The organism is Nocardia macrotermitis, assembly GCF_009604405.1.
Lineage (GTDB): Bacteria > Actinomycetota > Actinomycetes > Mycobacteriales > Mycobacteriaceae > Nocardia > Nocardia macrotermitis.
Genome location: NZ_WEGK01000007.1, coordinates 230,687 through 425,626 on the forward strand (window position 1 = coordinate 230,687; position 194,940 = coordinate 425,626).

The 194,940-nt window shown below is 67.4% G+C and carries 177 protein-coding genes, 1 tRNA gene and 1 pseudogene (1 of these 179 running past the window's edge); 71 read left to right on the forward strand and 108 right to left on the reverse strand.

Annotated features, from left to right (window positions below):
• Both NRB20_RS18350 and NRB20_RS18355 read left to right on the forward strand, forming a co-directional pair.
• Nucleotides 1-572: the 3' portion of an alpha-ketoacid dehydrogenase subunit beta gene (locus NRB20_RS18350; protein WP_319945114.1), read on the forward strand. 415 nt of this gene lie to the left of the window's left edge; the window shows 572 of its 987 coding nt (coding positions 416-987); its start codon lies off the left edge, out of view; the stop codon is at nt 570-572.
• A gap of 13 nt (nt 573-585) precedes the next feature.
• The gene (locus tag NRB20_RS18355) at nt 586-1,866 is read left to right on the forward strand and encodes a dihydrolipoamide acetyltransferase family protein (protein ID WP_194289914.1); all 1,281 of its coding nucleotides are present in this window, start codon (nt 586-588) and stop codon (nt 1,864-1,866) included.
• Nucleotides 1,867-2,132: 266 nt separating this feature from the next.
• Here NRB20_RS18355 and car read toward each other — a convergent pair whose 3' ends face one another.
• Nucleotides 2,133-5,633, reverse strand: coding sequence for a carboxylic acid reductase (gene car / locus NRB20_RS18360; protein WP_153411354.1), 3,501 nt, complete (start codon nt 5,631-5,633; stop codon nt 2,133-2,135).
• A 341-nt stretch (nt 5,634-5,974) separates the two neighbouring features.
• On the reverse strand, nt 5,975-6,901 hold the full coding sequence (locus NRB20_RS18365; RefSeq protein ID WP_153411355.1) for a TIGR03564 family F420-dependent LLM class oxidoreductase: 927 nt from the start codon (nt 6,899-6,901) through the stop codon (nt 5,975-5,977).
• Between the two features lie 172 nt (nt 6,902-7,073).
• Here NRB20_RS18365 and NRB20_RS18370 point away from each other — a divergent pair, with 172 nt between their 5' ends.
• Both NRB20_RS18370 and NRB20_RS18375 read left to right on the forward strand, forming a co-directional pair.
• Nucleotides 7,074-8,468, forward strand: a complete 1,395-nt coding sequence (locus tag NRB20_RS18370; protein WP_153411356.1) for a metallophosphoesterase — start codon at nt 7,074-7,076, stop codon at nt 8,466-8,468.
• Between the two features lie 221 nt (nt 8,469-8,689).
• On the forward strand, nt 8,690-9,574 hold the full coding sequence (locus tag NRB20_RS18375; RefSeq protein WP_319945075.1) for a class I SAM-dependent methyltransferase: 885 nt from the start codon (nt 8,690-8,692) through the stop codon (nt 9,572-9,574).
• Nucleotides 9,575-9,577: 3 nt separating this feature from the next.
• Here NRB20_RS18375 and NRB20_RS18380 read toward each other — a convergent pair whose 3' ends face one another.
• Nucleotides 9,578-10,522, reverse strand: coding sequence for a UTP--glucose-1-phosphate uridylyltransferase (locus tag NRB20_RS18380; protein WP_153411357.1), 945 nt, complete (start codon nt 10,520-10,522; stop codon nt 9,578-9,580).
• 116 nt (nt 10,523-10,638) lie between these two features.
• Between NRB20_RS18380 and NRB20_RS18385 the strand changes: the two genes are divergently transcribed.
• Nucleotides 10,639-10,881, forward strand: coding sequence for a hypothetical protein (locus NRB20_RS18385; RefSeq protein WP_153411358.1), 243 nt, complete (start codon nt 10,639-10,641; stop codon nt 10,879-10,881).
• A 9-nt stretch (nt 10,882-10,890) separates the two neighbouring features.
• Here the strand turns inward: NRB20_RS18385 and NRB20_RS18390 are convergent, their stop codons facing one another.
• From NRB20_RS18390 to NRB20_RS18420, 7 genes are all read right to left on the reverse strand, one after another.
• Nucleotides 10,891-12,222 (reverse strand): MFS transporter, encoded by a 1,332-nt coding sequence (locus NRB20_RS18390; protein ID WP_319945076.1) that lies wholly within the window; start codon nt 12,220-12,222, stop codon nt 10,891-10,893.
• A 186-nt stretch (nt 12,223-12,408) separates the two neighbouring features.
• Entirely contained in the window at nt 12,409-13,377 is a 969-nt protein-coding gene (locus NRB20_RS18395; RefSeq protein WP_153411359.1) for a VOC family protein, read from the reverse strand.
• Between the two features lie 32 nt (nt 13,378-13,409).
• A complete protein-coding gene (locus NRB20_RS18400; RefSeq protein ID WP_319945077.1) occupies nt 13,410-14,549 on the reverse strand; it encodes a 4-oxalomesaconate tautomerase in 1,140 nt (379 codons plus the stop codon).
• Nucleotides 14,546-15,256 (reverse strand): 4-carboxy-4-hydroxy-2-oxoadipate aldolase/oxaloacetate decarboxylase, encoded by a 711-nt coding sequence (locus NRB20_RS18405; protein WP_153411360.1) that lies wholly within the window; start codon nt 15,254-15,256, stop codon nt 14,546-14,548. The genes NRB20_RS18400 and NRB20_RS18405 overlap by 4 nt, the downstream gene beginning before the upstream one ends.
• The gene (locus NRB20_RS18410; protein ID WP_153411361.1) at nt 15,256-16,086 is read right to left on the reverse strand and encodes an NAD(P)-dependent oxidoreductase; all 831 of its coding nucleotides are present in this window, start codon (nt 16,084-16,086) and stop codon (nt 15,256-15,258) included. The genes NRB20_RS18405 and NRB20_RS18410 overlap by 1 nt, the downstream gene beginning before the upstream one ends.
• Before the next feature lie 157 nt (nt 16,087-16,243).
• Complete coding sequence (locus NRB20_RS18415; protein ID WP_319945078.1) at nt 16,244-16,900, reverse strand: GntR family transcriptional regulator; 657 nt, start codon at nt 16,898-16,900, stop codon at nt 16,244-16,246.
• Between the two features lie 137 nt (nt 16,901-17,037).
• Nucleotides 17,038-17,598 carry a helix-turn-helix domain-containing protein gene (locus NRB20_RS18420; protein ID WP_153411363.1) on the reverse strand — a complete coding sequence of 187 codons (561 nt, stop codon included), beginning with the start codon at nt 17,596-17,598 and terminating at the stop codon, nt 17,038-17,040.
• A 48-nt stretch (nt 17,599-17,646) separates the two neighbouring features.
• On the opposite strand from NRB20_RS18420, the gene NRB20_RS18425 reads away from it, so the two are divergent.
• The gene (locus tag NRB20_RS18425; protein ID WP_194289915.1) at nt 17,647-18,492 is read left to right on the forward strand and encodes a class I SAM-dependent methyltransferase; all 846 of its coding nucleotides are present in this window, start codon (nt 17,647-17,649) and stop codon (nt 18,490-18,492) included.
• Nucleotides 18,493-18,694: 202 nt separating this feature from the next.
• Here the strand turns inward: NRB20_RS18425 and NRB20_RS18430 are convergent, their stop codons facing one another.
• Both NRB20_RS18430 and NRB20_RS18435 read right to left on the reverse strand, forming a co-directional pair.
• A complete protein-coding gene (locus tag NRB20_RS18430; RefSeq protein ID WP_319945079.1) occupies nt 18,695-19,906 on the reverse strand; it encodes an MFS transporter in 1,212 nt (403 codons plus the stop codon).
• Nucleotides 19,899-20,660 (reverse strand): DeoR/GlpR family DNA-binding transcription regulator, encoded by a 762-nt coding sequence (locus NRB20_RS18435; protein ID WP_153411365.1) that lies wholly within the window; start codon nt 20,658-20,660, stop codon nt 19,899-19,901. Before NRB20_RS18435 ends, NRB20_RS18430 begins: the two co-directional genes overlap by 8 nt.
• 192 nt (nt 20,661-20,852) lie before the next feature.
• Between NRB20_RS18435 and NRB20_RS18440 the strand changes: the two genes are divergently transcribed.
• Both NRB20_RS18440 and NRB20_RS18445 read left to right on the forward strand, forming a co-directional pair.
• A complete protein-coding gene (locus NRB20_RS18440) occupies nt 20,853-21,389 on the forward strand; it encodes a cysteine dioxygenase (RefSeq protein ID WP_319945080.1) in 537 nt (178 codons plus the stop codon).
• A gap of 19 nt (nt 21,390-21,408) precedes the next feature.
• A complete protein-coding gene (locus NRB20_RS18445) occupies nt 21,409-21,801 on the forward strand; it encodes a rhodanese-like domain-containing protein (protein ID WP_153411366.1) in 393 nt (130 codons plus the stop codon).
• Between the two features lie 33 nt (nt 21,802-21,834).
• On the opposite strand, the gene NRB20_RS18450 is transcribed toward NRB20_RS18445, so the two are convergent.
• The gene (locus tag NRB20_RS18450) at nt 21,835-22,437 is read right to left on the reverse strand and encodes a phosphoribosylanthranilate isomerase (protein ID WP_153411367.1); all 603 of its coding nucleotides are present in this window, start codon (nt 22,435-22,437) and stop codon (nt 21,835-21,837) included.
• A gap of 416 nt (nt 22,438-22,853) precedes the next feature.
• Between NRB20_RS18450 and NRB20_RS18455 the strand changes: the two genes are divergently transcribed.
• Nucleotides 22,854-23,969 (forward strand): glycosyltransferase family 4 protein, encoded by a 1,116-nt coding sequence (locus NRB20_RS18455; RefSeq protein WP_153411523.1) that lies wholly within the window; start codon nt 22,854-22,856, stop codon nt 23,967-23,969.
• A gap of 34 nt (nt 23,970-24,003) precedes the next feature.
• Nucleotides 24,004-26,145 (forward strand): amylo-alpha-1,6-glucosidase, encoded by a 2,142-nt coding sequence (locus NRB20_RS18460; RefSeq protein ID WP_406603846.1) that lies wholly within the window; start codon nt 24,004-24,006, stop codon nt 26,143-26,145.
• 21 nt (nt 26,146-26,166) lie between these two features.
• On the opposite strand, the gene NRB20_RS18465 is transcribed toward NRB20_RS18460, so the two are convergent.
• The 3 genes from NRB20_RS18465 to NRB20_RS18475 all read right to left on the reverse strand — a co-directional run bounded on the left by NRB20_RS18465 (nt 26,167) and on the right by NRB20_RS18475 (nt 27,547).
• Entirely contained in the window at nt 26,167-26,625 is a 459-nt protein-coding gene (locus NRB20_RS18465) for an SRPBCC family protein (RefSeq protein WP_153411368.1), read from the reverse strand.
• A gap of 39 nt (nt 26,626-26,664) precedes the next feature.
• Complete coding sequence (locus NRB20_RS18470) at nt 26,665-26,859, reverse strand: hypothetical protein (protein WP_153411369.1); 195 nt, start codon at nt 26,857-26,859, stop codon at nt 26,665-26,667.
• Nucleotides 26,860-26,992: 133 nt separating this feature from the next.
• Nucleotides 26,993-27,547 (reverse strand): TetR family transcriptional regulator, encoded by a 555-nt coding sequence (locus NRB20_RS18475; RefSeq protein WP_153411370.1) that lies wholly within the window; start codon nt 27,545-27,547, stop codon nt 26,993-26,995.
• Nucleotides 27,548-27,627: 80 nt separating this feature from the next.
• Between NRB20_RS18475 and NRB20_RS18480 the strand changes: the two genes are divergently transcribed.
• The 4 genes from NRB20_RS18480 to NRB20_RS18495 all read left to right on the forward strand — a co-directional run bounded on the left by NRB20_RS18480 (nt 27,628) and on the right by NRB20_RS18495 (nt 34,001).
• On the forward strand, nt 27,628-28,098 hold the full coding sequence (locus NRB20_RS18480; protein WP_153411371.1) for a DUF4334 domain-containing protein: 471 nt from the start codon (nt 27,628-27,630) through the stop codon (nt 28,096-28,098).
• The gene (locus NRB20_RS18485) at nt 28,098-29,189 is read left to right on the forward strand and encodes an NAD(P)-dependent alcohol dehydrogenase (RefSeq protein ID WP_153411372.1); all 1,092 of its coding nucleotides are present in this window, start codon (nt 28,098-28,100) and stop codon (nt 29,187-29,189) included. Before NRB20_RS18480 ends, NRB20_RS18485 begins: the two co-directional genes overlap by 1 nt.
• 458 nt (nt 29,190-29,647) lie before the next feature.
• On the forward strand, nt 29,648-32,353 hold the full coding sequence (locus tag NRB20_RS18490) for an ATP-binding protein (RefSeq protein WP_153411373.1): 2,706 nt from the start codon (nt 29,648-29,650) through the stop codon (nt 32,351-32,353).
• 595 nt (nt 32,354-32,948) lie between these two features.
• Nucleotides 32,949-34,001 carry an alpha/beta fold hydrolase gene (locus NRB20_RS18495; RefSeq protein WP_153411374.1) on the forward strand — a complete coding sequence of 351 codons (1,053 nt, stop codon included), beginning with the start codon at nt 32,949-32,951 and terminating at the stop codon, nt 33,999-34,001.
• 231 nt (nt 34,002-34,232) lie between these two features.
• Here NRB20_RS18495 and NRB20_RS18500 read toward each other — a convergent pair whose 3' ends face one another.
• The gene (locus NRB20_RS18500) at nt 34,233-36,989 is read right to left on the reverse strand and encodes a helix-turn-helix transcriptional regulator (protein WP_153411375.1); all 2,757 of its coding nucleotides are present in this window, start codon (nt 36,987-36,989) and stop codon (nt 34,233-34,235) included.
• A gap of 226 nt (nt 36,990-37,215) precedes the next feature.
• Between NRB20_RS18500 and NRB20_RS18505 the strand changes: the two genes are divergently transcribed.
• Entirely contained in the window at nt 37,216-37,644 is a 429-nt protein-coding gene (locus tag NRB20_RS18505) for an SRPBCC family protein (RefSeq protein ID WP_153411376.1), read from the forward strand.
• Nucleotides 37,645-37,747: 103 nt separating this feature from the next.
• Here NRB20_RS18505 and NRB20_RS18510 read toward each other — a convergent pair whose 3' ends face one another.
• From NRB20_RS18510 to NRB20_RS18530, 4 genes are all read right to left on the reverse strand, one after another.
• The gene (locus NRB20_RS18510) at nt 37,748-39,217 is read right to left on the reverse strand and encodes a dihydrolipoyl dehydrogenase family protein (protein ID WP_153411377.1); all 1,470 of its coding nucleotides are present in this window, start codon (nt 39,215-39,217) and stop codon (nt 37,748-37,750) included.
• 193 nt (nt 39,218-39,410) lie between these two features.
• Complete coding sequence (locus NRB20_RS18520; RefSeq protein ID WP_153411378.1) at nt 39,411-40,265, reverse strand: alpha/beta fold hydrolase; 855 nt, start codon at nt 40,263-40,265, stop codon at nt 39,411-39,413.
• A gap of 109 nt (nt 40,266-40,374) precedes the next feature.
• Complete coding sequence (locus NRB20_RS18525; RefSeq protein WP_319945081.1) at nt 40,375-41,445, reverse strand: fused (3R)-hydroxyacyl-ACP dehydratase subunits HadA/HadB; 1,071 nt, start codon at nt 41,443-41,445, stop codon at nt 40,375-40,377.
• An 84-nt stretch (nt 41,446-41,529) separates the two neighbouring features.
• The gene (locus NRB20_RS18530) at nt 41,530-41,991 is read right to left on the reverse strand and encodes a hypothetical protein (protein ID WP_153411379.1); all 462 of its coding nucleotides are present in this window, start codon (nt 41,989-41,991) and stop codon (nt 41,530-41,532) included.
• Between the two features lie 240 nt (nt 41,992-42,231).
• Here NRB20_RS18530 and NRB20_RS18535 point away from each other — a divergent pair.
• Nucleotides 42,232-42,304: transfer RNA gene (locus NRB20_RS18535), tRNA-Asn, on the forward strand.
• A gap of 155 nt (nt 42,305-42,459) precedes the next feature.
• On the opposite strand, the gene NRB20_RS18540 is transcribed toward NRB20_RS18535, so the two are convergent.
• The 5 genes from NRB20_RS18540 to NRB20_RS18560 all read right to left on the reverse strand — a co-directional run bounded on the left by NRB20_RS18540 (nt 42,460) and on the right by NRB20_RS18560 (nt 47,477).
• Complete coding sequence (locus NRB20_RS18540) at nt 42,460-42,741, reverse strand: hypothetical protein (RefSeq protein WP_194289916.1); 282 nt, start codon at nt 42,739-42,741, stop codon at nt 42,460-42,462.
• Between the two features lie 185 nt (nt 42,742-42,926).
• Complete coding sequence (locus NRB20_RS18545; RefSeq protein ID WP_153411380.1) at nt 42,927-44,246, reverse strand: helix-turn-helix domain-containing protein; 1,320 nt, start codon at nt 44,244-44,246, stop codon at nt 42,927-42,929.
• Between the two features lie 44 nt (nt 44,247-44,290).
• A complete protein-coding gene (locus NRB20_RS18550; RefSeq protein ID WP_194289917.1) occupies nt 44,291-44,857 on the reverse strand; it encodes an RloB family protein in 567 nt (188 codons plus the stop codon).
• Nucleotides 44,858-44,903: 46 nt separating this feature from the next.
• Nucleotides 44,904-46,262, reverse strand: a complete 1,359-nt coding sequence (locus tag NRB20_RS18555; protein ID WP_153411382.1) for an AAA family ATPase — start codon at nt 46,260-46,262, stop codon at nt 44,904-44,906.
• Between the two features lie 348 nt (nt 46,263-46,610).
• Nucleotides 46,611-47,477, reverse strand: coding sequence for a LysR family transcriptional regulator (locus NRB20_RS18560; RefSeq protein ID WP_153411383.1), 867 nt, complete (start codon nt 47,475-47,477; stop codon nt 46,611-46,613).
• Nucleotides 47,478-47,583: 106 nt separating this feature from the next.
• On the opposite strand from NRB20_RS18560, the gene NRB20_RS18565 reads away from it, so the two are divergent.
• The 3 genes from NRB20_RS18565 to NRB20_RS18575 all read left to right on the forward strand — a co-directional run bounded on the left by NRB20_RS18565 (nt 47,584) and on the right by NRB20_RS18575 (nt 50,169).
• Complete coding sequence (locus tag NRB20_RS18565) at nt 47,584-48,303, forward strand: SDR family oxidoreductase (RefSeq protein WP_153411384.1); 720 nt, start codon at nt 47,584-47,586, stop codon at nt 48,301-48,303.
• Nucleotides 48,304-48,369: 66 nt separating this feature from the next.
• Nucleotides 48,370-49,632, forward strand: coding sequence for a PucR family transcriptional regulator (locus NRB20_RS39315; RefSeq protein ID WP_153411385.1), 1,263 nt, complete (start codon nt 48,370-48,372; stop codon nt 49,630-49,632).
• 75 nt (nt 49,633-49,707) lie between these two features.
• The gene (locus NRB20_RS18575; RefSeq protein ID WP_153411386.1) at nt 49,708-50,169 is read left to right on the forward strand and encodes a PPOX class F420-dependent oxidoreductase; all 462 of its coding nucleotides are present in this window, start codon (nt 49,708-49,710) and stop codon (nt 50,167-50,169) included.
• 27 nt (nt 50,170-50,196) lie between these two features.
• On the opposite strand, the gene NRB20_RS18580 is transcribed toward NRB20_RS18575, so the two are convergent.
• From NRB20_RS18580 to NRB20_RS18590, 3 genes are read right to left on the reverse strand one after another with little or no spacing between them, the layout of a single operon-like run.
• Nucleotides 50,197-50,517: a helix-turn-helix transcriptional regulator gene (locus NRB20_RS18580; RefSeq protein ID WP_153411387.1), complete on the reverse strand. Its 321-nt coding sequence runs from the start codon at nt 50,515-50,517 to the stop codon at nt 50,197-50,199.
• A complete protein-coding gene (locus NRB20_RS18585; RefSeq protein ID WP_406603847.1) occupies nt 50,514-50,882 on the reverse strand; it encodes a type II toxin-antitoxin system RelE/ParE family toxin in 369 nt (122 codons plus the stop codon). The genes NRB20_RS18580 and NRB20_RS18585 overlap by 4 nt, the downstream gene beginning before the upstream one ends.
• Nucleotides 50,883-50,920: 38 nt before the next feature.
• On the reverse strand, nt 50,921-52,645 hold the full coding sequence (locus NRB20_RS18590) for a cutinase family protein (RefSeq protein WP_153411388.1): 1,725 nt from the start codon (nt 52,643-52,645) through the stop codon (nt 50,921-50,923).
• 259 nt (nt 52,646-52,904) lie between these two features.
• On the opposite strand from NRB20_RS18590, the gene NRB20_RS18595 reads away from it, so the two are divergent.
• The gene (locus tag NRB20_RS18595; RefSeq protein WP_153411389.1) at nt 52,905-53,150 is read left to right on the forward strand and encodes a hypothetical protein; all 246 of its coding nucleotides are present in this window, start codon (nt 52,905-52,907) and stop codon (nt 53,148-53,150) included.
• 141 nt (nt 53,151-53,291) lie between these two features.
• On the opposite strand, the gene dnaG is transcribed toward NRB20_RS18595, so the two are convergent.
• Together dnaG and NRB20_RS18605 are read right to left on the reverse strand one after the other, a co-directional pair.
• Nucleotides 53,292-55,220: a DNA primase gene (gene dnaG / locus NRB20_RS18600; RefSeq protein WP_319945082.1), complete on the reverse strand. Its 1,929-nt coding sequence runs from the start codon at nt 55,218-55,220 to the stop codon at nt 53,292-53,294.
• Nucleotides 55,221-55,311: 91 nt separating this feature from the next.
• Complete coding sequence (locus NRB20_RS18605; RefSeq protein WP_153411390.1) at nt 55,312-56,112, reverse strand: DUF1707 SHOCT-like domain-containing protein; 801 nt, start codon at nt 56,110-56,112, stop codon at nt 55,312-55,314.
• A gap of 495 nt (nt 56,113-56,607) precedes the next feature.
• Between NRB20_RS18605 and NRB20_RS39610 the strand changes: the two genes are divergently transcribed.
• A complete protein-coding gene (locus NRB20_RS39610) occupies nt 56,608-57,036 on the forward strand; it encodes a hypothetical protein (RefSeq protein ID WP_194289918.1) in 429 nt (142 codons plus the stop codon).
• A gap of 116 nt (nt 57,037-57,152) precedes the next feature.
• Here the strand turns inward: NRB20_RS39610 and NRB20_RS18615 are convergent, their stop codons facing one another.
• The 9 genes from NRB20_RS18615 to NRB20_RS18655 all read right to left on the reverse strand — a co-directional run bounded on the left by NRB20_RS18615 (nt 57,153) and on the right by NRB20_RS18655 (nt 66,535).
• A complete protein-coding gene (locus NRB20_RS18615) occupies nt 57,153-58,442 on the reverse strand; it encodes a deoxyguanosinetriphosphate triphosphohydrolase (RefSeq protein ID WP_153411391.1) in 1,290 nt (429 codons plus the stop codon).
• Between the two features lie 16 nt (nt 58,443-58,458).
• Nucleotides 58,459-59,151, reverse strand: coding sequence for a YdcF family protein (locus NRB20_RS18620; RefSeq protein WP_153411392.1), 693 nt, complete (start codon nt 59,149-59,151; stop codon nt 58,459-58,461).
• A gap of 74 nt (nt 59,152-59,225) precedes the next feature.
• Nucleotides 59,226-59,900, reverse strand: a complete 675-nt coding sequence (locus NRB20_RS18625; protein ID WP_319945083.1) for an MBL fold metallo-hydrolase — start codon at nt 59,898-59,900, stop codon at nt 59,226-59,228.
• Between the two features lie 148 nt (nt 59,901-60,048).
• Nucleotides 60,049-60,654, reverse strand: coding sequence for a response regulator transcription factor (locus NRB20_RS18630; RefSeq protein ID WP_319945116.1), 606 nt, complete (start codon nt 60,652-60,654; stop codon nt 60,049-60,051).
• 73 nt (nt 60,655-60,727) lie between these two features.
• Complete coding sequence (locus NRB20_RS18635; protein WP_153411394.1) at nt 60,728-61,906, reverse strand: sensor histidine kinase; 1,179 nt, start codon at nt 61,904-61,906, stop codon at nt 60,728-60,730.
• A 408-nt stretch (nt 61,907-62,314) separates the two neighbouring features.
• The gene (locus tag NRB20_RS18640) at nt 62,315-63,103 is read right to left on the reverse strand and encodes an ABC transporter permease (RefSeq protein WP_153411395.1); all 789 of its coding nucleotides are present in this window, start codon (nt 63,101-63,103) and stop codon (nt 62,315-62,317) included.
• A gap of 1 nt (nt 63,104) precedes the next feature.
• Nucleotides 63,105-64,040, reverse strand: a complete 936-nt coding sequence (locus tag NRB20_RS18645) for an ABC transporter ATP-binding protein (protein ID WP_153411396.1) — start codon at nt 64,038-64,040, stop codon at nt 63,105-63,107.
• A 102-nt stretch (nt 64,041-64,142) separates the two neighbouring features.
• Complete coding sequence (locus NRB20_RS18650) at nt 64,143-65,063, reverse strand: NADP-dependent oxidoreductase (RefSeq protein WP_153411397.1); 921 nt, start codon at nt 65,061-65,063, stop codon at nt 64,143-64,145.
• An 80-nt stretch (nt 65,064-65,143) separates the two neighbouring features.
• Nucleotides 65,144-66,535, reverse strand: a complete 1,392-nt coding sequence (locus NRB20_RS18655) for a glycine--tRNA ligase (RefSeq protein ID WP_319945084.1) — start codon at nt 66,533-66,535, stop codon at nt 65,144-65,146.
• Nucleotides 66,536-66,792: 257 nt separating this feature from the next.
• On the opposite strand from NRB20_RS18655, the gene NRB20_RS18660 reads away from it, so the two are divergent.
• The gene (locus NRB20_RS18660; RefSeq protein WP_040820757.1) at nt 66,793-67,143 is read left to right on the forward strand and encodes an ArsR/SmtB family transcription factor; all 351 of its coding nucleotides are present in this window, start codon (nt 66,793-66,795) and stop codon (nt 67,141-67,143) included.
• A 3-nt stretch (nt 67,144-67,146) separates the two neighbouring features.
• A complete protein-coding gene (locus tag NRB20_RS18665; protein WP_319945085.1) occupies nt 67,147-67,572 on the forward strand; it encodes a Fur family transcriptional regulator in 426 nt (141 codons plus the stop codon).
• A 431-nt stretch (nt 67,573-68,003) separates the two neighbouring features.
• On the opposite strand, the gene NRB20_RS18670 is transcribed toward NRB20_RS18665, so the two are convergent.
• From NRB20_RS18670 to NRB20_RS18680, 3 genes are all read right to left on the reverse strand, one after another.
• Nucleotides 68,004-68,408, reverse strand: coding sequence for a hypothetical protein (locus NRB20_RS18670; RefSeq protein ID WP_153411398.1), 405 nt, complete (start codon nt 68,406-68,408; stop codon nt 68,004-68,006).
• Complete coding sequence (locus NRB20_RS18675) at nt 68,405-69,208, reverse strand: isoprenyl transferase (protein ID WP_319945086.1); 804 nt, start codon at nt 69,206-69,208, stop codon at nt 68,405-68,407. The genes NRB20_RS18670 and NRB20_RS18675 overlap by 4 nt, the downstream gene beginning before the upstream one ends.
• Nucleotides 69,209-69,274: 66 nt before the next feature.
• Nucleotides 69,275-71,419, reverse strand: coding sequence for a phosphocholine-specific phospholipase C (locus tag NRB20_RS18680; protein WP_153411399.1), 2,145 nt, complete (start codon nt 71,417-71,419; stop codon nt 69,275-69,277).
• Between the two features lie 369 nt (nt 71,420-71,788).
• On the opposite strand from NRB20_RS18680, the gene NRB20_RS18685 reads away from it, so the two are divergent.
• The 4 genes from NRB20_RS18685 (at nt 71,789) to NRB20_RS18700 (ending at nt 76,628) form a co-directional block, all read left to right on the forward strand.
• A complete protein-coding gene (locus tag NRB20_RS18685) occupies nt 71,789-73,021 on the forward strand; it encodes a cytochrome P450 (RefSeq protein ID WP_153411530.1) in 1,233 nt (410 codons plus the stop codon).
• Between the two features lie 516 nt (nt 73,022-73,537).
• The gene (locus NRB20_RS18690) at nt 73,538-74,851 is read left to right on the forward strand and encodes an ABC transporter substrate-binding protein (protein ID WP_153411400.1); all 1,314 of its coding nucleotides are present in this window, start codon (nt 73,538-73,540) and stop codon (nt 74,849-74,851) included.
• The gene (locus NRB20_RS18695) at nt 74,848-75,768 is read left to right on the forward strand and encodes a carbohydrate ABC transporter permease (RefSeq protein ID WP_153411401.1); all 921 of its coding nucleotides are present in this window, start codon (nt 74,848-74,850) and stop codon (nt 75,766-75,768) included. Before NRB20_RS18690 ends, NRB20_RS18695 begins: the two co-directional genes overlap by 4 nt.
• Entirely contained in the window at nt 75,765-76,628 is an 864-nt protein-coding gene (locus tag NRB20_RS18700; RefSeq protein ID WP_194289919.1) for a carbohydrate ABC transporter permease, read from the forward strand. The genes NRB20_RS18695 and NRB20_RS18700 overlap by 4 nt, the downstream gene beginning before the upstream one ends.
• A gap of 48 nt (nt 76,629-76,676) precedes the next feature.
• Here NRB20_RS18700 and recO read toward each other — a convergent pair whose 3' ends face one another.
• The 6 genes from recO to ybeY form a co-directional block, all read right to left on the reverse strand.
• Nucleotides 76,677-77,447, reverse strand: coding sequence for a DNA repair protein RecO (gene recO / locus NRB20_RS18705; RefSeq protein ID WP_319945087.1), 771 nt, complete (start codon nt 77,445-77,447; stop codon nt 76,677-76,679).
• A gap of 58 nt (nt 77,448-77,505) precedes the next feature.
• Nucleotides 77,506-77,919: a hypothetical protein gene (locus NRB20_RS18710; protein WP_153411402.1), complete on the reverse strand. Its 414-nt coding sequence runs from the start codon at nt 77,917-77,919 to the stop codon at nt 77,506-77,508.
• Nucleotides 77,920-78,038: 119 nt separating this feature from the next.
• Nucleotides 78,039-78,965, reverse strand: coding sequence for a GTPase Era (era, locus tag NRB20_RS18715; RefSeq protein WP_153411403.1), 927 nt, complete (start codon nt 78,963-78,965; stop codon nt 78,039-78,041).
• The gene (locus NRB20_RS18720) at nt 78,962-79,327 is read right to left on the reverse strand and encodes a cytidine deaminase (RefSeq protein WP_153411404.1); all 366 of its coding nucleotides are present in this window, start codon (nt 79,325-79,327) and stop codon (nt 78,962-78,964) included. The genes era and NRB20_RS18720 overlap by 4 nt, the downstream gene beginning before the upstream one ends.
• Nucleotides 79,320-80,618 (reverse strand): hemolysin family protein, encoded by a 1,299-nt coding sequence (locus NRB20_RS18725; protein WP_319945088.1) that lies wholly within the window; start codon nt 80,616-80,618, stop codon nt 79,320-79,322. Before NRB20_RS18725 ends, NRB20_RS18720 begins: the two co-directional genes overlap by 8 nt.
• Nucleotides 80,619-80,658: 40 nt before the next feature.
• Nucleotides 80,659-81,213, reverse strand: coding sequence for an rRNA maturation RNase YbeY (ybeY, locus tag NRB20_RS18730; protein ID WP_319945089.1), 555 nt, complete (start codon nt 81,211-81,213; stop codon nt 80,659-80,661).
• 142 nt (nt 81,214-81,355) lie between these two features.
• On the opposite strand from ybeY, the gene NRB20_RS18735 reads away from it, so the two are divergent.
• Nucleotides 81,356-82,549, forward strand: a complete 1,194-nt coding sequence (locus NRB20_RS18735) for a S1 family peptidase (RefSeq protein ID WP_153411405.1) — start codon at nt 81,356-81,358, stop codon at nt 82,547-82,549.
• A 66-nt stretch (nt 82,550-82,615) separates the two neighbouring features.
• A complete protein-coding gene (locus NRB20_RS18740; RefSeq protein ID WP_153411406.1) occupies nt 82,616-83,191 on the forward strand; it encodes a hypothetical protein in 576 nt (191 codons plus the stop codon).
• A gap of 114 nt (nt 83,192-83,305) precedes the next feature.
• Here NRB20_RS18740 and NRB20_RS18745 read toward each other — a convergent pair whose 3' ends face one another.
• Together NRB20_RS18745 and NRB20_RS18750 are read right to left on the reverse strand one after the other, a co-directional pair.
• A complete protein-coding gene (locus NRB20_RS18745; RefSeq protein WP_319945117.1) occupies nt 83,306-84,388 on the reverse strand; it encodes a PhoH family protein in 1,083 nt (360 codons plus the stop codon).
• Between the two features lie 163 nt (nt 84,389-84,551).
• On the reverse strand, nt 84,552-84,905 hold the full coding sequence (locus NRB20_RS18750; protein WP_153411408.1) for a hypothetical protein: 354 nt from the start codon (nt 84,903-84,905) through the stop codon (nt 84,552-84,554).
• A gap of 274 nt (nt 84,906-85,179) precedes the next feature.
• Here NRB20_RS18750 and NRB20_RS18755 point away from each other — a divergent pair, with 274 nt between their 5' ends.
• The 7 genes from NRB20_RS18755 to NRB20_RS18785 all read left to right on the forward strand — a co-directional run bounded on the left by NRB20_RS18755 (nt 85,180) and on the right by NRB20_RS18785 (nt 89,527).
• Nucleotides 85,180-85,638, forward strand: coding sequence for a YbaB/EbfC family nucleoid-associated protein (locus NRB20_RS18755; protein WP_153411409.1), 459 nt, complete (start codon nt 85,180-85,182; stop codon nt 85,636-85,638).
• 41 nt (nt 85,639-85,679) lie between these two features.
• Nucleotides 85,680-86,054, forward strand: a complete 375-nt coding sequence (locus tag NRB20_RS18760) for a type VII secretion target (RefSeq protein ID WP_153411410.1) — start codon at nt 85,680-85,682, stop codon at nt 86,052-86,054.
• Between the two features lie 5 nt (nt 86,055-86,059).
• A complete protein-coding gene (locus NRB20_RS18765) occupies nt 86,060-86,485 on the forward strand; it encodes a hypothetical protein (protein WP_153411411.1) in 426 nt (141 codons plus the stop codon).
• Nucleotides 86,486-86,545: 60 nt separating this feature from the next.
• Nucleotides 86,546-86,860, forward strand: a complete 315-nt coding sequence (locus NRB20_RS18770) for a colicin immunity domain-containing protein (RefSeq protein ID WP_194289920.1) — start codon at nt 86,546-86,548, stop codon at nt 86,858-86,860.
• Nucleotides 86,861-87,013: 153 nt separating this feature from the next.
• A complete protein-coding gene (locus NRB20_RS18775; RefSeq protein WP_319945090.1) occupies nt 87,014-87,970 on the forward strand; it encodes a DUF1152 domain-containing protein in 957 nt (318 codons plus the stop codon).
• Nucleotides 87,971-88,022: 52 nt separating this feature from the next.
• Nucleotides 88,023-88,523 carry a hypothetical protein gene (locus NRB20_RS18780; RefSeq protein ID WP_153411413.1) on the forward strand — a complete coding sequence of 167 codons (501 nt, stop codon included), beginning with the start codon at nt 88,023-88,025 and terminating at the stop codon, nt 88,521-88,523.
• Between the two features lie 422 nt (nt 88,524-88,945).
• Entirely contained in the window at nt 88,946-89,527 is a 582-nt protein-coding gene (locus tag NRB20_RS18785; RefSeq protein WP_227833633.1) for an NADAR family protein, read from the forward strand.
• A 161-nt stretch (nt 89,528-89,688) separates the two neighbouring features.
• Here NRB20_RS18785 and NRB20_RS18790 read toward each other — a convergent pair whose 3' ends face one another.
• Nucleotides 89,689-90,648, reverse strand: a complete 960-nt coding sequence (locus NRB20_RS18790; RefSeq protein ID WP_153411414.1) for an acyl-ACP desaturase — start codon at nt 90,646-90,648, stop codon at nt 89,689-89,691.
• A gap of 274 nt (nt 90,649-90,922) precedes the next feature.
• Complete coding sequence (locus NRB20_RS18795) at nt 90,923-92,122, reverse strand: MFS transporter (protein WP_153411415.1); 1,200 nt, start codon at nt 92,120-92,122, stop codon at nt 90,923-90,925.
• A gap of 25 nt (nt 92,123-92,147) precedes the next feature.
• On the opposite strand from NRB20_RS18795, the gene NRB20_RS18800 reads away from it, so the two are divergent.
• Nucleotides 92,148-92,534 carry a MerR family transcriptional regulator gene (locus NRB20_RS18800; RefSeq protein WP_319945091.1) on the forward strand — a complete coding sequence of 129 codons (387 nt, stop codon included), beginning with the start codon at nt 92,148-92,150 and terminating at the stop codon, nt 92,532-92,534.
• A 717-nt stretch (nt 92,535-93,251) separates the two neighbouring features.
• On the opposite strand, the gene NRB20_RS18805 is transcribed toward NRB20_RS18800, so the two are convergent.
• On the reverse strand, nt 93,252-93,677 hold the full coding sequence (locus NRB20_RS18805; RefSeq protein WP_153411416.1) for a DUF4254 domain-containing protein: 426 nt from the start codon (nt 93,675-93,677) through the stop codon (nt 93,252-93,254).
• A 193-nt stretch (nt 93,678-93,870) separates the two neighbouring features.
• On the opposite strand from NRB20_RS18805, the gene NRB20_RS18810 reads away from it, so the two are divergent.
• The 3 genes from NRB20_RS18810 (at nt 93,871) to NRB20_RS18820 (ending at nt 95,721) form a co-directional block, all read left to right on the forward strand.
• Nucleotides 93,871-94,740, forward strand: coding sequence for a DUF5753 domain-containing protein (locus NRB20_RS18810; protein ID WP_153411417.1), 870 nt, complete (start codon nt 93,871-93,873; stop codon nt 94,738-94,740).
• Complete coding sequence (locus NRB20_RS18815) at nt 94,737-95,105, forward strand: DUF397 domain-containing protein (RefSeq protein WP_153411418.1); 369 nt, start codon at nt 94,737-94,739, stop codon at nt 95,103-95,105. The genes NRB20_RS18810 and NRB20_RS18815 overlap by 4 nt, the downstream gene beginning before the upstream one ends.
• Nucleotides 95,106-95,310: 205 nt before the next feature.
• Nucleotides 95,311-95,721 (forward strand): hypothetical protein, encoded by a 411-nt coding sequence (locus tag NRB20_RS18820; RefSeq protein ID WP_153411419.1) that lies wholly within the window; start codon nt 95,311-95,313, stop codon nt 95,719-95,721.
• Nucleotides 95,722-95,760: 39 nt separating this feature from the next.
• Here NRB20_RS18820 and NRB20_RS18825 read toward each other — a convergent pair whose 3' ends face one another.
• A complete protein-coding gene (locus tag NRB20_RS18825) occupies nt 95,761-97,071 on the reverse strand; it encodes a hypothetical protein (protein ID WP_153411420.1) in 1,311 nt (436 codons plus the stop codon).
• 160 nt (nt 97,072-97,231) lie between these two features.
• Here NRB20_RS18825 and NRB20_RS18830 point away from each other — a divergent pair, with 160 nt between their 5' ends.
• The 3 genes from NRB20_RS18830 to NRB20_RS18840 are packed head-to-tail and all read left to right on the forward strand — an operon-like array spanning nt 97,232 to nt 100,602.
• Nucleotides 97,232-98,545, forward strand: a complete 1,314-nt coding sequence (locus NRB20_RS18830) for an MFS transporter (protein WP_153411421.1) — start codon at nt 97,232-97,234, stop codon at nt 98,543-98,545.
• A gap of 12 nt (nt 98,546-98,557) precedes the next feature.
• Nucleotides 98,558-99,241, forward strand: coding sequence for a response regulator transcription factor (locus NRB20_RS18835; RefSeq protein WP_153411422.1), 684 nt, complete (start codon nt 98,558-98,560; stop codon nt 99,239-99,241).
• 11 nt (nt 99,242-99,252) lie between these two features.
• Nucleotides 99,253-100,602: a sensor histidine kinase gene (locus tag NRB20_RS18840; RefSeq protein WP_227833634.1), complete on the forward strand. Its 1,350-nt coding sequence runs from the start codon at nt 99,253-99,255 to the stop codon at nt 100,600-100,602.
• A gap of 376 nt (nt 100,603-100,978) precedes the next feature.
• Here NRB20_RS18840 and NRB20_RS18845 read toward each other — a convergent pair whose 3' ends face one another.
• Complete coding sequence (locus NRB20_RS18845; RefSeq protein ID WP_227833635.1) at nt 100,979-101,920, reverse strand: TAXI family TRAP transporter solute-binding subunit; 942 nt, start codon at nt 101,918-101,920, stop codon at nt 100,979-100,981.
• Between the two features lie 600 nt (nt 101,921-102,520).
• Between NRB20_RS18845 and NRB20_RS18850 the strand changes: the two genes are divergently transcribed.
• Nucleotides 102,521-102,865, forward strand: coding sequence for a hypothetical protein (locus NRB20_RS18850; protein WP_153411424.1), 345 nt, complete (start codon nt 102,521-102,523; stop codon nt 102,863-102,865).
• Between the two features lie 86 nt (nt 102,866-102,951).
• Here NRB20_RS18850 and NRB20_RS18855 read toward each other — a convergent pair whose 3' ends face one another.
• From NRB20_RS18855 to hemW, 7 genes are all read right to left on the reverse strand, one after another.
• Entirely contained in the window at nt 102,952-104,787 is a 1,836-nt protein-coding gene (locus tag NRB20_RS18855) for an LCP family protein (protein ID WP_227833636.1), read from the reverse strand.
• Between the two features lie 129 nt (nt 104,788-104,916).
• Nucleotides 104,917-106,746: an LCP family protein gene (locus tag NRB20_RS18860; protein WP_153411425.1), complete on the reverse strand. Its 1,830-nt coding sequence runs from the start codon at nt 106,744-106,746 to the stop codon at nt 104,917-104,919.
• 135 nt (nt 106,747-106,881) lie between these two features.
• A complete protein-coding gene (locus NRB20_RS18865) occupies nt 106,882-107,622 on the reverse strand; it encodes a 16S rRNA (uracil(1498)-N(3))-methyltransferase (protein ID WP_319945092.1) in 741 nt (246 codons plus the stop codon).
• A 16-nt stretch (nt 107,623-107,638) separates the two neighbouring features.
• Nucleotides 107,639-108,790, reverse strand: a complete 1,152-nt coding sequence (gene dnaJ / locus NRB20_RS18870; protein WP_319945093.1) for a molecular chaperone DnaJ — start codon at nt 108,788-108,790, stop codon at nt 107,639-107,641.
• A 57-nt stretch (nt 108,791-108,847) separates the two neighbouring features.
• Entirely contained in the window at nt 108,848-109,879 is a 1,032-nt protein-coding gene (gene hrcA, locus NRB20_RS18875; RefSeq protein WP_153411426.1) for a heat-inducible transcriptional repressor HrcA, read from the reverse strand.
• A gap of 133 nt (nt 109,880-110,012) precedes the next feature.
• Nucleotides 110,013-110,822 (reverse strand): alpha/beta fold hydrolase, encoded by an 810-nt coding sequence (locus tag NRB20_RS18880; protein WP_153411427.1) that lies wholly within the window; start codon nt 110,820-110,822, stop codon nt 110,013-110,015.
• A gap of 279 nt (nt 110,823-111,101) precedes the next feature.
• A complete protein-coding gene (gene hemW, locus NRB20_RS18885) occupies nt 111,102-112,304 on the reverse strand; it encodes a radical SAM family heme chaperone HemW (protein WP_406603848.1) in 1,203 nt (400 codons plus the stop codon).
• Between the two features lie 283 nt (nt 112,305-112,587).
• Here hemW and NRB20_RS39615 point away from each other — a divergent pair, with 283 nt between their 5' ends.
• The 3 genes from NRB20_RS39615 (at nt 112,588) to NRB20_RS18895 (ending at nt 115,374) form a co-directional block, all read left to right on the forward strand.
• Entirely contained in the window at nt 112,588-112,680 is a 93-nt protein-coding gene (locus NRB20_RS39615; RefSeq protein ID WP_353526446.1) for an Ms4527A family Cys-rich leader peptide, read from the forward strand.
• Nucleotides 112,681-112,802: 122 nt separating this feature from the next.
• Complete coding sequence (locus NRB20_RS18890) at nt 112,803-114,641, forward strand: nitrite/sulfite reductase (RefSeq protein ID WP_153411429.1); 1,839 nt, start codon at nt 112,803-112,805, stop codon at nt 114,639-114,641.
• A gap of 16 nt (nt 114,642-114,657) precedes the next feature.
• Nucleotides 114,658-115,374 carry a phosphoadenylyl-sulfate reductase gene (locus NRB20_RS18895; protein WP_153411430.1) on the forward strand — a complete coding sequence of 239 codons (717 nt, stop codon included), beginning with the start codon at nt 114,658-114,660 and terminating at the stop codon, nt 115,372-115,374.
• 34 nt (nt 115,375-115,408) lie between these two features.
• Here the strand turns inward: NRB20_RS18895 and NRB20_RS18900 are convergent, their stop codons facing one another.
• A complete protein-coding gene (locus NRB20_RS18900) occupies nt 115,409-116,557 on the reverse strand; it encodes an RNA-guided endonuclease InsQ/TnpB family protein (RefSeq protein WP_319945094.1) in 1,149 nt (382 codons plus the stop codon).
• An 80-nt stretch (nt 116,558-116,637) separates the two neighbouring features.
• Here NRB20_RS18900 and cysD point away from each other — a divergent pair, with 80 nt between their 5' ends.
• The 3 genes from cysD to NRB20_RS18915 are packed head-to-tail and all read left to right on the forward strand — an operon-like array spanning nt 116,638 to nt 119,728.
• Entirely contained in the window at nt 116,638-117,561 is a 924-nt protein-coding gene (gene cysD / locus NRB20_RS18905; RefSeq protein WP_153411431.1) for a sulfate adenylyltransferase subunit CysD, read from the forward strand.
• A complete protein-coding gene (locus tag NRB20_RS18910) occupies nt 117,561-118,856 on the forward strand; it encodes a sulfate adenylyltransferase subunit 1 (RefSeq protein WP_153411432.1) in 1,296 nt (431 codons plus the stop codon). Before cysD ends, NRB20_RS18910 begins: the two co-directional genes overlap by 1 nt.
• Nucleotides 118,856-119,728, forward strand: a complete 873-nt coding sequence (locus NRB20_RS18915; protein WP_153411433.1) for a sirohydrochlorin chelatase — start codon at nt 118,856-118,858, stop codon at nt 119,726-119,728. The genes NRB20_RS18910 and NRB20_RS18915 overlap by 1 nt, the downstream gene beginning before the upstream one ends.
• 95 nt (nt 119,729-119,823) lie before the next feature.
• On the opposite strand, the gene NRB20_RS18920 is transcribed toward NRB20_RS18915, so the two are convergent.
• The 13 genes from NRB20_RS18920 to NRB20_RS39620 all read right to left on the reverse strand — a co-directional run bounded on the left by NRB20_RS18920 (nt 119,824) and on the right by NRB20_RS39620 (nt 135,399).
• A complete protein-coding gene (locus NRB20_RS18920; protein ID WP_319945095.1) occupies nt 119,824-120,621 on the reverse strand; it encodes an HAD family hydrolase in 798 nt (265 codons plus the stop codon).
• A gap of 57 nt (nt 120,622-120,678) precedes the next feature.
• Nucleotides 120,679-121,377 carry a TIGR00266 family protein gene (locus tag NRB20_RS18925; protein ID WP_153411434.1) on the reverse strand — a complete coding sequence of 233 codons (699 nt, stop codon included), beginning with the start codon at nt 121,375-121,377 and terminating at the stop codon, nt 120,679-120,681.
• Between the two features lie 87 nt (nt 121,378-121,464).
• Nucleotides 121,465-122,079: a nitroreductase/quinone reductase family protein gene (locus NRB20_RS18930; protein WP_406603849.1), complete on the reverse strand. Its 615-nt coding sequence runs from the start codon at nt 122,077-122,079 to the stop codon at nt 121,465-121,467.
• Nucleotides 122,009-122,407 (reverse strand): GFA family protein, encoded by a 399-nt coding sequence (locus tag NRB20_RS18935; protein ID WP_153411436.1) that lies wholly within the window; start codon nt 122,405-122,407, stop codon nt 122,009-122,011. The genes NRB20_RS18930 and NRB20_RS18935 overlap by 71 nt, the downstream gene beginning before the upstream one ends.
• Before the next feature lie 882 nt (nt 122,408-123,289).
• On the reverse strand, nt 123,290-125,506 hold the full coding sequence (locus NRB20_RS18940) for an Hsp70 family protein (RefSeq protein ID WP_194289921.1): 2,217 nt from the start codon (nt 125,504-125,506) through the stop codon (nt 123,290-123,292).
• 1,870 nt (nt 125,507-127,376) lie between these two features.
• Nucleotides 127,377-128,957 (reverse strand): FAD-dependent oxidoreductase, encoded by a 1,581-nt coding sequence (locus NRB20_RS18945; protein ID WP_319945096.1) that lies wholly within the window; start codon nt 128,955-128,957, stop codon nt 127,377-127,379.
• Between the two features lie 13 nt (nt 128,958-128,970).
• A complete protein-coding gene (locus tag NRB20_RS18950; protein WP_153411438.1) occupies nt 128,971-129,996 on the reverse strand; it encodes an AurF N-oxygenase family protein in 1,026 nt (341 codons plus the stop codon).
• 75 nt (nt 129,997-130,071) lie between these two features.
• Nucleotides 130,072-131,175, reverse strand: coding sequence for an Hsp70 family protein (locus NRB20_RS18955; protein WP_153411439.1), 1,104 nt, complete (start codon nt 131,173-131,175; stop codon nt 130,072-130,074).
• 226 nt (nt 131,176-131,401) lie between these two features.
• On the reverse strand, nt 131,402-132,400 hold the full coding sequence (locus NRB20_RS18960) for a sulfate/molybdate ABC transporter ATP-binding protein (protein WP_153411440.1): 999 nt from the start codon (nt 132,398-132,400) through the stop codon (nt 131,402-131,404).
• Between the two features lie 32 nt (nt 132,401-132,432).
• Entirely contained in the window at nt 132,433-133,242 is an 810-nt protein-coding gene (cysW, locus tag NRB20_RS18965) for a sulfate ABC transporter permease subunit CysW (protein WP_153411441.1), read from the reverse strand.
• Nucleotides 133,239-134,084 carry a sulfate ABC transporter permease subunit CysT gene (gene cysT, locus NRB20_RS18970; protein WP_406603853.1) on the reverse strand — a complete coding sequence of 282 codons (846 nt, stop codon included), beginning with the start codon at nt 134,082-134,084 and terminating at the stop codon, nt 133,239-133,241. Before cysT ends, cysW begins: the two co-directional genes overlap by 4 nt.
• Before the next feature lie 8 nt (nt 134,085-134,092).
• Entirely contained in the window at nt 134,093-135,139 is a 1,047-nt protein-coding gene (locus NRB20_RS18975; RefSeq protein ID WP_153411442.1) for a sulfate ABC transporter substrate-binding protein, read from the reverse strand.
• Nucleotides 135,140-135,324: 185 nt separating this feature from the next.
• Entirely contained in the window at nt 135,325-135,399 is a 75-nt protein-coding gene (locus NRB20_RS39620) for an Ms4533A family Cys-rich leader peptide (protein ID WP_406603854.1), read from the reverse strand.
• A 75-nt stretch (nt 135,400-135,474) separates the two neighbouring features.
• Here NRB20_RS39620 and NRB20_RS18980 point away from each other — a divergent pair, with 75 nt between their 5' ends.
• Nucleotides 135,475-136,560: a M48 family metallopeptidase gene (locus NRB20_RS18980; RefSeq protein ID WP_319945097.1), complete on the forward strand. Its 1,086-nt coding sequence runs from the start codon at nt 135,475-135,477 to the stop codon at nt 136,558-136,560.
• Between the two features lie 144 nt (nt 136,561-136,704).
• Here the strand turns inward: NRB20_RS18980 and NRB20_RS18985 are convergent, their stop codons facing one another.
• Nucleotides 136,705-136,968, reverse strand: coding sequence for a hypothetical protein (locus tag NRB20_RS18985; RefSeq protein ID WP_153411443.1), 264 nt, complete (start codon nt 136,966-136,968; stop codon nt 136,705-136,707).
• A 101-nt stretch (nt 136,969-137,069) separates the two neighbouring features.
• On the opposite strand from NRB20_RS18985, the gene NRB20_RS18990 reads away from it, so the two are divergent.
• On the forward strand, nt 137,070-137,414 hold the full coding sequence (locus NRB20_RS18990) for a hypothetical protein (RefSeq protein ID WP_153411444.1): 345 nt from the start codon (nt 137,070-137,072) through the stop codon (nt 137,412-137,414).
• 126 nt (nt 137,415-137,540) lie between these two features.
• Entirely contained in the window at nt 137,541-139,655 is a 2,115-nt protein-coding gene (locus NRB20_RS18995; protein ID WP_227833638.1) for a glycoside hydrolase family 15 protein, read from the forward strand.
• Between the two features lie 148 nt (nt 139,656-139,803).
• On the opposite strand, the gene NRB20_RS19000 is transcribed toward NRB20_RS18995, so the two are convergent.
• From NRB20_RS19000 to NRB20_RS39325, 4 genes are all read right to left on the reverse strand, one after another.
• Nucleotides 139,804-141,582 carry a P-loop NTPase family protein gene (locus tag NRB20_RS19000; RefSeq protein WP_319945098.1) on the reverse strand — a complete coding sequence of 593 codons (1,779 nt, stop codon included), beginning with the start codon at nt 141,580-141,582 and terminating at the stop codon, nt 139,804-139,806.
• Entirely contained in the window at nt 141,579-144,218 is a 2,640-nt protein-coding gene (locus tag NRB20_RS19005) for a hypothetical protein (protein WP_153411445.1), read from the reverse strand. Before NRB20_RS19005 ends, NRB20_RS19000 begins: the two co-directional genes overlap by 4 nt.
• 204 nt (nt 144,219-144,422) lie before the next feature.
• Nucleotides 144,423-146,282 carry a translation elongation factor 4 gene (lepA, locus tag NRB20_RS19010; RefSeq protein WP_406603850.1) on the reverse strand — a complete coding sequence of 620 codons (1,860 nt, stop codon included), beginning with the start codon at nt 146,280-146,282 and terminating at the stop codon, nt 144,423-144,425.
• Nucleotides 146,283-146,324: 42 nt separating this feature from the next.
• Entirely contained in the window at nt 146,325-148,811 is a 2,487-nt protein-coding gene (locus tag NRB20_RS39325) for an AAA family ATPase (protein WP_153411446.1), read from the reverse strand.
• A 1,793-nt stretch (nt 148,812-150,604) separates the two neighbouring features.
• Between NRB20_RS39325 and NRB20_RS19020 the strand changes: the two genes are divergently transcribed.
• The 5 genes from NRB20_RS19020 (at nt 150,605) to rpsT (ending at nt 154,732) form a co-directional block, all read left to right on the forward strand.
• Entirely contained in the window at nt 150,605-151,966 is a 1,362-nt protein-coding gene (locus tag NRB20_RS19020) for an MFS transporter (protein ID WP_153411447.1), read from the forward strand.
• A gap of 32 nt (nt 151,967-151,998) precedes the next feature.
• A complete protein-coding gene (gudD, locus tag NRB20_RS19025) occupies nt 151,999-153,378 on the forward strand; it encodes a glucarate dehydratase (RefSeq protein WP_153411448.1) in 1,380 nt (459 codons plus the stop codon).
• 60 nt (nt 153,379-153,438) lie between these two features.
• Nucleotides 153,439-153,636, forward strand: a complete 198-nt coding sequence (locus NRB20_RS19030) for a hypothetical protein (protein WP_153411449.1) — start codon at nt 153,439-153,441, stop codon at nt 153,634-153,636.
• Between the two features lie 65 nt (nt 153,637-153,701).
• On the forward strand, nt 153,702-154,271 hold the full coding sequence (locus NRB20_RS19035; RefSeq protein WP_153411450.1) for a type II toxin-antitoxin system PemK/MazF family toxin: 570 nt from the start codon (nt 153,702-153,704) through the stop codon (nt 154,269-154,271).
• A gap of 197 nt (nt 154,272-154,468) precedes the next feature.
• On the forward strand, nt 154,469-154,732 hold the full coding sequence (rpsT, locus tag NRB20_RS19040; protein ID WP_319945099.1) for a 30S ribosomal protein S20: 264 nt from the start codon (nt 154,469-154,471) through the stop codon (nt 154,730-154,732).
• A gap of 259 nt (nt 154,733-154,991) precedes the next feature.
• On the opposite strand, the gene holA is transcribed toward rpsT, so the two are convergent.
• The 14 genes from holA to NRB20_RS19110 form a co-directional block, all read right to left on the reverse strand.
• The gene (holA, locus tag NRB20_RS19045) at nt 154,992-155,963 is read right to left on the reverse strand and encodes a DNA polymerase III subunit delta (RefSeq protein WP_319945100.1); all 972 of its coding nucleotides are present in this window, start codon (nt 155,961-155,963) and stop codon (nt 154,992-154,994) included.
• A 109-nt stretch (nt 155,964-156,072) separates the two neighbouring features.
• The gene (locus tag NRB20_RS19050) at nt 156,073-157,521 is read right to left on the reverse strand and encodes a ComEC/Rec2 family competence protein (RefSeq protein WP_319945101.1); all 1,449 of its coding nucleotides are present in this window, start codon (nt 157,519-157,521) and stop codon (nt 156,073-156,075) included.
• A gap of 190 nt (nt 157,522-157,711) precedes the next feature.
• Complete coding sequence (locus tag NRB20_RS19055) at nt 157,712-158,656, reverse strand: ComEA family DNA-binding protein (protein ID WP_153411451.1); 945 nt, start codon at nt 158,654-158,656, stop codon at nt 157,712-157,714.
• 269 nt (nt 158,657-158,925) lie between these two features.
• Nucleotides 158,926-159,126: a hypothetical protein gene (locus NRB20_RS19060; protein ID WP_153411452.1), complete on the reverse strand. Its 201-nt coding sequence runs from the start codon at nt 159,124-159,126 to the stop codon at nt 158,926-158,928.
• A gap of 176 nt (nt 159,127-159,302) precedes the next feature.
• Entirely contained in the window at nt 159,303-160,145 is an 843-nt protein-coding gene (locus NRB20_RS19065; protein ID WP_153411453.1) for a DegV family protein, read from the reverse strand.
• A 27-nt stretch (nt 160,146-160,172) separates the two neighbouring features.
• Entirely contained in the window at nt 160,173-160,913 is a 741-nt protein-coding gene (gene octT / locus NRB20_RS39330) for a diglucosylglycerate octanoyltransferase (RefSeq protein ID WP_406603855.1), read from the reverse strand.
• A 448-nt stretch (nt 160,914-161,361) separates the two neighbouring features.
• Nucleotides 161,362-162,021, reverse strand: a complete 660-nt coding sequence (locus NRB20_RS19075; protein WP_153411454.1) for a histidine phosphatase family protein — start codon at nt 162,019-162,021, stop codon at nt 161,362-161,364.
• Nucleotides 162,022-162,097: 76 nt separating this feature from the next.
• Nucleotides 162,098-162,490 carry a ribosome silencing factor gene (rsfS, locus tag NRB20_RS19080; protein ID WP_153411455.1) on the reverse strand — a complete coding sequence of 131 codons (393 nt, stop codon included), beginning with the start codon at nt 162,488-162,490 and terminating at the stop codon, nt 162,098-162,100.
• On the reverse strand, nt 162,490-163,134 hold the full coding sequence (gene nadD, locus NRB20_RS19085) for a nicotinate-nucleotide adenylyltransferase (RefSeq protein ID WP_319945102.1): 645 nt from the start codon (nt 163,132-163,134) through the stop codon (nt 162,490-162,492). The genes rsfS and nadD overlap by 1 nt, the downstream gene beginning before the upstream one ends.
• A gap of 70 nt (nt 163,135-163,204) precedes the next feature.
• On the reverse strand, nt 163,205-163,390 hold the full coding sequence (locus NRB20_RS19090) for a hypothetical protein (protein WP_153411456.1): 186 nt from the start codon (nt 163,388-163,390) through the stop codon (nt 163,205-163,207).
• The gene (locus tag NRB20_RS19095) at nt 163,387-165,378 is read right to left on the reverse strand and encodes a hypothetical protein (RefSeq protein WP_153411457.1); all 1,992 of its coding nucleotides are present in this window, start codon (nt 165,376-165,378) and stop codon (nt 163,387-163,389) included. Before NRB20_RS19095 ends, NRB20_RS19090 begins: the two co-directional genes overlap by 4 nt.
• Nucleotides 165,379-165,440: 62 nt before the next feature.
• Nucleotides 165,441-166,892, reverse strand: coding sequence for a vWA domain-containing protein (locus tag NRB20_RS19100; protein WP_153411458.1), 1,452 nt, complete (start codon nt 166,890-166,892; stop codon nt 165,441-165,443).
• On the reverse strand, nt 166,892-167,800 hold the full coding sequence (locus tag NRB20_RS19105) for an AAA family ATPase (RefSeq protein WP_319945103.1): 909 nt from the start codon (nt 167,798-167,800) through the stop codon (nt 166,892-166,894). The genes NRB20_RS19100 and NRB20_RS19105 overlap by 1 nt, the downstream gene beginning before the upstream one ends.
• Nucleotides 167,801-167,936: 136 nt before the next feature.
• Nucleotides 167,937-169,202, reverse strand: coding sequence for a glutamate-5-semialdehyde dehydrogenase (locus NRB20_RS19110; protein ID WP_153411459.1), 1,266 nt, complete (start codon nt 169,200-169,202; stop codon nt 167,937-167,939).
• A gap of 114 nt (nt 169,203-169,316) precedes the next feature.
• Here NRB20_RS19110 and NRB20_RS19115 point away from each other — a divergent pair, with 114 nt between their 5' ends.
• On the forward strand, nt 169,317-170,006 hold the full coding sequence (locus NRB20_RS19115; protein WP_319945104.1) for a FadR/GntR family transcriptional regulator: 690 nt from the start codon (nt 169,317-169,319) through the stop codon (nt 170,004-170,006).
• Nucleotides 170,003-171,208 carry a CynX/NimT family MFS transporter gene (locus tag NRB20_RS19120; protein ID WP_153411460.1) on the forward strand — a complete coding sequence of 402 codons (1,206 nt, stop codon included), beginning with the start codon at nt 170,003-170,005 and terminating at the stop codon, nt 171,206-171,208. The genes NRB20_RS19115 and NRB20_RS19120 overlap by 4 nt, the downstream gene beginning before the upstream one ends.
• Before the next feature lie 7 nt (nt 171,209-171,215).
• Here the strand turns inward: NRB20_RS19120 and NRB20_RS19125 are convergent, their stop codons facing one another.
• Entirely contained in the window at nt 171,216-172,094 is an 879-nt protein-coding gene (locus NRB20_RS19125; protein WP_319945105.1) for a VOC family protein, read from the reverse strand.
• Between the two features lie 350 nt (nt 172,095-172,444).
• Here NRB20_RS19125 and NRB20_RS19130 point away from each other — a divergent pair, with 350 nt between their 5' ends.
• Nucleotides 172,445-173,284, forward strand: coding sequence for an IclR family transcriptional regulator (locus NRB20_RS19130; RefSeq protein WP_319945106.1), 840 nt, complete (start codon nt 172,445-172,447; stop codon nt 173,282-173,284).
• Between the two features lie 39 nt (nt 173,285-173,323).
• Here the strand turns inward: NRB20_RS19130 and NRB20_RS19135 are convergent, their stop codons facing one another.
• From NRB20_RS19135 to NRB20_RS19145, 3 genes are read right to left on the reverse strand one after another with little or no spacing between them, the layout of a single operon-like run.
• Complete coding sequence (locus NRB20_RS19135) at nt 173,324-173,989, reverse strand: class I SAM-dependent methyltransferase (protein WP_153411462.1); 666 nt, start codon at nt 173,987-173,989, stop codon at nt 173,324-173,326.
• Between the two features lie 48 nt (nt 173,990-174,037).
• The gene (locus tag NRB20_RS19140; protein ID WP_153411555.1) at nt 174,038-174,400 is read right to left on the reverse strand and encodes an MmcQ/YjbR family DNA-binding protein; all 363 of its coding nucleotides are present in this window, start codon (nt 174,398-174,400) and stop codon (nt 174,038-174,040) included.
• Nucleotides 174,401-174,457: 57 nt separating this feature from the next.
• Entirely contained in the window at nt 174,458-175,369 is a 912-nt protein-coding gene (locus tag NRB20_RS19145) for an LLM class F420-dependent oxidoreductase (RefSeq protein WP_319945107.1), read from the reverse strand.
• A gap of 154 nt (nt 175,370-175,523) precedes the next feature.
• Here NRB20_RS19145 and NRB20_RS19150 point away from each other — a divergent pair, with 154 nt between their 5' ends.
• Nucleotides 175,524-177,824: a LuxR C-terminal-related transcriptional regulator gene (locus tag NRB20_RS19150; protein ID WP_153411464.1), complete on the forward strand. Its 2,301-nt coding sequence runs from the start codon at nt 175,524-175,526 to the stop codon at nt 177,822-177,824.
• Between the two features lie 116 nt (nt 177,825-177,940).
• On the opposite strand, the gene NRB20_RS19155 is transcribed toward NRB20_RS19150, so the two are convergent.
• Nucleotides 177,941-178,462 carry a DinB family protein gene (locus NRB20_RS19155; RefSeq protein WP_153411465.1) on the reverse strand — a complete coding sequence of 174 codons (522 nt, stop codon included), beginning with the start codon at nt 178,460-178,462 and terminating at the stop codon, nt 177,941-177,943.
• 60 nt (nt 178,463-178,522) lie between these two features.
• Here NRB20_RS19155 and NRB20_RS19160 point away from each other — a divergent pair, with 60 nt between their 5' ends.
• A complete protein-coding gene (locus NRB20_RS19160) occupies nt 178,523-179,554 on the forward strand; it encodes a glycoside hydrolase family 172 protein (RefSeq protein ID WP_153411466.1) in 1,032 nt (343 codons plus the stop codon).
• A 42-nt stretch (nt 179,555-179,596) separates the two neighbouring features.
• Here the strand turns inward: NRB20_RS19160 and NRB20_RS19165 are convergent, their stop codons facing one another.
• The 3 genes from NRB20_RS19165 to NRB20_RS19175 all read right to left on the reverse strand — a co-directional run bounded on the left by NRB20_RS19165 (nt 179,597) and on the right by NRB20_RS19175 (nt 183,110).
• Complete coding sequence (locus NRB20_RS19165; RefSeq protein ID WP_153411467.1) at nt 179,597-180,076, reverse strand: thioredoxin family protein; 480 nt, start codon at nt 180,074-180,076, stop codon at nt 179,597-179,599.
• Nucleotides 180,077-180,311: 235 nt separating this feature from the next.
• Entirely contained in the window at nt 180,312-181,790 is a 1,479-nt protein-coding gene (locus tag NRB20_RS19170) for an FGGY-family carbohydrate kinase (protein ID WP_153411468.1), read from the reverse strand.
• A 474-nt stretch (nt 181,791-182,264) separates the two neighbouring features.
• Nucleotides 182,265-183,110 carry a glycoside hydrolase family protein gene (locus NRB20_RS19175; protein WP_153411469.1) on the reverse strand — a complete coding sequence of 282 codons (846 nt, stop codon included), beginning with the start codon at nt 183,108-183,110 and terminating at the stop codon, nt 182,265-182,267.
• Between the two features lie 96 nt (nt 183,111-183,206).
• Here NRB20_RS19175 and NRB20_RS19180 point away from each other — a divergent pair, with 96 nt between their 5' ends.
• Nucleotides 183,207-183,383, forward strand: a complete 177-nt coding sequence (locus tag NRB20_RS19180) for a hypothetical protein (RefSeq protein ID WP_153411470.1) — start codon at nt 183,207-183,209, stop codon at nt 183,381-183,383.
• 13 nt (nt 183,384-183,396) lie between these two features.
• Here NRB20_RS19180 and NRB20_RS19185 read toward each other — a convergent pair whose 3' ends face one another.
• Nucleotides 183,397-183,879, reverse strand: a complete 483-nt coding sequence (locus tag NRB20_RS19185; RefSeq protein ID WP_153411471.1) for a hypothetical protein — start codon at nt 183,877-183,879, stop codon at nt 183,397-183,399.
• A gap of 154 nt (nt 183,880-184,033) precedes the next feature.
• Here NRB20_RS19185 and NRB20_RS19190 point away from each other — a divergent pair, with 154 nt between their 5' ends.
• Nucleotides 184,034-184,906 carry an alpha/beta fold hydrolase gene (locus NRB20_RS19190; RefSeq protein WP_319945122.1) on the forward strand — a complete coding sequence of 291 codons (873 nt, stop codon included), beginning with the start codon at nt 184,034-184,036 and terminating at the stop codon, nt 184,904-184,906.
• Nucleotides 184,907-185,195: 289 nt separating this feature from the next.
• On the opposite strand, the gene NRB20_RS19195 is transcribed toward NRB20_RS19190, so the two are convergent.
• Nucleotides 185,196-186,365, reverse strand: a complete 1,170-nt coding sequence (locus NRB20_RS19195; RefSeq protein ID WP_227833642.1) for an endonuclease domain-containing protein — start codon at nt 186,363-186,365, stop codon at nt 185,196-185,198.
• A 509-nt stretch (nt 186,366-186,874) separates the two neighbouring features.
• Here NRB20_RS19195 and NRB20_RS19200 point away from each other — a divergent pair.
• From NRB20_RS19200 to NRB20_RS19210, 3 genes are all read left to right on the forward strand, one after another.
• On the forward strand, nt 186,875-188,974 hold the full coding sequence (locus NRB20_RS19200; RefSeq protein WP_153411557.1) for a RecQ family ATP-dependent DNA helicase: 2,100 nt from the start codon (nt 186,875-186,877) through the stop codon (nt 188,972-188,974).
• Between the two features lie 536 nt (nt 188,975-189,510).
• Nucleotides 189,511-190,497 (forward strand): non-homologous end-joining DNA ligase, encoded by a 987-nt coding sequence (gene ligD / locus NRB20_RS19205; protein WP_319945108.1) that lies wholly within the window; start codon nt 189,511-189,513, stop codon nt 190,495-190,497.
• A gap of 41 nt (nt 190,498-190,538) precedes the next feature.
• A complete protein-coding gene (locus NRB20_RS19210; protein ID WP_153411473.1) occupies nt 190,539-191,468 on the forward strand; it encodes a D-isomer specific 2-hydroxyacid dehydrogenase family protein in 930 nt (309 codons plus the stop codon).
• Between the two features lie 63 nt (nt 191,469-191,531).
• Here the strand turns inward: NRB20_RS19210 and NRB20_RS19215 are convergent, their stop codons facing one another.
• A complete protein-coding gene (locus NRB20_RS19215; protein ID WP_227833643.1) occupies nt 191,532-192,041 on the reverse strand; it encodes a pyridoxamine 5'-phosphate oxidase family protein in 510 nt (169 codons plus the stop codon).
• A gap of 194 nt (nt 192,042-192,235) precedes the next feature.
• Nucleotides 192,236-192,802 carry a DUF4254 domain-containing protein gene (locus NRB20_RS19220; RefSeq protein WP_194289922.1) on the reverse strand — a complete coding sequence of 189 codons (567 nt, stop codon included), beginning with the start codon at nt 192,800-192,802 and terminating at the stop codon, nt 192,236-192,238.
• A gap of 297 nt (nt 192,803-193,099) precedes the next feature.
• On the opposite strand from NRB20_RS19220, the gene NRB20_RS19225 reads away from it, so the two are divergent.
• The 3 genes and pseudogenes from NRB20_RS19225 to NRB20_RS19235 form a co-directional block, all read left to right on the forward strand.
• Complete coding sequence (locus tag NRB20_RS19225) at nt 193,100-193,804, forward strand: ESX secretion-associated protein EspG (protein ID WP_319945109.1); 705 nt, start codon at nt 193,100-193,102, stop codon at nt 193,802-193,804.
• 85 nt (nt 193,805-193,889) lie between these two features.
• Complete coding sequence (locus tag NRB20_RS19230; protein WP_153411474.1) at nt 193,890-194,264, forward strand: hypothetical protein; 375 nt, start codon at nt 193,890-193,892, stop codon at nt 194,262-194,264.
• Nucleotides 194,265-194,291: 27 nt separating this feature from the next.
• A pseudogene (locus tag NRB20_RS19235) lies at nt 194,292-194,940 on the forward strand (hypothetical protein); the annotation flags it as partial.

A 194,940-nucleotide genomic window follows, 5' to 3' on the forward strand; every position in this document is an offset into this window, starting at 1 on the left:
GTCTGAAGGTGGTCGCGCCCAGCACACCCGCCGACGCGGCCGCGCTGCTCAAGGCCGCGATCGAGGACGACGACCCGGTGCTGTTCCTGGAGAACCTCTCGCTCTACAACACCAAAGGTGAAGTGCCCGAGGATATTCCGCCCGCGCCGATCGGCAAGGCGGCGGTCACCCGGGAGGGCTCGGACATCACGTTGATCGGCTACTCCCGGATGGCCACGGTCTGCACCCAGGTCGCCGAACGCCTTGCCGCCGAGGGTATCTCGGCCGAGGTGATCGACCTGCGCAGCCTGCGTCCGCTGGACCGCGACACGCTGGTCGCGTCGGTCCGCAAGACCGGCTGCGCGGTGATCGGCGAGGACGACTGGCTCACCTACGGCATCGGCGCGGAGGTCGCGGCGTCGATCTCCGACGGGGCCTTCGACTATCTCGACGCGCCGGTACGCCGGGTGGCGATGGCCGAGGTGCCGCTGCCCTACGCCAAACCGCTCGAGCGGATCGCCCTGCCGTCCGCCGACTCGCTGTACACCGCCGCGGTGGAAACCCTTGCGGCCGTGGGCCGACGGCAGAGCTGAGAGGACCAGACATATGCCTGAGATCACCATGCCCCGGCTCTCGGACACCATGGAGGAGGGCGTCATCGCGTCCTGGCTCAAACAGGTGGGAGATCCGGTCGCGCGCGGCGAGGTCATCGCCGAGATCGAGACCGACAAGGCGCTGATGGAGCTGGAAGCCTACGACGACGGGGTGCTCGAACAGATCCTCGCCGACGCGGGAGCGCGGGTGCCGATCGGGGAACCGATCGCGCTCGTCGGAGACGGCAGCGGGGCCGCGCGCCTCACGAGCGCGGCGGCCGCGGAGGTTCCGGCCGGCGGTTCCGAGGTCGCTGCCGCTGCGTCCGGAACCGATACGCGCACGGCCGCAACGGAATCCGTGGCATCCGAGGTGGGTGCGACAGCTTCGAACACGTCCGACGGTCAGCGGCTCAAGTCCTCGCCGTTGGCGCGGAAGATCGCCCGCGAACGCGGCGTGGACCTCGCGACCGTCACCGGCACCGGACCGGGCGGACGCATCACCCGCCGTGATGTCGAATCTGCCTCGAGCACAACCGATTCGGGTACAACCGTCGCGCCGGAGGCCGAGGCGCCCACGACCGCACCGGTCGTGGCATCCGGCGACTACGACGAGATCCCGCTGACCCGCATCCAAGAGGTCTCGGCCGTCCGCCTCACCGAGAGCAAGCAGCAGGCCCCGCACATCTACCTGACCAGCGCGATCGACGTCACCGACCTGCTGGCCTTCCGGGTGCAGGTCAACGCGACGCTCGAATCCGCCGGTAAAGGGAAGGTAAGCGTCAACGATCTGCTGGTCAAGGCGGTCGCGGCCACCCTGCGCACGGATCCGTCGGTGAACGTCAGCTTCGCCGGTGACAAACTGTTGCGGCACAGGGGAATCCACCTCGGCATCGCGGTGGCGACCCCGGCCGGGCTGCTCGTGCCGGTGATCCGCGACGCGGACCGCAAGAGCGTTTCGGAGATCGCCGCCGAGAGCCGCGAGAAGGCCGAACGCGCCCGGGATCGCAAACTCCGCGCGGAGGAGATGTCCGGCGGCACGTTCACCATCTCGAACCTGGGCATGTTCGGCATCGAGCAGTTCACCGCGGTCATCAACCCGCCCGAATCGGCGATCCTGGCCGTGGGGGGTGCGAGTGATGAACTGCGACTGGATGATTCGGGTGCGGTGGTGTCCCGGAAGGTGCTGCGGGTCACCCTGTCCGCCGATCATCGGGCCATCGACGGGGCGGTCGCGGCGAAGTTCCTGCAGCAGTTCAAGGCGTTGCTGGAGAACCCGCTGCGGATCATCACCTAGCCCCGATCGACCGAGCGGTCCCGCGACCGTTCGGCCGTGCGGCGGCATCAGCGTGGCGGTCGCGGAGCCGGACTGTCCATCCAGGGCGGCAGGTCGGTTCGCGAATGATGCTGTGCCGGAGCCGGGTCCGACTTCACTGCGGCGACGATCTCGCCGCGGTGATTGTGGCGCGGGTGCCCCGTGACAAGCGGGGCACCCGCGCCGCTGTGTTCCGAAGCCACGGACACAGCAGCCCGCGCGTCGTTGAGCGGGTGGATCCTGTTGATCTACAGCAACTTCCGCAGTACCAGGTCGGTCGCGTACTTCTCGATCAACGCCCGGTCCAGGTGCGGGATGTCACGCTCGGGCCCCAACTCGGCGACCTGCACCGCGGCCTGGAACTTCTTGGCGGGCAAGGCCGCTCCGCGCATCGGCCGGCCGGGAGCCCGGTAGGCGTGCAGCAGCGGCAGCAGCGAATGCTGACGCTGGTCCTCGGGCAACGCGCGCACCGCGGTCTCGAACCGGCGGAACCATTCGCCGTAGTCCTCGATCCGCTCGATCGCGTGGCCCGCCTCGATCAGCCAGTCCACGAATTCGTCCAGCGAGATGCCGTCGTCGTGCGGATTGAGCACATCGAAGGTTTCGAAGCCCGCGCCGATCCGGGTGCCCAGTTCGGTGATCGCGAGCGCGGTGAAGTCGGCGGGGAGCCCGTCGTAGTGCGCACGCTGACGATTGCCCCGGGAGTCGGTGGCGTAGAAGGACTTCGGCGCGAGTCCGGTGGCCAGCAGGCTCAGCAGCAGCCGGGTGAACATGTCGGGGACGTTCAACTGCCCGGCGTAGTGCGTGTGCGCCAGGATCATGTCGGAGCGGAAGACCGCCACCGGCAGCCCGCACAACTCGTGTGCCTCGCGCAGCAGCACCTCCCCGGCCCATTTGCTGTTCCCGTAACCGTTGGCGTAGCCGTCGTCGATCGAACGCGTCGCGCTGACCTCGCGAATGTCACCGTCCTCGGTGAACACCTCCGGCGCGACCTGCCCGGCCACGGCCACCGTGGACAGGTAGGTCACCGGCTTGATCGTCGCGGTCAGCGCCAGGCGGATCACCTCGGCGGTGCCGACGACGTTAGGACCGAACAACTGTCCGTACGGCAGCACGTGGTTGACCAGGGCCGCGGGGTGCACGATCAGATCCACCGTCTCGGCGAGACGGTGCCAATCCTGTTCGCTCAGACCGAGATTCGGCTCACCGATATCGCCGGGCAGCACCTCGAGGGTGTGTTCGGCGAGCGTGTGGTAGCGGCCGACGAGTTCCGGATCGCCACTGTCGAAGACCTCGTCCAGCCGGGCACGCGCCGCGGCAGCATCGGTGCCGCGCACCACGCAGATCAACCGACCGCCCGAAAGGTGCAGCCGCTGTAGCCATTCCAGGCACAGGAACCGCCCGAGGTAGCCGTTCGCGCCGGTCAGCAACACCGTCGTGGGAGTCTGACCGGCACGCGGCAGGTTCGGGGCGGCATCGAGCGTCGCGGGATCGATGAACTTGTCCAGCGTGAGATCGGCTGCGCGGATGCGTGTTCCGGTGCCGTGCACCGTGGCGACGGTGGGCCGCTTGCCGCCGGAGGCACGTTCGGACTCGATGTAGCGGGCCAGCGCGGTCAGATCGGTGGCCGGGCCGACGATCACGCCGACCGGCACCTCGACGCCGAAGATCTCTTGCAGCAGTGTGGAATACGTCAGCGCCGAGAGCGAGTCACCGCCCAGATCGGTGAAGTGCACGTCCGGGCGGAGATCGGTGCTCGCACAGCCCAGCAACGCCCGCGCCGCCCGCCCGACCGTGTCGAGCACCGGCAGATCCGCGGCTTCGCGACGCAGCGCGGCCAACTCGTCGTCCTGTTCGCGCGCCAGATCGGTGTAGAGCTGTTCGAGCCGCTCGCCGTAACGCGCTTTGAGCTTGGGCCGCAACAGTTTTCCGACCCCCGACAGCAGCCCGTTGCCGACCGTGAACGGATCGGCCTCGAGCAGGACCGCACGCGGGATCTCGTAGGAGTTCAGCTGCTCCGCCCGGGCGACCCGCTGTAGCGATTCGGTGATCGACGCGGTCAAGGCAGCCGGATCAGTATGTGTGGCAAGGGATTCCGCTGTCGGCACGACCACCGCGAGCAGATACGCACGCTCACTGCTGCCGTAGATGTAGATCTGGTCGATCAGCGGAGCGGCCACGTAGACGGCCTCGAGCTTGGCTATGGTGACGAATTCACCCTGGGAGAGTTTGAGCACGTTGTTGCGCCGATCGACGTACACCAGATGATCGGGCCCGTGCTCGGCCATGATGTCGCCGGTGCGGTAGAAGCCGTCGGCGTCGAAGATCTCCGTGTTCAGATCCGGACGCTTGTAGTAGCCTGGAATGAGCGTCTCGGCCTTGACCAGCAATTCCCCACGCGGATAAGGCTTGTCGGTGCCGAAGTACCCCAGCTCCGGGACATCGATCAGCTTGTAGTCGGTGACCGGCGGCCGCAGCACCAGATTGTTCACCATGATGCCGCCCGCGGATTCGGTCGACCCGTAGCCGTCGATCAACTCGAATCCCAGCACCGAGGCCATGAATTCGTGCAACTGCGCCGACAGCGGCGCGCTGCCGGTGATCGCCATGATGAACCGCCCGCCCAGCACCCCGTCGCGCAGTTCGACTTTCACCTCCCGCTCCACGATCTCCGGCACTCCCCCGGCGGCCACCCGACGGTCGACCTCACCGCGAAAACGCTGGAACAGCATGTCGCACACCCGCGGAACGAAGAACACGAACGTCGGCCGCGCCAACGCCAGATCGTCGAACAACGTGGACATATCGCTGCGGGCCGCGAAATACACGGTGCCGCCGCGCCCCAGACAGGACAGCAGCGAGCCGCGTCCGGCGACGTGACTCATCGGCATGAAGCTGAACCCGATCGAGGGCAGCGGCCGTTCCACCCCGTTGCGCCACAGCCGCGCCACCATCCGCTCGGGATACATTGCGCCCTTGGGGGTTCCGGTGCTGCCCGAGGTGTAGACGAGCAGTGCCGGCGCGTCGTCGCCGGCACCGGTGTGCAGTGGCGCCGCGGGCAGCTCGCCGCCCCGCGCGATGACCTCCGCGAGCGTCCGCACCGCCACCGGACGTTCGGCCAGGCGCGCACGCGCGGAGTCGACCGCGGCGCGGTGGTCGTCGTCCTGCGGATGATGATCGAAGACGACCAGCGTGCTCACCGATCCGGTGGCCAACGCGAGATCCACTGCGGTATCGAGCTGTTCGACGCTCGCGGCCAGTACGCGCGGCTCGGTCTCGGCGACGATCGGAATCAGCTGCGCCGCGGACCCACCGGCCTGCAACGGCACCGCGACCGTGCCCAGTGCGGTACACGCCAGATCCAGCACCGCGTAGTCGGTACTGGTGAATCCGAGGGTGGCGACGAAATCACCTGCGCGAACCGGTGCTTCGGCATCGTGATACCACGATGCGGCAACGGCGGTGACGCGCCGCCACAGCTCACCGTAGGTGATCGTGTCGTAGCGCGGCAGCAACCGTCCCCGGGTACGACCGGTCTCGTCGGTGACGAACTCCCGCGCCCGCATACCCAGCGCCGGACGGTCGGCGTACCCCCGGGCAAGTTCCGAAATACCTTGTGCCAGAGGAATATCCACACGAGCCATCGCCGCGCCGACCGCGGCATCCGGGATCGCCGCACGAAGCTGCGGATCGCGGGCCACCAACTCCGTCATGCGCCGGACCAGTTCCTGACGCGCCACCTCGTCCATTTCCCGACCTCCTCGACTTCGTCCAGCAGCCCCGCAACCCTCAACCCCGGCAATACATGTATTCGACAATTAGTTTCCTATGACAAACATCCCAGACCCGCGGCCCGCCGATGTCAAGCCCGCGACCACCCCCGACGGCATCCGGCAAGCTCAGCGCCACTGTCCGATATCTCACTCACCCGCCGCCCGCACATGTGCTACGCCTCACATATCGGGACATAACGGGCACCACAAGGACCGCCGAAACCGACCGCGGACGGCAGAGAGCCCCGCACCGCGCAGCCACGCGATGCGGTCACCGCCGAACGATTCGAACGGCCCTACCGCCGCCCCGAAGCGCCTCAGCCCGCTATTCCGGCCAGAAACTCCCAGGTCCGAGCCTGATCATCGGCGCCCGCCAGATCGGTCTGGGTAACCAGCAGTTCGGTCGCCCCCGCCTCGACATACCGCCGCAAGCCGCGGCGAACATGCTCCTCATCCCCGATCAGAGCCAGCTCGACCGCGCGCTCCACCCCCTCGCGATCCAACGCCGCACGATAGGAGGGCACCCGCTCGTAGAACGCCATGGACTCGGCCGCCCGCGCGCGAACCTCCTCGACACGATCGGTCACCACCGCCGGCACCCCCGCGATCACCTGCAACGGCCGAGACGGCCGCGCCCGTTCGAGCGTCGGAACGATATGGGACTCGAGCGTCCGCGGTCCGGCCAGATTCGGGATGACGCCGTCCGCGAGCTCACCGGTCACCCGCAGCGCCTGCGGCCCCATCGCGGCCACCAGCAGCGGGATGTGCCCGCCCCCGTGCACCGTGGTCGGCATGTGCGGATTGACGCGAATACGTTCCCCGGCGAACTCGACTCCACCGTGCTCGATCAGCTCCCGCAAGACGGTCAGATATTCGCGCAACCGCAACACCGGCTTGTCCTCGGTGATGCCGAACGCCGCGGATTCCAGTGTGGCAGCGCCCAATCCGAGCCCCAGCCGGAACTTCCCGGCCGCGGCCGCCTGCACGGTCTGCGCCTGCGAGGCGACCACCACCGGATGCCGCGGATTGATCGGCACCACGGAAGTTCCGACCGCGATCTCGGGCACCGCCTGCGCTACCACCCCGGCCAGCACCAGCGAATCGAAATCGAATCGCTGCCCGAACCACACCTGCCGCAGTCCGGCGCGCCGGACGTTGCGCACCTGGTCGAGCACATCGCTCACGTCGTTGGCCGCACCGGGCCGCGGGGCCACCGACACCCCGATCGGAACACGAATCTCCATGGAACTCGCAACCCCGTGCCGGACCTGCCCATTCCGCTCACAACATCACGGTGTCATTCGGCGGCCCCGAAAAATTCAGCACAGGGCGGCGATTGGTCATGTGCGGGCTCCGGGGCGTTCAATCGGCGCGCCTATCGTCGGGGCATCGGGCCGTACCCGGGCGGAGGTTTTCATGCTGAACGCACGTCTGCGAGCGACCTGGGTCGCCAATGCCGCCTCGGGGGCGGCCGCCGTCACGGTCGGAACTCCGTTCCGCGCCAGGTCGGCCTATACCCTGCATCGAGCAGATCATGTTCGGGTGCAGCAGGATTCGATCATCGCCTCGGATCTCGAGCTGGTGACCGTCACCGACACCACCGCGATCCTGACCTGGACGACCCGGGCCCGCGATCACGCCGGACGGCTGCGTCCGGCCCCGGCCGACACCGAGATCCGGATCGCGCCCGCGGATGCCGCGCATCCGCCCCGGCGCTACAGCCTCGACTCCCGGCCCACCGCATACCATTACGCGCAGATCGAGGGGCTCGAGCCGGGCCGCGCGTATCGATTCGAGGCGTATTCCGGCGGCTACCGCGCCGCACCGGCCCGCACACTGGTGACGCGACGGGCCGGATCACCGGAAACCACAGGCGTTTTCACCACGCTCACCCCGCCGCCGGGCACGCTGCTGCGCACCATCGCGCTGGCCAACGACGTCCACTACGGCGAGAGCACCAGTGGCCTGATCGTGGCCGGATTCCCGAACGGGCTGCGACACGATACGCACAGCCATCCGGAGATCATGCTCGACGCGCTGCTGTCCGATGTGCGCGCCACCGATCGGGGCACGGACCACCTGATCGTGGCCGGTGACATGACCGATTCGGGCACGCTCGAGCAGTCCTCGGCGGTGCGGGCGCGCCTGGATTCCTGGGGCGCCGCAGGCCGGGACTACTTCGTCTGCCGCGGTAATCACGACGTCTCCCGCGAGGCCGATCCGTGGGGTTCGGTCTTCGATGCCCGAGGGCGAGTGGCGGTTTCGGATGTCGACGGGTTGCGCATCATCGCGCTGGACACCACCCGGCCACGCGGTTCGGGCGGCACGCTCACCGCGCCGCAGCTGAGTCAGCTGCGCGAGGCGCTGGCCACCGAGCCGGATCGACCCATCCTGATGTTCGGTCATCATCCGGTGACTTCCTCTGCGGCAGTGAGCAATCCGGCCGGGCCCGGCTTCGTCCTGGACCGCGCCTCGGCCGCCGCGCTGCACGCGCTGTACCGCCGCGCACCGGGCGTCTTCCTGCATCACACCGGCCACACCCACCGCAATCGAGTGGGCCGCCCCGACTCCCCGGTGAACGTCGAATTCCTCGAGGGCGCGGCGGTCAAGGAGTACCCCGGCGGCTACCTGCTGCTGCGGATCTACTCCGGCGGTTACATGGTCAACTTCTACAAGACCCGCGCCGAACAGGCGCTGCGCTGGAGCACCCGCACCCGCAAACAGTATTTCGGATTGCACCCCGACCACGCTCTCGGCAGCTTGGCCGATCGCAATCACGTTGTGCTGCGGGATTTTTCGGGGCTGCGGTAAAAGGTTCCGACGCGGGTCCCGGCCGCGGCCGGAGCTCGACCTGCCCGAGATTGTGAAACACCGGTGTCACCGGCGCGCCGCGAGGGCGTTTCGTCCGGATCGACCGTTCTCATCCCACACGATGATCATCTTTGCGCTTACGCTGGCTCGCGGAGCAAGTACCGACCCGTTGTCGCACGCCTGAGTTTTTCAGTGCGCCAAGATGATCGAGGAGAGTATCAGTGCGAACCGATGGAGACACCTGGGACATCGTGAGCAGTGTGGGAATCACCGCGCTGGGGGTCGCGACCTTCCGGGCGACCGAGACCGCCCTGCCCGATGCCCTGATCCGCGACGAGTACGCCCGGCTGTTCGTCGAGGCCGCGGCCGAACCGCGGTCCCTGCAAGCCCTCGCCGCCCCCGAGGATTCGGAGTTCCTGCCCGTGGCGCGCCTGATCGGGGTGCGCACGAAGTTCTTCGACGAATTCTTCCTCGCCGCCGCGGCCGCGGGCGTGCGGCAGGCGGTGATCCTGGCGGCCGGACTGGACGCACGCGCCTACCGGCTCGACTGGCCGATCGGCGCCAGCGTCTTCGAGATCGATCAGCCCAAGGTGCTGGACTTCAAGCATCAGGTGCTCGCGGACAACGAGGTGGCGCCGCGTGCGGTACTGCGCGCCGTCGGGGTCGATCTGCGCGACGACTGGCCCGGCGCGCTGTTCGACGCCGGATTCGACGCGGACCGCCCGACCGCCTGGTCCGCCGAGGGTCTGCTGCCGTATCTGCCCGGCGCGGCGCAGGATTCGCTGTTCGAGCGGATCGACACGCTCTCGGCCCCGGGCAGTCAGCTTGCCGTGGAAGGGTTTTCGGGCCGCCCCGACATCGCCCGCATCTCGCGCGCGGCCAATCAGGAGATGGCGACCAGCCCGTTCGGCGACGTCGACGTCGCCGAACTGTTCTACGCCGACGACCGCGCCGATCCGGTCCAGTGGCTGACCGACCGTGGCTGGCAGGTGAATTCGGCCGACGTCACCGAACTGGCCACCCGTTACGGCCGCCCGGTCCCCCGGCTACCGGAGGGCATGGGCGATATGCACGACGTGGCCGTGTACACGACCGCGACGAAGTAGCGATTACCCGTTGACCGCGAGCCGCTGCACGAGCCAATCCCGCAGCGGCGCCGCGTATTCCTCCCGCTGGAGCGCGAAATCCACTGCGGCGCGCAGGTATCCGCCCGGGTTGCCGATGTCGTGGCGGACGCCGCGGTGCACGACGACGTGGACGGGATGCCCCTCGGCGATCAGCAGGGCGATGGCGTCGGTGAGCTGATATTCCCCGCCCGCACCGGGTTCGATGCGGCGCAGGGCGTCGAACACGGCCCGGTCGAGCAGATAGCGACCGGCGGCGGCCAGCGTGGAGGGGGCTTCCTCGACGGCGGGCTTCTCGACCATCGCGTTGACCCGCAACACATCCGGGTCCTGCGGGTCGGGGGCCGCGGCCACATCGAAGACGCCGTACGCGCCCACCTCCGCGCGCGGAACCTCGAACGCGCACAACACACTTCCGCCCCAGCGACGCCGCACCGCGGCCATCGTCTCCAGCACGCCGTCCTGTTCGGATTCGGCGGCTCCGGCGGGCGGGCGCACCAGATCGTCGGGCAGCAATACCGCGACGGCGTTCTCATCGGGCGCCAGCACCGATTCCGCTTGCAGCACAGCATGTCCCAGCCCCAGCGGACGCTGTTGCCGGACGGTGTCCACCTCGAGCAGCTTGGGCGCGCGCCGCACCCGTTCGAGCAGCCCGAACTTCCCGCGCTGCGCGAGCGTACCCTCCAGCTCCGGATCCTCGGTGAAATGCGTTGCCAGCGAGGACTTTCCGGGCGAGGTGACGATCACCATCCGATCGGCACCGGCCCGCGCGGCTTCCTCGGCCACCAGCTCGATTCCGGACGTATCCACCACCGGAAGCAGTTCCTTGGCAACGGATTTGGTGGCAGGCAGGAATCGGGTCCCCAGTCCTGCCGCGGGCACCACCGCCGTACGGAACTGACGGGGTGTGGTCGGAGTGGCGTGGTCCATGTGGATCTCCTTCGAGTGCCGGATTTCCGTCGTGCGATCGGTACCGACGCTAAGGACCCAACCTGTACGGAACATGGGAGCAGCCTCTCCGTACCTGGAGAACATCCCCCATCCGCGTGACCTCGCTCACATCCGACGCCCGCAGCACGATCGGATCTCCGAACAACGCCGCCGAGTCGCGGCCGGTCGCGGCGATCAGTGCGCCGATCCTCGACGAGCACGGCCACGCGGCCTTGCTGCTGTCGGTGCATCCGCTCGTGGAGCTCTCCCCCGAGCGCATCGACACGATCGGCCGGCGACTGGTCGAGACGGCGACGGCGATCAGCGCCGGACCCCCGGCATCGCGGGTCCGGCGCTGATCGGCGGGGTTATCCGGTGGCAGGCACCGGTTCCGCGCTTCCGGTCGCCTCGCTCACCGGCCGCGCCCGCACCAGCGCCACCATCACCGCAGCGATCAACGCCGCTACCGCGAAGACCGTGAATCCCCAGTTCGAGAGCTCGTGTGCGACCAGCACGCCGCCCAGCCACGGGCCGAACACCGCGCCGAACCGGCCGATGCCCGACACCCAGCCCAGCGAGGTGGCGCGGATGCTCGGCAGATAGTAGGTGGCGACCGAGGCGTAGATCAGCGTCTGGGCGCTGAACAGGAATCCACCGGTCAGGAAGACGTCCACGTAGGTCAGCCAGAGCGGCATGTGCACCGCGAGCAGTCCGATCCCGAACATGGTGGCCACGAACCAGATGACGGTGACCCGGCGCGGGCCGAACCGGTCCGCGAGCCGCCCGGCGACCAGCATGCCGACGATGCCGCCGAGGTTGATCACCAGCAGGAAGCTGATCGCGGAACCCAGGTTGTAGCCGTGCGCGCGCATCATGGTGGGCAGCCAGGTGTTCACGCCGTAGACCAGCAGCAGCCCGCCGAAGGAGGCGATCCAGAACAGCACCGTCACCGAACGCAGTGCGGGAGTGAACAATTCGGAGACCTTGCCGCGCCGCTTCGCCGCGTCGGGCTCGGGTGCGTAGGCCGCGAGCGAGACGCCGAACCGGTCCGCGATCCGCTGCGCCCGCTCGGTGCGTCCCGAGGCCAGCAGGTAGGTCAGCGATTCGGGCAGCAGGAACAGGATGGCGGGCACCGCGATGACCACCGGCGCCGCGCCGAACCAGTACACCGACCGCCAGCCCAGCGATTCGACGATGTTCATCGCGACGGCCCCGGCGATCGCACCACCGGCCTGATGCGCGGTCATCAGGAAGGTGACCGCGATGTTCTTGCGCGCGGCCGGCGCGTACTCCATGACCATCGAGATCGCGGTCGGCAGCAGCACACCCAGTCCGATACCGGCGGTGAACCGCGCGACACCGAAGACCGGCACGTTGGGCGCCATACCGCAGACCGCCGCGGACAGGGTGAACACCACCACGCCGGTCAGGATGATCTTGCGCCGGCCGATCCGGTCGGTGATCACCCCGGCGGCCAGCGCGCCCAGCAGCATGCCGAAGGTGTTGAAGCTGCCGATGTCTCCGGCCACGGCGGGCGTCAGCCCGAATGCCTTGTCCTTGAACACACCTGGCAGCGTCGCGCCGTAGACGAACAGATCGAGTCCGTCGAGCAGCACGAGGAACCAGCAGACCGCGGTGACCTGAAGCCACAACCGCCGGGAGGGGGCGGCCGTGACGCCACCGGATTCGAGCGAGGACACCTGTGTCCCTTTCGTAGAGCTACATCCAGTGATGCAGGTTACATCTGTCGCAATATCATCAACACTATTTCGAGCAAAATTGTTAACATTCAAATCGGAGGGTCGACCTCGGCGACATCGAGGTTCCCCGGGCCGATCCGGGCAGGTTGTGCCGTCCTGCCGACTTGCTCAGTCCCGCAAGCTCGTTCAGTCCTGCGAACGCGCGAGATCCTCGGCGGTCGGCGTCCCGTGGGTGTGGAACGACTCGATCGTCTTCAGACCCCACGCCTGCCCCTTGGCGCGTTCGGCCTCGGACCAGTCGATCCGCTTCCAGTCCGGAGCCAGGATCAGCCGCGCACCGGCATTGCACAGTTCGATGCGGTTGCCGCCGGGCTCGTAGACGTACAGGAAGAACGTCTGCTGAATGGCGTGCTTGTGCGGACCGGTCTCGATGAAAACGCCCTGGTCCAGGGCGACATCGCAGGCGCGCAGGATATCCGCGCGACTGTCGGCGGCGAACGCGATGTGGTGCAGCCGCCCCGACAGGCCCAGATTGTCGCGGGTGTAGACCAGGTCGTAGCTCTTGTTGGTGAACGTCGTCCAGGTGCCCGCGACCGAACCGTCGTTCAGCACGATCTGCTCGGTCGTCATCGCGCCGAGGGTCTGCTCGAGGAAATCGCGGTTGTCGACCGGGGTGCGGCCGAGGAAGTTGACGTGATCGAGCCTGCGCGCGGGCACGCCGCCGCTGGGGTAGGCCCCGGCTTGATTCTTCAGCGACGGCCGATCGTCGTCATCGGCCTCGTACCACTGCGCCTCGTAGTAGAGACCGAATTCGTGGCCGTCCGGATCGGTGAAAAGATAGGTGGGCCCGAAGCCGGATTCGCCATCGGCCCAACCGATTCCGCGACCGGCCGCCTCCAGCGCGGCGACCCGCCGGGTCAACGCCTCGGGGCTCGTCGCGCGCAGATGGGTGCGGCCGATACCGCCGTGCCGGTGCGCGCGCAGGGTTACGGTGTGGTGCTGATAGTCGTCCCAGGCGTGCAGGTACACCTCCCCCGCACCCTCGCCGACGACGCGCAACCCGAGGAAATCGGTGAAGAATGCGACGCTCTCGTCCAGCGTCGGCGTCAACAGTTGCACGTGTCCGATATGCGCGATGTCGTGACCTGGGGCCATCGTCTTGTCCTCCTTGACCAGCGGATCGCGCCTCAGGCGCGCGGGAAAACCTTGCCTGCGAACAGCTTTCGGGCAGTGCGGACCACACCGGCACTGCGCACGAGCGGCGGCCGCACGGAATGATCCAGATCGATGTCGACCAGCAGATGCCCGGAGGGATGCTCCACATCCACGCGGCGCAGATCCGCGGGCCAGGCCGCGGCGATGTCGTGACCGACCGCGCCGGGCGTCGTCATCGCGGTCACCGCGCTGATCGCCGCGAACACACCGAGCGAGGTGTGTGGGCGCACCGGGATGAACGATCGGGTGCACACCCGGCCGCCGTCGCGCGCGGGCGCGAGCAGAATCGTCTTGGGCACAGAGGATTCCGCGACGTCGCCCATCCCCATCAGCTCCGCCGCCGCGCGCCGCAACCGATCCACCCGCTCGGCCAGCGCGGTATCGGCGGCCAGCTCGGCGGGCGACTCGTATCCGGTGAGCCCGAAGCTCGCGGCCTCTGTCACCACCACCGGCATACCGTTGTCGACGCACGTGATCTCGATGCCCTCGACGGTATCGCGCACCTTGCCGGTGGGGAACAGTCCGGAGGTCGCCGAGCCCGCGGTGTCCTCGAAGGCGAGGGTCACCGGTGCCGCGGTCCCGGGCACGCCGTCGATACTCGTATCCCCGTCGTACACCGGACGGCCGTCGCGCACCGGGAACGTCGCGGTGGCCGTACTGTCGGAATTGACCAGATGTATTCGCACCGAACAACTTTCACCCGATGCGGGGACGAGTCCGGACTCCACGGCGAACTGCCCGACCCCGGCCAGGATATTGCCGCAGTTCTGCCGGTCCGACACCGTGGGCTGATCGACGCCCAGTTGCAGGAACAGGTAGTCCACGTCGATACCGGGCCGTTCGGACGGCGACACCACCGCGACCTTGCTGGTCAGCGAGGTCGCGCCGCCGATGCCGTCGAGCTGGCGCGGATCGGGGCTGCCCATGACGCGCAGCAGCAGATCGTCGCGGGCGGCCGGGTCGGCGGGCAGGTCCGCGGCGAGGAAATACGCGCCCTTGGAGGTGCCGCCGCGCATCCACACGCACGCGATGCCGTCCCGGTCCGCGCTCGACGGGAGAGCCGTCCCCTCATCGGCGGCCCTCCCACCGAGCGGATCCGGATGGTTCGTCACGACGACTCCCGAGTACCGCGGTAGTCGTCATAGGAGATGTAGGTGAGGCCGAAATCGGGCAGCCGCTCGCGCAGACCGTAGCGGTCCAGCCCGAGTTCGCCGCCCGCGAACGCCTCGCGCGCCGCCTGCTCCTTGGCGATGCGGGCCTCCGAAAGTTTCAGTGTCTCGGGCACATTCGCGCGCGGAACGCAGGCCACACCGTCGTCGTCGGCGACGATCACATCGCCCGGACGGATCACCTGCCCCTCGATGACGACCGGCACGTTGACCGCGCCCGCGGTCGCCTTGACCGTGCCCTGCGCACTCACCGCGGTGGACCAGGCCGGGAAGCCCATCTCCCGCAGATCCGCGACATCGCGGACGCCGCAGGACAATACGACACCCCGCACACCACGCCGCTGCAACGCGGTGGCGAACAGTTCGCCGAAAAGCCCGTCGCTGCACGGGGAATTGGTCGCCACCACCAGGACGTCACCCTCGCGGCACTGCTCCACTGCGACATGGATCATCAGATTGTCACCGGGCCAGCACAATACGGTGACCGCGGTGCCGCCGATCCGCGCGCCGGGCCAGGCCGGACGCAGTCGCGGACCCAGGAAACCGGTGCGGCCCTGCGCCTCGTGGACGGTGGCCGTGCCGTACTCGCCGAGTGCTGCGGCATCCTCGATCGATGCCCGCGGGCATCCGGTCACCACGACGTTCTCCATCACTGCTCTCCCGAATCCCGGCTCGTGGCCTCTTGCTCGAATACGATGTCCCGCAGTGCGTCTCGCGCCGCCGCGGCGATATGCGGGGTGATGCCCAACTCGGTGAGCTGATCGGCGGCCGCTGCCATCTCGTCGGCGCGGCGAGCGGCGTGGGTGTGGGTGCCGGTGATCAGACGGTCCAGTGTGTTCTCGTCGAAGGAACGGAACTCGGCGGCGATGTGATCGCGGAACCAGTCCGCGCATCCGGCCGCCTCGGCTCCCGCCAGACCCTCGACCACCGCGCCGGCCAGTCCCTTGTACACGACGCTGCGCAGTAGTTTGCGGGAGCTGGCCACGCCGACCGGTCCGGGCACGAGTTCGACCGGGATGCCGAGACCGTCCATCATGATCACGAAATTTCTTGCGGCCGAACCGGATACGTTCATGGGTGTGCGAACGCCGCGTCCCGGTACCGGAGCCATGATCGCGACGTCGACCAGATCGACCCCGACCTCGGCCGCTATCTCGGAGAGCCGGACCTTCGCCGCCGGAGTGCCGGTATTGGCCTCGGCCCACACCGCACCGGGCGTGAGTCCCGAAAGTGACTGCCGCAGCACGGAATCCGCCTCGTGCGCGGTAGTCAGACCGAAAATGAGGTCGGCACCACGCACGGCATCCGCATCGCTCGCGCACTCCCGAACACCCTGTGGCGCGGACACTTTCGGATCGAAACCGCGAACGTCCGCACCCAGCGCGACCAGATCGCGGGCGAATTCCGTTCCGGCCTCACCGAATCCGAGTACCGCCACCCGCAGCGGTGCGGATGCGTGCGGCGACGGATCACCGGGCATCGACTCACCTCACTCGCTCCACGTCACCCGGCCACCGGACCGAGCGGGAATGTGCCACACGACACGTTCTGCCTCGACGGTAGATTATTGCCGACAGAAATGTCAACAATCTTGTCGACAAAGGGTTACCTCGCGGGTCGGCGCAGGTGGTGAGGGGTCAGCCGTTCTGGCTCAGCGCGGTGATCACGCTGTCCAGGTGATCGCGCATGGCCTGTTCGGCGGCGATCGGATCGCCCGCGACGACGGCGTTCACGATCGCCAGATGTTCGGGCAGCGAAACCTGCGGACGCCCCGGCCGCAGCGACAACTGGAACTGATGACGCACGATCTGCGCGTTGAGCCGCGAAATCAGATCCGTGGCGGTGTGCTGACCGGCGATTTCCCGCAGCACGGCATGCAATTCGTGATTCAGCGAGGAGTACTCCAGCAACTCACCGTCGCGCACCGCGGCCTCCAGCCGCGCGCCGTACTCCCGCAACCGATCGGCATCGGCCGGGGTGATGCGCGCGGCGGCCTTGGCGGCGATCAATCCCTCGAGCACCTTGCGACATTCGAGGATCTCCACCGCCTGCTCGTGCGAGACCGAACGCACCCGCGCACCGCGATTGTGGATCCGCTCGATCAGCCCCTCGGCCACCAGTTCGTCGATAGCGGCGCGCACACTGCCGCGGGTGACCTCGAACTGCTCGACCAGTTCGGACTCGACCAGCCGCTGTCCGGGCGCGACCCGTCCCTGGGCGATGGCATGCCGAAGTCGTTCCACCGCAATGGCCTTGCCCTGCGTTCCACGTTCGAGTCCGTTGCTCTCGGACACTGGCACCGTCCTGGCGATAGGGTGAATGTCGATTGTCAATGATTATGCCAACAATTCGCCGGACGAGAGATTCCGCCACGGCCACCACGCTCGGCGGCTCCCCGATATCGGCTGTGCCGCACGGGTGTACGAGCCGGTCAATGCGAGTGCAGGTGGGTGCGTTGGCCCTCGTTGTCCAGGATGCACAGGATTTCGGCGGGGCCGTCGAGGGATCCGAAGGCGTGCGGGACCATGCAGGAGAATTCGGCGGCCTGGCCCGCCTCGACGCGGACGCGGCGTTCGCCGAGACGTAGTTCCACCGCGCCGGACAGCACGGTGAACCAGTCCCGGCCCGGGTGAACGCGCTGCTCACCGGCTGGTTTGGTGAGGCGCATCTTGGCCACGGTGACGCCGTTCGGGCCCGAGTCGCGGGTGAGCAGCCAGGTGGTGACGCCGCGCACGGTATCGCGTTCGGGGCGGATCACGACGTCCTCGTCGCTGACCGATTCCACCAGCTGATCGAGGGTGGTGCCCAGCGCGCGGGCGATGGGCGCGAGCTGATCCAGGGCGATGCGGCGGTGGCCGGTCTCGATGCGGCTGAGCGTGGACGGGCTCAGATAGCAGCGGGCGGCCAGCTCGTCCAGGGACCAGCCGCGCGCCACGCGCAGACCCCGGATCCGCTTGCGGACCACGCCGTCGAGATCTCCGTCTTGCGTCATAGGCAAGATTATATGCCTTCAGAGCAAAGAGTGGGTAGCGTCGTTTCCATGAGCCACGATCATCATCACCAGCACGGCGGCCACGACCACGGCGACGAATCCGCCCTGGCCGATCTGCTCGACCTCGACGCGCAGGCCCTGCCCGACCACCTGCCCGAGGTCACCGCGCTGATCCGCGACCACCTCGACGATCGGCCCGTCCGCCGCATCCTGGACATGGGCGCTGGCACCGGCACCGGGGCCCTCGCGCTGGCCGAGCGTTTCCCGGACGCCGAGGTCACCGCCGTCGACATCTCCGATTTCATGCTGACCCGGCTGCGCGACAAGGCGCGCGCCCACGACGTCGCCGATCGCATCCACACCCGGCAGGCCGACCTGGACACCGCCTGGCCCGACCTCGACCCCGTCGATGTGGCCTGGGCCTCGAATTCCCTGCACCACACCGCCGACCCGGAACGCACCCTGGCCGACCTGTTCGCCACCATCCGCCCCGGCGGCCTGCTGGCCCTCGCCGAATTGATCTCCATGCCCCGATTCCTCTCCGCCGCAGGCGAACTCGCCGACCTGGAGAACCGCGCCCACGAGATCCTGACCGCCGAGAACGCCGCCCACGTCCCCCACGTCGGCGCGGACTGGTCCACCCTGCTCACCAAGGCCGGATTCGAGATCCAGACCGAACGCCACATCCACATCGCCCTCACCTCCCCCCTCCCCACCTCCGCCACACAACTGGCCCACCACACCCTCCAACGCATCCGCACCGCCCTGTCCGACCGCCTCTCCCCGCAGGACGCCGCAGCCCTCGACACCCTCCTGTCGCCCGACACCCTCACCCACCGCCCCGACCTCACCCTCCGCGACGAACGCCCCGTCTGGATCGCCCGCCGCCCCTGAGCGCTCCCAACGCCTCACACGCGGTGCCCCCAGGAGGCGAATCTCATGGCAGCAGTGCCGGTTCGGCAACGAAGCCGCCGAATCGGACGACGACTACCCGGGCCACGACGAGCCACGTGTCCGCAACAGGCCCACACGATGTCGATCGGACACGCACCGCCGCCGGGCGGATCTGCGGCGCATTACGCGCAGCAGCCGATTCTCACTGCGGCGGTGCAGGTTCGGCGAACGCTCTGCCGAATCTGACGACGAGGGCGAGGATTACGGCGAGCGCGGGCAGTACCCAGAGGGCGTTGCCGAGGCCGATCAGGTCGGCGAGGTGGCCGATCAGCGGTGGGCCCGAGACGAATCCGCACCAGCCGAGGGCGGAGACGGCGGCTATCGACGGGCCGGGGTTGGCGTCGGCGGCCACCCTGCCCGCCGCGCTGAAGGCGCTGGGCACGATCAGTCCCAATCCCAGTCCCATACAGGCGAATCCGAGCAGTGCCACGACGGGCTGACCCAGGATCAGTGCCACGCCCATACCGCAGGCGAAGATCAGGGCCAGCACCGGAAGCAGCGAGGTCGAGCGGAAGCGACGCTGTAATCCCTTGCCGCTCAACCGCATCGCCACCATCGCCAGCGCGAAGGAGGCGTAACCGAGTCCGGCGGTAGCGGCGCTGGTGCCGAGCTCGTTGCGCAGGTAGGCCGCGGACCAGTCCGCTGCGGCCCCCTCACACAGCATCGAGGCGAACGCGACCGCCCCCAGCAGCACGATCAGCACCGACCAGCGGCTCCGGCGCGGGGCGTCCTGCGAGCGGGACCGGGTATCGGAGGTATCGCGGATCAGGTACCGCGACAACACTTCCACGGCCACGACGGCCAGCACACCGAGCACCGCCAACTGCACGGTCAGGCCGATCCCCAGCCCCACCGCGCCCGAGCCGATCAGCCCGCCCGCGAACCCACCCACACTCCACATCCCGTGCAACCGCGACATGATCGGCCGCCCGACCGCCTTCTCGACGGTCACCGCCTGAGTATTCATCGCGACATCGACCATGCCCTGCATCAGCCCCCAGAAATACAGCGCGACGAACAGCAGCACCGGCGAATCAGCAAGTCCGACACCGATTCCGGCGATCCCGTACCCCGCCATGGAGATCCGGATCAACCACGGACTCCCCAGTCGCGGCAGCAACCACCCGCACAGCGCCATCGCGGTGACCGATCCGATGGGCAGCCCCAGCAACGCGGTACCGAGAGTGCCGTCGCTCAGCCCCAGCGCCGCTTCCACACCCGGAATGTGCGCGGTCCACGACGCGAACAGCACCGCCTGCACAAAGAAGGTGACCCCGACCGAAAACGGTGCCAGCCCAGAGCTTTTCGATCCGCCGCGCCGATCGGAAGTTGTGCGGCAAGGTATTTCAGACACACTGCACCTCGATACCGTCCGCCCGTAACGCCGCCACCACATCCTCGGGCGCATCGACATCGGTGATCACCATGTCCACCGCCGCCGTCGCACACACCACCGCCATCGCGGTCCGGGCGAATTTGCTCGAATCGACCATCGCGATGGTCCGCGCCGAGGCGGCCATCGCGGCCCGCTTCACCGCCGCGTCCTGGAGGTCGTAGGCGGTGACCCCGCGCCGCGGATCGAACCCGCAGCAGGTCAGCAGCATGGTGTCCAACCGCAGCTGCGCCAGATTCTGCTCGGTCATCGGCCCCACCAGCGACGACTCCCCCGCGCACACCGTCCCACCCGGCAGCAGCAGCGACACCCCGGGCGCAGCGGCCAGCGCCCCGAACTCCGACAACGCCAGCGGCACCACCGTGAGCCGCCGCTCGACCAGGCACCGCGCCGCCGCGGAACCCGTTGTGCCACCGTCGAGTACGACCGATTCCCCATCGGACACCCGCGCCACGGCCGCCGCTGCGATCCGCGCCTTGGCCTCGGCCCGCTCGAGTTCGCGCATCGCGAACGGCAGCCCCTCCCCGCGCAACATCGCGCTGACCGCGCCGCCGCGCACCCGCCGCAACACCCCGGCCTGCTCGAGTTCGGCAAGATCACGCCGGATCGTCACCTCCGAAGCGCCCAGCGCCCGCGACAGGTCCGCCACGCTCACCGATTCCGCCGAACGCAACGCCCGCACGATCCGCGCCTGCCGGGTCTCGCCGTATGCCATCACCAGAACGTACATCAATTCTGATCATTCGAAAGCATATTCTGATCGATTAGATCGGAACGGACCCCGGCGACTTTTACTCACGCTGATCGTGGCCGATGGCAATCCCGCTGCGAGGGTGGAGAATTCGGGCGGCTGGTTCACCGGACGCACCCGCGCGTCCGGGCTGTCCGTACGACGACGGGAGGTTGGGTGACCACGTCACTGCCTGTGAAGATCGAGCACGCCAAGGATATTCATCCCGGTATCGACTTACCGTCGATGCACGCGGCCGTGCACGCCGAACGCACACTGTGGTCCCCCGCCGAATTACACGACCTCACCACGACCGTGGCCGCCGAATTCGCCACGCGACTGGGCGATATCGTGCGTTTCGACACCGAGCGCCGCTGGTGGACCCGGCTGGCCCTGACCATGGGCGTGGAGCTGTGGCTGCTGTCCTGGACACCCGGCCAGGGCACCGAACCGCACGATCACGGCGGCGCGGCCGGAGCGTTCACCCTCATCCTCGGCGAACTCGACGAGGAGTACCGGCACAGCGGCGGCCCGGTCCGCGCGGCGCACTGGCACACCGGCGACACCGTCGCCTTCGGTCACGGCCGCGCCCATCAACTGCGCAACAACGGCGCCCGCCCCGCCACCACGATCCACGCCTACTCCCCGCCGCTGCGGCCGGTGCGGGAATACCGCGCGCTCACCGACTTCGCGGGTGTGGAACAGTCGCGATAACCGACCAGGAGGTTCCGCGATGAGTATCGAGGACAAACTCGCCCGCGCTCGTGCCCGCTTGGATCGGGTCGAGCCCGACCGCGCGGCGGCGCTCCAGCGCGAGGGCGCGCTGGTGGTCGATATCCGCCCGCACGCGAATCGTCTGGTCGAGGGCGAAATTCCCGAGGCGCTCGTGGTGGAACGCATTGTGCTGGAATGGCGGTTGGATCCCCACGGCGATCATCGGCTGCCGGAGCTGACCGCCGAAACTCCGGTGGTGATCGTCTGCAACGAGGGTTATGCCTCGAGCTTGGCCGCTGCCGACGCCCAGGAACTCGGATTACACCGGGCCACCGATCTCGTCGGCGGCTTCCGGGCGTGGAAGTCGGCCGGACTGCCGGTGGTTGCTGGAGGATCGCCAGCAATTCCGTAATAGGGCATTCCGTACCGGAATATCCAGGACCTCCTACGCGCGCGCGGCGGTGAGAAATGCCCGGATCAACTCCGGCGACTTGACGCCCCGCGCGCTCTCCACGCCACTGGACACGTCCACTCCCCACGCGCCGGTCGCCGCGACCGCCGCCCGCACGGTGTCCGGGCGCAGCCCACCGGCCAGCAGCCAGCGCCCGTCGGGAGCGGTGAAATCCGGTGCGCCCCAATTCCACGCCTTGCCCGAGCCGGGATCGGGGGCGTCCAGCAGCAACAGGTCCTCGCCGAATTCGCCGAGGCGCGGGGTCCGCTCGCCCGCCGCGACCGCGCGGATCAGGGTGCGACCGGGCGCACGCAACGTCTCGCAGTACTCCGGCCCCTCGTCGCCGTGCAGCTGAACCGCGCGGATGCCGCTGTCCTCGGTGAGTTCCCGGACCTGCTCGACCGTCTGGCCGCGAAACACCCCGACGGTCAGCACCTGTTCGGGCACGCGCGCGGCGAGCCGCCGCACAGTCGGCGCGTCCACGGTGCGCGGTCCGGCCGCGAAGACGAACCCCACCGCATCGGCGCCGGCCGCCACGGCGACGTCCACATCGCGTTCGGTGCGCAACCCACAGATCTTGACGAACAGTTCGGCCATATCCGAAGTCAACCAAAACGCCACGGACGCGCGGCGTCCGGATACCCGTTCGCCCACGCCGCGACCGGGGTATCCGCGCACTACCGCGGGTCGTCGCGCGGCCACGTCGCGAAAAGGTTGCCAGGAGTTGGCCAATCGCCCGGCGAAACGTAGTAGCGTGGTACCGGTATCGCGGACAGGTAGGCACCAGCAATGTGTGCGCCGTCCTCGACACCACAGCTCGAAGGATTCACTCCGGTTCGCCCCGGCGCTCGGCGGTGCCAGCGCCGAATTCTCGCGTGTCCATTTCATGTTCTCCCCGCGTCACAGTCTCACAGCACCGTAGCTGAGGAGGAAATACCGTGAGCAGCAACGATTCTCATGCCGATTCGACGGTTCGCGAACTGCCCGTGCCCGGCGGTCCACTGCATATCGTCATGGTCGCGCCGCCGTATTTCGACGTGCCACCCGCCGGATACGGCGGTGTCGAGGCCGTGGTCGCCGAACTCACCGACGCACTGATCGATCGCGGGCACCGCGTGACCCTGCTGGGTGCCGGAAAGAACGGTACGAGAGCACGTTTCGTGCCCGTATGGGAATCCACCATTCCCGAACTACTCGGCCAGGCGGGCCCGGAGGTGCACAACGCGCTCAAGGTCCGGCAGGCGATCGAACGCATCGCGGCGGTCGACCACATCGATATCGTGCACGACCACACCTTCGCCGGGCCGCTCAACGCCCCCTTCTACAGCGAGCGCGGCATTTCGACGGTCGTCACCGTGCACGGCCCGGTCGACGGCGACCCCGGCGAGTACTACCGCGCCCTGACCGACACCGCCCACCTGGTCGCCATCAGCGACCGGCAGCGCAGCCTGGCCCCGGATCTGAACTGGGTCGGGCGCGTGTACAACGCGGTGCGCCCGAGCGAGTGGCCGTTCCGGCAGGAGAAGAAGGATTACGCGCTGTTCCTGGGCCGCTACGCCGAGTACAAGGGCCCGCACCGGGCGCTGCGGGCCACGCACGCGGCCGGGCTGCGGCTGGTGCTGGCCGCGAAATGCAATGAGCCCGAAGAGAAGGCGTTCTTCGAGTCCGAGGTGAAACCGCTGCTCACCGCCGACGACAGCGTCTTCGGCGAGGCCGACGCCGTCGCCAAACGCCTGCTGCTGGCCTCCGCGCGCTGTCTGCTGTTCCCGATCGGCTGGGAGGAGCCGTTCGGCATGGTGATGATCGAGGCGATGGCTTGTGGCACACCGGTTGTCGCGCTGCGCGGCGGTGCGGTCGAGGAGGTGATCGAGGACGGCGTCACCGGCATCATCTGCGACCACGAGGACGAACTGCCCGCGGCCCTGGACGCGGTCCGCCACATCGATCCCGAGCAGTGCCGCCGCCGCGTGGAGGAACGTTTCAGCGTCGATCGGCTCAGCGCCGGATACGAGGCGGCCTATCTCGAAGCCCTTGCCCCGCAACGCGCTTCGGCAGTGCTCAGCGACGCGGTCGACACCATGATCGCGCGGACCCCCGCGCTGGCGCAGCCCCAGGTGAGCAACGCATGAGCGCGACGATCGAGTATGCCCCGGAGGTGGAATCGTGAGCGCCCCACAGGTTTTCAACGCCGGACCGCCGGTCGGACTCGGCGGCGGCCAGTCCACGATCACCCTGGTCGAGGCGAATACGTTCTGTCTGTCGGACAATCTCGGCGATATCCATCCCGGCACCGCACAGGGCCTGTTCTACCGCGACACCCGCACCATCTCCCGCTGGGAACTGCGCGTGGAGGGCCAACACGCCGAACAGCTGACCGTGCTGACCCCCGAATCGTTCAAGGCGCGCTTCGTGATGCGGGTGCCACCCCGCGCGGGCGTGGCCGACAGCACGCTGCTGATCGTGCGCAGCCGCCTGATCGGTGACGGCCTGAAAGAGACTGTCACAGTACACAATCTGGGTACCGAGGACACCGCGCTGCGGCTGACCCTGCACGCCGAGGCCGATTTCGCGGATCTGTTCCTGGTCAAGGAGGGCCGCAGTCATCACGGCAGCGCCGAGGTCACCGTCGCCGGATCCGAACTGCACTTCACCGATCACGCCGATCCCGGACGCGGCCTGATCGTCAGTGCCACAGGTGATCCCGTGGTGCTACCGGGCGCGCTGAGCTGGCGGGTGGTGGTGCCCGCACGCAATCAGTGGCGGGCCCAGGTGTTCGCGCAGCCGGTCGCCGGACACCGCCGGGTGCAGATCTCGTGCGGCGCCGAGGACGACAGCCCGATCGCCCGGATGACCGAATGGCGCGCCACCGCAACGGATCTCACCTCCACCGATCCGCGCCTGACCTACATCCTGCGGCGCACCGAGAGCGATCTGGGCGCGTTACGCATCGACGAGGGCGGCGGGCTGCCCACCTACGTCGCGGCGGGTGCGCCGTGGTTCATGACGTTGTTCGGCCGCGACAGCCTGCTCACCTCGTGGATGGCGCTGCCGCTGGATTCCGAACTGGCCGTGGGGACGCTGCGGCAGCTGGCCACCTTGCAGGGCACGACGGTCGATCCGATCACCGAGGAGGAACCCGGGCGCATCATGCACGAGATGCGGCGCGGGCCCGCCGGGGAACGCGTGCTGGGCGGCAGCGTCTACTACGGATCCATCGACGCCACACCGCTTTTCGTGATGCTGCTGGCCGAATGCCGCCGCTGGGGCGCGGAGGAGTCCGCGGTCCAGGAGCTGGTTCCCGCGGCCCGCGCGGCGCTGGACTGGCTGGAACATTTCGGCGACTGCGACGACGACGGCCTGGTCGAGTACCGCCGCAAAACCGATCGCGGACTGGTCAATCAGGGCTGGAAGGACAGTTTCGACTCGATCAGCGACGTCACCGGACGGCTGGCCGAACCGCCGATCGCGCTGTGCGAGGTGCAGGGCTACACCTACGCCGCCCGGCTCGCGGGCGCGGAACTGGCGCGGGCGCGCGGTGACGAACACGCCGCCACCCGCCTCGAACACCAGGCCATGGCGTTGAAGGAACGTTTCGACCAAGCCTTCTGGGTGCCCGAGAAGGGTTGGTACGCACTGGCTCTCGATCACCGCAAGCAGCGGGTGGACGCACTGTCCAGCAATGTCGCGCACTGCCTGTGGACCGGCATCGTCTCCGACGAACGCGCCGAACAGCTCATCGCGCACCTGGCCGACCCGAATATGAACAGCGGCTTCGGTTTACGCACACTGTCCGCCGCGATGGGCGCGTACAACCCGATGAGCTACCACAACGGCTCGGTCTGGCCGCACGACACCGCCCTCGCGGTCGCCGGACTCATGCGCTACCGGCACATCCCCGGCGCGTGCGAGCTGGCCGAACGCCTGGCCAAGGGCCTGCTGGACGCGGCGCTGCACTTCCACGGGCGACTGCCGGAGCTGTTCTGCGGCTTCGGGCGCGACCAGTTCCGCGCGCCGGTGCCCTATCCGACCTCCTGCTCACCGCAGGCGTGGGCCAGTGCCGCGCCGCTGCTGCTGGTGCGCTCGTTCCTGGGCCTGTCCCCCGACGTGCCGAACCGCACCCTGGAGATCGCACCGCACCTGCCCGAACGCTGGGGCCGGTTGCAGCTGACCGATCTGCGGCTGGGTCCGGTCACGGTCGGCATCGAGGCCGAGGGCGACACCATGCGGGTCGAGGGACTGCCCGGGGACTGGACGTTGAACGGGGAGCGCGCGCTGGCCGCCGAACAGTTCCCGGTGGACGCGTGAACGCCCGGACGACGTTGCGGCTCAGTCCTTCTCGATGAGCGCCGCGAGCCGGTCGACCGAGCCCAGCAGCCGATCCGAGGTGGTGGCGCGGGCACGGACCATCCGCTTCTCGTCGGTCAGCCGGGTCCAGTCGTAGGTGTGCGTGACCCGGGTACGGCCCGCACCCAGCGGCTCGAGCTCCCAGCGCCACAGATGTCCCGGCGGCTCGTGACCGGGTTCGGCGGGCCGCCACGCGATGCGGCGGCCCTCCTCGAACTCCACCACGTGATTCTCCCGGACCTGCCCGACGGTGAGCCGCATGGTGAACACCTCACCGACCCCGCGCACCCGCTGACCTTCCGGGGCGGTGGCGAGGTTGTCGTTACCGTCCCAGCGCGGCTGCTGTGCCGGATCCGCGATCAGCTCGAAGATCTGCGCCGGGTCGGCCGCGATCTCACGGCCTGCGGAGACGATTCGGGGGACATCGACGTGGTCGGTCATACTTCCGATCGAACCACGTCCGCCGGGAGCGGGGAAAACTCAGGCCGCCCGGTTCTGGGTCGGATCCGGTATCGGCCTGTGTACCGGGCCGGTCGCCCAGGACAGTTCCGCGCGCAGGGCGCGGTGTTCCGGGCACAGATACCGGGATCCGTGGCGGATGAACGCCGGATCCAGACGCTGTACGAAGGTCAGGTGCTCGCGGCGCCAGCAGTCACCGCAGACGAGTTCGTTCATGACGGACCTCCTCGTTCCCCCCTGCACTCGGGGGGTTGCATCAGAGTGCCCGGTCCAGCGGCTGTTCAGGCCACTCGACGCCGATCTCGGCCGAACCGTTATGGACCTCACCGCATTTGGTGGGACCGGATCCTCACGGCGCGATGAGCCGGCGGGCCGCCAGCACGGTCGCGGCGCGGAGTTCGGCAACGTCGGGGTGGTCGTCGTGCAGGGCGTGCACCGCCGAGGTGCGGGCCAGGTCGGTGAGCAGGGTGAGCAGGGTCAACGGGTGGAAGGTGTCGGTGATCAGGCCCGCGGATTGGCCGCGGCGGATCTCGATGAGCTTGGGGCCCACCGCGTTTCGGATGGCGTCGGCGGCCTCGGGGATTTCGGTGCGTTCGATGTCGGCCCACGCCTGGAGCCGGGCGTCGTTGGGGTTGCGCAGGTAGTGGTCGAAGAGGCGGCCGATGTAGGCGGGGATGTCCTCGGCGTCCAGGGCGGTTTCGGCGGTGGTATCGGTCACCCACTGGGCGGTCACCGCCGCGTAGAGCTCCTCCTTGCCCGCGAAGTAGGCGTAGAGGCGGTCCTTGCTGGCGTGCGCGGCCGCGGCGATCCGGTTGATCCGCGCACCCGCGACGCCGTAGCGGGCGAATTCCGCCTTGGCGGCGGCGAGGATCCGTTCCCTGGTCGCATGTCCGGCTGAACGCATTCCGGAATCCTATCTTGCCGAACCATTTGGTTCGGGTGTAGATTTCCCGAACCAAATGGTTCGGCAAGAGTGGAGACGCGATGACCGAGACGATCCGACCCTGGCGTGAGCTGGCCGCGCTGCCCGACGGGGTTCCGACCGCGGAGTTGGACCAACTGTGGGCCGGGCTCGAGACCGTGCGCGCCGAGGACATCCTGGGCGAATGGAAGGGCGCGGCCTTCCGCACCGGCCATCCGCTGTGCCGCGCGCTGGACCGCAGCGGCTGGTACGGCAAGACGTTCCTGTCCGCGTTCGAGGCCAAACCGCTGATCTGCCGGGCCGAGGACGGTTCGCTGTTCTCCAATCTCGAACTCGGCGGGGGCGGTGAGGCGTCGCTGTGGAATATCGAGTTCCGCGGTGAGGTGACCGCGACGATGGTCTACGACAATCGTCCGATCTTCGACCACTTCAAGCTGCTGGACGGCACCACGCTGATGGGCATCATGAACGGCCGGCCCGAACTCGTGCTCGCCAACGGCGAATACTTCTACTTCCTGCTCGAGCGCGCCTGATGCCCGCCATCTCGGCCGCGATCTCCCGCGATCCCCGCGCCGCGTTCACCATCGAAACGGTCGAGATCGACGAGCCGCGCGCGGACGAGATCCTGGTGCGCATCGTGGCCGCCGGAATCTGCCACACCGATCTGGTGTCCCGCGCGGCCGGTGCGGCCGATCGGCCGATTCTGCTCGGGCACGAGGGGGCGGGCGTGGTCGAGGCGGTCGGCGGCGATGTGGCCGGTGTGCGGCCCGGTGATCAGGTGGTGCTGAGTTACCGGCATTGCGGCGCGTGCCGGAACTGTCGGCTCGGTCGTCCGGCGTACTGCGCCCGGGCGACGAAACTGAACCAGTTCGGGGCGCGCGCCGATCGCACGCCGCGAGTGCGGATCGGTGAGACCACCGTGCGCGACGGCTTCTTCGGTCAGTCCAGTTTCGCCGGATACGCGCTGACCACCGCGGACAACACCGTGGTCGTTCCGCCGGGCACCGATCCGGTGCTGGCCGCGCCGCTGGGTTGCGGATTCCAGACCGGCGCGGGTGCGGTACTCAACGCGTTGCGTCCCGAGCCGGAGGCGACGCTGGTCGTCTACGGTGCCGGCGCCGTCGGCATGGCCGGGGTGCTGGCCGCGAAGACGCTCCCGGGCGTCGAGGTGATCGTGGTCGAGCTCTCCGCCGAACGTCGTTCCCTGGCAATGGAATTCGGCGCCGCACACGCACTGGATCCCGCCGACGGCGACACCACCGCAGCCATCTCGGACCTGACCGGCGGCGGGGCCACCCATGCCCTGGACACCACCGGCCGCCCCGAGGTGCTCGCGAATGCCGTGGCCGCCTTGGGGATCGGCGGCGTCGCGGTGGTCGTCGGCCTCGGCGCGGGAGTGCCGCCGATCGACCTGCGCGATATCGTCCTGTCCGGCAAGACGATTCGCGGCTGCCTCGAGGGCGACGCCATCCCCCACCAGTTCATCCCCGAACTACTCGCCCTGCACGCCGCCGGGCATCTCCCGCTCGAACGCCTGGTTCGCGCCTACCCCTACGCCGAGATCAACACCGCTCTTGCCGATCAACGCGCAGGCCACGTCGTCAAGCCCGTCCTCACCTGGTAGCGCGAGTCTGCCGATCACACTCCGGCACCGGGTCCCGACCTGGTCGGCAATGACCGTGTGATCACACTCCGGGCAGCTGGAGCAACCTGCACCGAACTCGAACTGCGCCAACCGAACCCGCGCCTCGAACCGCACTGGTCAGCGACGGGCAGATCGCGTAGTGAGACGGAGGTGGATGCGCACAGGCGGAGGGCATCACACGGGCGCACGGGCGGAAGGCGTCACACAAGCGCGTGGGCGGAAGGCATCACACAAGCACACGGGCCGAGGCCGTCGCACGGACGCACGGACGCACGGACGCACGGACGCACGGACGCACGGACGCACGGACATCACACGGGTGCGTGGGTCGACCACATCACGTGCGGTCATCGGTGGGCGACCGGGTGGTGTGATGGGTTTCGGTAGGGTCGCGGGCAGGTCGCCGCGTCCGGCGGGACTTCGGAGGAGGGTCGCGTATGCCGCTGTTCGGGCGAGATGTCGAGGTGAAGGATCTGTGCGCCTACCTCGAGCGGCCCGAGGAACGTCGCGGGGTGCTGATCGTGGGCGGGCCCGGTATCGGGAAGTCGGCGTTGGTGGCCGAGGGGGTCGACGCGGCGGGCGTCGCGGGGCTGCGGGTGTTGCGGACCGCGGGGATCGAGGCCGAGCGGGATTTCTCGTACGCGGGGTTGCAGCGGCTGCTGTATCCGCTGCGGCATGCCGCGGAGACGTTGCCGAAGCACCAATTCGATGCGCTGACAACGGCTTTGGGGTTGGCGGACAGCGCCGACGAACGGAGTGCGTATCTGGTCGGGCTCGCCACGCTGACGCTGCTCTCCGACGCCGCCGCCGAACGTCCGCTGCTGCTCGTCGCCGAGGACGTGCACTGGCTCGACCGGGCCAGCGCCGAGGTGCTGGCCTTCCTGGCGCGCCGGATCGATACCGAACCCGTCGTGCTGATCGCCACGATCCGCGACGACGCGAATTCCCCGCTGCGCGATGCGGAACTCGCGCAGCTGCCATTGGGCCCGCTGCCCGAGGATCAGGCCGCCGCACTCCTGGATTTCGTCGCACCCGATCTGCCCGCCACCGTGCGGCGGCGGCTACTGGCCGAGGCCCAGGGAAATCCGCTCGCGCTCGTCGAATTGCCCACCACGGCAGCCGATCTCGATGATTCCGCGCTCACCCTGCCACTACCCGAACGACTCGAACGCGCCTTCGTCGCCCGCACCACCACGCTGCCACCGGCGACCCGCTGCGCACTGCTGCTCGCCGCACTGGACGACACCGGTTCGATCACCGAAATACTCTCTGCCACAAGCATTCTCCAGCAGTCTTCGGCCGACCACGAAATACTCACGCCCGCAACAGAAGCCACCCTGATCGACCTGACCCCGGACATGCTGACCTTCCGGCATCCGCTGATGCGCTCGGCGATCGCCGCATCCGCCACCCCCGCGCAACGCCGCGACGCCCACCTCGCACTCGCCGAGACCCTCACCGACCTGCCCGACCGCAGCCTACGACATCGCGCGGCCGCCGCACTCGGCCCGGATGAGCAGATAGCCACGGCCCTGGAGGATTTCGCCGACCGATCCCCGCACCGCGAGGACGCGATCACCGCACTGGAACGCGCCGCAGCCCTGAGCGGAACCCCGGCCCGCCGCGCGGACCGCCTGCTGCGCGCGGCGGAAACGGCGGTCGACGTCGGCCGCCGTCCCACCGCCGAACGTCTGGTCACCGCCGCGCGCAGGCTGCCGCTGACCTCCCGGCAGCAGGCCGTCGCCAACTGGCTGCTGAGCGGATTCGACGACGGTGTGCGCGAAGATCCTTCGCGCATAGGCGAACTCGCGACGCTGGCCGCATCGGTCGCCGCGGACGGCCACGTCGACGCGGCGATGCGCATCCTGTGGGGCGCGGCCATGCGCTGCTTCTGGTCCGAACCCGGTCCGGCCGCCCGTCGCACCCTGCTCGCGGTTGCCGACGAACTGCCCGTCCCGGACGACGATCCCCGCCTGATCGCGGTCGCCGCCTACGTCGCGCCCCTCGAACGCGGCGGTCCGGTCATCGCGCAGTTGCGCACCCAAGCGGCGGTGACCGGCCACGATCCGGAGGTGGACCGCTTCCTCGGCAGCGCGTCACTGCAAGTCGGCGCATTCGATCTGGCCGCACGGTTCTCCACGACCGCCGCGGACGGACTGCGCGCGACCGGTGCGCTGGGTGCGTTGCCGCGCGCGCTCACGGTGCAGTCGTGGACCCTGACCCGACTCGGCGATCTGGCCGCCGCCGCACCCGCCGCCACCGAGGCCGCGGCCTTCGCCCGGGAGACCGGCCAGCCCTTCATGCACGGTCTCGCGGTGGCCGTGCAGGCCGAAATCGCCGCGCTGCGTGGGGATTACGAGCGCTCCGGAACCCTCGTCGCCGAGGCCGAACGGATCGGACTCGCCTCCGGCGCACGACCGGTGCTGGCGACGGTACAACTCACGCGCGGCCTCATCGCACTGGGCGAGGGACGATTCGAGGACGCCTACACCGACCTGCTCCGCATCCACGATCCCGGCGACCCGTCGCACTCACCGGCCCTGCGCACCTACTTCCTCGCCGAACTCGCCGAGGCCGCGATCCGCTCCGGCCACACCCGGGACCTGCGTGATCTGCTCGACGAACTCGAACCCGTCACTCACACCACTTCCTCCCCCGCCCTGCATATCGGCCTGCGCTACGCCCGCGCGGTCCTGGCCACCGACGACGCCGGAGACCGATTCGCCGCAGCCCTCGCCGCGACCCCGGCCACCTGGCCCGCCGAACGCGGCCGCCTGCACCTGGCCTACGGCGAATGGCTGCGCCGCCAACGCCACGTCATCGAGTCGCGAACCCAATTACGCGCGGCCAGAGACACTTTCGACGCCCTGGGCTTCACGTCCTGGAGCGCCCGCGCCCGCCGCGAACTCCGCAGCGCCGGTGAAACCAGCCCGAACCGCACCCCCGACGCCCGCGAATCCCTCACGCCCCACGAACTGAGCATCGCCCACCTCGCCGCCACCGGCCTGACCAACCGCGAAATCGGCCAACAGCTCTACCTCTCCCACCGCACCGTCAGCACCCACCTCCACCGCATCTTCCCCAAACTCGGCATAACCTCCCGCACCGAACTCGCCCACCTCTTCCCCCCGCCGAGTACGTGACCACCGTGGGCCGGCACCTTCACCCGACGACTCACATCACCACGTGACCCGCATCGCTACACCTGAGCGACTACGCAACCGCAGGCCCCACGCTCTCACCCAACGACTCCCATCATGGCCTGACCTCCACCGTCACCGCCTGAACGACTACGCAACACACGGGCCCGGCAACTCCCGTCACGTGTCAGCGGCAGCTGAATTCTGATCACTTTCCGGCATACCACGCGGGTGTCAGTCTTCACGCGCCGTCGATATAACGGCCTGACCTGCACCGTTACCGCGTGAACGAGTACGCAACCACACGGGACTCACGCTCTCACCCGACAAACTCCCATCACAACGTGACCCGCATCGTTACCGCGTAAGCAAGTACGCAACCACACGGCCCCGGACTCTCACCCAACGACTCCCATCACGGCCTGACCTGCATCATTACCGCGTACGCGACGCCGACGCCGTCCGGATGACGCATACGATTACGTCATTCGACGGTCGCCGAGTGGATGGTCCGCTGCCTAGCGTCAGCGGGGTGGATCGGGTGGGAGGCTCTCGCCGATCCGCTGCTCGTTGACGACACCTGGCAGGAGATCATCGGATGACCCTCAACAGACGACTATTCGGCGGTGCGCTGGCCGCGGGTGCGGCGGGGCTGGCCGCGGCGTCACTGAGCGGATGCTCGACGGATTCCGGGGGCGGGGGCACCGTGACCACCACGGCCGCGGGTCAGGAGCTGCGGGCGGGCTCGGGTGTGCACACCACGCTGGGCACGATCAAGCAGGTGCAGGCCGGTGTGCTCAACGTCGGATACGCGGAGTTCGGTCCGGCGAACGGTCAGCCCGTCGTGCTGCTGCACGGCTGGCCGTACGACGCCTACAGCTACGCCGATGTCGGGCCGCTGCTGGCCGACGCCGGATACCGGGTGCTGGTGCCGTATCTGCGCGGCTACGGCCCGACGACGTTCCTGTCCCCGCAGACCGTCCGCAACGGACAGCAGTCGGCGATCGCCAAGGACATCGTGGACTTCATGGACGCGCTGCACATCGAGCAGGCCGTCCTCGGCGGATACGACTGGGGCGCAAGGACTGTCGACATCATCGCCACGCTGTGGCCGCAGCGTTGCAAGGCGCTGGTCGCGGTGAGCGGCTACATCGTCACCGAACTGGCCGCGCAGCAGCAGCCGCTGCCGCCGAAGGCCGAACTCGGCTGGTGGTACCAGTACTACTTCGCCACCGAACGCGGCCGCGCCGGGTACACGCGCTACCGCCACGACTTCAACAAGCAGATCTGGCAGATCGCCTCGCCGGCCTGGAAGTTCGACGACGCCACCTACGACCGCAGCGCCGCCGCTTTCGACAACCCCGACCACGTCGACATCGTCATTCACAACTACCGCTGGCGTCTGGGCCTGGCCCAGGGCGAACCGCAGTACGACGCCTTCGAGCAGCAACTCGCCACCGGCCCGGCGATCACCGTCCCCACCATCACCGTCTCCAGCGACTTCGACGGCACGGCCAAGGACGGCAAGGGTTACGCGAACAAGTACACCGGCAAATACGTCCACCGCGTCCTCGACGGCATCGGCCACAACGTCCCCCAGGAAGCGCCGAAACCGTTCTCCCAGGCCATCATCGACGCCGACCACCTGTAGGGATGTCGCGCAGCGGCCTCGCTCATGTCGTCACGGGGCCGCTGCGATACGTCCACTCGACACCCGCCCGTCATCCCTCGGCCGGGTGGGTGTCGAGCACCTATCCGCTCACCCGGCGGATTCGATTGCAGGGCAACATATTCGAACCGATCAGCACATCAGGAAAGTCACGCCGGACCCGGATTCGACTGTGGCACAACCCATAACGACTCTCCAGCACGATGTCCCGATTCAGGTATCGGAGGCGTTGCCCTCCCCACTCAACGCATCACGCAACGCCGCCCGCGACGTGATACCCAGCTTGGGGAAGATGCGATACAGATGCGTCCCGACCGTACGCGGCGAAAGGTACAGCTCCCGGCCGATCTCCTTGTTGCTCAACCCGGCCGCGGCCAACTCCGCGATCCGGCGTTCCTGCCAGGTCAGCACGCCCGGATCCACCTCCGCGGCGCGCACGGCCAGCCCGGTCGCGCGCAATTCGCGGCGGGCACGCTCGGCCCACGGCCGCGCCCCGAGCCTGTCGAAGGACTCCGCCGCCGGAGTCAGGAACTGCCGCGCCCGGGTGCGACCGCCGGGCCGATGCCGCACCCGCGCCCCGTACGCCAACCGGATCCGGGCGATCTCGAACGGGAAATGCCTTGCCTCGGCATGGTTTTCGGCCAGCGACAACATCTCGTCGGCCTCCGCCTCGGTCTCCGCGGTCATCGCCAACGCCCCGAACGTACTGATCGCCAGCCGCGGCGAGATCGCGGGCAATCCGATATCCCACGCGGCCCGCGCATGCCGCCGCGCCTCCGCCGCACGACCGGTGTGCACGGCCGCCTCCACCAGATCCAGCACGCCCCGCACCGCCTGATGCACACAGGGCGCGAACTCCCCGGGCGGCGTCATCCCGATCGCATGCAGGTACGCGGCCTCGAAATCGCCCTGCCCCAACGCCGCCGAGGTGGCGACGGCGTCGACCAGCTGCGTCAGGATGCCCACGCCGCGCGGCCGCGCCCAGGACTCGGCCACCGCCAGCAGCTCCCGCGCCTCCTCGATCCGCCCGCGCAACGCCGCCACCTGCGCCAGATACGCGACGCTCTGATGGACGAACAGCTCGTAGCCCAGTTCCGCGGCGCGATCACGGCAGATCGTCGCGGTCCGCTCCGCCTCGTCCCACTCCCCCGACCCGATCCGGTCGAGCGTGATCAGATGCAGCATGACCAGGCCGCTGACCACCGCCCCGGTCTCGATCTCCCGCTCCACCATGTGCCGCAGCTGGGCACCGTAGTAGTGCAGCACGTCCAGGCGATAGGCCGCCGACGCGACCCGGACGACCTCCCACGGCTCGAGTTCGGCCAGATTCTCGCTCATCCGCCGCAGCTGTTCGGCCATCCCCGCACCGTGCCGCACCACGTCGCTCCAGCTGTCCCGGTAGATCCGGGACAGCGGCGGCACGAATTCGCCCAGCTCGTCGAGTACCGCGAAGGTTTCCCCCCACAGCGCCGCATCACCCGCGTAGTGGTCGGTGACCAGCAGCAGATTCAGCAGCCGCAGCACCACCTCCGGCTGCTCGGCCGCATCATCCTCACGCAATGCCCGGATCGCGATGAGAACCCGCTCGTGCACACCGCGCGCATCACCGTCCCGATACAGCGCGGTGAACGCCCAGGCCACGACCTCGGCAGGGCTTTCGTCACCACCCGGCACGGGATCGGACCGCACGATCCGCAACGCCTGCCCCAGCCGCGTGGCATATCCGGCGATGTAGGCGGCCTCGCCCAGCCGTCGTCTCCGCTGCTCGTCGGTCTCGCTGAGTTCGGCGGCCCGGGTCAGCCAGGTCACCGCCGTGGCCGCGCCACCGCGACGCGTCGCCGATTCGGCCGCCGACTCGAGCACCGCCGCGACCCGCTCATCGGGGTCGACCGCGGCCGCCGCCAGATGGGTCGCCCGACGTTCCAGATCGTCACGGTGCACCTCGGCCAGGGCGGCGTGCGCGTCGCGACGCTCGTCCGGCGTGGCCGTCTGCACCACGGTCGCCCGCACCAGCGGATGCCGGAACGTCACCCCGGTGATCGGATCATGGTGCAGCAGACCATCTTTCACCGCGGCGTCGATACCGCGCATGCGATACCGCACACCCGGTCCCGGCCGCGCCCCGACACCGTCGAGCGCACCCATCAGCAATTCGGCCCGCACCGGATCCGCCAGTGCCGCGATGCGGGTTCCGTACACCCGTTGCAGGCGGCGCGGCACCGGCAGGGCGTGTTCGGCGAACACCTCGTCCGGCGACTCGAAATCCGCCTGCCCCTCGACATGGATCGGCAGATCCAGCAGCGCCAGCGGATTGCCCTGCGCCCGATCCAGCACCAACCGGCGCAGCCGGGTGTTCAGAACCGGATGCCGGCGATCCAGCAGATCCGCCGCGGCCTGCGCATTCAGCGGCGCGACCACCCGCTCCGGCAGCGCGGCGGTATCGAAGCCCGAGACGATATCCGCGCGCACCGCGATCACCAGCCGCACCGCACTGCCCGACAATCGCCGGCCGACGAATCCGCACACCTCGGCGCTCGGACCGTCCAGCCATTGACCGTCGTCGACGACCAGCAGCAACGGTTGATCGGAGGTCGCCGCGGCCAGCAGATTCAGCACCGCGATGCCCAACGCCATCACCGAGGGCGGCTGCGTGGCATGCCGCCCGAACACCGCCTCGAACATCGCGCGCGTCGGCTCGCCCAGGCCGTCGATATGCGGTAGCAGCGGATGCAGCAACTGGTGCAGACCGGCGTAGGGCAGCTCCGATTCCGCCTCCACGCCGGTCGCGCGGATCACCGCGTATCCGGCGCGTAATGCCTGCTCAACGGCGAATTCGAGAAGTGCGCTCTTGCCCACACCGGTCTCACCGCGCAGAATCAGCGGCAGACCGGACGCACCGGTCACGATCGCGGAGAGTTGGCCCTGCTCGTCGTCGCGGCCGATCAACCGCACCGCTGGTAACTCCGACATGGTCTCTCCCGTCCTGCGAACGTCACAGACTAACGGGCAGGCAATACGTCATCGCAGCGTCATCCGACGGATGTGACGCGACCCCCGGATCGGCGATGCTCGATATGCGGCCGCACCGGTTCCCGAACCACCCGGTCGCACTCCCATCGACCGGCCGTCGACTTCCCCCCACACGGCGGCCGGTCGAGCTCGCCACATCCACCTGCTCGATTGCTAGGAGCACCGCATGACCACGGTCCGTTTCCATCTCATCTCGGCCCTGTCGCCAGCCGAGGTGATGAACGTGCTGACCGATTTCGGCCCCACCCGCACCGAGGTGTGGCCCACGATCGACGACGAGCACTTCATCGTCCACAGTCGCGGCGAGGGGTGGGCCGAGGTCACCGAGGGCACCGAGGCCGCTTGGGAACGCGCCCGCTACGACTGGGATCCCGCGGGCGACACGGTCACCGTCACCACCCTGGATTCGAAGGTTTTCGGTCCCGGCGGTGGCTGGGTGTTCCGCACAACGGCCGAACCCGAGGGCACGCGTGTCGACGTCGAGTTGACTCGTAATCCGGCGGCGGTCAAGGGCAAGCTGATCGCCGCCCTGCTTCCCCTGATCGGCCCGGCCACGTTGCGCAAGGGTCTGCGGGAACCGTTGCAGGCCAAGTAATCACGTGCAGAGGGCCGGTAGCGACGACATCTCGTCACTACCGGCCCGACGTGCGTTCGAAATCGGGTGAGCGAACCGCAGCTCCGCTCACCCGACCCGAAAACTATTCACTCCCAGCGGATTCGGCCTGCTGATCCCGATAGGTCTCCAACAGCCGCAACCAGATCTCACTGATCGTCGGAAACGACGGCACCGCATGCCACAGCCGATCGATGGTGACCTCACCGGTGATCGCGATCGTCGCCGAATGCAGCAGTTCGGCCACGCCCCCGCCCGCGAAGGTCGCGCCCACGATCGTGCGACGCTCCGGATCGATCAGAATCCGCGCTCTACCAACATATTTCGGATCATGCTGAATCGCCCCGGCGACATGACCGATCTCGTAGTCGACCACATCGACCGTGCGCCCGGCCCGCGCGGCGTCCTCGGTGCCGAGCCCGACCGCGGCGACCTCCGGATCGGTGAACACCACCTGCGGCACCGCCAGCTGATCCGCGGTGCCGACGCTGCGGCCCCAGGTCTCGGTGTCCAGCGCGATTCCGGCCGCCCGATCCGCGATGACGCCGCCCACGATCCGCGCCTGATATTTCCCCTGATGGGTAAGCAGCGCACGATGATTCACGTCGCCGACCGCGTACAACCAATCACCGTCGACGTCGGTGGCGGTGAACGTGTCGTCGGTGCTGATCCACGTGCCGGGCTTCAGGCCGATGGTGTCGAGCCCGATGTCCTCGGTGCGCGGCGAGCGCCCGGTCGCGAACAGCAGTTCGTCCGCGACGATCAGGCTGCCGTCGGCGAGCGTCACGTGGACCTCGCCGTCGGGCCCGTCCGGACGTTCGGCGGCCGCGATCCCCGACTCGAACCGCAGGTCGACCCCCGCGCTGCGCAACCGGTCCGCGACCATCTCCGAGGCGAACGATTCCACCCGCCCCAGCAGCCCGGACCCGCGCGCGACGAGCGTGACCCGTGTCCCGAGCGCCTGCCAGGCCGTGGCCATCTCGACCGCGACCACACCCGCGCCGAGGATCACCAGCCGTCCCGGCACCTGTTCGGCGCTGGTCGCCTCCCGGCTCGTCCAGTACCGCAGCTCGTCCAGTCCGGGCAGCGGCGGCAGCGAGGCGCTGGTACCGGTGCACACCGCCACGGCGTGCCGCGCGGTCAACTCGACGGTCCCGCCCTCGGGCGTCGCAACCGTCACCCGACGCGGCCCGGCGAGCCTGCCGTGCCCGCGCACCAGCGTGATCCCGGCCGAGGCGACCCAGTCCACCTGGCCCTTGTCATCCCAATCCGAGACCATGTAGTCGCGATGCCGCAGCACCGCCGCCGTATCGATCGGCCCGGTGACCGCGGCGCCCACCCCGGGAAACCGCGACGCCTCGCCGTACAGCAGCACCGGCCGCAGCAGCGCCTTGCTGGGTTCGCAAGCCCAGTAGGAACATTCGCCGCCGACCAGTTCGGATTCGACGATCACGGTACTCAGCCCGGCGGCAACGGTCCGGTCCGCGACATTCTCACCGACCGGGCCCGCGCCCAGCACGATGACGTCGTAGGTGTTGTTGTTCTCGTCTGTCATGCCAGTACTTCCGATCGTGGGGTCAGCGGCCGGGTGCTCGTTCCGTAACCTCTTGCGGGAACCGACCATTCCCGTCGGGGTCCCGGAACGCGGCGTGGGAACCGTAGCGCGCCCGCTTCGGGTGCCCCCGACGACACGCTCGACGGTACCGGCGCGGGGGAAGACGCCGGTACCGCCGTGGAACGGCCGGGAATCAGCGGGTCGCCTTCGCGGCCTGCTCGATGACGTCCGCGACCGTGTCCGGGTGCGAGACCGCGACCGAATGCGAGGCGGCGACCTCGGTGACGTGCGAATGCGCCCGCTGCGCCATGAACCGCTGCGCCGCCACCGGGATGTTCTTGTCCTGCGTGGTGATCACATCCCAGCTGGGCTTCTCGGACCAGGCCGCGACGGTGGCCTTCTCCTCCAGGGCGGACTGCGCGACGGGGCGCTGCGTGACCGCCATCAGCGCGGCCGTGTCGGCGGGGACGTCGGCGGCGAACTGGTCGCGGAATTTGTCCGGTTTGATGTAGAGATCGGTGCCGGCGCTGCCGTCGACGTTGGTGAACGGCGCCGGATCCAGGGCGGCGGGCAGGGTGGAGCCCGGGTACTTGTTGGTCAGCCCCAGCGCGGTCTCGCCGGGCGCGGGCAGGAACGCCGCCACGTAGACCAGGGCCTTGACCTGGGGACTTCCGGCTCCGGCCGCACTGATCACCGAACCGCCGTAGGAGTGGCCGACCAGGATCACCGGGCCGTTCACGCGATTGATCAGCGCCCGCAACGTGGTCGCGTCACCGGCCGGACCGCGCAACGGGTCGGCCGCGGCGATCACCGGATAGTTGTCCTTGCGCAACCGGTCGATGACGCCGCTCCAGCTGGACGCGTCGGCGAAGGCACCGTGCTCCAGGATGACGGTCGGCTTGACGCCACCGTCCTGGGCGGGCGCGGCGTTGCTCGACGTGCCGCCCGCGCAGGCCACCGCGAGGGTGCCGACAACCGCGCTCGCCGCGAGTGCGGTCACCGCGCGGTTCACCCGCCGCAGATAGCCCTGTCCGATGATGTCGCCCATGTGGATTCGCCCTTCGAGAAGTGGGTGCAGGTGGAACGTGTCCACTGTGGTTGCACCGACTTCCCGGGCGCATCCGTCAAGCGACGGCGCCGACGACGTACGTCATCGATCAGCCCTGTGCGAGACGGACTTTCACCAGTGTGCGGTGTCCGAAGATGCGGCGGCCGTCGCAACTGGCGTTCATCGCGATCACCGCGATCCCGGTGTCCGGATCCAGCGCTCTGACCGTACCGCCGAAGGTGATGGTCGCGCCGAGCACCGGCCGCACGTAGACCGGACTCGCGAACCGGACCGAGTATTCCTGCACCGCACTCGGATCGCGCAGCCAGGAGGTGATGTATCCGGCGCCCAGCCCCATGGTCAGAATGCCGTGCGCGACAACGGTTTCCAGTCCGACCAGGGTGGCGAAATCGTCACTCCAGTGGATCGGATTGCCGTCGCCGGAGACACCGGCGTAGTTCACCAGATCGCCGCGGCTCAGGCGCACGGTCCGGGACGGCAACTCGTCGCCGACCCGCACCTCGCCGATTCGACGGCCACGCGGTGTGGGTGGTTCGACGGCCACGACCTGTTTGGGGCCGGACGTCCGCAGGGGTGCCACCGGACGGCGGCGATTCGTGCGATCGGGCACGATGCTCGACATGTCGTGGGCGACCAGGCTGCGCGCGGCGGTCGAGAGCCTTTCGGCGGCCTCGCCCTGTTGCCCCAGGAACAGGGTGGTGAGCGAGGTGTGCACGAGTTCGTCGCGCTGATTGGAGACCCGGTTCGCCAGCACCATCATGTCGCGCCCGCGCACCTGATGAAACGAGTCCAACGAAACGTCGCAGGTCAAGCAATCACCGGCCGCGATCGGGCGATGAAAGAGCAGTACCTGATCGGTCTGAATCAACCGGCTCAGGTCGTATCCGGCGGCGATCCGCTCGAGCAGTTTGAGCTGCGCCTGCATACCCATCGGTGAGACGAATGTCAGCGGTGCCAGCAATCCCCCTGCCCCCGAAGCGAACTCGTCGCTCTCGTCGTGATGTGCGGGATGGTAGTCCTGAACGGCCTTGGCGTATTCCCGAATCTTCTCCCTGCCGACCACATAGTGATCCTCGGTGATGTAGTGATGGCCAACCATTGCCGTCGCATGCGCGGCCGGGTCCGGTGCGGGTGACTCCAGAGTCGCTAGATGCTCCACATAGCTAACATACGGCAAATATTTCTGGGCGAGCGGCCGACCCGCACGGCCCCATCGATGAAATCGACGGGGCCGCCGCACATCTCAGCTCGCGGTGATCATCTCGTAGTAGGACCACGAGTGCCCCTTGGACTGACACGACACACTGCCGTGGAAGCCTTCGGCACAGGTCGCCCCGGCGTAGGTGATGCTCGGACCCCACATGTCGTGTCCGGTCGCGAGGGTCGAGATATCCGGATTTCCACCGGATCGCGTGTACACCGCGCCCGCCGCGAAGCCCGGATGCGCTGGCGCCCAAGGCACATCGATCACGACCTGACTCACGCGGAACGGCAGCATCAGATTTCCGCCGCCGATCTTCATCGACATCATCTTGGCCGAGGTGTCACACCCGACCGAACCGTCCGGGGAGATCGCGCACTGGAACGACCCCGAATTCATCGAGAAATACACCGGCCCGTCGGCCTGCGCCGCCGTGGTGAACAGCAGCGGAGCCAACGCACCGGCCGCACACGCGGGCACCGCCGCCTTGATCCGACGTTTCATACGTACTCCCTCCGCACAGTGAACTCGAACAACACGAGACCCTCGGCTACCGCAGAGCCAACCGCCCCGCCACACCGAAACCCCGCAGAGACCCCGCCGACCCTACCCAGCCCCCCACACTCCCCGCAGCACTTCCCCCACCCCCACCACAAACCCCCAGGTAGAGCCACGATTTGGGCTCCCACCCAGCAATACGCTAAAGTTTCTCCTCGGTCGCCCGATACGGACGACCAGGAGCAATCCCCTATAGCTCAATTGGCAGAGCAGCCGACTGTTAATCGGCAGGTTTCTGGTTCGAGTCCAGATGGGGGAGCAGCAACCGGGGTAATGCTACGGCATCACCCCGGTTTTTTCTTTGTTCCGGAGTCGAGCCAGCCCCGCACGCTCACTCCCGCCAGGACAACGCCCACACGATCACCGCAAGCGGTAGACCAGTTGCGATCAGTAGGCCGAATATCACCTCAGCGCTCATCCGTGTCGCTGCGGGGTCAGATCTGCCCAACGTGCGAAACTCAGTCGCGGACAAACGGATTCGACAGATGATATCGACATGACCGCATTCAGGGTCAGGGCGTCGAGGTGGTCGGGCGACGGAATTATCACCGCGTCTATATCAGCTGCGCGAACCTGGTCGGCGATCGGGATCACCGAATCGTCGGGCGGCCAGATTACCGCGTAGCCGAGATGTCTTGCGAGACGGCAGATTTGCGCGCGATGCCAACGTTGCGCATCGCTGTTCGGGTCGATCACGCCAAGTGCCGTCGGATTCCGTCGCACCTTCGCCTCCCTCTACCGCCGAATGGAAGGTTTCGGCGGCGGGGGCAGTTGCGAAACAATGTAGAAAGTTGGGTCGCCCGCTCACCCCGACGCCGAAACCGTTGTCGACGTTATGGGCTGGGGCACAACGTATTTGTCCTCGAAGGACAAACTGGATCTCAGTTGGATCTCGGTCCGGACTCCGGCGCTATACCCAGCCTCCACGCCAGCCCCCGCAGGTCGCGGCCACCGGCGTCACGACGCGCCGCACGGAGATGATCTGCCACCGCTTCCCGGGTGAAGACGTCCGCGTGAACACGTTGCGGGGCAAGTGATTCGGCGTGCAGTAGCACGTGAATACCCTCATCGCGGCGGTGCGTATCGGTGAGCAGCGCCCGCCCGACCTCCATGTAGAACTCAGCTTGCCGCGAAGTGGACGGCAGGGCAGCAACATTCACCGATCGCGCCTGCTCCGCGACCGGCACACCATCTCCGAGTTCGTTGCCGATGGTTGCGCGCCAGACCCCCACATTCGGGCGGCCGAACCACAATCGGCCGAACGTACCCACCTCGGTATCGAGCCTGTTCGCTATCGCAGTCGCCTCATCGAGGTGCGTTGTAGCGGTGTCACGGTCGGCCTGAACGGCGCATGCCAAGGCCGCAGAGAGATGCAACATTCCGGCCACTTGCACGACCTCGAGATCGTCCATGTGCGGACCGAGTTCGTCGACACATCGCATGGCCCGCCGATACTGCTCAGGGCGCGACAATCCGCCTGCCGCGTCGCCGCGCAACCATGCGGTGAAGCCCTTCCACGCCGGAGCACCCAGCATCTCCGCGCACGCCTGAGCGGCACGGGACGCGAGTAGCGGCAGACCACGACCACCAATGCGTTTGGTCGTCCACATCGCGGAGGAATAGCACCGGATCATGCCCCGCAGAGCATCCTGGCGACGGTCCGGAACACGGGCGTAGACCGCATGCAATTCGCCGAGAAGTCCGGGCATCAGCGCCGCCTGGGCGGCATAGTCCGAGGTACCTTGCGACAACTCGCCGAGACGGACCAGATCAGCGGCAATCAGCGGCCACTCACGCATCTCACATTCCGGATCTTCGCCGAGTTCGTATGCGTCCAAGGCATTTTCGACAGCGACCAGACCGCCGTGCGCAGCTTCCCCAGGAGCGCTGGACATCTGCCAGGGTGCGGGTGAGAACTCTTCCGGCGATACCCGCAACGCTCGCGCGAGCGCTTCGAGAGTGTGCCGGTTCTCCAGCGGCTTCTCCCCGCGCTCGAGCTTGCCGAGATAGCCGTAGCTGATACCGGCCAACCCGGCGGTCACCTCGAGCGACTGGCCGCGCCACGCGCGAATCTCACGAAGCCTATGGCCGATCTCGTTCGGCGGAATCTCGATCATCGGTCTCTCCTGCCATGCGGAGCTGTCCTCCACAGGGTAGACACCACAGTTTTCGCGCACATGAAGTTGCGGGCGGCGGATCACCGGATCATGGCCTTTGCACCAACTGGTCGAGCCCGAGAAGGCGATCAGTTGGTTTCGGAGTCCCGGGTCAGCGTGTCCACCAGTTGCCAAAGAGTCGTCGAAGGGTTCCGCAGAGGGGCCTCACCGCATGCCCTTGCCCGATCTGCCGCCTTCTGCACGTACGGGGAAAAGTCGGTGAAATCCAGGGCGTTCGGATCGAATCTCGGTAGATGTCGCCGCAGCCGTTCCAGGGCCTTGTGCTTGCCGTCTATAGCCGAATCACATTTCTCGAAGTGCAGTATCAACCAGGCTTCGAAGCAAGGGTTCGAGATGAGCAGCCTTACACCGTCACACTGCTCATGCAAGGCTTGCGCTATATCGAACTGATCTTTGTCGGATACGGCGTAGACAAAGTCTATCCCGCCCTCGAGAATCATCGCATTCGCCTTCTTCACCAGCGATACTGGTGCACCATTGACGAATTTCACCCTTCTACACACGACTGCCGCCGACTGCGCATACTCGGACACGAGCGACTTGAGGTACGAGAGCTCCGTCTGTCTACCATTCGTTATGATTTGAATGGTCGTATCCGACTGTCTGTTCGAAGTACGCCGCTTCAGTTCGGTCACTCGACCCTGATTCGGTCGCACGGGGCGGCGATGCTGGTTGTTGCTCCTACGATTCGACATCGTCGTCCGCTCGCAGAGATGCCGCGGTGGTCAGCATGTCGGCGGAGATCTCCGGCACGGCACCGTAACTTCCGTTCAGATAGCGACGCTCGCGGTTCTCACCGCCTTTTCGGGGTTTGAATTCGGCAAGGGAGTAGAGCAGCGACCGGCCGTCGTCCGCCTTTTCGGTGAACCAAACCTCATCCCTGTTGAGCACTTCCTCGCCCCCCAGACTGCCCAGAAGTGTTGCATCATGGCTCGTAAATATCAGTTGTGGTACCCGCGAACCACGGTGCGACTCCCGGAAAATGCTGATTAGACTGGCCGAAATCAATGGATGCAGGCTGGCATCGATTTCATCGACAACGAGCAGGCTGCCACGATTGATCGATCGGACGGCGTCCGCTCCGAGATCCAAGATCTGTTGCGTTCCGCGCGACTCGTCCGACAATTCCATGAACATTCCGTCTTCGGCACCCTTGTGGCGAAATATCAACCGATCCCGGCCCGCTTCGCGCATTGCCATGGCTTGGGAGTATTTCCCGGCAGCTTCCAGCTCCACGGCAGCATCACGAGCTTCTCGACTTCCCACGATGACATCGATCCCGGCGATTCCGAAATCCGCAACGCGAAGAAGCTCCTCCATCTGATGGCGATAATAATCATCTTGAAACGACTGAAGGTTTCTCGTGCCCGAAATTCGAACGAAAGGCCTGGTTGCACCGTACGTACCGCGACGAATCCTCATACGATTGAACCAGAGATACGTCCGATGCAACAAATCATCCACCGCAGGCTGCTCGCGACGATTTTGCATTTTGAATCGAGCAGCGGTAGCAAGAAACAAAGCGGTAGATGCGGTTATATCGGAAACGGCATGCAAGTCCTTCCGATTCTTGTAGTCGGCTCCCCAATTGAAATCATCCCCTGTTCTCTCGAATACGACAGCCATGCGGCCGTCATTCTTGTACCGCTCGGTTCGGGAATATTGATACAGCCACTCCTCGAGCACTCCCTTGTCGTCGATGGTCACCCCGTAGGTGACTCGCTCACCGGACAGCAGCAGGTCCACGACGTAACGGGACGGTTCGAGCATTGCCTCACGCACCAGCCGGAAGGTATCGCGACGTAGCCCGACACCCGGCTCGACATCACGGTCCGACTGGAGAACCAGGTGCTGCATGTACATGAGCGCGTCGATGACATTGCTCTTCCCCGATGCGTTGGCGCCGAAGATCCCGACGATCGACACCGGACGCAGCCCTCCCTCCTGATCGTCACGACCAGAGGGGTAGACGGGCATCAGGTTGAGCTGTTGCTCGTCACGGAACGAACGATGATTACCGAAGCGGAAACTCTGCAACATCTGGACTCACCCTGCCTCCATCCGACTATTCACCCTTATATTCGCAATTTTCCCACAGGCCAGCCTACCGAAAGTGCCCCGCATCACACCAGCTGCGACAAGGGTGCGGACGGCGCTCGCCCGCACTCCGCCTCAGCACATGCGATCGCCGACGCGGACGCACTCACCTACCTGGTCATAGCCAGGAGATTCACGTGAAGCTTTGGGGTGCAACATATTCCGATGCACCAACAGACCTATCGAACAGGGAGCCAGAATGCGCCGGACCTTCCGCAAGAGCGGCTCAGACAGTGTCTGCGTCTGGGATCGGGCAGGCCGAGGCGCACCGGTCACTCATGGCGCCCCTCATTACGGCGCAGTTATCCGGGCGGCGGTGAGGAAATCCTCGACCAGAAGGGATTTGCGGGATTCGGCGACGGCCAGGCAGGCCTGGTCGGGGGGTAGTTCGGGGATCGGGACGTAGCTGATGTCGGGGCGGGAGTAGAAGGCGGTGGCGGAGTGAGGCAGGAAGGAGATGCCTCGGCCTGCTGCTACGTGTTCGAGTTTTTCCTCTACGCCGCGTACGAAGTGGCCGGAGGTGGGGTGGGGGTGGCGAGTGGGTTGGGTGTGTGGGTCGACGTGCCAGATCAGGGGCTCGCCTGCCAGGTCGGACTCGGTTACCTGGTCCTTGCCGGCCAGGCGGTGGTCGGCGGGCAGGACCACGACGCGGGGTTCGGTGAAGAGTGGGATGACGCGTAGGCCCGTCGCGTCGATCGGCAGCCGGACGTAGGCGACGTCGACGGTGCCGTCGAGCACCATCTGGGCCTGGTCGTCCCACTCCAGCCGTTGGACGTCGACGATCACGTCCGGATGTTCGAGCCCGAAGGCGCGCACCGCGGATGTCACCACGATGCCCATCCGGAAACCCACCACCAACCGGCGACTCCCCCGCGCCGCGACGGCCACCCGCCCACGAACAGCGTGTGCGGAGGCCAGCAGCGGCCGAGCGTCGTCGAGCAACTGCTTCCCCGCATCGGTCAGCACCACACCGTGACTGTCCCTGACGAACAGTGACGCGCCGAGATCCTTTTCCAGAGAACGGATCTGGCGACTCAGCACGGGTTGCGCGATATGCAGATCCTCGGCGGCCCGCCCGAAATGGAGCCGCTCGGCCACCGCCACGAAGTACCGCAACTTACGCAGATCCAGATCCACGGCGACCTCCCGTTCCGGCAATGCCCCCAGGGTATCGCCGACGCCGAAAGAGGTCTTGGACAGCCCTTTCGACCAGCGGCATCGTAGGAAATGTCCTACCGCGCAACAAGGAAAGAAGACGGACGAGATGACTCTCGAAGACAAGCGTGTGGTACTGCTCGGCGGCACCGCCGGTATCGGTCTGGCCACCGCGCAGGCGGCGGCGGACGCGGGTGCGCAGGTGGTGGTCGTCTCCAGCAATCCGGACAACGTGGCCAAGGCGCTCACGCTGCTACCCGCGAGTGCGCAGGGCGAAATCGCGGATCTGACAACGGAATCCGAGATCGAGAAGTTGTTCACGAAGGTGAGCGCGTTCGACCACCTCGTCTACACGGCCGGTGAATCGCTGAGCCTGTTTCCGCTCCAGGATACGGAAGTCGCTGCGGCGCAACGCTTCTTCCAGATCCGCTACTGGGGCGCCTACACCAGCGTGAAATATGCTGTGCCGCATATCAATACCGGTGGCTCGATCGTATTGTCCAGCGGCGGAGCCGTACAGCGGCCGATGCCGGGCTGGACCGTGGCCGCGAGCATCCTGGGCGCGATCGAGGCGCTGTGCCGGGCACTGGCCGTGGAACTGGCGCCGATCCGGGTGAACGCCGTGCGCCCCGGCCTGGTCCGCACCGACCTGTGGCGGGAATTCCCGGCCGAAGTGCGCGAGGAACTGTTCCGCACCCACGGTGGCACCCTGCCGGTCGGCCGCGTCGGCGAGGCCGCTGACCTGGCCCGCAGCTACCTGCACCTGATGGAACAGGACTATGCGACCGGCAGCATCCTGACCGTCGACGGCGGCGGCGTACTCGTGTGAACGACGGGCCGGTGCGGCCGAACGACCCACCGCACCGGCATTTCGGCCGGGCTAGAATAGCCGGTTGTGCATGGTCGTAAACCGCATCCCGTCATCGTCGAGCTGGCCGCCACTGTGCGCCGGGGCCTCGAGGAAATGATCGACGAGCTGGTGGAACTCACCAAAGCGCAGATCGACCTCTACAAAGACGACTCGGTGGTCCCGAGGCCGATGTTGCGGGCCAATCTGTACCGCAACATCGAACGCATGCTGGACCACGTCCAGTACGACCTTCCCGTCGATGTATCGCCCGCGCAGCGCACCGGTCGCGAACGGGCGGCCATGGGGGTGCCGCTACCTGAATTACTGCGCGCCTACACATTGGGTTTTTCCCTGCTGTGGAGCCGACTGGTGGACGCGGCCCGCGCCGCGGGCGATACCGCGACCCAGGTGGTGATCGACTCGGCCGCGGACCTGTGGCTGCTGAATCTCGAATACGCGACGGCCCTGACCGAGGCCTACCGGGACCAGATGGCCGTACTCATGGTGGCGGAGGATCGCCGACGATCCGCTCTGGTCGCGACGCTCTTGAACGGCAACGGCGGCGACCAGCAGACGGCATGGGAGATCTCGCAGACTCTGGGACTGCCCTTCGAGGGAGCTTTCCTGGTTGTCGTCACCGAGACGACACCGATCGCCGACAGCTCGAACGCCCATCTGGAGGACATCCTGCGCCGCCGCGGGACGGCGTCGGCGTGGCGATCGCAGCCCGATCGTGAGATCGGCATCATCCATCGGGGCAGCGGCCAATCCCTCACCGAGATTCTCGAGGTCCTGACCACGACAGCGGCCGCTCGGGTCGGAGTGAGCCCCGAGTTCGAACGACTCGACATGACTTCGCGGGCGGCTCGTTTCGCCCGTACCGCCCTGGAGACGATGCCGGCCGGAACCGTCGGCGTGAATCAGATCTCCGACACCCCGATCAGCACGCTCGTCATCGGAAACCTGGACTCGGCAAGGCAATTCGTCTGGCGCATCCTCGGCGGAGTACTCACCCTGCCCGACGACGAACGCAGTACCTACCTCGCGACCGCCAGCGCCTGGCTGGACGCGGACGGCTCGGCCGCGCAGGCGGCAAGCCTCCTGTACTGCCACGAGAACACCGTCCGCTACCGCATGCGCCGGCTCGAGGAGCGGCTGGGCGGGTCGCTGTCCAGCCCGGCGCGGCTCGCCGAATTCGTCGCCGCGCTGCAAGCGATCGATGCGTTCCCCGATCTGGCCTCACGACCGGCCGACGACCCCGCAGCCGGCCGCACGGGCGCGAGCCGCACATCCGGTAAGGCGGACTGAGCCCGGATTATCGCCGTGACTCGCGGTGAACTCTCAGGAGAACCTTCAAGCCGAACCATCGAGGAGAATCACCGTATGCCCCGTATCGCTACCGCTGATCGTGTGGAATTGGCTGCGCTGCTGGAATTTCTGCGGCCTCGGCATCGGGGGGTGCTGGTCACCTCGCGGGCCGATGGGAGTCCGCAGATGTCGCCGGTGACCTGCGGGGTCGATGGTGAGGGGCGGATCGTGGTGTCGACGTATCCGGCGCGGGCCAAGACCGTCAACGCGCGGCGGAATCCGCAGGTGTCGATCTGCGTGGTGTCCGATGCGTGGAACGACGCGTACGTCCAGGTCGACGGGCGGGCCGAGGTGCTGGACATGCCCGAGGCGTTGGACGGGCTGGTCGACTACTTCCGCTGCATCTCCGGCGAGCATCCCGACTGGGACGAGTATCGCGAGGCGATGGCCAAGCAGAACAAATCCCTGATCCGCATCCACATCGAACGCTGGGGTCCGGTCGCCACCGGTGGATTCCCGCCGCCGCAGGATTCCTGACCGGTCACGCCGGGGCGTCGATGCGGATTATGCTGCCGGATTCGCAGGCATCCTCAGCAGATGACCACCGATGTCGGCCAGCAGTTCGAGTGTGCCCCCAAGAGCCGCCACATAAGCCGCAATGGCCTCCACCGTGGCAACCTCGCCTCGCTCGATCTGCGAGACCCGCCCCGGGGTAACGCCCATGATCTCCGCGAGCCCAGCCTGCGTGAAGTTCAGCCTCTTACGCTCTTCGGCCAGCTGATACCCCCACTGCTCGGCCATGATCGCACCGCGCCTCCGCGCAGCCTCGTCAATGCCGACCCGTTTACGGTATGCGTCTCTGTCCCATTTGCTGAAACTGCTCATACCTCACCTTCCTCCGCCGCGCGTTCCTTCACGTATATCTCATACAGCATCTCAGCCTCCGGAATCGCATGCCGATACCACGACTTCCACTCACCAGTCTTATCCCCACCCACCAAAAGGATTGCCGATCTCCATGGATCGAAGACGAACAGGACTCGGATCATGGTTTGCCGCGGCCTCAACTCTTTGAGGTTGGCGAGCTTCGATCCCACAAGCGTATCGACCAACGGCCGCCCCAGCGTCGGACCGTACTCGGCCAACAGATCGACCGCAGCATCGACATTTGCGGCGGCATCAGGATCGTGGCACCGCAGTTGATCCATCCATGCCGCAACCTCATCGGTTTGGTAGATGTCCCACTCCACAGCGCAACTATAGCATTTGCTATATAGTTAGCGCGCAGTCAGTGCGCGTCCGTTGTCGCAGATTCCTTCGGTTGAGCCGTCGGGGTGGTTGTGGCGGTTTTATTCGGTGTTGTTGTCGCAGTGTGGGTTTCGGTCGGTGACACGGTTGTCGGCTTCGGGGTCTCCGGGGTTCGGGCGACTTCGGAAGCCTTGGGATCAGTGGTGGCTGTGGTGGCGGTCGGCGAGGTTGTCTCCAGGGTCTGAGCGACCTCCGATGCCTTGGGTTTCGTGGTCGTCGGAACCGGGGTGGTCGTGGTGGTCGTCGACGTGGTGGTGGTCGGGGGCGACGTGGTCGTCGGCGCGGACCGGGTTTCGGCGGCGGCCTTGTACGCGGCCTGGACGTCGGTCGCGGTGGGCGTGGACGTGGTGTCGATCTGCTTGCCCGCCTGGGCCTGCTGGGCGAGGTGGGTGAGCCAGGCGGCGGCGTATTCGGCGGAGGTCAGCGGCTTTCCGTCGGCGGCGTTCGAATCGCGCCAGTAGTCGAAGTGGTGGCCGGTGCCGTTCGGGCCGAGGGTGAGCTTGTAGGGGTCGCTCAGGATGACCGGGATGGTGTTCTGATTGGTCACGATCAGGCCGACGACCTCGTTGAGCACCTTCTGCGGGAGGTAGGCCAGCGGCGCCAGCTGATCGGTCGAGATCGATTGCGCCGGAGCGGGATCCGCCTGCTGCGTACCGGGCTTGTAACCGGGCTCGGACACCTTCAGCAGCACCTGGAGCAGAGTTTCGTTGCTCGCCATCCAATTCGGCGTGGACTCGATGTACTGGAAGGCGTTGAAGCCGATGCGGGCCAGCACGGTCGCGACGTCCTGCCCGGTCGCGGGGGTGAGACCTTTGGCCTGCAACGCGTCCACGTTCAGCTGCCGCCCGACGTTCGCCGCCAATTGCAGCAGCGAGATATTCTGCGGCGCAGCGCAAGTCAGATCGCCCTCCGAGCAGAACGAGGCGATCTTGCCGTTGAGCGAACCGAAATCACCGCTGTTGTCGGGCATCGCGCCCTGACCGGAGACCGGCGTGGTGCCGTTCTGATACTTCTGATCGAAGCCGTCGGGGTTGCTGTAGGGATTCTGCGCGCCGGGGAACGGACCGTCGCCCGCGGTGCGGCCCGAATCGGCGAGGATGACCACACCGGTCACCTTGGACGGGTCGACGATGGCGTAGGAGCCGTCCTTCGCGGGTTCCTGATGCCCGACCTGGGTCGCCACCCGGCGCACCACGTCCGCGCCCTCGCTGTAGCCGACGATGGCGAATTTCGTTGCGGGGCAGGCCTGTTTGATCTGCTGCATCACCTTCTCGGTGTTGGCGACGCCCGCGTTCACCGCGTCCTCGTAGCTGTTCATGTTCGCGGGGTAGGCGATGTAGACCGCGGCGTACGAGCCCTTGTCGACCTTGCCGTCGGGCGCGTTCACCACCGGGTCGACCCACTGGCTGTGGTAGTCGTCCGACAGCGCGGCGGGCAACTCCTTGCCGTCCGCGCCGAGCAGCAGTTTCGTCGTACTCGCCGACGGGCTGTCGTTGCGCCCGGCCACCGAGATGGTGACCATGTCGTGGCAGTCGGTGACCGACGACACCAGCCGGGGCGCGGCCGTGCGCGGACCCGAGTCCGGCAGTACCGCCACAGCGACGGCGACCGCGCCGCCCAGGAGTACGGGCGCGGCGATCGCCGCCGTAATACGGTGGCGCACAACGAATTCGCTCTTGCGCGCCCAGAATTCACGAGATGACATGCCCGATCCCCATTCCGAAGTGACGAGTGGAGGAACCGGCCTCCCCGAGGACCATGTGCCATACGGAACGTCGTCACGGCGGCCGCGGACGTTACGGATTCGGACAACCGGTCGCTGCGCGGATGCCACGATTCCTGTCGTACCCCTGTGGCATCGTGTGGTTCGCGCGCACACCCCCGATGCGATGCCGGATCGACAGCCGAGCCGGATGTCGGGCAGGATGTACGCGCGGACAGGCAACTGGAGGGAGCGCGAGCACATGCTGCGGATGATCATCGGTATAGCGGCCGGATACATACTCGGTGCGAAGGCCGGGCGGGTCCGCTACGAGCAGATCAGCAAGACCACGCGCGCCATCGCCGGGAGCCCCGTGACTCGCAAGCTCGTCCAGGTCAGCCGTCAGAAGCTGTCCGACAAGCTCAGCACGCAACCGAAGCTGGAGCCGATGGAGCCGATCGACGAGCGCACCACGGTTCTGGTGCCGCACGATCAGTTGCGCGGCTGAGCCTCAGCAAGCAGCGGCGAGCGGCCCCTGGAGGACGCGGATCGGTGGACGCCGGACCACACCAGGATCCACCGGGCGCTGATATTTCGCTCGAGAGCCACCGAAGTTGACGCGCGCTGGTCGACTGCCGCCGACGACCCCTCAGTTGCCGACGAAGTCGCCCGAGTTCCCGATCGCCTGAGCCTGCAAGCTCCGGCGGTACTGCTCGAGCGCGACCAGATCGCCGAACAACGCCATGTACGCCTCGGACTGTTCGGTCGAGGAGATACGTTGCAGCTTCGACTTCAGCTCCGCGACCTGACGGCCCACCCACGCCTCCTGGGTGCGTGCGAGCACGCCGGTGATGAAGCGCTGGACGTCGTCGATCGATTTGATCGGCAGCGGCAGCGCGGCCAATTCGGAAACCAGCGCGCGCAGGGTGAGATCGTCGGTGTGATCCGCGACTCGGGCCACCCATTCGGCGCCACCGAGCCCGAGAGCGGTCCCCCCGGCCTCGCTGATCGCGGACCGCACCGCGACGTAGGTGGGATGAGTGAACGCCTCCGCCTCGATCGCGTCGAACGCCGGACCGGCCAGCGCCGGATATTGCAGCGCGACGGCCAGGGCGTGGCGTTGCGGTAGCAGCGTGGGATCGTTCGGATTCAACGGCGCCGCAGCACGTTCCGCCGCGGGCTGCGCCGGAGCCTCCGCACCCGCCCGCCGCGCCGGAGTGGCGGATCCGTTGCCCTGCGTGCGATTACGCCGCGCCTCGTCACCGACCCGGCGCACCACCATCTGAATGTCGTCCCAGCCGATCCACCCCGCCAGCCGGGTCGCATACGCCTTGCGGGAGGCGTTGTCGGTGATCTGCGCGACCACCGGCACCGTGCGCCGCAACGCCTCGACCTGCCCCTGCGCGGAGTCCAGATCGTATTGCGCGAGATAGCCCTTCACGATGAACTCGAACAGCGGGATCCGGCGCGCGACCAGATCCTTCAACGCCGCGTCACCCGAATGCTGGCGCAGCTCGCACGGATCCTGCCCGTCGGGCGCGATGGCGATATAGGTCTGCATGGCGATCTTCTGATCACCCGCGAACGCCTTCTGCGCGGCGGCCAGACCGGCCTCGTCGCCGTCGAAGGTGTAGATGAACTCACCGCTCATCCAGGTGTCGTCCATCAGCAGCCGGCGCAGCAGCGACAGATGTTCACTGCCGAAGGCGGTACCGCACGACGCCACCGCCGTTTTCACCCCGGCCATGTGCATCGCCATCACATCGGTGTAGCCCTCCACGACCACCACCTGACGCCCCTTGGCGATCTCCCGCTTGGCGTGGTCGAGGCCGAACAGCACCTGAGACTTCTTGTACAGCAACGTTTCCGAGGTGTTGATGTACTTCGCGGTCATCTGATCGTCGTCGAACAACCGCCGCGCGCCGAACCCGATCACCTCGCCGCCGAGATTGCGGATCGGCCACAGCAGCCGCCGGTGGAAGCGGTCGATCGGCCCGCGCCGACCCGGCTTGGACAGCCCGGCCGCCTCGAGCTCCGGAACGGTGAATCCCTTGCGCAGCAAGTGTTTCGTGAGGGTGTCCCAGCCGCCGGGCGCGTAACCGCAACCGAACTGCTGCCAGGCCGCGGCATCGAACTGCCTGTCCGTCAGGTAGTTTCGCGCCGTCTGCGCCTCGGACTCGCGCAACTGCCCGATGTAGAACTCGTGCGCCGCCGCGTTGGCCGCGACCAGCCGCGACCGGGTGCCGCGATCACGCTGCACCGAGGTCCCGCCGCCCTCGTAGTTGATCTTGTAGCCGATCCGGTCCGCCATCTGCTCGACGGCCTCGACGAATCCGACATGTTCCATCTTCTGCAGGAAGGCGAACACGTCGCCGCCCTCACCGCACCCGAAGCAGTGGAACAGCCCGTGATTGGGCCGCACATGGAACGACGGCGACTTCTCGTCGTGGAACGGGCACAACCCCTTGAGCGAATCCGCTCCCGCCCGCTTCAGCGCGACGTACTCCCCCACGACATCCTCGATGCGAACCCGCTCACGAATTGCCGCGATATCGCGATCAGGAAGTCTACCGGCCACGGGTCACGAGTCTAGCTTCCCCGCGATCCCGCGACTTCAGCGTGCTCGGCGGAGGCGGTTCAGCGGAGGCGGTTGTGTTGTTTCCAGTAACTCAGCAGGCCCGCCGAACTGTTGGGGCCGGAGGCGAAGTAGACGCCGAGGACATCCTGCTGGGTCGCGGCCATTCGAGGGTCGGGACCACGGCGGTGCCGTTGGACATCGTGCACTCGTATCGCCCTGCGGCATAAGGGTTGTCGAGAGCGCCGTCGGCGCAGGCGGTGTGCGCGGCCGATCGACGGTCCTCGTCGTAGCCCTGCTGCAAGGTCTCGGCGTCGGGGTAGAGGAAGAACGCGGCCTCCAGGTGACCGGAGTACGGGTCACAGTGCAACGCCGCCGCCTCGCCCTGCTGCGGGTCCTTGTGGTAGCAATCGGACTGGTCGTAGCCGGTGGGGAGGTGTTGCATCAGCGCGGCGTCGTCCGGGGTGAAGTTCGCGCGCGGGCTGGCCGAGGCCGCGACGGTGCCGGGCGTGTACGAGGCGTTCGCCGATCTGCGCGGAGTCGTCCCGCCGTCCGGTAGCAGCATCATCACGATGGCGAAGACGCAGACGACGACCGCGATCGCGACACCGGCGATGATCCGTCCGCGATTCGTCCGGGGGCTCGGCGGGGCCGGGGTCGCGGCAACCGGTTCCGGGGGCAGGTCGGAGAGGGCATGCGGGACCTGTAGATCGTCGAGCAGGCCGTACAACTCCCCGCGCGTCTTGGCCTTCCCCGTGGCTTCCAGACGGACGTGATACTCCGCATTGTCGAGTTCGCCGTCGGCATAGGCGTTGTCCAGCGCGGTACCCGCCATGGATCGGTCGAGATCATTGGCACGCAGACGGGAATCGTTCCGCGGTCGTTCAGCAGACACCACATCATCGTGGCAGCCGGACGGGTCCAGCGGTAGATGCTTCGTGACGGAATCCGCGACATCCCGGAAACGGCTGAGCCGGTCGTCAGGGTGGCGCGCTGGGAGATGCGCTGCCGTCCGACGACCGGCTCGGTCGGGGTCACGGGGGTGGGATCAGTGGTGGCCGCCGCCGCCCTGGAACCAGCTCTGGCCGAAGTTGCCGAAATTGCTGACGAAGGGGTGGAAGAAGTCGGTGAAGGGCTGCCAGATGCTGTGGAACATGGTGTTACCTTTCGGTCGGGAATCGGGAATCGGCGTTTTTGCTCGATTCGCACTGCCGAGATCTACTTTCGACGATCCGGATTAGCGGACCGTTGGTTTGAACTGTCAGCTTTCTGAGTGACGTGGCTCATGCGATATCGGATATACAGCTCACACACAGCGCGGACACGTATCCGACCCATTTTTCGCGACCACCATGACCGTATCGACCTGAACATGGAGAAAGGTTTCGCGATGGGGCTCTTGATTCTGCTCGCGCTCGCGGTGGGCGCCGGATTTCTGATCGCCTCGATGACCAAGCGGTCACGGGCGACGGGGCCGCAGCCCATGCCGTACATGCAGCAGCCGATGCAGTACGTGGACGCGTCTCCGGCACAGAACCGGGTGGTCATCGACGGTAACGAATACGTCGGCGCGAATCAGCGGGGCGCGGCGACGCCGTACTACTTCGGCGGCGGCACGGTCGGCGGACGCGCGGTGTCGCCCGGTTGGTACAGCACGCCGTGGTGGAAGACCGCGCTGGTCGCCGGTGCGGCCGGGGTGGGTGGTGCGTTGTTGGCCGATACCCTCCTGGACGGATTCGGCCATCACCACATGGGCGGATTCGGTGAGATGGGCGGACATGGGTTCGGCGGGGATATGGGCGGTCCAGGATTCTTCTGATCCGTGCGGTTCCGGGAATTACCGATGAGCGACTCGTAGATTTACGAGTCGCTCATCACATATATGACCACGGAATCTGCGTCAGCACGATAATCCCGTCAATTCAATGCCGATAACTACCCGATTGCCGTCGCGATTCTTTCGAGGCGGCTCTCGGTGTACGAGGCGATCTGATCGACGACGACGCGAACACGGGAAGCGTCGTCGTCGGCCGCATTCCACCAGGGCAGCAGGACCGGGTCCAGGGTGTTCGGGGCGGTGGCCAGCAGGTGATCGGCGACCAGCCGGATCCGTTCCCGTTGCGCCGCTTGACGTTTGTTGTGTTCCGGATCGGACATCACATAGCGCAGCGCGACCGTTTTGAGCATGGCCACCTCGGCGGCGACGATCGGCGGCACCTCCAGATCCGCGGCATAACGCGAGAGGCGGCGTCCGCCCCAGGCATCGCGGGTCGCGACGACGGCGGCGGTGGCGAAGCGGCCGACCAGATCGCTGGTGAGGCGTTTCAAGGCGACCGAGGCGCGCAGCGTGGCGTCGTACCCGGCGGCCTCGGCGATCACCGGCAGTTCGGACAGGCGTTGCGCGGCGGCGACCAGATCGGCGATCGACAGGTCGCGGTGTTGGGCGTGACCGAGTTCGGCCAGCGCGCGCTGCTCGGCGGGATCGGCGAGGGCGCGCAGGTCGATCCGGCCCGCGATCACCCCGTCCTCGACGTCGTGCACCGAGTAGGCGACGTCATCGGACCAGTCCATCACCTGTGATTCCAGGCACTGCCGACGCGGCGGCGCATCGCGCCGGACCCACTCCAGGCGATCCGCGTCCTCGGCGTAGGCGCCGAACTTGCGAACCGAATCCGTTCTGCCCCAAGGGTATTTGATCGTCGCGTCCAGTGCGGCGCGGGTCAGGTTGAGGCCGGAACTCTCCCCGTCGGGGCCGAACACCTTGGGTTCGAGCCGGGTCAGGATGCGCAGATTCTGCGCGTTGCCCTCGAAACCGCCGAAGGCCGAGGCGAATTCGTCCAGCGCACGCTCACCGTTGTGGCCGTACGGCGGATGTCCGATGTCGTGCGCGAGCCCGGCCAGATCCACCACGTCGGGATCACAGCCGAGTTCCTCGGCGATGCTGCGGCCGATCTGGGCGACCTCCAGCGAATGGGTGAGCCGGGTGCGCGGGGTGTCGCCGTCGCGCGGGCCCATGACCTGCGTCTTGTCCGCGAGACGACGCAGCGCGGCCGAATGCAGTACCCGGGCGCGGTCGCGGGCGAAATCGCTGCGCCGCTCGGCAACCGGAGACCAGCTCAGGCCCGCGCTCTTCGCCGACTCGGTCACCATACGTTCGTGATCGTCCGCGGTGTATGCCTGCGCGTCGCCGCGCTCGGTGGAGCCGAACGGGTAGCCGCCGGTCATCAGATCTCCTCGAAAATCACTGCTCCGCAGTGTATTTGAAGTCCGCGGGGAAGTGGGTCAGCTTGTACCAGAGCAGGGCCGCGGTCTCCCGGGCGATGCCGTGGAACTGCGATTCGCGGGTGTAGACCGCCGGGCCGGTGCGGGTGGGCGCGGTCCACGCGTCGAGTCCCGCGTCGCGCGCCATGGTCCGGGTGCGCATCGAATGCCACGGGTCGCTGACCAGCACCACCGACGTCAGATCCCGCGAGCGCATGGCGGCGGCGACCGCGTCGATACTCTCCAGGGTGTCGGACCCGGTCTCGACCGCAAGCACGGCCTCGGCCGGAATACCGTGCTCGGTCAGATACATCTTGCCCGCCGCGGCCTCGGTGTACTCGTCCCCGGGGCGTTTGCCGCCGACCGTGATCACCAGTGGCGCAACACCTTTCCCGAAAAGCCGGTACGCCTGACCCAGCCGCGCCTGGAACACCGAGGACGGCGTGCCGTCGTACTGCGCGGCGCCGAGCACCAGGATCGCGTCGCCGTGCGTGTAGTCGTCGATCCGCGCGACCTGCCACACCCGCACCGCCGTCCCGCCGACGAGTACCAGCGCGGCCAGCAGACTGCCCACGATCACGCGACGCGCCCAGCGCCCCACCGCACCTCGGCGCGGGCGGGTGGTCTGCCGGACGGCGGGCGATGGTGCGGGACGAGTCGGGGCCCAGGACATTCCACGAGTGTGCCAGGGCTCGATCACGCCGAGGTTGCGGCTCCAGCTTCGGCCGCCGCTTCACTCCGGCGGGTTCACCAGCCTCGTTCACGCCATTCGCCCAGATGCGGACGCTCGGCGCCGAGCGTGGTGTCGTCACCGTGACCCGGGTAGACGATCGTCTCGTCGGGAAAACGATCGAACAGCTTCGTGGTCACATCGCCGTAGAGCGAATCGAAATCCGCCGGAGTAGTGGTGCGCCCCACACCACCGGGGAACAGCGAGTCGCCGGTGAACAGGTGCACCTGCCCCGCACCGTCGGTCAGCACCAGCGCCACCGAACCCGGTGTGTGCCCGCGCAGATGGACCGCCCCGAGCGTCAACTCGCCCACCTGGACGGTGTCGCCCTCAGCGAGCAGCCGATCGGGGGTGACCGGCAACGGTTCGGCGTCGAGTTCGTGTGCGGCGGTGGCGGCGGAGGTGCCCGCGACCACCTTCTCCAACCCGAACCAGTGGTCCGCGTGCTGATGAGTGGTGATGATCAACTCGAGCCGCCCCGCGGCCTGCTGACCGATCAACTCGAGCAGCCGCTCGGGCTCGTTCGCCGCATCGATCAGCAGGCTCGACCCGGTCGCGGTGTCCTGCACCAGATACGCGTTGTTGTCCATCTGTCCCACGGACATCTTGACGATGCGCGCACCCGGCACCGCGCGCTGCTGCGGGTTCGATCCCGGCGAGACATGGCCCGTGTATGCGTCCAACGTAATCACGACTCGATCGTAACCACGACCACCGACAACCGCGCTCGATGCACAGCTCGGCCGGCGTCCGCGGATCGTTCCGGGTTCAGCCCAGCCGGGTTCGATCGTGCGGACCGTCAGCTCGCGGGCGGAACGTGCGCGCCAACCAGCCCTGGCTCTACAACCAGCCCTGGCTCTCGGCGGCGCGGATCGCCTCGGCGCGGGTGCGGGTGCCGGTCTTGCCGATGGCGGCGGACAGGTGGTTGCGGACCGTGCCCTCGGACAGGTGCAGGCGGGCGGCGATCGCGCCCGCGGTGGAACCGTCGGACGCGGCGGACAGGACCTCGCGTTCGCGGGCGGTCAGAGGGGAGATGCCCGAGGTGAGGGTTTCGGTGGCCAGCGCGGGGTCCACCACGCGCAGGCCGAGATGGACGCGGCGCACGGCGTCGGCCAATTCCCTTGCGGGCGTGTCCTTCACGACGAATCCGCTGGCTCCCGCATCGATCGCGCGACGCAGATATCCCGGACGGCCGAACGTGGTGACCATCAGGATGCGTATCTCCGGACGACTGGCATGCAACTGCGCGGCGACCGAAATACCATCCGCCCCGGGCATTTCCACATCCAGTAACACCACGTCGGGTGAGCTGCGTTCGACCGCGTCGAGCACCTCGTCACCCCGGCCGACCTCGGCGACCACCTCGAGGTCGGATTCGAGCCCGAGCAGCGCCGCGAGCGCACCGCGCACCAGGGCCTGATCGTCGGCCAGCAGCAGCCGGATCACCGCGGCCACCTCCGTTCACGGCACATCACCGGATCTCCTCGTCTCCACCTGTCGTAACCTGTTCTCGCACTGATCATTCCGGAAAATCCGCGGTCACTCGCAACCCGCCTCCCGGAGCCGCTGCGAGGGTGAGCGCGCCGCCCTCGGCCCGGACCCGCTCGCGCAATCCCGAAAGGCCCGAACCGAATTCGGCGTCCTGCCGCAATCCGGTGCCGTCGTCGATCACCTCGATGCGCGACGGCTCGACCCGCACCGTGCAGTGCGAAGCGGCGCTGTGCCGCACGACATTGGTCACCGCCTCGCGCAGCACCCAGCCGAAGATCGGGCGGTACCCACCGAAGTCGCCCTCGGGCAGTTCGGCCTCGATTCCCGCCGCTCCCAACGCCGTTCGCACATTGGCCAGCTCACCGGCGAGCGAGACCTCGCGCAACCCACCGACCGTATCGCGCACCCCCGCCAGCGCTTCGCGCGCGAGCCGCTCCACATCGGTCATCTCCGCCCGCGCGCGCTCGGGATCCAGATCGATCAGGCGAAGTGCCAGTTCGGTTTTCACCGTGATCACGGTCAGCGAGTGGCCGAGGATGTCGTGCACGTCGCGGGCCACCCGGTTGCGGTCCTCCACGATGGCCAACTCGGCGCGTTGCCGTCGCTGCAATTCGAGATTGCGCCGCCTGCGGATCCCGACCTCGCGCGAGCCCCAGATCACGATCGGGATGGCGGCCAGAAAGTACGAGTAGAAACCGAGATGCCAGCGCGGCACCAGCATCGGCACGACCAGGAGCAGGAGCGCGTAGGCCATGACGAACTGCGCCGATCGATGCGAGGGCAGCACGAACATGCTGATCACTGCCAGATAGGTCAGGGTGGTCAGGCCCGCACCGCCGAGCAGGACCAGCAGTGCCACACACAGCACCGCCTGTGCGGCCAGCAGCAGCACCGCGCGCCGGTCCACCGTGCGCACCATGAATACCGCACCGTCCCAACGCGATTGCGGGAACAGCACGAACGCCACCGCGATCAACGCCCCGAAGGCCACCACGCAGGCGCCCGCGGCCACCGCGAGCAGATGCTGTCCGCGATTCCAGTGCTCGGCCACCGGTGCGACCAGCCAGCACAGCCAGGCCACCGCCATGGCCGCACCGAAAGCCGCGCGCCCGGCCCGCGACCCGTTCGGCGGCCCGACCACCGCCAGCCGATCCATCCCGTCGGACACCGGCCGGGCCGCCGCCGCGAACCAGGACCTCAGCGGCATCGACTCTCCCCTCGAAACCTCGTCCATCCGATCACCCATCGACGCTAACCCATCCTCGCTCCGCACGAGCCGACCCCGCAGCACGGCTCATCACGCGCGAGTCCCCTTCGCATTCCCGGAATCGACGAGCTCCGAGTGGCGCTGTCGGACGTTCACCGGACGTGTCCGCCCGGACAGCGACATTCACCGCAAGCAACTCCCCTGAGCCGACGACCTTCCCACCTGCGGCGCGTCCCGCTGAAAGCACTGCCGCGACACCCGCACGTGCCGCGGCACCCACGCCATCCGCAGCACCCACACCAACCGCAGCACCCACACCAGCCACAGCGCTCGCACCAGTCGCGGCACCCGCACCGACCGCGAGACTCACTGTCCCAGCGGCGGTGCGGAGAACGGGCGAAGACATCCTCATCGGGCGGTGTCGCGACGGAACAGGATCGTGGAACCAGCGGTGAAGGCGACCGCCCAGAACACCACGTTCAGCACTGCCAGGGCGATATCCATACCGCTCGAGCCGCCGAACGGAACCCGAGCGAGAGTGGCCACCCCATTGGTCGGGAACACCCGCGACACGTCACCGATCCAGCCGTGCAACGGGAAGAACAACCCACCCGCGAAACCCAGGATCGCCAGCAGCAGACCGAGGATCTGCATGATGCTGCTCGCAGGCAACAGGTACCCCAGGAACAGGCCGAGCGCGGCGAAGATGACCGATCCGGCCCAGACGATCAGGAAACAGCTCACCCAGGCGACCGCGCCGAGATGCGCGCCCAGCACCGCACCGACAATGAAAACCACTGTGACAGAACATAATCCGAGCAACATCGAGAGCATGATCTTGGTGACGATGTACATGACCGGCCGCAACGGCGTCAGCCGAAGCTGACGACTCCACCCCGACGCCCGCTCCACCGCCACCGTCGCACCGCCGCTGGTGGTGCACAGCATCGCCCCGTACAGCGCCATCGACACCATCGCGTAGGCGGTCATGTTCCCGGAACCGTATGCCTGCGTGCGGAATCCGGGTTGGGTGCCGTAGGACAGGAACACCAGCGGCGGCACGATCAACGAGATCAGCATGGTGCGCCGGTTGCGCGACATCCGCCGCAGTTCCAGCGCGAAGAATTTCCAGCTGAACCCACCACCCCGGTGAATTCGACCGTCCGGCAAGGCATTTCCGAGGGCAAGGGTGCTCATATCAGTTGTCTCCCGTCAGCGCGAGGAACGCGTCCTCGAGGTTGTGGCCGGTGATCTCCAGATCGACGGCCGTGGTGGCGGTGATCAGATAGCGAGCCACCGCATCGGAGTCCTTGGCGTGCACCAGAATTCGGTCACCCCGCTGTTCCACCTGCTCCACGCCCGCGATGGCCAGCAGCCGGGCCTGATCCGCATCGGGCAGGGTGGCCGAGACCACGCGCCCGGCGGCGAGATTCTTGATCGCGGACGCGCTGCCGTCGGCGACCACGGTTCCGTTGCGCACCAACACGATCCGATCCGCGTAGGCGTCGGCCTCGTCGAGATAGTGGGTGGCGAACAGGACCGTGCGGCCGTCGCGGGCATCGGCGCGGATCGCGCTCCAGAACTGGCGACGCCCCTCCACGTCCATGCCGGAGGTCGGCTCGTCGAGCACGAGCAGATCCGGATCGGGCAGCAGCGCCAGCGCGAATCGCAATCGCTGCTGCTGCCCGCCGGAACATTTGCCCACCGCCCGCCCGGCGATCCCGTCGATCCCCGCGCGCACGAGCACCTCGGTGACCGGCCGCGGACTGCTGTGCAGGCTCGCGACCAGCCGCACGGTATCGGCCACGGTCAGATCCGGCAGCAGCCCGCCGGTCTGGAGCACCGCGGAGATCCGCCCCGCCGCGACGGCCTGCTCGGGCGTACCGCCGAACACCCCGATCCGCCCCTCGTCGGGCCGTAGCAGCCCGAGCAACATATCGATCGCGGTGGACTTGCCCGCACCGTTCGGCCCGAGGAAGGCGACGATCTCCCCCGGCGCGACGACCAGATCGAGCCCGTCGACCGCGCGAACCGGTCCGGCGGAAGTGCGAAATGTCTTGCGCAGACCGCGAATCTCGATCGCCGGTGCGGCGGCGGTCCGGTGCGCCGTGCCGGAGGTGAGTGCTGAAGTCATGCTTCGAGTCTGCGGCGCGCGGACCCGTGACACCTCAGCCGTCCGTCACGACTCTCCCATGACACCTGTCACGGTCGGCCGCATGACATCCCGCGCCGGCGATCAGGGACGCAGCACGATCTTCCCGTGCGTATGCCCGCGCTCGAGCTCGGTGTAGGCGGCCCGCACTTCCGCGAGCGGATAGACCGCCGCGACCGAAACCCGAAGTGTCCCTGCGACAACGAGGTCGGCGAGCTCGGACAACACGTCGATGGTGTCGGCCGCGCCGTTGCCCTCGGCCTTGACCCCGTACTTGGCCACCGCCGCGAAATCGGCGATCGTATCGATCCGATCCGGTTTCACCCCGAGTTCGATCGCCAACTCGACGTAATCCGGCCCGTACAGGTCGATGAACGCGTCCACACCGTCCGGCGCCGCGGCGCGGATCCGATCGGCCAGACCGTCGCCGTATGCGACCGGGACGACGCCCAGCGATCGCAACCACTCGTGATTCCCGGGCCCGGCGATACCGATCACCGTCACATCGCGGGCCCGAAGCAGTTGCACCACAAGCGAACCCACGCCACCGGCCGCTCCGGACACCACGACCGTGTCACCGGCCTCCGGACTCACCGCACGAACCGCCGCGAACGCGGTCGTCCCCGCCACGAACAGCGATCCGGCTACGTCCCAGGACAATTCGGCGGGCTTGGGCGCGATCTGTTCCACCGGCACCACCACGTGCGTCGCATGACTCGCCCGCTCGTTGGTGAAGCCGAGCACCTCGTCACCGACCGCGACACCGCTCACGCCCGCACCGATCCCGGCCACCCGCCCGGCCAGATCACTCCCCTGCCCCGACGGAAACGTCGCCGGAAACCGTTCGTGCAGTGAACCATTGCGAATCTTGGCCTCCCCCGGATTGATCCCCGCCGCGACAACCTCGACGACAACCTGCCCCGGACCCGCCACCGGGTCCGGGACCTCGATCAGATTCAGCACGTCGACGTCTCCGTACCGATCGAACCTGACTGCCCGAGCCATGGTGCACCTCCCTGTCTGCGACGTCCCTCAATGAAGTCCGGCACCTACGGCCGGGAACGAGTAGGGCACCAATCCGCGGCTCAGGCCCCGATCATACGCTGAGCCAGGTAACCCTCGACCTGGTCCAGCGCGATGCGCTCCTGTGCCATCGAATCCCGCTCACGCACCGTGACGGCCTGATCCTCGAGGGTGTCGAAGTCGACGGTGATGCAGAACGGGGTGCCGATCTCGTCCTGGCGACGGTAGCGGCGGCCGATCGCGCCGGCGTCGTCGAAATCGATGTTCCAGTTCTTACGCAGTTGCGCGGCAAGGTCTTTCGCCTTCGGCGAGAGGTCCGCGTTGCGCGAGAGCGGCAGCACCGCGGCCTTCACCGGGGCGAGGCGGCGGTCCAGGCGCAGCACGGTGCGCTTCTCCATGACGCCCTTGGCGTTGGGCGCCTCGTCCTCGTTGTAGGCGTCGATCAGGAACGCCATCAGCGAGCGGGTCAGACCGGCCGCGGGTTCGATGACGTACGGGATGAAACGCTCGCCCGAGGTCTGGTCGAAGAAGCTCAGATCCACGCCGGAATGCTCCGAATGCGTCTTGAGGTCGAAGTCGGTGCGGTTGGCCAGGCCCTCGAGCTCACCCCATTCGCTGCCCTGGAAGTGGAAGCGGTACTCGATGTCGACCGTGCGGGTCGAGTAGTGCGAGAGCTTCTCCTTCGGGTGCTCGAACAACCGCAGGTTCTCCGGATCGATGCCCAGGTCGGTGTACCAGGCCAGGCGCGTGTCGATCCAGTACTGGTGCCACTGCTCGTCCTCGCCCGGCTTGACGAAGAACTCCATCTCCATCTGCTCGAACTCGCGCGTGCGGAAGATGAAGTTGCCGGGAGTGATCTCGTTGCGGAAGCTCTTGCCGATCTGCGCGATGCCGAACGGCGGCTTCTTGCGCGCGGTGGTCTCGATGTTCTTGTAGTTGACGAAGATGCCCTGCGCGGTCTCGGGCCGCAGGTAGTGCAGCCCCTCCTCGGATTCGATCGGGCCGAGGTAGGTCTTGAGCATCATGTTGAAGTCGCGCGGCTCGGTCCACTTGCCGACGGTGCCGCAGTCCGGGCACCCGACGAGCTCCATCGACACGCTGTCCGGGTCGTCGATCTTGTGCTTCTCGGCGTACGCCTCCTGCAGGTGGTCCTGCCGGTGCCGCTTGTGGCAGTTCAGGCACTCCACCAGGGGATCGTTGAACACCGTCACGTGGCCCGAGGCGACCCACACCTGACGCGGCAGGATGATCGAGGAGTCCAGGCCGACCACGTCGTCGCGGCTGGTGACCATGGACCGCCACCACTGCCGCTTGATGTTCTCCTTGAGCTCCACACCCAGCGGCCCGTAGTCCCACGCGGACTTGGTACCTCCGTAGATCTCACCGCTCGGGTAGACCAGGCCCCGCCGCTTGGCGAGATTGGCGACGGTGTCGACCTTCGACTTGGGTGCCACGACTGGAGCTCTCCCTCTGCAATGTGATTAGGCGATTCGCCCCAGCGTATCCGGAGCATCAGACAACGGTCCAAGCAGTATCGATATGCCAGCGCAACGACTGATCTCCTGCGTACATCAGCTCCCTTCGTTGACATGCGCACCTGTGCATATGCATAATGGCATCGGTTTCCGATAAGGAGTTGGATTCGATGACGGCCGACAGTGGTGCCCCAGCGCGCGAGGGTGGTGTTCCCGCACGTCGCAGCCGCGTCGCGATGGAAGCGCCCACCCCGATTCCGCACGACCCGTTCCCGTATCGGGCGCCACTCGCGCCCGCCGTACCCACCAGACCGGTGCTGGACAGCGCCGGTGAGCTGCTGCGCGCGCTGGCCGCGCCGGTGCGGATCGCCATCGTGCTGCAACTGCGTGAGTCGCCGCGCTGCGTGCACGAACTGGTCGATACGCTGGGGGTGACGCAGCCGCTGGTGAGCCAGCATCTACGCATTCTCAAGTCGGCGGGGGTGGTGCGCGGTGAGCGCACCGGCCGCGAAGTGATCTACGAGCTGGTGGACGACCATCTCGCCCGCATCGTCGTCGATGCGGTCGCACACGCCGAGGAAGGATGATTCGTGCCGGACAAGACGGGCACACCGGACAAGATCGTCGGGGTTCGCAGCACCCGCCAGCGCAGCGCCATCGCCGCGCTGCTGGGTGACACCGAGGAGTTCCGGTCCGCACAGGATCTGCACGACGAACTCCGCCGCCGCGGCGAGGGCATCGGGCTGACCACGGTCTACCGCACGCTGCAATCACTGGCCGACGCCGGCGTGGTCGACGTATTGCGCACGAACACAGGCGAATCGGTGTACCGGCAGTGTTCCCAGGGGCATCATCATCACCTGGTCTGCCGACACTGCGGACGTACCGTCGAGGTCGAGGGCCCGACCGTGGAAGCCTGGGCGCAGACCGTTGCGCGGCAGCACGGTTTCACCGATATCAGTCACACCATGGAAGTCTTCGGCACCTGCTGCGAGTGCGCGGCGGCCGGGCGGTAGTTCTGGCTCACCCATTGCCGCGCAACATATTTCGATCAAGCGACCAGTTGCGACGCCAGCCTATTTCGATGACAAGTCTCGCCCGCGCCGGGCGATGACGTGGTAGCGTTGACCCCATCACGCAAGTGATGCTGGATGGCGAGGGTGCCGCCGTTTACGACGCCCCCACCTTTGATGGGTTACCTAGTCCACCGGATCAAAATCCAGCGGACCGAGACGAGTACCCCGGCGGTTACGGCAGCTGTTGCTAGCAGGATGCCATAGTCGACCGGGGACTCACTCTTTTTCCGGCGATGTTTCGCCATTCCCCATCACCTCCCCTCTGGGCGCGATGTCTGGACCTGGTCCACCGCCCCTCGAGATGAGGTACCACTCACATTACAACGATCCGAACCCCTTGTCACACAAGGGATTTCGGACGTACGACCAGTCTACGGAACCAGCCCCTGACGGGCCCGGCTCGCCCCCGACAACACCAGCAGCAGCATCGTCGCGAGAGCCTCGTCCCCGAGACCCACAGCCGGGAATGTGTACCGCAGGATGACGTCGGCCAGCTTCTCGTGAGCGATCACCGTCAGCGAACCGAATTGCAGCGCGTTGTTGCGATCCGCGACGCGCTTGTGCAGTTGGGCCTTGAGCGGCCGGTCCCAGGCCAGGACCGCGGTGAGAGTGAGAACGTCCAGGCCGGGGGCCAGATTCACCGCGCGCAGCGAACACAGCGCGCCCTCGTATTCGAAGCCGAGCGCCTTCTCGTCGACGCGCACGTCGACGCTGCCGTAGTGCGCCAGACATGCCCCGGCCCGCGCCTCCAGATCGGCGGTGGTGTCCTCGCTCATTTGACGCCGCCGAACCGACGGTCGCGCTTGGCGTAATCCAGGCAGGCGGCCCACAGGTCGCGGCGGTCGAAATCGGGGAAAAGCGTGTTCTGGTAAACGAATTCGGCGTAGGCCGACTGCCAGATCAGGAAGTTCGAACTGCGCAGCTCGCCCGAGGGGCGCAGGAACAGATCCACATCCGGCATATCGGGTTCATCGAGATACTTCGCGAAACTGGCCTCGCTGATCCGCTCCGGATCCAGCTCCCCCGCCGCCGCCCGACGCGCGATTTCCCTTGCCGCATCGACGATTTCGGCGCGGCCACCGTAGTTCACGCACATGGTCAGCGTCATCACCGTGTTGTCCTTGGTGAGTTCCTGCGCGACCTCCAATTCCTTGATCACGCTGCGCCACAAGCGCGGTCGCCGTCCGGCCCAGCGCACCCGCACCCCCATCTCGTGCATCTCGTCGCGACGTCGGCGGATCACGTCGCGGTTGAACCCCATCAGGAAGCGCACCTCCTCGGGGCTGCGCCGCCAGTTCTCGGTCGAGAAGGCGTAGGCCGACAGCCATTTCACGCCGATCTCGATGCAGCCCTCGACGGTGTCCATCAGCACGGCCTCGCCGCGCTCGTGCCCGGCGGTGCGCGGCAGGCCGCGGTCCTGCGCCCAGCGGCCGTTGCCGTCCATCACCAGCGCCACGTGGCGGGGCACGAATTCGGCCGGGATCTGCGGCGGCCGCTCCCCCGAGGGATGCGGCGACGGCGGGCGAATCGTGCGGGTGGCGGGCGCGTCAGCGTTCTGGGTGCGATTACCGATCACGCCCCCATCCTGCCCGATGCCCTCCCGCGATTCCGAACGCCTGGGGAATTTCGCATTCCGCCCGGCTCACCAGGTGCGGCTGGGGCGGCCGTTCTCCAGGTGGCCGGTGAAGCGGCGGGACCAAGTGGCCGGGTCGGTGCCGGTCAGGGTGAGGTCGTACCAGCCGTCGGAGGCCGGGACCGGGATCTCGTGCGTCGCGTCCGGCGGCACGGTGATGCGGTCGGTCTCTCCGATGAGAAAGGCCAGCGGGGTCGATGCCGTATTCCGCACGCTCACCACCAGCGCCGGTTCCTCGGCCGTGCCGCGCAACGCCGCCGACACCACGACCTCCTCGGCCCCACCGGCCGCGCAGAACCGGAACCCGTTCGCCGCGTACGCCTCGAGGTCGTAGTTCCCGGACCAACCGATCTCCCGCGACGTCGCCGCACCGGCCCCGACCACGATCTGACTCACCTGCGCCCCACCCTCGGGACGAAAAGCGTACGCCTGGAACGCAATAGCCTCCCGACCGTGATTGGCCAAATGCACAGTGACACTCTTCCCACTCACCTCGGCCCACACGATCGGCTGATACGGCAGCGGCCGCGCCTTCGCCGATCCCGGATCCTGATGCGGCACCGACTGTTTCATCGGCGGCGAAGGCATGGGAAGTTTCGATTGCGTCCGATCCGCCTGCGCGCGCAGGGCTTTCGCATCCGGCAGTGACGGAATACTGAAATCCGGACTCCGAAAGTCGAAGCAGCTCAGCAGATCTCCGCAGACCGCACGCCGCCACGGCGAAATATTGGGCTCGCGCACCCCGGTCCACTGTTCCAGGAAGCGCAGCACCGAAGTGTGGTCGAACACCTGCGAATCGATCCACCCACCGCGACTCCACGGCGATATCACCAGCATCGGCACCCGCGGACCGAGCCCGATCGGCGTCAGCGGGCCGTGCGCATCGGCGGCGATCGCGACGCCGGTACCGGTCTGGGCCAGCGGCAACTGCTCCCCCGGCGTCCCGGGCGGCGCGGTCGGGGGGACGAGATGATCGAACAGGCCGTCGTTCTCGTCGAAATTGATCAGCAGCACCGTCGAACGCCACAGCTCCGGGTCCTCCCACAGCGCCTGCAACACCCGCTCGACATAAGCCTCGCCATCCACCGGCCGCGCGGCGGGATGTTCGCTGTATCCCTGCGGCGCGACGATCCAGGACACCTGCGGTAGCGTCTGCGTCCGACATGCCGAAATGAACTGCCGCAGAACGTAATCGACACTCTTACCGTTCTCGTCGGTGGCCAGCGGCCAGCTGCCGGTGACATTGGCCCGCTCGGCCAGCCGCCGCACCGCGGGGTCCGACGAATTCGCCGCCGCGTGGTATGCCCGGAACAACCACAGCGGATTGTCGCCGAAATCACCGAGGAACATCATGTCGGTATCCCCGGCGACGTCATCGGCGTAGACCTGCCAGGACACCCCGGCCTTCTCCAGCCGCTCGGGATAGGTCGTCCAATCGAAGACGGGCCGGTAATCGGGCGGATTGTCGGTCGCGGACCCACCCTTGCGCCCCTCGGGATCGATGGTTCCGGTCCAGTGATAGAGCCGGTTCGGCGTCGTCGGCCCCTGGATCGAACAGAAATAGTGGTCGCACAGCGTGAACGCACCGGCCAGCGCGCGATGGAACGGGATGTCGGCCTCGGTGAAATACCCCATCGTCATCGCCGATTTGGCCGCCACCCACCCGTCGTACGCACCGCCCGCCCAAGCCCGATGCGTGGAGGCCCAGTCGTGCGGCAGGTCCGTGATGTCCTGCCCGTCCACCAGACGGGTATCGATCCGGAACGGCAGCCGATAGCCGCTGCCGCTGCCCGAATCAGGCTGTGCCAGAACAGTTCCCGGATGTTTCGGAGCAGTCCGCGGCAACGTGCTGCCGACTTCGCGCCCCACTCGCGCACCCACCCCACCCGCGTCGGCCCCTCCGGCCGGCGAACGCAGCGCGGTGGGATCGCCGAACCCCCGCACCCCGGCCATGGTGCCGAAATAGTGGTCGAAGGAACGATTCTCCTGCATGAGAATCACCACGTGCCGCACATCGGCGAGGCTGCCGGGCCGCGGTGCGCTCTGTGCGCGAGCCTTTCCGACGGGCACTGTGCCACCGATCCCGGCAAGTCCCGCCGCACCCACCATGCCGCCGAGTACCGCGCGACGCGTCGTCCCGGATGTTCGGTCCATCGGCTGATCCCCCATATATTCGGTGGACGAGCAGTCCACGCCGACACTCTGGGTGACTCCGGATGACGAAATGCTCGCAGCCGAAAAGGGACTCCCGGTTACCCCCGCCCGACCGCCCCGATGAATTCGCCCCACCGCTCCGGTGAACGCGACACCGGCCGTTCCGGCTCCTGTTTCCCACAGGTCACGACGGCGCGCGCGATATCCGGGCGCGACGGCACGCGAACACCCCGGCGATCGTCGAGCAATCGCACCGGCGAATATCGCGGACCGGAAAAACATCCCGACCGGTACTGCTAGCCTGGCACGATTGTCGTTCGCCCCTCTGGAGTCACCGCTGTGAGCACGCCCTCGCCGTCCGGTACGGCCATGCCCGGATTCTGCCCCGTCCAGCACGGATCGCCCAACGACTCGAACGAGCCCCGGATCCTTTTGCACACACCGGAATTCGCGGCACACCCGCACGCCGCATACCAGCGGATGCGACGGGAACACGGCTCGCTGGTGCCGATCGAACTGTCCCCGGGCGTCCCCGCGACGCTCGTCATCGGCTACCGCACGGCCCTGCGGATCCTCAACGATCCCGAGCACTTCCCGGCCGACCCACGGCACTGGCAGGACACCGTTCCGCCGGACTGCCCGGTGCGTCCGATGATGCAGTGGTACCCCAACGCGCTGCGCAACGCCGGCACCGTGCACGCCCGCTACCGGCAGGCATACGTGGCCGCGATCGACGGAATCGACCTGCACGCACTGCATTCCACGGTCGAGGGGATCGCGATCCCGCTGATCAACACGTTCTGCGAGCGGGGTTCGGCGGACCTCCAGTCCGAGTACGCGTTTCCGCTGGTATTCGAGGCGCTGAACCGGATGGTGGGCTGTTCACCGGATATCGGCGGACGCATCGCCGCCGGGATGGCCGCGCTGTTCGACACCGAGAACGCCGCCTCGGGCATGCAGCACACGGCCGAGGCGATGATGGAGTTGATCGCGTTGCGGCGCGCGCAGCCCGGCGACGACGTCACCTCCCGGATGGCCCATCACCCGGCGCGACTGGACGACGAGGAGATGCTCTACAACCTGATCAGCTTCTACGGCGCGGCCATCGAACCGCAGACCAATCTGATCACCAACACCCTGCTGCTGATGCTCACCGACGACCGGTTCGGCGGCGGCTTCCTCGGCGGCGCCACCTCCACCCGCGACGCGCTGGACGAGGTGCTGTTCAACGACCCGCCGATGGCGAACTTCTCGATCACCTATCCGCGTCAGCCGATCCTGATCGACAACTCCTGGCTGCCCGCGCACCAGCCGGTGGTGATCAGCCTGGCCGGATGCAACAACGATCCCTCCATCGCCGGCGGCGACCGCGCGGGCAACCGCTCGCACCTGGCCTGGAGCGCCGGCCCCCACGCCTGCCCGGCGCGTTCGGTGGCGTACCTGGTCGTGCAGGACGCCATCGATCAACTGCTGGACGCACTGCCCGAACTGCACCTGGCCGTCGACCGGAACGAATTGTCCTGGCGGCCAGGACCTTTCCACCGCGCGATGACGGCACTACCGGTCACCTTCCCGAAATCTCCCGCGCTGCCCGTGCACTAGGAAGTCGCCACACCCACCGATCACAAAACATCCACTCGACACCTTTCGCTCCACCCAGTTCCGCCAACCCGTCGAACGCCAACAGCAAAGTTCGCGGCCCGGCTCGCCGATGAGACGCGTGGCGGGTGCGAGGAACGCGTGCCCGACACGGGGCTCATCGGTGAGACTCCAGAGGCCGCGAACCGCCGGAGCGGAGCGGAGGCCAAAGACACTGTCGCGGCCCGGCTCGCCGATGAGACGCGTGGCGGGTGCCCGACACGGGTTTCGCTCCACCCAGTTCCGCCAACCCCGTTGAACGCCAACAACAAAGTTCGCGGCCCGGCTCGCCGGTCGGACGCGTGGCGGGTGCGAGGAACGAGTGCCCGACACGGGGCCGACCGGTGAGCCTCAGGGGGCCGCGAACCGCCGGAGCGGAGCGGAGGCAAAAAAATCCAGCATCCGCCGAATCTCACGCGTGTAGCTCGTGCTATCGGTTACCGTGAGCGTCGGTTCGTCCCAGTCTGATTCGGGAGGGCGATGATACTCAACCGGCGTGACCTGCTCCGCAGTGGTGCCCTGGCGGGTGCGGCTCTGGCCGTGCCGAGTCTGGCGGGCTGCGGGTCGGATTCCGACGCGCTGACCTTCTTCTTCCAGGCCGCACCCGATGAGGCCAAGGTGCGGATGCAGATCATCGAGGCATTCGAGAAGTCGCATCCGGAGATCAAGGTCCAGGTGCAGATGGCGGGGCCCGATCCGAATCAGCAGATCCTCACCTACGCGGCGGGCGGCAAGTGCCCGGATGTGGTGATGCAGTGGGAATCCTATTCGCATCTGGTCGAATTGGGCATTCTGGAGAATCTCGACACGTACCTGAACGCCGATCCGGCCTATGCCGCGCAGCTGCGCAGCGACGGCGAACCGGCGCTCTACGACCTGTTCCGCTATCGCGGCGGGCAGTACGTGCTGCCCGAGCAGTGGGCGGGAATCTTCTTGTACTACAACAAGAAACTGTTCGAGGAAGCTGGTGTTGCACCGCCGCCGGGTCGTTGGGAGGATGCCTGGACCTTCGACGAATTCCTTTCCGCCGCAAAGGCTCTGACCAAACGCGACGCTTCCGGCAAGACCACGCAGTGGGGGTTCGCCGACGCCTGGCCGGTACCGCGCTACTCGGCGGCGATCTTCGGCATGAACAACGGCGGCGAGTGGTTCGTCCCGCCCACCGATCCGCAGCGCGCCGCGATCGACGGTGACCAGTTCATCGAGGGTTTCCAGTTCTACGCCGATCTCGCGGTACGTCATCGTGTCGCCCCGCGTTCGACCGATGCCGACGCACTCCCGTCCATCCAGTTGTTCTCCCAGGGCAAGGCCGCGATGGTGCTGACCGGACATTGGCAGTACAGCGCCATGCTCACCGACCCCGACCTGGATTTCGACATCACCGTGCTGCCGGTCGGCCCGCACGGTCACGGCGCGAAATCCGATATCGGCACCACGGGCCTGGCCATCTCCGCGACCAGCCCGCGCAAGGAATTGGCTTGGGAATTCGTGAAATTCGCGACCGGTCCCGTGGGGCAGCAGGCGGTGGCGAAGTCCGGCCTGTTCGTTCCGGTGCTGAAGTCGGCACTGCACTCGGAGGATTTCGCCAAGGCGCACAGCAGGATTCGCAATATCGAGGTGCTGACCGGCGGCCCGTCGAACTCGAATCCCATTCCGGTGACGCCGAATTGGTCGCGAATCGATGACGCCTTCCACCGCGCGTCGGACCGGATCCTGCGCGGCGCGGCCCCGGCCACATACTTCAAAGGCGATGTGACCAGGCATATCAACGATCTGCTCGGGCGTTCGCAATGACGGCGATCGACGAGAAATCCGCGCCACCACGACCACAGTCGGCGCTGACCCGCAAGAAGTCCGCCGCCGGACGCCGGTTCATCGTGCCGAATCTGCTCGCGGTGCTGATCTTCATGCTGATCCCGCTGCTGTTCTCGCTGTATCTGAGTTTCCAGCAGTGGGATCTGTTCCATGCCCCGCGATTCGTCGGCGTATCGAACTACCGGCGGTTGTTCACCGGCGATCCGATGTTCTACATCGCCCTGCTCAACACCGTGATCTTCACGGTCGCGACGGTGGCGCCGACGATCGTGATCAGCCTCGCGGTCGCCGCCGCGCTGAATGCGAAGGTCAGGGGAATCGGCCTGTTCCGCAGCATCATGTTCCTGCCGCTGGTGTCCTCGGTCGCCGCGATGGCGGTGGTGTGGAACTACATGTTCGATCCGGAAACCGGCGTGCTCAACAGCGTGCTGGGCTGGTTCGGCATCGGAGCGGTTCCGTGGCTGATCGATCCGCACTGGGCGTTGGTCTCGCTGTGCATGGTCAGCGTCTGGAAGAGCGTCCCGTTCGCCGCGGCGGTGCTGCTGGCCGCGATGCAGGGTGTGCCGGAGGATCTGCACGAGGCCGCGCGCATCGATGGCGCGGGTGGTTTCCGGAGGTTCCTGTCGATCACGGTGCCGTTGATCCGGCCCGCGCTGGGTTTCGTCTTCGTGATCTCGATCATCAATTCGTTCCAGGCGTTCGATCAGGCGTATGTGCTGACCGGCGGCGCGGGCGGCCCCGAATCCGGCACCTACATCTTCGGAATCATGTTGTTCCAGAACGCCTTCCAGTTCGACGACCTCGGCTACGCCTCCGCCCTGGCCTGGGTCCTGTTCGCGATCCTGCTGGTACTCACCTATCTGCAACTGCGGATGGGACGAAAGGCGGAGCAATGACCGGACCCGCGCCCCTGTCCCCAGGCTATCAGCGGATCGTCGCGCAACGCAGTGTGCGCGGGTTGCTGGCGTACGTGGTGCTGGTGGTGATGGCGTGGTGTGCGCTGTTCCCGATCCTGTGGGCGCTGTCGGGTTCGCTGAAAAAGCAAGGGCAGCTGACGAATTCGCTGATTCCGCCGCATCCGCAGTGGTCCAACTATCGCACCGTGTTCGAATACGTGCCGTTCGGCCGGATGTTCCTGAACACGGTGATCTACGCGGGCTGTGTCACCGCCGGTCAGGTGTTCTTCTGCTCGCTGGCCGGTTACGCGTTCGCGCGGCTGCCGTTCAGGGGCCGCGACACCCTGTTCCTCGCCTATCTGGCCACCCTGATGGTGCCGCTGACGGTCACGGTGATCCCGCAGTTCATCCTGATGCGCACCTTCGGCTGGGTGGACACCCCGTGGGCGATGATCGTGCCCGGCCTGTTCGGCAGCGCGTTCGGCACCTTCCTGATGCGGCAGTTCTTCCTGACGCTGCCCGCCGAACTCGAGGAGGCCGCGATCCTGGACGGCTGCTCGATCTGGCAGACGTACTGGCGCGTCCTGCTGCCGCACGCGCGCCCGGCGGTGATGGTGCTCGCGGTCCTGACCTGGGTGACGGTCTGGAACGATTTCCTGTGGCCCCTGGTGATGATCCAACGCACCAGCATCTCCACCCTCAACCTGGGCCTGGTCTGGATGCAGGGCCAGTACACCGCGCACTGGCCGGTGCTGATGGCCGCCTCGATCCTGATGCTGCTGCCGATGATCGTGATCTACGCCTTCGCCCAGAAGGCTTTCGTGCGCGGCATCGCCACCTCGGGTCTCGCGGGACGCTGAGAAACCGCACCGATCGACGACGACCGGAACCGCGGCAATCCAGCCGGATCAACCCACCCGCGAGGGCTCCGCGGGCGTGTCGTGCGGCCGGGTGCGTTCGATCAGCGGCAACGTACGCAACTGACGTTCGAGATGCCATTGCAGATGAGCGGCGGTGAGACCGCTGGACTGACGGCGAATGTTCTCGGGCACGGCGTCGATACCGGACCATTCACCGCGATACAGCGCACTCATCAATTCCAGCACCCCCACCGAAGGCGTGGCCGACCCCGGCGGACGGCAGTGCACGCACACCGCACCGCCCGCCGCGACGTGAAACGCGCGATGCGGTCCCGGGGTGGCACACCGCGCACATTCGTCCAACGCCGGTGCCCAACCCGCAAAACCCATGGCGCGCAACAGGAATGCGTCCAGGATCAACTCCTGCGGCCGCTGCGCGGCGGCGATCGCACGCAACGCGCCCGCGGTCAGCGTGTGCAGGCGCGGCGCGGGCGCACGCTCCTCACCGGCCAGCCGTTCGGCCGTCTCCAGGACCGCGCAGGCGGCGGTGTAGCGGCCGTAGTCGGCGACGATATCGGAGGCGAACGCCTCCACGGTGTGCACCTGGGTGACGGTGTCGAGGTTGCGCCCGGGATACAACTGCACGTCGACATAGGCGAACGGCTCGAGCCGCGCCCCGAATCTGGACCGGGTGCGCCGCGCCCCCTTCGCCACCGCCCGCACCAGCCCGTGCTGACGCGTGAGCAGCGTGACGATGCGATCGGCCTCTCCCAGCTTGTGCTGGCGAACCACGATCGCCTGGTCCCGATACAACTGCACGGTCCCATCCTCCCACGCCGCGCCGACGGGTATGCCGAGCCACGCACATCCGCCGGGTTCAGACGGGCCGGTACACGCTCTCGCCGTACACCTGGGCGATGCGCGGCGCGTGAATCGTGCGCAGCAGCAAGGTGGTCCAGCCCCGGCAGGTGCGATCGATCTCGCGGTCGTCCGCCTCGATCAACATCCGTTCGGGCCCTTGCAGTTCCATCGACACCGCCGGATGCCCGAGCGGAACATCCACCAGCGCCTCGCGATTACCCCACACGACGAACCGGCGCCGACTCATCGCGACGGTCCCCTGCTCGATGTTCTCCCAGCTCGAGGACGCGTAATGCAACGGAGTCCGATAACTGCGCCGTGCCACCGATCCGTCCACAGGACCGAATACCACGATCCCCTCCCATTCCATATCCGAACGCAGTTGGGGCGGCAACTCTTTCGAGCCGAACGCCCGGGACATCCACTTCACCTCGCCGATCGTAGGTGGGTGCGCATCCGCGCGCAGTGGCCTGATTGCGCCATCCTGCGGAAATGCCGGTACTGGGAAGATCACAATGTGGCCACGACAGCGAAACGCGGCCCTGACGCTCAGAATCCGAGCTTGCCGAGCTGTTTCGGGTCGCGCTGCCAGTCCTTGGCCACCTTCACGTGCAGGTGCAGATAGATCCGGGTGCCCAGGATCTTCTCGATCTGTTTGCGGGCGTTGGTGCCGACCTCCTTCAGCCGCGCACCGCCCTTACCGATGACGATCGCCTTCTGGCTCGGCCGTTCGACATACAGCAGCGCGTGCACATCGAGCAGCTCCGAGGACGAATCCTCTTCTCCCTCATAGCCTTCGCGCGGCAGCACCTCCTCGATCACCACCGCGAGCGAATGCGGCAGCTCGTCGCGGACGCCCTCGAGCGCGGCCTCGCGGATCAGCTCGGCCATGAGCGTCTCCTCGGGCTCGTCGGTCAGCTCGCCGTCCGGGTAGAACGCCGGACCCTCGGGCATCTTCGAGGCGATGACGTCGACGAGCACCTCGACCTGTTCCCCCTTGGCCGCCGACACCGGCACCACATCGGCGTCGGGCCCGAGCAGTTCGGACACCGCCACCAACTGGTGCGCGACCTGGTCCCGGCTCACCTTGTCGATCTTGGTGACCACCCCGAGCAGCGTCGTCTTCGGGGCCATCTGCCGGATCTGGGTCAGGATCCAGCGATCGCCGGGCCCGATCTTCTCGTCGGCCGGAATGCACAGCGCGATCACGTCGACCTCCGAATACGTATCGCGCACAAGGTCGTTGAGCCGCTGCCCGAGCAGCGTGCGCGGCCGGTGCAGTCCCGGGGTGTCGACCAGGATCAGCTGCGCGTGTTCCCGGTGCACGATACCGCGAATGGTGTGCCGGGTGGTCTGCGGCCGCGAGGACGTGATCGCGATCTTCTGTCCCACCATCGCATTGGTGAGCGTGGACTTGCCGGTATTCGGCCGCCCCACGAAACAGACGAAGCCGGAACGGAATTCGGCATCGCTCATTGCGAAGCCTCGGCGCCGACGGTGTCGTAGACCGCGCCGCTGCGATCGGCGAAGATGATCTTCCCCGACGACGACAACTCCCGCACCGCCGCGATCCCGGCATCGTGGAACGACGCCCCGATCACCACCGCCGCCTCGAAACCCTCTGCGCCACTGGAGATCGCGGCGGCCACCGCGGCCTGCAACGCGGTCAGCGTCAACGCGCGCAACTCCACCGCGCCCGCCGCGTAGGTGCGGCCGTCGGTATCGCGGACCGCCGCGCCGCTGCTGCCGCCGGTGCGTCCCATCGCGCCGCGCGCGAGCACCAGCAGCTTCTCGTCCTCGGCGGCCAATCCACCGGCCTGCGGCGCAGTGTCACTCATTGCTGTCTCCATCCTCGTGTCCGCGATCGTGTTTCTTCTCCGGCACCCTCCGCACCACCACGGTATGCACCCGCATCCGGCCGCGCGCGTCCGCGCCACCCTCACCCCGCAGCTGCAACCCGTGGATGACGCCCTTGGATCCGGGTAGTGGCACCCGCCCGAGCGCGTGCGCGAGCAGTCCGCCGACGGTGTCGACGTCCTCCTCGTCGATCTCCATGCCGAACAGCTCGCCCAGATCCTCGATCGAAAGTCGTGCCGAGACACGGAATTTGCCGTTGCCGAGCTGTTCCACGGGTGCGATCTCATCGGTGTCGTACTCGTCGGCGATCTCGCCCACGATCTCCTCGAGTACGTCCTCGATGGTGACCAGACCCGCGATCCCACCGTATTCGTCGACCAGCAGCGCCATATGGTTACGCCGCCGCTGCATCTCGTCCAGCAGGGCGTCCAGTGGTTTGGAGTCGGGGATGAACACCGCCGGGCGCATCACGTCGCGCACCTGCACCTTGCGAGTGCGATCCCCGTACGGCACAAGGTCTTTCAGGTAGACCACGCCGAGGATGTCGTCGACGTTGTCACCGATCACCGGCATGCGCGAATGTCCGGACCGCACCGCCAGCGAGGTGGCCTGCGCCGCGGTCTTGTCCGCCTCGATCCACACCATCTCGGTGCGCGGCACCATCACCGCGCGCGCGGAGGTGTCACCGAGTTCGAACACCGACTGGATCATCCGGCGCTCGTCCGAATCCACCACGCCGGTCTGCTGCGCCATATCCACGATCTCGCGCAGTTCCACCTCGGAGGCGAAGGGGCCGTTGCGAAATCCGCGTCCCGGGGTGATCGCGTTACCGACCGCGATGAGCAGGCGGCTCACCGGACCCAGCAGCGCCGCGATCGCCTGCAGGGGCAGGGTGGCGACGAGCGTTATCGAATAGGCGTGCTGACGTCCGAGGGTGCGCGGCCCGACGCCGATCACCAGATAGTCGACCAGCACCATGACCACCGCGGTCAGCACCAGCGCCCAGCCGGTGCTCAGCACGTCGAGCAGCACCGCGGCCAGCAGCACCGTCGCGGTGATCTCGCAGACCAGCCGCAGCAGCACCATCAGATTCACATAGCGCGGACGATCGGTGATGATCCGCGCCAGCCGCCGCGCCCCCGCCCGATCCGCGCGCACCAGATCTTCCACCCGCGCGGGTGAGATGGTGACCAGCGCCGCGTCCAGCGCCGCGAACACCCCACCCACCGGAACCAGCGCGATCGCCAGCGGCAGCAGGATCAGTACGTTCACGCGGCCGGCCTCGCGACGGGCCCGCGCAGCCGCGCTTCGCTCATGCCGGATCCAGCGGATCGCCCGCGTCGCCGAAACCGGTCTTGCCGAGCAGTTTGCGGTCGCGTTCGGCGAGGTCGGCACGGCGCTGGGCCTCGCGCAGGCTCTCGTACCATTCGGCGAGCAGGTTGTTCTGCAAGCCGAACATCTCCTTCTCCTCCTCCGGCTCGGCGTGGTCGTAGCCGAGCAGGTGCAGGACGCCGTGCACGGTCAGCAGCGCGAGCTCGTGATCCAGCGAATGCCCGGCCTTGACCGCCTGGGCGGCGGCGAACTCGGGGCACAGCACGATGTCGCCGAGCATCGAGGGACCCGGTTCGGCGCCGTCGGGGCGGCCGCCGGGTTCGAGCTCGTCCATCGGGAAGGACATCACGTCGGTCGGCCCGGGCAGATCCATCCACCGCATGTGCAGGTCGGCCATGGTGTCGAGATCGACCAGCACCATCGACAGTTCGGCGGCCGGATGCACGTCCATGCGGCCGATCGCGAAACGCGCGACGCTGACCAGATCTTCCTCGGGAACGTCCATTCCCGATTCGTTGGCGATCTCGATACTCACGCCGGACAGCTTAGGCCACCACGGCCGGGCCTCCGCGCACTGCGCGCCGGTGCTGCGCAACGTCCGCTCGGACGGTCGATGCTGCCTGTGAACATGGCGCGGCTGGCCACTCGATCGGGTGCGGGCTGCTAAGTTCGCGCCGGTGAAGACCACACGCTCGGTGGGCCCGGCCTCGGTTGCGGCAGTTTTCGCCGCCATGATGTGCGTTCCGGTGGCGTCGGCGGCGCCGGCCGCGAGTCCGGAGTCCGGGGCGCTGGCCGCCGCGGTGCAGCGGGATCTCGGGATTTCCGTCTCGGAGTACGAACGGCGGTCGGAGCTGGCGCAGCGGCTGGCCGTCTTCGCTTCGACGGAGCAGCGGCGTGCCCCCGGATCAGTGCGCGGGGTCTGGCTCGATCAGCAGGGACGGGCGATGGTTTCGGCTGTCGGTGCTGCCGGGGAGGCGGCCCGGCAGATGGGCTTCCAGGTCGGCGACGAACCCGCGAATCCCGTTGCGGTGCATAGTGTTCGGACCGACCTGCGGACCCCGGTAGCGCAGGAGACTTCGAACGCGCCGATCGCCGGTGGCGACGTCTATGTGAGCCGCACGCCGAACAATCAGGCGGCCCGCTGTTCCTGGGCGTTCAACGTGATCGACGGCGACGGCACGCCCGCGGCACTCACCGCCGGACACTGCAACGAATCCGTGCTGGCCGGGCAGCCCCTCGCCCCGGATCAGCAGACCTTCCGGTGGCAGCACGACCGCATCACCGGCCCGGCGACCGGCACCTTCGAGAAGTCGGTGGTGGACGGCGTCCGCGACTATTCGATCGTCCGCGCCACCCCGGAGGCACGAGAGTCGTTCCGCAACAACCTCGTTCGCGGCCCGATCGGTGGCCCCGCCGTCCGGGTCACCGGCGTCGGCATCCCGGTTTCCGGTGCGCCCGTGTGCAAATCGGGTACCACGACCGGATTCACCTGCGGCGTGATCATCGCCGTCGACCAGCCCGACCCGCAGCGACCGCCGATCCGTTTCAAGCACACGGCCCTGGCTCTGCCGGGCGACAGCGGCGGCGCCCTGCTGTCCGGCACCCTCGCCATCGGCATCATCAGCGACGGCGGAATCTATTCCGACCCAACGCGATTCCCCACCGACCGTCCCAGCGTGCTGCCTCCGGCCCCGCCCGGCTCCCCCATCACCCTGAGCCGCCTCCTGCAACAGATCGGCCCCGGTCCACTGCAATCCGCCGGTCCCCTCGTCGGTGGCGTCCTGCCCTACATCCCGCAGATCGCGATGATCGCACAGTCCGTCGCCGACGTTCTCGCCCAGAATCCGGGCGTACAACTCCGCACGAACTGAATATCGCGCTCCCGGTGGCGTTTCCGTAAGCTGTGCGCAGGGGAGAATCCGGATCGGGAGGGAATGATGGAGACGTCCAGCGGTCGGAGGTCGTTGCAGTCACGCGCCATCACGGCGGTGATCTTCGGGTTCTTCGGCATGATGTGGTTCAACTGGGGCCAGGAAGCGCCACCCGAATGGCTGCGGATCTGGCTCGATACCGGGGCGGTGATCGCCACCCTCGTCGGCATCACCGGTGCCGTCATCTGTTTCCGCAGCCGGACGGCCGACACACCGAGTCTCACGCCCGCGGCACGCCGTCGCTACTGGATCGTGGTCGCCATCGAGTTCACCACGGGCGGAGCCCTCGCGGTCGTGCTGAGCATGACCGGGCACCCGACGTTCGTCCCGGTCGCGGTGGCAGGAGTCGTCGGGACACACTTCTACGCGCTCGCAACCCCCTTGAACAGCCCGGGCGCGCGGCCGCTGAGCGTCGTGACCTGCCTGATCGCGCTGGCCGCTCTCATCGTGGGCCTGAGCACGACGGTCGCGCCCAGCACGATCGTCGGCCCGGGTTTCGGGATCGTGCTGACCGGCTACGCCGTGCTCGAACTCGCGCCGGCGGCCCGGCACCGAACCGACCGGCTCGCCCCGGCCAGCTGACGGCTCACCGGATTCGACCACCGGTCCGGCGAAATACGTTCACGCCGAAGCGGTTTCACGACACGAGCGGATATCGGAGCGAAGGCCGTTCGCTCCGATATCCGTCCGACGTGCTCAGCGGCGCGAACGCTCCGCGGCGCGGCGCTGGGCCCGGTTGCCCGGGTAGTGCGGCGCCGCGACGGCGGGACGATCGGCCTCGTAACGCTCGTAGGCGTCGACGATCTCGGCGACCAGGCGGTGCCGCACCACATCGCTCGAGGTGAGCTGGGCGAAGTGGATGTCCTCGACATCGGTGAGGATATCGCTGACCACGCGCAGGCCCGAGCGGGTGCCGCCGGGCAGGTCGACCTGGGTGATATCGCCGGTGACGACGATCTTGGAACCGAAGCCGAGCCTGGTCAGGAACATCTTCATCTGTTCGGGCGTGGTGTTCTGCGCCTCGTCCAGGATGATGAACGAATCGTTCAGCGACCGACCGCGCATATAGGCCAGCGGCGCGACCTCGATGACGCCGGACTGCATGAGCTTCGGAATCGACTCCGAATCCATCATGTCGTGCAGCGAGTCGTACAGCGGGCGCAGATACGGATCGATCTTCTCGTTCAACGTGCCGGGCAGGAAGCCGAGCCGCTCCCCCGCCTCGACCGCGGGCCGAGTCAGAATAATGCGGCTGACCTGCTTGTTCTGCAACGCCTGCACCGCCTTGGCGACGGCCAGATACGTCTTGCCGGTACCGGCCGGACCGATGCCGAACACGACGGTGTGCTCATCGATGGCATCGACGTAGCGCTTCTGGTTCAGCGTCTTGGGGCGGATGGTCTTGCCGCGCCGGGACAGGATGTCCAGGCTCAGCACCTCGGCCGGAGAATCCGAGGAACCCTCGGTGAGCATCGCATGGGTGTGCCGCACGGCCTCGGGCGTGACCACCCGATTACGCCCGGTCAGCGCCACGAGCTGTTCGATCACCCGCTCGGCCAGGGCAACGTCTGCGGGCCGGCCGGTGAGCGTCACGGCATTGCCGCGGACATGGATGTCGGCATCGAGCAGGCGTTCGAGTTCACGCAGGTTCTCGTCGGCCGAACCGAGGAAGCCGAAAACGGATTCTGGAGCGAGTTCGATACTGGAGCGCGCGGTCCGCGCGGCCGGTCCGGTACCGTTGCCGCCGGAGCCGGCGGTGGGAGTTGTCGGGTCGCCTATTTCACCTGGTGTTCGCAAAAGTGCCTATGGCCTGCTTTCCGGTCTCGAACAATCTGCGGTTGTGATGAAAGTTTACAACCGAGCACCGACACAGCCCAGTGAATAGACTGGGACCAGCAGGTCACGAGCCCGTGGACGACGTCCGGGCCCCCTCCCCGGCCCGCTACCGACCGAGATCCGCGGCAACGACGATCAGCGAGATGTCCACGGCGAACACCACGGCGATGAACACCCACTGCCGCCCGGCCGGCCACCTCCGCTTCAACGCGACCCCGAACAGCACCAGCCCCACCAGACCGACGCCCACGCAGACAACGGTCATCACGAGGTTCCCGGCCATCGCCCCGAACACCATCACGATGAGCGAGAACAGGGCCACCCCCTGCAACAGTCGCGTCCGCAGTATCGCCTCCGACAGCGCCAGCGCACCCCACCCCACCCGCCGCACGACCTCACCTCGCGAAACCGCCCGGCCCTCCCCCGAGGACGAAACCTGTCCGTCGTGCTCAGCCGCCATCGACGACTCCCTCCAGTCGGATCGTCCCGTGCTCATGTCGCCGGGCGACTGCACACAGTGGTGAACGGGATTGGACTGTAGAACGATTCTGCGCGCATCTACCGTTCCCGTGCTGAGTGTCCGGTCCGGTCACCGCGCGAATTGCGAGTTCCGGTATTCCGCGTACACCCGGCCGAATCACATTGGCACGGCTGAATTCCCGAACTTCGCGACTTCCGGACTCGCCCGTTGCCGTCCGGCGACACTCGCTGCGGCCCACCGGTATCGTGACGTTGTGGTCAGTGATCCCGATGAGGCCGCCCGCGAGATGCGTGGCTGGGCCGAAGATCTCGAGCAGAAGGCCGAGCGGTACCAGGATCTGCATGCCCGGATGACGGGGCTGTCCGCGACCGCGTCGAGCGAGTTGGTCAGTGTGAGCGTGGATTCCGATGGCGTGCCCACCGACCTGCGCCTCACCGATCGCGCGCGCGGCGCGGATCCGGCCACGATCTCGGCCGAGCTGATGGCCTGTATGCGGCGCGCGCAGGTCTCGCTGCGGCAGCAGGTGACCGAACTCGTGCACGACGCCGTCGGCGAGGACACCGCGGGTGAGCACATCATCGGCGGTTACGTCCGGCGCTTCCCCGGAGAAACCGACACCGAGACACTGGATCACGCTGCCCCACTTGATAATTCCCCCCGACCAGACGACGAGGACGACGAGTTCTACCAACGCAAGTCCTGGCTGACCTGATCCGCGTACTCGAAACTTGTCACCGGGTTTCGCTATATTCTGTGACAGGCACGATCTCCCACCGGGAGACGACGAACGGGGGCGGGATGAGCAGTAAACAGATCAACGCGGAGCCGGACAAGATCCGCACCCACGCGAAAAACGTACTCAGCGTGGCAGATTCGGTCAACGAGGCATTGAACGCCGCACAGACCGCATCGATGCCGACCGAAGCGTTCGGCAAGATCTGCGCCTTCCTCCCCCCACTGTTCGTGAACACAGTCGAAGAAGACGGCACCTCCGCGATCAAGTCCGCCGGCGAATCCCTCGACGAAGACGCAACCTCCCTGAACAAGGCCGCCGAGTCCCTCCAATCCCAAGACACCAGCAACGCCGCAAACCTGAACGCAGTAAGCCTCCCCAACGCCACCAGCTGACGAGCATGGCGAACGACTCGGCCTCAGGAAAGCCAGCGATGACCGGCGTCTCAGTCCCTATGTGGACGAAGACCAACTCCTTCATACCGTTGATCGATGTAATCGAACTGTTCGACGAGAAATCATTCACGTGGGTAGTATTGTCGTTCGACGGATCCGGAACGTACCCCAAAGGATTGAATTGGGCCGAGTTCCAGGATGAGGTAGATCTTGGCAAAGCCCATCTCACCTGGGCAAGTATACAAGAATTCGCGAGCAGCCTCGATCAGATGTATGAAGGCGAGATCGTCGCGTACACCGCCATCGGAGAGCCGCCCGTGATCGAGATCGAAATTTTCGACAGTACCGAATACAACCTGACCGTAAATAACTCAGAAATAGACGAAGCGAGGCTGCACTCTGGGATATGCGCCATAATTTCGCGGTCGTGACACATGACCGGAAAGAATGATGACACCTCGAGGAACCGGACTCGTGGCGACAGGCGAAAGATGAAGGTTTGGAAGAGGCCGGACGACGTCGTTGCAGGGGCTGGAATCGACGAACAATTAGAGTTGATGCGCGCAGTGGTCGACGGGGATCTGACTGCAACACAGTTCGCGCGAGAGTGGCACGCCGCGCACAGACGTTCACTCAACTCGGGCGAAAAGATATCCGCTCAATTCGAAAACGTACTGAACGAGGTGTTCTATGCCATCGAGGAGTACGCCATAGACCCAGAAAACAAGCAGGATACCGACATCTCCGATCAGGAGTTGATCTCCATTGTCCGAGACGCACTCGCCAGTTCCGAAAGTCTGAGATAAATTTGCCTACGAGACAGTCGAATAGCAGCACTGAAAATATGGACATCAGCAAATCTATCGGAACTCGAGAGCGTTTTTTCCGGATCCGACCAGCCGACGGTGATGATCATAGAAATCCATAACTTCTCAGCCGATCAAAGATAGCGCAGGACTGTGCTTACACCTGAATTATTTACACGTCTGACCGATTCGAAGTCTGTGCTCATTGCCGGTGCGGGCGGCGGGTTCGATATTTATGCCGGATTACCTTTGGCATTTACCCTGTGGGACACAGGAGTATCGGTTCACCTGGCCAACCTGTCGTTCACCGACACGGAGGTGATGGGTTCCTGCGGATGGCTGGCCGACAGTCTCCTTGCCGCAGTGAGCGCCGGGCAAGGGCGGCAGTCCGAAACCTATTTTCCCGAACTCACTCTGGCTACCTGGTTGTCGCAGCAGGGCTATCCGGATACGGTTTATGCATTGGCACGGACCGGAGTCCCTCGACTTCGAACTGCGTATCAGGTCTTGGCCGATCGCCTTCAGCTCGACGCCATAATCCTGATCGACGGAGGGACCGACATGCTGCTACGCGGCGACGAATACATGCTGGGGACGCCCGAGGAGGACGCAGCCAGTCTGGCAGCCGTCGCCGGGCTGCACGACATCCCGGTACGTCTCGCCACATGCCTCGGTTTCGGAATCGATTCCTTCCACGGCGTCAACCATGTTCATGTGCTGGAGAATATAGCGGACCTCGACCGCGATGGCGCGTACCTCGGCGCGTTCTCGATACCGAGCCATTCATCTGAGTCTCAACGCTACAAGTCGGCAGTCGAACACGCCGCAAGCGCCACACCGAATCGCCCGAGCATTGTGAATCACCAGATATCAGCAGCACTGTCCGGACAACACGGAAATATGGCGATGCCGGGCAGAAAACGGGTTGATGATCTATTCGTCAACCCACTGATGGGAATGTATTTCACATTCGACCTCCCCGGCCTGGCCGCACACAACCTGTACCTACCGAGACTGGAGGACACCATCGACCTTTCCGACATTTCAGCCCGGATAGGACAGCACCGTGCAGGGCTCGAACTCCGCCCTCCACGCACCTTTCCACATTGAGCCATCAGACAGATGAACGAAATCCGACCAGAACCACCAAGGGGACCCGCAAGTGAAGTTTGTCAAAGCATATCCGAACACTGATCCTCCTGGTTTCACCGTAGGTGCAGACGAATACATTGAACAACTACCCGCTCTGGAGAAGCTGCTTCCAGCCGAGTCGTGGTCATTTGCATCCGCCCCGGAGCACTACAATTTCTTCGGAACCAGGTGCGTCAAGGATCTCGAGTTGGAGACAGTCAGCAATGACGATCAGGGCGATATTCTGATCGGTCTCAGTCCGAATAAGTTCAAGCACGACTACGGACTCACCATAAAATATATCGGCGTAACCAGGTTCGAACTTTACCTCGATCGCCGCGGAGGCACCTTCGACGGACTAGGCTCCGTACTCATTGACGAAATTCTGCCCGCACGCCCCGGCTGCTCCCACGAGATCACACTCACCGTCGGCGACCTCTATATAGAGTGCGCAGATCTACAAGCGACCTGGCTGGATACGGCAAACGCCACGATAGCTCCGATAACGATGACTAAAGCAGAAGATCGATGAATATTCTATGAGAGTGCACATTCGGAAGCCGAATGCGATGACTGCGATGGCATCGCGCAAGGAACAGTTTCGGAAGTGCTCGACAGTAACGGCCCTCGTTGGGATGCGGAGTATCACTGTGCTGATTGCGGAAATTTGTGGCACGTGGGAGTTACCTGGTTGTCGCCGGAGCATATCCGCGCTGCAATGATCGCGACGAATGGGCTACGGACGCTTCACGTAGGTCAACTCGAAGGCAAACTGTCTATGCTGCTGAAGGTACTTCGCGCAGATGCATCTTTATCGATCGCAGATGCGACAGCTCGGGCAGATGAGATTCGAGCTGTCGGACTGAGGGGCACTCATGCGGAACTCAAGTGGCTACGTAGGGAGCTCGAAAACTCTGGAATAGCTGCATACTTTGAAGAGGATAGATTATTGCGATGAGTGTCGACGGGGTTGAGATGAGTGAGCCGCGGTCTGTGTCTGATTTGATAGCTGCTATCGAATCGCAGGTTGACTTCAAATATCTGTACTTTTGGGGGCATACGCCGGATCATCGAAGGCGGGTTGGTCGTGCTTGTTTGAGTCAGTGGTGGTCCAGTCGGTTCTCGGTCGATGGGACCGAATTCGCGACTGCTGAGCACTACATGATGTGGCGGAAGGCGATGTTGTTCGGCAACCAGGCGTTGGCGCGAGAGATATTGACGGTTGAGCATCCCGGGCACGCGAAGTCGTTGGGTCGGCAGGTCGAGAATTTCGATGAAGAAGAGTGGAACGAGGCCCGCTATCAGATCGTGGTGACCGGGAACGTCGCCAAGTTCGGTCAGAATCCCGATCTGAAGAAGTTCCTCCTGGTTACCGGTAGTCGCGTACTCGTCGAGGCCAGCCCAGTGGATCGCATTTGGGGCATCGGTGTTGCTGCCGACGATCCGCGAGCGCAGGACCCGGGCCAATGGCGCGGATCCAACCTTCTCGGGTTCGCGCTGATGGATGCCAGGACCGAGCTATCCGAACTCGGGTAACGTCGCCTGCCAGGGTCGGCCGGTTCCTTTTCAGTCATGATCGCCCGGAATCGGGCCATTGAACGCACCAGCACCAAACCGAGGCGACACGCGGATCGGGTGCGTACCAGCGGCACCCAGTGCCGACAGCACACACCCGATCCGGGCAACGCACAGTCGAATCACACTGGTACGGCGGAACTTCCAGCCTTTGCGGCCTCGCGGGCGAGGATCCGGGCGCGCTGTTCCTCGAACTTGACGACGTCGCGGGCGAGTTTGTCCATGTATTCGGCGAGTTCCTCGCGGCTGGCTTCGCCGCGGGCGGTGAAGTCGTTGCGGCCGAAGATGTTCCAGGCTCGCAGGACGGGGTTGAGGACTTCGTCGAGGTGTTGGCGGAGGTCGTAGATGCCGTGTTTGACCATGAGTACGCCGTTGCGCCGCCAGTTCGGCATGCCTTCGCCGGGCATCTTGAAGTGCTTGACGACCTTGGTGATCGCTTCCATGCTCTGGTCGGGGGCCAGGTCCAGGGCGACGCCGCAGACGTTGCGGTAGAAGACCATGTGCAGGTTCTCGTCGGCGGCGATGCGGGTGAGCATGCGGTCGGCGACGGGGTCGTTGCAGACGCGGCCGGTGGTGCGGTGGCTGACGCGGGTGGCCAGTTCCTGCACGGTCACGTAGGCGACCTGGTCCAGGACGCCGCCGAATTCGGCCGGTGCGTGCACGCCGCGGGTCATGTGCACCATGCGGTCGTTCTCCAGCGCGACCGGGTCGATGCCGCGGGTGACGACGAGGTAGTCGCGCATGGCGATGGCGTGGCGGTTCTCCTCGGCGGTCCAGCGGCCGACCCAGGTGCCCCACGCGCCGTCGCTGGAGAAGTTCTCGGAGATGGTGCGATGGTAGGAGGGCAGGTTGTCCTCGGTCAGCAGGTTGGTGATCATGGCGACCTTGGCGACCTCGGACAGGCGCGACTGGCCCGGTTCCCAGTCGATCCCGTCCATGGCGGCGAAGTTGCGGCCCTCGTCCCACGGGACGTAGTCGTGCGGATACCACTCCTTGGCGATGCCCAGATGCCGGTCCAGATTCTGCGCAACCGTGGGCTCCAGCTCCCGAAGCAACTCCAGCTGCGTCAAATCCCTTGCCATACAATCCCTTTCGACGTGTCGGTACAGCGATTCGGATGCATTGCCATCCGCCGAGACCGGCACATCTCGCGAAGATCGACGCGACAACCGTCGGCGGCCAGGAGATCGGGGCGCGCGCTGGACGACCGATCACCTGCATGCGGGCTGCCAGACCGTCCCCCGGCCGGGCATGTACAGCTTCAGTGGTACGGGCAGGTAAGGAACTACCGGACTCCGTGACCGTGTCTCGCAAACGCGGTCAAAAGCTTAGGGTGACCATCAAGCTCATGTCCAGCTAACCGCTGGTATCGCAACCTTGCAATACCTCTTCGACAGGCCGCGGGTCGCGTTCGTCGGACCGCTCCCGTGGTTCCGAGCGCAGCAGAGCGAACGGTACGAGTGCGAGGAGGGCGACGGCCGCGGCACTGACCGGGAGATATCGCAGCAGGTCCAGCGCCGAAGTGAGGCTGCCGAGGCCCGCGCCGAGGCCGATGCCCAGGTTCAGCACGGTGATCAGAATGCTGCCCGCGGTGTTGCGGAACCGCTCGGAGGCCACTCGCATGACGCGCGCTTGCAGCACGACGGGCAGAATCCCGATCAGCACACCCCACAGCGTGACCAGCACGACGTAAACGATTGCCCCACTGGATAATCCCATCCCGGCGGTGACCACGGCCAGCGCGAGCGCGGTCAGCGGCAGCGACGCGGTGGGCCAGCGATCACCGATCCGACCCGCGACGAGAACTCCGGCGAAACCACCGACACCACTGGCGAGCAACACTCCAGAAACTGCTCCCGCACCGATTCCAGCGGCCCCGCTGACGGGTACGACGAAGGTGAACACCGAGTAGTACCCGATCAGCGAGAAGAATCCGCCGCCCGCCACCAGCAGCACCGATCGCGCCGAGCGGTCCCACCGTTCGGACTCGGGTCGCGCACCGCCGCCGACCTGCGGCACCAGCATCGCGATGACCGCCGCGCACACCACGCACAGCACGGCCAGTCCCGCGAAACTCACCCGCCAGCCGACCTGATGCGCCACCTGCGTACCCAACGGCACGCCGACCAGACCCGCGACGGTGGGCCCGGCCAGCACGATCGACAGGGCCCGCCCGACCCGCTCGGGCGGCACCAGGGACGCCCCGTACGCGACGACCACGGCCCAGAACAACCCGTGCGCGCCCGCCGCGACCATGCGGGCGAGCAACGCGATCGCGTATGTCGGAGCCAGCGCGGTGGCAAGGTTCGCGACCGCCATGACGCCGAGGCTCGCGAGGATCACCGACTTGCGAGACCAGCGCATTGTCAAGCGCACCAACGGAATTCCGGTCACGGCGATGGTGCCCGCCCAACCGGTCACGAGCAACCCGGCCGTGGACACGTCGACCGAGAGCGACGAACTCATCGCATCCAGGACTCCGGCGGGCATCATCTCCGCGCTGACGGTCGTGAAGGTCGCCGCCCCGAGCGCCAGCAGAGGTATCAAGAAGTTCACATCGAGAACGTAAACTTTGACATAAGTGTCAAAGTCAAGCGGAAAGTTCGAGCTCACGATGAAGATCGGCGAACTCGCGGAGCACACCGGAATCTCCACCCGGATGCTGCGCTACTACGAAGCCCAGGGCCTGCTGCACTCCACCCGCGGCTCGAACGGCTACCGCTACTTCCAAACCGCCGACATCGAGCGCGCCCGCACCATCGCCAGCCTCATCCGCTCGGGCCTGCCCACCAGATTGATCCGCGTAGTCCTGTCGGCCGCGGATCGTCCCGCCGATTGGACCGAGGCGTGCGACAGCGAGTTCGCCGCCCTGCTGCGGGCGGAATTGACCACGCTCGACGACAAGATCGCCTGCTTGAGCCGCAGTCGCGACACTGTCACGGCGTATCTGGAGCGGGCCGCGAGGTAGCGAATCCGGTCGTGACAAAGGGGCCAATTACCCAACGACCGGACCGCAGGATTCGAAGCTTCGCCGAGTGGACTACGTGAGCGACTCGGGTTTCGAGTTTCCTTGTGTCGAAATAGGTTTCGCGCTCCAGACGGGCGGAGATCGCAGCTGCGGTTCGAGGGGCGGCCTCGAGCCGCAATCGCGACATATCTGGGTCGGGCCGCGAGGTGAGCGAATCGGCCGTGACAAAAGGGCCGATTGCCCGACGACCAGACCGCAGGATTCGAAGCTTTGGCGCATGGACTGCGTGAGCGACTCGAGTTTTCGAGTTTCCTTGTGTTGTAATCGGTTTCGCGTTCCAGGCGGGCGGAGATCGCGGCAACGGTTCGGGGCGGCCCCGAGCCGGAGTCGCGACACCGTCACGGCTTATCCGGCGCGGGCCGAGAGGTAGCGAATCCGGTCGTGGCAAAGGGCCGCGTGCCCGACGACCGGACCGGAGGATTCGAAGCTTGGGCGTGTGGGCTGCGGGCGCGGCTCGGGATTTCGAGTTTCCTTGTGTTGTAAGCGGTTTCGTGTTCCAGGCGGGCGGAGATCGCGGCTACGGTGTGGCGGGCGGGGGGACGCCGGCCGATATGAGCCATCTGAGTAGCAGGGTGGTGGCGATGCCGACTGCGGTGCCGAGGACGAAAGGCCAGAAGGGGGAGGTCATGGCGGTCTCCGGGGGATTGTTGTTGGGGCTCAATGGCTTCCGGGGAGGCGGCGGTGGCCGATTGCGACCTCGTCGGTCAGGTCTTCGTAGGCGACGGCCAGTTCGGCTACCAGTTCCCAGGCGTCGCAGAGTTCCCGGGGTGGGGCGGGGCCGATGAGGATGGCGTGGGCGTGGGCGGTCAGTTGGGCCAGGCGGTCCACTACCGCGCCTATGGTTTCGGTGTGGATTCGGGCGCCGCCGTGGGACGGTGGTAGGTGCCGGTCGATCCAGTGGTCGATGTTCTTGGTCAATTCGGTTCGGGTGGAATCGATTTCGGCTACTCGTTCGCAGATGGCGGATAGGCGTTCGGCGTGCAGGCGGGCGAGTTCGCCGATCGCGTGGAGTAGTTCGTGGTCGCGGGCGATCTCGCCGCGACAGGCTGCGAGTACGTCCTTCTTGGAAGGAAGCATGTTCATCGGCCGACCACGCTCGGCACGTCCCACCACGGCCATTGCCGCCCACCCATCGTGTGATTGCTTGTCAGATCGACTACACCAGCATCAGCTGTGACCGATACCATACCTTCTAAATTTTAGAATTCAAACCCGTAGTCAAACCCGACTAGCCGGAGGTAGCATCGTCCTCGGTCAACCCCTGAGGAGGTACGGCATGCCTGATTCACCGATCGTCGCGAGGTGGGAGATCGCCCGGCGGCTGCGGCAGCGGCGTCAGGAACTCGGCCTGGCACCTTCGACAATCACCAAGCAGCTCGGCCTGTCCGCGGCGTATCTGTCGCACATCGAGAACGAGCGGAACCTGATGGCCGCCGACAAATTGCGTCCCCTCATGACAGTGCTCGAGATCGATGAGGAAGAGCAGCGGGAACTTCTCGCGCTGCATTCGGTCGCCAAGGGACGCGGTTGGTGGACCAAGTATTCGGCGATCTTCAATGACGAGATCCAACGTCTGCACGGGCTCGAATTCGGCGCGCAAGGGATTCGAATCCACGAGAGCGTGCTGATGCCCGGCATCCTGCAATGTCCGGAATACGTACAGGCACTGATGGATTCACCGTTCGGCGTGCTCTCTCCGGCTCATTCGGAACCGATGGCCGAAGCCCGACTCCGCCGCCAGGCACGACTCACCCACCCGGATCCGCTGCAACTGACAGCCCTGCTCAACCAAGGGGTGCTGCTGCAACAGCCATGGGGAACCGACATTGCTCGCACCCAACTCCGCCATCTGATCGGCCTGATCGAAGAACACCCGGAGACCTTGGACATCCGAATCATCCCGTTCGATTCGCCAGCCGTAGCAGCACTCGTCGGAGTGACCGTCTACCTCCTGGACTTCGCCAGCCCGCGACTGCCGACGCTCGCCTGGTCCGAAAACGGCGCATCCGGCCACATCGTCGAAGACTCGATGCAGGTTCGTGAGCTCAACCATCTCTACACGACTGCCCTCGCGATGGTTCCCAGCCGGGACGACTCCCTCGAACTGATCAAGCGAACAGAACGCCAGCTAAGCTCGACCACATGAGCGAGGCGCAGATCAGCGGTGAAACTTCATGGTTCAAGTCCTCATTCTCCAGGGACGCGGCCACGTGCGTCGAAGTCCGCTTCACTCGCACCACCGTTCTGATCCGCGACAGCAAGTACTTCCACAACCCCGCGAATCCCCCTGCCGCGCAACCGATCATCACCATCCCGATCGAATCCTGGACCAGGTTCCTGGATCTCGTTCTGGGACAAGATGTTTCCGCCCCGGGCCTGCCCGCCGTCCGTGTCCACCCGGACGGCGGGGCAACTCTCACCGCCGAGAACGGCACGGCCCTCACCTACACCCCGGCCGAGTGGGTCGCCTATACCTCCGGCGTCCGCGTGGGTGAGTTCGCCGCCGCCTGATCAGTCGGCTGGCGCGGGGCGGTAGGTCTGTAACCTCTGGATCAGTTGGGGCGGAGGCCGATCCGACCCGAGCAAGCGGGAGGGCGACGTGAGTAGTTGGCGCATGATCGGTGCTGGTGTTCTGGCGATCGGGACGATGTTCGTTGTCGTGGGGTGCAGCTCGGGCGGTGGGACTTCTGAATCGAGTACCGCTACGTCAGGTGCGGTGACCAGCACAGTTACCCCGACAAGTTCGGTTTCCACGGCTGCCAGCACGTCAGCTACGCGGCAGCCGACACCGGCCGCTCCGCCCGCGAACGGGAGCGAACTGATCGGAACCTGGCGATCGACGAAGGATTCGAAAAGCACGCTCGAGTTCTCAGCCGACGGCACCGCATGCGACATCTACGGCACCGACGCGCCGGACTGCGGCACCTGGCAGTGGGTGACAGTCGCGAGTTTTCCGCGCTGGAAAGAGTTTCCGGGCGTCGAGGGTCCGCTGCTGGCGAGGACCACCGGACACGGTACGACCGCGATGACCTTGTTCTATACCGTCAGCTTCGACAGTTCCGACAAGTTGACGCTGGGCTACCTGGACGGCGGCCGGATCTTGACATTCACCCACGAGGCGAAGTGATCTCCCTGACGATGCGCGAAATCCTCAGGGACACAACACTCAACTGGTGACGACCGCATAGACGAGAGTGCGACCTCCCGCCCGGATCGTGTCCATCAGTTCGTTGTAGACACGGGTGGATCCGTCCGGACGGTACTCGTGGATTTCGACACGGTAGCGGTCGGTATCGGGTGAAGGGGAGCCGAATGGTTCGATCGCGAGGCAGTAGCGGGTTCCGTGCGGAACGGCGTCGATGGCATTCTGGATGTCGTTGGGGCCCTGTATATTCGGGGATTCAGGGGCGACGAACGTGCGCACGGAGATGCCGCTGCGTTTCGTGTAGTACGCGTACTCGAAGCCGAAGATCGCGCCGGGTCCGGTTTCGGTGTCCCCGGGGCCGTTGCCGATCGTCGTATTCCCCCGTATGCCGGGCGTACACGACGGCCCGCCGTTCGGCGAGGTCGGTGCGGCCGTTGTGGTGACCGGCGGCCTCGGCGTCGTATGCTCACCCCCGAACACCGTTACCCCGGTGACGACACCGCCACCAACCAACACCGCCGCCATAGCCGCGACCAGCGCACCCCCTCGCCGGGAGCCGGACCGAGCCGCAGCCCCGACGGCGGCACCACCAATCCTCGCTCCCGCATTCCCTACGACCGGACCACTCCACGGGATCGGTTGCAGAACAGTCCGTTTCGAATGGTCGGTTTGCGGACCAGCGAGCATCGCCGATGGGGCAATATCGCGAAATTCCCGTGCCGCAGTCGTGTAGACCGGCCCGCGCACGGGCATCGTCGGCAACACCACTCCGAACAGCCCCGCGAGAACCCGCCGAACCAGCGAATACCCCTGTCCGGCAAGCGATTGCGGTTCAGCACTACGTCCCGCGACACCGACGCCGAGCAACCCGACGACAACACGGCGGACAAGCCTGTCAGTGCCCACCGCTGGCCTCCGTCGACGACTTCGGAGTCGTCTCCGAAGCACCGCCCGCGCCCGACGATGCCAACTCCGCACTACTCCCCCGAGCGCCGCAGCCACCTGCGGAATACTGCCCAGCCTGGTCAACACCGTCGGAGCGGCAACGCCGAGCGCGACCGCGACGTACGCGCCGCTGATCTGCCCGGTCGCGCCGAACAAGGTGGCCGTACCCGCCCCGATCACACCGCGGATACCCAGAATCCAAGCGTGCGCGGGCAGATCGAGGTAATTGCGCAGCCTGGGCGGCCGCTGTTTCATCCGGCCCGTCGACGTGCGCCGAGCCCCTTGCCAGACCAGCAACCACCGCAACACGGACAGCACCTCGACCGCGATGCCGCCCACGCCGCCCAGCAGCGCAAACCCCCACCAGTGCACGTTTCCCGCCTCCATCGCAGTTCGTCCGTGCCATCATCCCCCAGACCGGCCGCCGAATCACCTCCTGTGTTAACCCAGTGTTAGATCCACCCCGGGTTCGGTGTTGCGGCGCAACGGAACCGACGACCCTTCGGTGACCCGCAGGCGTGAGTGCGGGCTTATCGAGGAGGTATGCATGGCCACGACTGGTGCGCCGCCCGCGCGGAACGTCTGGACGGCGTTGATCGGCGGGTCGATCGGGAATCTGATCGAGTGGTACGACTGGTTCGTCTATTCGACGTTTTCGGTGTACTTCGCTTCGGCGTTCTTCCCGAAGGGCAATCCGACGGCCCAATTGCTCAATACCGCAGGCATTTTCGCGGTCGGGTTCTTCATGCGACCGGTGGGTGGGTGGCTGCTCGGGCGGCTCGGCGACCGGAAGGGGCGCAAGGCGGCGCTGACCACCAGCGTGACGATGATGACGGCCAGTGCCCTGCTCATCGCCGTCGCGCCCACCTACGCGCAGGTCGGTTACTTCGGCGCGCTGGTGCTGTTGCTGGCGCGGCTGCTGCAAGGGTTGTCGATCGGCGGCGAATACGCGGCCAGCGCGGCCTATCTGGCCGAGGCGTCCAAACCCGGTAAGCGGGGGTTCTTCTCCAGTTTCCAGATGGTGTTCATGAAGGTCGGGCAACTGTGCGGGCTGGCGATACAGATCATCCTGCAACATTCGATGTCCGATCACACGCTGCATTCCTGGGGTTGGCGCGTGCCGTTCGTGTTCGGGGCGTTCGCGGCGGCCGGTATCTATTACATGCGGCGCAGAATGGTCGAGACCGAGGCGTTCGACGAGGAGGGCACGGCGAATCGGGAACGCGGCACACTGCGCGCGCTGTTCCGGTACAAGCGGGAATTCCTGCTGGTGGTCGGGTTCAGCATGGGCGGAACACTGTGCGACTACATGTATTCCACGTATATGACGAAGTATCTGTCCAACAGCGCCGGCCTCAGCAAGGACACCGCCGCGCTGGTAAGTTTCTGCGCCATCATCGTGTTCATCTTCCTGCAACCGCTGGCCGGAGCGTTGTCGGATCGGATCGGACGACGGCCGCTGCTGATCTTCTTCGGCGTCACCGCGACGCTGGGCACCGTGCCGTTGATGACCGCGCTGAAGGGGGTGCACGGATTCGGTGACGCGCTGGCGCTGATGATCGTCGGCCTGGTGATCATCACCGGATACACCTCGATCAGCGGCGTGGTGAAGACCGAACTGTTCCCGACCGCCGTGCGCACCCTCGGCGTCGCGCTGCCGTACGCGATCGCCAACGCACTGTTCGGCGGCAGCGCCGAATACGTCGGATTGTGGTTCAAGCACGCGGGGATCGAATCCGCGTTCTTCTGGTACGCGACCGGATGCTGTGCGATCTCGCTGGTTGTTTACATTGCAATGCGGGAGACCCGCACAGTGGCGTTCTCGAGTCAGGACCGGACACCCGAGCAGGTCGACGCGTAGTCTGTCGCGACGATGAAAGTGCTGCTGGTCGAGGACGACGATCGGTTCGCCGACGCCTTGACCACAGCATTGTCCGGCCGCGGGCATCGGGTCGAGCGGGTGAGCCGCGCCGACGAGGGATTGCGCCGCAAGAGCAGCGTGGATTTCGTCCTGCTCGACCTCGGCCTGCCCGACGGCGACGGTCTGGACATGCTGCGCCGGCTGCGGCAGGTGTCGGCGGTGCCGGTAATCGTGCTGACCGCGCGGACCGAGGAGACCACGGTGCTGCGGGCGCTGTGGGGTGGGGCCGACGACTATCTGGTGAAGCCGTTCCGGGTCATGGAACTGCTGGCGCGGATGGAGGTGGTGCGGCGTCGGCTGCCACGTCCCGGAACACCAACGGCCGGTGCGGATTTCGTTGTCGTCGGGGATGTGCGGATCGAATTCTCCACGCGCACGGTCACTGTCGGCGAGCACCGGGTGAGGCTGACCAGTCGCGAATTCGATGTGCTGGCGTTGCTCGCGCGCAGCCCGGGGGTGGTGCGCAGCCGGGCGGAGATCCTCGACGCGGTGTGGGGTGATGCGTTCCTCGCCGCGTCGCGGTCGCTGGATGTGCATATTCGGGGAATTCGCGCGAAAACCGGTCGGCCCGAACTGATCCGGACGTTGCGCGGCGCGGGATACCGGTTGGATTCCGGCGAGACGGCCGCGCCCTGATGCGCCGCCGGATGCTGGCCACGTATCTCGTGTTGGTCGCGGGATTGCTGCTGGCACTGGCGATTCCGCTCGGGTGGGCGTTCGCGCTGGAACGCACCAATGAGCTGCTGTTGGATCGGCGCGCGGATGCCACCCGGTTCGCGCTGCTGGCCGAGCAGGCCGTGCAGGACGGGGACATCTCGCAGCTTCGCACCGAAATCGCCCGTTACGCAAACCTTTACGGCGCGACGGTGCAGGTGCGCTCGAATACCGGTGTGGTGTTGACCGCGGCGGGGGCGGCGCTGCCCGACGGTGGCGCGGAGGTCGAACGCGGGGCCCGTTTGGGACGCACGACCGAGAATCTCAGCATGGTCACGCCGTTCGGTCCGGTGCGGGCGGTGATCGCGGAACCGGTCGGCCGGGACGCGCAGGTGCTGGGCACGGTGGTGCTGGCGACGCCGACAACCGACGCGCGGCATGCGGTCGCGGCGGTCTGGTTCACGTTGACCTCCGCCGCGTTGGTCGCGTTCCTGCTGGCCACCGTGGCCGTGCGCTGGTTGGCGCACTGGATACTGCGGCCGGTCGCCGAATTGGATTCCGCCACCGCGGCGATCACCGCGGGCCGGTTCTCCGCGCGCGCATCGGTGCTGGGTCCGCCCGAGTTACGGCAGCTGGAACAGCGTTTCAACGCGATGGCCGATGCCGTGGCCGACGCGTTGAACCGGCAGCGCGCCTTCGTCTCCGACGCCTCCCACGAACTGCGCACCCCGCTGGCGGTGCTGTCGCTGCGGCTGGAGAATCTGCGACCACATCTGATCGCTTCCGGCACAACGGCTTACGACCAGGCGCTCGAAGAGATGGACCGGATGACGATCCTGCTCGACGATCTGCTCGCCCTGGCCCGCATCGAATCGGGCACGGTCGTCGCCGAATCCGTCGATCTGGTCGGCGAACTCGAACCCCGCCTGCGCACCTGGCAGGAGGTCGCCACCGCCGCCTCGATCACCCTGCTGACCGACCTACCGCCGCAACTGGTCGCGGTCCTCCCACCCGAAACCGCGGGCCGGGTCGCCGATATCGCCATCGACAACGCGCTGAAGTTCACCGCACCGGGCGGCCGCGTCACGGTATCGCTCACCGCCACCGACTCCCACGCCTGCCTGCGCATCACCGACAACGGTCCCGGCCTCCCTGCCGACGAGATAACCGTTGCACGCCAACGCTTCTGGCGTTCCCCTCAACACGCCAACATCGACGGCAGCGGCCTCGGCCTGGCCATCGCCGACGAACTCGCCACCGCCGCCCACGGCCACCTGACCCTCACCCCCACCACCCCGCACGGCCTCACCGTCACCCTGGAACTGCCGCTACACGAGATGTGAATCTCGTTCGGCCGCAAGCCGATCGGTGCGATACAGCACCAGCACTGTCGATGTCCGAAACCGGCCAGCAATACCACGGGCGCACTTGCTCTACTGAGTTCGCACTCGATCGGTAATTCGACCGGAACGGAAACAATGTCCACGACCACGTCTGCACACCACACCGAGAAGAATCGGTCTCCGCTGCTCGATTGGCCTGCTCGGTCCTGTTCACCGCGTCCTTTCAGGCAACACTCTCACTCGGTGCGCTGACCGGAGGAATCATCGTCGATCGCACTTCCCCCTCGACCGTCATGCTGCTCGGCGGTGTGACGGCGATACTCGCCGTCCTCGTCATCCGGACGCATGCCGCACGGCGAGTGCGCGTGAAAAGTGTTCAGCCGTAGACGGATTGATAATAGCGGCGGGCGCCGGGGTGGAGTGGGACCGTGCCGGTGCCGATGGCGAAACGTTCGTCGAGGTAGGCACCGGGGGTTTCCGGGCCGGGGAGCCGATCTCGGGCGACGAAGATGGCCCGGGTTACCCGGAAGGCCGGGTCGTCGGGGAGATCGCGGTGTGCCACAAGGTAACTCGGGACGCCGATGGTGGGGACCTCGGCGTGCTGGCCGTAGGTTCCGGCGGGGATCACCACGTCGGTGTAGGTGGGGCCGTAGTCGTGGCGCAGGCCCGCGGCCAGGCCGTTCAGCGGGAGCAGGCGGATGGGGGCGTAGCGGGACAGGGCGTTGAACACGTCGATGGGGACGCCGCCGGAGAAGAAGAACGCGTCGATCTCGTGGCGGGCCAGGGCATCGATGGCGTCGTCGGTGCCCAGGTAGCGGGTGGCGGCGGGCTCGGTGAGTCCGGCGGCGCGCAGGATCCGGTCGCCGAGTACCGCGGTGCCGGAATCCTCGGCTCCCAGCGCCACCCTGCGGCCGGACAGGTCCGCGACCTGGTAGTAGGGACCGTTCGCCGCGACCACCAGCAGCGTGTAGTTCAGATAGAGCCGGGCCAGGGCCACCACGGGCACCGGCGTCGAGAACGCTCCCGTCCCGGCAAAGGCGTCCGCGGCGCAATCCCCCAGTGCCAGAGCGAGATCCGCGCCCCGCGAAGCGATCAATCGCAAATTCTGCACGCTCGCAGAGGTATTGAGCACCGGCACCGTCAAACCGTCGACATTGCGCTGCAATTCATCGGCCAGCCGCCGCCCGAACGTCTCGTACGGTCCACCCGCCAACCCGGTCGCCAACCGCAACCGCACCCGATCCGGCCCGCTCGCACACCCGGCCAGTACCGGCAGCGCGGCCGCCGACCACAGCAGCGACCGCCGGCTCAACCGCATGACCCCACCGCCCTGCGCGCCCCGCCCACACGATGCCCGGACGATTCCGCCCCGGACCGGGGTACCAGCCGCGACGTCTCCAGCGCACACACCGGCACGACAACCGCTGACCGTGACAGTCGCAACGAATTCACCTCACACTCGCCAGCCGTACGTCAACCACCTCGATTCTGCATCCACGCATGTCGGATATAGCACCTACCCCGAAAATCGTTCGTTGAGCGCAACGCGATCCGTCATTCCACTCCGCCACGCGTCCGGCGGAGGCAGGATCGATGCTGCGATGCCGGTGGTCGCCCCCTCGGCCTGATCACCGGCGCCGACCGGGCGTGCCGATCCGGTCCGTTTGCCCGAGGTGCTCGTCGTGAAGAAGATGAGCGACGATCAGAAACGCGCGCTGCGCAACGAGGTGCGCACATGGCGGCGTCCCGACGATGAATTCAGCTACGAACCGGGCCGCTGCGGCGATTTCCGGTCCGGAATCCCCCCGCGCACCGGAAAGCACGCGACCCCGGAAAGTATTGGCCGAGGCATGCCCGGGTACCCCACAATGGATCGCACCGTATCGGACGCGGCGCGAGGAAGGGGGTGACGGCACCCATGCCGGTTCATACAGCCGAATGGCTGATCAGCAGCGATATCGTGGAGGAAGTGGCGTTCCGGATCGACATCCCGGGCGGCGATCAGGGCCGCTGGATCGTCTCGTTCCTGCCGCCCGAATTCCGGCTGACCGAAGCCCAGGCCCTGACCTGTCTGGAACTGGCCGAAATGGTTCTGCTCGCCCTGGAATCGCCGGTCGGCACGCTCGAACTCGAGCTGGCCCGGATCCGCGCGACCGAACTGGAACTGAGCCTGGACGATCTGATGTGGCTGCTGGCCACCCGCTCGAGCACGCTCCGGGAGGATTCGGCTCCGGAGACCTCAGGCTCGTCCTCGCAGGCATAGCGACACCGCACCGGTTCGACGCCGGTGCGGTGTTCGCATGTCACGAGATCGTCCTTGTCACGAGATCGTCAGTGGCGCAGGCGAACTCATTTAACGCAGGGCACTCCGCTGCCGTTCATGCTCGACAGATCGGTCGGGGCGGGGGCCTTCGCGCCGGTGTTGGTCGCCGCGACCGGGGGCGGCGGCGGGGTCGTGGAGGTGGCGGTGGACGAGCCGTCACTCGTGGCACCCACCAGGCTGGTGAGCGAATCGCTACCGGCCAATTCGGTACCGACGGTCAGCTGGATCGACTGCGAATTGATCTCCGAGGATTCGGTCGCGGTCAGGCCGAGCTGGGTCGCCAGCGCCGTGGCCGCCTTTTCCGCGCCCGAACCGTACAGCAGGATGCTGGAACTTCGGGCGTAGCCGGTGCTCGCCGAACCCTGCGTGAAACCCTTTCCGGCGAGCGCCTTTTCGACATTTCCGCCCAGACCGTTCTTCCCCGAGGCGTTCACCACGTTGACCACGACGCCGTCGGCCGCGGCGATCGCGGTGGTGGTCGGCGGTGCGGAGGTGGTCTTGGCGGCACCGGGCTTGGGCGGATTCAGCAGATTCTTCACATAGGCGTGGATCTTGTCGGTGTCGACGATATTGATGGCCTCACCGCTGTCCGGATCGGTACCGAAATCGTCGACCGGCAGGGTGAACAAGGTCAGCCCGCCGCCCATCAGCGAGGACGCCTGCCCGGCGAATTTACCCAGATCCAGACCTTTGTCCACGGCCATGTTCTGCTGGGCGACCTGGAGCAGATTCATCAGCGCGGTCGGGCTCGACAGCGTTCCGCTGCTCTGCAATTTGTTCGCCAGCGACACGATGAACGCCTGCTGCCGCCGGGTGCGATCCAGATCGGTGAAGTTCAGCGATTCGTTCGGATCGCGACGTTGGCGCACGAAAGCCATTGCCTGCGAAGCGTTTATCTGCTGCGGGCCCTTCACGAAATTCGCGCCGGAGAACTTGTCCTGGGTGCGCTCGTTCAGGCACACCGTGATCGGCTGCACCGCCTGGGCCACCTGGAAGAAGGCCGCGAGGGTGATCTCCACGAAGTGATCGATCGGCACGCCGCCCAGGAATTTGGTGACCGTACTGGCCTCGGCGCGGCGGCCCGCGTCCCGGGCCTTGGCGTCCAGCGCCTCGGGGCTCTTGATCTTGCCCTCGTACTTCTGCTTCGCCGCGAAATAGGCGCGCCCGTACGCCTCCTTGATCTTGCCCTTGCAGATGTCACCGCCGCACGAGGCCGGATCCAGGGTGACGTAATCGTCGCGGGGAATCGAGATGGCGGTGGAGTTGGAACCGTCGCCCGGAATGTGGATCAACATCAGCACATTCGAATTCATGCCCACGACGCTGTCGTCGCCCGCGTGCAGGGCGTTGTACATCTCCTGCGGCAGCGCATTCCCGTGTTCGTCCAGGCGGCTGTCCAGACCCATGATGAGGATGTTCTGTTCCTCGCCAACCGATTTCGGGCCGTCGCTGATCGCATCGGAGGTCGTGACGCCCTTGATCGCGTGATCGTAGACCCGCCACGCGGCCCCGGTACCGACCAGCACCAGGGTGGAGACCAGGGCGATGAGCGTGCGTCCGGCCATCGCCGCCTTGCGGTTGCGCTGCCGACGGACCGGCGTCCGCGCAGGCCGTCGCGGCCACTGCGCACCCGCCCGCGAACCCTCCGAAAGCCCCTGCTCCGGCGACGACTCGGACTCCGCCGACGGTGCCGCACCCACCCCGCCGACCCGCACCGAACGCCCGCGACCCACGCGCGACCGATCGCCGCGGGCCGTGCGCGCGTTCCGCTCACGCGAGGACCGCGGCTCGGTGCCATGCGGCAACCGCTCGGTACTCGGACCGTCCGGCTCGCCGCGCCGACGCTCCCCTTCGTAGGTCATACGGACCGAATATAGGCCGCGATTTCGCCACTGGCGAATGTTCCGGGTCATCGGCCCGGAACCGAACTCGGCACATCCGGCGAACGCCCTACCCCGAGTATTTCGAAACGAATCCTCTTGTGAGGCGTATCACTTGACGCAGGGTATGCCGCTGCCCTTCATACTCGACATATCGGTCGGCGCGGGTGAGTTGGTGCCGATATTGGTCGCCGAGACCGGCGGCGGGGGCGGTGTCGTCGAGGTGGCGGTCGCACTGGAATCGTCGCTCGACATACCCGCCATCCCGGTGATCGCGGTGCTGCTGGCCAACTCGGTGCCGACGGTCAGCTGGATCGACTGCGAGTTGATCTCCGAGGATTTGGTCGCGGTCAGGCCCAGCTGTCCGGCCAGCGCCGTGGCGGCCTCCTGCGCACCCGAGCCGTACAGCAGGGTGCTGGAACTGCGCGTGTATCCCGTGCTCGCCACCCCCTGGGTGAAACCCCTTCCGGCGAGCGCCTTTTCGAGATTTCCGCCCAGGCCGTTCTTGCCCGAACTGTTCACCACGTTGGCCGTCACGCCGGATGCCGACGGGATGTTCGTGGACGTCGGGGACGCACTGGTCGTGGTGGTGGCGCCGGGCTTGGGCGGATACAGCAGGTTCTTCACGTAGGAGTGGATCAGATCCAGGTCGACGATGCTGCTGTCCTCGCCGTCGATGACCTGGAAGTCCTTGACCGGCAGGGTGTACAGCGTCAGCCCGCCACCCATCAGCGAGGACGCCTGCCCGGCGAACTTGCCCAGGTCCAGGCCGCTGTCCACGGCCATGTTCTTCTGCGCGACACCGAGCAACCCCATCAGGGTGCGCGGACTGGACAGCGTTCCGCTGCTCTTCAATTTGCTCACCAGCGAGACCACGAACGCCTGCTGCCGCCGGGTGCGGTCCATATCGGTGAAGTTCAGCGACTCGTCCGGATCACGCCGCTGCCGCACGAAAGCCATTGCCTGCGAGGCGTTGATCTGCTGCTGCCCCTTGACGAACCGCGCCCCGGAGAACGTGTCGTGCGTATTCTCGTTGAGGCACACCGTGATCGGCTGCACCTGTTGCGCGATCTCGAAGAACGCCGCCATGGTGATCTCGATGAAGTGATCGATCGGCACATCGCCCAGGAATTTGCTGACGGTCTTCAGTTCGGCCTTGCGCCCGGCGTCGCGTGCCTTGGTCTCCGCGTCCGGATCGCCCTCGGCCTGCTTGCCCAGCACGGCGCCGTAGGTGCGGCCGTACGCCTCCTTGATCTTGCCCTTGCAGAGGTCACCACCGCACGCGGCCGGATCGAGCGTCACATAGTCGTCGCGCGGGATGGAGATCGCCGTGGATTTGGAACCGTCACCCGGAATGTGGATCAGCATCAGCACATTCGAGTTCATGCCGCCGTTGTCGTTGTCACCGGCGTGCAGCGCGTCGTACATGGCCTGCGGCAACGGATTTCCGCGCTCGTCCTTACGGCTGTCCAGACCCATCAGCAGGATGTTCTGATCCTCGCCGACCGATTTGGGGCCGTCGCTGATCGCGTTGGAGGTGATGACGCCCTTGACCGCGTGATCGTAGATCCGCCACGCCGCACCGGTGCCGACCAGCACCAGCACCGATACCAGCGCCATCAGGGTGCGGCCCGCGACCACCGCCTTGGAGGTGCGCTGCCGACGGGCCGGGCGACGGGTGTGCCGACGCGAGGGCAGCAGCGTCGTCGCGGCATCCGCGTCCGCCTTCACCTCGTCCGGCTTCGACTCCTCGGTCGCGGGCGCGGCGGATTCGGCTGCCGCGGAACGATTTTCCCGAGTCTTGCGCTCCGCCCGCGGGCGATCGGCGCGGGTCGCGCGCGCCACGGCCTCGCGCGACAGACGCGGCTGAGTGCCATGCGGCAACCGCTCGGTACTCGGACCATCCGGCTCGTTACGCCGATGGCCCCCTTCGGAACTCATACGGACCGAATATAGGGTCGGCGACCAAAGTTCGCCAGGCGAACGAACTCGGACGTGGAATTGATCACCGGTGGCCGGACCGGGACATGACAACGCGATCGAAGCGCTTGCGCGCCAACACAATGAATAATTTCTCTACCACCTGGAAGTCAGTGCACCCAACGCGCCCAGCGCGACCGCGGCCGCAGTCGAGGTACGCAGCACGGTCGGGCCGAGCAGTGCGATATCCGCGCCCGCATCGGCGAGCGCGGTGAGTTCGGCATCGTCCAGGCCACCTTCGGGCCCGACGATGAGGACGATCCGCGAGGCGGCGGCCAACGGCAGGGAAACGAAACGGGCCGAACCCGATTCGTGCAGCGCGACGACGATTCCGTTGTCCGCCTTGGTTTCCCGTACCAGTGTCAGCACCTCGGACGTGCGATACAGCTCGGTGACCTCCGGTATGAACGCGCGCCGGGACTGCCGGGCGGCCGAGCGTGCCGCGGCACGCCATTTGTCGACGCCCTTGCGCGCCTTGCCTTCCCAGTTCGCGACGCAGCGCGCGGCCTGCCACGGCACGACGACGTCGGCGCCCGCCTCGGTCATCGTCTCCACCGCCAGCTCCGAGCGATCGGATTTGGGCAGCGCCTGCACGACGGTGACCGGCGGCGCGACCGGTTCGGCCAGCACCCGATCGAGCACCTCGAGCTCGAGCCGGTCCTTCTGCGCCGCAACGACTTCCGACTCGGCGAGCACACCCGCGCCGTCGGACAGGGTGATCGGCTCGCCGACCCGGATGCGCCGCACGGTCGCCGCGTGACGTCCCTCCGGGCCGTCGAGGATCGCGATACCGCCCGGCCCGGGAATCTCGTCGAGATAGAAAACCGTTGCCGCCACTACAGATTCCGCCCGATCAGCGACCGCTGAACGACGCGCGCAACCGCGCGAACAGACCGCTGTTGTGCTCGGACTGGGCCGAAAGTACCTCGGTGCGTTCGCCGTTGCGCATCGCCTTGTACTTGCGCAGCAGATCGGACTGCTTGGCGTCGAGCTTGGTCGGCACCACGATGTCCAGATGCGCGATCATGTCGCCGCGCGAACTCGAACGCAGTTTGGGCATGCCGTGCGCGCGCAGCACCGAGACCTCGCCCGGCTGGGTTCCGGCCGGAATGGTCAGCTCGGTCGGGCCGTCCAGGATCGTGTCGACCACCACGGTCGCGCCCAGCGCGGCATCGACCATCGGCACCCGGATCGTGCAGTGCAGATCGTCACCGTCGCGCACGAACATGTCGTGCGGCTGCTCGACGATCTCCACGTACAGATCACCGGCCGGGCCGCCACCGGGACCGACCTCACCCTGCGCGGCCAGCCGCACGCGCATGCCGTTGGCCACACCCGCCGGTATCGGCGCGGCGATCTCCCGGCGCGAACGCACCCGGCCGTCGCCACCGCACTTGCGGCACGGATCGGGAATGGTCTCCCCCGCGCCACGGCAGGTCGGGCACGGCCGGGAGGTCATCACCTGGCCCAGGAACGAACGCTGCACGGTCTGCACCTCGCCCGCGCCGCCGCAGGTCTCACAGCGCACCGGCTTGGAATTGCCGTTGGTGCCCGCGCCCTGGCACAGATCACACAGCACGGCGGTGTCCACGGTCAGATGTTTGGTGACCCCGACCGCGCATTCGGCCAGCGACAGCCGGGTGCGCAGCAGCGAATCCGCGCCGGGCTGCACGCGCCCGCGCGGACGCCGCGGACCCGAGGCGTTCATGCCACCGAAGAACGCCTCGAACACATCGCCCAGACCGCCGAAACCGGCCGCGCCGGAGAACCCGCCCGGACCGCCGCCGGACTCGAGCGGATCGCCGCCCATATCCACGATGCGGCGCTTCTCGGCATCACTGAGCACCTCGTAGGCCGCCGACACCTCGCGGAACCGCTCCTGGGCGTCCGCATCGGGGTTGACGTCGGGGTGCAGCTCGCGCGCCAGCTTGCGATAGGCGCGCTTGATCTCCTGATCGGACGCGTTGCGTCCGACACCGAGCAATCCGTAGTAGTCCCGTGCCACTTGTGTCTCTAGTCCTGTTCCGAATCCGTTTGCTTCACGATCTCATCGCGCGGCCGCTCACCTGTCGGCGAGTACCTCACCGATGTATCGGGCGACTGCCGCGACCGAGGCGATCGTTCCCGGATAGTCCATGCGGGTCGGGCCCAGCACACCCATGCCCCCGAGCACGGTACCCGGCATACCGTACCCGGTGGAAACCACCGAGGTTCCGCGGATCTGTTCGAGCTGCGTCTCCTCGCCGATCTGCACGGTCACGGTGCCCGGATGCTGCGCGGCGGCCAGCAGCTTGAGCACGATCACCTGTTCCTCGAGCGCCTCGAGCACCGCGCGCAGCGAACCCGGGAAACCGAAGTCGTTGACGTTGCGGGTGAGATTCGCCGTACCGCCGAGCACGATGCGTTCCTCGGGATGTTCCACCAGCGTCTCCACCAGCACCGTCGACACCCGGACCAGCACATCGCGCAGGCGGGCCGGGGAATTCTCCGGCAATCCGGCGACCGAGGCCGACGCCGCGGACAGGCGTTTGCCGTCCATCGCCTTGCCGAGCATGGCGCGCAACGCGGTCAGATCGTCGTCGCCGATCACCGCGCCGAGTTCGACCAGGCGCTGATCCACGCGGCCGCTGTCGGTGATGACCACCAGCAGCAGCCGGGCCGGATTGAGCGCGACGACCTCGATGTGCCGAACCGTGGAGGCCGACACCGTCGGGTACTGCACCATGGCGACCTGGCGGGTCAGCTGGGCGAGCAGGCGCACCCCGCGACGCAGCACGTCGTCCAGGTCGACGCCGCCGTCCAGGAAATCCATGATCGCCTTGCGCTCGGCCGTGGACAGCGGTTTGACCTCGGCGATGTTGTCGACGAACTGGCGATAGCCCTTGTCGGTGGGGATGCGACCGGAACTGGTGTGCGGCTGGGTGATGTAACCCTCGGCCTCGAGCACGGCCATGTCATTGCGCACGGTCGCGCTGGAGACGCCCAGATTGTGCTTGTCCACCAGTGTTTTCGAGCCGATCGGCTCCTTGGTGGCGATGTAGTCCGCGACGATCGCGCGCAGGACCTCGAGACGCCGTTTCTCGGTGCTCGACATCGGCCCCACCTCCTCGTTCGCCAGCGGGTCGCCCGGTGTCTGCGAGCAGCATCGACCACGCGGATCCCAGGTTGATCCATTTCCAGTTTAGTTCCTGAAAACCGTTTACCCGGTGTGGCGTGGCACAACCCGCTCAGCCGACCAGGGTTCCGACGACGGCGTCGGCGATATCGGCGGCGTGCGTGAAGGGCAGATCCGCGCCGCCCGTCACCCGGGTGAGACTGATGTCCGGATGCACATCGCGCAGTCGTTCGGCGCCGGTGTGCCGGACCGCGCCGACGTGCCGGGCGGGCGTGCCGCGCTCGGCGGTACCTTCGGTGGACAGAATCATCGTTGTCGGACAGGCGATTTCGCAGTAGGTCCGGAGCAGGCCCCGGCGGTGCCGGTCGATCGCGCGCGTCAGTTCGGCGAGCGCGTCGGGCGGTAGCACGCCCCGCTCGGGCGTGCGGCGGGCCAGCCATGAGCCCCCACGGATACCGAAACCGTTGCGCGAGCGGTGCGTTCGGCGCTCGTATCGCGCGAGCGGGCGATCCAGCGGCACCGCGCCGTCGACCAGGACCAGGCCCGCGACCGCGACCGGATACGTCGCGGCGTAGTCGAGCACGAGGTCCGCGCCCAGCGACCAGCCGACCAGGATCGGCTCCCGCACGATCAGCCGCGACAGCGTCCGCCGGACCGCCGCGCGGAATGCCTCGAATGTGTAATCGCCGGTGGCCGTGGACTTTCCGTGGCCCGGAAGATCGAAGGTGATGGCCTCGAAACCCTCACCCAGTTCGGCGATCACGTGCCGCCAGACGTCCTGGGTCTCCCCCACCCCGTGACAGAAGATCACCGGCTGCCCGAATCCGGTCCGGGTGACCGGCAGCAGCGGCGGTTCCGCGTGGCCGCCGGGGGCGCGCTCGGCGGCATCGCGCTCGACGATCCGCTCCATGATCACAGTCATCCGTGCTCCCCTCGTCGCCGGGATCCAGCGGTGACGCCGCACCGCTCACCTGCGTCGAACCGGTCCCGATCACTCGACCGGACCGATCTGTGTACTGCCTGTGGGGCACACCACACCGTGTGCTCGAGATCCATATCGTCGTGACGAGCCGAGTTGCAACATCATCACGCGGATGACTCCGTCGCATCACGCGGGCTCAGCACGCGGACTCAACACGCGGACTCAGCACACGGACGAATCCGCGCCCGCCGGACGAGATCCTGGTCCCGATGGGATTGCTCAGCTCAGGAGTGTGCGTACCACACCGTCGGCCAGGAGCCGCCCGCGATCGGTCAGCACGATCGCGTCGTCGCGCACCTCGACCAGGCCGTCGGCGACGAGCCCGGCGACCGCGGTCCGCCCCGCGTGGTCCACATCGCGCACGGGGAGTCCGGAACGCAAACGCACCGCGAGCATGATCCGCTCGGTGTACCGCTCGTCGTCGGTGAGTTCCTCCCACCCGTCGGCGGGCAGGATCGGGGCGGCGGCCACCCGTTCGGCATAGCGGCCGGGATGCTTCACATTCCACCAGCGCACCCCGCCCACATGGCTGTGCGCACCCGGGCCCGCGCCGAGCCAGTCGCCGCCGTCCCAGTAGCCGAGGTTGTGGCGGCAGCGACCGGAATCGGTTGCGGCCCAATTGGATACCTCGTACCAGTGCAGACCGGCCGCGGACAGCCGGGTATCGATGCGTTCGTAGCGGGACGCGAGAACGTCCTCGTCGGGGGCGGGCAGCTCGCCGCGGCGGACCTTGCGGGCCATCGCGGTGCCGTCCTCGACGATCAGGGAGTACGCGGAGACGTGGTCGACGCCCGCCTCGAGCACCGCGTCCAGGCTCAGGTCCAGATCGGCGTCGGATTCGCCGGGGGTGCCGTAGATGAGGTCCAGGTTGACGTGCTCGAATCCGGCCGCGCGCGCCTCGCGGGCCGCCGCGACCGGGCGACCCGGGGTGTGGGTGCGGTCGAGAATGCGCAGCACGTGCGTCGCGGCGGACTGCATGCCCAGCGAGATCCGGGTGTACCCCGCCGCGCGGAGGCGTTCGAAGAATTCCGGGGAAGTGGATTCGGGATTGGATTCCGTGGTCACCTCGGCGTCGGCGGCCAGGGTGAAGTTCGCGCGGATGGCGTCGAGGACGTCGGCCAGACCGTCGCCGCCCAGCAGCGAGGGCGTCCCGCCGCCCACGAAGATCGTCGACACCGGCGGCTGTGCGCTCGGTAACGCGTCGAAAGCCGCTGCGGCCGTTGCCATCTCGCCGCGCAACGCCTCCAGCCAGGACTGCGGCGAGGCCGAGCTGCCGAGTTCGCCCGCGGTGTAGGTGTTGAAGTCGCAGTAACCACAGCGCGTCGCGCAGAACGGAACGTGCACGTAGATCCCGAACGGCCCGCCCCCGAAATCACGCAGCGGCGGGGCGGGCAGTGCGGTCTGCTGGACGGCGGGGCTCACCTGTCCAGTGTGCGGCCGGGGCGTCGCCGGGCCGGGCGCGGGTGTCGTCCGCACGGTTGCTGGGCACGATTTCGCTCGGATTCGGGGCGGGGCGGGGTCGGTTGTGACGGACATCTCTCGCTCGGCAACGGTTCGGCATTCGGGAGGTCCGGATCATGTTCGGGCGGATGATCTATGACGGATCTCACAAACTGAGACGCCCGTACAGGGAATTTCCCTCGAATCTGCGGAAAATATCGACGGTCGGTCGGAATGACCGGGCTGACATGGCACAATAGACCGCATGACCGGACTTGGAGTGCGCCTCGTGGCTCGTCGCCACGTCGACTTCAAGCGCGTTTGCAGTGCGAGCTGTCTGCCGGAAAGCCTCCGGTAGTTCGGCCCCTGTTCCCGGTTCCGGCGTCATCGTCGCGGCGTCCCGGCCGCTGACTACCGAAGGCGCGAGCAGCCCCTCCCGCCTGTCGCCAGGTCTGAATCATCACCCCCAGGAGCGACCCTATGACGTCGAGCACCGACGCCGGTCATACAGCCGAATCCGAGCCCGTCGCACGGGCGGAAGCCGAGCGTGTCGCGCGCGAGCAGGAAGTCGCGCGCGAGCGTGCGCAGGCCGCTCGCGAACGCCGCGCCCGGTCCCGCGCGGGCGCGAGCACGCAGACCGCCGGCCCGCGCGAACGCACCGGAAAACCGTTGCGACGCAAGTCCGAAGGTCAGTGGGCCCTGGGCTACCGCGAGCCGTTGAACGCGAACGAGCAGAGCAAGAAGGACGATCACCCGCTGAACGTCCGCACCCGCATCGAGAACATCTACGCCCCGGGCGGATTCGACTCGATCGACAAGGCCGATCTGCGCGGCCGCTTCCGCTGGTGGGGCCTGTACACCCAGCGTGAGCAGGGTTACGACGGCACCTGGACCGGCGACGAGAACGTCGACATCCTCGAGGCGTCGTACTTCATGATGCGGGTGCGCTGCGACGGCGGCGCGCTGAACGCCGAGCAGCTGCGCACCCTCGGCGGTATCTCCACCGAGTTCGCCCGCGACACCGCGGACCTGTCGGACCGGGAGAACCTGCAGTACCACTGGATCGAGATCGAGAACGTCCCGGAGATCTGGCGACGCATCGAGGGCGTCGGCCTCCAGACCACCCAGGCGTGTGGTGACTGCCCGCGCGTGGTGCTCGGCTCCCCGCTCGCGGGTGAATCGCTGGACGAGGTCATCGACGGCAGCTGGGCCGTGGAGGAGATCACCCGCCGCTACGTCGGCAAGAAGGAGTACTCCAACCTGCCGCGCAAGTTCAAGACGGCGATCTCGGGCCAGCAGGACGTGGTGCACGAGATCAACGACCTCGCGTTCATCGGCGTCGAGCACCCCGAGCACGGCCCCGGCTTCGACCTGTGGGTCGGCGGCGGGCTGTCCACCAACCCGATGCTGGCCCAGCGGGTCGGCGCGTGGGTGCCGCTGGCGGACGTGCCCGATGTGTGGGAGGCGGTCGTCTCGCTGTTCCGCGACTACGGCTACCGCCGCCTGCGCACCAAGGCGCGGTTGAAGTTCCTGATCAAGGACTGGGGTATCGAGAAGTTCCGGCAGGTGCTCGAGGACGAGTTCCTGAAGCGCAAGCTGATCGACGGGCCCGCGCCCGAGGCTCCGGTGCGGCCCATCGATCACGTGGGCGTGCAGAAGTTGCGCAACGGGCTGAACGCGGTCGGGTTCTCCCCCATCGCCGGTCGCGTCTCGGGTACGACGCTGACCAAGGTGGCCGACGCCGCCGAGCGGATCGGGTCCGACCGGATCCGGTTCACCCCGTACCAGAAGCTCATCGTGCTCGACGTCCCCGACGACAAGGTCGAGGAGCTGATCGCCGAGCTGGAGCCGCTGAACCTGCAGGCGCGGCCGTCGGCGTGGCGGCGAAACCTGTTGGCGTGCAGTGGTATCGAGTTCTGCAAGCTGTCCTTCGTGGAGACCCGCAAGCGCTCCCAGGTGCTCGCGCCCGAACTGGATCAGCGCCTGGCCGACATCAACGCCCAGCTCGACGTGCCGGTCACCATCAACATCAACGGCTGCCCGAACTCCTGCGGCCGCTCGCAGATCGCCGACATCGGCTTCAAGGGCCAGCTCGTCGACGACGGCGACGGGAATCAGGTGGAGGGTTTCCAGGTTCATCTGGGCGGCACCCTCGGCATGGACGCCGCCTTCGGCCGGAAGTTGCGCCAGCACAAGGTGACCAGCGCCGAACTCGGCGACTACATCGAGCGCGTGGTGCGCAATTTCGTCAAGGGCCGCACCGAGGGTGAGCGGTTCGCACAGTGGGCCGTCCGCACCGACGAAGCCGATCTCCGCTGACAGGGAAAGTGACGCTATGACAACCACTTTGGGCAAGCTCTCCGAGGACGAACTGCGGCGCATCGCCGAGGACGGCGCGACCGCGCTCGGTCCCGACGCCTCGGCCGCCGAACTGCTCCGGTGGACCGAGGAGACCTTCGGTTCGAACTACATCGTCGCGTCGAACATGCAGGACGCGGTGCTGGTGCACCTGGCCGCGCAGACCCGCCCCGGCGTGGACGTGCTGTTCCTGGACACCGGCTACCACTTCGCCGAGACCATCGGCACCCGCGACGCGGTGGAGACCGTGTACGGCGTGAACATCGTCAACGCGCAGCCCGAACACACTGTGGCACAACAGGATCAGCTGCTGGGCAAGGATCTGTTCGCCCGCGAGCCCAACGAGTGCTGTCGCCTGCGCAAGGTGGTGCCGCTGCAGCAGTCCCTGGGTGGTTACAACGCCTGGGTCACCGGCATCCGCCGCGTGGAGGCCCCCACCCGCGCCAACGCGCCCCTGATCTCCTTCGACGAGGGCTTCGGCCTGGTGAAGATCAACCCGATCGCCGCCTGGTCCGACGAGGAGATGGCCGAGTACATCGACCGGCACGGCATCCTCGTCAATCCCCTTGTGGAAGAGGGATATCCGTCCATCGGTTGCGCTCCGTGCACACGGAAACCGGAACCGGGAGCCGATCCGCGAAGCGGCCGCTGGGCCGGCCTCGCCAAGACCGAATGCGGGTTACACCAGTCTTAACGGTTCTCACGAAGTTACTCGCAAGATTCCAAGCTCAGACTGCACCGACAACCGCCGCGGAGGAGGGCTGCAGATGTCTTACATCGTCAACACAAGTGTGGCCCCGTTCTGCCACAGCCAGAATCACTCTGGCAGCGTTCCTGTCTCTGCATTCGGTGTGACTGCATTCGGTGCAGAGAAAAGTCCTCGTACCAAGGTCGAGGTGCTGCTTGGTTCTCGCGAAACATCTCGAACATGTGACCGTCGTATGCGCCGGTTGAACCAACACCACCGTACGACCGGCACGTACAGCTCGGACTATGAGTTCTCGCTTGGTCTGACCGATGGCCGCGTCGGCGGCCTTACGCGCCATCGACGACTTGGCCAAGAACCCCGGCCGAAAGTCTTCCACGGCGATGATCTGGTGAGCAACAACAACCCGCTTCGCCCATACCCGAGCATCGTGGCTGGACTGACGCGCAGCTTTCTTCCGCAACCTGGCGACCTCGTGCTTCGCGCGGCGGTAACCACGGGACGGCACCGCACCGTGTCGATGACGTCTCGTCATTCGGCGTTGCGCTCTTGCCAGCTCGGCAGCACAGCGCTTGCGATACCCGCGATAGGGGAGATCGTGAGCGGAGTCAGTAGTTGTAGCCGTCGTACGAATTCCCCAGTCGATGCCGATGGCATCCGACACAGTCGGCAACGGCTCGGACTCCCGCTGGACCACGAACGAGGCGTACCAGGCGCCAAGACTGTCCTGGAAAATCCGCACGCTGGTTGGTTGACTCGGCAACTCCCTCGACCATACAACCGGAACCGAGAGGCCCTTCGGCAGGCAGAGACGCCCATCCCGAAGACGAAACCCGCGTCGGGTGTACTCCAGGGACAAATGGCTCGTCTTGCGCGACTTGAACTTTGGGCGTCGCCTGCCCGGAATCTTGAAAGATTCGTCCAAAGCTCGTGCGTAGGTACGCAGAGTCTGTTGTTGAGCAACCTGGGAACCTTCACGCAGCCAACTGTTCCGACGGCGGGCTGCGGTCAACAGCTTGCTCAACTTGCTGAATGTCGGTTTCAGCCACGACTTGTCCTGATGCACAGCCTCATTCCAAACGAAGCGGCAGCGGTGCGATTCCGCAATCAGTTCTCGAGCAGCGACAACTCCCGGACGGATCCGGTAGTTGTAGCGCACTGTCTCGATCACATGCTCAAGATACCGAGGACCACCGACATGAAATACCCAGTGAACGAGATACCACCGACCAGAGTCACGGATGTGAGCAGATGACAGTTCAATTGACGACCAGGGCCACACCCGAATTCGACACTCTGGCCGCGCTGGAGTCCGAGGCCATCCACATCTTCCGCGAGGTCGCGGGCGAGTTCGAGCGGCCGGTGATCCTGTTCTCCGGTGGTAAGGACTCCACCGTGCTGCTGCATCTGGCGCTCAAGGCATTCTGGCCCGCGCCGCTGCCGTTCGCGCTGTTGCACGTGGACACCGGGCACAACCTCACCGAGGTGCTGGAGTTCCGCGATCACGTGGTGGAGAAGTACGGGCTGCGGTTGCACGTGGCCAGCGTCGAGGAGTACCTCGCCGACGGGCGGCTGACCGAGCGGCCCGACGGCATCCGCAACCCGTTGCAGACCGTCCCGCTGCTGGACGCGATCACCGACAACCGGTTCGACGCGGTGTTCGGCGGCGGTCGGCGCGACGAGGAGCGCTCGCGGGCCAAGGAGCGGATCTTCTCGCTGCGCGACGCGTTCGGGCGCTGGGATCCCAAGCGGCAGCGGCCCGAACTGTGGAACCTGTACAACGGCAAACACGCTCCGGGAGAACATGTTCGGGTGTTCCCGCTGAGCAACTGGACCGAGCTGGACATCTGGCGGTACATCGCCCGCGAGGACGTCGAACTGGCGACCATCTACTACGCGCATCAGCGCCCGGTCTACCAGCGCGACGGCATGTGGATGACCCCGGGCAGCTGGGGCGGGCCGCGCGAGGACGAGGAACTGGTCACCAAGTCGGTGCGCTACCGCACCGTCGGCGACGGATCCACCACCGGCGCAATCATTTCCGACGCCGCCGACAATGCCGCGATCCTCGCCGAGGTCGCCGCCTCCCGGCTCACCGAACGCGGGGCCACCCGCGGCGACGACCGGGTGTCCGAGGCCGCGATGGAGGATCGTAAACGAGAGGGTTATTTCTGATGTCCGACCTGTTGAGACTGGCCACCGCCGGAAGTGTCGACGACGGTAAGTCCACCCTGGTCGGACGCCTGCTGTACGACACCAAATCCGTACTGGCGGACCAGATCGACGCCGTCACGCGGGCCTCGGTCGACCGGGGTCTGTCCACCCCGGATCTGTCGCTGCTGGTCGACGGGCTGCGCGCGGAACGTGAGCAGGGCATCACGATCGACGTGGCGTATCGCTACTTCGCCACGCCCGCACGGTCTTTCGTGCTCGCCGACACCCCCGGGCACGTGCAGTACACCCGCAACACGGTGTCCGGCGCGTCCACCGCGCAACTGGTGATCCTGCTGGTCGACGCGCGCAAGGGCGTCATCGAGCAGACCCGGCGGCACGCCGCAGTGATGGCGCTGCTGGGTGTGCCCAAACTCGTTCTGGCCGTGAACAAGATCGACCTGGTCGACGACGCGGCGGGCGTGTTCGAGCGGATCGTGCGCGAATTCACCGATCTGACAACGAAATTGGGCTGGGCGCGGGAGGACGTGACCGAGATCCCGGTCTCCGCGCTGCACGGTGACAATATCGCGTCGCGGTCGGAGAACACGCCGTACTACGACGGGCCCTCGCTGATCGAGCATCTGGAGTCGGTTCCGGTCGACGCCGATGTGCACGGGCGGCACCAGGTGGGGCTGCGGTTTCCGGTGCAGTACGTCATCCGGCCGCGGACCGCGGAGTACCCGGACTATCGCGGTTACGCCGGGCAGATCGCCGCGGGCGTGGTGCGTCCCGGGGACCAGGTCGTGGTGCTGCCGTCCGGGACCCGGACCACGGTCGAGCGGATCGACACCGCCGACGGTGAGCTCGAATCGGCTCAGCCGGGGCGCAGTGTGACCCTGATTCTGGCCGATGACGTGGACGTTTCGCGCGGGGATGTGATCGCCGCGGCGACCGACGCCCCCGAACCGATCGACACGTTCGACGCCACCGTCTGCTGGCTCGGCGACAAGCCGCTGCGGGCGGGTGCGCGACTGCTGCTCAAACACGGCACCCGCACCACGCAGGCGGTCGTGGGCGCGCTGCTGGAGCGTTTCGACGAACAGCACCTGGCCGCCGACACCGAGGCGGAATCGTTGGCGCTCAACGACATCGGCCGTATCTCGGTGCGTGTCGCGGATCCGATCGTGGCCGACGACTACCGCGTCAACCGGCACACCGGCAGCTTCCTGCTGATCGATCCGGCCGGTGGGAACACGCTGGCCGCCGGGCTGGTCGGGGATGCGCTGACCGCGGTCGAGGTCGGCACCGAGAGCTGATGTCGTACCGCGGTAGCACCGGCCGGTCACTCGGCGGATTCCGGACCGGAGCCGTCGAGGTGCGTGCCGCGTACGAGTCACCTTCCGCGACAGTTGATTTCGGGATCCGGTGCCGCGCGGTTTCGACCGACGGTCCGGCGCTGATCGCGGTGGCGCACGGCAGCCGGGACCCGAGGTCGGCGGCGACCATGTCGGCGGTGGTTTCCGGTGTGGCGCAGCGGAAACCGGGGCTGGATGTGCGGCTGGCGTTCCTGGACCTGAATACGCCGTCGGTCGAGCAGGTCGTCGATGCCGTTGTCGCACAGGGACATCGGGAGGCGGTCGTAGTGCCGCTGCTGCTGGGTAGTGCGTTCCACGCGCGGGTGGATCTGCCCGGGCTGCTCGCGGCGGTCCGGGCGCGGCATCCGCGACTGCGGGTGCGTCAGGCCGAGGTGCTGGGGCCGGATCCGCTGCTGGTCACCGCGCTGCGTGAGCGGGTGCTGGCGGCCGGGTTCGAGCTCGGGGACGACACGTTGGGGGTGGCCGTCGCGGCGGTCGGGTCCTCGTCATCCGAGGCCAACCGGCGCACCGGCGGCCTGGGCAGGCTGCTCGCGGCGGGAACCGGGTGGCGTACCGAGACGTGTTTCGCTACCACCGAACCCTCTCTGCCCCAAGCGGTCTCGTCTCTCCGGGAGCGGGGGTGCGCCCGGGTCGTCGTAGCGCCGTGGTTCCTGGCCCCTGGATTGCTCACCGATCGTCTCGTCACGGCCGCGCCGGACGTCGCGTATGCCGAGCCGCTCGGGAGTCACCGGCTCGTCGCGGAGGTCGTGGCGCGGCGGTATGCGAGTGCGGTGCGCGAGCTGCGGCGCGGGATCGATATCGCCGTCGCGTAGTTCCGCGAATCAGGCTGCGCCGGATCGGTTTTCACACCGGTTTCGCGCACGTCGCCGGACATCAGTATGCGGACGGCCGCGCAACCGCGGATCGCTCAGCGGAACCAGCGTTCGAGCACCTGGGCGACGCCGTCCTCGTCGACCGGGGCGGTGACCTCGTCGGCGACGTCGCGGGCAGCGGCCACGGCATTGCCCATGGCTACCGAATGTCCTGCCCAAGAAAGCATTTCGCAGTCGTTGTAGCCGTCGCCGATGGCCAGGGTGGCGCTCGGGGGGACGTCGAGTTCGCGGCGCAGGCGTTCGAGGGCCCAGCCCTTGGAGACGCCCTGGCGGGAGGCGACGAGCCAGGGCTCGTCCTCGCCGTGCACCCAGCCCGCGCCGGGGAGTTCGCGCTCGCCCATCACCTCGACCATGTCGGCGAGCGAACCGCCGGGCCACCAGCCGTTCAGGCGGGTGGTCGGTTCCAGGCTCAGGTCGTCGTCCTCGACGAAACGGAATTCGCCGAGACGGAAGCTGCCCGGGTAGTAGCCGGTGGTCCAGGTGCCGATGCCGACCTTCTCCACCGACAGCACCATGTCGGGGAACAGTTCGCGCAGGACCGCGACGGACGGCTCCGGGTCGAAGGTGTGCACGTCGCGTGCCTCCCCGGACGAAACGTCCGCTTGCACAGCGCCGTTCGAGCAGATCGTCTGCCCCTCGTCCAGGCCCAGCTCCTGCACCACCAGCCGGGTCGCCAATAGGGTGCGGCCGGTCGCGACGACCACGTGCGCACCCGCGTCGACGGCCGCGTGCACCGCGTCGCGCACGCGCGGGGTGATCGGTTCACCGGTCCGCAGCAGGGTTCCGTCCACATCCAGGGCTATCAGGCGAGGTCTGTCGGCAGTGTCGTCCACCACCTCATTCTTACCGATTGTGCATATGCACGTTCACGGCTGTGGATGATCTCTCAGTCATTCCGGAAAATCGGGCAGCGGAAGATAGGGCGCGATCGCGTGCGCGAGATTGGCAACGGTCAAGGACTGCAACCACACTCGGCCCGGACCGGTGAGCGCGGCCAGGAACAGACCGTCGCCGCCGAACAGGATGTTGCGGATGCCGCGCAGGATGGTGATGTCGAATCCGACTGTGGAGTCGAACATTCCGACATGTCCGGGATGTACCCGCAGCCGCTCCCCCGGCGCGAGGTCGTAGCGAACCACCTCACCGGACAGTTCGGCCCACATCCGCCCCGCACCGCTCACCCGCTGCAACGTGAACCCCGAACCACCGAAGATCCCCGCCCCGAGCCGCCGCTGAAAGCTCAGCGACACCCTGACATCGCCTGTGGCACAGAGAAATCCGTGCCGGTGCACCAGATAGTCCCGTCCCGGCTCCACCGGCGCCGGCACGATCTGCCCCGGCAGTTTCGCCGCGAACGCCACCGTCCCCGGATGCCGCTCGGCCGAATACTCGGTCATGTACAACCCGGCACCCGCCAACGCCCGCTTCACCGCCCGGAACACCCCGCCCGACCCCACCCGCGTGGAAGTCCGCAGCCGAATCGAATCCGTCATCCACGACAACTGCCCCGACTCGGCCACCACACTCTCCCCCGGCTCGAGCGACACCTCGAGCACCGGCATCACACTTCCGATGATCCTGGGTTCCATCACTCCAGTGTGCGCTCGCTGTCGGGCAATCCGCATGCACGAGACTGCGTGAATATCAGCGCATTTCGATCGAACAAGTCGTTTCGGTCAGCGCGGTTCGAGGATGACGATCGGGATGGGGCGAGTACCGATGGCGCGTTGGTAGAGGTCGAAGGCAGGAAAGATGGCCACGAAGCCGGGCCACAGGGCGGCACGTTCGGCGTCGGTGGCAATACGGGCGTGCACCTCGCGGCGGTCGGGCCCGACCTCGATGGTCGTATCGGGGTGAGCACGGAGATTGTGGTACCAGCCCGGGAGCTCAGGTTGCCCAGCCTTGGAGGCGGCGATAGCGGTAACCGCCCCCACCTGATGAACGATCACCGGCGAGGTCCGGCGAATACCACTCTTCGCACCGACATGATCGAGCAACAGAATACGAGCATCCGGATACCCGGTAATCCGCCCCCCGATACGTCCACGCGACCACCGATACACCGCGACATGCCAACGCGTAGACCGCTTCCCGAGATACACCCCACGCCGATTGGCGAACTGCGAAACCGCCAGCACCGGCCGAGCGAAGATCGACATACCTCCATTAGACCGCACCCCCGACACCCTCGAAATCAGCCGGGGCGACAGAGCCACCTGCTCAACCCAACGGAGCCAACCACGGCACAGCATTGTGCGCGAAACTCTGTTTGACCGGCACCAGACCAGCATGATCGTCCAGCGCGGTGATCGTCACACCGATCAAACCGGTCTCATCCCCCTTGGACGCGACCGACGACCCGCACTTCGCACAGAACCCCCGACAGATCTGCGGAAACGTCTCGAACCAGGTCGGCTCCCCACCCGGACCGGTCCACACGAACCCCTCCTCGGGGAACGACACCCACGACATCACCGGCGCACCGGAAAGCCGCTGACAATGCGCACACGAACACAGATGCGGAAAGTCCGGTTCCCCACTCGCCGAGAACCGAATATTGCCGCACAGACAGCCGCCGTTCATACCGCTCCCCTCTCGTCGGACGCCACATCGTTTCATCCCATACCGCAAGTCGACGCTCGACAGCAAGCGTCGAAGTCGGCGAAACCCGAACAGACACAACCACTCTGCCACATCGGCCGACGTGGCTCGGTGCAGAATCCACGGGGTCACCGGCCAACCGTGTTCGTGGTCGGACCAGTTCAGTTTCCACTGGACGACCGGTGCGAACAGCGCCAATCACGTCCAGATCATCGACACCGATCCAACGCAACAACTCTTCGACTACCGTCCGTGCCGTTCGCCCCGAGATCATTCATACCCGACACCTACCCGCACCAGTTCGTCGCGTCGACCACCTCCGGCGTAATACCGCTGGGCCGCAGCCGGATACCCGCCGCACCCTGCACTACACCGCGCTCGTCGTCTCGGCATGACATCGAACGGGAAAGATGAACGGGGTGCGGCCGAGTCGATTCGGGCCGCCATCCCTCAATTCACGGCGGTCCGGGTGGCATCAGTGGTGTCCGCCGCCATTGGAGCCGTCGTAAGAGCTGCCGCCGGAGGATTGCCGCCACCGGAGCTGGAGCCGCCGCCAGATACCCCGCCGCACCCCGCAAGACCGCGCTCGTTATCGCGGCAGGACATCGAGCAGGGAAAAGCGAACGGGGTGCGGCCGAGTCGGATTCGGACTGCCGCCCCTCAATTTCACGACGATCCGGGTGGCATCAATGGCGTCCGCCGCCACCATTGGAGCCGCCGCTCGAGGAGCCGCCGTGGGAACTGCCGCCACCAGAGCTGGAGCCGCCGCTGGATACCGCGCCGCACCCCGCAAGACCGCGCCCGTTGTCTCGGCATGACATCGAACGGGAAAGACGAACGGGGTGCGGCCCAATCGGATTCGGGCCGCCGCCCCTCAATTTCACGGCGGTCCGGGTGGCGTCAGTGGTGTCCGCCGCCGCCGCTGGAGGAGCCGCCGTGGGAGCTGCCGCCGCCCGAGGAACTGCCGCCGCCGGAGCTGGATGCGCCGCCGCCGGAGGAAGAGCTGCCGCCGCCGGAGCTGGAAGTTCCATTCGAGGTCGAACCGCCTGCGGAACTGGAGGTTCCGTTGGAGGTTGAGCCGCCGGAGGAGTTGGAGGTTCCGTTCGAGGTTGAGCCGCCGGAGGGGCCGGTTGAGGTGGAGCCGCCGAAGGAGCTGTTGGAGGTTGCGCCGCCTGCGGAGGTGGAGGTGTTGCTGCCTGCGGAGGTGGAGCCGCCGAACGAGTTGGATGTGTTTTGGGAGGTGTTGCTTCCCGAGGAGTTCGACAGGCCGTTGCCGGAGTTGGGTGAGGCTGCGGAATCGCCTGTGCTGGAAGAGTTCTGGTTGCCGGTGGCGGGGCCGGTCGAGGTTTGATTGCCGCCTGAGGTGCCGGTGGAGGCGGTGGAGTCTCCTGACGAGGTTCCGGTGCCTGGCGCTGGATCGGAGGAGGCCGGGCCGGGGGTGCCGGAGCCGGGCTGGGGGCTCGTGCCGGGGTTGGTTCCCGGCTGGGTTCCGGTTCCGAGGTTGGTTCCCGGCTGGGTTCCGGTGGCGGAGGTGGCTCCTGGTGCCGGATTCTGCGCTCCCGCAGTCGAATTCGCTCCCGGGAGGCTGGAGGTCGCAGGGGGCACTGCGGCTGGGGGCGGGGTGCCCGTACCCGGTTGTGTGACAGCGGGATTCGTGAGTGAGGTCTGGGAGGCCGCGGGTGGCGCGACGTGGTCCGCCGGATTCCAGGTGCCGGGTAGCGCGGCGTGGTCCGGGACACGGTGTGGTGAAACGCTTTCCGGGCCGATGATCGGGCGAGGCAGGCTGATGACGGGGATCGCCGCGCCGGGGGTTCGGGCGAACGGCAGGGGGTTGACGAACTGTGCGGGATCGGCATACGTCGTCTGCTGGAGACGGTCCATCGGACTGCAATGCGTGCCGGGACCGTGCTCGCTCAGCGAATGCCACACCTCGGCCATCGTCGAGACGGCCGGAACAGCCTGTGCCACACCGCCGTACGCCCGCGTCGGGGAATAGGTCCGCAGCGCGGCGTCGGCCACCACCACGGGCGAGCCCATCGTCGTCGCACCGGGAGCGACGCCGTCGATCACCTGCACCTCGCGCACCGGATCGGGCGCGGGTCCGGCTAGTACGGGCGCGAATTCCAGTACCGGACCGTCGGATCCGATCGGACCGCCGCCCAGCATGGTGGCCGCCGACATGGCCAGCGCCGAAGCGACTGCGGCACTGGATATCACGGCCGCGCCGCGCGCGTACCGACCGAGATCGGGACCGGTGTCGGCGGTCCGGAAGGACGCCAGCGCCGCCCCGGCCGCGACCGTATGCGCCGGATCCGTCGAGATCACCACCGGACGTCCCAGTTCGGCGATCACCTGCGCCACCTCGATCGGCCGCGCCGCCCCGCCGATCAGCAGGATCCGGTCGATATCACCGACGGTGAGCCCGGCCCCGCGCACGCAACGCCGCACCAGGCGTAGCGAATTGCGGATGTTCCAGGTGCGTAGCCGAGTGGTGTCGTCGGCCGGGACGACCTGCGACACCGGTGCGGCCGCACCGGGCGACAGGGCGCGGGCATAGCGGGCCAGCGTCGTCCCCAGCGGCCGTCCGCCATATTCGTAGGAGCGCAACGGTTTTCCGAGTACGCCGCGCCTGTCGCGGTCGGCCTCGGTGCGCACGACCGCGATGTCGAGGCTGTTGCCGCCGAGGTCGTAGACGAGGGTCAAACCGTTGTCGGAGACGCCGTATTCGGCATCGAGCCACTCGACCGCGGCGACCGGTTCGGGCATCAGCAGTGTCCCGGTGGCACCGGCCCAGTCCACGGCATGCCGCAGCTTGGCAACCTGCGCGCTGGAATAGCAAGCGGGATAGGCGATCACGGGTTCGCCGTCGGATTCGGTGGCGCCGATGAGACCGGTGGCCACCGCGGCGACGAGATCGGCCGCGGTCCAGATCCGCCCGCCCACCACGACGGGCTCGATCTCCCGGGTGAGATCGGCGAAATCCGTTACCACCGGCGCGAATCGAGGCAGCCCGCCGAGCCGCGGACCGCCCGCGCCGTCGAATGTGACGGCGGTGCGGCGCACCCGCACGACGGGAAGTTCGCCATCGCCGATAGTGGCCGCCCACACAGAGTTCACTGTGCCGATGCTCATGCCGAAGCCAACAGTCATTGCCATCCTGTCAAACGAACCGAGACCACGGCCCGGGGGACGCACCTCGTGGTCGCGGTCGTTTACCAAACAGCGAACACAGGTTAGCTGGTTGATTTCAATCGCGGATGCCCAATGGGCGGAAAAGGTTTCATACCCACCGGTCTACATCACATATCACCTGATAGACCGGCATGCAGATCAGAAAAATAGGCCGCCGAATATACGACACGCCCAATTAACTGGAAAAACCATCTACTTTTCAGTAGCAGGCATTACAAACCGACCGGTGCGCTGCAAACGCGCCCCAACAACTTCCCGACATCCTCATCCACACAACCAATCTCGATTATCTGAATAGTAGCCACCGAAAGAACAGCGACCTTTTCAGACGGAACGACCACTCAGGACAGACCGGCCGGTATCCGACATCCCGCCCCACCACCGGCATTCACCACTCCCATCCCACCCCGCCACCGCCCAAAAACTCCACACCCCACCCGCATGACACAACACACCCAACCGGACCGAACTCGCATTCCGGACAACACATTTCGCCGACCACATGTCGCCCTGGGCAGAGGTCGATTCACCCGGGAGGCCCGAACCAACCTCTGCCCACAACACACGCCACCCGGCCCCATCGGCACAGCCACACACCCATCGACCCGACGCCCGTCACCGAACCGATCACCAACCGCCCAACCACACGCAACAAACCGGATCACTGAACGCCCATCGCACGCACCACAACACCAACTCAGCCACACCCACCGCGTCGAAACACCGGTCGGTGATCACGGATCGCACCCGCCACACCAACACCCCAACCACACCCGGTGACCCATACGACACACCGACCACCGACGCGACCGGCTGGATACTGCGCTACACCGACTCAACCCACACTCGCCGATCTCGAACCACCGAACCCCGATCACACAGCACATCACCACACCAACTCAGCCGCACTCACCAGCCGAACCAGTCACCGATACGACGGTCACGGGCCGCACCTGCTCTCCGAACCACCGCACGCCGGCCGCACAACATGTCGCCGCACGCCACACCGGCTCAGCCGCACTTGCCCGCCGAACGCCAGTCACCGATACGACGGTCGCAGGTCACACCTGCTGAACCACCGAACGCACAACACATCGCCACACGCCACACCGGCTCAGCCGCACTCACCAGCCGAACACCGGTCACCGATACGACAGTCGCAGGTCACACCTCTGCCCTCCGAACCACCGCACGCCGACCGCACAACATATCGCCGCACACCACACCGGCTCAGCCGCACTTGCCCGCCGAACATCGGTCACCGATACGACAGTCGCGGGACGCACCTGGTCTCTGGGCCACCGAACGCCGATCGCACAGCACGTCGCCGCACGCCAAACCACCTCGGCCATACTCGCTGCGCCAATACGACAGTGGTCACCGATGTGACTGTCGCGGGCTCGAGCGGCCTGGGTGCAGGACTGCACTGGGCCGGCCGACTCGGTGCCCCCGAGGCGGCGAATGTTGGTCGCGCGCAACACGTTGTCGTAGGTCGGGTCGGCTGTGTAGGTCGGGTCGGCTGTCCTGGCCGTCTGGAGGCGTATCACCTGGATGGCAATCGCTGGTCGCGTTCCGTGGCGGGAAGCTTTGCAGCGGTTCGGCCACGGCAGTTTCGGGCGCAGATCACCTTCGCCGAGGGCGAGGTCCTGCCGAGCCTGGCGGACCTGCCTGTCCGGCGATGCGTCGGCCCACCGAATGCCGGGTCCGATCTCCGGCCGCGTGTTCATCCGCAAGACCCCGCAGCGGCTCTATGGGGCGGCTGATCCAGTCGGGTGCCAATCCGAGGTCGTGCGATTCAGACGCGGGCGAGTAGGCGGCGCTTCCAGTTGGGGCGGGCTGCTGTGGCACCGCCGCGGATGACCGCGGGGCGGCGAGACGAGACCAGTGCGTCGAAATCGGTTGCGCTGTGGGCCGGTTCGGCGAGGACGCCGGTGTTGAAGTCTTCGACCAGGGCACGGACGGTTTCCTGGGCGCAGGACTTGTTGGTGCCGATGAAGCCGGTGGGGCCGCGTTTGATCCAGCCGGTTACGTAGACGCCGGGGACGGTGGCGCCGCCGGGGGCGGACTGTGCGCGGCCTGCGGAGTTGGGGATGACACCGGCGGCGTCGTCGAACGGGAGGCCGGGGAGGGGGACGCCGCGGTAGCCGACCGAGGCGAGAACCATTCCGGTGTCCAGGGTTTCGGTGACGCCGGTGGGGACGGCGCGGACCGTGCCGTCGGCGTCGGTGGCGAGTTCGTTGTGCGCCAACTCGATTCCGGTGACCTTGTCGGTGCCGACCAGGGCCGTCGGGGAGGACAGGTAGCGGAAGACGATCCGCTTGCGGCCGCTCGCCGGACGGTCGGCCAGGCCGCGCAGCAGCCGGAGCTTGTGCTCGACCTTCTGCGGCATACCCGGAACCGGTTCGGGCACATCGCCTTCCACGACGATGTCCACATCGGCACCGAGCAGGCCCACGAATTCCGGCACGGTGAAGGCGGATTCGGCCGGACCGCGCCGCGCGATGATCACGACCTCTTCGATCTTGCTGTGCCGCAACGCTTCCAGTGCCCGAGGGGACACATCGGTGCGAGCCAGCGCGTCGGGATCGGAGGTGAGGATCCGCGCGACGTCCAGCGCCACATTGCCGTTGCCGACGATCACCGCGCGACGCTGCGTCAGATCGAATTCCCGCTCGGCCTGATCGGGATGGCCGTTGTACCAGGCCACGAACTCCGTCGCCGAGGCGCTGCCGGGCAGGCCCTCACCGGGAATGCCGAGCTTACGATCGGTCGAGGCGCCGACCGCGTAGATCACCGCGTGATGATGCGCGAGCAGCTCCTCGTGCGAAACATCCTGCCCCACAGTGAGATTCAGATACGAACCGAATCCGGACTGCTCGGACATCACGTCGTACAACCGGCTCACCTGCCGCGTCTTGGTGTGATCCGGCGCGACACCGAACCGGGCCAGCCCGTAGGGCACCGGCAGCCGATCGATCACCGTCACCGCGACATCGGGCTGGGTCAGCAACTCGTCGGCGGCATACATCGCCGACGGCCCCGAACCCACGATCGCCACCCGCAACGGCCCGCCCTCGACCCGCGCGGCGGGCACCGGCTGGGCCAGCACCGCGCGCGGGCGCGCCTGCCGATAGAAATCGGCATTGATCTCGATGAACGGCTGCTGCTCGGGCGTGAGCCGCTTGGTCGAGGTGATGGCGTCGACGGGGCACGCCGTGGCGCACGCCCCGCAGTCCACGCAGGTCTGCGGATCCACGTACAACATTTCCGCGGTCAGGAAATCCGGCTCGTCGGGAGTCGGGTGGATGCAGTTGACCGGGCACGCGTAGACGCAGGACGCGTCGCTGCAGCAGGATTGGGTGACGACGTACGGCACTGTGCGCTCGCCCTCAGCTCGCCTTGACCACGCGCAGCGGCTCCGACCGGAACCGGCTGCTCGGGCCGTCGATGCGCAACATCTTCCAGACCTGCTTGGCGACCGGGTTCATCAGCCCGATGTCCTTGGCCAGCGCGCGCACGTCCACGAAGTAGTCCGCGAACACCTTGCGGGCCTCCTTCGAACCGTAGAACAGCTCCTTGCGGACCGCGTCGGGAATGTCGAACTCCTCGAAGAAGGACTTCGGCGGCGTCGCGATCGACCGGCCCAGGATCCACATGATCAGCGGCATGGCCAGCGACAGCACGAACTTGTTCACCGACTTCTGTTCGGGCACATGGTGCTTGAGGAATTCGTGCGCGAAGGAGATGTGCCGCGCCTCCTCGGCGACGTGGATCGACATGACCCCGCGCATGATCGGGTGCACCTCCTCTCCCGAACGCAGGATCGCCTTCTGGATGTGGTCGATCGGCTCCTCGCCGGCGAGCACGGCCATGAAGAACAGGTTCGGGGTCAGCGTCGCCACCGGCACGCCCAGGTACCGGAGCTTGCGCACGATCGGGCCCATGCCCGGCACGTCCGCGCCGATCCGGTTGACCATCTCCTGGAACATCTGGGTGTGGTTGAGTTCCTCGGTCATCTCATGGGTGCAGTACCGGAACTCCGGGTCGCCGTTGGCCAGCGAGAAGGTGTGGTTCACCATGCCGCTGATCAGGATCGACTCGAATTGCAGACCGACCTTGGCGACGTTGGCCTGGCGGTACTTGCCGATCTCGATCTGCTGCTGCTTCGACAACGACAGGTACCACGGGTGCCGCCCGAGCGGATCCGCCGAAACAGGCAGAATCCAGCGCTCGGGGTCGGCATCGGGATGGAAATCGGGGTTATCCCAGTCGATATCCTCGAAAGGATCGAAGTGGCGGTTCACCGAACCTTCCGACAGCAGCGTCAGCTTGGCGGCGTACTCCCGGGCCTCGCGGACGATCGGGTCCTCGGGCTCGACGTGGCCTGCACCATGCGTCGTGGCAACGGACGTCATCGTCACAGCCTTCCACTCGTTGGGTAACTGTTTCCAATAGTTACACCAACCAGAGGTGACGTCAACCGCCGCAGGTCACCGGTCCAGGAAAACCAGCCCCGGATGGCTCGTTCCGGCCGCCACCGCGGCTTCGGGCAGCACCACGCCGGCCATCGCGCCGCCCCCGGCGATCAGCACCGCCGCCGCGACGCGCACCAACCGCCGCTGCGACCACGCGGTACCGATCCGACGCCGCGAGACCGTCCCGCGCGCCGCCTCGGCCGCCCGCTGCGCCAGGATCGCCGCGCCGTCGGCGATCGTGCGCTCGGGATCCGCCGCGGCGATCACCGGACGCGCCAGCTCCTCACCGAGCACCTGCGCGACCTCGCGCGGCCGGGCCGCGCCCCCGATCACCAGCACCCGATCCACATCGGCCATCGTGACATCGGCGGTGCGCAGGCACTTGTAGACCAGATCCACCGAACGCAGCACGTGAATGGACCGCAGCGCCGAGATCGCGACATCCGAACCGGTCAGCGAACGCGGTGAGGCAAGGCGGCTGGCCCGCTTCGTCATCAGGGCGCCGAACGCGCGACCGCCGTAATCGGCCGACCGGACCGACTTGCCGACCACGCGATTGTCGGGCGCACCCGCCCCGACCCGGACCAGCGTCACGCTCAGCCCCGAACCACCCAGGTCGTAGACGAGCATCAGGCCCGGCGTGATCGGCCCCTGCGTGGCCTCGAGCCAGGCCGCGGCGGCGACGGGTTCACAGATCAGTTCGGCCCGCGCCAGACCGACGGTCTCGAGCGCCCCGCGCAACTCGCCGACCTGCTCCTCGGAATACCCGACCGGATGGGTCACCGCCAGCGCGACGCCCGCGTCCGGCTCCGGGCCGAGCGTTTCGGCGATCACGCCCTGCGCGACGGTCGCCACCAGATCCGCCGCGGTGAGCGTGCGGTTGCCGACCCGCGCGGTCGGCGTGGACCGCTGGCTCAGATCCGCGAACTCCGCCAGCGCGCGGCCGTGCTTGGGAATGCGGCCGATGCGCGCGACACCGGCACTGTCGAAGGTGAGGGTCGTGCGCCACGTGGTGGGCGCGCCCTTTCTCTTGTTGCGATGGGCGGCTCGGCCGCTCTCCCCCGCCACGGCGCACACCGTATTGACCGTTCCGATACTGATTCCGAGCCCCAGCGTCATCTGCACCCATCCTCGATCGACGAACAGCGTTTATGCAATCGTGATCCGAACGTGTCCCAGGCAACCATCCGCAACCCGGTACTGACAACCACCGGACACGGGGTTGTCCGCGCGTGACATCTCCCGCACAGACCGTTCGGACATGGGTGAACCCTGTGGAACGGCCATCGGCACAGCCAACGACGAAACGGGCGGACCCCCAAGGGAAGTCCGCCCGCTGCCGCACTCAGTCTCCGGCCGGCAACCCCGGAATCCGGGTCGCGCGCGCGTACACGGTCTCCCCGTCGCGCAGTTGCAGCGCCTCGGCGTCGCCGCGGGTGACCTGCGCTGTGAACAGATCCCCGGTGGCGGCGTTGCGCAACTCCAGCCGCACCTCGAAACCGAGCACCACCACCCGCTCGACCGTGGCGCGGGTGACGCCCGCGGATTCCGCGGTGCCCTCGTTCGAGGCCAACGCCAGCTCCGGATCGCGACCGATCCGGATGTCGTGCGGGCGCACCAGATGGCCGTTCAACTTGGCCACCGCACCCAGGAAGGACATGACGAATTCGTTCGCCGGACGGTCGTAGACGTCCTCGGGGCTGCCGATCTGCTCGATCCGTCCCGCGTTCATCACCGCGATCCGGTCCGCGACGTCCAGCGCCTCCTCCTGGTCGTGCGTCACCAGCACGGTGGTCACATGGACCTCCTCGTGCAGCCGACGCAGCCAGGTCCGCAGATCGGTGCGCACCTTGGCGTCCAACGCGCCGAACGGCTCGTCCAGCAGCAGCACCTGCGGATCGACCGCCAGCGCGCGGGCCAGCGCCATCCGCTGCCGCTGACCGCCGGACAACTGCGCCGGATACCGATGCTGGAAACCGTCCAGGCCGACGATGCCGAGCAGTTCGTCCACCCGCTTGGCGATCTCGTTGCGCGGCCGCTTGCGGATCTTCAGTCCGAAGGCGACGTTGTCGCGCACGGTCATGTGCTTGAACGCCGCGTAATGCTGGAAGACGAAACCGATATCGCGTTTCTGCGGCGAGACCCGGGTGACGTCGCGGCCGGAGATGGTGACCACCCCCGAATCCAGCGACTCCAGTCCGGCGATCGAGCGCAGCAGCGTCGATTTGCCCGAGCCCGAGGGGCCCAGCAGGGCGGTCAGCTCGCCCGCGGGAATATCGATGCTGACATCGTCGAGTGCGGCGAAGGTGCCGTAATTCTTCTTCGCATTCGCAACGGTGATCATGTGCTCGCCTCCGGCGGGGTTTGTCGAGGTCGTCATTTCGCGGTGCCCCGCTTGCGTTCGAGAAGGGTCATCAGCAGCAGGGTGACCAGCCCCATGGCCATCAGAAGTGTTGCCGCGCAATAGGATCCGAAGATATTGCGGTCGTCCATGTAGCGCGCGTTCACCAGCAGGGTCAGGGTCTGACCGCCGCCGGGCAGACCGGTCGAGACCATGATCACCGCACCGAATTCGCCGAGCGATCGAGCGACGGTCAGCACGATGCCGTAGGTCAGGCCCCAGCGGATCGCGGGCAGGGTGATCCGCCAGAACGTCTGCCAGCGGGAGGCGCCCAGGGTCGTGGCGGCCTGCTCCTGATCGTCACCGATCTCGTGCAGCACCGGCTCGACCTCGCGCACCACGTACGGCAGGGTCACGAACAAGGTGGCGATCACCATGCCCGGCAGCCCGAAGATCACCCGGAAGCCGAGATGTTCGACGCCACCGAACCAGCCGGTCACACCCCACAGCATGATCAGCGAAACACCAACCACCACAGGGGAAACCGCGAACGGCAGATCGACCACACCTTGCAGCAGGCTGCGGCCCGGGAAGTTTCCGCGCACCAGCGCGATCGCGGTGACGATGCCGAACAGGACGTTCAGCGGGACCACGATCACCAGGATGATCATCGTGACGTTGAACGCGGAAATCGCCGCGGGCGTGGAGATCCAGTCGTAGAACTGGCCCAGGCCCTGGGCGAAACTGCGCCACAGGATGATCACCACCGGCGCCACCAGCAGTGCGAACAGATAGATCAGCGCGACCACGCGCAACGAAATGCGGCTCAGCGGTGAGAGTTTCATCGGCTCGCCAGCTCCTTGCGCGCGGTGCGGTCGGCGAACAACCGCAGCACCAGCAGTGTCACGAACGAAATGACCAGCAGCGCAACGGAAACTGCGGCCGCACTGACCGGCCGGTCCACCTCGATCTGCTGCTGGATGTACTGCGAGGCGACCTGGGTGCGGCCGGGGATGTTGCCGCCGATCAGCACCACCGAACCGAATTCACCGATGGCGCGGGCGAAGGCCAGGCCACCGCCGGACACGATCGCCGGAACCAGCGAGGGCAGCACGATACTGCGGAAGGTGGTCCAGTTGCTCGCGCCCAGCGAGGCCGCGGCCTGCTCCACCGAATGATCGGATTCCAGCAGCACCGGCTGCACCGCCCGCACCACGAACGGCAACGTCACGAAGGCCAGCGCGACGATGACGCCGGGCTGGGTCGCGTTGAGGTGGATGCCGATCGGGCTGTCCGGTCCGTACAGCGCCAGCATCACGATGCTGGCGACGATGGTGGGCAGCGCGAAGGGCAGGTCGATCAGCGAGTTCACGATCGACTTGCCCGGGAAGTCGTCGCGCACCAGCACCCAGGCCACCAGCGTGCCCATCACGACGTTGAGCAGGGCCACCAGCACAGACAGGATGATGGTCACCCGCAACGCGTCCAGCGCCGCGGGTGCGGTGGCCGCGGACCAGAATCCGGACCAGCCCTTGTCGAAGGCGTGAAATGCCAACGCCGCCAACGGAAGCAGCACGATCACGCTCAGCCACAGCACCGCCGTGGCGATGCCGAGCGGGCCGACCGATCCGGTCACCCGCAGCCATGATCTACGGCTCGGTGGGTGCACCGGCGCCGTGGTTTGGATCTCGGTCACTATTTCGTCGCCTTGTCATAGATGGTCGCCACGCTGCCGGTGTTCGGCGTGAACAGTTGTTTGTCCACCTTCTTCCAGCCCCCGAGGTCGGTGATGGTCCACAACTTCTTCGAGGGCTGTGGGAAGTCCTTGCCGTATTCGGCCGCGACCTGGGGATCGACCGGCCGGAATCCGGCGTTGGCGATCGCGCGCTGGCCCGCCGGGGTGTAGAGGAAATCCTTGAACGCCACGGCCTTGTCCATATTGCGGGCGTTCTTCAGCACGGCCACCGGATTCTCGATCTTGAACGTGATCGGCGGGATCAGATATTCGATCGGATCGCCCTCGCGCTGCGCCAGGATCGCCTCGTTCTCGTAGCTGATCAGCACGTCACCGGTGCCCTGCAGGAACGTCTCGGTCGCCTCGCGGCCGGATTTGGGCTGCACCTTGATGTGGTCCTTGGTGATCAGCTTGCCCAGGTAGTCGAGCCCGGCCTGCGGGTTCTCCCCGCCGTTGCTCTCCGCGGCGTAGGGCGCCAGCAGATTCCACTTCGCCGAACCGGAGCTGAACGGGTTCGGGGTGACCACCTGCACGCCCGGCTTCAGCAGATCGTTCCAGTCGTGGATGCCCTTCGGATTGCCCTTGCGGACCACGATCGAGACCACCGAGCCGAACGGAATTCCCTTGTCCGCGTCGGCATTCCACTTCGAATCGACCAGACCGGCGGTGACCAGCCGGGTGACGTCCGGTTCGACCGAGAAGTTCACCACGTCGGCCACCGCGCCCGCGGCCACCTTGCGGGACTGATCGCCCGAGGCGCCGTAGGACTGCTGCACCTGCACGCCCGCGCCCGCGGCGGTCTTGTTGAACGCGGCCACGGCCTTGTCGAAGGCGGGTTTGGCGGTCGAATAGGCGAACAGCGTCAGCGCGCCACTGCCTCCCCCACCGCCCTTGCTGCCGGGAACGTCGCTGGTACCGCCGCTACAGGCGCTCAGCAGCGCCGCCACTAGCACGACCACGGCCGCCGCCGTGGATCGCCGGGCACCGGGCCTCTTGCTGGGAGACATTTCGGATGTGGACCTTTCCTGCCTGCCCGCAGGTATTGCGGGTGAGGTATCGAGATGCCGTTTCCGTTGCCCTGCAAGTGATTCCGGCAACGCCACGACGGGGCCCGCGAAGGGGGCCTGGCGATTACGGACACATCTGGAAATTCGATCGCGGCCAGTCTAGGCGCGCAGTAGTGTCCGCCCTATCAGCGACAGTAGATGTCCGCGAGCACGAGGCAACCGACTGCGATCAACGCCAATTCATGGCGGACCTTCGGCATTGCACTCGATGACACGGGCAGACTGTAGCAGAACAGGACGAATCACCGCGACCTAACGAACCCCTGGGGGCATCTGTGACCGCAACACCGAACGAACCCGCCGACGACGACCGGACGGCCGGAGAATCCGCCGCTCCGGATCGTATTCGGCGATCGTTTCCCGGTATCAGCACCCGCGCGTGGGAGCATCCCGCAGACCGCACCGCGCTGGTGGCGATGCGCACATTCGCCGGATTCGACACCGTGCTGCGCACCCTGTCCGGACTGCTGCGCGAGCGTCAACACCGGCTGATGTATCTGGCGACCGCGGTGCGGGTGGACGAGCGGCAGTTCAAGACACTGCACGACCTGCGCACCGACGCCGTGCGCATCCTGGACGCGCCCGTCGCGCCGGAGCTGTTCGTCCTGCAGGATCCGACCGCGAACGCGTTCACCATCGGCATGGACGAACCGTTCATCGTGCTGACCACCGGACTGATCGAACTGCTCGACGTGGAGGAGTTGCGGTTCGTCGTCGGGCACGAACTCGGGCACGCGATGTCCGGGCACGCGGTCTACCGGACCATGCTGATGCATCTGCTCAATCTGGCCTCCTCGTTCGGCTGGATGCCGGTCGGAGGCTGGGCGCTGCGCGCGATCATCGCCGCGCTGATGGAGTGGAGCCGCAAGTCCGAGCTCTCGGGCGACCGGGCCGGACTGCTGTGCGGGCAGGATGTGGACGCCTCGGTGCGGGTGCACATGAAGCTGGCCGGTGGGGCGATGGTGAAGGAGATGAGCCACGCCGCGTTCCTGCAACAGGCCGACGATTACGACCGCACCGGCGATCTGCGCGACGGTGTGCTCAAACTGCTGAACATGGAGATGCAGACGCACCCGTTCTCGGTGCTGCGGGCCGCGGAGCTGCGGCGCTGGATCAGCAGCGGCGAGTACGACCGGATCCTGGGCGGGCGTTATCCGCTGCGCGAGCAGGACAAGAACACCCGGATCAGCGATGAGATCCGCGATGCCGCCCGCAGCTACCGGGAGAATTTCGACGCCTCGGAGGACCCCTTGATCCGCACCGTGCGCAACCTGGGTCGTGACGTCGGTTCCGCTGTCACCACCGTGGGCCAGGAAGTCAGCGAAACGGTCTCGAAGATCGGCAAGAAGCTCGGGCTCTGATTTCTGCCTCCGCTCCTCTCCGCCGGGTTTGCGGTGCCTGAGGCTCACCGCCCGGCCCCGTGGCGGGCACTCGCACCTCGCACCCGCCACGCGTCCGGGCTGCAAGCAGCGCCGCAAACCTGGCTGTCGACGTTCCTGGTTTTCTCAGTCCTCATCCACCTCGGGCGGGCTCTCCAGCAGATCCAGGATCCACTCCTCCGAGGCCGACTCCTCGCCGTCCTCGTCGGCCTCCTCGATCCGCAGGCGGTTGTGCAGGCGCACTCCCAGGCCGAGCAGCTGGGCGGCGCGCACCATCTCGATCGCCTCCTCGGGGGTGGCGTAATGGGTGGCGATCAGCCGGGGCCCCTCCTCGAGCTCCTCGGTGTCGAGCAGCTGGGTGAGCTCAGCGAAATCCTCATCGGTTGACATGGGCGAGAGCGTACCCCGGGCTACCGACAGCGGCAGAACGTTCGGCACCGGCCGACCGAGGCCCACTCCCCCCGCACCCGGACGCGGGCTAGGCTGAGCTCGTGCATGGCATTGCTGGATGGTGGGACGGGTTCGAACTGTGGGTCGCGGGCCTGCCGTTCCTACCGCAGTTCGCCGTGGTCCTGATCGGGATGGTCCCGATCAGTTTCCTCATCGCGTACCTGCTCGATCGACTGCTGCACGAGGGCCTGCGCGCGCTCGGCCGCGACCGCGCGCCCGAACCGGACCCGATCTCGCCGATCGATGCCGACAATTACGCCGAGGGCCCGGACGACGAGTTACCGCACCCGCTGGACGCCCTGGACTACGGCCCGCAGCCGCTCGAATACGGCCCGCAGCCGCTGGGTTCGCGATCGCTGGGCACGCGGCAGAAGGAAACCGTCTGATGCCTCGCTCCCGCGTCCAACTGGCGCTGATCGCCCTGATCGTGCTCGTGATCGTCGCCTGGCTATTTACCCGCTGAGCCCGCGCGATGCTGGACGGCACCGCCCCGGCGGGCCGATGATGTCCCTATGACGTCCTACGACGAACCGCTGAACGACGCCCCCGCCGACGTCAGCGATGCGGACCAGCCGCCGCAGCCCGTTCCCGACGACGAAATCCCGACCGGTACCGATGCCGCCGCGGTACGCCGTCACGCCCTCGGTGACGTGGACGACAGCCAACTCACCGCCGGATATCTGCCCACGCCGAGCGGTATCACCCACAAATCCGCCTACCCGCCCATCGACGACTACGCGTTCCTGTCCGACTGCGAGGCCAACTGCCTGATCGCCCGCAACGGGGCCGTGGAATGGATGTGCCTGCCGCGACCGGATTCGCCCAGCGTCTTCGGCGCGATGCTGGATCGTAGCGCCGGACATTTCCGGGTCGGCCCTTATGGGGTGAACGTGCCCGCGGCCCGCCGCTACCTGCCCGGCGGCATGATCGTGGAGACGACCTGGCAAACCGATACCGGCTGGCTGATCGTGCGCGACGCGCTGGTGCTGGGCCCGTGGCACAACAACGACAAGCGCAGCCGCACCCATCGCCGCACGCCGATGGACTGGGACGCCGAACACATCCTGCTGCGCACGGTGAAATGCGTGAACGGCGTGGTCGAACTGGAGGTCAGCTGCGAACCGGCCTTCGACTACCACCGCGCCCCGGCCCGCTGGGAGTACACCGGCCGGGTCTACGAGCAGGCCACCGCCACCTGCGAGGTCAAGGCCACCAGCGCGAGCGAGACCGTCGCGCAGTGCACCAGCCTGACCCTCACCACCGATCTGCGCATCGGGATCGAGGGCCGCGAGGCCCGCGCCCGCACCCGGATGAAGGAGGGTGACGAGGTCTACGTCGCGCTGTCCTGGTCGGAGCTGCCCGCGCCGCGCAGTTACGCCGAGGCCGCGGAGAAGATGTGGGCGACCACCGAATGCTGGCGGCAGTGGATCACCCTCGGTAAATTCCCCGACCACCCGTGGCGCGGATATCTGCAACGCAGCGCGCTGACGCTCAAGGGCCTCACCTACGCCCCGACCGGCGCGCTGCTCGCCGCCGCGACCACCTCGCTGCCGGAAACCCCTGGCGGAGAACGCAATTGGGACTACCGCTACGCCTGGGTACGGGACTCGACGTTCGCGCTGTGGGGGCTGTACACCCTGGGCATGAACCGCGAGGCCGACGACTTCTTCGCGTTCCTGCACGACGCGGCCACCGACCACAACGGCGACACCCGCCCGCTCCAGGTGCTGTACGGCATCGGCGGGGAACGCACCATCACCGAATACGAACTGGGCCATCTGCACGGGTACGACGGCGCGCAGCCGGTCCGGATCGGCAATGGCGCGTACAACCAGGAGCAGCACGACATCTGGGGCACCATCCTGGATTCGGTGTATCTGCACGTGCGGTCGCGGCAGCAGGTGCCCGAGACGCTGTGGCCCATGCTGGAGAAGCAGGTCCAGGGCGCGATCGAGCACTGGCGAGAACCCGATCGCGGCATTTGGGAGGTGCGCGGTGAGCCGCAGCATTTCACCTCCTCCAAGGTGATGTGCTGGGTCGCGCTGGACCGCGGCGCGCATCTGGCCGAGATGCACGGCGAGAGCGATTACGCCAAGAAGTGGGGCGAGCTGGCCCAGGAGATCCACGCGGACATCCTGGACAACGGCGTCAACGCGGACGGCGTCTTCACCCAGACCTACGGCGGCGACACCCTGGACGCGTCACTGCTGCTGGTCCCGCTGCTGCGTTTCCTGCCCGCCGACGACCCCCGGGTCCGCAACACCGTGCTGGCCATCGCCGACGACCTCACCGATCAGGGCCTGGTGCTGCGCTACCGCACCGATACCACCGACGACGGCCTGTCCGGCGTCGAGGGCACCTTCACCATCTGCTCGTTCTGGCTGGTCTCGGCGCTGGTGGAGATCGGCGAGGTGCAGCGGGCCCGGCATCTGTGCGAGCGACTGCTGGGGTACGCCAGCCCGCTCGAGCTGTATGCCGAGGAGATCGATCCGCGGACCGGACGTCATCTGGGGAACTATCCGCAGGCGTTCACCCACCTGGCGCTGATCAATGCGTTGACGCACGTCATCCGGGCCGAACAGTCCATCAGCGCGGGGGAATTCCATCCCGCTCATCGCGCGGGTTAGCCAACCCGTCTCGAATCATCTCCGCGACAACAGATTTCACAGCGGACACAGGTCGGCATCCGGGATTCGAGGACGTGTCGACCGTCGGCTCGCAACACGCTTCCTCGCGCACTCGGTGAATATCGAGTGCGCGGGGAAACGATGCGGCTCAAGCCCTTTCGCGAATTTCTCGGAGGCGGATGAGGGAGGACTCGATCTCGGTGAGGCGGCGGTCGCGGGCGGGGCCGGACTGTTCGGCGGCGGCCTCCTCCGCGGCGCGCAGCGATTCGTCCACCGAACGCAGTGTCTGGTTGGCGATTTCGGTGAAATGGTCGCGCAGGGTGCGCTGCACGCCGCGCAGCCGGTGCCGGGATTCCTTGCTGACCTGGAAGATCACGTCGTCCATCAGTCGCGCGACGGCCGTGCGGGCCTCGGCCTGACGACGTTCGCGACGCAGTTTGCGGTCCTCCCACAACGCGTTGACGCCCAGCAGGATCGCCGCGGCGCCGGAATACCAGTTCACCGGCGGGATGTTCAGCACGCTGGCCAGCACCACGCCGACCATCAGCAGGCCGCCGTAGGAACCGCGCATGATGTTCAGAATCGGTTGGATCACACCGATTTTCGCCGAGGCGAGCGGTTCCAGCGAGGCCACCGGTTCCAGCACGTCGGCCGGATTCTCCAGGCGCAGATCCGGGAGCGCGGATTCGTAGTCGCTGCCGGGGAACTTCTCCGCGACCTCCTCGGCCAGTTCGGCCGAGCGGTAGTGCGCGATGACGAAGTTCTCCTCCACTGCCTCGCAGATGCGGGCGTCCAGGTCCGCGCCGAAGTCCTTCCAGTGGCGGGCCGGATCGCCCTTGACGATCTCGGCCTCGGCGTCGCGGACCAGGCTGCGCAACCGGTGTCGCAGATCGTGTTCGATATCGGCCATGAGATCCGAACAGCCGTCCGCGAGAGTGATCTGCCAGTTCGCCGAACGCTGCCGCAGATTGTCGGCCTCGGCGCGCGCACCGCGCAGTTGTTCGGTGATCTCGGTGAAACGCTGTGGGTCACGCAGGGTTTCGGCCTCGCTGCGCAGGGCCAGCGCCAGATGATCGGTGATGGTGTGGATATCGCGGATCGCGGCCTCGCGGGCCAGGGCGTCCGCGCGCTGTAGTACGTACTCGCGCAGGTGCTCGATCAGTTGCGGCACACCGGATTCCAGGTCCCGGCGCTGATCGGCACCGGCGCGCAGATGTTTCTCGGCGGAGATCGGCGCGACCGCGAAACCCAGGCCCGCCTGGTCCAGCAGTTCGCGGTTGCGCTGCTGCACCTGGGCCCAGGCGGGGTTGCGATCGATCTTGTTCAGCACGCAGATCACCGTCGGGCAGACCTGCTGGATGCGCGCGAGCAGCACGATCTGTTCGGGGGTGTACTCCTTGCCCGCGTCCGCGACGTACAGCACCGCGTCGGCGGCGGCGATCAGCGACCAGATGGTGGGGGTATCGGCCGGCGCGCCGGGTGCGTCCATCACGACGAAGCCCTCGGCCAGCAGCGGGCTCGGATCGGTGAACTCGGCGCGCACCACGCCGTCCAGCGACATCGCCGCCGCCGGATTCAGGGGATCGACCGGCTGACGTTCGGTGCGGCCACCGGCGACCGTGCGCACCAGCGTCGCGGTGGCCTGCGGCCCGTATTCCGCGATCACCGGGACGCTGACCGGGCTGTCGGTGGCGCTGACCACCGTCCCGACCAGGCCGTTGACCAGGGTGCTCATCCCGTTCTTGGGCTCGCCGACCACGACCAGGCGCACCCGCGGATCGGCGACCCGGGACCGGGACATACCCAGCCGCGCGGTCAGATCGGCCCGGCCCGCCGCGCGCGTGAGCCCCAGCAGCTCGTCGAGCTGCCGCAGCAGCGGGGCCATCGCATCGGGATGTTTGGCCGCGGCCGGATCGACCGTGGTCACAGCGCGATATGCAGGTCGGGGGCGGGGTGGAGCGGAAGATGTACGGGGTGGGTCTCGGTGCCGGGGAGCAGGCCGCCGGACAGGCCGGTGGGTACCGCGCTCAGGCCCGCGTGACCGGCGTCCGGCCAGGGTGCATAAGCGCTCGAATCGTGAACTTCCGCAATGGGTTTCGTCGGCAGGTGCGGACTCATGGTCAGCTGCGGCAGCGTCGGTGAATGGGGTTCGGTGTTCATACCGGGTCCACCGTAACCGCCGCCCGGCAGGTGCGGGACGGTGCCACCGGACGGCGCATCGTTACCGGGCATCGTCGGCACGGTCGGCACATGGGTGGGGATGCTCGGCGCCTGGGTCGGCAGGCTCGGCTCACGCGTCGGCAGCTCGTGGGTCGGGAGCTGGTGCGTCGGCGGCGCATCGTGGGTCGGCAGGGGTTGCCGGGTGGGGCCCGAATCGTAGGTGGACGTCGGGCCGTGGGTGGGTTGCGGCGCGTAGGTCGGCGTCGAATCGTGGGTCGGCGTGGAATCCCGTGTGGGCGTGGATGATCCGTGACCCGGCTGCACGGTCGTCGCGGTACCGGAGCCCGGATGCGCGGGCACGCTCGGCTCGACCGTGGTCGGTACCGAATGCGGGTCGGTGGTCGAATCGTCGCTGAAGGTCGGGTTCGGATGCACCGCGATGGTCGAGGTCGGGCCGTGATCGTCGGCGGGGGTCGGACGCACCGACGGGCCGTAGGTGTGGGACGGGCCCGCGGTCGGACCGTGGGCGGGCGTCGGCTGCGGACCGTGCGAGGGAACCAGGCCGCCGGTCAGCGGGATCGGCGGGATGCTCACGTGCGGGATCGGCGAATGATCGAACGGCCCGGTGAGTGGTTGCGGGACAGCCGTTTCCACGCTGCCGCCGTGCTGCCCGCCCGGCACGGTGTGCGGGGGTGTGGCCGCCGCCGGAGCCGGTTTGGTCAGGCCGAGGAAGGCCGCGGGGCCGACCACCGCACCCGCACCCAGCGGAATCGGGCCGAGATGGTCCGGCAGCGCGCCGGCCAGCGCGTGTACCGCCGGATCCGTGTGCGCGGCGGGTTGCAGCGGCGTCGTGACGACCGGTTGCGGCATCGGCGGCGAGGCGATCACCACGGTCGCGGGCTGCGGCGCGGTGGCGACCGAAGTCGCGACGGCGGGCGCGGTCACCGCAGTGGGCGCGCTCACCGCGGCGGGCGGGGCGACCGAGACCGAGGTGGGCACCGTCGGCCCGGCGACGGTCGAGGACAGCGCCGCGGTGGCCGGAACGACCGGCGCGGCAACGGGATTCACCACGTTCACCGGCATCACCACCCCCGGCGCCGCGATGCCGGGCGCCGGCACCCCGGCGGGCGTACCGTGCTCCGACCCGTGCCCGCCGGCACCGGAAACGCCCATGCCCGAACGGATTCCGTGCGGATGCCCGTGCATGTCCCGGCCCAGCGTGGGTTCCGGGCCGGGCGCGGTGGCCGGTGCGGACTGCCCGCCGAACCACTGACCGTAGGTGTCGATCTGCTCGCCGATGCCGCCGACGACACCGCCCGCGGCCTGCGCGCTCATATTCAGCCAGACGCCGTCGAGCCCGGCGTGCGCGTCGAGGTGGACCTGCACGTCGGCGTAGATGCTCAGCTCGGCACTGCCCACCCCTTCGAACCCGGAAACCACGTGCAGCGCATCGTTTTCCGAGCCGAGCGGACCGAAATCCGCCCCGCTGTCGGCGACCGGCGTCGCGGCGTCACCCAGATCGATCGGCCCGAAACCATCGGCCGAGACCGGGTGCACCAGGCTCGCCAGCGTCACACCGGGGCCACCCTGGCCGCTGTCCATGGCGATCGGCGCGGCCGCCGGATGCAGACCCGGCAGACCTCCCTGACCGGTATTGAGCTTGGGAATCTGGAATTCGGGCACCGACGGCACGCTCGGCATCGCCGGAACGTCCGGAATCGAGGGCACACTCGGCAACTCGAACGGCGAATCACCGTTCCCCGGCGTATTCCCGAGACCGGGAATACCGTTGCCCAGCCCCGGAATTCCGTCACCCAGGCCCGGCACACCGTTGCCGAGACCCGGCATCCCGTTACCCAGGCCGGGCACGTTACCCGTGCCGGGCAGATGATCGGTCCCCGTCCCGGTCCCCGATCCGACACTCGGACCCGGCACCACACTCAACCCCGGTGTGTTGCCGTCGCTTCCGGGAAACGAGTTCATCCCCGGAATCTTGCTCAGATCGGGCTGTTCGGCTCCCGCGTCGGGCCCGGTCTCGATATGTACGTGGAATTCGAAGCCCGGCGGCAGATTCGGAAACGCGAGCAGCGGATGATCCGACGCCGCGGCCCCCGGATGACCGAGCACCGGCGGCACCGAATCCGGCGCGGGATCGGGGTAGGTGACGACCGGACTGGGCGCATTGGGCTGCGGATCCTGGAGCGACCAGCCCGCGATCCGGCTGGCGTCGTGGGATTCGTTGTTCCGCGGCGTCGCGCTCCCCTCCGCGACCAGCGCACCACCGGTGACGTACGCCCCTGCCCGCGCGACCCGCGCGACGCCGGTCGCGACGCGATACGCGGTATCTCCGGCGTGATCGCCCGGTTCCTCCGCGTCTGCGTCGAGGGGCAGGTCACGCGACATACACACTCCACTCTCAGGTGTCCGGCTCCGAGAACCGAACGGTCTTGCCAACAGTCGAGAACAGGTAACACCATATTTCCGGAACACGTACCTGTCACATCCTCCAGGCACGGCGGACACCGGATCGTGGTGCGCCACACCAGGGTGCCAGTGCGCGGTTCGATTCGAAAGCCCCGAGATCGACCGGGGCCCGATCGACCGGAGCTATTTGCCCTTCGGTTTGTCCGAGGACGCTTCGGTCGACAGCGCCGCGACGAAGGCTTCCTGCGGAACGTCGACGCGTCCGATCGTCTTCATCCGCTTCTTGCCCTCCTTCTGCTTCTCCAGCAGTTTGCGCTTCCGGCTGATGTCACCGCCGTAGCACTTGGCCAGCACGTCCTTGCGGATCGCCCGAATGTTCTCGCGCGCAATGACCTTCGAGCCGATGGCGGCCTGGATGGGCACCTCGAACTGCTGGCGCGGAATGAGTTCGCGCAGTTTGGTGGTCATCTTGTGGCCGTAGGCCTGCGCGGCGTCGCGGTGCACGATCGCGGAGAACGCGTCCACGGCCTCGCCCTGCAACAGGATGTCGACCTTCACCAGATCGGCTTCCTGCTCGCCGGCCTCCTCGTAGTCGAGGCTGGCGTAACCGCGGGTGCGGGATTTGAGTGAGTCGAAGAAGTCGAAGATGATCTCCGCCATCGGCAGCGTGTACCGCATCTCGACGCGGGTCTCGGACAGGTAGTCCATGCCGCCGAGTTCGCCGCGCCGGGACTGGCACAGCTCCATGATCGAGCCGATGAATTCGCTCGGCGCGATCACCGTGCACTTGACCACCGGCTCGTACACGTGCCGCAACTTGCCCTCGGGCCAGAACGACGGGTTGGTCACCACGTGTTCGGTGCCGTCCTCGAGGATCACGCGGTAGACGACGTTCGGCGCGGTCGAGATCAGGTCCAGGTCGAATTCGCGTTGCAGGCGTTCGCGGGTGATCTCCATGTGCAGCAGACCCAGGAAGCCGCAGCGGAAACCGAAGCCCAGCGCCACCGAGGTTTCCGGGGCGTAGGTCAGGGCGGCGTCGTTGAGTTGCAGCTTCTCCAGCGCGTCGCGTAGGTCCGGATAGTCCGAGCCGTCGACCGGGTAGAGGCCGGAGTAGACCATCGGGCGCGGGTCCTGATATCCGGCCAGCGCCTCGGTCGCGCCGTCACGGGCGGTGGTGACGGTATCGCCGACCTTCGACTGCCGCACATCCTTCACACCCGTGATGAGGTAGCCCACCTCGCCGACGCCCAGGCCCCGGGTCGGTTTGGGTTCCGGGGAGACGATGCCGATCTCGAGCAACTCGTGCGTCGCGCCGGTGGACATCATCTTGATCTTCTGACGCGGGGTCAGCTTGCCGTCGACCACACGCACGTAGGTGACCACGCCGCGGTAGGTGTCGTAGACCGAGTCGAAGATCATCGCGCGGGCCGGGGCGTCGTCCTTGCCGACCGGGGCCGGGATCTGCTCGATCACCGCGTTCAGCAGTTCGGCGACGCCGACGCCGGTCTTCCCCGACACGCGCAGCACGTCCTCGGGCTCGCAGCCGACGATGTGCGCGAGTTCGGCGGCGTAGCGATCCGGATCCGCGGCGGGCAGGTCGATCTTGTTCAGCACCGGGATGACCGTCAGATCCTTGTCCAGTGCCAGATACAGGTTGGCCAGCGTCTGCGCCTCGATACCCTGTGCCGCGTCGACCAGCAGCACCGCGCCCTCACACGCCTCGAGCGCCCGCGACACCTCGTAGGTGAAGTCCACGTGACCCGGGGTGTCGATCAGGTGCAGGACGTAGTCCGACCCGTCGACGGACCAGGGCAGCCGCACGTTCTGGGCCTTGATGGTGATACCGCGCTCCCGCTCGATATCCATCCGGTCCAGGTACTGCGCGCGCATCGCCCGCTCCTCGACAACTCCGGTCAGCTGCAACATGCGATCGGCCAGGGTCGACTTCCCGTGGTCGATGTGGGCGATGATGCAGAAGTTCCGAATTTGCGACGGATCGGTGAACGTGGTATCGGCGAAGCTGGGCACTGGGCTCCTGGTCACGAAGGGTATTCAGGCGGCATCCATGATCCCATGGCCGCGCGATCACCCGTCAGCGAGGTCGACGGCCCGCAGGATCTGGAGTTCCTCGTCGGCGACGGCGTCCAGGTCGGTGCCCAGGCGCATGGACTGGCGGCCGATGGCGCGTTCGAGCAATTGGCGCATGGTGCGGCCGTTGGCGAAGGCGCTGTCGCGGTCGATACCGCCGATGTGTGCGGGCAGGGCTGCCAGGAGATCGTCGGCGAGTCGGTAGCCCTGGGAGGTGGCCGTCGCGGCGAAGATGCCGGCGAGTTCGTCGTCGGTGTAGTCCTCGAAGGTGATGGTGGCGCCGAAGCGGGAGCGCATACCCGGGTTCTGATCGAGGAACCTGTCCATCTGATCGGGATATCCGGCGGCGATGACGAGCAACTCGTCGCGGTGGTTCTCCATTTGCAGGAGCAACTCGGCGATGGCCTCGCCGCCGAAGTCCCGCTGACCGTCGTCGGCCACGAGCGCATATGCCTCGTCGATGAAAAGCACTCCGCCGATGGAACTTTCGATCACCTTGCGGGTTTTCGGGGCGGTATGGCCGATATATTCGCCGACCAGGTCCGGGCGGCTGCATTCGACCAGATGGCCCGAGCTGACCACGCCGAGTTCGCGGTAGATCCGGGCGATCAGACGCGCGACCGTGGTCTTGGCGGTGCCGGGGTTGCCCAGGAAGATCATGTGACGGCTGCGCGCGCCCACCGACAGGCCCGCGGCCTTGCGCCGGGCGTTCACCCGCACCTCGGTGGCCAGCGTGCGGACCTGCTGTTTCACCGAATCCAGGCCGATCATGGCGTCGAGTTCGGCGAGCAGTTCGGTCAGGTCGCGGCGCGGGCCGCCGCTGCCGCCCGGGCCCATCCCGCCCGCGGGCGAGTCGGGTAGATCGGCGAGGGTCAGTTCCTGGAGATCGCCGGAACCGATGCTCAGGCGTTTCGACTGGTTGGTGATGGTCTGTTCGAAGACCGTGCGCGCCGAACGCCCGTTCGCGAAGCCGGGGCCGCGGCCGATGCGGGACATCCGATCCGGCAGTGCGGCAACGAGTTCGGTGGTGAGGTGGTAGTCCTGCGCGCGGGCCGTCGCGACGTAGATTCCGGCCAGTTCCTCGTTGCTGTAGTCCGGGAATTCGATCCGCTTGCCGAAGCGTGAGCGCAGGCCCGGGTTCGCGTCGAGGAAATCCTCCATCTCCTTGGTGTAACCGGCGGCGATGACCACGAAATCCGCGCGCCGGTTCTCCAACTGCACCAGCAGTTCGTCGATGGCTTCCCGGCCGTGGTCCTGCTCGCCGCCCTTGCTCAGCGCGTATGCCTCGTCGACGAACAGCACGCCGCCCAGCGCCTTCTCCACCACCGCGCGGGTCTGCGGCGCGGTCGCGGCGATGAACTCCGAGACCAGGTCCGCGCGTTGAGTTTCCACCAGATGGCCCTTGGAGATGATGCCGAGTTCGCGGTAGATCTGCGAAATCATCCGGGCCACCGTGGTTTTGGCGGTGCCCGGATTGCCGGTGAAGACCAGGTGCCGGCTGCGCGGCGGGATGGACAGGCCCGCCGCGCGCCGCCGGGCATCGATCTCTGCCTCGGCGACCAGGTCGCGGACCTGCTGTTTGACCGGTTCCAGGCCGATCATCGCGTCCAGTTGCACCAGTAGTTCGGACAGAGTTTTGCCGGATCCACCCGGCTTCGGAACGGTGTCGAGTCCGGCGAAGTGGGCGGCGTCGACCAGGATCCGCGCATCCCGGCCCGTCGAGCCCTCGGCGACGGCGTTCTGGGACGCGGCTCCGATCAATTCCGCTGCGGCCCTGGCACTTCCGTTCGAGCGCAGATAGTCGACCATGCGAGTGTGCGCCGGATCGGTGATCTCGACATCGATACCGCGGACCAGTTCTCGCACCAGCGCCGCCGCCGCGTTGGGCCGGGTGAAGTCGGGCAGCGTGTATTGCAGTGTGCGCCGGACGAATTCGGGTGCTGCGTCGGCGAGGGTGGTCAACATCGTTGCGCTGCCGCACAATACGAGCAGCGAACAGGTGCGCGCGTCGTGCGAGGCGGCGATGAGCTTCTCCAGCGATGCGGGAGCGTTGACCTCGTCGAACAGGATGTCGGCGTTCTCGATGAGCAACATCGCCGGATCGCTCAGGTCGAACACCTTGTAGATGGCCGCGTCGAAGTTCGCCGCCACCGTCCCGTCTCGATTCCCGGCGATCTCGATCCCGTTCCTGCGCAACACTTCCGACCCGAACACGATCTCCGCCTCGGCCATCGCCGCCCGCACCCCCGCAGCCAGCCGCCCCTGCCCCGAATGCGGCGCACCGATGAACAGCAACACCGGATTCGGCTGATCGTCGGCATCATTGTGCCGAGTCCCATCCGCCCAACTCACCACCCGAACCACCCGCTCCAGAAACGGCGCAACCGGCTCGACCGCCACGAACGGCTGCCCACCGGGCAACCGCTCCACCAGCACCGCGACGTCGTCCCGAGCCCCATCACCCGACCGCGCAGATGCGGCCACCGCCGCCTCCGGAGCAGCGAATTGCCCAGCGCCAGAGGCCACTTCGCCTGGCAAACCCTGCTGTTCGTCTCCGGCAAAAGCACCCGGCTGCACAGCACCGAACCCTGCACCCACCGACAATCCGGGTTGCCCACTCACGGCCCCAGCACCGAATCGACCAGCACCAGAAGACACTTCGCCCGGCATACCCCGCTGCTCACCTCCGGCAGAAGCACCCGGCTGCACAGCACCGAACCCTGCACCCACCGACAACCCGGGCTGCCCACTCACGGCCCCAGCACCGAATCGACCAGCACCAGAAGACACTTCGCCCGGCATACCCCGCTGCTCACCTCCGGCAGAAGCACCCGGCTGCACAGCACCGAACCCTGCACCCACCGACAGTCCAGGTTGCCCACTCACCGACTCAGCACCGAATTGCTCAGCACCAGAGGATATTTCGCTCGGATAATCAGGCTGCGCAGCACTAGGCTGCACTGCGTCGAGCTGTGCGCTTTCCGGCAGGCCCGGCCGCGCGCTTGCACCTCGGACATCGAATTTCCCAGCGCTGGAGAATATTTTGCGGGGCACGTCCAACCGATCAGCTCCGGTTTGGGCATCGGTTCGTGTGGCGGGGGCATCGATCGGTGCGACGGAAGCATCAGTCGGTGCGGTGGGGGTGTCGGCACGTGGTACGTCGAGAGATGGCGGGGCGCTTGGAATCGGTGGTGGGGGAAGCGGATTGGGGGTTGGGATAAGCGGAGGTGATTGGTTGCCGCTGGCGGGTATGGGGTTGGCGGGAGGTTCACCGCCAGACCAGCGGATTGTCTCGGGGGCTGGAGACGTGAGGGCTTGGCCGATGGGCGGGATAGGGGCCGGGTTGCGGACGCTGCTGGAGGTGAACCCGCGTGCGGGAGCGGCCGGAGTGCGCCGGGCCGGGGCATCGGGCGTTGCGCCACTTCGACGAGGATCGGCCGCGGGTGAGCTCTGCTGAGCGGAGCTGCCTGGATTTCCGCCCAGCTGAGCAGGGTTCGCGGGAGCGCGGCCTTGCTGTACCGGGTTCACGGCGAAGCGAGCCTGCTGTGCCGGGTCCACGACAGAACGGGCCTGCTGTGCTGGGTCGATGGCCGAACGGCCCTGCTGAGCAGGATCCACGACAGGACTGCCCTGCTGAGCCGGGTTCGTAGCGGAACGGGACTGCTGCCGCTGGTTCACGACGGGACGGGCCGGTTGCGATGGGGCGGCGGGACCGGGTGGCTGGGTGGTGGGGCGGGGTGCGGCACCGGGTTGTGGAGGGGCGGGCTGTTGTTCGGCGATGCGTGCGCCGGCGCGGATACCAGGGTCGAGGGGCGGGGAGGCGAACTGCCAGTATGTTCCGTTGTGCCACATCCAGGAGGAGCCGGGATCGAGTCGCCACCAGTATCCGTCCGCCGTGCACAGCACCGTCGACCGGCCGAGTGCGGCCTTGGCCTCCGCGTCGGTGAACTTGTCGAACCACGGACCGCTCACCGTGCCCCCTCTCACTGTCACAGATCGAGACCACTATAGGCACATGCCCGGATCCGGTTCTGGTCCAGGGATTTTCATGACTCGGGGCCTACTCGGCTCCCCGGGAAATGCATCGTGCATATCGAACCGCGTCGAGAATTCGATACCTTCCGTGCATCGAACTATTCACCATCGGTGTTGGACAGGCATCAGTGACCGGCCGTAACGTCGTCGGAGCGTGAGGCGAGTCACTCGCGGTCCGGATATCCTTCGCACGGGTTCGCGGCGCGTTGCGCGCCGTATTCCCGGATCGAAAGGGTTGGACGATGGCGTTCACTCGCAATTCCGCGACGCCGCTGGATTCGGCGGTGAGTAAATTCTTCCGCCGCGTCGTACCGCTGCTGATCATCATGCTGATCTGCAATCAACTCGATCGCGCGAATATCGGATACGCCACCAAATACCTGGAGGCGGATGTCGGAATCGGCGCGGCCGCATACGGTTTCGGCGCAGGTATCTTCTTCGTCGCGTACGCGATATTCGAATTGCCCAGCAATATGCTGCTGGAGAAATTCGGCGCGCGGATCTGGCTGACCCGGATCATGGTCAGTTGGGGCCTGGTCGCGGCCGCCATGGTCTTCGTGCGCAGCGCCGAGATGTTCTACGTACTGCGCTTCCTGCTCGGCGCGACCGAGGCCGGCTTCTTCCCTGCGGTCATCTTCTACCTGGCCAAATGGCTGCCCAACGCGCATCGCGGGCGCGCGACCGCACTGTTCGTCGCCGGATCCTCGGTGGCCGCGGCGATCTCCGGGCCGATCTCCGGACCGCTGCTCACCATGAACGGACTGCTCGGCCTGCACGGCTGGCAGTGGATGTTCGGTATCGAGGGGCTGCTGTCGGTCGTGGTCGGCGCGATCGCCTACCTGCTGCTGGATTCCCGGATCACCGATGCGAAATGGCTCGACGACGCCGAACGGACCGCACTGTCCGAGGCGGTCGAGGCCGAGGAACAGCGCATCGTCGCCACCTCCGACAAACGCACCCTCTCGCGGTGGCGGATGCTGGCCGATCCGCAGATGCTGCTGTTCTGCTGGATCTATTTCGCCATTCAGCTCTCCATCTACGCCAATACCTTCTGGCTGCCGACCATCGTGCGACGCATCCACGGGCTCGGCGACGTCACCGTCGGACTGCTCTCGGCACTGCCCTGGCTCAGCGCCGTCGTCGCGATGTATGTCACCGCGCGGATCGGCGACCGGCGCGGCAACCGGCGCCCGCTGCTGATCGGATCGCTGCTCACCGCGGCCGTCGGCACCTACCTGGCGGCGGTCGTCTCACCGTGGCCCGCGCTGGTGTTCCTGTGCATCGCGGCGATGGGCTTCAAGAGCGCGAGCCCGCTGTTCTGGTCGATTCCGCAGTCCACGCTGCATCCGCTGGTGCTGGCGCCGGCCATCGCGGTGATCAATTCGCTCGGCAATCTCGGCGGCTTCGTCGCGCCCTACGGCTTCGGTCTGATCAAATCGTCCACCGGCACGGTGACCTGGGGGCTGTACGCGCTGGCGGCGGCCTCCGCACTCGCCGCGGCGTCGGTGCTGTTGATCCGTCGGCGTCGTGGCGGACCGGCCGCCACTTCCGAATCAACCGGGCCCGCACCGCATTTCGACGGCGGCGCGGCCGACCCGGCCTGATCCTCGCCCCGCTCCCTCGACAGAAAGAGTTCATGACCGTGCCCTCCGCGACGCCCCACTCCCCCGCAACGTCCCGGTCCACCGCGATCCCCGTCGTCACCGAGATGCGCGTGGTCCCCATCGCCGGACACGACAGCATGCTGCTCAACCTGAGCGGGGCGCACTCACCGTACTTCACCCGAAACCTGGTGATACTCAACGACTCCGACGGCAATACCGGCATCGGCGAGGTGCCGGGCGGCGAGCCCATCCGGCGCACCCTGGAGGATGCGCGCGCACTCGTGGTGGGGCGTCGCATCGGCGATCACCACGCGGTGCTGGCCGATATCCGGCGCACCTTCGGCGATCGCGACGCGGGCGGACGCGGGGCCCAGACCTTCGATCTGCGGATCGCGGTGCACGCGGTCACGGCCGTGGAATCTGCGCTGCTGGACCTGCTCGGACGGCATCTGGACGTGCCCGTCGCCGCGCTGCTGGGTGAAGGGCAGCAGCGCAGCACGGTGCAGGCGCTGGGATATCTGTTCTTCGTCGGCGACCGGAACCGGACCGACCTGGCCTATCGCGGTCCCGCCGACGAGGACGGCGACGACGACTGGCTGCGGCTGCGGCACGAAGAGGCGCTCACCCCCGAAGCCGTGGTGCGGCTGGCCGAGGCGGCGCAGGCGCGCTACGGATTCGCCGATTTCAAACTGAAGGGCGGCGTACTCGCCCCCGCCGAGGAGGCCGCGGCCGTCCGCGCACTCGCCGAACGGTTCCCCGAGGCTCGAATCACCTTGGACCCCAACGGCGGCTGGCTCCTGGACGAGGCGGTGCGCACCGCGCGCGACCTGCGCGACGTGCTGGCCTACGCCGAGGATCCCGTCGGCCCGGAAGGCACGCTGTCCGGTCGCGAGGTGATGGCCGAATTCAAGCGCGCCACCGGACTGCCGACCGCCACGAACATGATCGCCACCGATTGGCGCGAGATGGGGCATGCCATCCGCTCGAACGCGGTCGACATTCCGCTCGCCGACCCGCACTTCTGGACGATGGCCGGGTCGGTGCGCGTCGCGCAACTCTGCGATGCGTGGGGTCTGACCTGGGGTTCGCACTCCAACAACCACTTCGACGTGTCGCTGGCGATGTTCACCCATGTCGCCGCGGCCGCGCCGGGCGAGATCACCGCCATCGATACGCACTGGATCTGGCAGGACGGGCAGCGCATCACCGTCGATCCGCTGACCATTCGCGACGGTCGGCTCACCGTGCCCGACGCGCCCGGGTTGGGTGTGGAACTGGATCTCGAGCGCGTCGAGGCGGCGCACGAGCTGTACCTGCGGGAAGGGCTGGGCGCGCGTGACGACGCCCGGGCGATGCGGTATCTCGTCCCGGACTGGCAGTTCGACAGCAAACGTCCCGCGCTGTGCCGGTGACGGTTCGGCCGCGGCACTGCCAGGTCGATCGCAACGCCGGCCCGCTCGGACCCTGCCGCAATGCCGACGACCCGAGCCGAGCTGGACCGAGCCGAGCCGGGCCGAGCCGAGCCGGGCCTGGCCGAGCCGAGCCGAGCCGGGCCGGGCCTGGCCGAGCCGAGCCGGGCCGAGCCGAGCCGAGCCTGGCCTGGCCGGGCCGAGCCGGGCCTGGCCGAGCCGAGCCGGGCCTGGCCGAGCCGGGCCGACGGTCGCGCCTGAGCGCTGACGATTGTCCCTACCAGGCAGGATGAGAACGGCGGAATCGGCCGTTATGCTCGCGGACTATGGCCGGTACGTGGAGCTCACTAGGCAGGCAGCTGGGAACCCTCGCCCGGGCGCAGGGCCCTAGGATCGTGCGGCAGCAGGCGCCCAAGCTGGTCGACCGGATGCAGCGCTCCGCGGTGTGGGATCGGGCCGTCGGCAAGCGTCGTCCGTCCGGTGTCGCGGTGCGACCGACGGCGTCGGTGCCGGTGCCCACGCGCGAGCGGGCCCGCCAGGTGGTCTACTGCCCGCGTCTGGACGGCCGGGCCGATCCCGGTGAGATCGTCTGGACCTGGGTGCCCTTCGAGGAGGATCCGGGGCAGGGCAAGGATCGTCCGGTGCTGGTCGTCGGGCGGGCCGGGAACACCCTGCTGGGGTTGATGCTGTCGTCCAATCCGGAACGTTCGCACGATCATCACTGGGTCGAAATCGGTTCGGGCCCTTGGGATTACCAGGGGCGCACGAGTTGGGTGCGACTGGATCGGGTGCTGGACGTGCCCGAGGAGGGCATCCGCCGCGAAGGGGCGATCCTGCCCCGCAAGACGTTCGACATCGTCGCGCATCGGCTGTGCCGGGAGTACCACTGGCAGTGAGCCCGGCGTGACCGAGGTACAGTTTTCACCGTAGTAAGCGTCCGACCAGGGCGATTTCACTCGGAGTCCACCCGGCTGGTACTCTCGATCGTCGGTGTTGCGCTATCCGGCCGTCACGGTTTCGGCGTAGCGCGCCCAGAGACTTCGCAGCAGTACAGAACACACCACACAAACGACAGGAATCAGAGGAACTACGCGTGGCAAACATCAAGTCCCAGATGAAGCGGATCCGCACCAACGAGGCGGCGCGTCTGCGCAACCAGTCGGTGAAGTCCGCGCTGCGCACCTCGATCCGCAAGTTCCGCGAGGCCGCCTCGGCCGGTGAGAAGGATCAGGCGCAGGAGCTGCTGGTCAGCGCGAGCCGCAGCCTCGACAAGGCCGCAGCCAAGGGCGTCATCCACGCCAACCAGGCCGCGAACAAGAAGTCGGCGCTGGCGCTGGCGTTCAACAAGATCGGCTGATTTCCCGCGGTAGTTCCTACCGCACCACGCTTCACGGCCGCCGTGGCAGAGGGTCTGCGAGAGCAGACGACCACGGCGGCTTTTGTCGTGTGCGCAGATGTTTCAGCGCCTGAGCGTCATTCGCGAACGAGCCACGATCGGCGATGACGAGATCGGTACGACATGGCACCGTCGCTTGTACGGATGCGGAGTCCGAGTCGTGCGAATCCACGGCGTAGCTGCGGTCAATTCGCGACGGTCAATTCGCGGCGGGCAGTTCTCAGACTGCGCCGTGCAGATCGAGGATCGTGGACAGGGCGTGTTCGAGGGCGAAGTCGGTGTCGGCGGCACCGCCCTTGACGTCGGCGTTCAGGGTGGCGACGACCTGTAGGGCCGAGCCGATGGTGGCGGCGGTCCAGCCGCGGGCCTGGCCCTGAGCCTTCTTCACCTTCCAGGGGGGCATGCCGAGCTGGGAGGCGAGCTTGAACGGGTCGCCGCGACCGGCCGAACCGACGCGCGCGATGGTGTGCACCGAATCGGCGAGGGCGTCGGCGAGCAGGACCGCGGGCACACCGCGATCGGTGGCCCAGCGCAGCGCCTCCATCGCGGCGGGACGATCCCCGGCGACGGCCAGATCCGCGACGTCGAATCCGGTCACCTCGGCACGGCCCGAGTAGTAGCGGCGCACCGCGGCGACATCGACCTTGCCGCCGGTGTCGGCGGCCAGCTGCGAACAGGCCGCGGCGAGCTCGCGCAGATCCGAGCCGACCGCCTCCAGCATCGCCTGCACCACGTCGGCCTGTACCCGCAGACCCGCGGACCGGAACTCGTTGCGCACGAACTCGACCCGCTCGCCGGCCTTGCTCACCTTCGCGCAGTTGTGAGTGACCGCACCCGCCTTCTGCAACGCCGGGGCGAGCGCCTTCGCGCGACCGCCGCCGGTGTGCAGCACGACCAGCACCACTCCCTCGGGCGGCTCGGCCGCGGCCTCGGTGATGACCCCGACCGCATCCTTCCCCGCCTCGGCCGCGGACTCCAGGACGATCACCCTGTCCTCGGCGAACAGCGACGGGCTCAGCAACTCCGCCAGCTCAGCGGTGCTCGCATCGCCCGCGCGCAGCCGATCCACCGGCAGCGCTTCGGGATCCGGGGCGACCGCGCGCACATCGGAGACGATCGAGGCGACCGCGCGCTCGATGAGCAACTCTTCCTCACCGAGCACGAGGTGGACGGAGGCAGGACGATCGGTCACGTCCCGCATCCTACGGTGAGCCACCGACACCTCCGCATCTCGCCGCCGCGCCGGATGAACAGCGCGCCGAACTGACTGTCGTCGCACGGTGCCGCTTCGGGCGCTCTCCTCACGGTGGGTCGGCTCCCGAATGGTCGGCGGGGCGGGTGATGCGGTGCAGCAGGATCAGCAGGCCGGCGACGACGATCGCGGTGGCGAATCCGCCGCGCGGACCGTCCGGCAGGTCGACCGAAATGCCCAGTGCCGCACCGTGTTCGGCGACGGACAGCAACCACCACAGGGGTGGTCCGGTGAGCCGCAGTACCAGCACTCCGGCGGGTAGCCACACACAGGAGAGCAGCGCGCCGAGTGCGCCGACCACCGTGATCGGCGCGATCACCGGCTCCACCAGCAGGTTCGCCAGGATGGCGAGCAGGCCGACGTGTCCGGTCAGCGCCACGATCAGCGGTGCGGTCAGCAGGAAGGCCGCGGTGGCGACGCCGACGGCTTCGGCCGGGCCGCGCCGCCAGCCGCGGTCCTCGAGCCAGTGCGACCAGCGTGGTGCGAGCACGATCAGGCCGATCGTGGCCAGTACCGAGAGCGCGAAACCGATGTCCAGGGCCAGTTCCGGCGACCAGCCGAGCAAACCGATCGTCGCGCCGCTGAGTGCGGGCAGTGCCTGTTTACGGCGGCCGAGCATGACCGCGAGCACGGCCACACCACCCATCACCGCCGCGCGCAGCACCGTCGGCGAGGGACGGGCCAGCACCACGAAACCGATCAGCGCGACGGCGGCCAGCACCGCGCCCACCCGCGGATCGATGGTCAGCAGACGTACCGAAATCATCACCGCCGCAAGGACGATCGTCACATTGGTGCCGGATACGGCGAGTAGATGCGACAGTTCGATCTGCTGGAATTCCGCACGCACGCGATCGGGCAGCCGGGACACGTCACCATCGACCAGTCCGGGCAGCAGCCCGGCCTCGGTCTTCGGCAGGGCCCGCGCGGCCGCCGCCGCGAAGTGCGCGCGAACCGATCCGGCCGCACGCTGCCACCACGGCGCGCGCTCGACGGTGACCGGCGGCCCCTGTGCGCGCAGGACGGCCACCGTCAGGTCCCGTCGCCACGGCCGGTCCAGGCGCGCCCGGAACCGCACCGCCTGCCCCGGCAGCAATCCCGGCCATCCGCGCTGGGTGGCGAGCACGATCACCGCACCGCCCGCGTGCACCGGTACCGCACCGTGCCGATATTCCCGCAGATCCGCCTGCACCATCCACTGCCGTGCACCGAAAGATTTGGCGGGCAAGGGTTTCGGATCGTCGCTCGGCACGATCGTCACCGTCAGAGAGGTACCGACCGCCGCCGTTCGCAACGGATGCGTCGCGACCCGATACTCCCGCCAGGCCGCCGCGATCCCGAACCCGATCCCCACGACCATGGCCGCAAGCAACGCCATCCCCATCACCCGTGTCCTCTCCCGTCGACCTCGAACCATCCACACCCCCACCCCGATCGCCACACCGACGAGCAACCCCACCACCATCACCCCTACCCACCAGCCCGCCAGCACGGTCACAACCGTTATCCCCCAACACATCACGGCCGCCGGCACCAAGCGCGCATCCAAGACCTCCGGCACCACCGCCTCGCCTTGCTCGACCCCGCTCACCCCGCACCCCCGAAGAGCCGACCGCCCACGAGGGCAGTATGTGGTTCGGGCACAGGCATATTCGGGCCATGCGCCCCGATGAGAAGCCGTTGCCGGTTCATAAGGTCACCAGATCGCGAAGGCGAGCCAGACGGGTGTGACCCAGGCCCGGAATTTCGCCGAGTTGGTCGAGGGTGGTGAAGCGGCCGTGTTCGGTGCGCCAGGCGATGATGTTGCGGGCCGTAGCGGGACCGACGCCGGGAAGTTCATCGAGTTCGGATTCGGTGGCGGTGTTGAGGTTCACCTTCGCCGCAGGGGTCGACGCACCGGACGTGCGCGCGACGTGATCGGTACCGGACAGCACCGCACTGCCGAGTTGCGGTGTGCCCGCCCGCGGACCGAGCGCACCGACGATGACCTGATCACCATCGGCCAGTCGCTGCGCCAGATTCAGCCGAGCCAGATCGGCACCCTCCCTGGCCACCGCGACCGCGAGAGCATCAGCGACCCGGGAGCCCGCCGGAAGATGCAGCAGACCCACGTGCTCGACCAGCCCGACCACGCTCACCACCAGTTCCGCCGGTCGGCTGGGTGGCGGTGCCGACGTCGGCCGCTCTACCGACGTGCCGGATGGGACAGGCGGCCCGGATTCACTCACCTGATCCGAGCTCTGCGCCATCGGCAACGGCGGAACCGGCTCCGCCACAGGACTTTCCCGCTGCGTCACCATCACCGCCGACAACACCGCCACCACCCCGACACACGCCAGCACAAGCACCCCACGCCGCCCCGGATGCAACCGAACCCCACGAAACCGTGCGGGCATCAACCGCTCATGCCACATCGAGACACTGCCCGCCGGCTCACTCAGCCAATGCGGAGTATTGGGCACCCCGGCCACATCGTCATCCCATCCCCCGGACGTACCTGTCTCGCCCTCGGACTCCTCGAACTCCCCCTCCTCCGATTCCCACCCACCACGCATCGCCCGCCGACCAGGCCCGCGCCCATCGAGCGCCCCCAGCCGCTCCCTAACCCGCATCCGCTCGTCATCCCGCGCCATGCCAGCCACCATAGGATCGCCGCCACCCACGCCACCCCCACCGACCAGCACTTATATCCGCCCTGTGGACAACCATTCCCCTGTGGACAACCCACCCGCCGCAACCAATACTTGTCGGCCCTCTGTGCTACCGCCCATACCACCCGGCCGCTGCCCGAAACCATGAGGACACCGACCGCCTCCGACCCACCACCGCCGAACCGAATCAGCCTCGGCAACAACACTATTCGCCAACGCACGGGCCCGCCGAACAGCAGATCCGGCAGATGTCACACCGGCCCGTCCGACGCCTTGCGCAACAGTTCGTCGGAAACCACGCCACCGGGCTCGGCATCGGGCCGAGCGGGCGCCCCACCATGGATCAGCTCGCCTGCCGACCACCACGTCGCCCCGAACTCAACTGGTGCCGAGAACAGCGCCAGACTCGACACAATCAGTGCAGATAGATGAAACAAGTTCGGCAACAACACAACTCAGCGCTCACGAGCTGTCATGCCATCGGGGCCAAGCCGTTCTATTTCGCGTTGCCGCCGGGCCCGTCACCGCACACCGGCCCGCCGCCGCCCGCGCAGCAGCATCCGCCGACCGAGCCGGGCGCGCAGACCGCCGCCCGGCCCGCACCGCGGGGTCGGTGCGCCCGGCGTGGTCAGCCGCAGCCGCCGGGGACCACTACTATGCCGACCGCGCCCGAGCCGAGGTGTACGCCGAGGGTGGGGCCGAATTCGGCGGTGACGAGCTCGCGGATATCGGGGATCAGTTCGGTGAGTTGGGTGGCCAGGGTGGCGGCGGCGTCGGGGGCGGCGAGGTGTTGGACGGCGATCGACGCGCCTGCTTCGCCGGCCGAATCCACTGCGGCGGCAACAAGTTTCGCGTATGCCTTGGATCTGGTGCGGGCCTTCTCGCGGAGTTCGAGGCGGCCTTCGATGAGTTGGAGCAGGGGTTTGGTCACCAGTTCGGTGCCGAAGAACGCGGCGGCGCTGCTGAGCCGTCCGCCGCGACGCAGCTGTTCGGTGCGGTTGACCATGATGAAGGCCCGCCCGCGACCGGCGGCGGCGACCGCCGCGTCGTAGACGACGTCCAGCGGTGCGCCGGTCCGCGCGCGACGCGCGGCGGCCAGCACCGGCAGCCCGGTGCCGAGCCCAGCGCTGAGCGAATCCACCAGACGTATCCGGTCGGCGGCGTCCATATCGTGCACGGCCTGTCGACCCGCCTCCCAGGTCGCCGAGAGCTGACGCGAAATGTGCACGGCGACAACACCATCGCCGGCGCTGAGGTCGAGGGCGTGCTCGTAGGCGGCGCGCAGCTCACCGGGGGACGCGGCCGAAGTGCTCACCGTCGCCGAGGCGTAATCGATGACGCATTCGTCCACACCCTCGTGAATCTCACGATCGTCCACCAGCACGTGCAGCGGCACCACGCGAATGCCCAGCTCCGCCACCAGATCGGCGGGCAGGCTCGCGGAGGAGTCGGTCACCACGACGACGGCCATCGCCTCAGGGCCTTCCGGTCCGCATCGTCAGCAACTCACCTCCGTGATCACCTTCACCATCGCCCGCGCGACCGCGGTGTGCCCCTCCCAGCCCCAGTGGATGCCATCGGGATTGGACTCACCGTGGAAGACGTTGTCGCGCACCGCTTCTCCCAGATCCACCAGCGGCACAGCGGTTTTCGCGGACCATTCGCGCAGCGCCCGCACCGCGGGCTCCCGGCCGGTGTGCACCCGGCCGTACGCCTCGCAGTCGTGCACCGAGGGCAGCACACCCACCACCGGCAGTTCGGGACGCAACTGCGCCAACGAAACTCGCGACTGTTCGAGGTAATCGATACTCACGTGCGGCGGCAACGCCACCGGCCGCCCCAGCTTCGACAGCCGCGGCTGCAACCAGTTGTACCCGTCGCGCACCCGCCGCCGCACGGCCGGTGGCCGCACATAGCGAATCAACTCACGCAGCGCGGTGGGCAGCGGCGACGGCAGCGAATCCATACCACCCGTGGCGAAGACCACCGCCCCCGCGCGGGGAACCGCTGCCCACACCCTGGGATCCCCGATCAACGCCCAGTATGCGTCGCGACATGTCCAGCCGATCCGCCCGATCAACTCGACATCCCAATCCAGCTCCGCCGCAACCAGATTCGGCCAGATCCGCGGATCGTTCGCGGGCAGCCCACCCTTGGGCCCGAAGTAGGCCAGCGAGTCGGCGATCACCAACAACACCGGCCGGTCGGAGCCACCCGTGGATTCCACACTGTCGTCCACATCGACCACGCGAGACCCCTTCTCCGCGACAACAGATGCATCCGGCGAGTCCGCTCCGGAGTCGGCGGCCGAATCGCTCTCGGCCGCTCCGGAATCGGAAACCTCTCGGACGCTCCCTGGCGGCCCGGTATCTCCCTCGGAATCACCCGCACCGCTCTCCGAACCACCTCGCCGAGCCTCGCTCGCCCCCGACTCCCCTTCCAGCGCAACCGGTTCCGGCGCGGGCCCGCCGAACAGCAGATCCGGCAGATGCCGCACCGGCCCGTCCGACGCCTTGCGCAACAGTTCGTCGGAAACCACGCCACCGGGCTCGGCATCGGGCCGAGCGGGTGCGGGCCCGCCGAACAGCGCGTCCGGCAGCCGCCGGACCGGCCCCTCGGACGCCTTGCGCAGCAAGTCGTCCGATACCTGCCGGGTCGAGTCGTCCCGGTCGTTCGGGGTGGGTTTGTCAGAGGACATCAGGTGCTACCTTTGCCGCCGCGTTCCAAACATCGAGTCGCCACCCGGGACGTTCGATGCTCGGACCGTGGCTGCTGAGCTGCACCCAGCTGGTATTCGCCAGTCCACCCAGGACGGGCCAGTTCGCCGCAGGCAGTTCGAGCAGCGCGGCGGTCAGAGCCGCGATCAGCCCGCCGTGCGCGACGAGGATGATGGTACGGCCGGGCCAGTCGGCGCGCGCGTCGAACAATTCCCGCACCACCGGCAGCGCCCGCGCGCCCACCTCGAGCTTGCTCTCGCCGCCGGGCGGGGTGAACGACGCGTCCAGCCGCCACTGTTGGCGCGCACCGGGATACCGGGCGTCGACCTCGAGGTGGGTGAGCCCCTCCCAGTCGCCGAGCTGGGTCTCGCGCAGCCGCCGATCGGGCACCACGTCCAGATCGCTGTGATCGGCCAGCGCGCTGGCGGTATCGAACGCGCGCCGCAGATCCGAGGAGATCAGCGCGATCGGCTCGACCCCGAGTAGATCCCGGGCCGCGTCCTTGGCCTGCCGACGCCCCAGCTCGCTGAGATCGGTGTCGTACTGACCCTGCATCCGGTCGGCGGCATTCCATTCGGTCTGGCCGTGGCGCAACAGGATCAACCGGCGAACGCCGTCGTGCTTAGTCATCTGTTTCCGTATCCGTATCCGACGCCCAGCCGACCACCGGGCGGCGTGTTCGCACGCGCCGCCGCGGCCGCGTCCGTCACTCGGGCGATCCGTCCGCCGTCCGGGCCTGCCCGACCCCCTCGACCGACACCTGCGGGCAATCCTTCCAAAGCCGTTCCAGCCCATAGAAATCGCGCTCGTCGCTGTGCTGGATGTGCACCACCACCTCGACGTAGTCCAGCAGCACCCAGCGCCCCTCCCGGGTGCCCTCACGACGCACCGGCTTGTGCCCGGCGACGCGCAGTTGCTCCTCGACGGCGTCGACGATCGCGTTGACCTGCCGCTCGTTGGGCGCGGACGCGATGACGAAGCAGTCCGTGATCACCAACTGATCCGACACGTCGAGCACGACCACATCGGTCGCCAGTTTGTCGTCGGCGGCACGCGCGGCCACCTGTGCCATCTGCACCGCTTCGGCGGATGCTGTCATTACGCCCGGCCCACCTTCCCGTTCCCTACCGGCACGTACAGATGCCGCTTCGATATGTACTGCACGACCCCGTCCGGCACCAGATACCACACCGGCCGCCCCTCGGCGGCCCGGCGACGGCATTCGCTCGACGAGATCGCCAACGCCGGAATCTCGATCACGGTCACCGCATCGGGCGGACTGTTCCGCAGATGCTGCTTCAGATGATCGGTGTTCAGTTCGTACCCCGGACGGCTCACCCCGACGAACTTCGCCAGTTCGAACAGTTCCGCCCAATCCTGCCATGTGAGGATGTTGGACAGTGCGTCCGCACCGGTGATGAAGTACAGCTCCGCGTCGGGATGCTGTCGTTTGAGGTCGCGCAGGGTGTCGACGGTGTAGGTGAGCTTGCCGCGATCGATGTCCGCGCGGCTGACCGAGAAGCGCGGATTGGACGCGGTGGCGATGACCGTCATCAGATAACGATCCTCGGCCGGACTGACCTGTTTACCGGACTTCTGCCAGGGTTCCCCGGTCGGAACGAAGATCACTTCGTCGAGGTCGAACCGGTGGGCGACCTCGCTGGCGGCGACCAGATGCCCATGGTGGACGGGATCGAAGGTTCCGCCCATCACGCCCAGTTTGCGCCGGCCTGTTTCTCGCACGACTGTCGAGCTTACTGGGCGGCGTTTCCCCGGCGTGTCACAGCCGCCCGTCGCGGGGGCAGCGCGGGGTTCAGCGCCGCACCAGCGAGCGGAATCCCGCCGCGGCGCACCGCTCCACCCGGACCACGGAGGTGCGGTGGTGGTGTGTGTTCTGGGTCGCGGTGCACGATGACGTCCGGGACCCGGCCCACAGGCAGGCCACGATCACCGCGAGAATCACCAGCACCAGGGCTGCGCGAGGTACCGAGCGGCTCATAGCGCGTTCGCCTCCTCTCGCATCGTGTCGAGCTGTCGGCGGGTCTGGAGCAACTCGCCGCGGATCTCGGGCGAGGCCGCGGTGTGTGCGAGCCGCTCCAGATCTTCCAGCAGCGCACGCATGGTGGCCAACCCGACGCGCTGGGCGGAGGTCACCGATTCCCCGCCCCAGAACTGCAACCACGCCGCCGAACGCAGGCTGCGGGCTCGCGGACCGACACGTTCGAGGGCCGCGAACAGGTCGGCGGCGCGCAGATATCCGACCAGGGCGTCGGCGTCGCGGCCGGATACCGACAGGGCTGCGGCCTCGGCGTGGACCAATTCCGCGGTCAGCTCGCGCTGCTGGGGATCAGCGTCAATGAGCCGGGCGGCTTCGGCGAATTGTGCTGCGGCGTCGCGGTATCGGTTCAAGGCGTTGAGCGATTCGCCGAATTGTCTTCTGATCAAAGCGATCTCGGCCGGTGGATAGGGAATCACGCTGCCGGGCACGAATTGTCCGGACGAACCCGATACCGGAGCCAGCGGCTGCTCGAACAACGCCGCCGCCTCGGCGTGCCGCTCCGCGCGATGGTAGGCGCGCGCCGCGACCAAGGTGTGATGCACGGAATCGGCCGCGGACAGTGGTTCCCAGCGCCAGGCCGCGACCAATGCGGCGTCGGCCAGCGCGGATTCGCGACCGCGCTGGCCCGAGATCGCAGTCACCAGAAGCGAACTCAGGCGAGCCAGCTGCTCGGCGGGCAGCACCGACGCGCCCGCCTCCAGTGCCCGGCGCAGCCGCTGCTCGGCCCCGGCCGGATCCACCGCCAGCCGGGCCACGGCCCATTCGGCCAGCCGCTCGGCATCGGGCCGCTGTCCGGCATCGGTGCGTGACGCGGTGGGACGAAGCGGCGACCGCAGATCGGCGACGGCCCGAATTCCCAGCGGCAGATGATCCACGAGCGGACCCCGGTCCAACCGCGCGCGAACGGCCACACCGACCGAATCGGTGCCATTGCGAGCGTCGTATCGGGCGCACAGCTCATCGATCTCGGTCGTGAGCTGCGACAACAGCACCGCGGCGGCATGCTCGCCGACGCGCATGTCACCACGTCCGAGCGCCACCAGCCGCCGCAGCAGCACGCAGACGCCGGCGAGGAATTCCACGCGCAGATTCGCATCCGCGCCGCGGTCGCTCAGCCAGTCGAGATGCTCGTTCAGAATGTCCAGTCCGCGCGCCTCGTTACCGGTCAACGCGCAGAACTCGATGTGCTGCGCGACGGCGTGCCGCAGTCCGAGAACGCCTTTCACCAGCGGATATCCGGTCAGATGCGCGGCGCGGGCGGCATCGAAATCCCCGGTGCTCACCAGCGGCAGCAGCGCGTGCGCGGTGACCCGGTGCGGCTCGTGCGCGCACCTGCGCCGACCGTCGAGCACCGGGGCCCAGCGGCGCAGCGCATCGACATCCTGCCCCATGGACGCCGACAGCGATCCGGACCAATTGCATTCGCACGCTTCACAATCGGTCATCTCGTCGCGCGGCGCGTCCAGCGCGAGGGCCCGCAGCCGCGCGGCCTCCTGGTGCGCGCCGAGGTCCCGGGCCAGCACCGAGCGCAGCTTCAATACCGGACGCAGACTGTATCCCGCTGTGCGATAGCGACTTTCGAGTTCGTCGAACCAGCGGCGGACGGTGCCCAGCGGCACGGCCGGATTGTCGATCAGATCGCTGGTCATCCACTTCATGTACCAGTGCACCGAGCGCGACAGTTCGGCGGTGGCGTCGGGGTGCTCGTCGAAGACCCGCAGCAGCCGCACGATCGCGATCGGAGCCAGATCCCGTTCTCCCGCATGGGTATACGCCTGCACCAGCTCCAATAGCACCTCCGCCTCCGCGGCGCGATCCACACCGCCGCGCGCGGCCGCGGCGAGAGTTTCCAGGCGCCGGGTGCGTTCCCGGCCCTCGGGTACCGTGCGGGCACCGATGAGCGCGTGCCTGATCTCCGCCGAATCCATGCGTGGATGATCGCGAGCCGCTCATGTGGTGCGCTTAACAAAAGCTAATGGCCGCACCGCACTCAGATCGGCAGCAGTCCCCCGACGACGGCGGTGAGCTGCCGGGCCGAACGGCACTCGTACATCTCGACGATCTCCGCATATCGCCGCGCCGCGGAATCACCGGTCCCCCAAGCCTTTTCGGCTTCGGGGTTGAGCCAGTACGCATGTTTGGCGGTGGCGGCCAGACGGCGCAGGGTATCCAGCGCGGGATCGCGATAGTTGGTGCGCGCGTCACCCAGGATCAGCAGCGAGGTGCGGCTGGTGACCGCGTCGGGCCACTGCTCGGCAAATCCGTCCAGGGCCGCGCCGTAGTCCGAATGTCCCTCGATGCCGACCACTTTCGTCTCGGCGAAGATCCGGCGGGTCACCTGATCCAGCGGCGTCACCTGGTCGAACAGGTGCGTCACCTCGTCGGCGCGATCCACGAACGCGAAGATCCGCACCCGGGAGAACTGTTCGCGCAACGCGTTCACCAGCAGCATCGTGAAACTGGAGAAACCGGCCACCGAACCCGAGATGTCGCACAGCAGAACCAGATCCGGGCGTCCGGGGCGCGGTTTGCGCGAGACGAGATCGATCGGCACCCCGCCGGTGGACATCGATCGCCGCAGCGTCTTGCGCAGATCGATCTCCCCGCGCCGGGCCCGGCGACGCCGCGCGGCCAGGCGGGAGGCCAGTACCCGGGCCAGCCGCTGGCTACTGCGCCGCAGTTCGGCCAGTTCGTTCTCGGAGATGCGCAGGAAATCCGCGTCCTCGGCCTGCCGCTGCACACCGTAGGTGGCGACGCGTTCGCGGCCTATCCGCTCGGCCACCCGACGTCGGGTCTCCGCCTCGACAGTGCCCCGGAACTCCTTGACCCGCGCCCGTGCCGCACGTCGCGCGATCTCCGAGCCGAAGTCCGAATCATCCACTCCCGCAGCCAAACCCGCGAGCAGTTTGCTCACCAGCAGTTCGGGCTGCACATCCTTGAGCGTCTGATACGCGGAGAAGGACGGGCCGTTCGCCGACCGGTACTGCCCCATCTGCTCGACCATCTGCGCGGCGAGCTGCTGCAACTGCCGCGTGCGCTCAGCCGAGGGATCCGCGACGAGCAACTCCGCCAACATCTTTCGCAGTTCCAGGATGTCGACCTCACCGTCGGGCCGACGCGGGATCTCCACCTCATCGGCACCGACGCGCTCCCCCAGCGCGGCCGGGAACCACAGATCGAACAGTCCGTCGAAGGTGGCGCGCTGGGTGGTGCGCCGCAGCAGCGCGCAGGCCAAGCCCTCGCGCAACATCTCGCGGTCCAGCAGATCCAGCACCGCGATGACCTGTCCGGCGTCCACGGTCTCCGACGGCCCGACCGGAATTCCCCTGGCGCGCAACGCTTCCACGAAGCCGACCAGATGTCCGGACAGGCCGTGCGGCGCCGCGTCCGGGAGGTCGTCCGGCTGGGCCGCGCCGGAGGTCCGGACTCTGCCGCCGAACATCAGGCCAGCTTCAGCTCGGCCAGCGCGCGCTGGTGGTCGCTGTGGTGTTTGAGCACCACGCCGAGGGTGGCGCGCACGGACCGGTCGTCCAGATCCTTCAGGCCCAGGGCCAGCAGGGTGCGACCCCAGTCGATGGATTCCGCGACCGAGGGCAGCTTCTTGAGCTGCATCCCGCGCAGCACGTGCACGACCCGCACCAGCTGTGCCGCGACGGCGGGCTTCAGCTCGGGGACCCGGCTCTCCAGGATGCGGAGTTCGAGTTCCTCGTCGGGGAAGTCGATGTGCAGGTAGAGGCAGCGACGCTTGAGCGCCTCGGACAACTCGCGGGTCGCGTTGGAGGTCAGCACTACGAACGGGGTGCGGGTGGCGGTGATGGTGCCCAGTTCCGGGACGGTGACCGCGAAATCGCTGAGCACCTCCAGCATCAGGCCCTCGATCTCGACGTCGGCCTTGTCCGCCTCATCGATCAGCAGCACCGTCGGGTCGCTGCGCCGGATCGCGGTCAGCAGTGGGCGCGAGAGCAGGAACTCCTCGCTGAACACGTCGGATTTCGTTTCCGCCCAACCGTTCTCGGCCCCGGCCGCATCGGCCCCGGCCGCCCCGGCCTGGATGCGCAGGATCTGCTTGGCGTGATTCCACTCGTACAGCGCCCGCGCCTCATCGATACCCTCGTAGCACTGCAAACGCACCAGTTCCGCGCCCGCGACCTGGGCGACCGCGCGGGCCAGTTCGGTCTTGCCGACACCGGCCGGACCCTCGATCAGCAGCGGTTTGCCCAGGCGATCGGCCAGGAATATCGAGGTCGCGGTCGCCTTGTCCGACAGGTAGCCGGTGGTGGCGAGCCGGGAGATCACATCCTCCACCGACGCGAAGATCGGCTCGTGCACTGTTTCGATCGCCTCGTTCACCGGTCCTCCGTAATACGCTCGCTGCCCGCAGGCTCGAAGCTCGGGGCCCTGCCGTCACAGGTTGTGCAGCGTAAAACGAACCCCTACTCGAAGGTACACACCCGATGCCCGGGGGCGACAGGGTGTCCCGCGACGCTCACGGCCGAATCTGGCCGTCGCCCCACACGATCCACTTGGTGGAGGTGAGTTCGGGCAGGCCCATCGGGCCGCGGGCGTGCAGTTTCTGCGTCGAGATGCCGATCTCCGCGCCGAAACCGAACTGCTCGCCGTCGGTGTACGCGGTGGAGGCGTTGACCATGACCGCGGCCGCGTCCACCCGTTCGGTGAACTCGCGCGCGGCCCGCAGATCCCCGGTGACGATGGCCTCGGTGTGGCCGGTGCCCCAGCGGTCGATGTGCTCGACCGCGGCGTCCAGATCGTCGACGACCTGCAAGGCGATATCCAGGGACAGGTACTCCTCGGCCCAGTCCTGCTCGGTCGCGGGGACCAGGCCCGGCAGATCGCCGTGCACGGTGACGCCGGCCTTTTCGAGCGCGCCGAGCAACCGGGGCACTGCCGCGTCCGCGACGGCCCGATCGATCAGCACCGTCTCGGCGGTGTTGCACACGCTCGGGCGGCGGGTCTTGGCGTTGAGCAGGATCGACTCGGCCATGTCCAGGTCGGCGGCGGCGTGCACGTAGACGTGGCAGTTGCCGGTTCCGGTCTCGATCGTCGGCACCTGCGCGTCGCGCACGACGGCCGCGATGAGTCCGGCGCCGCCGCGCGGGATCACCACGTCGACCAGGCCGCGCGCCTGGATCAGATGGGTGACGCTGGAACGATCGTGGCTGGGCAGCAGTTGCACCGCGTCGGCCGGAAGTCCCTGTACGACAAGCGCATCGCGCAGGACGTCGACCAGTGCGGCATTCGAGCGGGCCGCCGAGGAGGACCCGCGCAGCAGGGCCGCGTTACCGGATTTGAGCGCGAGGCCGAACGCGTCGACCGTGACGTTCGGGCGCGCCTCGTAGACCATGCCGACCACGCCGAGCGGCACCCGCACCTGCCGGATCTCCAAGCCGTTGGGCAGCGTCGAACCGCGGATCACCACCCCGACCGGATCCGGCAGACCCGCGACCTGGCGCAGGCCCGCGGCGATGCCGTCGACCCGGTCCGAGGTCAGGCGCAGCCGGTCCAGCAGCGAATCGGCGGTGCCGTCGGCGCGGGCGGCCTCGATGTCCTGCGCGTTCGCCGTGAGCACCCGGTCCGACGCGGCGAGCAGCGCGTCGGCGCAGGCCTGGAGCGCGTCGTTCTTCTCGGCGGTGGTGAGCCGGGCGAGCGTGCGCGAGGCGACCCGGGCCCGCCGAGCCGCGTCGTGCACGGCCGTGCGGACGTCGTCGAGATCGGTGGCAGCGGGAGCATTCATGTCGACCAGCGTACTGACCGGGTGATACATCCCACCCGGGCATCCCCCGACGGACTGTTGCCGGGTCGCGGGATCGATTCCTAAGATGTCTGACATCTGACAGGAGGTGCCGTCGTGGCGCTGACGCCGGTGGCGAACGGATCGACCGTGGACGCCGTACTGGATCAATTGCAGGCGAGCGTGCTGAGCGGGGCGTGGCCCGTCGGGCAGCGCATTCCCGGCGAACTCGAACTCACCCGGCAGTTGCGCGTCAGCCGGTCGGCGGTGCGGGAGGCGATCCGGGCGCTGAGCCATATCGGCGTGCTCGAGGTGCGCCGCGGCGACGGCACCTATGTGCGTAGCGCCGCCGATCCGCGCCCACTGCTCCAGCGGATGCAGCGGTGCGATGTGCGGGACGTGTTCGAGGTGCAGCTCGCCTACGACGTGCAGGCCGCCCGTCTGGCCGCCCGGCGTCGCACAGACGACGATCTGGTCCGGCTCACCGAACTGCTCGAGGCCCGCGACAATGCCTCGGACGCAAGCGAATTCGGTGCGGCCGACGCGCAGTTCCACCTCGCGATCATCGAGACCACCCGCAATCCGGTGCTCATCGAGGCCGCGCGGTTCTTCGCGGCGCAGTTGAGCGAGGCATTGGGGGCGGTGCGCTCGGATCACGAAGTGCCCGAGGCCGGTCCCGGGCCGCACCGCGCGGTGCTGGACGCCATCGCGGCGGGCGACGTCGATGCGGCCGGACGGTTGGCCGCTGCGGTGGTGGAACCGACTCTGGCCGTGCTGGATTCGCTGGCCGAGCGGGAAAGATCATGACCGGGCAGCGATTACGGCTGTTGTTGATCGTGCTGGTGGCGGTCAATCTGCGTCCGGCGGTGACGGCGGTCGGGCCGCTGCTCAGCGAGATCCAGCAGCAATTGCATCTGTCCAGCGCGGCGGCGGGTGCGATGACGACGCTGCCGCTGGTCTGTTTCGGTCTCTACGGTCTGATCGCGCCGTTCCAACGACGTTCGCCCGCACCGGAAACGCTGCTGGTCGTCGCGATGGGACTGCTCACCGCGACGTTGCTGATCCGGATCATCCCGGTGACCGCGGTGTTGTTCGCGGGCTCGCTGGTGGCCGGGGTCGCGATCAGTATCGGCAATATCGCCGTGCCCGCGATCATCAAACGCGACCACCCCGAACGCGTCACCGCGGTGACCGCGATCTACACCGTCGCGGTCACCGTGGGCGCGGCCGGAGCCTCGGCGCTGGCCGTCCCGGTCGAACACGGTCTGCATACCAGCTGGCGAATCCCGTTGGCGCTGTTGGCCGTTCCCGCACTCGCGGCCGGGCTGGCCTGGCTGCCGCGGATGCTGCGGGCCCGTGGGCAGGGCACGAGCGCACCGGGCGGGCACGCCGAGTTGTGGCGGGACCGGCTCGCCTGGCAGGTAACGGCGTTCATGGGGTTGCAATCGCTGCTGGCCTACGCGGTGATCGGCTGGATGCCGACCATCTGCATCGATCGCGGGATGGGGAAGGAGGCCGCCGGATACGCGGTGTCGCTGGTCAGCCTGACCCAGGCGGTCGGGGCGATGGCGGTGCCGCTGTTCGAACGTCGCCTGCACGATCAGCGGCCGCTGGTGGGTGCGGTGGTGGTGCTGAATCTCCTCGGCTTCGCCGGGCTGGCCTGGGCCCCGATCGGTTCGGTGTGGGGGTGGGCGGTGCTGCTGGGTGTCGGCCAGGGTGTGGCCTTCGCCGCCGCGCTGTCCTTCCTGGGGTTGCGCGCCCCCGACGCGCACACCGCCCGCCAATTGTCCGGTATGGCACAGGGAGTCGGCTACCTGCTGGCCGCGACGGGACCGCTGGTGCTCGGCGCGCTGCACGATGCGGCGGGTGGCTGGACCCTGCCGATGGTCATCATGCTCGGCGTCGCGATCCTGACCGGTCTGCCCGGCCTGGCCGCGGCCCGTGACCGCACGGTCCTGCCGCACCGTGCCCCAGCCGCGACGAATCAGCAAGCTGCCCAGGTGAATTGAGGAAAGCTCACGACCTCGCCCACTGGTGACCCCAGTAGCTGTCGGCGGTCATCTCCTCGGCAACGTAGTCCGACCCGACGAGCATTCCCTCGCAACCGAATTCGAGATCCCAGCCGCCGGGCGTGCGGACGTAGAAGGAGATCATCTTGTCGTTGGTGTGCCGCCCGAGGGTCGAGGACAGGTGGTATCCCGAGGAGGTCACCCGGTCCAGCGCGCGGCCGACGTCGTCCAGCTGATCCACCTCGACCATGATGTGCACCAGACCGGGTCCCTGCGAAGGACTTCCGGGAATCAGCGCGAGGCTGTGGTGGCGCGGGTTCACACCGAAGAACCGGATCCACAGCGGATGTTCGGGCGGTCCCACCCGGAACGAGCCGCGCGCGCTGAAGCCGAGCACCTCGGCGTAGAACCAGCGCGCGGCCTCGAGATCCGGCACCGGCAGCACCACATGCCCCAAACCCATTGCGCCGGTGACGAATCGGTTGCCGAACCGGGACACCACCGGGCTGTGGTCCAGCAGCGGACCGTGGAACACCTCGACGCTCACCCCGGACGGATCGGCGAACACGATCGCCTCCTCCACGTGTCGCGAGCGCGCCTGCTCGGGTGTGAGCGCGGTGACCGCGACGTCGGCCTGCTCCAGCACCTCACGCACCAGCGCCAGCGAGGTCGCGTCGGCGACCTGCCAGCCGACCGCGAGCACCTCGTCCCGGGCTCCGGGCACCAGTTGCAGCCGGTAGGTGTGCTCGTCCATCCGCAGATAGATCGAATCCTGCTCGGGGCCTTGCCCTTCGGCGAATCCGATGGTGTCGAAGGCGAAGGTACGCCAGGCCGCCGGATCGGTGATGCCGATCCGGACGTAGCCGAGGGAGCTGAAGGCAGCCACTGTGATCACTCCTTGAATGTTTCGGCGATTGCGCGCGTCACCGATGCTCGCCGCCCGGCGCGCCCGCCGGGTCCGGCAGTCCCGCTGGACGGGAGGGTCGTGTCGAACACCCACGATCCCGGCCGCTCCCGCACCGAAAAGAGCCTCGGGCCGAAGGGAGTCGCACGGATCCACATCGCACCGAAAGTCAATACGTAGACCCGGTGACCGGAACGAATCGGTAGAAGATACGTAATTCCACCGATTCGCCGCTCCGCGTGACGGTCCACTGTGACTGGTAACACGAGTATGCAACCCGAAGGTGCCAGCCCACCCACTTCGAGACCGCATATGAGCCAACGGAGGAACATATGACCGTCACCGCGCCGCCCGTCGCCGAACGTGCCATACCCGACCGCGGCCACGCCACCGAGCCGCGCGCGATGCGTCCCGTGGCCCGGCCGATCCCGGTGTCCATGATCGAGCGGATGACCCTGATCCTGGACACGTTCGACACCCGGACCCCGACGCTGACCCTGCTGGAAATCGTTGAGCGGACCGGACTTCCGCGTTCGACGGTGCATCGGATCCTGGATCAGATGATCCGCCTGCGCTGGCTCGCGCACACCTCCGGCGGCTACCGGCTCGGCATGCGCACGCTGGAACTGGGAGGTCTGGCCGCCGAACACAACGAGATCCGCGACGCGGTCGCCCCGCTGCTGCACGAACTCGCGCAGCGCACCGGCCTGGTCGGTCATCTGGGCGTCCTGGACGGCCGCGAGGTGGTCTACCTGGACAAGGTCGGCGGCCGGTTCGCCGCCGCCCTGCCGACCCGCCTCGGCGGCCGAATGCCCGCGCACGCAACGGCTCTGGGCAAGGCGATGCTCGCCACCCTGGAGCCGCCCATCGCCGAATCGGTCGTCCGCACCCGCCCGGCCCGCCTGACCGCTCGCACGGTCTGCGAACCCGACGCCCTGCGCCGCGAACTCGACCGCACCCGGCTGCGCCAGGGCGTCGCGGTCGACCACGAGGAGTCCATGGCCGGAATCGCCTGTGTCGCAGCGCCTTTGCGCGTACGCGGCGCGGCCCCGGCGGCTCTGTCCCTCACCGGCCCGGCCGACACGATGGGTTTCGACCGACTCGCCCGGATCGTCCTCGAGGTCGCCCACGAGGCCGGACGCACCCTGCTCCCCCATCGGACGCGACGCTGATCGCAGCGCACCCGGGCGAACCGGTCGGCCGCGCCGCGCTCAGCGCCGAGCGATCCGGGCCACCCAGGCCGCGGTCTCGACCTTCCCGTCCGCATCGACACTGACACCTTCCAGCGCTTCGGGGGGCAGCGCCCCGGTGATCCGGCCGCGATAACGTCCGGTCCGCAAATCCTCCAATTCCCAACCCGCGCCGAAGGATTCGCGAATCATGCCGTCGCCGATGCGCGGCCCGAAGCCGGGCTCGGCGTCCGAGAGTGCCAGCAGCAGGACCCGGCCGCCGGGCGCGCACAACGCGTGCAGGGCGTTCACGTAGGCGGCACGGGCCTGCGGATCTTCCAGGAAGACGTGGAACAGCGCACTGTCCAGGATCGTGTCGAAGGCGCCGAGTTCGGCGGCCAGGCCGGGATCGTTGCCGATCGCGACCATGTCGGCGACCTCGAATCGGGCTGCGGGCACCCCTTTCCGCGCGGCATTCGCGCGGGCGTACGCGACCGCGCTGGGCGCGAAATCCACGCCGAGCACGTCGTAGCCGAGCGCGGTCAGGGCGATGGTGTGCTCACCCGCACCACATCCGGGGTCCAGGACCCGGCCGCGGATCCAGCCCTCCCGTTCGAGGGTCAGCACCTGCGGCTGCGGCTCCCCGATCACCCAGGGGGCGGTGTCGTTGTCGTAGACGGCGTTCCAGGTTTCCGTGGGCTGTGTCATGAACCCAGCCTGCAACCTCAACCTTGGTTGAAGTCAAACAGTTCCGGGTCAGAGCCGGTTCTCGGCCAGCCAGCGCTTGGCCCGAGTCGCGGAGGCACGGGACAACCAGGCGTCCTGCACCACCTCGCGCAATTCGTCCAGCGAAAGCTCCCCGATCCGGGAGGCCCGCACCAGCACCGACAGATGCCCGTCGAAATGCGCGGTGCTGAACCAGGGCGAATCCGGATCCTGGACCAGCGCCAGCTTGTCCGATTCGGACGGCACCCAGATCACGATCACATCCGGATAGCGCTCACCGGACTCCGGATCGACCGCGTCGGGGCGCGGCGTCCGGAAGAAGATGAACGATTTGCGCCCGACCTGATAGACCGGATTCTCCTGCGAGCCGTACTCGACCGTGACGTGCGGCATGGCCAACGCCAGCTCGTGCACGTCCTCGACCCTGGCGCGGCGCGGCCGGGCCACGGCTCAGTCCGCCAGCCCGGCGAGCAGCGCGCGGGTGCGGTCCCCGTCCTCACCGCCGACGAAGACCCCGCCGACGAACTCGGTCGCGCCCGCCTCGAAGATGGCCCGAATCCGTTCGGCCACCTGATCTTCCGAACCGATGATGGCCAGATCCGCCGGCCCCTCGGCACCCTCGCGGTCCATCATCGCCCGATACGACGGCAACGTTCCGTAGGCGGCATAGATCTTGGCGGCCTTCTCCCGCGCGCCGTCCACGTCGTCGGTGACGCACACCGGCAGCGGGCACACCACGCGCGGCGCGGGACGTCCCGCCTCGGCCGCAGCGGCGGTGACCGCGGGTGCGATGTGGTCGCGCACGGTCGCCGGACCCGTCATCCACAGCACGGTGCCGTCGGTGACCCGGCCGGCGAGTTTCAGCATCGCCGGACCCATCGCGGCCAGCAGCACCGGGACGCGTCCCTCGTTCGGCACCGACAACGCCAGATTCGCCGTGACGGTCTCGCCGGTGAAGGAGACCGGCTTGTTCTCCAGCAGCGGCATCAGCACCGACAGGTACTCCCGCATGTGCCGGGCCGGACGGTCGAAGCTGTACCCGAACATGTTCTCGATCACGATCTTGTGGGACAGGCCCAGCCCCAGCGTGAGCCGCCCGGGACCGGCCGCGAGCGCGGTGGTGCGGGCCTGCTGCGCCAGCGCACCGGGATGCCGCGGATAGCTCGGCACGACGCCGGTGCCGATATCGATCCCGGGCACCTGACTGCTCGCGACGGCCAGCGCGGTCAGCGCGTCGACGCCGAAGATGTGCGACATCCAGGCGGAATTGAAGCCCGCGTCCGCCGCGCGGCGCAGCTCGTCGGTCAGGCCGCGCAGGCCGTCCGGTCCAGTCGGTTCGTTCAACAAGATGCCGATCCGCACAGCGGGCCTCCTCGATCGCCGGATGCTGGTCAGCGGTGTTCCGCACGGGTGCGGTCACGCCTCGGCCAGCCTATGCCCCGCCGCGCCGACCGCGCGTAGGCGGTTCGTCGCGAGGCGGATTCGGGTACGCGGAGCACGCGCTAGGGTGGCGGATATGGCGCGGCGTGTCAGCGGGAACCTTCCCGCCGAGGTCACCAGCTTCGTCGGCCGCCACGACGAACTGGCCGCCGCGAAGCGTCTGCTGTCGACCACGCGGGTGCTCACCCTGCTCGGGCCCGGCGGCGTCGGCAAGACGCGGCTGTCGCGACAGCTCGGCGCGACGGTCGGGCGGGCCTTCCGCGACGGGGTCTGGCTGGTCGAACTCGCCGACGTGCACGATCCGGACCTGGTGACGCTGAGCCTGGCCGAGGCGCTGCAACTGGGCGACGACACCAGCGATCCGCTGCCCCGGCTGCTGGAATTCCTGGCCACCCAGCGGATGCTGCTGATCCTGGACAACTGCGAGCACCTCATCGATACCTGCGCCGAGCTGGTCGAACGTATCGTCACCGCGACCACGAACGTGCGGGTCGTCGCGACCAGCCGGGAGGTGCTCGGCATCGCGGGGGAACAGGTGATGCCGGTGCCCCCGCTGTCGGTCGGCACCCGGCGGCGCGGGGATGCCCCGGGTGACAGCGATGCGATGCGGCTGCTGATCGAACGGGCCGGCGCGGTCGATCCCGGTTTCACCGACACCTCGGCCGATCGCGCGACACTCGCCGCCATCTGCCGCCGCCTGGACGGGATGCCACTGGCACTCGAGTTGGCGGCGTTGCGATTTCGCGTCTTCACCCCCGCGCAGATCCTGGACCGGCTCGACGACACCATGGCGCTGCTCAACGCCGGTCCGCGCACCGCGCCGCAGCGCCAGCGCACCATCGAGGGCGCGATCCGCTGGAGCTACCAGCTGTGCACCGAACCGGAACAGCAGCTGTGGCAACAACTCTCGGTCTTCGCCGGTGGGTTGGACATCGACGCCGCCGAAGCGGTCTGCGCGCTGCCCGGCGCGGATATCGTCGGCGCGCTGACCGGACTGGTCGACAAGTCGGTGCTGGTGCTGCGGCAGGACGACGAGAAGGCCAGATATTCGATGCTGGAACCGATTCGGCAGTTCGGGCACGACCGGCTGGTCGAGTCGGGCACGGAAGCCGTGGTGCGGGCACGACATCGGGATCACTATCGGCGGCTGGCGATGCGCGGGCCACGCGCCTATTGCAGCTCCGACGATGTGGCCTGGTTCCGGGATCTGTCCCGCGAACACGCGAATCTCCGTTCGGCCCTGCAATTCTCGATGTCCGACGCGCCACGGCTGGCCCTGGACACCGCGACCGCGCTGCGGCCCTACTGGGAGCACTACCGGTTCCTGTCCGAGGGACGCCGCTGGCTCACCGACGCGTTGCTGCGCACCCCGTCGACGCCCTCGCGCGAGCGGGCGCGCGGATTGTCCTCGGCGGCGTCGCTCGCCGCGCTGCTGTCCGATCGCGAGTCCGCGGCCGGATTCGTCGATCAAAGCCTGGCGCTGGCAACGGAATTGGGCGCGGCGGACATTCTCGCCGAGAACCGGCTGGACAGCGCGTTGATCGCGTTCACCGACGGCGACACCCGGCGGGCGCTGACGATGGCCGAGCAGGCCGCCGCGCTGGCCCGCGACGCCGGGCACACCACCACCGAAATGGACAGTCTCTCTTTCGGTTTCATGTGCGCGACGTTGCTCGAGGACGACCGCTCCACCGTGATCGCGGAAACCCTGCGCGCGCTGACCGAACGCCACGGCGTACACCTGCTCGGCGGTCTGGCGCTGTGGACGGTCGGCGTCGACCACTGGCGGCACGGCAATCAGGACGCGGCCGCGGCGTACATGAGCCGCGCGGTGGAGATGTTCGCCGAATTCGACCGATGTATCTGGCTCGCTTCGGCTTTCGACGGCATGGCCTGGTCGGCGGCCGCGCGCGGGGATATGGTGCGCGCGGCCCGGCTGATGGGCGCGGCGCAGACCCTGCAACGCGACACCGTGCGGCTGGCCCACGCCATCGCCACCGCGGTCGGCGAGAAGGTTCGTATTCAGGTGCTGGAAGAGTTGGGCGAGAAGGGGTTTCGCGAGGAGTACGACAGCGGTGCGGCGCTGTCGCTGCCCGCCGCCATCGACTACGCGCTGGGTCGCACGTCCGCTCCCGATCGGATGACGCCGAAGCCGTTGCGCCCCATAGTGATCGACGATGCGGCCGTCGAGGTGCTGACCCGGCGGGAGAAGGACGTCGCTCGGCTCGTGGCGGCCGGACACAGCAACAAACGTATTGCCGCGGATCTGGTGATCTCGGTGCGTACCGCGGAAACCCACGTCGAGCACATCCTCACCAAACTCGACTTCACCTCCCGCACCCAGATCGCCGCCTGGGCCCGCGACCACGGGCTCTGATCAGGTTGTTTGCCGGGGCCAGGGTGCGAACTCGGCCGAGTTCGTCGCCACGTCGCGTCAGGCCGCGTCCGGTCAGGCCACGTACGGCACCAGCAACTCCGCCACACGGCGTTCGCTCATTCGCCGGTCTCACCGTCGATCCGCTCCCGCAGCAGATCCGCATGCCCGTTGTGACGCGCATACTCCTCGATCATGTGCAGGTAGATCCAGCGCAGACTGATCTCGCGACCGGTACGCGGGTGGATGAAGCTGTGGTCGAGCGTGAGCGGGGCGACCGCAGCCTCGCACAGCTCGATCTCGTTGCGGTACAGGGCGATATCGCGCGCGGCGTCGGCGGTGTCGACATCGTCGAACTCGCCGTCCTGATTCTGCTCGGTCGAGTACTCGAACCGCACCTCCTGCTGCGCCGCCCGCACCCGGAACCAGGCCCGCTCCACATCGGTCATATGCCTGACCAGGCCCAACAGCGACAACGACGACGGTTCGACACTGCGGATCACGAGCTGTTCGGCGGTCAGGCCCCGACACTTCCACAGCAGGATCGCGCGCTGCTGGTCGAGCATGGCCCGCACCATCGAACGTTCGTCTCCCACCAGCAGGTGTGACGGCCTGGCCAACTCCGGAGCGGTCCACGTCATACCCCGAGACTAGGGTGCCGATTCGCTTCCCGCGACCAGTCGTGGCATGCAAAAATCGCCATGGTGCACGAAATATGGCAGATCGATCAGGCGCGGACCCGCTCCATCAGCCCCGAGAACCCCACCGGTGCTCCGGGGGCGGGCGGACGCGCGACCGAGGGGACGGGCGCGAACTCCGCCCGGTATCTGGGCGTGGGCTGGAAGATATCGCCGTCGATAGATCTTCCGGCCGGTGAAACCGCCACTCTGGCAGACGTTTCCGGTCCTGGCGTGATCCGGCACTTCTGGCTGACCACCGACCGCGCGCTGCTGAACAAGATGACGCTGCGGATCTACTGGGACGACGAGACCGATCCGGCCGTCGAGGCGCCGCTGGGCTCGTTCTTCTGCAACGGCTGGGACGAACTGGCGCCGGTGAGTTCGGAGATGGTCGTGGTCGCCCCGGCGGGTGGTCTGAACAGCTTCTGGCCCATGCCTTTTCGCGCACACGCCCGCTTCACCCTGCACAACGGCGGCGACCACTCGGTGCCGGTCTACTACCAGATCACCTATCTGGAACAGGACGTGCCGCGCTCGGCGGGCTATCTGCACGCGCGGCGGCGGGAGAGCAATCCACTGGGCGATCCGGCGATTCACACTGTGCTGGAAGATATTCCGGGCCCCGGCCGCTACGTCGGCACCTATCTGGCGATCGTGCCCAACGCGCCGGGCTGGTGGGGCGAGGGCGAGATGAAGTTCTTCCTCGACGGCGACACCGAATTCCCGACCATCTGCGGCACCGGCACCGAGGACTACTTCGGGGGCGCGTGGAATTTCGATATGAAGAACGCCTACCAGACCTACTCCACGCCCTACCTCGGCCTGGTGCAGGTGCTGCCGCCGGATCAGATCTATCAGCCCGAACAGCGATTCGGCATGTACCGCTGGCACATTCAGGATCCGATCTGCTTCGACCGGAGCCTGCGCGTCACGCTGCAAGCGCTGGGCTGGCGTGACGGCGGGCGCTACCTGCCGCTGGAACATGCCGAGGTGGCCACCACGTCGATCTGGTACCAGCATCGATCGGTCACCGGGCGACGGCACCGTTTCTGACGCTCGCGACGTCGGCGGTGCTGCCGGGCCCGGGTGACCGGCTCATCGCACCGCGGCGCCGCGCAGGCCGGGCCAGCCGTAGTGCAGAGGTCCGGCGGCGAGTCCCGCACCGTGCGCGGCGGCCTGATTCCCCTGCGCCATCTCCGGGACCTGCGCGAGTTCGGGATTCTGCTTGATCAGCTCACGCCGGACCTCGTCCATATCCAGCCACATGATCTCCTGCACAACGTTTTCCAGTTGTTCGGAGGTCTTGAAGCCCGGCTCGGAGTAGACCGGCAGGCCGTCGCGGAAGGCGATCAGTGTCGGCAGGCTGCTGACCTGCGCGATCGCCGCCAACTGCTGTTCGGCGTCGGCGTCGACGGTCGCGTGCACGATGTCCGGGTGCATGCGCGCCGACTCCTCGTACACCGGCGCGAATCTGGTGCACCACCCACACCAGGTCGCCCAGAAATCCACCAGCACGATGCCGCCACCGGAGACGACCTGTTGGAAATTCTGCTCATTCAGCACCTGCGTCGGCATACGGCCCTCCCGGTACGACATCTCACCTGCATGATTTCGAATTCTTCCACGAAACCCCGGCTACGTCACCGTCCGGGACACCGTCCCGCTTCGACGGCACATGCGTGAGCTGCGGGCCGAGGCGTGGAAGCGCGGTCCGCCGAAGCACCGCACCAGCCGCGCGTACCGGCTTCAGCGGGCGGTGGGGGTCGTTGTCACGGCACGGCGCGGCGCAGCATTTCGAGCGCGGGAAGAGTCAGTCCGCGGCGGTACGGTGCTGTTCGGATGCCAGGAAATGAGCTGTGTCGCAAGTGGATTCGTACAGCTTCCGGTAGTGCCGGTAGTACCGCGTGTACAGCTCGGTGTGCGCGGGATCCGGTTCCACCGTCGTGACCACGGGATTCCAGGGGCCCGTATCCACCCCCGCGGCCTCGGCGGCGAGCATGGCGTCACCGAGGCAGGCGCCGATCGTCTCGGCCGGAAGTTGCTGCGGCAATCCGGTGATATCGGAGACGATGCGCGTCCACAGACCGCCCTTGGTCCCACCCCCGACCGCGACCAGACGATGCGCCCGGCCACCGGCCTCGGCCATCGCCTCGAGATTGTGGCGCACGCCGTAACCGATGCCCTCGAGGGCCGCGCGGTAGAGCTCGGCGCGACCGTGCGTGAGGGTCAGGCCCGCGACGATGCCGCGCGCGTCCGGATCGAACAGCGGCGTGCGTTCACCGGCGAAATAGGGCACCAGGAGCAGCCCGCGACTGCCCGCCGGAACCCGGCCCGCCGCCGCCACCAGATCGGTGAACTCACCGCCCACCAGACGCCGCAGCCAATCGGTCACCGCACCGGAGGTGGCCATTCCGGCGGCGAGAGTGTATGTGCCGGGCCAGGTTCCGCACGTCCCCCACAGGCCCGGATGCGGATGCGGATCGGTCAGCACCTGCACCAGGAACATGGTGGTGCCGTACATGACCATGGCGTCACCGGGCGCGCGCACCCCGACGCTGGTGGCCTCGGCCCAGGCGTCGATCGTGCCGGTGGTGACGGGCAGGCCGACCGGAAGTCCGGTGGCGGCGGCCGCTTCGGGCGTCACCTGCCCGACTATCTCTGTGGGCCAGCACAATTCGGGCAGTTCGAGTCCGGGCGCGACCGCGTCCGCCCAGTCCGCGGCCCATTCGCGGCGGCGCAGATCGTACATCGGCACACATTGGCTCGCCGATTGATGATCGAGCACATAGCGACCCGTGAGTCGTTGCACCAGAAAGGAACTCGCCATCAACAGCTTGCGGGTGCGCGCGTAGACATCAGGTTCGTGCCGGGCCAGCCAGCGCACCTTCGGCCCGACGGCTTGACTGGTGAGCGGCGAACCCGCACGCGAAAGCACCTGCCGCACACCGAGTTCCGCATTCAACTCGGCGATCTCGACAGTCGCGCGAGTATCGACACCGTAGAGGATCGCCGGCCGCAACGGAGCGCCCGACGCGTCCGCGGGCAACAGACACGGCCCGATACCGCTGACCGCCAACCCCGCCACCGCCCCCCGCCCCACCACATCGAGCAGTTCCCGCGCGATCGCGACGAAATCGGCCCACCACACCGTCTCCGCATCATGCTCGACCCACCCCGGCCGCGGCGTCGAAACCCCGTGCGCCCGTTCGGCTCTGGCCACGATCACACCATCGGCGTCGACCACCACCCCCTTCGACCCCGACGTGCCGATATCGATCCCGAGAAACATCCAGCGCTCCCCTTCCTCACACCCGGACACCGTCCACCGACCCGCGCCACCAGAATTACAGCTCCACACCCCACCCGACCACACTTCACGGAACTCCGCGTGGATTCCGCGCGAAACCGGTCCGTACCCCTGCCGTGCCCGATCTCCGATGAACATTGCCGAAGTCAGTGTGGATCGAATACCGATGCATGCGCACCACTCACCCGTCCGTCGGATACGGCCCAGCGCAGCAGTCTGCTTGGCGGCGAACCGTAGGCGCCCAATGCAGTGCCGTACGCGCCTGATGAAGGCAGTGCGACGAGTAACGACACGCCGCCGGAACGAGCCGACCGCGACGTTCAGCTCGGGTCTGCAAATTCCAAAGGTCGAATATCGGCCGCTCTGCCCCGGCCCGCGGTGGTGATCCACCGATCACCACTATCGGCGACGACCTCGGCGGCACGAGCTTCCGATACGATCCTCGATAAGGAACGTTCAGGTCGGGTCCGCGAAGTGCAGGGGTGCGATGTGGACGCCGCCCTGGCCCCAGCCCGCGGTGGTGATCCACCAGTCGCCGCCGTCGGTGACGATCTCGGCGGCGTGGGCCTCGATGTGGCCGACGCGATCCTCGATGCGGAAGTGCAGCGGGTCGGTGCTGCGGAAGACGTCGGTGCCGATGTAGTCGGGGCGCGGGCCGATGAACAGGTACCAGGAATCGTTGTGTCGCACGACGAACGGGGATTCGGTGGGTCCGGCGCCGGTGCCGGTGGCGGGGTCGGTGTAGGCGATCGCGCGATCGCTCCAGTGCACGAGGTCGGTACTGGTCCGATAGGCGACGACGTGGTTGCCGCCCTCGGGTTCACTGGTCGCGCAGTAGTACATGACCCAGTGGTCGTCCAGGCGCATCACCATCGGGTCGCGGGCGTCGTAGCCGTCGCGGAACACCGGTCCCCGCGGATGACGTGTCCACTCCCGCAGATCGGTGGAGGTGGCCAGATTCATCGCGGTGGCGGTGCGCTGCTCGCCGCCGCCGTCGTAGAACATGGCGTAGCCCGCACCGCTGTCGATCACGTGCGGTGCCCACAGATGCGTCTCGCCGTACGCGCGGTCGACGTCCAGCGCGGGCGGCCGTTTCGTCCACGGTCCCAGCAGATGGTCGGCGGTGGCGTGTGCGAACTGCGTCTCGTCCCAGGGATCGGCCGGTTCGGGATGGGTGATGCCGAACAGGTGCCAGCGCCCGTCGCGATCGCGAATCACGGTGTGGTCGTTGATGTACCACGGCTGCGCGCGGTCGTCGCTCGGATCGTAGATGTGTTGGAAAGGGCCCGCTGTCACCTGCATACGGCTACCGTGCCGCCTCGCTCGGACCCGCACACGCCGACACGCCGTCGACCCGGGGTCGGGCGGATTCCGGTGCGTTTCGGGTACCCAGTCACCATGGCAGGGCATCCGCGTCGGACGGCGTTCCTCGGCACGCTGATGATGCTGGTCGCCTTCCTCACCGCACTGTGGGTGCACGACCTGCCGACGACGGCGCTGCGGGTGATCGCCTACGTCCTGCTGTTCCTGATCGCAGCCGTCGGTTTCGTTATGAGCTTCCGCGACTATTCGTGAGATCCCGGGCGGCTCAGCGTCTGCGGATCAGACCGCCGAAACCCGCGCCCAGCATCATGAATCCGGAGATCAGCGCGAAACCGTTGGTGACCCAGGAATGCAGCGCCACCTGCCAGGTGGAATCGATGTACGGCAGGTCGCCGATCAGGCGGAAGGTGTCGTCGGGGAACAGGATGTGCAGGATCCCCGGGAACACGCCGAACACCAGCCCGGCCACGAAGGTCCCCGCCGGAGAGAACGCGGCCATCGCCGCCACCAGCATCAGCAGGACCGAGCCGACGATGATCTCACCGGCCGCGGTCCAGCGATCGGTGACGCCGCCGATGATCACCCAGTACCGGATGTCCGCACCGCCCTTGGCCGCGAAGGCGATTCCGATCGGCGTCAGCACCAGCCCGATCAGCACACCGATCACGGTGCGGCTGGTCACGCCGTGGCTCTGGAACTGCGCGCCGGGTGGCGCCCAGCCCGGGGGTGACTCGAACTTGTTCGGCATCGCCCGTCCTCCCTGTTCCCACGGTGCCCGAGGGCTTGATCGCCGCTGCCGCACCCATTGTCGCGCCCGACGCCTGAAATATCCTCGCGGACGCCGAAATCCTTTGCGTGACGACTCGCCGGGTTGCGGACGGTTAGCATCGGATATGCCCGATGTGAACTCACAGCCTCCCGACATCGCCGGTGTGCGCCGCAGCCACATCACCGCCCGCGGTGTGCGATTCCACGTCACCGAGGCGGGCCCGGCCGACGGCCGCCCGGTGCTGGTCCTGCACGGCTGGCCGCAGCACCACTACACCTACCGGCACCTGCTCGCCGACCCGCCGGAAGGGCTGCGGATCATCGCGCCGGACCTGCCCGGCTACGGCTGGTCCGGCCCGGCGCCGCACCGCTGGTACAAGGAAGAGGTCGCCAGTGATGTACTGGCCCTGCTGGATTCGCTCACCTCCGAACGCGTACTGCTGGTCGGCCACGACTGGGGTGGGTACATCGGCTTCCTGATGGCGTTGCGCGAGCCCGAGCGGTTCGCCGGATTCATGCCGCTGAACATCGTGCATCCCTGGCAGACCCCGCGCGGGCTCGCACCGCACGTCTGGCGATTCCTGCTGTATCAACCGCTCGTCGCGGCGCTGGGTATGCCGCTACAACAGCGCACCCCCTTCCTGGACTGGGTGTTCCGGCTCGCGATCGCCGATTCCACCGAATTCACACCGAACGCGGTGCGCGTCTACACCGACCGCTTCCGCGATCCGGTCCCTGCCCGCGCGGCCACCGATACCTATCGGACGTTCCTCCTTCGTGAGATCCCCGCTCTGCGCAAGGGTGAACGCCGTCGCGCCACCCTCCCCATCCGCGCCCTGTTCGGCACCGCCGACGGGGCCATCCACCGTTCCCTCGCCGCCGCCGAAACCGCCGACGCCACCGACTACACCGTCGAATACATCTCGGGCTGTGGACATTTCCTCCCCGAGGAACGCCCCGACCTGGTCCGCGCACACCTGGTCACCCTGGCCGCCGACACCGCCTGACGCGATGGCACACGGCACGTGCACATCACCTCCGCGATCCACCTGACCGCCGGTGGACTCCGACGCGGCCGAACTTGGTTCGTGCCGCCGGACGGACGCGTGCGTGATGATCCGGTGATGCCGCTGCACCGCACCTCACGCCCGATTCCCTGGCCCGCGTTCTGCCCCGGCAACCACCGGCACCGATCGCCTGACCTGGCTCGGACCGTGGGGTCCGAACCAGGCCGCGACAACGTGCCTATCAATATCCGGCACGAATACCGTTGCCGGGCAGAGACTTCGGACCAGCTCAGAGACTTCGGATCAGCAACGGACTGGGTTCGGGTAGCGACGACGGCCGGATGTGTCCCTGTGGGCGTTGCCGACCGACGCGGGCCAGCGCGACGCGGAAGCGGCCGAAGACCGCGTCGGTGGGTAACTCGTCCCAGACCCAGCGGATGACGTGGAACCCGGTGTTGCGCAACGCATCCTCTCGTCGCCGCTCGGCCGCTGCCGTATCCACCGGATCGTATCCGGGGTGCGCGCGGCGACCGTAGCGGGTGCGGCCGTCGAATTCGCCGACTACGCCGGTATCGCCGAAATAGAAGTCGACCCGGCCCAGGAATCTGCCCTCGGCGGTGAAGACATCGCCCTGCGACTGCGGGATCGGCAGGCCCAGGTCGCGCAGCATCACCCGGCTGCGCGACTCCCCGACGCTCTCGCTGCGCGGATTGAGGAACTTCACCACCTGCCGCGCCCGCTCGATACCCCGGCGCCGATTCGCCGCAGTCAACTCCACCTCGAGATCGGTTGTGGTGACACCGTATTCGCGGGCCAGCCAGTCGCCCGCGACGACCGCGGATTCGAACGACACCGTGCGGCCCAGATCGAGGATGGTGCGCGCGGGCGTGCTCAACAGCAGTCCGTCGACCTCGGCCACGGCATCGATCGGCGTGCAGTGCACCTTCAGATCCGGTTTGATCCGGCCGCCGTTGCTGCGATTGCGCGTGACGCACAGGCGATCCATCGGCGCGGCCCAGATCGGCGCGCCGTAGATCGCCGCCGCGGACTGATGGCTCACCACCGCGTCGGCCGCCATCTCCGGCAACACCGCCGCGGCCAACATGCGGTGGCGGGCAACAGCATCCAGCTCCGCGTAGATCGCCTCCTCCGAGTAGACCCCGCGCCGCAGCCGCCGCCACCGCCCACCGGCACACATCCGGCGGATCTGATCGTCGGTGACGCCGCGGGCCAGCGCGTCACGTCGCCGGTGGATCCGGGCCGATTCGACCGCCCGCACGGATTCGGGTTCGGCGACGGTGTCGTCGTCGGGCGGGATGTCGACGTCCCGCACATCCCCCGAGGCCGCCGCACCGAGCGCCGCGCGGCAGTCCGACAACCCACCGGCGTGCGCGAGCCGATGCGCGATACGCGGGCCCGACGCGGAACCGAAGACCGGATGTAATCCCGTGGCGCTCATCGGAAATCGGTCTCCGGACGCGGACGCCGCGGCGGGCGCGAGGTGAATCGATCACAGTACTCGTCGTGCCGAGGCGCCGGCCGTACCCGTGGTGCGCGAGCTCGGATTCCGTTACGCCACGAGCTGCGGCACCCTTGACAATTTTTCACGCTCGAACCTCCCCTTACGAATTGAGTCGAACCGGGTTTGTTCTAGTTCGACGCGGGGTACCGCGATCCGGTTCCATAGTCATTTGACCAGGTCACAGCCGCACCCGCTGCCACGATTCGCACACTTCGCAACCACCCGCAGACCGTGCGGCCCCGAACACAAGGTGCGCCCGGTCAGCCCCCGGTCCACCCTCCTGCGAAGAATTGGACGGTGTACAGACGACCAGTTCGCCCACCCCCATCCCTGAGCACACAATCGACCGCCGCCGCCCCGGATCACGAAGGCCGCAAGGGGTGCGTTTGCGGGCAAGGGGTGCGTGTGTGGCGGGAGGGTGGAGTGTGTCGGTGGGGTCGGGCACCATGGTCGGCGTGACTACCACCGAGCTGCGCGAATCCGCCGAGACACTGCTGCGTGAGCTGGCCGGGCCTCGGGCTCGGCTGCGCGAGGACCAGTGGACCGCCATCGATGCGCTGGTCCGGCAGCGGCGGCGAGCCCTGGTCGTGCAGCGCACCGGCTGGGGTAAATCGGCGGTGTACTTCATCGCCGCCAAACTGCTGCGCGCCGCGGGCCGCGGGCCGACGGTGATCGTCTCCCCGCTGCTGGCGCTGATGCGCAACCAGGTCGCGGCCGCCCGCCGAGCGGGAGTGATCGCCGCGACGATCAACTCCGGCAACATGACCGAGTGGGACGATATCCACGCCCAGGTGGCAGCGGGCGCGGTCGATGTCCTACTCGTGAGCCCGGAGCGGTTGAACAATCCCGACTTTCGCGATGCGGTGCTGCCCGCGCTGGCCGCCGACGCCGGACTGGTCGTGATCGACGAGGCGCACTGCGTCTCGGACTGGGGCCACGACTTCCGGCCCGACTACCGCCGGATCCGCACCCTGGTCGCCGATCTCGGCGAGGACATCCCGGTCCTGGCCACCACCGCCACGGCCAACGATCGCGTGGTCACCGATGTGGCCGGTCAGATCGGTACCGACACCCTGGTGCTGCGCGGCACCCTGGACCGCGAATCGCTGCACATGTCGGTCGTGCACATCGAGGACGCGACCGCCCGCACCGCCTGGCTCAGCCGATATCTGCACGAGCTGCCCGGTTCAGGCATCATCTACACCCTCACCGTGGCCGCGGCCCACGACCTCGCCGACGTACTGGGCTCCCACGGCCACAAGGTCGGCGCGTACACCGGCCGCACCGATCCGGCCGAACGCGAGGCCCTCGAACAGGCCCTGCTGGACAACGAGGTCAAGGCTCTCGTGGCGACCTCGGCCCTGGGGATGGGCTTCGACAAACCGGATCTGGGATTCGTCGTACACATCGGTGCGCCGTCCTCGCCGATCGCCTACTACCAGCAGGTCGGTCGCGCGGGTCGCGGCACCGCCCGCGCGGAGGTCGTGCTGCTGCCCGGCCCGGAGGACAGGCGGATCTGGAGCTACTTCGCGTCGGTGGCCTTTCCGCGCGAGCACATGGTCCGTGCCGTCCTCGAGGCGCTGGATTCCGAACGCCCACTGTCCACCAGCGCACTCGAACCACTGGTCGAACTCAATCGCTCCCGGCTCGAGATGGTGCTCAAGGTGCTCGACGTCGACGGCGCGGTGCGCCGGGTGCGGGGCGGCTGGATCGGCACCGGCCAACCGTGGACCTACGACACCGAACGTTACGAACGCCTGTCCCGGGCCCGCGAGGCCGAGCAGCAGGCGATGATCGACTATCAGTCGACCACCGAATGCCGGATGAGTTTCCTGCGCCGCCAGCTCGACGATCCCGCGCTGACCGGTGCCGCCGCGAACGCTCCCGGGTGCGGCCGCTGCGACAACTGCACCGGCACCCGACCCGATACCGCGGTCGACACCGCGGATCTGGCCGCCATCCGCACCCGCCTGGACCGACCCGGTATCGATCTGTCCCCGCGCAAACAGTGGCCGACCGGTATGGCGAAACTCGGAATTCCGTTGTCCGGCAAGATCACCGACGGTCCGGCCGTCGGCCGCGTCCTGGGCAGGCTCAGCGATCTGGGCTGGGGTCAACGCCTGCGCCCCCTGCTCGACGGCCCCGATGTCCCCGTCCCCGACCACATCGTCGAGGCGTGCATCGCCGTCCTGCGCGACTGGACCTGGGACCAACGCCCCACCACTGTCCTGGCCATGGAATCCCCCACCCACCCCAAACTCACCGCCGACCTGGCCGCCCGCCTGGCCCGCATCGGCCGCCTGCGCGACCTGGGCACCCTCCCCATCCGCCCCGGCCGCCCACCGGTCTCCGCCGCCAACTCCGCCCACCGCGTCGCGGCCCTGCACAACTCCTGGAATCCCCCGCCCCTCGACGATCTCGACGGCCCCATCCTCCTGGTCGACGCCCTCACCGACACCGGCTGGACCCTCACCCTCGCCGCCCACGCCCTCCGCTCCGCCGGAGCCCCCACCGTCCTCCCCTTCGCCCTCGCCACCCCCACCTGATGTCCGGCCGGATCGATCGTCACAGCGCCGGTACAGCCTCACGCCGACCGAGCTCGTTCGGCACCCGATCGCTACCAGATATCCAGCACCACGACCACCAGATCCGGCTCACCTCCGGACATTCACGTGGTCACCACTTCGAGCCCCTGCGGACCCACTCGGGTGTCCTGGTGGCCACGGCTGGGTCACTTCCACACCGTTCGGCCATGACACAGAATTCGTCGCCAGCAGTCCACAGCCACCACTATCGCGAACCCGGCCGTCACGGGCTCGAGCAACGATGCGGGCGACCCATTCGAGGTGGTCCACAGCCACCGCTATCGCGAACCCGGCCGTATTGCCAACACCGGCACCACGATCCGATGCGACGCCGCGTCCAACCGATTGCCGCCCATGCGCTGCCACTGATGATGCCCGCGGCAACGTGCGATTGGTGCTGCCGCAGTCAGCGAATCGCCGTCGAGGCCGTCACCCGAACCGGACCGGTGGGCATGTTCCGATGCGCGCAGCGCGATCGACTCGCTATCGTCGGTCGGGTGGCCAGTAAGTCTGCCTCGCCGGCGGTGGAGTTGGCGGTCGGCGAGCATACGGTGCGAGTGTCCAACCCCGATCGGGTGTATTTCCCCGAGATCGGGGCCACCAAGCTGGATCTGGTCCGGTACTACCTCGGGGTGGGCGAGGGAATCGTGAACGCGCTGCGGGATCGGCCCTGCATGCTGCATCGGTTCCCGAAGGGGCTGCCGGGCGGGAAGGTTCATCAGAAGCGGCTGCCCGGCGGCGCACCGGACTGGATTTCCACTGTGCGCGTGTACTTTCCGCGTTACGGGCGACATGCCGACGAACTCTGCGTGCGCGAACTCGCGGACATCGTCTGGGCCGTCCAGATGTCGACCATCGAATTCCACCCCTGGAACTCACGACGTTTCGACACCGAGAAACCCGACGAGTGGCGGATCGATCTGGACCCGATGCCCGACTGCCCGTGGTCACGCGTGCAACGGATGGCCGGAGTGGTGCACGAGGTGCTCGATGAGATCGGCGCGGTCGGCTGGCCGAAGACCTCCGGCGGCAAGGGCCTGCACGTCTACGTCCGGATCGCGCCGGAATGGGGTTTCACCGATGTCCGCAGGGCCGCACTGGCATTCGCCCGCGAGGTCGAACGCCGCGCACCCGACGACGTGACCACCACCTGGTGGCGCAAGGACCGCGATCCGGCCCTGCTGTTCGTCGACTACAACCAGAACGCCCGCGACCACACCATCGCCGCCGCCTACTCGGTGCGCGGCGTCCCGGCGGCAACCGTCTCCACCCCGGTGCGCTGGACCGAGATCCCGGATATCGAGCCCCGCGACTTCACCATCACCACCGTGCCCGCCCGCTACGCCGAACTGGGCGATCTGCACGCGGGCATCGATGACGCGGTCTTCCGGATCGATCAACTCCTGGAATGGGCCGAGCGCGAACCGGTCGACCTGGACCTCGACGAGGACACCGACGACACCGGATCGGACACATCCGGCTAACGTCGGAGCCGACCGGCCTCGGATACCGCACAGGAGACCCCATGACGGCGACGCCCATCGCGCTCGGACCGAACCACACCCCGCTACTGGAGCAGGCGATCACCGGCGCCGGCGGCGAACTGGCCGACCCGGCCGATGCCCGAGCGCTGATCTGGAACGCCGGACCGGAGGGCTTCCCGGAACGCCTGCCCGAGAACATCGAATGGGTGCAGCTGTTCTCCGCGGGCGTCGAGGAATGGTTCGACACCCCGGTATTCGACCGCCACCCGAACGTCCTGTTCACCTCCGCGGCAGGCGCTTTCGCCGGAACCGTCGCCGAACACGCGCTGATGCTGCTGCTCGCGGGCGTGCGCGCGCTGCCGGAACATCTTGCCGCGCACAGCTGGCGCAGGCAGGAACTCGGCCGGAGTATCGGCACCCTGCGCAACGCCACCGTCGCCGTCGTCGGGGCCGGTGGCATCGGCCGCGAACTGATCGCCCTGCTCGCGCCGCTGGGTTCGCGGGTGATCGCGGTGAACCGCTCCGGCACCCCGATCGACCTGCCCGGCGTGGTGGAAACCCTGCCCGCGCAACGTCTCCCGGAGGTCTGGTCGCGCACCGACCACGTGGTGATCGCCGCCCCGGCCACCCCCGGCACCCGGCATCTGCTCGGCAAAGCCGAACTGGCCCAGCTGAAATCGCATTCCTGGGTCGTCAACATCGCCCGCGGCACCCTGGTGGACACCGACGCCCTGGTCGAGGCGTTGCGTGCGGGCACGATCGGCGGCGCCGGACTCGACGTGACCGATCCCGAACCCCTGCCCGAGGGTCATCCGCTGTGGGATCTGCCCAATGCCCTGGTGACACCGCACGATTCGAATCCGCCGCAGCTGCGCACCGTCGCCTTCGCCGAACACGTCGCGGAGAATGTGAGTCGTTTCACCAAGGGCCGCGAGCTGATCGCACGTATCGACGTCGCCGCGGGGTACTGACCCGAACCCGAACAGTCCCAGACGATCCCCGATCGCCGCGGCCCAGTTCACAGCTCGGAACCGCTACGCCTCGGCGTCCTGCGGATCGACGAATTCGAGTCCGGTGACCATATCCGGCAGGATCCGCACGAGATGCTCGCGCGGCCCGGGCAGCCACGGCCGCAACAACTCCCGATAACGTGCGATCTCGTCGGGATCCTCCACCGGCTCCGCGGCGCCGGTCACGATCACGCACCAGCCGCGACGGGTGCTCTCATCGATGACATCCGCCTCGTAGGCGACCATCTGCCGCTCCGCGGACAGCGCCGCACCGCGACTGGCGTGCACGACGATCGTCTCACCGTCGACGATGTGATTGACCGGGCGAATGATGGGTAATGCGTAGCGCGCGAAGACGATTCGCCCGTATCGCACCTGCCCCAGCCGCCGCAGCGACTCGGCGGAGCTCAGATCGCGGGAACCCTGCGGTGCGAGGGCGTCCATATCGGCGACCATTCCCGCGCCGTGCCCACCACCCGCGGGCATGCCCGCCCCACCCGACTGCCCGGGGTATTCCTCGGCTCGGTTGTCCATTTGCGATATCTGCCCCGCTGATCATGAACCTGTTGTTCCGGGTCATCACAAGATTCCCGGAATCGGCAACGATCAAACCCCGCCCGGGCGACGCACACGGAAACGCCAGGCGAACAGCACCATCCGTGGCGGACATCACGCTGCGCACAGCCGCCGCACCGCACCATCGCTGCCCGGCTACCGCCGATCTCGCCTCACTGCCCGGCCGCGCGGGGCGGCAGGATCTGTTCCGGGGCGACGACCGGCGTCGTCCGTCGGACCAGCTCGGACCACTCGTCGGCCAGCGAGGCCAGCAGCGACCAGGCGGAATGGATCCGCTCGTCGTCGATGTCCGCACCGCCGCGCAGCAGTGCCACCGCCCGCACCTGCGCCGCGGCCATGGCGTCCACAACCGCGCCGAGGGATTGCGGAGCCGGTCGCCGGGTGTGCGTGACCACGGCGATCCAATCGTCCACGTGCGCGACGATTTCAGCACGGCGACAATCGATCTCGGCGGTGCGCAGCGGCGATTCGCGGCGGGTGAGGTGGAGTTCGGCGAGCGCGCGGGCCCAGCCCGTGACGGGGTGGGCATCGGGTTCTTCGCCGATGTGCCCGCAGAAGGCGGCGAGCAATTCGTGCCAGTCCGGTAGGCGGGCAGCCGAATCGCCGCCGTGCCACTGCTCCGGATCGTCGGGTTGCGGTACGTACATGACGTGTACCTCCATGACCGCGGCGAGCCGGACCGGCGGCCTGCGTGCCCCGCAGGCAGTACCTTCGCCCACCTTCACTACGTACACACCCGGCGCGCCACAAACGCGGGCACCGGACCGCGAGCCCGGTGTGGTAAGGGCGGACCACACCGGATCCGGTTGCGCCGCAATCTGCGAAGGGGACATCTCCTTGCGGCGCGCCGGGTGCACTTCCAGCATGCACTTTTCCGGCGGCCCTCCCACTGCCCTTTCCATGGCCTTCCGGTGACCGTCGGAAAGCGGATTCCGCGATGCCGTCTGGTCGGCCCCGCGCCGCCCCGTTAGGCTTGATCGGGTTCGGGGGATGGAACGGTGAAGGGTGAGTCTGGCGTGAGTTGGTCATTCACACCGGACGAGTTCGCCCACATCTGGCGCGAGACCGACCTGGACCGGTACCCCTTCCCGATCCGGATTCTGCAGACGCCGCACACCGAGCAGGACGCCGCCGCGCTGCGCCGCACGCTGGAGGATCGCATGCCGCTGGGCGCGGATCCGGATCTGTCGGCGTGCCTGCGGATTCTGGCCCGGCCGCATACCCGGGTGGTCGCTATCGGCGGTACGCACGAGCCGGGCACGCAGGTCCGGGCGCTGGGCGCGGCGGTCTACGACCATGCCGTACTGGCCGTGCAGGACACCGGCTCATCACCGGATTTCGGTGGGCAAGTACGTATTTCGATCGGTCACAGCGGTAAACTGGGGGCGCGCATCGCCGCGCTGCTGCCCGATACCCCACCCGGACGCGAACCGGCCCGCTCGGCGACCGCCGCGGCCGTACGCGACGAGGAGACCGTGATGTCCGGCGACCGATTGGCCGCGCGCATCCGGCGGCTGCTGCTCAAACCGCACAGCGCCGAGGGGCAGATCCGGATCGAACCGCGCTTGGACCGGGCCACCCCGCCCCCGCCGGTCTACTACACCTGGATCGATGTCGCCGGTGACGGCCGCTATCTGATCCGCGCGGGCGAGCAGGTGCACCTGGCCCCGGCCTCGACCCAGCAGATAGGCGCTCACCTGCAGAAACGTATTCCGCGATGATGCCGCCGATGCCGTCATCGCCCCACCGTTGTCGTACCCGGCGGTTACGCTGGGCACGACCGACCGATCCTCGAGGGGGTGCGCATTGACCATCGATACCAGTCAGGCCGATATCGCCCGGTTCATGCAGGCGGCACGCAGCGGCACGGTTCGTTTCGATCCGGACGCGGCTCGACGGTGCGCGGCGCAGTACGAGGAGCAGGCCGAAGGGTTGCTCGCACTACAGCAGCAGCTCGAATCGGTCGCGGAGCTACACGGTTTCGGCGGTTTCTTCTCCGCCGAGCAGTTGCAGGCCGGGTTCTCCCGCAAGGCCCGGGACGCGGCCGCACAGCTGGATCGGTACATCTCCGCCTCCTACCGGATGAAGGAAGCGTTCCTGATCAGCGCCGGGCTGTACGAGGAGGCCGATGTCGCGCACGCCGCCGCGCTGCGCACGTTGTCGTCGAGGCAGCCGTGGTGATCGAAGCCGGCGCGAGCGGGGTGTGTCATGGGTGAGCACGTCCTGAATTCCACGCATTTCGGCCCGCAGGCACAGCCCACCGATCCCGAATACATCAGTGCGATGGAACATTTCGAGTCCGTACCGCACGAACGGATCTACGCAGGCACGCAGCAGATCGACGCCGGGGAGATCGCGCGAGCCTCGCTGATCTGGCTGAACGGCGCCGCCACCATCGGCACGGCGATGCCGATCACCCGATCCACCACCGACGGCGTGATGAATTCGGCGGGTTGGGAGGGCGCCGCGGCCGACGCCGCCTACGCCAGCACCCGCAGCTTCGCCCAGTCACTCGACGAGTTGGCCGAGGTCATGGCCGAGGTCGGCGCACGCTTGGGTGCGGTGGCCGCCGCGGCCGAGGCGGTGAAACTGGCTGTCGCCCCGCCCGGCGACTCCGGCCCGATCGGCGCGATCGCCCGCGCCCTCGAGACCGCCCACGTCATCGATGCCGCTCTGGCACAGGAAGCACTGCGCCAAGAGGCGGTCCTGGCCATGAACATGATCTACAAACCAGCGTATTCCGGTGCGGGAACAGGTATTCCGTCCCTCCCCGTGCCCCCGACCCTCCCGGGCGACACCCCCGCCACCCCACCCCACACGAACCACACCACCCCCCGATCACTCCCGAGCCAACAAC

What these genes read in the sequence shown, in the direction of transcription:
- NRB20_RS18355 (WP_194289914.1), top strand. Translation starts at nt 586, where the DNA reads ATGCCTGAGATCACCATGCCCCGGCTCTCGGACACCATGGAGGAGGGC.
- car (WP_153411354.1), bottom strand. Translation starts at nt 5,633, where the DNA reads ATGGACGAGGTGGCGCGTCAGGAACTGGTCCGGCGCATGACGGAGTTG.
- NRB20_RS18365 (WP_153411355.1), bottom strand. Translation starts at nt 6,901, where the DNA reads ATGGAGATTCGTGTTCCGATCGGGGTGTCGGTGGCCCCGCGGCCCGGT.
- NRB20_RS18370 (WP_153411356.1), top strand. Translation starts at nt 7,074, where the DNA reads ATGCTGAACGCACGTCTGCGAGCGACCTGGGTCGCCAATGCCGCCTCG.
- NRB20_RS18380 (WP_153411357.1), bottom strand. Translation starts at nt 10,522, where the DNA reads ATGGACCACGCCACTCCGACCACACCCCGTCAGTTCCGTACGGCGGTG.
- NRB20_RS18395 (WP_153411359.1), bottom strand. Translation starts at nt 13,377, where the DNA reads ATGGCCCCAGGTCACGACATCGCGCATATCGGACACGTGCAACTGTTG.
- NRB20_RS18405 (WP_153411360.1), bottom strand. Translation starts at nt 15,256, where the DNA reads ATGGAGAACGTCGTGGTGACCGGATGCCCGCGGGCATCGATCGAGGAT.
- NRB20_RS18410 (WP_153411361.1), bottom strand. Translation starts at nt 16,086, where the DNA reads ATGCCCGGTGATCCGTCGCCGCACGCATCCGCACCGCTGCGGGTGGCG.
- NRB20_RS18420 (WP_153411363.1), bottom strand. Translation starts at nt 17,598, where the DNA reads ATGACGCAAGACGGAGATCTCGACGGCGTGGTCCGCAAGCGGATCCGG.
- NRB20_RS18425 (WP_194289915.1), top strand. Translation starts at nt 17,647, where the DNA reads ATGAGCCACGATCATCATCACCAGCACGGCGGCCACGACCACGGCGAC.
- NRB20_RS18435 (WP_153411365.1), bottom strand. Translation starts at nt 20,660, where the DNA reads ATGGCATACGGCGAGACCCGGCAGGCGCGGATCGTGCGGGCGTTGCGT.
- NRB20_RS18445 (WP_153411366.1), top strand. Translation starts at nt 21,409, where the DNA reads ATGAGTATCGAGGACAAACTCGCCCGCGCTCGTGCCCGCTTGGATCGG.
- NRB20_RS18450 (WP_153411367.1), bottom strand. Translation starts at nt 22,437, where the DNA reads ATGGCCGAACTGTTCGTCAAGATCTGTGGGTTGCGCACCGAACGCGAT.
- NRB20_RS18455 (WP_153411523.1), top strand. Translation starts at nt 22,854, where the DNA reads ATGGTCGCGCCGCCGTATTTCGACGTGCCACCCGCCGGATACGGCGGT.
- NRB20_RS18465 (WP_153411368.1), bottom strand. Translation starts at nt 26,625, where the DNA reads ATGACCGACCACGTCGATGTCCCCCGAATCGTCTCCGCAGGCCGTGAG.
- NRB20_RS18470 (WP_153411369.1), bottom strand. Translation starts at nt 26,859, where the DNA reads ATGAACGAACTCGTCTGCGGTGACTGCTGGCGCCGCGAGCACCTGACC.
- NRB20_RS18475 (WP_153411370.1), bottom strand. Translation starts at nt 27,547, where the DNA reads ATGCGTTCAGCCGGACATGCGACCAGGGAACGGATCCTCGCCGCCGCC.
- NRB20_RS18480 (WP_153411371.1), top strand. Translation starts at nt 27,628, where the DNA reads ATGACCGAGACGATCCGACCCTGGCGTGAGCTGGCCGCGCTGCCCGAC.
- NRB20_RS18485 (WP_153411372.1), top strand. Translation starts at nt 28,098, where the DNA reads ATGCCCGCCATCTCGGCCGCGATCTCCCGCGATCCCCGCGCCGCGTTC.
- NRB20_RS18490 (WP_153411373.1), top strand. Translation starts at nt 29,648, where the DNA reads ATGCCGCTGTTCGGGCGAGATGTCGAGGTGAAGGATCTGTGCGCCTAC.
- NRB20_RS18495 (WP_153411374.1), top strand. Translation starts at nt 32,949, where the DNA reads ATGACCCTCAACAGACGACTATTCGGCGGTGCGCTGGCCGCGGGTGCG.
- NRB20_RS18500 (WP_153411375.1), bottom strand. Translation starts at nt 36,989, where the DNA reads ATGTCGGAGTTACCAGCGGTGCGGTTGATCGGCCGCGACGACGAGCAG.
- NRB20_RS18505 (WP_153411376.1), top strand. Translation starts at nt 37,216, where the DNA reads ATGACCACGGTCCGTTTCCATCTCATCTCGGCCCTGTCGCCAGCCGAG.
- NRB20_RS18510 (WP_153411377.1), bottom strand. Translation starts at nt 39,217, where the DNA reads ATGACAGACGAGAACAACAACACCTACGACGTCATCGTGCTGGGCGCG.
- NRB20_RS18520 (WP_153411378.1), bottom strand. Translation starts at nt 40,265, where the DNA reads ATGGGCGACATCATCGGACAGGGCTATCTGCGGCGGGTGAACCGCGCG.
- NRB20_RS18530 (WP_153411379.1), bottom strand. Translation starts at nt 41,991, where the DNA reads ATGAAACGTCGGATCAAGGCGGCGGTGCCCGCGTGTGCGGCCGGTGCG.
- NRB20_RS18555 (WP_153411382.1), bottom strand. Translation starts at nt 46,262, where the DNA reads ATGTTGCAGAGTTTCCGCTTCGGTAATCATCGTTCGTTCCGTGACGAG.
- NRB20_RS18565 (WP_153411384.1), top strand. Translation starts at nt 47,584, where the DNA reads ATGACTCTCGAAGACAAGCGTGTGGTACTGCTCGGCGGCACCGCCGGT.
- NRB20_RS18575 (WP_153411386.1), top strand. Translation starts at nt 49,708, where the DNA reads ATGCCCCGTATCGCTACCGCTGATCGTGTGGAATTGGCTGCGCTGCTG.
- NRB20_RS18580 (WP_153411387.1), bottom strand. Translation starts at nt 50,517, where the DNA reads ATGAGCAGTTTCAGCAAATGGGACAGAGACGCATACCGTAAACGGGTC.
- NRB20_RS18590 (WP_153411388.1), bottom strand. Translation starts at nt 52,645, where the DNA reads ATGTCATCTCGTGAATTCTGGGCGCGCAAGAGCGAATTCGTTGTGCGC.
- NRB20_RS18595 (WP_153411389.1), top strand. Translation starts at nt 52,905, where the DNA reads ATGCTGCGGATGATCATCGGTATAGCGGCCGGATACATACTCGGTGCG.
- NRB20_RS39610 (WP_194289918.1), top strand. Translation starts at nt 56,608, where the DNA reads ATGGGGCTCTTGATTCTGCTCGCGCTCGCGGTGGGCGCCGGATTTCTG.
- NRB20_RS18615 (WP_153411391.1), bottom strand. Translation starts at nt 58,442, where the DNA reads ATGACCGGCGGCTACCCGTTCGGCTCCACCGAGCGCGGCGACGCGCAG.
- NRB20_RS18620 (WP_153411392.1), bottom strand. Translation starts at nt 59,151, where the DNA reads ATGTCCTGGGCCCCGACTCGTCCCGCACCATCGCCCGCCGTCCGGCAG.
- NRB20_RS18635 (WP_153411394.1), bottom strand. Translation starts at nt 61,906, where the DNA reads ATGCCGCTGAGGTCCTGGTTCGCGGCGGCGGCCCGGCCGGTGTCCGAC.
- NRB20_RS18640 (WP_153411395.1), bottom strand. Translation starts at nt 63,103, where the DNA reads ATGAGCACCCTTGCCCTCGGAAATGCCTTGCCGGACGGTCGAATTCAC.
- NRB20_RS18645 (WP_153411396.1), bottom strand. Translation starts at nt 64,040, where the DNA reads ATGACTTCAGCACTCACCTCCGGCACGGCGCACCGGACCGCCGCCGCA.
- NRB20_RS18650 (WP_153411397.1), bottom strand. Translation starts at nt 65,063, where the DNA reads ATGGCTCGGGCAGTCAGGTTCGATCGGTACGGAGACGTCGACGTGCTG.
- NRB20_RS18660 (WP_040820757.1), top strand. Translation starts at nt 66,793, where the DNA reads ATGGAAGCGCCCACCCCGATTCCGCACGACCCGTTCCCGTATCGGGCG.
- NRB20_RS18670 (WP_153411398.1), bottom strand. Translation starts at nt 68,408, where the DNA reads ATGAGCGAGGACACCACCGCCGATCTGGAGGCGCGGGCCGGGGCATGT.
- NRB20_RS18680 (WP_153411399.1), bottom strand. Translation starts at nt 71,419, where the DNA reads ATGGACCGAACATCCGGGACGACGCGTCGCGCGGTACTCGGCGGCATG.
- NRB20_RS18685 (WP_153411530.1), top strand. Translation starts at nt 71,789, where the DNA reads ATGCCCGGATTCTGCCCCGTCCAGCACGGATCGCCCAACGACTCGAAC.
- NRB20_RS18690 (WP_153411400.1), top strand. Translation starts at nt 73,538, where the DNA reads ATGATACTCAACCGGCGTGACCTGCTCCGCAGTGGTGCCCTGGCGGGT.
- NRB20_RS18695 (WP_153411401.1), top strand. Translation starts at nt 74,848, where the DNA reads ATGACGGCGATCGACGAGAAATCCGCGCCACCACGACCACAGTCGGCG.
- NRB20_RS18700 (WP_194289919.1), top strand. Translation starts at nt 75,765, where the DNA reads ATGACCGGACCCGCGCCCCTGTCCCCAGGCTATCAGCGGATCGTCGCG.
- era (WP_153411403.1), bottom strand. Translation starts at nt 78,965, where the DNA reads ATGAGCGATGCCGAATTCCGTTCCGGCTTCGTCTGTTTCGTGGGGCGG.
- NRB20_RS18720 (WP_153411404.1), bottom strand. Translation starts at nt 79,327, where the DNA reads ATGAGTGACACTGCGCCGCAGGCCGGTGGATTGGCCGCCGAGGACGAG.
- NRB20_RS18740 (WP_153411406.1), top strand. Translation starts at nt 82,616, where the DNA reads ATGGAGACGTCCAGCGGTCGGAGGTCGTTGCAGTCACGCGCCATCACG.
- NRB20_RS18750 (WP_153411408.1), bottom strand. Translation starts at nt 84,905, where the DNA reads ATGGCGGCTGAGCACGACGGACAGGTTTCGTCCTCGGGGGAGGGCCGG.
- NRB20_RS18765 (WP_153411411.1), top strand. Translation starts at nt 86,060, where the DNA reads ATGGCGAACGACTCGGCCTCAGGAAAGCCAGCGATGACCGGCGTCTCA.
- NRB20_RS18770 (WP_194289920.1), top strand. Translation starts at nt 86,546, where the DNA reads ATGAAGGTTTGGAAGAGGCCGGACGACGTCGTTGCAGGGGCTGGAATC.
- NRB20_RS18785 (WP_227833633.1), top strand. Translation starts at nt 88,946, where the DNA reads ATGAGTGTCGACGGGGTTGAGATGAGTGAGCCGCGGTCTGTGTCTGAT.
- NRB20_RS18790 (WP_153411414.1), bottom strand. Translation starts at nt 90,648, where the DNA reads ATGGCAAGGGATTTGACGCAGCTGGAGTTGCTTCGGGAGCTGGAGCCC.
- NRB20_RS18805 (WP_153411416.1), bottom strand. Translation starts at nt 93,677, where the DNA reads ATGAACATGCTTCCTTCCAAGAAGGACGTACTCGCAGCCTGTCGCGGC.
- NRB20_RS18810 (WP_153411417.1), top strand. Translation starts at nt 93,871, where the DNA reads ATGCCTGATTCACCGATCGTCGCGAGGTGGGAGATCGCCCGGCGGCTG.
- NRB20_RS18815 (WP_153411418.1), top strand. Translation starts at nt 94,737, where the DNA reads ATGAGCGAGGCGCAGATCAGCGGTGAAACTTCATGGTTCAAGTCCTCA.
- NRB20_RS18825 (WP_153411420.1), bottom strand. Translation starts at nt 97,071, where the DNA reads ATGGAGGCGGGAAACGTGCACTGGTGGGGGTTTGCGCTGCTGGGCGGC.
- NRB20_RS18830 (WP_153411421.1), top strand. Translation starts at nt 97,232, where the DNA reads ATGGCCACGACTGGTGCGCCGCCCGCGCGGAACGTCTGGACGGCGTTG.
- NRB20_RS18835 (WP_153411422.1), top strand. Translation starts at nt 98,558, where the DNA reads ATGAAAGTGCTGCTGGTCGAGGACGACGATCGGTTCGCCGACGCCTTG.
- NRB20_RS18840 (WP_227833634.1), top strand. Translation starts at nt 99,253, where the DNA reads ATGCTGGCCACGTATCTCGTGTTGGTCGCGGGATTGCTGCTGGCACTG.
- NRB20_RS18845 (WP_227833635.1), bottom strand. Translation starts at nt 101,920, where the DNA reads ATGCGGTTGAGCCGGCGGTCGCTGCTGTGGTCGGCGGCCGCGCTGCCG.
- NRB20_RS18850 (WP_153411424.1), top strand. Translation starts at nt 102,521, where the DNA reads ATGCCGGTTCATACAGCCGAATGGCTGATCAGCAGCGATATCGTGGAG.
- NRB20_RS18855 (WP_227833636.1), bottom strand. Translation starts at nt 104,787, where the DNA reads ATGACCTACGAAGGGGAGCGTCGGCGCGGCGAGCCGGACGGTCCGAGT.
- NRB20_RS18860 (WP_153411425.1), bottom strand. Translation starts at nt 106,746, where the DNA reads ATGAGTTCCGAAGGGGGCCATCGGCGTAACGAGCCGGATGGTCCGAGT.
- hrcA (WP_153411426.1), bottom strand. Translation starts at nt 109,879, where the DNA reads ATGTCGAGCACCGAGAAACGGCGTCTCGAGGTCCTGCGCGCGATCGTC.
- NRB20_RS18880 (WP_153411427.1), bottom strand. Translation starts at nt 110,822, where the DNA reads ATGACTGTGATCATGGAGCGGATCGTCGAGCGCGATGCCGCCGAGCGC.
- NRB20_RS39615 (WP_353526446.1), top strand. Translation starts at nt 112,588, where the DNA reads ATGACCGGACTTGGAGTGCGCCTCGTGGCTCGTCGCCACGTCGACTTC.
- NRB20_RS18890 (WP_153411429.1), top strand. Translation starts at nt 112,803, where the DNA reads ATGACGTCGAGCACCGACGCCGGTCATACAGCCGAATCCGAGCCCGTC.
- NRB20_RS18895 (WP_153411430.1), top strand. Translation starts at nt 114,658, where the DNA reads ATGACAACCACTTTGGGCAAGCTCTCCGAGGACGAACTGCGGCGCATC.
- cysD (WP_153411431.1), top strand. Translation starts at nt 116,638, where the DNA reads ATGACAGTTCAATTGACGACCAGGGCCACACCCGAATTCGACACTCTG.
- NRB20_RS18910 (WP_153411432.1), top strand. Translation starts at nt 117,561, where the DNA reads ATGTCCGACCTGTTGAGACTGGCCACCGCCGGAAGTGTCGACGACGGT.
- NRB20_RS18915 (WP_153411433.1), top strand. Translation starts at nt 118,856, where the DNA reads ATGTCGTACCGCGGTAGCACCGGCCGGTCACTCGGCGGATTCCGGACC.
- NRB20_RS18925 (WP_153411434.1), bottom strand. Translation starts at nt 121,377, where the DNA reads ATGGAACCCAGGATCATCGGAAGTGTGATGCCGGTGCTCGAGGTGTCG.
- NRB20_RS18930 (WP_406603849.1), bottom strand. Translation starts at nt 122,079, where the DNA reads ATGCTGGTCTGGTGCCGGTCAAACAGAGTTTCGCGCACAATGCTGTGC.
- NRB20_RS18935 (WP_153411436.1), bottom strand. Translation starts at nt 122,407, where the DNA reads ATGAAACGATGTGGCGTCCGACGAGAGGGGAGCGGTATGAACGGCGGC.
- NRB20_RS18950 (WP_153411438.1), bottom strand. Translation starts at nt 129,996, where the DNA reads ATGACGTCCGTTGCCACGACGCATGGTGCAGGCCACGTCGAGCCCGAG.
- NRB20_RS18955 (WP_153411439.1), bottom strand. Translation starts at nt 131,175, where the DNA reads ATGACGCTGGGGCTCGGAATCAGTATCGGAACGGTCAATACGGTGTGC.
- NRB20_RS18960 (WP_153411440.1), bottom strand. Translation starts at nt 132,400, where the DNA reads ATGATCACCGTTGCGAATGCGAAGAAGAATTACGGCACCTTCGCCGCA.
- cysW (WP_153411441.1), bottom strand. Translation starts at nt 133,242, where the DNA reads ATGAAACTCTCACCGCTGAGCCGCATTTCGTTGCGCGTGGTCGCGCTG.
- NRB20_RS18975 (WP_153411442.1), bottom strand. Translation starts at nt 135,139, where the DNA reads ATGTCTCCCAGCAAGAGGCCCGGTGCCCGGCGATCCACGGCGGCGGCC.
- NRB20_RS18985 (WP_153411443.1), bottom strand. Translation starts at nt 136,968, where the DNA reads ATGTCAACCGATGAGGATTTCGCTGAGCTCACCCAGCTGCTCGACACC.
- NRB20_RS18995 (WP_227833638.1), top strand. Translation starts at nt 137,541, where the DNA reads ATGACGTCCTACGACGAACCGCTGAACGACGCCCCCGCCGACGTCAGC.
- NRB20_RS19005 (WP_153411445.1), bottom strand. Translation starts at nt 144,218, where the DNA reads ATGTCGCGTGACCTGCCCCTCGACGCAGACGCGGAGGAACCGGGCGAT.
- NRB20_RS19020 (WP_153411447.1), top strand. Translation starts at nt 150,605, where the DNA reads ATGGCGTTCACTCGCAATTCCGCGACGCCGCTGGATTCGGCGGTGAGT.
- gudD (WP_153411448.1), top strand. Translation starts at nt 151,999, where the DNA reads ATGACCGTGCCCTCCGCGACGCCCCACTCCCCCGCAACGTCCCGGTCC.
- NRB20_RS19030 (WP_153411449.1), top strand. Translation starts at nt 153,439, where the DNA reads ATGCCGACGACCCGAGCCGAGCTGGACCGAGCCGAGCCGGGCCGAGCC.
- NRB20_RS19035 (WP_153411450.1), top strand. Translation starts at nt 153,702, where the DNA reads ATGGCCGGTACGTGGAGCTCACTAGGCAGGCAGCTGGGAACCCTCGCC.
- NRB20_RS19055 (WP_153411451.1), bottom strand. Translation starts at nt 158,656, where the DNA reads ATGGCGCGGGATGACGAGCGGATGCGGGTTAGGGAGCGGCTGGGGGCG.
- NRB20_RS19065 (WP_153411453.1), bottom strand. Translation starts at nt 160,145, where the DNA reads ATGGCCGTCGTCGTGGTGACCGACTCCTCCGCGAGCCTGCCCGCCGAT.
- NRB20_RS19075 (WP_153411454.1), bottom strand. Translation starts at nt 162,021, where the DNA reads ATGACTAAGCACGACGGCGTTCGCCGGTTGATCCTGTTGCGCCACGGC.
- rsfS (WP_153411455.1), bottom strand. Translation starts at nt 162,490, where the DNA reads ATGACAGCATCCGCCGAAGCGGTGCAGATGGCACAGGTGGCCGCGCGT.
- NRB20_RS19090 (WP_153411456.1), bottom strand. Translation starts at nt 163,390, where the DNA reads ATGAGCCGCTCGGTACCTCGCGCAGCCCTGGTGCTGGTGATTCTCGCG.
- NRB20_RS19095 (WP_153411457.1), bottom strand. Translation starts at nt 165,378, where the DNA reads ATGGATTCGGCGGAGATCAGGCACGCGCTCATCGGTGCCCGCACGGTA.
- NRB20_RS19100 (WP_153411458.1), bottom strand. Translation starts at nt 166,892, where the DNA reads ATGTTCGGCGGCAGAGTCCGGACCTCCGGCGCGGCCCAGCCGGACGAC.
- NRB20_RS19110 (WP_153411459.1), bottom strand. Translation starts at nt 169,202, where the DNA reads ATGAATGCTCCCGCTGCCACCGATCTCGACGACGTCCGCACGGCCGTG.
- NRB20_RS19120 (WP_153411460.1), top strand. Translation starts at nt 170,003, where the DNA reads ATGACCGGGCAGCGATTACGGCTGTTGTTGATCGTGCTGGTGGCGGTC.
- NRB20_RS19130 (WP_319945106.1), top strand. Translation starts at nt 172,445, where the DNA reads ATGACCGTCACCGCGCCGCCCGTCGCCGAACGTGCCATACCCGACCGC.
- NRB20_RS19135 (WP_153411462.1), bottom strand. Translation starts at nt 173,989, where the DNA reads ATGACACAGCCCACGGAAACCTGGAACGCCGTCTACGACAACGACACC.
- NRB20_RS19140 (WP_153411555.1), bottom strand. Translation starts at nt 174,400, where the DNA reads ATGCCGCACGTCACGGTCGAGTACGGCTCGCAGGAGAATCCGGTCTAT.
- NRB20_RS19150 (WP_153411464.1), top strand. Translation starts at nt 175,524, where the DNA reads ATGGCGCGGCGTGTCAGCGGGAACCTTCCCGCCGAGGTCACCAGCTTC.
- NRB20_RS19155 (WP_153411465.1), bottom strand. Translation starts at nt 178,462, where the DNA reads ATGACGTGGACCGCTCCGGAGTTGGCCAGGCCGTCACACCTGCTGGTG.
- NRB20_RS19160 (WP_153411466.1), top strand. Translation starts at nt 178,523, where the DNA reads ATGGTGCACGAAATATGGCAGATCGATCAGGCGCGGACCCGCTCCATC.
- NRB20_RS19165 (WP_153411467.1), bottom strand. Translation starts at nt 180,076, where the DNA reads ATGCCGACGCAGGTGCTGAATGAGCAGAATTTCCAACAGGTCGTCTCC.
- NRB20_RS19170 (WP_153411468.1), bottom strand. Translation starts at nt 181,790, where the DNA reads ATGTTTCTCGGGATCGATATCGGCACGTCGGGGTCGAAGGGGGTGGTG.
- NRB20_RS19175 (WP_153411469.1), bottom strand. Translation starts at nt 183,110, where the DNA reads ATGCAGGTGACAGCGGGCCCTTTCCAACACATCTACGATCCGAGCGAC.
- NRB20_RS19180 (WP_153411470.1), top strand. Translation starts at nt 183,207, where the DNA reads ATGGCAGGGCATCCGCGTCGGACGGCGTTCCTCGGCACGCTGATGATG.
- NRB20_RS19185 (WP_153411471.1), bottom strand. Translation starts at nt 183,879, where the DNA reads ATGCCGAACAAGTTCGAGTCACCCCCGGGCTGGGCGCCACCCGGCGCG.
- NRB20_RS19195 (WP_227833642.1), bottom strand. Translation starts at nt 186,365, where the DNA reads ATGAGCGCCACGGGATTACATCCGGTCTTCGGTTCCGCGTCGGGCCCG.
- NRB20_RS19200 (WP_153411557.1), top strand. Translation starts at nt 186,875, where the DNA reads ATGGTCGGCGTGACTACCACCGAGCTGCGCGAATCCGCCGAGACACTG.
- NRB20_RS19210 (WP_153411473.1), top strand. Translation starts at nt 190,539, where the DNA reads ATGACGGCGACGCCCATCGCGCTCGGACCGAACCACACCCCGCTACTG.
- NRB20_RS19215 (WP_227833643.1), bottom strand. Translation starts at nt 192,041, where the DNA reads ATGGACAACCGAGCCGAGGAATACCCCGGGCAGTCGGGTGGGGCGGGC.